Here is a 226,823-nt window from a genome sequence, read left to right as displayed (position 1 = left end):
CCCAGCACCATGTCCTGGGTCGGCATGGTGACGGGACGACCGTCGGCCGGCTTCAGGATGTTGTTCGAGGACAGCATCAGGATGCGGGCCTCGGCCTGCGCCTCCGCGGAGAGCGGCAGGTGCACGGCCATCTGGTCACCGTCGAAGTCCGCGTTGAACGCGGTGCAGACGAGCGGGTGGATCTGGATGGCCTTGCCCTCGACCAGCTGGGGCTCGAAGGCCTGGATGCCGAGGCGGTGCAGCGTGGGCGCACGGTTCAGCAGGACCGGGTGCTCGGCGATGACCTCTTCGAGGACGTCGTACACGACCGTGCGGCCGCGCTCGACCATCCGCTTGGCGCTCTTGATGTTCTGCGCGTGGTTCAGGTCGACCAGGCGCTTCATCACGAACGGCTTGAAGAGCTCCAGCGCCATGGCCTTGGGCAGACCGCACTGGTGCAGCTTCAGCTGCGGACCGACGACGATGACGGAACGCGCGGAGTAGTCCACACGCTTGCCGAGCAGGTTCTGACGGAATCGACCCTGCTTGCCCTTCAGCATGTCGCTGAGGGACTTCAGCGGACGGTTGCCGGGGCCCGTGACCGGGCGACCGCGACGGCCGTTGTCGAAGAGGGCGTCGACCGCCTCCTGGAGCATCCGCTTCTCGTTGTTCACGATGATCTCGGGGGCACCGAGGTCGAGCAGACGCTTCAGACGGTTGTTGCGGTTGATCACGCGGCGGTACAGGTCGTTCAGGTCGGAGGTCGCGAAGCGGCCACCGTCCAGCTGCACCATCGGACGCAGGTCCGGCGGGATCACCGGCACGCAGTCGAGAACCATGCCCTTGGGGCTGTTCGCGGTCTGCAGGAACGCGGAGACGACCTTGAGGCGCTTGAGCGCACGGGTCTTCTTCTGGCCCTTGCCGGTACGGATGATCTCGCGGAGGCGCTCGGCCTCCTCGTCGAGGTCGAAGGACTCCAGGCGCTTCTGCAGCGCCGCGGCACCCATCGAGCCGTCGAAGTACGTGCCGAAGCGGTCACGCAGCTCGCGGTAGAGGAGCTCGTCGCCCTCCAGGTCCTGGACCTTGAGGTTCTTGAAGCGGTTCCAGACCTCGTCGAGACGGTCGATCTCGCGCTGCGCACGGTCGCGCAGCTGCTTCATCTCACGCTCGGCACCCTCGCGCACCTTGCGGCGCACGTCGGCCTTGGCACCCTCGGCCTCGAGCTCGGCCAGGTCGGTCTCGAGCTTCTTGGCGCGGGCCTCCAGGTCGGAGTCGCGACGGTTCTCGATCTGCTGACGCTCGACGGAGACGTGGGCCTCCAGCGACGGCAGGTCACGCGTACGGCGCTCGTCGTCGACGAACGTGATCATGTACGCCGCGAAGTAGATGACCTTCTCGAGGTCCTTCGGGGCGAGGTCGAGCAGGTAGCCCAGGCGCGACGGGACACCCTTGAAGTACCAGATGTGGGTGACGGGAGCGGCCAGTTCGATGTGGCCCATCCGCTCACGGCGCACCTTGGCGCGGGTGACCTCGACGCCACACCGCTCACAGATGATGCCCTTGAAGCGGACACGCTTGTACTTGCCGCAGTAGCACTCCCAGTCCCGGGTCGGACCGAAGATCTTCTCGCAGAAGAGTCCGTCCTTCTCGGGCTTCAGGGTGCGGTAGTTGATGGTCTCCGGCTTCTTGACCTCGCCGTGGGACCACTGACGGATGTCGTCCGCGGTGGCAAGGCCAATCCGCAGCTCGTCGAAGAAGTTGACGTCGAGCACTATGCGTCAATCCCTCTCAGGGTTGAGTCTCAATTTGGTCTGATGGGGGTCCCGGGGTCGGTGGGGGGCTCGTGGGTACGAGCCCCTCACCGGACTCCCGTCAGACCTCTTCGACGCTGCTCGGCTCGCGCCGGGACAGGTCGATACCGAGCTCCTCCGCCGCGCGGAAGACGTCCTCGTCGGTGTCGCGCATCTCGATGGACATGCCGTCCGAGGACAGCACCTCCACGTTGAGGCACAGGGACTGCATCTCCTTGATGAGCACCTTGAAGGACTCGGGGATGCCGGGCTCAGGGATGTTCTCGCCCTTGACGATGGCCTCGTAGACCTTCACACGGCCGGTCACGTCGTCGGACTTGATCGTCAGCAGCTCCTGGAGGGCGTAAGCGGCGCCGTACGCCTCCAGCGCCCACACCTCCATCTCACCGAAGCGCTGGCCACCGAACTGGGCCTTACCACCCAGCGGCTGCTGGGTGATCATCGAGTACGGACCGGTCGACCGGGCGTGCAGCTTGTCGTCGACCAGGTGGTGCAGCTTGAGGATGTACATGTACCCGATCGAGATCGGGTCCGGGAACGGCTCGCCGGAGCGGCCGTCGAACAGACGCGCCTTGCCGGACGGCAGGACCAGGCGGTCGCCGTCGCGGTTCGGGATGGTGTGCTCGAAGAGACCGGAGATCTCGTCCTCGCGGGCACCGTCGAACACCGGGGTGGCGACGTTCGTGCCGGGCTTGACCTCGTCGGCGCCGATCACCTGGAGGCGCTGCGCCCACTCGTCCGCGAGGCCGGAGACGTCCCAGCCGCGGCTGGCGAGCCAGCCGAGGTGGATCTCCAGGACCTGTCCCGGGTTCATTCGGGACGGGACACCCAGCGGGTTCAGGATGATGTCGACCGGGGTGCCGTCCTCCAGGAACGGCATGTCCTCGATCGGCAGGATCTTGGAGATGACGCCCTTGTTGCCGTGACGGCCGGCGAGCTTGTCACCATCGGTGATCTTGCGCTTCTGGGCGACGTAGACGCGGACCAGCTGGTTCACGCCCGGGGGAAGCTCGTCGCCCTCCTCGCGGTCGAAGACGCGGACGCCGATGACCTTGCCGGTCTCGCCGTGCGGCACCTTCAGCGAGGTGTCACGGACCTCACGGGCCTTCTCGCCGAAGATCGCGCGGAGCAGGCGCTCCTCCGGGGTCAGCTCGGTCTCGCCCTTGGGCGTGACCTTGCCGACGAGGATGTCGCCGGCGACGACCTCGGCACCGATCCGGATGATGCCGCGCTCGTCGAGGTCCGCGAGGACCTCCTCGGAGACGTTCGGGATGTCCCGGGTGATCTCCTCGGGGCCCAGCTTGGTGTCACGGGCGTCGACCTCGTGCTCCTCGATGTGGATCGAGGAGAGGACGTCGTCCTGCACGAGGCGCTGCGACAGGATGATCGCGTCCTCGTAGTTGTGACCCTCCCACGGCATGAACGCCACGAGCAGGTTCTTGCCGAGCGCCATCTCACCGTTCTCGGTGGCCGGGCCGTCGGCGAGGACCTGGCCCTCGATGACCCGGTCGCCCTCGGAGACGACGACCTTCTGGTTGACCGAGGTGCCCTGGTTCGAGCGGGAGAACTTGGCGATGCGGTACGTGGTGTACGTGCCGTCGTCGTTCGTGACGGTGATGTAGTCGGCCGAGACCTCCTGGATCACACCGTCCTTCTCCGCCTTGATGACGTCGCCGGCGTCGGTGGCACAGCGGTACTCCATGCCGGTGCCGACGAGCGGGGCCTCGGACTTAATCAGCGGCACCGCCTGACGCATCATGTTCGCGCCCATGAGGGCACGGTTGGCGTCGTCGTGCTCGAGGAAGGGGATCATCGCCGTCGCGACCGACACCATCTGGCGCGGCGAGACGTCCATGTAGTCGACCTCGGTCGGCGGGACGTAGTCGACCTCGCCACCACGGCGGCGGACCAGGACGCGAGCCTCGGTGAACTGCAGCTCGTCGTTCAGGGTCGCGTTCGCCTGGGCGATGACGAAGCGGTCCTCCTCGTCGGCGGTGATGTAGTCGACCTCGTCGGTGACCTGGCCGTCGACGACCTTGCGGTACGGCGTCTCGATGAAGCCGAACGCGTTGACGCGGCCGTACGAGGCGAGCGAACCGATCAGACCGATGTTCGGGCCTTCGGGGGTCTCGATCGGGCACATGCGTCCGTAGTGGGACGGGTGCACGTCTCGGACCTCGAAGCCGGCCCGCTCACGGGACAGACCACCCGGGCCAAGCGCCGAGAGACGGCGCTTGTGGGTGAGACCCGACAGCGGGTTGTTCTGGTCCATGAACTGCGACAGCTGGCTGGTGCCGAAGAACTCCTTGATGGAGGCGACGACCGGCCGGATGTTGATCAGGGTCTGCGGCGTGATCGCCTCGACGTCCTGGGTGGTCATGCGCTCGCGCACGACGCGCTCCATACGAGCCAGACCCGTACGGACCTGGTTCTGGATGAGCTCGCCGACGTTGCGCAGACGACGGTTGCCGAAGTGGTCGATGTCGTCGGTCTCGACGACGATCTCCCGGCCCGACTCGCCGATCGTCTCGGTCTCGCCCGCGTGGAGCTTCACCAGGTACTTGATCGTCGCGATGACGTCGTCCGTGGTGAGCACGCCGGCGTCCAGCGGCTCGTCCGCGCCGAGCTTCTTGTTCACCTTGTAGCGGCCGACCTTCGCGAGGTCGTAGCGCTTCGGGTTGAAGTAGAGGTTCTCGAGCAGCGTCTGAGCGGCCTCGCGCGTCGGCGGCTCGCCCGGGCGGAGCTTGCGGTAGATGTCGAGCAGCGCGTCGTCCTGGCCCTGGGTGTGGTCCTTCTCCAGGGTGGCGCGCATGGACTCGTACTCGCCGAACTCCTGCAGGATCTGCTCGGTGGTCCAGCCGAGAGCCTTGAGCAGGACGGTGACGGACTGCTTGCGCTTGCGGTCGATGCGGACACCGACCATGTCGCGCTTGTCGATCTCCATCTCCAGCCAGGCACCCCGGGACGGGATGATCTTGGCGGAGAAGATGTCCTTGTCGGACGTCTTGTCGATGGAGGAGTCGAAGTAGACACCCGGCGAGCGGACGAGCTGCGACACGACGACACGCTCGGTGCCGTTGATGACGAAGGTGCCCTTGTTGGTCATGAGCGGGAAGTCGCCCATGAAGACCGTCTGGGACTTGATCTCGCCGGTCTCGTTGTTGGTGAACTCGGCGGTGACGAAGAGCGGGGCGCCGTACGTGAAGTCACGGTCCTTGCACTCGTCGATCGAGTTCTTCGGCGGCTCGAAACGGTGGTCGCGGAAGGTCAGCGACATCGACCCGGAGAAGTCCTCGATCGGGGAGATCTCCTCGAAGATCTCCTCCAGACCCGACTTCCTGGGGACGTCCTGTCCCGACTCAAGGGCTGCCTCGACGCGAGCCTTCCAGGCCGCGTTGCCGAGAAGCCAGTCAAAGCTCTCGGTCTGCAGCGCGAGGAGGTTCGGAACCTCGAGGGGCTCCTTGATCTTTGCAAAGGAGATGCGCAGCGGGGCGGTGCTGGCGCCGTTGTTCGTATTGGTCGAGGCGTTGCGCGAGGCGGCCAAGAGGGGGTCCTTCCGAGGGCTCGGACTCACTACGCGCGTACCGGTCCCTTGCGGGGCACTGGGACGAACACTCCCGAAACGGGCTGAAAAGCCAGGTCAGGCGGGTCTGTCGACGGTGCTCTCGCGAGAGTATGCCCCAGGTGACGGGCAGGGGGCAGCTAACAGGCAGCGCAAAGGGACAGTGTAGCCACTTGGCCCACTGATGTCCAGGGCGAGTAATTCGCGACCCTCGTTGTTCTCAACTCCGCGGTACCTCGCGCCGTGTGGCGCACCTCGATACTGCCCGTTCCGCCGTCGATCCATGCCTCGGATACGGATCGTTGTGACGACGCGTCCTGAGAATTGCGCGCTGCGTGCGGTTCGTCAAGGCCCCCCGGTCTGCGGGGCGCACGGCGAAGATCACCATACTCCGCCCCGCGGGGGTCCCACGACCCCCGCCACGCCCTGTTCCGGGTACGCCGAAGGGCGATCACCCGGATGGGTGATCGCCCTTCACGAGGCGCCTGAAGGGCGCCTGAGCGAGTCAGGAGACTCGCGAGGTGTTACTTGACCTCGACGGAGGCGCCGGCGGCCTTGAGGGACTCGGCAGCCTTCTCCGCGGCCTCCTTGGCGACCTTCTCGAGGACCGGCTTCGGGGTGCCGTCGACGAGGTCCTTGGCCTCCTTCAGGCCGAGGGAGGTCAGCTCACGCACGACCTTGATGACCTGGATCTTCTTCTCGCCGGCACCCGTGAGGATGACGTCGAACTCGTCCTGCTCCTCGACGGCCTCGGCAACGGCACCCGGGCCGGCCGGACCGGCGACGGCGACGGCCGCGGCGGCGGTGACGTCGAACTTCTCCTCGAAGGCCTTCACGAACTCGGAGAGCTCGATGAGGGTCATCTCCTCGAACTGGGCGAGGAGGTCGTCCTGAGAGAGCTTCGCCATGATGGGCGATCCTTCCACTAATTCGGCTGGTGCCGATGTACATGTAGGCGGGCGTACTGTCGGCCCGCTGCGACCGTCCCCCCTGGTGGGGTGGCGGTCATTGCGCGAGCCGAGTTACTCGGCACCGCCCTGCTCGGCGAGCTTGACGCGAAGCGCCTCCGCGGTGCGGACGAACTTCGACGGCAGCGCCTGGAGGAGCGAGGCAGTCTGGGACTGCTTGCCCTTGAACGCGCCGGCCAGCTTGCTGAGCAGAACCTCGCGGGACTCGAGGTCCGCAAGCTTCTTGATCTCGTCGGCGGACAGCGCCTTGCCGTCAAGGACACCGCCCTTGATGACGAGGTTCGGGTTGTCCTTGGCGAAGTCACGAAGACCCTTGGCCGACTCCACCGGGTCACCGGTGATGAAGGCAGCGCCCGTCGGACCGGTGAACTGGTCGTCGAGCGAGGTGATCCCGGCCTCGTTGGCCGCAATCTTGGTCAGCGTGTTCTTCACCACGGCGTACTGGGCGTTCTCACCGAGCGAACGGCGCAGCGTCTTCAGCTGCGCCACGGTGAGACCCCGGTACTCGGTCAGCACGACGGCGTTCGAGCTCTGGAACTTGTCCTTGAGCTCGGCTACCGCGGCAGCCTTGTCGGGCCTTGCCATGAGCGTCGGCCTCCTTCCGGGTGATGAGGACCGCTCAGAAGGGGCTGATACAAAACAAAACGCCCCGGCGCAGGCGCACGGGGCACAGCTCGACCGGATTCGAGAATCCGGGAACTCTTCCACGATCACCTACGCGGGCCGTCCGCATCTCAGCGAACCTTCGGCCACTGCGCCCCCTTGCGAGTGCACAGCAACGACCAGCGGTCTTTGGCTTCTGTGGAAGAGTACGTGAAGGTGTCGGCAACGAGCAAATCCGCCCGTACGGCTCAGCTCCGGCCGGCGCCGGAGGAGCCGCCGCCGAGGTCCTTCAGCATGGCGAAGAGGTCCACGGTGTCCTTGGCCGGCGGGGCCTGGACGGCGGCCCGGGTGCCGTAGTCCGAGTAGTGCGCGGTCATGCTCATCGTGCCCTGGGGCGTCGTCATGCCGACGGCCATCTTCACCGGATAGCCGTCCTCGTCGACCCAGAGCTCCGTGTCGTACCCCTCGATCCCGGCCTTCTTCGCGCCGGCGATGACGGTCTCGCGGTCCTTCGCGGGGATCAGGTCGTCATAGGCCTCGTTGGCGTCGAGCATGTCCTCGAAGGTCAGCGTGCCCTTGTAGTGCTGGGCCTCGGTACCGTCGACCTTCTCGGCGCCCAGGTGCTTGAGGTCGGGGGACTTCAGCAGGAGGGCGAGCTGCTGGGCCGGGTCCTGGTTCATGTTCTCCAGGCCGCCCGTCATCTGCTTCTGGAGGCCCTTGCCCCCGCCGACCTGCGCCGCGGCCTCGAGGTCGAGCTTCATCCAGCGCTTGCCGTCCATCTCGGCGGCCTGCTTCGCGCCCACGTCCATGTAGAGGGCGTCGTCGAGCAGGATCATGCGCGTCTGCTCGGGGGCGCCGGGGCCCGCCGCGCCCAGCATGGAGCCCTTCACGGTGATGTCCATGACGCCGGGGTTCCACCCCTGGATGCCCGTCAGCTCGATACCGCCGCCTCCCTCGACGGCGGCCGGCATCGACAGGGACATCCGGACCTTCGCGGACCGGGCGTCCGCGGTCTTGAGGTACGCGGCCCGGATGACCTTCGTGACGGCCTCCTGGCCCTGCGCATGCCCCCGCACGGGCGCGTCGGCGGCCTTCTTCGCCCCGTCGCCGTCCTGACAGCCCGCGACACCGGCCACGACTGCCACGGCCGTCAGCGAGACGCCCGCGCGCTTCCATGCGGACATGCCCATGAGTCCCCACCCCTTGATCTTCGGTTCGGCGTTCGGTTGCACGGTACCCCCGGCCGGTGACGGCGCCGCACGCACGGAACCGGCCCCCCGCTCCTCCGAAGAGGGGCGGGGGGCCGGTTCTGGTTGCACTGCACGAGCCGGAAGGCTCAGCCCGGTCAGACAGCTGCCGGGTCCTCCTCGACGAGGAGGTTGCGGGTGCGGTTGGAGTCCAGCGGGATGCCGGGGCCCATCGTCGTCGCCAGGGTCGCCTTCTTGATGTAGCGGCCCTTGGCGGCGGACGGCTTCAGACGGAGGATCTCCTCCAGAGCCGCGGCGTAGTTCTCGACCAGCTTCGTCTCGTCGAAGGAGACCTTGCCGATGATGAAGTGCAGGTTCGAGTGCTTGTCGACGCGGAACTCGATCTTGCCGCCCTTGATGTCGTTGACAGCCTTCACGACGTCGGGGGTGACGGTTCCGGTCTTCGGGTTGGGCATGAGACCACGCGGGCCGAGGACGCGGCCGAGGCGGCCGACCTTGCCCATGAGGTCCGGGGTGGCCACCACGGCGTCGAACTCGTTCAGGCGGTTGCCCTTGGAGATCTCGTCGATGAGCTCGTCGGAGCCGACGATGTCGGCGCCCGCGGCGATCGCGGCCTCGGCACGGTCACCGGTCGCGAAGACCAGGACCCGGGCGGTCTTACCGGTGCCGTGCGGGAGGTTCACGGTGCCACGGACCATCTGGTCGGCCTTGCGCGGGTCGACGCCCAGGCGGAAGGCGACCTCGACGGTGCCGTCGAACTTGGTGGCGGCGGTGTCCTTGGCGAGACGGACGGCCTCGAGGGGGGCGTAGGTCCGCTCCCGGTCGATCTTGGCGTCCGCGCTGCGGAGAGCCTTGCTGCGCTTCACTTCTGCTCCTGTTGGTTCAGGTATGGAGTCGTGGTGCGGGCCGCGCCGGCCCTACCACTGAGGTCACGAAGGGGCTTGATCAGCCTTCGACCGTGATGCCCATGGAACGGGCGGTGCCGGCGATGATCTTCGACGCGGCGTCGAGGTCGTTGGCGTTCAGGTCGGGGAGCTTGACCGTGGCGATCTCGCGGACCTGGGCGGCCGTGAGCTTGGCGACCTTGGTCTTGTGCGGCTCGCCGGAGCCCTTGTCCACACCCGCGGCCTTGAGGATCAGCTTGGCGGCCGGCGGAGTCTTGGTGATGAAGGTGAAGGAGCGGTCCTCGTAGACCGTGATCTCCACCGGCACGACCATGCCACGCTGCGACTCGGTCGCGGCGTTGTAGGCCTTGCAGAACTCCATGATGTTGACGCCGTGCTGGCCCAGCGCGGGACCGACCGGCGGGGCCGGGTTGGCCGCACCAGCGTTGATCTGGAGCTTGATAAGCCCCGTGACCTTCTTCTTCTTGGGAGGCATTGCTCTCTCCGGGTCCTAGTGAGAGTGTTCAGCCCGCCATCCGGTCATCCGGATGCAGGCATACCGCACAACGATAACGGGTATACACGCGCGGCTAAAAACCGAGCAGGTCAGAGCGGCTACGAGAGCCACTCTGACCTGGTCGGAAACCTGTGGGACTAGTTCTTCTGGATCTGGTCGAAGCTGAGCTCGACCGGGGTCTCGCGACCGAAGATCTCGACGAGGCCCTTGACCTTCTTCGAGTCGGCGTTGATCTCGTTGATCGTGGCCTGAAGGGTGGCGAAGGGGCCGTCGGTGACGGTGACCGAGTCGCCCACCTCGAAGTCCAGGACCTCGACGGTGACCTTGCGGGCCGGCGCCGGCTTGCCCTCGGCCTCGGCGGCCTCGCGGGCGGCCTTCTCCTCGGCCTCCGGGGCGAGCATCTTGACGATCTCGTCCAGGGTCAGCGGGTACGGGTCGTAGGCGTTGCCCACGAAGCCGGTGACGCCGGGGGTGTTGCGGACGACGCCCCAGGACTCGTTCGTCAGATCCATGCGGACGAGAACGTAACCGGGCAGCTTGTTCTGCCGGACGTTCTTGCGCTCGCCGTTCTTGATCTGGACGATCTCTTCCTCGGGCACCTCGGCCTGGTAGATGAACTCCTCGACGTTCAGCGAGACGGCACGCTGCTCGAGGTTGGCCTTCACGCGCTTCTCGTAGCCCGCGTAGGTGTGGATCACGTACCACTCGCCGGGCAGGACACGCAGCTCGTCGCGGAGGGCCTGGATCGGGTCGACCGGAGCGGCGGGCTCCGCGGCCTCGTCCTCTTCCTCGTCACCCTCGGCGGACTCGGTCTCGGACTCGTCGTCCTCGACGCCGTCCTCGTCCTCGGCCTCGGCGTCCTCGTCGGACTCCTCGGCGTCGGCGTCCTCAGCCTCTTCGGTGTCCTCGACGTGCAGGGCAGCGGCCTCGGCCGCCTCGCCCGCAACGGCGTCAGCAGCCTCGGCCTGGTCCTCGTCGGCCGCCTCGACGATGTCGAGCTCGTCCTCAACGGACTCGACAGAATCGACGGCGTCGTTCAGGTTCGGGTCAGACACGGTGGCTGCTTCTTCCTGGATACAGATGGGTGGAACAAGAAATCAGCCGAAGACGTACTTGACTGCTTCCTGGAAGCCATAGTCAATCACGGTCACAAGGCCGATCATGATGACAACGAAGACAATCACTACCGTGGTGTACGTCGTCAGCTGGCTGCGAGTGGGCCAGACGACCTTGCGGAGTTCCGCGATGATCTGGCGGTAGAAGAGCGCGAGGCGGCCCAGGGGGCCCTTCTTCCCGCGCTTGCCGCCCTTGCGCGGCTTCTTCTTCGAGTCCGGCGCCTCGTCCTCGGCATCAGGCATGTCGATGGAGCCCACGGCGTCCGTCACGCTTCTCACCTGATCCCGGGTCATGGCAGTGCCGTGCCCGAATGGAGCCGCACGGCGGTGCATTGAAGTACGTACATGCGCACACATCCTGGCGGTGTGTGTAGCAGGGCCGGAGGGACTTGAACCCCCAACCGCCGGTTTTGGAGACCGGTGCTCTACCAATTGAGCTACGACCCTTTGTGGCTCCCCCAACCTACCGCATCGTGAGATGTGGTCGGTGCGGGCCAACGAGCAGTGAGTGTACGTGGTGATGGGGCCCACGTCGAACAGAAAGCGCCCCGACCTGCCACCGGACGCGCGTACGACCGGGAATGACCGTTCCTGTCCGCTCCTCGAAACCTGTGTACCGGGTCCCGAGGCCGTCTGGGACCATGGCCGCATGAGCGCTGCTACCCCTCCGACCGAGCGCCGGGTCTCCGCCCGCATCGGTGCGATCTCCGAGTCCGCCACCCTCGCCGTCGACGCCAAGGCCAAGGCCCTCAAGGCCGCCGGGCGTCCGGTGATCGGCTTCGGCGCGGGTGAGCCCGACTTCCCGACGCCGGACTACATCGTCGAAGCCGCCGTGGAGGCGTGCAAGAACCCGAAGTACCACCGCTACACGCCGGCCGGCGGTCTGCCCGAGCTGAAGTCCGCGATCGCCGCCAAGACGCTGCGCGACTCCGGCTACGAGGTCGACCCCTCCCAGATCCTGGTGACCAACGGCGGCAAGCAGGCGATCTACGAGGCGTTCGCCGCGATCCTCGACCCGGGCGACGAGGTCATCGTCCCGGCCCCGTACTGGACCACCTACCCCGAGTCGATCCGGCTCGCGGGCGGTGTCCCGGTCGAGGTCGTCGCCGACGAGACCACCGGCTACCGCGTCTCGGTGGAGCAGCTGGAGGCCGCGCGCACGGAGAGGACCAAGGTCGTCCTCTTCGTCTCCCCGTCCAACCCGACCGGCGCCGTCTACAGCGAGGCCGAGACCGAGGCGATCGGCCGCTGGGCCGTCGAGCACGGCCTGTGGGTGCTGACGGACGAGATCTACGAGCACCTGGTCTACGGCGGGGCGAGCGCCGTCTCCCTGCCGGCCGTCATGCCGGCGCTGCGCGACAAGTGCATCGTCGTCAACGGCGTCGCCAAGACGTACGCGATGACCGGCTGGCGCGTGGGGTGGATCATCGGCCCGAAGGACGTCGTGAAGGCCGCGACCAACCTGCAGTCGCACGCCACCTCCAACGTCAGCAACGTGGCGCAGGTGGCCGCGCTCGCCGCCGTCTCGGGTGACCTGGAGGCCGTCGCGGAGATGGGCCGCGCCTTCGACCGGCGCCGCCAGACGATCGTGCGGATGCTCAACGAGATCGAGGGCGTCCTCTGCCCGACCCCGGAGGGCGCGTTCTACGTGTACCCCTCGGTGAAGGCCCTGCTCGGCAAGGAGATCCGCGGCAAGCGCCCGCAGACCTCGGTCGAGCTGGCCGCCCTGATCCTGGACGAGGCCGAGGTCGCGGTCGTCCCGGGCGAGGCCTTCGGGACGCCCGGCTACCTGCGCCTCTCCTACGCGCTGGGTGACGAGGACCTGGTCGAGGGCGTGTCCCGGATGCAGAAGCTCCTCGCCGAGGCACGCGACTGACGCGCTTCCCGCCACGTGCGAACGGGCCCCCGGTTCCGAGGAACCGGGGGCCCGTTTTCACGTTCGAGCAAGGTCCCGATCGGGGAAAGGGGCTGTATTCGTCCATTCGAGTGCGGCAAGATCCTTCAATGGAGCACGTTTCCGAGCACCCTTCCCGTGACATCAACCTGCTGCCCAAGGCCCATCTGCACCTGCACTTCACCGGCTCGATGCGCCCCACGACGCTCATCGAGCTCGCCGACAAGTACGGCGTGCACCTGCCCGAGGCGCTGAGCAGCGGCACCCCGCCCAGGCTGCGGGCGACCGACGAGCGCGGCTGGTTCCGCTTCCAGCGGCTCTACGATCTCGCCCGGTCCTGCCTGCGGGAGCCCGAGGACATCCGGCGGCTGGTCCGCGAGGCGGCCCAGGAGGACGTGCGGGACGGCTCGGGGTGGCTGGAGATCCAGGTCGATCCGACCTCGTACGCGCCCCTGCTCGGCGGGCTGATCCCGGCGATGGAGGTCATCCTGGACGCCGTCGACGAGGCGGCGCGCGAGACCGGCCTCGGCATGCGGGTCCTGGTCGCGGCGAACCGGATGAAGCACCCCCTGGAGGCCAGGACACTGGCGCGGCTCGCGGTGCGGTACGCGGACCGGGGCGTGGTCGGCTTCGGGCTGTCCAACGACGAGCGCCGGGGCATGGCCCGCGATTTCGACCGCGCCTTCGCGATCGCCCGGGAGGGCGGGCTGCTGGCAGCGCCGCACGGCGGCGAGCTGACCGGTCCGGCGTCGGTCCGGGACTGCCTGGACGACCTGCGGGCGTCGAGGGTGGGGCACGGGGTGCGGGCGGCGGAGGACCCCCGGGTGCTGCGCAAGCTGGCCGAGCGAGGTGTGACCTGTGAGGTCTGCCCGGCCTCGAACGTCGCCCTCGGCGTGTACGAGAAGCCCGAGGACGTCCCCCTGCGGACGCTCTTCGAGGCCGGTGTGCCGATGGCCCTGGGGGCGGACGACCCGCTGCTCTTCGGCTCGCGGCTCGCCGCCCAGTACGAGATCGCGCGCCGGCACCATGCCTTCACGGACGTCGAACTGGCCGAGCTGGCCCGCCAGTCGGTGCGCGGTTCGGCGGCTCCGGAGGACGTCCGGAGCAAGCTGCTGTCCGGTATCGACGACTGGCTGGCGACCCCGGCGGCCTGACCCCGGGCCGCGGCCGGCCCTACGCGGCGGCGGCGTCGTCAGGCGCAGTCGGTGCCGGGTCCCGCGGCCGGCCGGTACGTGGTCGTCCTCGGCTCCTGCCCCGGCAGGCTCGGCCACTCCAGGACCGCGGTCGACGGCGAGGTCAGGGTCATGTGGGCGGCGAGGGGCAGGTCGTCCACCCAGTCGATCGCCGTGTGCGACGCCTCGTCCCCCTCGGCCCGCCAGAGCCGGCCGCCGAAGACCGCGTAGCGCAGCGCGCACTCCTTGGGCATGTCGTAGACGTACCGCCGCCCCGGGCTCGGGCGGTCCGGGCCGCGCGTCGCGGCGGGCGCGTCCCCGTGGCGCCGCCGGGGCTCCCGCGCCAGGCACGCAGGCGGCCTCCCGGTCAGCGGGCGGAAGGTGAGGGGCGGCCGGGCGGCCTCGTCCGTCTCGAAGACGGCCGTGTCCCGCTCGGCCCGGTCGAAGCGGCCGTCGGTCCAGCTCATGTAGCCGCGCACCCGGTCCGTCGCCCCGTGCCCGGCGGACGGTCCGCCGCCGTCGGCGCGCTCCCACACCCGGCCGCCGAAGACGGCGTACCGCAGGGCGCACACGGTGGACAGGTCGTAGCGGTAGCGCACGTTCTCCCGCGGCCGGGTGGGCCCGCCGTCCAGCGGGTCGCCGGGCCGGGACGGCGGCTGGGGCGGGTACTTCCCGACGAAGAGGTACGCCGGCGGGGGCGTCGCGGTGGTGGGACCGGCCGGCGGCGTGTCCGCCTCCGGGCCGCTCCAGCGTGCCCCGAGGGTGACGCCGCCGGCGACCAGCAGGGTCGCCGTCCCCACCGCCAGCGAGCGCCGCAGCCGGCGGATCCGGCGCCCGCGGGCCACGACGGCGGCGACCGGCGCCGGCCCGGCGTCGAGCGGCCCGGCGCCCGCCAGGTCGCGCAGTCCGCGCCTGAGCGGTTCCTCCTCGGCTGTCCCGGCCATCACGCGTCCCTTCCCGTTCCGGCGTATCCGGCGAGCGCGCCCGTGGCACGCAGCCGCTCCAGGGCCCGGTTCGTACGGCTCTTGACCGTGCCGGGCGAGCAGCCGAGCAGCTCGGCCGTCTGTTCCACGGACAGGTCCTCGTAGAAACGCAGCACCACCACCGCCCGCTGGGCACGGGGCAGGACGGTCAGCGCGCGGGCCAGTTCGAGGCGCGCGTCGGCGCCCCCGGCCATGTCGTGACCGTCGGGGGCGGTGTCGCTCGCGGGGCGGACGACCTCGGTGTGCCAGCGGCGGCGGCGCCAGGTCGCGTAGAGGTTGACGACGACCCTGCGGGTGTACGCCTGGGGCGAGTCCCAGGCGGCCGAGCCGCCCCAGCGCAGGTAGACCTTGACCAGCGCGGCCTGGACGAGGTCCTCGGCGGCGTGCGGGTCGCCGGTCAGCAGCCGCGCGGTGCGCAGCAGCGAGGCGTACGCCGACTCCGCGAACTGCGCGAAGTCGGCCGGGCCGGTCCCCTCCACCGATCCCCCTCGCCGGGCGTGCGGTCCCCGCGTCCCGGGAGCCTGTCACCCACTCGACGACCTGGGGAGCGCGAGGGGTTCCACCGGATTCCCGGACCGGGTCCGGTGGTCCGGCCGGCGCGGGCCGGGGCCGGTCTCAGAGGCTGACGCCGACCGTCACCGGCTCGTTCACCAGCGTGACCCCGAAGGCGTCCCGCACCCCGGCCACGACCTCGCGGGCGAGCGCGAGGAGGTCCTCGGTGGTGGCCTCGCCGCGGTTGGTGAGGGCGAGGGTGTGCTTGCCGGAGATGCGGGCCGGGCCGGAGCCGTACCCCTTGGTGAAGCCGGCCTTGTCGATCAGCCAGGCCGCCGAGGTCTTGATCCGGCCGTCGTCGCCGGCGGGGAAGGCGGGCGGCGCCACGTCGGGGCCGAGCCGCTCGGCCACGCGCGCGAGGAAGGTCTCGAACGCGGCGGCGGTCAGGATCGGGTTGGTGAAGAAGGAGCCCGCGGACCACGTGTCGTGGTCCTCCGGGTCCAGCACCATGCCCTTGCCGGCCCGCAGCCTCAGGACGGTCTCCCGGGCGTGCGCGAGCGGCACGCGGTCGCCGACCCGGACACCGAGGGCGCGGGCGGTCTCCGGGTACCTGACCGGGGCCGACAGACCGCCGGCGTCCTCCAGGCGGAAGCGGACGCGCAGCACGACGTAGCGGTCCGGGTCGTCCTTGAAGCGGCTGTGCCGGTAGGAGAAGGAGCACCCGGCGTTGTCGAGGGTGACCGTCTCGTCGGCGCGGCGGTCGTACGCCACGACCTCGGTGAGGGTGGCGGAGACGTCCTGGCCGTAGGCGCCGACGTTCTGGATCGGGGTCGCGCCGGCCGAGCCGGGGATGCCGGCCAGGCACTCGATCCCGGCGAGCCCGGCCTCGACGGCGCGCGCCACGGCGTCCGTCCAGACCTCCCCCGCGGCCAGCTCAAGCTCCGTCCCGTCGAGGACGAAGCCGCGGGTGGCGATGCGCAGGGCGGTGCCGTCGAAACCCTTGTCCCCGATGACCAGGTTGGAGCCGCCGCCGATGATCAGCAGCGGGGTGCCGGCGGCGTCCGCCGCGCGGACGGTGGCGACCACCTCGTCGTCGGTGGTGGCCGTGACGAGGCGGTTCGCGGGACCGCCGAGCCGGAAGGTGGTCAGGGGGGCGAGGGGGGCGTCGTGGAGTTCCTGCACGGGCTCAAGAGTACGGGGACGGCCCCGCCGGTAGGGGCGGGGCCGTTCCCGGCGTGGCCGGAGGGGCCGCTCACGCGGCCCGGGTGCGCCGCTCACGCGGGGATCAGCCGGTGCTCCTCGCTCTCCGCGGCCTCGGCGGAGCCGCCGTCCGGCCGCTCCCCCGCCTTGCGCCCGGGGATGAAGAGGGACGCCACCGCGCCGAGCGCGACCATCCCGGCACCGACCCACAGCGCGGGCTCCAGACCGTCCACGAACTCCCGGGCGGAGCCGTAGCCGCCCTGGGCGGCGAAGATCGAGGCCATCACCGCGACGCCGAGGGCGCCGCCGACCTCGCGCAGGGCGTTGTTGGCGCCGGAGGCGATGCCCTGCTCGGAGGGCCGGACGCTGGACATGACCAGGTTGGCGGCGGGGGCGAAGTAGAGGGCCATGCCGATGCCGCTGACGATCAGGGCCGGGAGCTGGGCCGCGTACGAGACGTCGGGGGTCACGACGAGCGCGAACCAGGCGAGACCGAGGGCCTGGAGGGCGAGTCCGGCGGCGACGACGGGACGGCCGCCGATCCGGTCGGAGAGGTAGCCCGCGATCGGGGCGACGATCATCGGCATGCCGGTCCAGGGCAGCATCCGCAGCCCCGCCTCGGTCGGCGAGTAGCCGAGGACGCCCTGCATGTACTGGCTGAGCAGGAAGATCGAGCCGAACATGCCGAGGAACATCAGCAGGCTCGCCGCGTTGATCCCGCTGAAGGCCCGGCTGCGGAAGAGCCGCATCGGGAGCATCGGGGCCTTGGCGCGGATGCCGTGGTGGACGAAGCCGGCCAGCAGCGCGCCGCCCGCGATCAGGCCGGTGAGGACGGTGGCGCCGGTCCAGCCGTCGATCGGGCCGCGGATCAGTGCGTAGACGATGCCGAACAGGCCGCCGCTGGCGAGCAGGGTGCCGACGGCGTCGAGCCGGGCGCCGGTGCCGAACGACTCGGCGAGGCGGAGCCGGGCGAGCGGGAGCAGGGCGAGGCCGAGCGGCACGTTGAGCCAGAAGATCCACTGCCAGGAGACGTGCTCGGTGAGACTGCCGCCGATGAGGGGCCCGGAGGCCACGGCCAGACCGTTCACGGCGCCCCAGATGCCGTACGCCATCCCGCGCCGGGCGGCCGGCACCGCGGCGGTGAGCAGGGTGAGGGTGAGCGGCATCATGATCGCGGCGCCGACGCCCTGGACGGCACGGGCGGCGATGAGGGCGTCGATGCCGGGGGCGAGCGCGGCAGCGGCGGAGGCACCGGTGAAGACGGCGAGTCCGGCGATGAAGAGCCGTCGCCGGCCGAACCGGTCGCCGAGGGCCGCGCCGAACATCAGCAGGACGGCGAAGGTGAGGGTGTAGGCGCTCACCGTCCACTCCAGGTCGTGCAGGGCGCCGCCGAGGTCCTCGCGGATGGAGGGCAGCGCGGTGGTGACGACGAGGTTGTCGAGGGCCGCCATGAATCCGGCGACGCTGGTGATCACGAGGGCCCAGGCGGCGGAGCCGCGGCGGGCTGCGGGCTGGTTCATGACTGCTCACCCTTCGGGGTTAGTTATTGATGACTAACTTTTACGAGCAGAGGTCGGCCCCGACACGTGGCGGCCGACCCCCGGGCCGGGGGCCCGGGCGTGCGCTACTTCTCCAGTCGGCCGAGCCGCCGGGCCGAGGGGTAGAAGCCCTCCCAGACCCGGTGCTCCGGCGGAAATCCCATGGCGACGAGGGTGTTGACGAGCATGCCGTACGCCAGGAAGGTCGTGGTCTCGTTGACGTCCGCGCCGAGCGACAGGTGGACGGTCTCCCAGAGCTCCATCCAGCCGGCCCGGACGACCTCGCCGAACTCGTGGTCGCCGGCCTCCTCCGCGGCGGCCACCGCGACGTACACCTGCATCTGCATCAGGAGCCGGTCCGGCTGCTCGGCGATGAGCCGGGTGTAGGCGTTGGCCATGGCGTGCAGGGCCTCCTCCCCCGTCAGCCCCTCGGCCGCCTCCCGGAACACCCGCCTGGTGTCCTCCAGGCAGCGCTCGGACGCCGCCAGGAAGATCGCCTTCTTGCCGGGGAAGAGACGGAAGAGGTACGGCTGCGAGACACCGACACGGCGGGCGATCGCCTCCGTGGAGGTGCCGTGGTAGCCACCGCGGGCGAACTCCCGCATCGCCGCGCGGATCACGCTCTCGCGCCGTTCCTCTGCGCTCATCCTGACCATGCATCTGAAGTTAGTACTCAATCACTAACTTCGTCAACCCGGGAAAAGGGGCGGCCTCCTCGGGACGGCCGCCCCCACCCGGGGTACGGGGTCAGACCAGCTGCACCACGGCGCGGGACATGCCCAGGACCTTCTGGCCCGCCGCGACCGCGGTCAGGTCCACGCGGACCCGGCCGTCGTCCAGCTTCGCGCCGACCTTGGCGCTCACCTCGATCAGGGCGCCCTGGTCGTCGTTCGGCACGACCACCGGCTTCGTGAAGCGGACGCCGTACTCGACGACGGCCGCCGGGTCGCCGGCCCAGTCGGTGACGACGCGGATCGCCTCGGCCATGGTGAACATGCCGTGGGCGATGACGTCCGGCAGGCCGACCCCGACGGCGAACTTCTCGTTCCAGTGGATCGGGTTGAAGTCCCCGGACGCGCCGGCGTACCGCACCAGCGTGGCGCGCGTCACCGGGAAGGACTGCGCCGGCAGCTCCGTGCCGACCTCGACCTCGTCGTAAGCGATCTTCGCAGCCACGGTCAGACCTCCTCGGGGGCGCGCGAGACGAGCTTGGTCCACGCGGTCACGACGTGCTCGCCGGACGCGTCGTGCACCTCGCCGCGGATGTCCAGGATGTCGTTGCCCGCCAGCGACTTGATCGCCTCGATGGTCGAGGTGACCGAGAGCCGGTCGCCCGCCCGCACGGGGCGGGTGTACGCGAACTTCTGGTCGCCGTGCACCACCCGGCTGTAGTCCAGGCCCAGCTGCGGGTCCTCGACGACCTGGCCCGCGGCGGCGAATGTGATCGCGAACACGAAAGTCGGCGGAGCGATCACATCGGGGTGACCGAGCGCCTTCGCGGCTTCCTGATCGGTGTACGCGGGATTCTCGTCCCCGACCGCCGTGGCGAACTCGCGGATCTTCTCGCGGCCGACCTCGTACGGCGCGGTGGGCGGATAGGTCCGGCCCACGAAGGACTGGTCGAGCGCCATGGGCTCGCTACCTCCTGGATTTGTTGCCGACAAACGACGCGAGGCCGCCCCCTGGTGGGGACGGCCTCGTGTACGAGCCTGATTAGCGCGTCTCGCGGTGCGCAGTGTGAGAGTTGCAGCGAGGGCAGTGCTTCTTCATCTCAAGACGGTCCGGGTTGTTACGCCGGTTCTTCTTGGTGATGTAGTTCCGCTCCTTGCACTCCACGCAGGCCAGCGTGATCTTCGGGCGGACGTCGGTGGCAGCCACGTGAGTGCTCCTTGGACGGACGGATGGACGGATGAACGCATAAAAGAGTAGCCGATCGAAGGACCGACCCCACAATCGGCTACCGTGTGTAGCGGTGACCGGACTTGAACCGGTGACACAGCGATTATGAGCCGCTTGCTCTACCGACTGAGCTACACCGCTTTGATGTTCCGGATCCCGCCCGAAGGCGGGTCCTTCACACCAGAGCCCCAATACGGAATCGAACCGTAGACCTTCTCCTTACCATGGAGACGCTCTGCCGACTGAGCTATTGGGGCGAGCGATGAAGACATTACACGGTCCTCCGCCGATCGCCCAAATCCGTTTCCCACCCCCTGCGCACGGTCTCGCTCCGGCCGTCCCGTACGCCACTCGTGGCCTCGTCGGTACGACTATTGCGCTCCTCCGCGAAGGCCGGCCGGACCGCCCCTAGGCTCGGCACACGCTGCGTGATCTTGAGCCTGAGGAGCCTTGAGGAGCCCGATGTCAGCCGACAGCAAGCAGCCCCAGCCGCCCGACGACCGGGCCGCCGCCACCGCGGACTCCACCGCCACGCTCCTGCTCTCCAACGCCCGCCTGACGGACGGCCGGACCGTCGACGTACGGCTCGGCGCCGGCCGGATCGAGGCCGTCGGCACGGCCGGCAGCCTCACCGCCACCGGCCCCCGCGTCGACCTCGCCGGATACCTGCTGCTCCCGGCGCCCGCCGAGCCGCACGCCCACGGCGACACCGCGCTCGGCGCCGACTCCCCCGGCCCCGTCTCCTGTGCCGGCGACGAGGTGCAGCGGCGGGCCACCGAGGCCGCCCTGCTCCAGCTGGGCCACGGCGCGACCGCGCTGCGGGCGCACGTCCGGGTCGGGGACGTGCAGGGCCTCGGCCCGCTCGAAGCCGTCCTGCAGGCCCGGCGTTCGCTGCGCGGCCTGGCCGACCTGACGGCGGTCGCGATGCCCCGGCTGCTGACCGGGGTGGCGGGCGCGGACGGCCTCGCCATGCTGCGCGACGCGGTGAAGATGGGCGCCGGGGTGGTCGGCGGGTGTCCGGACCTGGACCCCGATCCGGCCGGCTACGTCGAAGCGGTCCTCGGCCTGGCCGCGGAGCACGGCTGCCCGGTGGACCTGCACACCGACGGCGACGATCCGGCGCGCCTCGCCCGGCTGGCGGCGATGGCCGGCGGGCTGCGGCCGGGGGTGACGATCGGGCCCTGCGCGGGTCTCGCCCGGCTGCCCGCGGACCAGGCCCGGCGGACGGCGGACCGGCTGGCCGCGGCCGGCGTGACCGTGGTGTGCCTGCCGCAGGGCGGCTGCGGGGCGACCGAGACCCGCGGCACGGCACCGGTCCGGCTGCTGCGGGCGGCGGGCGTCCGGCTCGCCGCGGGCAGCGGCGCGCTGCGCGACGTAGCCAATCCGGTGGGCCGCGGCGACCCGTTGGAGGCCGCGTACCTGCTGGCCTCCCTGGGCGGTCTGCCGGCGACGGAGGCGTACGGGGCGGTGAGCGCGGAGGCCCGGGCGGCGATGGGCCTCCCGGAGGTGCGGGTCGAGGCCGGGTTCCCCGCGGAACTGCTCGCGGTGCGCGGCGAGCGGCTGACGGGCGTGCTGTCCCTCGCGTACAGCCGGATCGTGGTGCACCGCGGCCGGGTGGTCGCCCGGACGAGCGCGGTGCGGGAGTACTGCGACTCGGCGGCGGCGCTCGACCTGCCCCGCCAGTCCCGCCCCGAGCGGCCCGAGCCGGGAAGCCCTCCCGCCGGTCCCGTCGTACGGTCGTGAGTATGCGCATCGTCATCGCTGGAGGACACGGCCGGATCGCCCTGCGTCTGGAGCGGCTGCTCGCCGCGCGCGGACACCGGCCGGTGGGCATCATCCGCAAGCCGGAGCAGGCCGAGGACCTGCGTGGCGCCGGCGCCGAACCCGCCGTGCTGGACCTGGAGTCGGCGTCCCCGGAGCAGGTCGCGGACGTCCTGCGCGGCGCCGACGCGGCGGTCTTCGCCGCGGGTGCCGGGCCGGGCAGCGGCGTGGACCGCAAGGAGACCGTGGACCGCGCGGCGGCGGTCCTGTTGGCGGAGGCGGCGGAACGCGAGGGCGTACGCCGCTTCCTCGTCGTCTCGTCCATGGGCGCGGACGCGGAGCACCCGGGTGACGAGGTGTTCGACGCCTATCTGCGGGCCAAGGGGGCGGCGGACGACGCCGTACGCGCCCGTGCCGGCCTGGACTGGACGATCCTGCGCCCCGGGATGCTCACCGACGACGCCGGGACGGGGCTGGTCCGGCTGGAGGCGTCCACCGGGCGCGGCCCGATCCCGCGTGACGACGTGGCGGCGGCCCTGGCCGAGCTGATCGAGACCCCGGCCACGGCGGGCCTCACGCTCGAACTGGTCGGTGGCTCGACACCCGTGTCGGTCGCGGTGAAGGACGTCGCGGGCAACTGAGGCCCGTCCGGTGGCCGGACGGCCCGGCGGGGCCGGCGGCGGGTCGTCCGCGGGGAGCCTCGCGCGGCCTATGAACCTCGTCACTCCCCCGAACCCGGGACCGCACACGCAGAACGGCCCCTGATCGCGTTTCCGCAGATCAGGGGCCGTTCTTCCATGTGGCGGCGCCAGGATTCGAACCTGGGTAGGCTAAGCCGACGGATTTACAGTCCGTTCCCATTGGCCACTCGGGCACACCGCCATGGGATGCGCTGCTCGGAGCCGCTTTTCGGCGGTGTTCCGTGGCAACGACGTAAACGATACCCGATCCGAGGGGGTGCTTCGCCACCGGATTGATCAGCGGTTCGGGAGGTCTCGGTTGACTAGGCTTGCGTCGTACGCCACAGCAACCGCAGGCATTCGACGCAAGGAGCCACACGTCATGGCCGACTCCAGTTTCGACATCGTCTCCAAGGTCGAGCGGCAGGAGGTCGACAACGCCCTCAACCAGGCCGCGAAGGAGATCTCGCAGCGCTACGACTTCAAGGGCACCGACGCCTCGATCTCCTGGTCCGGCGAGAAGATCCTGATGCAGGCCAACGGCGAGGAGCGCGTGAAGGCGATCCTCGACATCTTCGAGACCAAGCTGATCAAGCGCGGGATCTCTCTGAAGTCGCTGGACGCGGGCGAGCCGCAGCTGTCCGGCAAGGAGTACAAGATCTTCGCCACGATCGAGGAGGGCATCTCCCAGGAGAACGCCAAGAAGGTCGCGAAGGCCATCCGTGACGAGGGCCCCAAGGGCGTCAAGGCGCAGGTCCAGGGCGACGAGCTGCGCGTCAGCTCCAAGAGCCGGGACGACCTGCAGGCCGTGCAGGCGCTGCTCAAGGGCAAGGACTTCGACTTCGCCATCCAGTTCGTGAACTACCGGTAGTCCACCGGCCCACCGGCCCGGAGCGTCGCGTCCGAAAACCGCCGGTCCCCGGGGCGGTGGCCTCGCACACTGGACGGAGACCGAGGGTGCGAGGAGAGGAACCAGCCATGACCGTGCAGAGCGTGTACGCGTACGTCGACGGACCGCTGGGCGAGATGCTGCTGGTCGGACGGGTCACCGGGGCCGGTGCCACGGAGCTCGCCTCGCTCTCGCTGCCCGGGCAGAAGGGCGCCGCGACCGTGCGGGACGACTGGCGGCTCGCGCCCGAGGCCTTCGAGGACGTCGCCCGACAGCTGGACGAGTACTTCGCCGGCCGCCGGGACGTCTTCGACATCCCGTACGCGGCGAGCGGCACGGACTTCCAGCGCAGGGTCTGGCAGGCCCTGGAGGAGATCCCGTATGGCGCGACCGTCTCGTACGGGGACATCGCCCGCCGGGTGGGGTCCTCCGGGGCCGGTGTGCGGGCCGTGGGGACCGCCATCGGCCGCAATCCGCTGCTCGTGGTGCGGCCCTGCCACCGGGTGATCGGCGCGGACGGCGCTCTGCGCGGCTACGCGGCCGGTCTGGAGCGCAAGGAGCGGCTGCTCGGCCTCGAAGGCGCCCTGGTGGTGTGAGGCCGCGGTGACGGACGGGCTGTTCCCCCGCGAGCGGGCGGTCGTCGCCCCGGGTGCGGTGCACGTGCCCGGGTGGCTTCCGTCCGGCCGGCAGCGGGAGTTGGTCGCGGCCTGCCGGGCATGGGGGCGGGGGCCGTTCCCGTACCGGCACACCGTGCTGCCGGGCGGGGGCGTGATGTCGGTGCGGTCGCTGTGCCTCGGGCGGCGCTGGGAGCCGTACCGCTACCTCGACGCGGTCGGCGCCGAACTCCCGGACTGGCTCGCCGAGCTGGGCCGCGAGGCCCTCGTCGAGGCGTACGGACGGCACGACGGCTTCGCCCCCGATACCGCGCTGGTGAACTTCTACGAGGCCGGCGCGCACATGGGCATGCACCAGGACAAGGAGGAGCGGTCCGGTGCGCCGGTGGTCTCGCTGAGCCTCGGCGACCGTTGCGTGTTCCGGTTCGGGAACACCGAGACCCGCGGCCGGCCCTACCGCGACGTCGAGTTGGAGTCCGGCGACCTGTTCGTCTTCGGCGGGCCGTCGCGCCTCGCGTACCACGGGGTGCCGAAGGTGTGGGCGGGCACGGCCGACCCCGCGCTCGGACTGACCGGGCGCCTCAACATCACCCTCCGTCAGACCGGTCTGTGAACCGGCGGATCGGCCGCGGCCGGTGGCTTCAGCGTGAGCGTGAGTGGCCGAAGAGGATCCGGTAGCCGATCAGGAGGACCAGCGCGCCGCCGATGGCCGAGAGCCAGGTGGCGCCGTCGTAGAACTCCGTGCTGATCGGGCGGTCCAGGAAGCGTGCCGAGATCCAGCCGCCGACGAAGGCGCCCGCGACGCCGATCAGCGTCGTGCCGACGAGGCCGCCCGGGTCCCTGCCGGGCAGCAGGACCTTGGCGATGACGCCCGCGAGGAGGCCGAGAACGATCCAGCTGATGATGCTCATGCCAGGAAGGACGCCGCACGCCGCCGGGCGGTTGCCGGACCGCCACGCGGGACGTCCCGGACTCCCCTTAAGGTGCGGCCCATGACACAACTGCGCCGCACCCTCGGGGTCTTCGACGCCGTCGTCGTCGGGCTCGGCTCGATGGTGGGCGCGGGGATCTTCGCCGCCCTCGGCCCGGCGGCGCGCGCGGCCGGGTCGGGGCTGTTGCCGGCGCTCGGCGTGGCCGCGTCCGTCGCCTACTGCAACGCGACCGCGTCCGCCCGGCTCGCGGCCCGGTACCCGGCCTCGGGCGGCACCTACGTGTACGGGCGCGAACGCCTGGGCGTCTTCTGGGGGTACCTGGCGGGGTGGTCGTTCGTCGTCGGCAAGACGGCCTCCTGCGCGGCGATGGCGCTGACGGCCGGCGCGTACCTCTGGCCGGAACAGGCGCACGCCGTCGCGGTCGCGGCCGTGGTCGCGCTGACGGCGGTGAACTATCGCGGGATCCAGAAGTCGGCCCTCCTGACCCGGGCGATCGTGGCGCTGGTGCTCGCGGTCCTGACGGCCGTGGTGACCGTTCTGCTGTCCTCCGGCAGCGGGGACCCCGGGCGGCTCGCGCCGGGCGCGGACGTCACGGCGGGCGGGGTGCTCCAGGCGGCCGGGCTGCTGTTCTTCGCCTTCGCCGGGTACGCGCGGATCGCCACGCTCGGCGAGGAGGTGCGGGACCCCGCCCGGACCATCCCGCGGGCGGTCCCGCTGGCGCTGGGCATCACACTGCTCGTCTACGCCGCGGTGGCCGGGTCCGTGCTGGCCGTCCTGGGGCCCGGGGCGCTGGCGGCCTCACCCGCCCCCTTGGCGGACGCGGCCCGGGCGGCGGGCGCCGCGTGGCTGGTGCCGGTGGTGACCGTGGGCGCGGCGGTCGCGGCGCTGGGGTCGCTGCTCTCGCTGATCCTCGGGGTGTCCCGGACGACCCTGGCGATGGCCCGGGACGGCCATCTGCCCGCCCCGCTCGCCGCCGTGCACCCCCGGTTCCAGGTGCCGCACCACGCCGAGACGGCGGTCGGCGCGGTGGTGGCACTCGTGGCGGCGACGGCGGACCTGCGGGGCGCGATCGGCTTCTCGTCCTTCGGGGTGCTGGCCTACTACGGGATCGCCAACGCCGCGGCCTGGACCCTGGGGCCGCGCGAACGCCCGCTCGCCGCGTGCGGGCTCGTGGGCTGCGGTGTGCTGGCCTTCGCACTGCCGCTCGCCTCGGTCCTCGCGGGGCTCGGGGTGCTGGCGGCCGGCGTCGTCGCGTACGCGGTCACCCGGGGACGCCCCGGGCACCCGGGGGAGTGACACGGCGCCGTCGGCCGTCGGCGGCCTGGTCCGTCAGTAGCCCGCGAACTGCTGCTCCGTCCGGACGATCTCCTTGCCGAGGGGGAGCAGCGAGACCGGGATCAGCTTGAAGTTCGCGATGCCCAGCGGGATGCCGATGATCGTGATGCACAGGACGATGCCGGTGGTGATGTGGCCGAGCGCCAGCCACCAGCCCGCGAGGATCAGCCACAGCACGTTGCCGACGCAGGAGGGGGCGCCCGCGTCGTGACGGTCCACGACGGTGTAACCGAAGGGCCAGAGGGCGTAGATGCCGATACGGAAGGCGGCGAGTCCGAAGGGGATGCCGATGATCGTGATGCACAGCAGGACGCCGGCCAGCATGTAGCCGAGGAACATCCAGAAGCCGCACAGGATCAGCCAAATGACGTTGAGGATTGTCTTCACGGTCGACGACCTGCCATCTGTTCGAGTCGGGAGATGCGCTCCGCCATCGGCGGGTGCGTCGAGAACATCCTGGACAGCCCCTGACCTGGACGGAAGGGGTTCGCGATCATCATGTGACTGGCGGTCTCGATCCGGGGCTCGGGAGGCAGCGGCAGCTGCTTCGTGCCCGCTTCGAGCTTGCGCAGGGCGCTGGCGAGGGCGAGCGGGTCGCCCGTGAGCTGGGCGCCCGAGGCGTCCGCCTCGTACTCCCGCGAGCGGCTGATGGCCAGCTGGATGACGGAGGCGGCGATCGGTCCGAGGATCATGACCAGCAGCATGCCGAGCAGGCCGGGGCCGTCGTCGTCGTTGGACCGGCCGACCGGGATCAGCCAGGCGAAGTTGACCAGGAACATGATCACGGAGGCGAGCGCACCGGCGACCGAGGAGATCAGGATGTCCCGGTTGTAGACGTGGCTCAACTCGTGGCCGATGACACCGCGCAGCTCGCGCTCGTCGAGTATCTGCAGGATGCCCTCCGTGCAGCACACGGCGGCGTTGCGCGGGTTGCGGCCGGTCGCGAAGGCGTTCGGGGCCTGCGTGGGCGAGATGTAGAGCCGGGGCATGGGCTGGCGGGCCTGGGTGGAGAGCTCGCGGACCATCCGGTACAGCGCGGGTGCCTCGAACTCGCTGACCGGGCGGGCGCGCATGGCCCGCAGAGCCAGCTTGTCGCTGTTCCAGTACGCGTACGCGTTGGTGCCGAGCGCCACGACGAGCGCGACGATCAGACCCGTACGGCCGAAGAAGCTGCCGATGACGATGATGAGGGCCGAGAGCCCTCCGAGGAGCACGGCGGTCCTCAGCCCGTTGTGCCGGCGGTGCACGGTACGCCCTCCAAGTGGTGCGGCAGGGGAACCCTTTGCTTGCTGGTCACTGGTTCCGTTGTTCCAGTGGACCCTCCCGTACTGGTCAACGCCAGGCGGGAGGCGCGGGTTCCCTGGCCGCGCGGGGGACGACGCGACGGCGGTGTGGGCCGTACGGGTGAGCGGGCCGGGCCGCGGAGGAGCCGGGGGTCAGCGCTGGGCGGGGAAGCCGGCCTTCTCCAGGGCAGCGGCGACCGGCTCGACCTCGCTGGTGCAGTGGGCGCAGCGGGAGGCGATGGCGGGGATCTCGGTGTAGCAGCGGGGGCAGTCGCGCTTCTCGGACTTGATGTCGAGCTCCTCCTTCGCGAACCTCGCCTGGATCTTCGCCATGGGGACGACGACCATGAAGTAGAGCACCGCGGCGGTGATCACGAAGGCTATCGACGCGGCGATCAGCAGGCCGTACGGGAAGACGGTGCCGCGCAGGTGGAAGCTGGCCTCGCTGAAGTCGCCGACCGTGCCGGTGGCCAGGCCGATGAGCGGGGTGATGAACGCCTTGCTGAATCCCGTGACGACGGCCGTGAACGACGATCCGACGGCCAGGCCGATGGCCAGCGAGATCACGTTCCCGCGAAGAATGAAGTCCTTGAAGCCGTTCAGCACGGGTGAAGCTCCTTGATGCTTTCTCTGTGGGGGTCAGAACAGGCTGGTGGCCGCGAAGCGGAGGGCGAACTGCGGATAGCCCGACAGGACGACGCCCGCGACGGCCGTCAGCGCGACCGCGAGGGTCACCGGGGCGGGGACGCGGTGCCGGACCGCCGTCTCGCCCTCGGGAGCGTCCTGGGGCCCGCGGAACAGGAGCGCCGTCCACCGCAGGTAGTAGTAGAGGGCGATCACGACGTTGACGCCCATGATCACGGCCAGCCAGCCGAGGCCCGCGTCGACCGCCGCCGAGAAGACGGTGACCTTCGCGAAGAGACCGATGATACCGGGGGGCAGGCCGGCGAGGTTGAGCAGGAAGAAGCCCATGACGAGCGCCACGACCGGGCGGCTCGCGTACAGGCCCCGGTAGTCCGAGATCCGGTTCTCCGGGTGCGTGCGGGAGACCAGCACCGCGACCGCGAAGGCGCCGAGGTTCACGACGGCGTACATCAGGGCGTACGCGACCGTGGAGCCGATCTGGTCGTCGCTGGAGTACGCGGCGGCGGCGATCGGCACCAGGAGGTAGCCGGCCTGGGCGACGGACGACCAGGCGAGCAGCCGGACCGCGCTCCACTTCCGGGTGGCGACCTGGCGCAGGGCGGCCACGTTGCCGACGGTCATGGTGAGCGCGGCGAGGACGGCGAGCGCGGGGCCCCAGACGTCCGCGTACGAGGGGAACGCGACGACGGTCACCAGGATGAGGCCGGTGAAGCCGACCGCCTTGCCGACGACGGAGAGGTAGCCGGCCACGGGCAGCGGAGCGCCGACATAGGTGTCGGGGACCCAGAAGTGGAAGGGGGCGGCGGCGGTCTTGAAGGCGAAGCCGACCAGAGTGAGCGCCACTCCGGTCTGGGCGAGGACCTGCAACTGGCCGGGGACGCCGTCGAGGCGCTGGGCGATCTCGGTGAGGTGCAGGGTGCCGGTCGCCCCGTAGACGAAGCTGACGCCGAGCAGGGTGACGGCCGTCGCGGTCACCGAGGACAGGAAGAACTTCAGCGCGGCCTCGCTGGACATCCGGTCCCCGCGGCGCAGGCCGACGAGCGCGAACGCGGGCAGCGAGGCCACTTCGAGGGCGACGACGAGAGTGGCCAGGTCACGGGAGGCGGGCAGCAGCGCGGCGCCGGCGGCCGAGGACAGCAGCAGGAACCAGTACTCCCCCGCAGGCAGCTTCTCCTCGGTGTCGGAGAGCGAGAGCAGCGCGGTGAGCAGCGCCCCGCCGAGCACCAGGAACTGGATGACCAGGGTGAAGTGGTCGGCGGTGTAACTGCAGGCCGCGGTGCCGGTGGCGTCGCGGGCGGCGCCGGCCGCCTCGGCCGCCGCCGGGGTCAGGCAGAACGTCGAACGGTCGCCCGCGCGCAGGGGGACCAGCAGCGCGAGCGCGGCGACGAGTCCGGCGATCGCCGTCCAGCCCAGCAGCCGCTTGTGCGCCGCGGGGACGAAGAGGTCGGCGACGAGGACGACCAGGGCGACCACCGCGGTCACGGTGGGCGGCGCGATCGTGAGCCAGTCGACGGACTGGACGAGGCTCGCGGCTGTCTCGGTCACTGCTTTCCTCCCGCGAGGAGCTTCTGGACGGCCGGGTCGGTGAGGCCGAGGAGGACCGCGGGCCAGAGGCCGGCGAGGACGGTGAGGGCGACGAGCGGCGTCCAGGCGGCGACCTCGTAGCCCTGGACGTCGGCGATCGCGAGTTCGCCGGCGGGGCGGGGACCGCCCATGCAGACGCGCCGGACGACGACGAGCAGATAGGCGGCGGTGAGCAGGGTGCCGAAGCCGCCGATCGCCATGAAGACGAGGAAGGCGGGGCGGCTCAGGCCCTCGGCCGGGTCGAAGGCGCCGAACAGGGCCAGCATCTCGCCCCAGAACCCGGCCAGGCCGGGCAGTCCGAGGGAGGCGACGGCCGCGAAGGCCAGCAGCCCCCCGAGGCGCGGGGCACGGCCGTAGAGGGCCGCGCCGGTGGCACCCGCGAGGGTGTCGAGGTCGGCGGTGCCGTACCGGTCCTTGAGCGCGCCGACCAGGAAGAAGAGGAGGCCGGTGATGAGGCCGTGGGCGATGTTGGCGAAGAGCGCGCCGTTGACGCCGGTGGGGGTCATGGTCGCGATGCCGAGCAGGACGAAGCCCATGTGGCCGACGGACGAGTACGCGATCAGCCGCTTGAGGTCGCCCTTGTTGCCGGGCCTGGCGAGCGCGAGGCAGGCGAGGGACCCGTAGACGATCCCGGCGACGGCGAAGGCGGCCAGGTAGGGCGCGAAGACCCGCATGCCGTCGGGGGTGATCGGCAGGACGATCCGCACGAAGCCGTACGTGCCCATCTTCAGGAGGACGCCCGCGAGGAGGACGGAGCCGACCGTGGGGGCGGCGGTGTGGGCGTCCGGCAGCCAGCTGTGCAGCGGCCACATCGGCGTCTTGACCGCGAGCCCGATCCCGATCGCGAGGACGGCGACGACCTGCACGGACGTGGTCAGGCCGCGGCCGTCGGCGGCGGCGAGCGCCACCATGTCGAACGTGCCCGCCTGCAGGCCGACGAGCAGCAGGCCGAGCAGCATGACGACCGAGCCGAGCAGCGTGAAGAGGATGAACTTCCAGGCGGCGGCCTGCCGTCCCGCGCCGCCCCAGCGGGCGATCAGGAAGTACATCGGGATGAGGACCATCTCGAAGGCCAGGAAGAACAGGACGAGGTCGAGCACGGCGAAGGTCGCCAGCGTGCCGGACTCGAGGACCAGGATCAGCGCGACGAACGCCTTCGGGGACGGGCCCGCGGGCATCCGGAAGTAGGTGTACAGCGCGCAGAGGAAGGTCAGCAGCGCGGTCAGCACCAGCAGCGGGAGCGAGATGCCGTCGACACCGAGATGGATGCGCACGTCGAGGGCGGGGATCCACGGGACGTCGGTCGTCGCCTGCATCCGCGACGGCTGGTCGTGGTCGAAGCCGAGCGCGAGGACCAGGGCGGCTGCCAGGACGACGCCGGTGACGACCACACCGTGGCGGAGCACGGCCTGGTCGGGCGACTTCCCCCGCAGCCCGGGCGGGGCCGGGAGCAGGGCGGCGGCGGCGCCGACGAGCGGCCCGACGACGATCAACGCGAGAAGGGCCTGCATCACGGATGCGCTGATATCGATCACGGCTCACGATCCGGCGTTGGCGTGGACAAGGGCGACGGCGGCGATCGTCAGGACGACGGAGCCGGCGAGCAGGGCGCTGAGATAGGTCTGCACGTTGCCGGTCTGGGCGCGGCGCACGAGCCACCCCAGCCAGTTGGTGCCGGTGGCCGCGCCGCGGACGTAGGTGTCGACGACCTCGCGGTCCAGGAAGCGGACCAGCGAGGCCGCGGCCACCACGGGCCGCACGAACAGCCGCCGGTACACGGCGTCCAGGTGGAACCCGGTGGCCGCGTGACGGTGCAGCGGGCCGAGCAGGAGGCGGCCGGGGTCGGCCGGGTCGTCGGCCGGGTGCGGCAGCCGGAGCGCCTCGGCCTCCACCTGGCCCGCCTCGGCGTCCGGGTGAGCGACGTGCGCGGGGACGGTGCCGGGCGCCGGGGCGGCGGTCCGCACGGAGAGCGCCCGCCAGGTCGCGTAGGTCATCAGACCGCCGACCAGGGCGAGGCCGGTGCCCAGGACCGCGGTGGTGATCGTCGGGGTCAGGGCGTTGCCGTCGAACCAGTCGTCCAGGTACGTGACGGTGAGGCCGAAGCCGAAGGACGGGATCGCGAGCACCCACAGGACGGTGGTCATGGCGAGCGGCTGCCGGCCGTGGTCCGGGGCCTCGGCACCCCGGCCGCGGAAGGCGAGCAGCCAGAGGCGGGCCGCGTAGGCGGCGGTGAGCAAAGCGGTGAGGAGGCCCGCGAGGAGAACGGTCCAGCCGGCCCCGGCGGGGGCGACGGTCCGCTCGCCGAGTGCGGTGTGCTCGGCGGCCACGAGGACGGCTTCCTTGGAGAAGAAGCCGGCGAAGGGCGGAAGGGCGGCCAGCGCGAGCAGGGCGACGGTCATCGTCCAGTACGCGTCCGGGATCCGCCTGGTCAGTCCGCTCATCCGGGACATCGCGGAGAGCGAGTTGGTGCCGGCGGCGTGGATGACCGCGCCGGCGGCCAGGAAGAGCAGCGCCTTGAAGGCGCCGTGCGCCATCAGGTGGAAGACGGCGGCGCCGCGGTCGCCGACGGCCAGGGCGCCCGCCATGTAGCCGAGCTGGCCGATCGTCGAGTAGGCGAGGACCCGCTTGATGTCGTCCTGGGCGAGCGCGGCGAGCGCCGAGCCGACCATCGTGACCGCGGCCATCACGGCGAGAACGGTCATGGCCGCGGCGGACTCGGCGAAGACGGGGAGCAGCCGGGCCACGAAGTAGATACCGGCGGCGACCATCGTCGCGGCGTGGATGAGCGCCGACACCGGGGTGGGGCCGGCCATCGCGTCGGGAAGCCAGGTGTGCAGCGGGAACTGGGCCGACTTGCCCGCCACGCCGGCGAGCAGGAGCAGGGCGATCAGCGTGGGGTGGTCGATGCCGCCGACAGCGACGGCGCCGAGGATCCCGCCGATCTGGAAGGTGCCCGCGTCCACGGCGAGCGCGAACAGGCCGAAGAGGAAGGGCACGTCGCCGAGCTTGGTGACCAGGAACGCCTTCAGGGACGCGGCGCGTGCCTCCGGGGTCTCCCAGTAGTGGCCGACGAGGAAGTACGAGCAGATGCCCATGACCTCCCAGCCGACCAGCAGCACCATCAGGTCGCCGGAGTAGACGACGAGCAGCATCGCGGAGGTGAAGAGGGAGACGAGCGCGGCGTACGACGGGTAGCGCGGGTCGTCGCGCAGGTAGCCCGTCGAGTAGACCTGCACGCAGGTCGCGACCACGCCGACGAGGACGGCGACGAGGGCGGCGAAGCCGTCGATGCGCAGGGCCAGGTCGATGGGGACGGATCCGGTGGGCGTGAGCTCGGTGGCGGCCTCGATCGTCTTCCCGCCGCCCTGCCGGACGGCGACGAGCGCGGCGAGCACGGCCGCGGCCAGCGTCGGCAGCACCGCGAGCGGGCGTACGAACCCGGGGGCGGTACGGCCGAGGAGGAGGCCGGCGACGGAGCCGAGGAAGGGGAGCAGGGGGACGAGGACGGCGAGGGTGGTCGTGGTCACGCGGTGGCCTCGGTCTTCTCGTCGGACACCGCTCGGGTCGGGTCGGCGGGCCGGTCGGCGGTGCCGTTCTCCGCGGTGTCGCGGAGCCGGTCGACGTCCGAGGTGCCGCGGTTGCGGTAGACCATCAGGACGATCGCGAGGCCGATGCCGATCTCCGCGGCGGCGATGGCGATGGTGAACAGGGTGAGCGCCTGGCCGGCGTGCAGGGTGTCGCGGAGCCAGACGTCGAAGGCGACCAGGTTGAGGTTGACGGCGTTGAGCATCAGCTCGACGGACATCAGGACCAGGATCGCGTTGCGGCGGGCGAGGACGCCGTAGACGCCGACGCAGAAGAGCAGGACGGCGAGGACGGCGGGGTAGGCGAGATGCATCAGTGCGGCCCCTCCGGGGTCTGCGGGTCCTTGCGGGACAGCACGATCGCGCCGACCAGGGCCGCGAGCAGGAGGACGGAGAGCGCCTCGAAGGGCAGCACCCAGTGCCGGAAGAGGATCTCGCCGGACACCGCGGTGGAGCCCTGGGCCGGCCCGTCCAGCTCGATCCAGGTCGTGCGGAACGCGTCGACGACGACCCAGACGAGCGCGGCCGCGGCGGCCAGGGCGACGGCGAGCGCGACCGGGCGGTTGCCCGAGTCGGCGTCCGGGGAGCGGCCGATGGGCGCCTTGGTGAGCATGAGGCCGAACAACAGCAGCACGACGACGGAACCGACGTAGATCAGCACCTGCACCCAGGCGATGAACTCGGCGGTCAGCAGCAGGTACTCGACGGCGATCCCGCCGAGCGCCACGACCAGCCACAGGGCGGCGTGCACGAGCTGCCGGGTGGTGACGCTGACGAGGGCCGCGCCCAGGGTGACGAGGCCGACGAGGACGAACGCGATCTCGACGCCGGAGGGCGAGAGGAAGCCGGGGTTCTGGGCCGCGAGCATCACTGCTGGTCCCCCTTCCGGTCCTCGTCCACGGCGGCGGTGCGCGCCGCCTCCGCTTCCGCCGCCGCCTGGGCGGCGGCCTTCTCGGCCGCCTTGCGGGCCGCGGCGATCTCCTTCGGCTCCTCGGCGCCCGGGTCGAGCGCGGGCGGCTCGGGGACCGTCCACATCCACTCGCGGAGCCGGTCGCGTTCGTGGGTCAGCTCGTGGATGTCGGTCTCCGCGTACTCGAACTCGGGCGACCAGAACAACGCGTCGAACGGGCAGACCTCGATGCAGATGCCGCAGTACATGCAGAGCGAGAAGTCGATGGCGAAGCGGTCGAGGACGTTCCGGCTGCGCTCGCGGCCACCGGGGGCGGCGGCCGGGACCGTCTCCTTGTGGGAGTCGATGTAGATGCACCAGTCGGGGCACTCGCGGGCGCACAGCATGCAGACCGTGCAGTTCTCCTCGAACAGCCCGATCACGCCGCGCGTGCGCGGCGGCAGTTCCGGCTGGGCGTCCGGGTACTGCGCGGTGACGGTCCTCTTCGTCATCGTGCGGAGCGTGACGGCGAGGCCCTTGGCGAGGCCGGAGCCGGGGATGGGCATTACTGGATCGCCACCTTCACGATGCCGGTGAGCGCGATCTGCGCGAGGGCGAGCGGGACGAGGGTGGTCCAGGCGAGCTTCTGCAGCTGGTCCTCGCGCAGGCGCGGGTAGCTCACGCGGAGCCAGATGACGACGAAGGCGAGGACCGCGACCTTGAGCAGGGTCCAGACCCAGCCGAGGCCGTCGGCACCGAGGGGGCCGTGCCAGCCGCCGAGGAAGAGGACGGTGGTCAGGCCGCACAGGACGACGATGCCGGCGTACTCGGCCAGCAGGAAGAGCGCGAAGCGCAGGCCGGTGTACTCGGTGTACGCGCCGAAGATGATCTCCGAGTCGGCGACGGGCATGTCGAACGGCGGGCGCTGGAGCTCGGCGAGGCCGGCGACGAAGAAGACGAGGGCGCCGACGATCTGCCACGGCAGCCACCACCACTCGAAGGCGTTCAGGATGCCGGGGAGGGAGACGGTGCCGGCGGCCATCGCGACGGACGCGGCGGCGAGCAGCATCGGGAGCTCGTAGGCCAGCAGCTGTGCGGCGGTACGCAACCCTCCCAGCAGGGAGAACTTGTTGGCGGACGCCCAGCCGGCCATGAGGCTGCCGAGGACTCCGACGCCCATCACGGCCAGCACGAAGAAGATGCCGGCGTCGACGACCTGCCCGACGGCGCCCTCGCCCGGCCCGAAGGGGATCGCGACGAGGACGAGCAGGTACGGGATCAGGGCGACGGCGGGCGCGAGCTGGAAGACGCGGCGGTCGGCGGCCGCCGGCACCACGTCCTCCTTCTGCGCGAACTTCACGCCGTCGGCGACGAGCTGCGCCCAGCCGTGGAAGCCGCCGGCGTACATGGGGCCGATGCGGCCCTGCATGTGGGCCATGACCTTGTGCTCGGTCTGCCCGACCACGAGGGGCAGCACCAGGAACACCGCGAGGATGACGAGCAGCCGGAGGGCGACGTCGAGTGCGTCGTTCACGCGGAATCGCCTCCGGCGGGGTCTTCGGTGGTGGGCGGGGTACGGGGTGGGCCGTCCGGCGGGGAGGAGGCATCGGCATCCGCCTCCGGCGCGGCGTCCGCCTCCGGCGCGGTGTCCGGAGCGGTGTCCGGCTCCCGTGCGTTGTCCGGCTCCGGCTCGGGAGTCGGTGCGGCGTCCGGCTCCCGAGCGGGGGCCGCTTCGGGTGCCGGTGCGGTGTCCGCTGCGGGCTTGGCGTCCGCTCCCGGCTCGGGTGCCGCGTCCGGCTCGCGGGCCGGACCGGAGTCCGCGTCGGGCGGGGACTCTCCGGAGGTCTTCTCCTCGAAGGCCGGGCGGGCGTGGTGCCAGGGGGCGTCCGTGCTGCGGGTGCGCGGCGGGGCGGGCGAGGAGGCGGGCGCCTCGGACTGGCTCGCGGAGCCGTCGGCCGCGGACCGCGACCTGCGCGGACCCGACGGCGTCGGCGGCTGCGGCGTCTCGGCCCCGGTCTGCTCCTCGGCACGCTGCGTCGCCGAACCCTCGCCGGCGGAACGGGACCGCCGGGCCGGACGCGGCGCCGTGTCCTCGCCCGCCGGGGCGGGCGCCTCGGACCGGCTCGCGGAACCGTCGGCCGCGGACCGCGACCGGCGCGGACCGGCCGCCGGCTGCGGAGCCTCGGCCGCCTCTTCCGAACCGGCCGCCTCGGGCGTCTGACTCGCCGAGCCCTCGCTCACGCTGCGGGTACGGCGCGGCGGCCTCGCCGCGGGCGCCTCGCCCGGGGCGGGCGCCGCCGGCGTGGTCTCGGGCGTCGCGGGCGTGCCGGCCGAGCCCTCGGCCGTCGTACGGGTACGCCGCACCGGACGGTCGCCCGCGGCCCGCGGAGTACGCGCCGGGGCCGGCGGGAGCTGGCCCTTCATCGGGCCCCAGTCGTTCGGGTCGGGCACGCCCGGCGGCAGCATCTGGCGGCGCTTCGGGCCGCCGTGCTCGGACTCGCCCGGCTCCTTCGCCCCCGGCCACGCCTTCGCGACGCGTGCCGCGAGCACGAAGTCCTTGCGGAGCGGGTGGCCCTCGAAGTTCTCCGGGAGGAGCAGCGGGACCAGGTGCGGGTGGCCGGTGAACTCCACGCCGAACATCTCGTGCGTCTCGCGCTCGTGCCAGGCCGCGCCCGCGTACACCTCCACCGCCGTCGGCAGGGCGGCCGCCGCGTGCGGGACGGTCGTACGCAGCAGCAGGCGCCGGACCGTGCCCGGGCCCAGCGCCACCACGTGCGCGCAGACCCGGAAGCCCGTACCCGGCTCGTCGACCGCGCTCAGCCAGTCGAAGAAGGTGCAGCCCAGCTCGTCACGGGCGGTCCGCAGGGCGGTGATCCAGCCGTCGGCGGGCACGTCGACCGTCAGCAGGTCGTACGCCCGCTCGGCCGTCGCCTCCGGCCCGAAGACCTCGGTCACCCCGTCCGGGAGCGTGTCGTACGGGTGCCCCCCGCCGGTCACGTCCGCGGTCCGGTCCGCGCCGTCGTGCGCGTCGCCGTTCGTGCCGTCGTCCACGGTCTCGTCCGCGTTCACCCGGCACCCCCGGACGGCGCCGGCGGGGCGACGAGGCCGCTGGTCAGCTGGCCGACCGACGGCGCCTGCGCGGCGGACCCGTAGCGCTCGGCCAGCGACTCCCGGGCGATCTTCTCCTGGAGCTTGAGGATCCCCTGCAGCAGCGCCTCCGGCCGCGGCGGGCACCCCGGCACGTACACGTCGACCGGGATGATCTGGTCCACGCCCTTGGTGACCGAGTACGAGTCCCAGTACGGGCCGCCGCAGTTCGAGCAGGCGCCGAAGGAGATGACGTACTTGGGCTCGGGCATCTGCTCGTAGAGCCGCTTCACCGCCGGCGCCATCTTGTCCGTCACCGTGCCGGAGACGATCATGAGGTCGGCCTGGCGCGGTCCGGGCGCGAAGGGGATCACGCCGAGCCGGATGAAGTCGTGGCGGGCCATCGACGCGGCGATGAACTCGATCGCGCAGCAGGCGAGGCCGAAGTTGAAGACCCACAGGCTGTAGCGGCGGCCCCAGTTCAGGACGACCTTCATCGGCTCGGGGGCGAGGCGCGCGAGCGGGCCCAGCTTGGGAGCCGGCAGCGGGGTGGGCAGCGGGGTCACGTCCATGTCAGGACGCCCTTCCTGTACGCGTAGAGCAGACCCACGGCGAGGAAGCCGAGGAAGATGAACATCTCGACGAGCGTCGTCGCGCCGTAGCCGGGCGCCGCGAAGACCGTCGCCCAGGGGAAGAGGAAGATCGAGTCGACGGCGAAGATCACGTAGAGGAAGGCGTACACGTAGTAGCGGACCTGGGTGTGGGCCCAGCCCTCTCCCACGGGGTCGACGCCGCACTCGTACGTCAGCAGCTTCTCCGGGGTCGGCACCACGGGCCGCAGCAGGCGCCCCGCGCCGAAGGCCACGGCGACGAAGAGCACGCCCAGGACGGCGAGCAGTCCGACGACGGAGTACGTCTGGAAGTAATCCGCCGCAAGTCCCGTCCGTACGGTCGGTTCCGGCACGTCCGCCCCTCGCTCCGTATCGACGATCTGTACGGACGGGAGTCTAGGCCCTGCTAAAGAGAGCGTAAGAGGTCGTGTCATCCAGTGAACCACCGGCCGGGCCGTCCTGCGGGCGAGGCCGTCACGTCCCGCGCGCGGCGACGCGCGGCCGACCCCCGACGGTGGGGATATCCCTACTCCCCCTCCCCCACGAACCCCATGGCGTGACGAGCCCGCCGACCGGCAGGCTTGGGCCCATGAGCGTCGACACCGATACCGCTGACCACGACAGGCTGCCGCCCGCACGGGTGACCTACGGAGGGCAGACCTGGAAGGAGGTCTCCTTCCTCCTCGCCAACCTGCCGACCGCCCTGGTCGGGTTCGTGTACACGGTGGTCTCGGTCGCCGTCGGCGTGGGCCTGTCCGTCACCGTGATCGGCCTGCCGCTGCTCGCCCTCGGGCTGGCCGGGGCGCGCGGGCTGGGCCGGGCCGAGCGGGCCCGGGCCCGCTCGCTCCTCGGCGTGCGGGTGGACGAGCCGAGTCCGCTGCCCCGGCGGCACGGCTTCTTCCCCTGGCTGTGGACCTCCCTGAAGGACCCGGTGGCGTGGCGGACGCTGCTGTACGGCTTCATCCGGTTGCCGTGGGGGATCGTCACCTTCGTCGTCACCCTGGTCTCGCTGATCGTGCTGTGGCCGGTCCTGCCGTGGATCGCGCGCGGTCTGTCCCACGCCGACCGCGCCATGGTGCGCGGGCTGCTGTCGCCCTCGGACGAACTGGAGCGGCGGATCGCCGAGCTGGAGAGCGACCGCGGGGTCGTCGTGGACACGGCCGCCGCGGACCTCCGCCGCATCGAGCGCGACCTGCACGACGGCGCCCAGGCCCGGCTCGTCGCCCTCGCCATGGGCCTCGGCCTCGCCAAGGAGAAGCTGCTCGAAGACCCGGAGGCCGCGGCCGCGATGGTCGACGAGGCCCACGGCGAGGTGAAGCTGGCGCTCCAGGAACTGCGCGACCTGGCCCGCGGCATCCACCCGGCGGTCCTCACCGACCGCGGACTGGACGCCGCGCTCTCCTCGATCGCCGCGCGCTGCACCGTGCCGGTGAAGGTGACCGTCGACCTGTCGGAGCGCCCGGCGGAGGCGATCGAGGGCATCGCCTACTTCACGGTGTCCGAGTTGCTCCAGAACGTGTCCAAGCACTCCCGCGCGCGCACCGCCTCGGTGGAGGTGTGGCGCCGGGACGACCGGCTGCTGCTGCAGGTGCGGGACGACGGTCACGGCGGGGCGCGCCTGGACGGCGGGACCGGGATGGCGGGGCTGGCGGAGCGGCTGGGCGCGGTGGACGGGCTCTTCGTCCTGGACTCGCCGGAGGGCGGCCCGACGACGGTCACGGCCGAGCTGCCGTGGCGGTCCCGCCCGGCGTCCTGACCTCCGCGCCGGGACCCCGGCGCCTCGAAGCCCCGAATCCTGCCGACCGGACGACACCCCGCCCGGCGCCGCGCACGCCCCCGACCGCCGTGCCGGGCCGCCCCTCCCCGCACCGCCCGCCTCATGGTGGGGAAAACCCCCCGCCGCAGACGCCCACCTCCCTCATGGTCCGGGGCGTCCGGGGGCGGAAGTCTTGAGGACATCACCCCTTCGCAGAGAAACGGACACCAGCGATGGCCGACCACCGCCTCCCCGCCGCGATCCGCGCGCCGTTCGAGGCCCGCACCTGGCGCGAGTTCGGCTACCTGGTGCTCGGGCTGCCGATCGGCGTCCTCACCTTCGGGCTCGCCGTCTCCCTGGTCTCGGCGGGTGCCGGCCTGCTGATCACCTTCCTCGGCATCCCGGTGCTGGCCGGCTGCCTCGCGATGTGCCGGGGCTTCGGCGCCGTGGAGCGTGCGCGGGCGCGTGGCCTGCTCGGCCTGGACGTGGCCGCTCCCGCGCCGGTCCGGGGCCGCACGGGCGGCGCGCTGTCGTGGATGGGGGCGATGCTGAAGAGCGGGGCGTCCTGGCGGCACCTGCTGTACGCGCTGATCCACATGCCGTGGGCGGTCTTCGCCTTCTCGGTGACCGTCCCCTTCATGGCCTGGGGCTGGTCCCTCTTCACCTATCCGCTGTGGCAGTGGGTCTTCCCGATGTACGCGGGGCAGGACGGGCTCCAGCTGTACGGCGACGGGTCGCACGACTTCTACCTGGACTCGCCCTTCGAGATCGCGGTGACCAGCCTCGTCGGCCTGCTCTTCGTCCTGTGCACGCCGTGGGTCGTCCGCTCCCTGACGGTGGTGGACCGGCTCCTGGTCGCCGGGCTGCTGGGCCCCTCGCGGATGGCGAACCGGGTGACCGAGCTGGAGAAGGACCGCGGGGTCGTCGTGGACACGGCCGCTTCCGACCTCCGCCGGATCGAGCGGGACCTGCACGACGGCGCCCAGGCCCGGCTCGTCGCCCTCGCCATGGATCTCGGCCTCGCCAAGGAGAAGCTGAACGAGGACCCGCGGGCGGCGGCCCGGATGGTCGAGGAGGCGCACGGCGAGGTGAAGACGGCGCTCCAGGAGCTGCGGGACCTGGCCCGCGGCATCCACCCGGCGGTCCTCACCGACCGCGGACTGGACGCCGCGCTGTCGGCGGTCGCGTCGCGTTGCACGGTGCCGGTCTCCGTCGAGGTGGACCTTCCGGCCCGCCCGGTGCCGGCGATCGAGGGCATCGCCTACTTCACCGTGTCCGAGCTGCTGCAGAACGTGTCCAAGCACTCCGGTGCGCGGCGCGCGTGGGTCGACGTGTGGCGGTCCGGCAGCCGGCTGATGCTCCAGGTGCGGGACGACGGCCGGGGCGGCGCGGACGCGGCCGCCGGCAGCGGCCTCGCCGGACTCACGGAGCGGCTGGACGCGGTCGACGGCGTCCTGGCGGTCGACTCCCCGGCGGGCGGCCCGACGACCGTCACGGCCGAGCTCCCCTGGCGCGTCTGACCCCGGCCGGCCCGCGCTCGCCCCAGCCCGCCCGCGCCACCGCGCCGGGCGGGCTCCGCGCGGTCCGCCCCGGCACGCCTGAACCTCATCCGGCCCCGCCGCGTCCTTCTTGCTGCGATGCTTGGGACCGCTCGCCGGACCAGGCGGGACCGGTATCGGACGGGGGCTGCGGGGACGTGGGCGTGGAAGACGTGGTGGACAGGGTGCGGGTGGTCATCGCCGAGGATTCGGTGCTGCTCCGTGAGGGCCTGACACGGCTGCTGACCGACCGGGGGCACGAGGTCGTCGCCGGGGTCGGCGACGGGGAGGCCCTGGTCAAGACCGTCGCCGAGCTCGCCGGAGAGGGTGCGCTGCCGGACGTCGTGGTCGCGGACGTGCGGATGCCGCCCACCCACACGGACGAGGGCGTACGGGCCGCGGTGCGGCTGCGCAAGGAGTACCCCGGGGTCGGTGTCCTGGTCCTCTCCCAGTACGTGGAGGAGCAGTACGCCACCGAACTCCTGGCCGGCTCCAGCCGGGGTGTCGGGTACCTGCTCAAGGACCGGGTGGCGGAGGTCCGGGAGTTCGTGGACGCCGTGGTGCGGGTCGCCCGGGGCGGTACGGCCCTGGACCCGGAGGTCGTGCAGCAACTGCTCGGCCGCAGCCGCAAGCAGGACGTGCTGGCGAACCTCACCCCGCGCGAGCGGGAGGTGCTCGGGCTCATGGCCGAGGGCCGCACGAACTCCGCGGTGGCCCGGCAGCTGGTCGTGAGCGACGGCGCCGTGGAGAAGCACGTCAGCAACATCTTCCTGAAGCTGGGACTGTCTCCGAGTGACGGGGATCACCGACGGGTACTCGCGGTGTTGACCTATCTGAACTCCTGATCACCTGACACTCTGTCAGATAAGGATCCATGACGGGTCCACCGACCGAAGGACCAACAAGGCACCATTTTCCGGACATACCGGGGGGCGACAGAACGTGACATTGCCGATCGAAAAGGCGTCTCAAAATGAGGTCCACGATGCGAGAAGTCCCGGGAAGGGCCCCCTTGCCGTCGTAGGGTGGGCCACGGGACGGCCGGTCGTCCGGTCGTCTCCCGAGCCTTCTCCCGCCTCGGGCGGAGAAGACCCTTGCCGCGAGGGAGGTCCAGTTCAGTGACCAGCCAGGTCAGCAGCCCGGCCGAGCAGGCCGACGAGGCCAACGAGGCAGTCGTCGGGGAACAGCGCAGCTCTTCGGCGCCGTCGGAAGGCCCCGAGAAGGAAGTCCGCCGCCTGGACCGGGTGATCATCCGGTTCGCCGGTGACTCCGGTGACGGCATGCAGTTGACGGGTGACCGCTTCACGTCCGAGACGGCGTCCTTCGGGAACGACCTCTCGACGCTGCCGAACTTCCCCGCCGAGATCCGCGCCCCCGCCGGCACCCTCCCCGGTGTCTCCTCGTTCCAGCTGCACTTCGCCGACCACGACATCCTGACCCCGGGCGACGCCCCGAACGTGCTGGTCGCGATGAACCCCGCCGCCCTCAAGGCGAACATCGGCGACGTGCCGCGCGGCGGCGAGATCATCGTCAACACGGACGAGTTCGCCAAGCGCGCGATGGCCAAGGTCGGTTACACCACCTCCCCGCTGGAGGACGGCTCGCTGGCCGGCTACCGGGTCCACCCGGTGCCGCTGACGACGCTGACGATCGAGGCGCTCAAGGAGTTCGGCCTGTCCCGGAAGGAGGCCGAGCGCAGCAAGAACATGTTCGCGCTCGGACTGCTCTCGTGGATGTACCACCGGCCGACCGAGGGCACCGAGAAGTTCCTGCGCACCAAGTTCGCCAAGAAGCCGCAGATCGCCGAGGCGAACGTGGCCGCGTTCCGGGCCGGCTGGAACTTCGGCGAGACGACCGAGGACTTCGCCGTCTCCTACGAGGTCGCCCCGGCGACCAAGGCGTTCCCGCCGGGGACCTACCGGAACATCTCCGGGAACCTGGCCCTGTCGTACGGCCTGATCGCCGCGGCCCGGCAGGCCGACCTCCCCCTCTACCTGGGTTCGTACCCGATCACCCCGGCCTCGGACATCCTGCACGAGCTGTCCCGGCACAAGAACTTCGGCGTCCGCACCTTCCAGGCGGAGGACGAGATCGCGGGCATCGGCGCCGCGCTCGGCGCCGCCTTCGGCGGGTCCCTCGCCGTCACCACCACGTCCGGCCCGGGCGTCGCCCTGAAGTCCGAGACGATCGGCCTGGCGGTCTCGCTGGAACTGCCGCTGCTGATCGTCGACATCCAGCGCGGCGGCCCCTCCACCGGCCTGCCCACCAAGACGGAGCAGGCCGACCTCCTCCAGGCCATGTACGGCCGCAACGGCGAGGCGCCGGTGCCGGTCGTGGCCCCGAGGACCCCGGCCGACTGCTTCGACGCCGCGCTCGACGCGGCCCGGATCGCCCTCGCCTACCGCACCCCGGTCTTCCTGCTCTCCGACGGCTACCTGGCCAACGGCTCCGAACCCTGGCGGGTCCCGGACATCGACGAACTCCCCGATCTGCGGGTCCAGTTCACCACCGGACCGAACCACGAGCTGGCGGACGGCACCGAGGTCTTCTGGCCCTACAAGCGCGACCCGCACACCCTCGCCCGTCCGTGGGCCGTGCCCGGCACGCCCGGACTCGAACACCGCATCGGCGGAATCGAGAAGCAGGGCGGCACCGGCAACATCTCCTACGACCCGGCGAACCACGACTTCATGGTCCGCACCCGCCAGGCCAAGATCGACGGCATCGAGGTGCCCGACCTCGCCGTCGACGACCCGGACGGTGCCCGGACCCTGGTCCTCGGCTGGGGCTCCACCTACGGCCCCGTCACCGCCGCCGTGCGCCGGCTGCGGAACGCCGGCAGGCCGATCGCCCAGGCGCACCTGCGCCACCTCAACCCCTTCCCGAAGAACCTCGGAGAGGTCCTCAAGCAGTACGAGAGGGTGGTGATCCCGGAGATGAACCTGGGCCAGCTCGCCACGCTCGTCCGGGCGACGTACCTGGTCGACGCCCGCAGCCACACCCAGGTCAACGGCATGCCGTTCAAGGCGGAGCAGCTCGCCGCGGTACTCGAGGAGGCCATCGATGAGTGACTCGCTCCTGAACCTCGTGCCCAAGGCCGAAGCCGCCCAGTCCATGAAGGACTTCAAGTCCGACCAGGAGGTCCGCTGGTGCCCCGGGTGCGGCGACTACGCCGTCCTGGCCGCCGTCCAGGGCTTCATGCCCGAACTGGGCCTGGCGAAGGAGAACATCGTCTTCGTCTCGGGCATCGGCTGCTCCTCCCGCTTCCCGTACTACATGAACACCTACGGGATGCACTCCATCCACGGCCGCGCCCCGGCCATCGCCACCGGCCTGGCCACCTCCCGCCGCGACCTGTCCGTCTGGGTCGTCACGGGTGACGGCGACGCGCTCTCCATCGGCGGCAACCACCTGATCCACGCCCTGCGCCGCAACGTCAACCTCAAGATCCTGCTCTTCAACAACCGGATCTACGGCCTGACCAAGGGGCAGTACAGCCCGACCAGCGAGGTCGGCAAGATCACCAAGTCCACGCCGATGGGCTCGCTCGACGCGCCCTTCAACCCGGTGTCGCTGGCGATCGGCGCGGAGGCCTCGTTCGTGGCCCGGACGGTCGACTCGGACCGCAAGCACCTCACCGAGGTGCTGCGCCAGGCGGCCGACCACCCCGGCACCGCGCTGGTGGAGATCTACCAGAACTGCAACATCTTCAACGACGGCGCCTTCGAGGTCCTCAAGGACAACGAGCAGGCGCAGGAGGCCGTGATCCGGCTGGAGCACGGCAAGCCGATCCGCTTCGGCACGGACCTCGCCAAGGGCGTGGTCCGGGACGCGGTGACCGGCGATCTGAAGGTGGTCGCGGTGACACCGGAGAACGAGCACACCGTCCTCGTCCACGACGCGCACACGGCGTCCCCGACGACCGCGTTCGCCCTCTCCCGGCTCGCGGACCCGGACACCCTGCACCAGACGCCGATCGGCGTCTTCCGGTCGGTGGACCGGCCGGTGTACGACACGCTGATGGCGGACCAGCTGGAGGCCGCGATCGAGCAGCACGGCAAGGGAGACCTGGGCCAGCTGCTGGCCGGCAGTGACACCTGGACGGTCGTGGGCTGACCCGGACAGCACCTGCCCGAGGGGCCCGGTCCGGTGACGGATCGGGCCCCTCGGGCGTCCGCACCGCGTCACTTCGCCAGCGCGGCCTTCTCGAAGTGACCGAGGAACCGGGGCACGCCCTTCTGCACCCGCCACAGGAAGAGCCCCGCCAGGTGGACGAAGGAGTTGTCGTTGCGGCTGACGGAGTAGGGCTTGGCGAGGCCCTCGTACGGGGCGGCGTGGGAGCCCACCAGCTTCGTCCGCACCCCGGTCCGCTTGATCTCCGTCTGTTCCTTCTCGACCTGCTCCAGGGCCCGCACGACGCAGTTGGCGACGTCGAACGCCTCTGTGGCGTACCGGTGCACAGGCGCCGTGCGGGCCAGCCCCCACCGCTTGCGGTAGGCGGCGGTGAAGTCGGCCGCGGCCGGCAGGCCGTCGGGGTCGACGAAGCTCGTGCCGAAGAACCAGCCCTCGGCGGCCGGCCCGGCCAGGGTGAGGAACTCCGGCTGCAACGGCTGCTCGACGCTGCCGCACAGGCCCCGGTACCCCTGGCGCGCCAGCTCCTTGGCGCACAGCGCGGCGCGGCGCGGCGAGGTCCCCGCGTACATCACGCCCTGCGGGCCGGTGGCGAGCGCCTCGCGGACGGCGCCCGCGAAGTCCTCGTCCGCCGCGGCGACGGGATGTGAGGACACCGTGCCGGCACCCGGCGGGTTGTCCTTCAGCGACTTGACGGCGAGCCAGCTGAACCGGCCGGCTTCCTGGTCCTCGATGACGGCGGTCCTGCGGACGCCGTGCTCGGAGAGGTAGCGGGCGAAGGGCACGATCAGGGTGTCGGGACTGGCCCGCATCTCGAAGTAGGTCGCGCCGGCGGTCTGTCCCTTGACCGTGCCGCTGGGAACGGACGCCACCAGGCTCACCATCGGCACGATGCGGGTGACGAGTTCGTCCGCGGCGGCGACGGCGGTCTCGGTCGTGGTCGGCCCCATCACCGCGAAGACCGCGGGGTCGTCGCCGAGGGCGCGGGCCGCCTTCGCCGCCCGGGCGGGGTCCCCGCCGTCGTCGTGCACCCGGAGCGTCAGGGTGAGCAACCGGTCCGGGCGCGCGTTGTGGCGTTCCACCGCCACCCGCGCGCCGTGCTCCTGGGCGAGACCGTCCGCCTTGTGGGGGCCGCTCAGGTCGGAGACCAGGCCCAGCGCGTACGTCGGCCGGGATCCGCCGGCGCCCGTCCCGGTCCCGGCGCCCGCGTCGAACGGTCCGAGGCCGGCCAGCCAGGCGGCCAGGCCGCCCGCGCCCGCGACACCCGCCACCGAGCCGGCCACCAGGAACCCGCGCCGGGAGATGCCCTTCGGCTCCTCCGGGCTCACCAGCAGGGTCGGTTCGGCCACCGGCAGGTCGAGCACCCGCGCGGAGCGGGAGGCGATGAGCGCGGGCAGACCGGGCGGCAGCCAGTCCCCGGCGGGGCCGTCCGCCGGGCCCAGCACCGCACACGCCTCCCGGGCGGTGGGCCGGTCCGCGGGGTCCTTGGCGAGACACGAGGCGACCAGCGGCAGCAGGGTGTCGGGGACCTCGTCGAGGTCGGGCTCCTCGTGCACGGTGCGGTAGACGACCGCGGCCACCGTGCCCGTGCCGAAGGGCCGCTGTCCGGTGAGGGCGTAGGCGAGGACGCAGCCCAGCGAGAAGACGTCGCTCGCCGGGCCGACGGCGCCCGCGCCGGCGACCCGTGCCTGCTCGGGGGCGAGGAATCCCGGTGTGCCGATCATCGCGTCGGTGGCGGTGAGGGCCGTGGCCCCGGCGGACCGGACGATCCCGAAGTCGATCAGGCGCGGCCCGTCGAGCGCGAGGAGCACGTTGCCCGGCTTCACGTCCCGGTGGACGAGCCCGGCCGCGTGCATGTCGGCGAGCGCGTCCGCGAGCCGGGCACCGAGGGAACGGACGCACGGCTCGGTCAGCGGACCGTGCGCGCCGACGGCCTCGGCGAGCGACGGTCCCGGGACGAACTCGGTGGCCAGCCAGGGCTCGCGGGCCTCCGGGTCGGCACCGAGGACCCGCACGACCCACTGGCCGGTGATGCTCTCGGCGATCCGCGCCTCGCGCCGGAACCGTTCCCGGAAGCCAGGGTCGGCGGCGTGCTCGGCGCGGATCAGCTTGAGCGCGGCGAGCGCCCCGCCGCCGGAGCGGGCGAGGTAGACGACGCCCATGCCGCCGGCGCCGAGCCGGCCGAGGAGTCGGTAGCCGGCGATCGACGACGGGTCGGCCGGACGCAGCGGCTCCACGCGGTCAGCCCTTCTTCTTTCTGGTCGGCGTCGCCGGAGCGGAACCGATCAGCTTGTAGGCGCCGTTCTGCACCGCGTACAGGAAGGTGCCGCCGTTGGTCAGGTCGCCGCTCTCGCCGAACGTGTACCCGCCCATGGCGCCCTCGTACTTCTGCTTGCTCAGGTCGGCCCAGAGCCCCTTGCGGGCGGGGGTTCGGCCCGCCTTGGCCGCGGCGGCCAGCCGTCCGAGCGTCATGGCGACGACGTCGTACGCCTCGCCCGCGTAGGGGGGCGGGTTCGTCCCGTAGCGCTTCTTGTACGCGGCGACGAATGCGGCGCCCCGCTCCTTCGTCCGGGCGGGGGTGTCGGGGGCGGGAGCGACGGCATCGCTGACCGGGGCGGTGACGAACCAGCCCTCGGCCGCCTCGCCGGCCCCCTTGAGGAATTTCGTGCCGAAGACGTGCTGCCCGCCGAACCGCGGCCCGGTGAAACCGAGTTCGCGCAGGGCGCGGGCCGCGAGGACGGCCGTCTCGGCCACCCCGCAGTGGATGTAGCAGTCGATGCCTGAGTCGATCATGCCGCGCAGGATCGAGCGGTAGTCCGTCGCGCGGCCGGGGACCACGCGGTAGCGGCGCTCGACGCCGGAGGCGCCCAGGCCGTAGTCGACGCCCCGGACGTACTGCCAGCTGTAGTGGTCGTCGGTGCGCTCCTGGAGGACTCCGGGCCGCTTCACGCTGTCGAGGAGCAGGGCCGCGTAGGCGAGGTGCATGCCGGCGAAGAGGTGGTGCGGGATCGCGCGCAGGACGGTGACGTTCGGCGGGGTCGTCCGGTCCCGCATGGTGAGCAGGTTGTGGCCCGCCGAGACGGTGACGAGCGGCAGACCCGCCTCCTCGAACGCGGGCAGCACGGCCTGCCCGGTGTAGTCGGAGGTGGGGCCGAGGACGGCGAGCACCGCCGGGTCGGAGGTGAGCGTCCGGGCGACGGCGGGCGCCTTCGCCTTGTCCCCCTGGTCGTCGGCGACCTTGAGCCCGATCCTGGAGAGCTTCTTCAGCGGGTCGCCGCTCTTCGCCGCTGCGATCCGGGCGTTGAACTCCTCGACGGCGAGCCGGGCGCCGCGCTCCTGGGCGCGGCCGACCTCCTGGGCGGGCCCGGACAGGTCGGCGAGGACCCCGATCGCCAGGTTCCCGGCCGCGGCCGTGGGCGACTTCCCGTCGTCGCCGCCCTCGTCCCCGTCCCGGAAGGCCGCCCACGCGCCGAAGCCGCCGGCCGCGACGAGGACCGCGCCGCCCGCGGCAAGGAGGAATCCGCGCCTGCCGGGCGGCTGCGGCGGCGCGGCGGGCGCACCGGCCCGGGTGCGGTCGATGTCGGGCAGCGCGAGCATCCGCGACGATCGCTCGGCGATGGTCCGGACGACGGGCGCCGGCAGCCAGTCGGCGGCCTCGCCCGGGGTGTCCTCGGTCAGCTCGCCGGTGATCTCCTCCGCGGTCGGCCGCTCGGCCGGGTCCTTGGCGAGGCAGCGGCGCAGCAGGTCCAGGAGGCCCGGCGGCACGCCGTCGAGATCGGGTTCGTCGTGGACGGTCCGGTAGAGCAGGGCGTCGACGGTTCCGCTGCCGAACGGCGGTCTGCCGGTGGCCGCGTAGCCGAGGAGGCAGCCGAGCGCGAAGACGTCGGCGGGGGGCCCGAGTTCGTCGGTGCGGGCCTCGGCCTGCTCGGGGGCGAGGAATCCGGGAGTGCCGACGACCATGTCGGTGGAGGTGAGGGCGGTCTCGCCGGTCGCCCGGGCGATGCCGAAGTCGATCAGCCGCGGTCCGTCGACGGCGAGCAGCACGTTGCCCGGCTTCACGTCCCGGTGGACGAGCCCGGCGGCGTGGACGGCGGCGAGCGCGCGGGAGACCGCGCCGCCGAGGATCCGTACGCTCCGCTCGGGCAGGGCGCCGTGCGCGGCGACCGCCTCGCCGAGCGAGGGCCCCGGCACGAAGGCGGTGGCCATCCAGGGCTCGGGGGCGTCCGGGTCGGCGCCGGTGACGGGGACGGCCCAGGGGCTGGAGACCCGGCGGGCGGCCTCGACCTCGCGACGGAACCGGGCCCGGAAGTCGGGCTGGTCGGCGTGGTCGGCATGGGTGACCTTCACGGCGGCGAGCTCGCCGTTGTCCGTCCGGCCGAGGTAGACGACGCCCATGCCGCCGGCGCCGAGCCGGCCGAGGAGCCGGTAGCCGGCGATCGAGGACGGGTCGGAGGGCAGCAGCGGCTGGATCGCGCCGGGGGCGGGCGGGGTGGGCTGGTTCACGACTGCACTCCCAGCTGCGCCTTGACGCGCTCGATCATGGTGACGAGTGCCTGGACCTGGGCGCTGTTGGTGTCGTTCTCGACGTAGCCGGGCGCACCCTTCACCACGGTGGCGAGGGTGACCTGGCCGATCCGGGACTGGTACCAGCTGTAGAACTGCTTGCCCTTGACCGTGGACACCTCGTACTTGCCGCGCTCACCGAGCGAGTCGGAGGCCGTGTAGTTCCCGCCGACTCCGAACGGGTTGCCGATCGAGTTGAGTTCGGAGAGGGTCTCGCCCTCGCGGAGCGTCTGGTTCGGGCACCGGAGCGCCTCCTCCAGGGTCTCGGCCATCTCCCAGTCGCCGTCCGCCTCGGTGCGGTGGACGGTGACGGTGGCGGACACGCGCAGCAGACCCTTGCCGCCGGCGGCGGGGATCTCGCTGGAGGCGGTCACGCTGTACAGCACGGAGGCGGGCAGGCTGCCCCCCTCCCAGGTGCATGCGTCCCCGAGGACGGGCCATCGGTCCGGATCACTGAGGTACTGCGCGCGCTTCACGTAGCCGGGACCCCAGGCGTCCGGGCCGGCGACGACGAAGAGGGCCAACCGCTGGGCGTCGGCACGGTTCTTGGGCACGCGCCCGGGGTCGGGGGTGAAGTCGAGGCTGGTGGGGGCGGCGGACGGGGTCGCCGAGCTCGTCGCGCCCGAGCTCGTCGGCGTCCCACCGGGCCGTTTGCCCTCGGTCTTCGGCCCGCCGCTCGAGCAGCCGGTCAGGATCAGTCCGCCTGCCAGTAAGGCACAGCAGGCGCGCAGCACTCTTCCGTCTCCGTACGCCACAGCTCCCCCACGGTCCTTCACATACTCCCCGAATGGTGAGCAGATCGTACGACGCGGATGGTCAACTGTGGCTGTTTACAACATCATTGGGGCGAAACGATGACGCTCTCGCGACGCGCCTCGTCGTACCTCTCGCGCGCCTCCTCCACGGCCCGCACGCGCCGCTCCGTCCATCGAGCCAGCTCCCAGACCTGGCGGGCCGCCTCCTCCCCGAGAGCGGTGAGGCTGTAGTCGACCCGGGGCGGGATGACCGGCTTGGCGTCACGGTGGACGAAGCCGTCGCGCTCCAGCGTCTGGAGGGTCTGCGCGAGCATCTTCTCGCTGACCCCGCCGATCTCCCGGCGCAGCTCGCTGAAGCGGTACGAGCGCTCCAGGAGTGCCGCCAGGATCAGCACACCCCAGCGGCTGGTGACGTGCTCCAGGACGAGTCGCGAGGGGCACATCGTGTCGTTGACGTCCGCCTTCTCGCCGACACTCTCACTTACTCCCATGCCAGTACCTTACTTCAAAGTGGGTACTTTCCACTAGTTAGCGCCTGTCGTACGGTGAGTGCACACCCCGGAACGAACCCCTCACCGACCCCACAGGAGAGAACGCCATGAGCATCGTCGTCACCGGAGCCACCGGACAGCTCGGCCGCCTCGTCATCGACGCGCTGCTGACCCGGGTCCCCGCCGAGTCCGTCGCCGCCGTCGTCCGCGACAAGGAGAAGGCTGCCGACCTCGCCGAGCGCGGCGTCGAGCTGCGGATCGCCGACTACAGCGCGCCCCGGACGCTGGCCGGCGCCTTCGGACCCGGCGACCGGGTGCTCCTGATCTCCGGCAGCGAGGTCGGGCAGCGCGTCGCACAGCACGCCGCCGTGATCGACGCGGCCAAGGCCGCGGGCGTCGCCCAGCTCGCCTACACCGGCGTCCTCGGCGGCCCGGAGGCCGACTTCGACCTGGCCGCCGAGCACAAGGCGACCGAACAGCTGATCCTCGACGCCGGGCTCCCCCACACCTTCCTGCGCAACGGCTGGTACACCGAGAACTACACCGGCAACCTCGCGCCCGTCCTGGCGCACGGCGCCGTCGTCGGCAGCGCCGGCGAGGGCCGGATCGCCTCCGCCTCCCGCGCCGACTACGCCGCCGCCGCGGCGGCCGTCCTGACCGGCCCGGCCGAGGAGCACCTGAACAAGGCGTACGAGCTGAGCGGCGACGTGGCCTGGTCCCTCGCCGAGTACGCGGCGGAGGTCGCCCGCCAGACCGGCCGGGAGATCGCTTACAACGACGTCCCCGCCGGGACGCACCTGGCCATCCTGACCGGGGCGGGCGTCCCGCAGCCCTTCGCCGAGATCCTCGTCGACGTGGACCGGGCCGTCGCGCTCGGCGCCCTGGCCCGGCGGACCGGGGACCTGTCCCGGCTGATCGGCCGCCCGACCACCCCGATCGCCGAGACCATCGGGGGCGCGCTCGCCCGCGCCTGAAGGTCATGACCGTATCGCGGTACGGACATGACAGCGTGCCCTGTGCGGCGCTACCGTCATCAGGACGGCGCGCGGCACAGGGCAGGAGGTTCGGTGAAGACGGACAACGAGGGGCGAGCAGGGCTCCTGTACGGGATCGGCGCCTACGGCATGTGGGGACTGGTCCCGCTCTTCTGGCCGCTCCTGAAGCCGTCCGGGGCGATCGAGATCCTCGCCCACCGGATGGTCTGGTCACTGGCCGTCGTCGGCATCGCCCTGCTGGCCCTGCGCCGCTGGAGCTGGATCGGCGAGCTGGTGCGCAGCCCCCGCAAGCTCGGCATGATCACCCTGGCCGCGGCCGTGATCACCGTGAACTGGGGCCTCTACATCTGGGCCGTGAACTCCGGCCAGGTCGTCGAGGCCTCGCTCGGCTACTTCATCAACCCGCTCGTCACCATCGCCATGGGCGTCCTGCTCCTCAAGGAGCGCCTGCGGCCCGCCCAGTGGGCGGCCGTCGGGGTCGGCTTCGCCGCCGTGCTCGTCCTGGCCGTCGGATACGGGCGACCGCCCTGGATCTCGCTGACCCTGGCGTTCTCCTTCGCCACCTACGGCCTGGTGAAGAAGAAGGTCAACATCGGCGGCCTGGAGTCGCTGGCCGCCGAGACGGCGATCCAGTTCCTGCCCGCCCTCGCCTACCTGATGTGGCTGAGCGGGACCGGCACCTCCACCTTCACCGGGCAGGGCGCCGGGCACGCCGCGCTGCTCGCGGCGACCGGCGTCGTGACCGCCGTACCGCTGGTCTGCTTCGGAGCCGCGGCGATCCGGGTGCCGCTGTCCACGCTGGGCCTGCTCCAGTACCTGGCGCCGGTCTTCCAGTTCGGCCTGGGCGTCCTCTACTTCCACGAGGCGATGCCGCCGGAGCGGTGGGCGGGCTTCTCCCTGGTGTGGCTCGCGCTGTCGATCCTCACCTGGGACGCGATCCGCACGGCGACGCGCAGCCGGGCCGCCGTCGAGGCGGCGAGCAAGGCCGCGGCGGCACAGGCCGTGGTGGCCGCGGCGGCCGGCGCGGAGGCCGTGGCGCACGAGGCCGTGGTGCACGGAACCGAGGCCGCGATGGCCGCCGACACCGACGGCCGGTGACGGCGGCGGCCCGGGCGGGCGGACCCGCGTGACGGACCTACCGGACCCCCGGCGCGATCGGCGCCGGGGGTCCGGTACGTCAGCGACCTGCCGTACCGGAGGACGGAGCGGCGGCAGGAGGACGGGACCGCCCGCTCAGACCGGGAGCCCGGCCTCCGGCTCCGGCGCCTCCACCGCGGTGACCCGGGGCCCGCCCTCGGCCGCGGCCCGGGGGCGCACCCGGTCGACCCGCGCCCGGACCCCGAACGCCGAGACGACCGCACCCAGCAGCACCATGACCACCGGCACCAGCAGCGCCGCCCGGAACCCGTCGAGGCCCCCGCCGGCGATCCCGTGGACCGCGGTCACCGACGAGATGCCCACCGCCGAGCCGAACTGCGTCGCCGTCGTGAGCAGCCCGCTCGCGAGCCCCTGCTCCTCCTCCGCGACGCCGTCGGTCGCGGCGATGGTCAGCGGCCCGTACGCGAGGGCGAAGGCGAGCCCCGTCAGCAGCAGCGTCGGGAACATCGCCGCGTACGACCAGTCCGGGCCGACCGGCAGGAACAGGACGTACGAGACGACCGCGAGCACGAACCCGCCGAGGATCACCCGCGCGTTGCCGAACCGCGCGACCAGCCGCGGTGTCAGCGTCGGCGCCAGGACCGCGTCCACGCCCATGACCACCAGCGCGAGCGCGGTCTGCAGCGACGACCAGCCGCGCAGCTCCTGCAGGTAGAGCGTGGCGACGAACTGGAAGCCGAAGAAGGACCCGACGAACAGCAGCGCCCCCAGGTCGGCGCGGACCATGGAGGCCTTGCGGAGCAGGGCCAGGCGGACGAGCGGGGCGGCGGCCCGCCGCTCCACCGCGACGAAGACGCCGGCCAGGACGAGCCCGGCGGCGAAGGCGGCCGCCGTGACCGCCCAGCCGTCGAAGCCGTGCTCCAGCCGTACGATCCCGAACGCCGACAGCAGCATCGCCCCCGCGGCCGTCAGGGCCCCGGCCAGGTCGAAGCCGCCCGCACCCCTGGCGGGGCGCGCCTCGGCGGGGATCAGGCGCAGCGCGGCCACCAGCACGACGGCCGCGAGCAGGACCGGCGCGAAGAACACCCAGCGCCAGCCGAGCTGGGTCAGCAGCCCGCCGATGACGAGACCGAGGGAGAAGCCGCCCGCCGCGGTGCCCGCGAAGACCAGCAGGGCCTGGTTGCGCTGCGGCCCCTCCGCGTAGGAGGTGGTGATGATCGACAGCGCGGCCGGGGTCATGAAGGCGGCGGCGACACCGGTCACGAAGCGGGCCACGATCAGCATCCAGCCCTCCTGGGCGAAGCCGCCGAGACCGGAGAAGAGCAGGAAGACGGTGAGCCAGCCGAGGAACATCCGGCGGCGGCCGAGCAGGTCGGCGGCCCGGCCGCCGAGCAGGGTGAATCCGGCGTAGCCGAGGACGTACGCCGACATCACCCAGGCGGCGGTGGCCGTGGACAACTCCAGATCCGATCTGATGGAGGGCACCGCGACGGCGAGCATGGCGACGTCGATGCCTTCGAGGAAGATCGTGCCGCAGAGGACGAGGAGCAGGGCCCAGGCGCGTACGGGCAGGGTCGCGGACCGGGATGCGGGCATGGCTGACTCCAGGCAGGGGAAGGGGGGTGGTTACCGGCCAGAGGGTCGGTTCCCTCTTGTAACCACCTGCATCCTGCGGCAGCATCGCGTGCCATGGAAGAAGGCACTTCGAAGTCACCGAGTCACTGCGAAGTCACCGCCCGGGACACGGAATACGGCGACACCGACCCCTTCCAGTGGGACACGCGGGAGGACTGCGAGGTGCGGCAGATCCTCGACCGGGTCGCCGACAAGTGGTCGCTGCTGGTGATCGCCCTGCTCGACCGCCGCAGGCTGCGCTTCACCGAACTGCGGCGCGAGATCGACGGGATCAGCCAGCGCATGCTGACGGTCACCCTGCGCCAGCTGGAACGGGACGGCCTGGTGAAGCGCACGGTGCACCCGGTCGTGCCGCCCCGGGTGGACTACGAACTGACGCCGCTGGGCGGCACGTTGCACACGACGATCCGTTCCCTGGTGAGGTGGACGGAACTCCACCAGAACGAGATCGCGGCGGCCCGCGAGGCGTACGACGCGAAGGAGGCGGCGGAGGCCGCGCTCGGGGCGTGAACCCGCCGGCGCCCACGGCGAGCGACTCGCGGCGGGCGGGGCGGGCGGTGCGGGCAGGGCGGGCGGGTTCGGCACGGGGCGGGCGGGCGCACGGGGCGGGCGGGCGCACGGGGCGCACGGGCCCGAAGGTAGGCGCGAGGGCTCAGGGCGCGAGGCCCAGCCAGGACTCAGGGCGCGAGGGCGCTCTCGACCTGTGTCATCACGCCCTTCCAGTGGGCCCGTTGACGCTCACGCTCCTCGGCGCTCGCCATGTGCTCCTGGTGGAAGCGGAGCACGGTCCGGCCGTCCCCGGTCGCGGAGACGGCGACCTGGAGGACGGTCTCGCCGTAGCCGAGCCGGATGCGGTCGCCGGGACGGAGGCTGCGCAGCACCCCGTCGCCCTCCACGGGGAGCTCGGCCCCGGGGCCGAGCCAGAGGGCGACGCCTTCGGGGCTCACGAGGAAGTCCCAGACGGCCTCGACGGGCAGGGGCAGGGTCCTGGAGACGCCGATCTCCCAGCCGGCGTCCCGGGTGAGTCCCACGGGCATCACGCTTCTCCCTCCGGATGGGTCCGCGCCCGGTGGGCCCGGACCTTGTGGCGGTTGCCGCAGCGGTCCATGGAGCACCAGCGGCGGCGGCCCGGCCGCGAGGTGTCGACGAAGAGCAGGGCGCAGTTGTCGGAGCCGCACACGCGGATCCGGTCGGCATGGGGGCCGGTGAGCAGGTCGACCGCGTCCCGGGCGAGCGTCGCCAGGAGGCCGGTGCCGGTGGCCCCCGGGGCCCAGGCGCGCGTGCCGTCGGCGGTGATCCGGGCGACGAGCGGGGGGTGCGCCGCGGCCGCGTTGAGGATCCCGAGGTCCCGGGGGTCGCAGCGGTCCCGGGCGGCGCCGGACGCACGGGCCTCGGCCAGGCGCCACAGCGCGTCACGCATCTCCCGGACCGCCGCCAGCTCGGGTGCGGTGACCGTGACGTCGAGCCCGGGGGCGAGGCGGCACTCCCGTATCCAGTCCAGCAGCCCCTCGACGCGATCCAGCACCTCGTAGTGGGCGGCGACCGGGCCCGGTCCACCGGTGAGCAGCAGCTCCAGACAGAGGGCCCCGGCGTCGAAGCGGAATCGCTGTCCGTCGCGGTGCCGGAGCGTCATTCCGGTGGCGGGTTCGGTCATGTAACCAGTATAAGTGGTTACATGACTCCACTCCACTGGAAGCTTGTGATCGACGCCGCCGACCCGCACGCCCAGTCGGCCTTCTGGGCGGCCGCCCTCGGCTACCGGGAGGAGGACCACAGCGCGCTCATCACCCGCCTGCTCGACATGGGCGCCGCACCGGCCGAGGCGACGCTCACGGTCCACGACCGCCTCGCATGGCGAGATCTGGCCGCCGTCCGCCATCCGGACGACCCGCACGACCCGGCGTCGGACACGGGCCTGGGGCGCCGGATCCTCTTCCAGCGGGTCCCGGAGGAGAAGTCGTTGAAGAACCGCCTCCACCTCGACCTCCACCCGGCCCCGGACACCCGCGACGCCGAGGTGGAGCGCCTGGAGAACCTGGGCGCGTCGACCCTGCGCCGGGTGAACGAACAGGGCGGCTCATGGGTGGTGATGACAGACCCGGAGGGCAACGAGTTCTGCGTGCACTGAGGGGGCGGGGGGTGGGGGTGGGGGTGGGGGTGGGGGTGGGGGTGGGGGTGGGGGTGGGGGGGGGTGAGGACCTCGGCGGGGGGCGAGGGAGGAGGGGCTTGGGGGGTGCGGGTCCTGGCCCTTGGGGCGGGCCGGTCTTCGTTTGCTTCTGGTGGTTGGCCGCCCTCTCTCCGAGTGTGGCGGGTTGCGGCGCCGCATCAAGGGCGCTCCTCGTTCCTCGTCGCGTCGCTGCGCGATGGGCTTCGCCCACCCTTGACCCGTCACCTCCACCCGCCTTTTGACACTCGGAGGGCGGCCCGGGGAAGGGGCATCCGCTCCGGGGCCCGGTGGGCCCCGGGCGCCGTCGGCGCCCGTCTGCCCTGGGGTGGTCTAGCGCAGCCATTGAATGGGGTGACCCGGCACGGCTTAGCGGATGCTGCTCGATTCCTGGCGGGGATTCATGCCCCGCTGGTCATTCCCGGTGGTGGGTGATCCCGGATCCGAGGAGGACTTGGAAAGGTCGACGCCTCAAGCCGGCCGCCATCCCGTCCGGCCCGGCCGATTCGACCCGCTCCGGTCTGTTCCGGCAGGGGGAGTCATCCCGAATGACGCTAGCGCGTACATTACTTGCGGTAACCGGGCGGGATATGGGACTTCACGGGGCATATCGGACTCTCGGCGTGCTTAATGTACGCCGTAGCGTCATCGGGCGGCCGATTCCGGACCGGCGATGGGACGGGTGGGGTGGATGGGATCCGCCCTGGCCCGAGCTGGCGATGACCGGCCGCGGATTCGGCTTCACCCCCACGGAGAGTGACCAGCGGGGCATGAATCCCAGCCGATGAGCGAGCGGCACCCGCTAAGCGCTGCCGGGTCACCCCATTCAATGGCTGCGCTGGACCGCCCCCGGACCCGACGGGGCCGACGGCGCCCGGGGCGCACCGGCCCCCCGCCCTGGGCCCATCCCCCGGGCCGCCCTCCGAGTGTGAAAAGGCGGGTGGAGGCGACGGGTCAAGGGTGGAGCGAAGCGGAATCGGCGAAGCCGACGCGACGAAGGAGCGCCCTTGATGCGGCGCCGCAACCCGCCACACTCGGAGAGAGGGCGGCCAACCACCAGAAGCCGGCAAGAGCCTCGACCCCAAGAGCCAGGACCCGCACCCCCTCCCGCCCTCCCCCCTGGGGCAGTCGCCATCCGATCCGGCCTCCCGGACGTGGGCGTCCGGTGAGCGAACCCGCGTGACCGGTTTCCGCTCTTGACGGGAAGTCAAACCCTCGCTGAACATTCAGCACGCACAGCCGTACGCCGCACAAACGCACCATGCACAGCTCCAGCGCCTCGTGGCACCCATGCCGCGGGGCGTCTCGCACGTTCCGTCCCATCCCCGTTCGGAATCCGGAGCCCCCACATGAAGTTCTCCGTGCCCAGACGCGTCGGCGCCGTCGCCGCGCTCGCACTCGCCGGGTTGCTCGGCACCTCGGCCCCCTCCGCCACCGCGCAGCCGGACGCCGCGCTCGCCGCACCCGACATCTCGGTGGCCAACGTCAAGCAGCACCTCGCGGACCTCCAGTCGATCGCCACCGCCAACGGCGGCAACCGCGCCCACGGCCGTACCGGCTACAAGGCGTCGATCGACTTCGTGAAGGCCAAGCTGGACGCGGCCGGATACACCACCACCGTCCAGCAGTTCACCTCCAGCGGCTCCACCGGCTACAACCTGATAGCCGACTGGCCGGGGGGCGACCCCAACCAGGTCCTGATGGCCGGCTCCCACCTGGACTCGGTCAGCTCCGGTCCCGGCATCAACGACAACGGCTCCGGTTCGGCCGCCGTCCTGGAGACCGCGCTCGCCGTCTCCCGGGCCGGCCTCCAGCCCACCAAGCACCTGCGTTTCGGGTGGTGGGGCGCCGAGGAGCTCGGTCTCGTCGGGTCGAAGTACTACGTCAGCCAGCTGCCCACCACCGAGCGCTCGAAGCTCTCCGGGTACCTGAACTTCGACATGATCGGGTCGCCGAACCCGGGCTACTTCGTCTACGACGACGACCCCACCATCGAGCAGACCTTCAAGAGCTACTTCGCGGGTCTCGGCGTCCCCACCGAGATCGAGACCGAGGGCGACGGCCGCTCCGACCACGCGTCGTTCAAGAACGTCGGCGTGCCCGTCGGCGGCCTGTTCACCGGTGCCAGCCGCGTGAAGAGCAGCGCGCAGGTCCAGAAGTGGGGCGGCACGGCCACGGCCTTCGACCGCTGCTACCACTCGTCGTGCGACACGACGTCGAACATCAACGACACCGCCCTCGACCGCAACAGCGACGCGATCGCCCACGCGATCTGGACGCTGTCGGCCGGCACGACCCAGCCGCCCGGCACGGTCTTCGAGAACACCGCCGACGTGGCCATCCCGGACAACGGCGCCGCGGTGACCTCGACGGTCAACGTCACCGGTGTCACCGGCAACGCCCCGAGCAACCTCGCGGTCGGCGTGGACATCGTCCACACCTACCGCGGTGACCTGGTCGTCGACCTGGTCGCGCCGGACGGATCGGTCTACAGCCTGAGCAACCGCTCCGGCGGCAGCGCCGACAACATCAACCAGACCTTCACCGTGAACGCCTCCAGCGAGGTCGCCAACGGCGCCTGGAAGCTGCGCGTCCAGGACAAGGCGTCGGTGGACACCGGCTACATCAACAACTTCAAGCTCACCTTCTGAGCCGTTCGTCCCCGCACACGTCCGTGCCGTCCGGCCCCTGGCCGGACGGCACGCACAGTCTCCCGGGTGGGTCGGTGAAGGACTGCCCCCGACCCACCCGGGCAACCAGTCCCGCGGTGTCCTACCGGCCCGCGTTCGCCGCGTCCACCAGGGCGTCCTGGGTGACCGCGCCGACGTAGACCTTGCCGTCGTCCGTCATCAGGGCGTTGACGAGCTTGGTCTTGAAGACCGTGCCCGAGCCGAACTTCCCGGTGACCTTGTCGCCGAGGGCGTCGAGGAAGCCCTTGGCCTCCGCGGGGACCTCGGAGTCCTTGGGTGCCGGGGCGCCCGTGTCGAGCTTCGCGATCGTCGTCCAGCCCTCGCCGATGACGTTCGCGCCGCCGAAGTCCCCCAGGCCCGTGAGGTCCCCGAGGCCCTGCGGACCCTTGTCCTCGCCCTCCGGGAAGCCTTCCGTCACCTTCGCGCCCTTGGGCGCGGCGAAGGCGGAGGCGGCCGGCTTGCCGAAGTCGATCTTCGTGAAGCCGGCGTCGACGACGGGCTTGCCGCCCTCGGTCGAGGAGAGCGTGAACTTGAGGGGGGTGCCCGTGGCGGCGTCGACGGCCACCTTCACCGACTCGACCGTCGAGCCGCTCTGCTTCGGCTTGACGACGAGCTGGTAGGCGTCGCGGCCGGCCACCTTGGCCGTCCCGCCGACCGTGATCGACGTGGTGCCCTCGGCGGCCTTCAGGATCTCGTCCGCGAGCTCCTTGGGCGTGCTGGGCAGGGTCTCCGGCTTCTCCCCCGCCTTGGGGCCGCCCGCGTCGGGACCGCCCTTCCCGGGGCCGTCGCCCTTCTCGTGGTACGCCTCGTTCGACTTGCTGTCGTACGCCCAGACGTCGTCGCCGTCGTGGATCAGGCTGTACTCGTCCGAGCCGTCGAGCAGCGTCACCTTCTGCCGGTCCGGGCCGTCCGCCGCGAGGCGCAGCGTGTGCGTACCGGAGAAGAGCTCGGTGAGCCGTTCCTGCGGGTCGGCCGAGGAGGAGCCCCCGGCGCCGCCGGCCAGGCCCGCGAAGGACGGCAGCCCGAGGTCCGTGCTGATCTTGAACGTGCCGGACAGCGCCTGGGTGTCCGACGCGGCGATCTTCTCGACGAGTTCCTGCGCCGTGATCTCCGGCAGGTCGGGGTCACCCGACGCGGCCAGCGCCGGGACGAGGCCGATGGTCGCCGCGGCCACTGCGGCCACCGCGACCGGGACGATGTAGCGGCTCGCCCTGCGGTTTTCGTTCGGTGCCATGGTCTGTCCTACCTCCGTGGTCGATGACATCCATCTGACCAAATCGGAGGTGGGGAATCGTCAGACTCCGGGCTCAACCTCACGTACTGCTACGGGATGACGGGACCCTGAGAGTCCCTAGCCCGCGCGGTGGACCACCGCGTCGCACAGCTCCTCCAGGGCCGCCTTCGCGTATCCCTCGGGCAGCGGCGCCAGCATGGCCCGCGCCTCCTCCGCGAACCGCACGGTGTCGCGGCGGGCCTGCTCCAGTGCGGGGTGGACCCGCAGCCGGCGCAGGGCCTCGGCGTGCCGTACGTCGTCGGTGAGGTCGCTGTCGAGGAGCTCGACGAGTTCCACGTCGTCGGGGCGCCCGTGCGCGGCGGCGGCGGCCCGTACGTGGAGCACCGGGAGGGTCGGGACGCCTTCCCTGAGGTCGGTGCCGGGGGTCTTGCCGGACTCGTGGGAGTCGGAGGCGATGTCGAGGACGTCGTCGGCGAGCTGGAAGGCGACGCCGAGCCGCTCGCCGTACTGGGTGAGGATGTCGACGATGCCCTCGTCGGCGCCGGACATCATCGCGCCGAAGCGGCAGGAGACGGCGACCAGCGAGCCGGTCTTGCCGCCGAGGACGTCGAGGTAGTGGTCGACGGGGTCGCGGTCGCCCTGCGGTCCGGCCGTCTCCAGGATCTGGCCGGTGACGAGCCGTTCGAACGCCTCGGCCTGGATGCGTACGGCCTCGGGTCCGAGATCCGCCAGGGTGTGCGAGGCGCGGGCGAAGAGGAAGTCACCCGTGAGGACGGCGATCGAGTTGCCCCAGCGGCTGTTCGCGCTGTCGACGCCGCGGCGCACGTCCGCCTCGTCCATCACGTCGTCGTGGTACAGCGTGGCGAGGTGGGTGAGCTCGACGACGACGGCCGAGGGCACGACACCCGGCGCGTAGGGGTCGCCGAACTGGGCGGCGAGCATCACGAGCAGCGGCCTGAAGCGCTTGCCCCCGGCCAGGACGAGGTGCTGCGCGGCCTCCGTGATGAAGGGGATCTCGCTCTTGGTGGCGTCGAGGAGACCCGCCTCCACAGCCGCGAGTCCGGTCTGGACATCGGCTTCGAGAGCCTGGTCCCGCACGCTCAGCCCGAACGGCCCGACGACGGTCACGAGGGGGTCTCCTGTCTGCTGAAGCCTGCTGCCGATCACACGGATTGTCGATGTGTCGCTGGAATCACTCAAGTCAGCGTATCCGGTCGCGTTTCGATCACCATGGGCGCCTTCCCGCCACCCCCGGTATGTTCGTGATCAGCTGATACGACCGGGAGTGGGCGACTTGTCTCGAACAACGATCGGCAGGGAGACGAGCGGCGAGCGGCCGCCCGTCGAAGACGATCATGCCTTCTTCGGCCGGGCGAGGGGGCTGCCGGCGCTTTCGGGCCCCGCGGTCCGGGAGTGGTTCTCCGTGCGCCTTCGCCGGACCGCCGATCACCGCACGGCCCGGCACGCACCGGGGGCGGCGGCGGGTCCTCCCGGCCGCCGCCGTCGGCCCGGCCTCCGGCCTGATCCGGTACGTCGCCGGGTGCCGTCACCTGGCCGGGCGCAAGCACGCCGCCGAGTTCGCCCCGGCACGGGACGATGCGCCGGGCGGCCACCGGCTTCCGCGCGAACGGCACCGTCACCGTCACCGTCACCGGGACCGTCGCTCCCGCCGTGATCGCGCCGACGCCCAAGGGGGCGTCCTGCCACGCACCCCGTCCACCGAGGCAGCCGTGAGGTACCCGTGACGAAGATCCGCACCGAGTTCCCCTACGAGACCGTCCACGAGGACGTCCGCGTCCCGCTGCCGGACGGCACCCGGCTCTATGCCCGGATCTGGCGGCCGGTGACCGACGAGCCGGTCCCGGCCCTCCTGGAGTACCTGCCGTACCGCCTGACGGACTGGACCGCGCCCCGGGACTGGCAGCGGCACCCCTGGTACGCCGGGCACGGCTACGCCTCGGTGCGGGTCGACGTGCGCGGCCACGGCAACAGCGAGGGGCTGCCGGGCGACGAGTACGACCCCGTCGAGCTGGCCGACGGCGTGGCCGTGGTGCACTGGCTCGCCGCCCAGGAGTGGTGCACGGGCCGGGTCGGCATGTTCGGGATCTCCTGGGGCGGCTTCAACTCGCTCCAGATCGCCGCGCTCGCCCCCGAGCCGCTGAAGGCGATCGTCACCGTCTGCTCGACCGACGACCGCTACGACAACGACGTCCACTACATGGGCGGCTCCGTCCTCGCCGTGGACATGCACGCCTGGGCCGCGACGATGCTCGCCTTCGTCTGCCGGCCGCCGGACCCGCGCCACGTCGGCGAGGAGTGGCGCGCGCTGTGGCTCCGGCGCCTGGCGGCCGTGGAGCCGCTGGTGCACACCTGGCTGTCCCACCAGACCCGCGACGACTACTGGAGGCGGGGCAGCGTCTGCGAGGACTACGGGGCGATCCGCGCGGCCGTCCTCGCCGTGGGCGGCTGGCACGACCCGTACCGGGACACCGTGCTGCGGCTGACCGAGCACCTGCCCCAGGACCGCGTCCGCGGGATCATCGGGCCCTGGTCGCACCAGTACCCCGACCGCGGCCTGCCGCCCGGACCGGCGATCGGCTTCCTGCAGGAGACCCTGCGCTGGTGGGACCACCACCTGAAGGGCGTCGAGAACGACGTGATGGCCGAGCCGATGCTGCGCTCGTGGATCAGCGGGTCGCACCCGCCGGCGACCGTGTACGGGGAGCTGCCCGGCCGCTGGGTCGCCGACCCCGCCTGGCCGTCGCCGAACGTCACCCCGGTCGACTACGCCTTCCAGGGCGCGCCGGTCGTGGTCGACTCCCCGCAGCAGACGGGGCTGGACGCCGGCCGCTTCTTCCCGTTCGGCAACGACGCCGACCTGCCGCCCGACCAGCGCGACGAGGACGCCCGCTCGGCGTGCTTCGACTTCACCGTCCCGCCGGACGGCGGCCCCGTCGAGGTCCTGGGCCGGCCGCGGGTGAGTCTGTCGCTGCGCACCACCGCGCCGACCGGGCAGGTGATCGCCCGGCTGTGCGACGTCGCCCCGGACGGCTCCTCGACGCTGGTGACCCGCGGGGTGCTGAACCTGTCCGCCCGCTTCGGCCGCGACCGTGCGGTGGAGTCGCAGGTCGACGAGAGCGAGGACGTCGTCTTCGAGCTGAACGGGATCGGCCACGCCTTCCCGCCGGGGCACCGGGTGCGCCTCGCGGTCTCCTCCGCGTACTGGCCGTGGATCTGGCCGCAGCCCGACGCGGCGGGCTTCACCCTCGACCCCGCCGCCTCGCACCTGACGCTGCCGGTCCGCCGGCCCACCGAGGACGCGGTCGCGTGGGAGGAGCCGGAGCAGTCTCCGCCGCTGGGGGTCAGCTTCCCGGCGACGCTGGAGGAGCCCCGGCCGGAGCGGCTGGTCGTGCGGGACGTGGCGAAGGGCGAGTGGCGGCTGGAGGTCGACCCCCGGTACGGCGGTACGCGGGTCTATCCGGACGGTCTCGAATTCACGGAGGACGCGCGGGAGACGTACACGATCGTCGAGGACGACCCGTTGTCGGCGCACAGTCGCTCGGACTGGTCGATCCGGCTGCACCGGCCGGAGTCAGCCTGGGACGTCACGATCGAGACGCGTTCGGAGATCGGCTGCGACGCGGACGCATTCCTGACGTCGAACGAGGTGGTGTGCAAGGACGGTGACGAAGTGGTCTTCCACCGGACGTGGGAGAAGCGCATTCCGCGAACGGCGGGATGAATTCCCTCGGTACGGAAAAGGGGAGGCCCGCATTCCCTCGCGGAAATGCGGGCCTCGTCCGTCGGTGCCCGTCGGATCAGGCCTGCGAACCGGCCTTGCGGCGGCGGACGACGAACATCGCGCCGGCGCCGAGCGCGACGGCCGCGGCACCCGTGAGGGCGATCTGCGGGACGGCGTCGTTCGCACCGGTCCTGGCGAGCGAACCGGTGGTGCCGGTGGTGCCCGTGCCGTTGACCGGGGTGGTGGAGGTGCCGCCCTGGCCGGTGGTGTTCGTGTTGCCGCCGGAGGTGCCCGGGGCGGGCTTCTTCGGCTTGGCGGCGATGTCGAACTCGAAGACGGCGGGCGCCGAGACGCCGCAGGACTCGTCCGCGTTGTAGTAGGAGCTGATCGCGAACAGGAGGCCCTGGCCGGCCGGGGCCTTGGCGTCGACCGTCAGCTTGAACGTGAGGTCGGTGCGGGTCCCGGGCTTCAGGGTGCCGAGGTCGATGCCCTCGGACTCGTCGATGGACTGCCACTTCGGGCTGGCGGCCGTGGACCACTTCAGGTCCAGGTACTTGTCCAGCGGCCCGAAGGTCTTGGTGTCGAAACCGGTGACGAAGGCGTCCACGATCACCTCGTCCGCGACCTTCTTCGTCCCGTTGGTGACCTTGAGGGTGTAGTCGGCGGAGGTGCCGGCGACGACCTTCTTCGGGCCGGTGAGCACGGCCGTGAAGGCGCGGTCCTCGCGGCACTCGCCGGCGCCCTCCTCGGCGTCGGCGAGCGCCTTCCGAGCCTCGTCGAGGGCCTTGCGGGCGTCCTCCTTGGCCTTCTGGACCTTGGCGAGCTCCTGCGAGCCGGCCACGCGCGCGTCGCTGACCGCGCCGCGGGTCCGCACGACGGTCGCGTCGGCGGTCACCTTGGCGGTGGCGGCGGTCTGGGCGGTCGCCTTGGCCTCGTCGAGGACGAGCTGGGCGGCGGCCTTCTCCTCGTCGGTGGCGGCGGCGTCGAGCTTGGCCTGGGCGTCCACGACGGCCTGGTCGGCCTTCGTCTTGTCCTCGGCGGCCTTCTCGGCGGCCTTCACGGCCGCGTCGTGCGCGATCGCGGCGGGGTGCGTGCCGCCGGTCTCCAGCGTCTTCAGCAGCGCCTCGAAGGTCTTCTGGGCCTCGGACTCGGCGATGACGGAGGCGTCGTACGCCTTCTGCGCCGCGACGACCGCGAGCTTGAGCTGCTCGATGGTCGGCTTCTGGTTCCGGGTCTGCGCGGCCGGCTTCGTGTCGGCGAACGCGGGCGCGGCGGAGAGGAGCACGACCGGCGTGGTCACGGCGGCGGCCACGGCGGTGGCGAGTATGCGACGGATCTTCAAGTCGGACCCTTTTTCTGGTTCTGGGTGAAGAAGAAAGAAATGGGGGTCGCGCCCGCGGAGCTGACACGCGGCACGACGTTGCAGTGATCGTATGACCCGAATATGGCCGCGGAATAGGGGGAATTGCGGGCCGCCGGAGGCACAGCCGCCGCACAGGACGCATAAAGCACCTGAACATGGACAGTTGTGCACGGAGGCCCCACTTTTTGTGTGACCCATGTCATCTGCGTCACGCCGCCCGACCCGTAACGTGTCCCCCACACCCGTGGAAAGCGAGGCAAGCACCGATGCCCGAGCAGTCCCCGCTCGACCTGGCCGAGGGCGATCCCTTCGGCCCGCACAACCTTCCGTACGGCGTCTTCTCGACCGCCGACGAGCCCGGCCGGCGGAGGGTCGGCGTCCGCATCGGCGGGCATGTCCTCGACGCGGGGGCCGCGGCACACGCGCTCGGCTCCCCCTATGCCGCACTGCTCGCGCAGCCCAGCCTGAACCCGCTGCTCGCCGCCGGGCGGACCGCCTGGCGCGATGTGCGCAGGGCGCTGACCGCCTGGGTGACCGTACCCGCGCACCGGCCGGACATAGAGCCGCTGCTGCACCCGCTGGGCGCGGTCACGATGCACCTGCCGTACGAGGTCGCGGACTACGTCGACTTCTACGCGAGCGAGCACCACGCCACGAACGTGGGGCACATCTTCCGTCCCGACGGCGAGCCGCTCACGCCCAACTGGAAGCACCTGCCCATCGGTTACCACGGGCGCGCGGGCACGGTCGTGGTGTCCGGCACCGACGTGGTGCGGCCCTCGGGGCAGCGCAAGGCGCCGACCGACCCGGCACCGGTCTTCGGCCCGTCGGTGAAGCTGGACATCGAGGCGGAGGTCGGCTTCGTCGTCGGCACCCCGTCCACGCCGGGCACGCCGGTGGCGCTCGCGGACTTCCGCGAGCACGTCTTCGGCCTGACCCTGCTCAACGACTGGTCGGCGCGCGACATCCAGGCGTGGGAGTACGTGCCGCTCGGCCCGTTCCTCGGCAAGTCGTTCACCACGTCGGTCTCGGCGTGGGTGACGCCCCTGGAAGCCCTGGACGCGGCCCGGGTCGCCCCGCCGGCGCGCGACTTCGACCTGCTGCCCTACCTGGAGGACGCGGCCGACGAGGAGCCGGGCGGCTTCGACGTGCGGATCACGGTGCGGATCAACGGCGAGGTGGTGTCCGAGCCGCCGTTCTCGACGATGTACTGGACGGCCGCGCAGCAGCTGGCCCACATGACGGTGAACGGCGCCTCGCTGCGGACCGGCGACCTCTACGGCTCCGGCACGGTCTCGGGCCCGGAGGTGCACCAGCGGGGCTCCCTGCTGGAGCTGACCTGGAACGGGCGCGACGCGCTCGAACTGTCCACCGGCAAGCGGACGTTCCTCGAGGACGGCGACGAGGTCACCCTGACCGCCTGGGCGCCGGGTCCGGACGGCACCCAGGTCGGCCTGGGCGAGGTGACGGGCCGGATCGTTCCGGCGCCCGCCACCTCCTGACACCCGCCGGGACGGGAGCCCCGGGCACCGCGGGCCCGGGGCACCGCCGAGGGCCCGGGGCACCGAGGCCCTAGACCGCCCGCCACAGGGCGGGGACGGACGGGGGCTCCCAGCCAGGCTGGGCGACGTGGCCCTGGAGGCAGACGTAGCCCCGTCCCGCGTGGCCGACCCGCGCCCCCGCCTGGTAGGTCGTACCGGCCGCCCAGGTGCCCCCGGGCGGCTGGGTGGTCGCGGTGGCCGTGGGCGTGGGGCCGGGGTCCTGCGGCACGTTCAGCACGAAGTCGTAGGCCGCCTCCTTCGCGCCGCCCGCGTCGCGCACGGTCATCAGCAGCCGCGGGTCGAAGATCGTGTCGGTGTTGTTGCGGGGCTCGCCCGGGAAGTAGAGCTGGGTCGTCAGGACCGGCCGGCCCGGCGCCTGCACCTTGACGTGGATGTGGCGGGTGCGGCCCGGATAGAGCCCGGGGACGACGGTCGTCAGGGCGAACGCCCCGGTGGAGTCGGTGAACTGGTGGCCGCGGAACCGGTAGCCGGTGTTGTCGTACGCGCCGTTGACGTCGGCCTGCCAGAAGTCCATCAGCACGCCCCCGATCGGCTTGCAGGCCAGCCCGAAGACATAGCCGGTGACGGTCAGCCGCGTGCCGGGCGTGCCCGGCTCCAGCAGCGAGGTGCGCAGGGGCGAGGCCGGCTTGAAGTACGGCCCCTCCGTCTGGGCCGGCGTCGGGTCGTCGCCGTCGTCGCACGTGGGGGTGAGCTCGGGCGCGGCGCTCCCGTCGGTGAGGGTGCGCGCGAGGGCCGGTACGCCCATGAGGGCGATCGGCGCCGCCATGCCGGCCGCGAGCGCGGCGCGCAGAACCGTCTTGCGGCTGGGGTGTGCCGGGGTGTTCTCGCCGTCCATGCCTGCTCCTTGTGGGGGGCTGCGGGGTCGGCCACGAACCTACGCAGGGCCGTCGGGCACTTCGATGGACCGGGCGCGGGCGTCATGGTGTTTCCGGAAGTCCCCCGGGGTTCTCCCGGTCTCCCGGCGGAAGAAGCGGCAGAAGTAGGCGGGGTCGGCGAACCCGGTCCGGACGGCGACCTGATGGACCGACAGATCGGTGCGGGCCAGCAGGCGTTGGGCCTCGGCGACGCGGGCCTCGCGCAGCAGCGGGCCGGGGGTGCGGCCGGTGGCGGCCCGGACGGACTCGGTGAGGTAGCCGGTGGTGACGCCGAGGCGCTCGGCGCACTCCCGTACGGACCACGGGCCCGCCCCGGTGGGGGCGATCAGCCGCGCGAACCGTGCGGCGAGCGCCGCGGGCCGGCCCGGGGCGGGTGCCGGTGCGCCGGGGCCGGCCAGCCGTCCCGCGCGCACGAGCAGGACGTGCAGCAGGGAACGCAGCACGGACTCGAAGCCGGGGGCCCCGTGACGGTACTCCTCGGCGAGGTCGGTCATCAGGCGGGCGATCCCGGCGTCCGCGGCGGCGTCGAGGGTCGCCGGGGGGAGTTCGGCCAGGCGGCGCAGCACGTCCCGGTCGCCGGGGTGGTCCAGCAGGAAGTCCTCCGTGAAGAGCACGACGGAGCCGTCCAGGCCGGCGGCGTCCTCCCAGTGGTGGATCCGGCCGGGGAGGATCACCTCCAGCTGCGGCGGGCGCAGCCGCCTGCGGGCGAGGTCGACGACGTGGGCGCCGGCGCCTTCGGTGACGTGCACGATCTCGTAGAAGGTGTGCCGGTGGGGGAAGGCCGCCCGGGACATCGGGCCGATCGTGTCGAAGGTGCCGGCGGCGAAGGGCGCGGCACCGGGCAGGGGCAGTTCCAGGCGGTGGAGCGGGGGCTCTCCCTCACGCGGGATGTGGCAGGGCGCTCCGGGTAACACGGTGGTGCCGCGCATCGTCCGTCTCCCTCGACTCCATGGGTACAGGTCCAGACCAGTCTCGGGGGTTCAGCCTGGCACGGACGGGCCGCGGCGGGCCACCGTGCGTGCGGTGCGCGGTTGCCCCGCGCGGGCCGTCCACGCAGTGGACGGCGGCCTGGCAGATCTTCCTGCCCGTATGACGTCTTCCCAGGTCAGAGCCGTTCCGGTGGAGTGTCGAAGTGGCGCAACACTGTGGCAACACCATCCCGCGCACCCCGTCGGTATGGTCCGTCGCATGCCAGCCGAACGCCTTCGTGAGCACACCGTCCCGGTCGCCGCGGCGCGCCGTCGGCGGCTGCGCGCGGACCAGGCGCGACAGCTCGCCGACCTCCTGCGCCACCAGATCCTCGCCGCCCGTTTCCCCCGCGGGGTCCTCCCCCTGGAGGACCGCATCGGCGCCGACTACCGCGTCTCCCGCAACACCGTCCGCCAGGCGCTCGACCTGCTGCGTGCCGAGGGCCTGGTGGAGCGGCAGCCGGGAGTGGGGACGGTCGTGGTGTGCGAGAAGTACCCGCACGGCCTGGACCGGCTCCAGGGGCTCGCGGAGACCCTGCACGAACACGGCCCGGTGACCAACGAGGTCCGCACCGCGGGCCCGGTCCCGGCCCCCGCGCCGGTCGCGGGCCGGCTGGGGGTCCCCGAACACTCCGACGTCCTCTACATCGAACGGCTGCGCCGCCTCGGCGGCCTGCCGCTCTCCCTCGACCTCACGTACGTCCCGATGGACGTCGGCGCGGGTCTGCTGGACTGCGACCTGGAGAACACCGACGTCTTCCGGCTCCTCGAGACCCTCACCGGGCAGCCGCTCGGCCACGCCGACATCACCCTGGAGGCCGTCAACGCCGACGCGCACTCCGCCGCCGTCCTGCAGGCGCCGCGCGGCGCCGCCCTGATGATGCTGGACCGGCTCACCCACCTCTCCGACGGCCGTCCCGTGGACCTGGAGTTCATCCGGTTCCGGGGCGACCGGATCACCATGAGCGGCTTGCTGCACCGCACGGCCTGACCTCTTCCCCCCTGCCCTTCCCCTTCTCCACCCTTTCCCTCCCCTTCCCGCCACTTCCCGGAGACAGCCATGCCCTTGGCGCCCCAGCGGGCCGACGTGCCCGTGACCATCGACGAGTCGAAGTGCATCGACGGCTGCACGCTGTGCGTCGAGATGTGCCCGCTGGACTCCCTCGCGATCCACCCCGACAGCGGCAAGGCGTACATGCACGTGGACGAGTGCTGGTACTGCGGCCCGTGCGCGGCCCGGTGTCCCACCGGTGCGGTCACGGTCGACATGCCCTATCTGCTCCGCTGAGAGGTCCCGCATCCCATGCCCTCGAACCGCGTCGCCCGCGTCGCGCCGCTCCTCGCCCTGGCCCTGCTCGTCCCGCTCGCCGCGTGCGGCGGACGGGCGGGCGCCGGGGAGGAGAGGACGGTCACCGTGACCGTCGGCTACCAGTCCAAGACCATCAACACCGTCACGGCCGGCACGCTGCTGCGTTCCCTCGGCCACTTCGAACGCGAACTGCGCGCCCAGGGCGCCAAGGACGGCCGGACGTACAAGGTCGTCTGGCAGGACTACGCCACCGGGGCGCCGATCACCGCCCAGATGACCGCCGGGAAGATCGACATCGGCTCGATGGGCGACTTCCCGCTGCTCCTCAACGCGGCCCGCGGCGTCACCGCGAAGCGCCCGACCCGGCTGGTCTCGGTGACCGGGTACAACCTGCGCGGCGCCCTCAACACCATCGTGACCGCGCCCGGTTCGCGGCTCGGCTCGCTGGCGGACCTGCGCGGGAAGAAGGTGTCGACCAGCGTCGGCTCCGCCGCGGACGGCACCCTCGTCCGCGCCCTGCAGCGAGCCGGGATCGATCCCGGCCGGGACGTCCGCAAGCTCAACCAGCAGCCCGCGGTCGGCGCTTCGGCGCTGACGGCCGGCAGCGTGGACGCCCTCTCGCAGTTCGTCGCGTGGCCGGGACTCCTCGCCTTCCAGGGGAGGGCGCAGGCGCTCTACGACGGGGGCGAGCTGGACCTGCCGACCTTCCACGGGGTGACGGTCCGCGAGGCGTTCACGCGCGAACACCCGGAGATCGTCGAGGCGTTCGTACGGGCGCAGATCTCGGCGACCGCGTATCTGCGCGAGCACCCGGTGGCGGCCAGCGAGAAGGTCGGCAGGGCCACCGGCCTCCCGGCGGAGGTGGTCCACCTCTACAACGGCCCGAACGGCATCGCGACCTTCGACCCGTCGCTCAAGCCGCGGCTGATCGACGCGCTCAAGGAGGACGTGCCGGTGCTGAGGTCGGCCGGGCTGGTGGACGAGGTGGACGTGGACACCTTCGTCGACGACCGCTTCGTCCGCGGGGCGTACGGCTCCGGCTACGCGCGCCAGGTCGCCACGCCGCCTCCGGCGGCGCGCAGCGAGGTGTGGCTGAAGGGGGCCCAGCGGACCGTCTCCTTCGACACGCCGGCGCAGGCGCTGCGGCACGTGGCGGCGCACCGGGCGGAGGTCCGGGCGGCGTACGTCCCGGACGCGGTGACCGGCACCCTCTGGTTCGCGGACCGGGCGGTGTGGGTGGCGGACGGGGCGGAGCTCAAGCCGTTCGTGACCCCGGCCGGTGCGCGGGCCTACCGGGCCGCCCACCCCGGCGCACGGCAGGTCACCTACGCCGAGGCGCTGACGTCATGAGGTACGCGCTGCGGGTGCTGTCCCTGGCGGCGGCGCTGGCCGTGTGGCAGGCGCTGACGTCCTACGACGTCACGCTGTGGCTGCGGTTCGAGCAGTTCCCGACCGTGACGGAGGTCGCGGACGCCTTCGCCGACCGCCTGGCGACGGCCGCGTACTGGCAGGACCTCGGCGACAGCCTGACCCGGATCGTCACGGGCTTCACGCTGGCGGCCCTCGCGGGCATCGGCCTGGGCACCGCGATCGCCCGCTCGCGCCTGGTGGAGGACCTGCTGGGCCCGATCCTCGAGGTTCTGCGGCCGATCCCGGCGATCGCGCTGGTGCCGGTGGCGATCCTGCTCTTCCCGAGCAACGAGCAGGGCATCGTGTTCATCACCGGCGCGGCGGCGTTCTTCCCCGTCCTGGTCTCCACCCGGCACGCGGTCCGCGCGCTGCCCCCGCTGTGGGAGGAGGCGGTCGTCACCATGGGCGGCGGCCGGGCGCGCGTGCTGGTGTCGGTGGTGCTGCCCGGCGCCCTGCCGGGCATCTTCAGCGGTCTGTCGGTGGGGATCGGCGTCTCGTGGATCTGCGTGATCTCGGCGGAGATGATCTCCGGCGAGTACGGGGTGGGCTACCGCACCTGGCAGGACTACACGGTCGTGGACTATCCGGCGGTCTTCGTCGGCATGGTGACCATCGGCGCGCTGGGCTGGCTGACGTCCACGGCGGTCGAGTGGCTGGGCCGCCGCGTGGTGGGCCCTCGGTCCGCTCCGGCCGGTGTCCGGGCGGCGGCACCCGTCGGCCGGGCCCGGCCGTCCCGGGCCGGGACGGCACCCGCCCCCGCACCCGCCCCAGCACCCGCCCCCGCCGGAGCCGAGGCGGCGTCATGACCGCCCTCGTGCTCGACGCCGTCACCCTCGGCCGGCCGCGCCACCCGCTCCCCCACCGCGTCGACCTGCGCGTCGACCCCGGCGAGCTCCTCACCGTCGTCGGCCCGTCCGGCTGCGGCAAGTCCACGCTCCTGCGCACCCTCGCCGGGCTGCTCCCACCGCTGTCCGGGACGGTCACCGCACCGCGTGACCACCGGGCCCTGGTGTTCCAGGAGGACGCGCTGCTGCCCTGGCGCACCGCGCGCGCCAACGTCGAACTGCCGCTGGCGATCGCCCGCACGCCCCGGGCGGAGCGGCGCGCGCTGGCGACGGAGTGGCTCGGCCGCGTCGGGCTCGCCGACGAGGCCCGTCGGCTGCCCCACCAGCTCTCCGGCGGGCAGCGCCAGCGCGTGCAGCTCGCCCGGGCCCTGGCGCCTCGGCCGCGCGCCGTCTTCATGGACGAGCCGTTCGGCGCGCTGGACGTGCGTACCCGGGCCGACATGCAGGACCTGCTCGTCGAGGTCCTGCGCGGCACCGGCGCAACCGTCGTCTTCGTCACGCACGACGTGGACGAGGCGCTGTTCCTCGGGGACCGGGTCGCCGTCCTCGGGACGGGCGTCGTCCTGGAGAACCCCCGGCCGCGCGAGCGCGGGGCGGACCTCTCCGGCCTGCGCCGCCAGGCTCTCAAGGCCCTCGCCTCCTGATCCCCCGAAAGGCCCCCGGATGGACATCCCCTCCCTCACGGACGCGGAGGAGCTCTCCTGCGACGTCCTCGTCGTCGGCGGCGGCACCGCCGGCACGATGGCCGCGCTGACCGCGGCCGAACACGGCGCCGACGTCCTGCTCCTGGAGAAGGCGCACGTCCGGCACTCGGGCGCGCTCGCCATGGGCATGGACGGCGTCAACAACGCCGTGATCCCCGGCCGCGCCGAACCGGACGACTACGTCGCGGAGATCACCCGCGCCAACGACGGTGTCGTGGACCAGTCCACGGTCCGCCAGACCGCGACGCGCGGTTTCGCGATGGTCCGGCGGCTGGAGTCGTACGGCGTGAAGTTCGAGAAGGACGAGCACGGCGAGTACGCGGTCCGCCAGGTCCACCGCTCCGGCTCGTACGTGCTGCCCATGCCCGAGGGCAAGGACGTCAAGAAGGTCCTCTACCGGCAGCTGCGCCGCCGCGAGATGCGGGAACGGATCCGCATCGAGAACCGGGTGATGCCGGTGCGGATCCTGACCGGCGAGGACGGCCGGGCGGTCGGCGCCGCCGGTTTCCACACGCGGACCGGGCGCTTCGTCACCGTGCGCGCCGGCGCCGTCATCCTGGCGACCGGCGCGGCCGGGCGCCTCGGACTGCCCGCGTCGGGCTATCTGTACGGGACCTACGAGAACCCCACGAACGCGGGGGACGGCTACTCCATGGCGTACCACGCGGGCGCCGAACTCACCGGGATCGAGTGCTTCCAGATCAACCCGCTGATCAAGGACTACAACGGGCCCGCGTGCGCCTACGTCGCCAACCCCTTCGGCGGCTACCAGGTCAACCGGCACGGCGAGCGCTTCGTCGACTCCGACTACTGGTCGGGCCAGATGATGGCGGAGTTCGCCGAGGAACTGGCCTCGGACCGCGGCCCGGTCTACCTCAAGCTGAGTCATCTGCCCGAGGAGTCCGTCGGCGCGCTCGAGTCGATCCTGCACACCACCGAGCGCCCCACCCGGGGCACCTTCCACGCCAACCGCGGCCACGACTACCGCACCCACGACATCGAGATGCACATCTCCGAGATCGGCCTGTGCGGCGGGCACTCCGCCTCGGGGGTCCGGGTCGACGACCACGCCCGCACCACCGTGCCCCGGCTCTACGCGGCGGGGGACCTGGCGTGCGTCCCGCACAACTACATGATCGGCGCCTTCGTCTTCGGCGACCTGGCGGGCGAGGACGCGGCCCGCCACCGCGCCCCCGAGGGTCCGCTGCCGGCCGACCAGCTGGCCGCCGCCCACGCGCTGGTCTACCGGCCGCTGCGCCATCCGCAGGGGCCGCCGCAGCCGCAGGTCGAGTACAAGCTGCGCCGATTCGTGAACGACTACGTCGCCCCGCCCAAGTCCGGAGCCCGGCTCTCGCTGGCCGTCGAGCACTTCGAGCGGATGCGGACGGAGATCGACGCGATGGGCGCGACGACCACGCACGAGCTGATGCGCTGCGCCGAGGTGGGGTTCATCCGGGACTGCGCCGAGATGGCGGCCCGTTCCTCGCTGGCGCGGACCGAGTCCCGCTGGGGCCTGTACCACGCGCGGACGGACCATCCGGAGCGCGACGACACGGACTGGCTGCACCATCTCGATCTGCGCAAGTCCCCCTCGGGAGCGATGGAGTTCACGGCCCGGCCGGTGGCTCCCTACCTGGTACCGGTGGAGGGCTACGCGCCGGCCGGCGGCGCCTCGCGGGAGCTGGGCGAGGTCCGGCCGGAGCAGGTCGCGACGGCGGGTCCGCGCGAGCTGGCACCGGTCGGCTCCGGTGTCCGCACGCCCGCGTCCGCGGCGGGGGAACGGAGCACGGTCGCCGACGCGCCGCGCATTCTGGAGCTCCACGCCCTGGCCGAGTCGGAACCAGAACTCGGGGCACTGCTGCCCTACCTGGGGGATCCGGACCCCGCCGTACGCCGGGCGGCGGTGGCGGCCCTCACCGAGACCGTCCCGGCGGGAACGGGTCCGGCGCTGGCCGGCGCGCTGGTCGACGAGGACCCGGCGGTACGGGCGGAGGCGGCGGCGGCGCTGCGCGAACTGGTCGAGACGCTGCCCGCGGCGCCGGAGCTGCGGACGCCGCTGGTCGTCGCGCTGTCGGCCGGCGACCCGGTGTCACGGTCGGCGGCACTGACCGTCCTGCGGGTGCTCCGGCTGGGTTCGGAGGCGCTGTTCGCGGGCGCGCTGGGCGACGGCGACCGGGAGGTGCGGGTGGCGGCGGTCGGCGGCCTGGTGTCGGTGGACGCGGTCGGGGCGCTGGCCCGGGCGGCGCGGGACCCGTCGCGGGAGGTCCGGGTGGCGGTGGCGAAGGGGCTCGCGGCGGTGCCCGGCGCCGCGCCGGGCACGCTCGACCCGCTCCTCGCCGACGGGGACGCGCTGGTCCGGGCGGCTGCCCTCGGGGCACTCGGGACGCTCGGCTGCCCGGCCGGGTACGCGACGGACGCGGTCCGGGCCCTGGACGATCCGGCCTGGCAGGTGCGGGCGGGGGCGGCCGCGGGGCTGGCGGCGGCGGACCGGGAGACCGCGGTACCGGCGCTGGCACGGATCCTCGGTGATCCGAACGCGGACGTCCGCAAGGCGGCGGTCCTGGCCCTGCTGCGCCATCCGGGGACCGCGGCCGCGCTGGCTCCCGCCCTGGACGACGCGGACGCCGACGTCCGCGCCTACGCCTCGCGCGCGGCCGCGCCGGCGGCCGGCTGAGCGAGGGCGACGCGGGTCGCACGCCGCACGCACCAGGGCCCGGCCCCCGCACGCGCGGGGGCCGGGCCCTGAGGTGTGCGGGTGTCAGCGGACGAACACGCCCGCCTGGCTCGCCAGGTCCAGGAAGTACTGCGGCGCGAAGCCGAGCACCAGCGTGACGGCGACGCCGACCGTGATCGTGGCGGCGGTGAAGCCCGAGGGCACGGCGACCGTGGGGCCGTCGGGCCTGGGCTCGCTGAAGAACATCAGCACGATGACCCGGATGTAGAAGAACGCGGCGATCGCGGACGAGATGACGCCGATCACGACCAGCGCGCCGGCCCCGCCCTCCGCCGCCGCCGTGAAGACGGCGAACTTTCCGGAGAAGCCCGCGGTCAGCGGGATGCCGGCGAAGGCGAGCAGGAACACCGCGAAGACCGCCGCGACGAGCGGCGAACGGCGCCCCAGACCGGCCCACTTGGACAGGTGCGTCGCCTCGCCGCCCGCGTCGCGCACCAGCGTGACGACGGCGAAGGCGCCGATGGTCACGAAGGAGTAGGCGGCCAGGTAGAAGAGGACGGAGGAGACGCCGCTGGGCGTGGCCGCGATGACACCGGCCAGGATGAACCCGGCGTGGGCGATCGAGGAGTAGGCGAGGAGCCGCTTGATGTCGGTCTGGGTGATCGCGACGATCGCGCCGCCCAGCATGGTGACGATGGCGACGCCCCACATGACCGGCCGCCAGTCCCAGGTGAGACCCGGCAGCACCACGTACAGCAGGCGCAGCAGCGCGCCGAACGCGGCGACCTTCGTCGCGGCGGCCATGAAGCCGGTGACGGGGGTCGGCGCGCCCTGGTAGACGTCCGGGGTCCACATGTGGAACGGCACCGCGCCGACCTTGAAGAGCAGGCCCATGAGGACCAGCGCGAAGCCGATGAGCAGCAGGACGTCGTTGCCCATGGTCTGGGCGAGGGCCGGGTCGACCGAACCGACCGAGCCGTCGACGACGTTCGCGATGGTGGCGTACGAGACGGAGCCCGCGTAGCCGTAGAGCAGGGCGATGCCGAAGAGGAGGAAGGCGGAGGAGAAGGCGCCGAGGAGGAAGTACTTGACCGCGGCCTCCTGCGACATCAGCCGCTTGCGGCGGGCGACGGCGCACAGCAGGTAGAGCGGGAGGGAGAAGACCTCCAGCGCGACGAACAGCGTCAGCAGGTCGTTGGCGGCCGGGAAGACCAGCATGCCGGCGACGGCGAACAGCACCAGCGGGAAGACCTCGGTGGTGGTGAACCCGGCCTTGACGGCCGCCTTCTCCTGGTCGCTGCCGGGGACGGCGGCGGCCTCGGCGGCGAAGGAGTCGACCTTGTGGCCGTGGTCGGCCGGGTCGAGCCTGCGCTCGGCGAAGGTGAAGACGGCGACGACGGCGGCCAGCAGGATGGTGCCCTGGAGGAAGAGCGCCGGACCGTCGACGGCGATGGCGCCCATGGCCGCGATGTGCGCCTTGGTGGAGCCGTATCCGCCGGCCGCGAGGCCGACGACCGCGGCGAAGGCGGCGGCGAGTGCCAGGACGCTGAGGAACACCTGGCTGTGGTAGCGGCCCTTGCGGGGCACGAACGCCTCGACGAGGACGCTGACGATCGCGGCACCGACCACGATCAGCACGGGTGAGAGCTGGACGTACTCGATGTGGGGTGCGGGGATCTTGGTGATCGGCTCGGCAGCCGTCGTCCACAGGCTGTGGACAGCCGTTGCACTCACTTGGCCGCCTCCGCGTTCTGAATGGGCACCGTGGGCTGGGGGTCCTGCTGCCGGACGTCGGACAGGGTGTGGTTGACGGCCGGGTCGACGATCTCCGTCAGCGGCTTCGGGAACACGCCGAGGAAGATCAGCAGGGCGATGAGCGGGACGACGACCGCGAGTTCACGCGCTCGCAGGTCGGGCATCGTCCGCACCTCCTCCTTCACCGGCCCCGTCATCGTCCGCTGGTAGAGGACGAGGGTGTAGAGCGCGGCGAGGACGATGCCGGTGGTGGCGATGACGCCGGCCACCGGGTAGCGGGCGTACGTGCCGACGAGAACCAGGAACTCGCTGACGAAGGGCGCGAGGCCCGGCAGCGAGAGGGTGGCCAGGCTGCCGATCAGGAAGGTGCCGGCGAGGACCGGGGCGACCTTCTGCACGCCGCCGTAGTCGGCGATGAGCCGGGAACCGCGCCGGGTGATCAGGAAGCCGGCGACCAGCATCAGCGCGGCCGTCGAGATCCCGTGGTTGACCATGTAGAGCGTGGCGCCGCTCTGGCCCTGGGTGGTCATCGCGAAGATGCCCATGATGATGAAGCCGAAGTGCGAGATCGAGGCGTACGCGACCAGCCGCTTGATGTCCCGCTGCCCGACCGCGAGCAGCGCGCCGTAGACGATGCTGATCAGGGCGAGCGCCACGATGACCGGGGTCGCCCACTTCGAGGCCTCCGGGAAGAGCTGGAGGCAGAAGCGGAGCATCGCGAACGTGCCGACCTTGTCGACGACCGCGGTGATGAGCACGGCCACCGGGGCGGTCGCCTCCCCCATCGCGTTCGGCAGCCAGGTGTGCAACGGCCACAGCGGCGCCTTCACCGCGAAGGCGAAGAAGAAGCCGAGGAACAGCAGCCGTTCGGTGTTGGTGGCCATCTCCAGCTGGCCGCTCGCCCGCGCCTCGGCGATCTCCGTGAGGGAGAAGTTGCCGGCGACGACGTACAGCCCGATGACGGCGGCCAGCATGATGAGCCCGCCGACCAGGTTGTAGAGCAGGAACTTGACCGCCGCGTAGGAGCGCTGGGCCGCGGCGTTCTCGTCGGAGCCCGCGTGCGCCCGGTCGCCGAAGCCGCCGATGAGGAAGTACATCGGGATCAGCATGGCTTCGAACAGGATGTAGAAGAGGAAGACGTCGGTGGCCGCGAAGGAGAGGATCACCATCGCCTCGACCATGAGGATCAGGGCGAAGAAGCCCTGGGTCGGGCGCCAGCGGCTGCTCTTGGTCTCCAGGGGGTCGGCGTCGTGCCAGCCCGCCAGGACGACGAAGGGGATGAGCAGCGCGGTGAGCGCGATCAGCGCCACCCCGATGCCGTCCACGCCCAGTTCGTAGCGGACGCCGAAGTCCTTGATCCAGGAGTGGGACTCGACGAGCTGGTAGCGGGCGCCACCGGGCTCGAAGCGGACGAACACGATCGCGGCGAGCACGAGCGTGACCAGGGAGACCAGCAGGGCCAGCCACTTGGCCGCGGTGCGGCGGGCGGCGGGGACGGCGGCGGTGAGGATCGCACCGGCCGCCGGCACCGCTGCCGTCACCGTCAGGAGGGGAAAGGACATCGGTTACACCGCCCTCATCAGCAGGGTCGCGGCGATCAGCACCGCCGTACCTCCGAACATGGAGACCGCGTACGTGCGGGCGTAGCCGTTCTGGAGCTTGCGCAGCCGGCCGGACAGGCCGCCGACCGAGGCGGCGGTGCCGTTGACCACGCCGTCGACCAGGCTGTGGTCGACGTAGACGAGGGAGCGGGTGAGGTGGGTGCCGCCCCGGACGAAGACGACGTGGTTGAAGTCGTCCTGGAGGAGGTCGCGGCGGGCCGCCCGGGTGAGCAGCGACCCGCGCGGCGCGACGACCGGGACCGGCCTGCGGCCGTACTGGACGTAGGCGACGGCGACGCCGATCACCATGACCGCGACCGTGGCGGAGGTGATGGCCCCGGCGCTGATCGGGGGGTGCCCGTGCTCGAAGCTCGTCACCGGCTCCAGCCAGGTCACGAAGCGGTCGCCGATGCTGAAGAAGGCGCCGGCGCACACCGAGCCGACGGCCAGCAGGACCATCGGGACGGTCATCGACTTCGGCGACTCGTGCGGATGCGGCAGGTCGCCCTTCTCGTCCGCCTGCCAGCGCTTCTCGCCGAAGAAGGTCATCAGCATCACGCGGGTCATGTAGTACGCGGTGATGGCGGCGCCCAGCAGGGTGACCGCGCCGAGGATCCAGCCCTCGGTGCCGCCCTTGGCGAAGGCGGCCTCGATGATCTTGTCCTTGGAGAAGAAGCCGGACAGTCCCGGGAAGCCGATGATGGCGAGGTACCCGAGGCCGAAGGTGACGAAGGTGACCGGCATGTACTTCCGCAGGCCGCCGTAACGGCGCATGTCCACCTCGTCGTTCATGCCGTGCATGACCGAACCGGCGCCGAGGAAGAGCCCGGCCTTGAAGAAGCCGTGGGTCACCAGGTGCATGATCGCGAAGACGTAGCCGATGGGGCCGAGACCCGCCGCCAGGATCATGTAGCCGATCTGCGACATCGTGGAGCCGGCCAGCGCCTTCTTGATGTCGTCCTTGGCACAACCGACGATCGCACCGAAGAGGAGCGTGACCGCGCCGACCACGGTGACCACGAGCTGGGCGTCCGGGGCGGCGTTGAAGATGTCGGCCGAGCGGACGATCAGGTAGACGCCGGCGGTGACCATGGTGGCGGCGTGGATCAGGGCCGAGACCGGGGTCGGGCCCTCCATCGCGTCACCGAGCCAGGACTGCAGCGGCACCTGGGCCGACTTGCCGCAGGCCGCGAGGAGCAGCATCAGGGCGATCGCCGTCAGCGTGCCCTCGCTCGCCCCGTCCACCGACCCGAGGACCGGCCCGAAGGCGAAGGTCCCGAAGGTGGTGAACATGATCATGATGGCGATCGACAGGCCCATGTCGCCGACCCGGTTGACCAGGAAGGCCTTCTTGGCGGCGGTCGCCGCGCTGGGCTTGTGCTGCCAGAAGCCGATCAGGAGGTACGAGGCGAGGCCGACGCCCTCCCAGCCGAAGTACAGGAGCAGGTAGTTGTCCGCGAGGACGAGCAGCAGCATCGCCGCGACGAACAGGTTGAGGTAGCCGAAGAAACGGCGGCGGCGCTCATCGTGCTCCATGTACCCGATCGAGTACACGTGGATGAGCGTGCCGACACCGGTGATCAGCAGGACGAAGGTCATCGACAGCTGGTCGAGCTGGAAGGCCATGTCCGCCTGGAAGCCCTCGACCGGGATCCAGGTGTACAGCGTCTGGTGCAGGGCCCGGGCGTCGGCGCTCCGGCCGAGCATGTCGGCGAAGAGGACGACGCCGATGACGAAGGAGACGGCCGCGAGCACGGTGCCGAGCCAGTGCCCGGTCTTGTCCAGGCGGCGGCCGCCGCACAGCAGGACGGCCGCTCCCAGCAGGGGCGCCGCGATGAGCAGCGCAATCAGGTTCTCCACGGTTCAGCCCCTCACAGCTTCATCAGGCTGGCGTCGTCGACCGAGGCCGAATGGCGCGCCCGGAAGACCGACACGATGATCGCGAGCCCGACCACGACCTCCGCGGCGGCGACGACCATCGTGAAGAACGCGATGATCTGGCCGTCGAGGTTGCCGTGCATCCGGGAGAAGGCGACGAACGCCAGGTTGCAGGCGTTGAGCATCAGCTCCACGCACATGAACACCACGATCGCGTTGCGCCGGATCAGCACCCCGGCCGCGCCGATGGTGAACAGCAGGGCCGCGAGATACAGGTAGTTGACGGGGTTCACCGGGTGGCCTCCTCTTCGTCCCGGTCCCGGCCGAGCCGCTCCTCGGAGCGCTGCTCCAGCGCCTTGAGGTCGGCCAGTGCCTCGGTGGACACGTCCCGGATCTGACCGCGCTTGCGCAGGGTCTGCATGACCGTCAGCTCGGCGGGCGTGCCGTCGGGCAGCAGACCGGGGACGTCCACGGCGTTGTGCCGGGCGTAGACACCGGGGGCGGGCAGCGGCGGCACGTGCTTGCCCTCGCGCACGCGCTGCTCGGACAGCTCGCGCTGGGTCCGGGCCTTCTCGGTGCGCTCGCGGTGCGTGAGCACCATCGCGCCGACCGCCGCCGTGATCAGCAGCGCGCCGGTGATCTCGAAGGCGAAGACGTACTTGGTGAAGATGAGGGCGGCGAGGCCCTCGACGTTGCCGCCGTACGCGCTGTTGGCCGCGCCGAGTCCGTTGAACTCCGTGAGCGACGCCTGGCCGATGCCCGCGATGAGCAGCACGCCGAAGCCGAGCCCGCAGGCCGCGGCCCACCAGCGCTGCCCCTTGATGGTCTCCTTCAGCGAGTCCGCGGCCGTGACGCCGACCAGCATGACGATGAAGAGGAAGAGCATCATGATCGCGCCGGTGTAGACGACGATCTGGACGATGCCGAGGAAGTACGCGCCGTTGGCGAGGTAGAAGACGGCGAGGATGATCATGGTGCCCGCCAGGCACAGCGCACTGTGCATGGCCTTCTTCATGAGGATCGTGCACAGGGCGCCGATGACGGCGACGGTGCCGAGGACCCAGAACTGGAAGGCCTCACCACCCGAGGTGGTGTACGCCGCGAGGTCGGCGGTCATGCGTCCACCTCCTCCGGCTCGCCCTTCTCCCCCTTGGAGGCGGCGACCTGCCGGACCGTGCCCGGCGCGGCCTTGGTGACCAGCCCCCGGTAGTAGTCCTGCTCGTCCGTCCCGGGGTGGATGGCGTGCGGGGAGTCGACCATGCCCTCCTCCAGGCCCGCGAGGAGCTGCTCCTTGGTGTAGATCAGGTTCTCGCGGGAGGAGTCGGCCAGTTCGAACTCGTTGGTCATCGTGAGCGCCCGCGTGGGGCACGCCTCGATGCACAGTCCGCACAGGATGCAGCGGGCGTAGTTGATCTGGTAGACCGCGCCGTACCGCTCACCCGGGGAGTAGCGCTCCTCGTCGGTGTTGTCCGCGCCCTCCACGTAGATGGCGTCCGCGGGGCAGGCCCAGGCGCACAGTTCGCAGCCCACGCACTTCTCAAGTCCGTCCGGATGACGGTTGAGCTGGTGCCGGCCGTGGAAGCGCGGCGCCGTCGTCTTCTGCTGCTCCGGGTACTGCTCGGTCAGCCGCTTCTTGAACATGGCCTTGAAGGTCACGCCGAAGCCGGCCACCGGGTTCTGGAAATCAGACACCGTCCGTCTCCTTTCCATCGCTCGCAGTAGCAGAATCGGGGCCGCCGCTGACGACCAGGTCGCGGTCGCGGCGGGACCGGCGCCGCGGGACCGGCGGCAGGGCTTGTCCCGGCTTGGGCGGTACGGGGAATCCGCCGGCCATCGGGTCGAAGGGGCGGGTGTCCTCGGGTGCGGCACCGGCGGCCTCGCTCTTGGCCTTCCTGTCGCGGAACATGTCCGCGATGAAGGAGAGCAGCAGCACGGCGATGACCGCTCCGGCGACGTACAGCACGATCGTCTGGAACCCGTAGTTCTCGTTCCGCAGCGCGCGGACGGTGGCGACCAGCATCAGCCAGAGCACCGAGACCGGGATGAGGACCTTCCAGCCGAGCTTCATCAGCTGGTCGTAGCGGACGCGGGGCAGTGTGCCGCGCAGCCAGATGAAGAAGAAGAGCAGCAGCTGGACCTTGACGACGAACCAGAGGAGCGGCCACCAGCCGTGGTTCGCGCCCTCCCAGAAGGTCGAGATCGGGTACGGAGCCCGCCAGCCGCCCAGGAAGAGGGTCACCGAGACGGCCGAGACCGTCACCATGTTCACGTACTCGGCGAGCATGAACATCGCGAACTTGATCGAGGAGTACTCGGTGTTGAAGCCGCCGACCAGGTCGCCCTCGGACTCCGGCATGTCGAACGGGGCACGGTTGGTCTCGCCGACCATCGTGACCACGTAGATGATGAAGGACACCGGCAGCAGGACGATGAACCAGCGGTCGGCCTGCGCCTCCACGATCGCCGAGGTCGACATCGACCCCGAGTAGAGGAAGACGGAGGCGAACGCGGCGCCCATCGCGATCTCGTAGGAGATCATCTGCGCGCAGGAGCGCAGACCGCCCAGCAGCGGATAGGTCGAGCCGGAGGACCAGCCGGCGAGCACGATGCCGTAGATGCCGACGGAGGCGATGGCCAGCACGTAGAGCATGGCGATCGGCAGGTCGGTGAGCTGCATCGAGGTGCGGTGGCCGAAGATCGAGACCTCGTTGCCGGCCGGGCCGAAGGGGATCACGGCGATCGCCATGAACGCCGGGGCCGCGGCGATGATCGGCGCGAGGATGTAGACGACCTTGTCGGCCCGCTTGACGATCACGTCCTCCTTCAGCATCAGCTTGATGCCGTCCGCGAGGGACTGGAGGAGGCCCCAGGGGCCGTGCCGGTTCGGGCCGATGCGCAGCTGCATCCAGGCGACGACCTTGCGCTCCCACACGATGGAGAAGAGCACGGTGATCATCAGGAAGGCGAAGCAGAAGACCGCTTTGATCGCGACGAGCCACCAGGGGTCCGTGCCGAACATGGACAGGTCCTCGGCGGCGAGCACGCTGCGCTGTGCCTCCGCGAGTGGAGCGAGGGCGGTCATGCGCGCACCTCCGGAGCGGCTACGGCCCGGGCTGTGCCCGGCCTGACGAGGGGGAAGCGGGGGCGCCGCCCCGCGGGCCCGCGGCCCGCGGCCGGGCGGGCGAGGGGCGCGGTCATGACCGGACCTCCGCCGCGTCGGCGGCACCCGCGGGACCGATGCGTACCAGGTCGCCCGGGTGGGCGCCGGTGTCGGAGAGGACGCCGCCGCCGGTGGAGTTCAGCGGCAGCCACACCACCCGGTCCGGCATCTCGGTGACCTGGAGCGGGAGGTGGACCGAGCCCGCCGGGCCGGTCACCGCGAGGAGGTCGCCGTCCTTGACGCCGGTCTCGGCGGCGGTGGCGGCCGACAGCCGGGCCGGTGCCGCGTGCCGGGTGCCGGCCAGGGCGGTGTCGCCCTCCTGCAGGCGGCCCAGGTCGAGCAGCAGCCGGTGGCCGCCGAGGACGGCCTCGCCGTCGCCCGGCCGGGCCGCGGGCTGCGCGGGCTCGGCGGGCTCCGAGGCCCGCTCCCCCGCCCAGCCGCCCAGCCGGTCCAGCTCCCTCCGGACGGACCGCAGGTCGGGCAGCGCCAGGTGCGCGTCGAGGGCGTCCGCGAGCATGTGGAGCACCCGGGCGTCCGACGGTGCGAGACGCCGGGTCATCTGCTCGGGCTTGAGCGCGGCCTCGAAGAGCCGTGCCCTGCCCTCCCAGTTGAGGAACGTGCCGGGCTTCTCGGCGACCGCCGCGACCGGCAGGACCACGTCCGCCCGGTCGGTGACCTCGCTCGGCCGCAGCTCCAGCGACACCACGAAGGCCGCGTCGAGCGCCTCGCGGGCCCGTGCCGGGTCCGGCAGGTCGCGGACCTCGACGCCTCCGACGAGCAGCGCGCCCAGTTCGCCGACGGCGGCGGCCTCGACGATCTGGCCCGTGTCACGGCCGTAGCCGTGCGGGAGTTCGCGTACGCCCCAGGCCGCGGCGACCTCCTCCCGCGCCCGCGGGTCGGTGGCCGGACGGCCGCCGGGCAGCAGCGTCGGGATGGCGCCGGCTTCGAGCGCGCCGCGCTCGCCGGCCCGGCGGGGGATCCACACCAGCTTCGCCCCGGTGGCCGTCGCGCCGCGGACGGCCGCGGTCAGCGCGCCCGGCACGGCGGCGAGCCGCTCGCCGACCACGATGACGGCGCCGTCGAGGCGCAGGGCCTCGGCCGCGTCCGCGCCGGCCTCGTCGAGACCGACCCGGGAGGTGAGCGCGTCGAGCCACTCCGTCTCGGTGCCGGGTGCGGCGGACAGCAGCGTGCCGCCCGCCTTCGTCAGACCGCGGGTGGCGTGCGAGGCGATCGCGTAGGTCCGCTGGCCGTGCTTGCGCCAGGCCTTGCGCAGCCGCAGGAAGACGCCCGGGGCCTCCTCCTCGGCTTCGAGACCGACCAGGAGGACCGCCGGGGCGGCCTCCAGGGAGGTGTAGGTGACGCCCGCGCCGTCCAGGTCCCGTCCGCGTCCGGCGACCTGGGAGGCCAGGAAGTCGGCCTCCTCGCCGGAGTGGACCCGGGCCCGGAAGTCGACGTCGTTGGTGTCGAGGGCGACCCGCGCGAACTTGGCGTACGCGTAGGAGTCCTCGACGGTCAGCCGGCCGCCGGCCAGGACACCGGTGCGGCCGCGGACCAGGCCGCGGGCCGCCGCCTCCAGGGCCTCGGGCCAGGAGGCGGGTTCGAGGACGCCCTCGGCGTTGCGGACGAGGGGGGTCGTCAGCCGGTCGCGCTGCTGCGCGTACCGGAAGCCGAACCGCCCCTTGTCGCACACCCACTCCTCGTTGACCTCCGGGTCCTCGGCCGCCAGACGTCGCATGACCTTGCCGCGCCGGTGGTCGGTCCGGGTGGCGCAGCCGCCGGCGCAGTGCTCGCAGACCCCGGGGGTCGACACCAGGTCGAAGGGCCGGGAGCGGAAGCGGTACGCCGCCGAGGTCAGCGCGCCGACCGGGCAGATCTGGATGGTGTTGCCGGAGAAGTACGACTCGAAGGGGTCGCCCTCGCCGGTGCCGACCTGCTGGAGCGCGCCGCGCTCGATCAGCTCGATCATCGGGTCGCCGGCGACCTGGTTGGAGAAGCGGGTGCACCGCGCGCACAGCACGCAGCGCTCACGGTCGAGCAGCACCTGGGTGGAGATCGGGACCGGCTTCTCGTAGGTCCGCTTCCGCCCCTCGAAGCGGGACTCGGCCTGGCCGTGCGACATCGCCTGGTTCTGCAGGGGGCACTCGCCGCCCTTGTCGCAGACCGGGCAGTCCAGCGGGTGGTTGATGAGCAGCAGCTCCATCACACCGTGCTGGGCCTTCTCGGCGACCGGGCTGGTCAGCTGCGAGCGGACCACCATGCCGTCGGTGCAGGTGATGGTGCAGGAGGCCATCGGCTTGCGCTGGCCCTCCACCTCGACGATGCACTGGCGGCAGGCGCCGGCCGGGTCGAGGAGGGGGTGGTCGCAGAAGCGCGGGATCTCGATGCCGAGCTGCTCCGCGGCGCGGATGACCAGCGTCCCCTTGGGGACGGAGATCTCGACGCCGTCGATGGTCAGCGACACGAGGTCCTCGGGCGGTACGGCCGCGCTGCCGCCGCCGCTGGGGGTGGACGCGATGACGGTCATGCGGTCACCTCCTTGTGGTTGTCCGCCCAGGCGGTCGACTTGGCCGGGTCGAAGGGGCAGCCGCGGCCGGTGATGTGCTGCTCGTACTCCTCGCGGAAGTACTTCAGCGAGGAGAAGATCGGGGAGGCGGCGCCGTCGCCGAGCGCGCAGAACGACTTGCCGTTGATGTTGTCGGCGATGTCGTTCAGCTTGTCGAGGTCGGACATCCGTCCCTTGCCCGCCTCGATGTCGCGCAGCAACTGGACCAGCCAGTAGGTGCCTTCACGACAGGGCGTGCACTTGCCGCAGGACTCGTGGGCGTAGAACTCCGTCCAGCGGGTGACGGCCCGCACCACACAGGTGGTCTCGTCGAAGCACTGCAGCGCCTTGGTGCCCAGCATCGAGCCGGCCGCGGCGACGCCCTCGTAGTCCAGCGGGACGTCCAGGTGCTCGTCGGTGAACATCGGTGTGGAGGATCCGCCGGGGGTCCAGAACTTGAGCCGGTGGCCGGGCCGCATCCCGCCGCTCATGTCGAGCAGCTGGCGCAGGGTGATCCCGAGCGGGGCCTCGAACTGGCCGGGCGAGGCAACGTGGCCGCTGAGCGAGTAGAGCGTGAAGCCGGGGGACTTCTCGCTGCCCATCGACTTGAACCAGTCCTTGCCGCGGTTCATGATCGCGGGAACCGACGCGATGGACTCGACGTTGTTCACCACGGTGGGGCAGGCGTACAGACCGGCGACCGCGGGGAACGGGGGACGCAGCCGGGGCTGGCCGCGGCGCCCTTCGAGCGAGTCGAGCAGGGCGGTCTCCTCGCCGCAGATGTACGCGCCCGCGCCCGCGTGCACGGTGAGCTCGACGTCGAGTCCGCTGCCGAGGATGTTCTCGCCCAGATAGCCGGCCTCGTACGCCTCGCGCACGGCCTCGTGCAGCCGGCGCAGTACGGGGACGACCTCGCCGCGCAGGTAGATGAAGGCGTGCTGGGAGCGGATCGCGTAACAGGCGATCACGATGCCCTCGATGAGGGAGTGCGGGTTGGCGAAGAGGAGCGGGATGTCCTTGCAGGTCCCGGGCTCCGACTCGTCCGCGTTGACGACGAGGTAGTGCGGCTTGCCGTCGCCCTGCGGGATGAACTGCCACTTCATCCCGGTGGGGAAGCCGGCGCCGCCGCGTCCGCGGAGTCCGGAGTCCTTGACGTACGCGATGAGGTCGTCGGGCGACATCGCGAGCGCCTTCTTCAGGCCCTGGTAGCCCTCGTGCCTCTTGTACGTCTCCAGGGTCCAGGAGTCCGGCTGGTCCCAGAACGCCGACAGGACGGGCGCGAGAAGCTTCTCGGGGCTGCTGCTGTTGATCTCGGCTGCCAAGGTCATCACTCCCCCTCCCCACTGGCTGACTCGCCGCGCGGGTGGACGATCTTGTGGTGCGGGGTCTCGCCCTTGGCCAGGCGCAGCCCGACGAGCGAGGCCGGGCCGGCCCCGCCGGTGGCCTCGACGGCCCCCTCGCGCTCGTCGGGGAAACCGGCCAGGATGCGGGCGGTCTCCTTGTACGTGCACAGGGGCGCGCCGCGGGTGGGTGATACGGGACGTCCGGCCCGCAGGTCGTCGACGAGCCGCTTGGCGGTCTCGGGCGTCTGGTTGTCGAAGAACTCCCAGTTGACCATCACCACCGGCGCGAAGTCGCAGGCCGCGTTGCACTCGATGTGCTCCAGCGTGACCTTGCCGTCGGCGGTGGTCTCGTCGTTGCCGACGCCGAGGTGCTCCTTGAGCTCCTCGAAGATGGCGTCGCCGCCCATGACCGCGCAGAGCGTGTTGGTGCAGACGCCGACCTGGTAGTCGCCCGACGGCTTGCGGCGGTACATGGTGTAGAAGGTCGCCACCGCGGTGACCTCGGCCGTGGTCAGGCCGAGGACGTCCGCGCAGAACTGCATGCCCGTGCGGGTGACGTGACCTTCCTCCGACTGCACCAGGTGCAGCAGCGGCAGGAGCGCGGAGCGGGACCCCGGGTAGCGGGCGACGATCTCCTTGGCGTCCGCCTCCAGCCGGGCCCGGACGTCGGCCGGGTAGGCGGGGGCGGGAAGCTGGGGCATGCCCAGGTTCGTCGACGAAGCGTTGTCGGTCATCGGTCGACGCCTCCCATCACGGGGTCGATGGAGGCGACGGCGACGATGACGTCGGCGACCTGGCCGCCCTCGCACATCGCCGCCATGGCCTGCAGGTTGGTGAAGGACGGGTCGCGGAAGTGGACCCGGTAGGGGCGGGTGCCGCCGTCGCTGACGACGTGCACGCCGAGCTCGCCCTTGGGCGACTCGACGGCCGCGTAGGCCTGTCCGGCCGGCACGCGGAAGCCCTCGGTCACCAGCTTGAAGTGGTGGATCAGGGCCTCCATGGAGGTGCCCATGATCTTCTTGATGTGGTCGAGGGAGTTGCCGAGTCCGTCCGTGCCGAGCGCGAGCTGCGCCGGCCAGGCGATCTTCTTGTCGCCGACCATGACGTCGCCGGGCTCCAGGCGGTCCAGGCACTGCTCGACGATCCGCAGCGACTGCCGCATCTCCTCCAGCCGCACGAGGAAGCGGCCGTAGGAGTCGCAGGTGTCGGCGGTGGGGACCTCGAACTCGTAGTTCTCGTAGCCGCAGTACGGGTCCGTCTTGCGCAGGTCGTGCGGGAGGCCCGCGGAGCGCAGGATCGGGCCGGTGGCGCCGAGCGCCATGCAGCCGGTGAGGTCGAGGTAGCCCACGTCCTGCATGCGGGCCTTGAAGATCGGGTTGCCGGTGGCGAGCTTGTCGTACTCCGGCAGGTTCTTCTTCATGGTCTTCACGAACTCGCGCACGGCGTCGACGGCGCCGGGCGGGAGGTCCTGGGCGAGGCCGCCGGGGCGGATGTACGCGTGGTTCATGCGCAGGCCGGTGATCAGCTCGTACAGGTCCAGGATCATCTCGCGGTCCCGGAAGCCGTAGATCATGATCGTGGTGGCGCCCAGCTCCATGCCGCCGGTGGCGATGCACACCAGGTGGGAGGAGAGCCGGTTGAGTTCCATGAGCAGGACGCGGATGACGCTGGCGCGGTCCGGGATCTGCTCGGTGATGCCGAGCAGCTTCTCCACGCCCAGGCAGTACGCCGTCTCGTTGTAGAACGAGGTGAGGTAGTCCATGCGCGTGACGAAGGTGGTGCCCTGCGTCCACGTCCGGTACTCGAGGTTCTTCTCGATGCCGGTGTGGAGGTAGCCGATGCCGCATCGGGCCTCGGTGACGGTCTCGCCGTCGATCTCCAGGATCAGCCGGAGCACGCCGTGCGTGGACGGGTGCTGGGGACCCATGTTGACGACGATCCGCTCGTCGTCCGCCTTGGCCGCGGACTGGACGACCTCGTCCCAGTCCCCACCCGTGACCGTGTAGACGGTGCCCTCGGTGGTCTCGCGCGCGCTTGCCGATGGGGTAGTCACGAGTACGACCTCCGCTGGTCGGGAGCCGGGATCTGGGCGCCCTTGTACTCGACGGCGATGCCGCCGAGGGGGTAGTCCTTGCGCTGCGGGAAGCCCTGCCAGTCGTCCGGCATCATGATCCGGGTGAGGGCGGGATGGCCGTCGAAGACGATGCCGAAGAAGTCGTACGCCTCGCGCTCGTGCCAGTCGTTCGTCGGATAGACCGCGGTGAGCGACGGGATGCGCCGGTCGGTGTCCGGGGCGGACACCTCCAGACGGATCAGCCGGCCGTGGGTCAGCGACCGCAGGTGGTAGACGGCGTGCAGCTCGCGGCCCTTGTCCCCGGGGTAGTGGACACCGGAGACGCCCGTACACAGCTCGAAGCGCAGCGCCGGGTCGTCGCGCAGGGTCCTCGCCACCCGGACGAGGTGCTCGCGCGCGATGTGGAACGTGAGCTCGTCGCGGTCGACGACCGTCTTCTCGATCGCGCTCTCCGGGAGCAGTCCCTGCTCGTCCAGGGCGCCCTCGAGCTCGTCGGCCACCTCGTCGAACCAGCCGCCGTACGGGCGGGCGGCCTCGCCGGGCAGGCGCACCGAGCGGACGAGGCCGCCGTAGCCGGAGGTGTCGCCGCCGTCGTTCGCGCCGAACATCCCGCGCTGGACGCGGACCTCCTCACCGTGCTCCCCACGCTGCCCCGGCAGGTTCTGCGAGGAGAGGTCCTTCTCGGGATTGGGTGTCTCGTCACTCACCGGAGCAGGCCCTTCATCTCGATCGTCGGCAGCGCCTTCAGTGCCGCCTCCTCCGCCTCGCGGGCCGCTTCCTCCGCGTTCACGCCGAGCTTGGAGCCCTGGATCTTCTGGTGGAGCTTGAGAATCGCGTCCAGCAGCATCTCGGGGCGCGGGGGGCAGCCCGGCAGGTAGATGTCGACCGGGACGATGTGGTCGACTCCCTGCACGATCGCGTAGTTGTTGAACATCCCGCCCGACGAGGCGCAGACGCCCATGGAGATGACCCACTTGGGGTTCGGCATCTGGTCGTAGACCTGCCGCAGGACGGGCGCCATCTTCTGGCTGACCCGGCCGGCCACGATCATCAGGTCGGCCTGGCGCGGCGAGCCGCGGAAGACCTCCATGCCGAAGCGCGCCAGGTCGTACCGCCCGGCGCCGGTCGTCATCATCTCGATGGCGCAGCAGGCGAGGCCGAAGGTCGCGGGGAAGACGGACGCCTTGCGCACCCAGCCCGCGGCCTGTTCGACCGTCGTCAGCACGAAACCGCTCGGCAGTTTCTCTTCGAGTCCCATAGGTGCCCCTCAGCCCCTCAGTCCCATTCCAGGCCGCCGCGCCGCCACACGTAGGCGTAGGCGACGAAGACGGTGAGCACGAAGAGCAGCATCTCCACGAGCCCGAAAAGCCCCAGGGCGTCGAAGGTGACCGCCCAGGGGTAGAGGAAGACGATCTCGATGTCGAAGACGATGAAGAGCATCGCCGTCAGGTAGTACTTGATGGGGAAGCGACCGCCCGTGACCGGCTTGGGCGTCGGCTCGATACCGCACTCGTACGCCTCAAGCTTCGCCCTGTTATACCGTTTTGGGCCGATTAGCGTGGCCATGACCACGGAGAAGATCGCAAACCCCGCACCCAGGGCGCCGAGCACGAGGATGGGCGCGTACGCATTCACGCTCCTCGCTCCTTCCAGTCGTCCTTGACCGTTGGACCGCACCGTCGGGGTCTTCCTCGTTCAGCAGCCCACAGCCACGCGAAGATCGCGTACATGTGAGGCAGTTCACAAGCCCGACTGTCCCGCATCCTATGCCCGCCCCTCTGTGATCTGCGACACGGGGTGCACCAAGGACTTTGTGATCTCCACCACCTGACGAACGATCATCAAGTCGGATGAGCGGTGATCTTGGCACGCGAAGCGCCCAGGTGATCACCAGTTGTGACATCCGGACCCGAAACCGCTGGTCGAAGGGGGTGTGCACTATCAAGAGTTGGGCTGTACAAGCAAATTGGCGACACTGGTCGACCGAGTGATAAAGGATCCCGCCGTCGCCCGGTCGGGGGCCTCCGCGTACCGAAGTGGACGCGTGCAGCCGTTCACGAGGGCCGTCGGCGCCCGGAGGGCGCCTCCATGTGACCTGCGCCACACCCGCACCCATCCCGGGAAAGCGGGGCTTGGCCATCGGTGTGAAGAGGTGGTAAGTGGCGGTCAATTCGGACGTTTCGCGGAAAACCCATGATCAAGGGCTTGATCGCCGATGCCCGATTTGCCCGTTAAGGCGTCAATAAGGGCCTCAGAGAAGCGGATTGAGAGGTTCCGGTCGTAACTGTGGCGCAACACACGTTTCTTGATGGGAACCGCGATCGCCTGATAGCGGTTGTCCCTATGTCCCAGACCGCTCATATACCCAGCCACCGGAAGCCCCGCCGCAGCGCTTCGAAGCTCGCGTTCCGGGCCGGAGTTGCCGGTGGCGTACTCAGCACCATCGCGGTGGCCGGTGCCGCCGGGCCGGCCAACGCCGAGCCGCTGACCGAGACCATCGAGATGCCCACGCTGGGCTCGCTCGACACCGACCTGGCGAGCGTCGTCTCCGCGTCGGCGGAGGCGTCCCAGCAGGAGGCCCTCGACCAGAGCCTGCGCGCTCAGGAGGACGCCGCCCTCCAGAAGGCCGCCAAGGCGGCCAAGAAGGCCAAGGCGGAGGCCGACCGCAAGGCCGAGGCCGAGAAGGCGGAGAAGGCCCGCGCAGAGGCCCGTGACCGCGCCTCGCGCACCGCGAGCCGCACCTCGCTGTCCGCGTACTCCGCGAGCGACTCCTCCGACAGCACCTCGCAGGTCGCCACCGGCTCCGCCGCGGCGATCGTCGCCTTCGCCAAGGCGCAGCTCGGCGACGCCTACGTGTCCGGCGGCACCGGCCCGAACTCCTGGGACTGCTCGGGCCTCGTGCAGGCCGCGTACCGCCAGGCCAACATCGACCTGCCCCGCGTCTCCAGCTCGCAGTCCAGCATGGGCACGTCCGTCTCGCTGAGCAGCCTCCAGCCGGGCGACATCCTCTACTGGGGCAGCCGCAGCGGCTCGTACCACGTGGCCATCTACGTGGGCGGCGGCAAGTACGTCGGCGCGCAGAACCCGTCCACCGGCGTGGTCGAGCGCTCCCTGGACTGGGACATGCCGTCCGGAGCCGTGCGTATCCTCTGATTTCGGACGCTTCGGGATTCTCCGTCGCTTTCCTTGCCAAGACAGTGAAAAGCCGTCACTCCTCGGGGGAGTGACGGCTTTTCGCGGTTCGGGCCGCCCCGGCCGGGGCGAAGGCCCTCGGGGCGGGTGAGGGTCCGGGAGCCGCGTGAGGCTCTCCGGACCCCTCCCCGCACCCTGCGAAGGGCGGGAGGTCCGGCTCAGGCCTTCGGGGCCACCTTCGAGAGCCCGTTGATGATGCGGTCCATCGCGTCGCCGCCCGTCGGGTCCGTGAGGTTCGCCAGCATCTTCAGCGTGAACTTCATCAGGACCGGGTGGGTCAGGCCCCGCTGCGTCGCGATCTTCATGATCTTCGGATTGCCGATGATCTTCACGAAGGCGCGGCCCAGCGTGTAGTAGCCGCCGTAGGTGTCCTTCAGGATCTTCGGGTAGTTGTGCAGCGCCAGCTCGCGCTGGGCCGGGGTCGCCCGGGCGTGTGCCTGGACGATGACGTCGGCCGCGATCTGGCCCGACTCCATCGCGTAGGCGATGCCCTCTCCGTTGAAGGGGTTGACCAGGCCGCCCGCGTCACCGACGAGCAGCAGGCCCTTGGTGTAGTGCGGCTGGCGGTTGAAGGCCATCGGGAGCGCGGCGCCGCGGATCGGCGTCGTCATGTTGTCCGGGGTGTAGCCCCAGTCCTCCGGCATGGAGGCGCACCAGGCCTTCAGGACCTCGCGCCAGTCCAGCTCCTTGAAGGCCGAGGAGGAGTTGAGGATGCCGAGGCCGACGTTGGACGTGCCGTCGCCCATGCCGAAGATCCAGCCGTAGCCGGGCAGGAGCCGGTCCTGCGGGCCGCGCCGGTCCCAGAGCTCCAGCCAGGACTCCAGGTAGTCGTCGTCGTGGCGGGGCGAGGTGAAGTAGGTGCGGACCGCGACACCCATCGGCCGGTCCTCGCGCCGGTGCAGGCCCATGGCGAGCGAGAGCCGGGTGGAGTTGCCGTCGGCGGCCACGACGAGCGGCGCGTGGAAGGTGACTTCGCGCTTGTCCTCGCCGAGCTTGGCGTGGACGCCGGTGATCCGGCCGGTGCGCTCGTCGACGATGGGCGCGCCGACGTTGCAGCGCTCGTACAGCCGGGCGCCGGCCTTCTGCGCCTGCCGGGCGAGCTGCTCGTCGAAGTCGTCGCGCTTGCGGACGAGTCCGTAGTCCGGGTACGAGGCGAGGTCGGGCCAGTCGAGCTGGAGGCGCACGCCGCCGCCGATGATCCGCAGGCCCTTGTTGCGCAGCCAGCCGGCCTCTTCGGAGATGTCGATGCCCATGGCGACCAGCTGCTTGGTGGCGCGCGGGGTGAGGCCGTCGCCGCAGACCTTCTCGCGGGGGAACGCGGTCTTCTCCAGCAGCAGGACGTCGAGTCCGGCCTTGGCGAGGTAGTAAGCGGTCGTGGAGCCGGCCGGGCCTGCCCCGACGACGATCACGTCTGCGCTGTGCTCGGAGAGGGGCTCGGTCACGGCGGGGTCTCCCGAAGACTGGACGGCGTTGATACCGGCCCAGTCTATGGGGGCGTCCCGCGGCCCGAGCCGAGGGCCACCCCGCGGACGGGGCGGCCGGCGGCCGCGGGTCGCGCGGGCCGTCGCCGGGGGCGTCAGACGGTCTTGAAGCCCCGATGCATCGCCACGATGCCGCCGCTCAGGTTGCGCCAGGCGACCTTCGACCAGCCGGCCTTCTGCAGCAGGCCCGCGAGGGACGGCTGGTCCGGCCAGGACTGGATGGACTCGGCGAGGTACACGTAGGCGTCCGGGTTGGACGAGACCGCGCGGGCCACCGGCGGCAGCGCCCGCATCAGGTACTCCTCGTACACCGTGCGGAACGGCGCCCACGTCGGGTGGGAGAACTCGCAGATCACGACCCGGCCGCCCGGCTTCGTCACGCGGTACAGCTCGCGCAGCGCCGCGTCCGTGTCCTGGATGTTGCGCAGGCCGAAGGAGATCGTGACCGCGTCGAAGACGTCGTCACGGAAGGGCAGGCGGGTGCCGTCGCCGGCGGTCAGCGGCAGCCAGCCGTGGCGCTTCTTGCCCTCGCGCAGCATGCCGAGCGAGAAGTCGCAGGGCACGACGTACGCGCCGGTCGCCGCGAAGGGCAGCGACGAGGTGCCGGTACCGGCGGCCAGGTCCAGGATCCGCTGCGCCGGGCGGGCGTCGACCGCCTTGGCGACCTCCTTGCGCCAGCGCCGGTCCTGGCCGAGCGAGAGCACGTCGTTGGTCAGGTCGTAGTTCGCCGCCACGTCGTCGAACATCGAGGCGACTTCGTGCGGCTGCTTGTCCAGGGTTGCTCGCGTCACGCGGCCATTGTCGCAGCCCGGTGAATCCGTTCTCGAACCGCTTCGGCCTTTCGGGCACGGCACGGGGCGGGGAGGCGGCCGGAGGGTTCAGCGGCGCCGGAAGACCAGCCGGCCGGAGAGCACGGTCGCGACGCAGGTCCCCGCGCCGCGGGCGGCGAGTTCGGCCTCGTCCCGCACGTCGAAGACGGCGAAGCCGGCGTCGACGCCCACGGGACCCAGCGGCATCAGGACCGCGTCCGCGAGCGGGCGGCCGTCCGCCAGCGGGTCCAGCGACGGAGGACCCGGGGGTTCGTGGAAGCGCTGCTCCCTGCTCAGGCCCGCGCGTGTCACCGCGTCCACGACCGCGGGTCGCCACAGGTCGCCGGCCACCGCGACCGTCCCGTGCGCGAGCATCCGCTGGACGCCCCGGCGGGCGCTCGCGCCCCAGCGGGCGTCGGTCATGCCCAGGGCGGCGAGGGCGCTCGCGCCCGTGATCGGCTCCGTGCCGAGTTCCGCGGCCTCGCGCGGGTCCGGGTGGTAGGCCCGCTCCAGGAGCTCGGGGCCGTGGAGGTTCACCAGCCCCGGGGTCAGCACGCCGGGCCAGCGCCGCACCCGCGCGCCGGGGTGGGCGGCGGCGAGGTCCTCGTACGGGCCGATCGCGTCGACCAGCGAGCCCCGGACGACGACGGCCCCGCCCGGCACGGGCGCGTGGCGCCCGCCGGGCAGGACCAGGTCCGCCGCGTGGATCGTCAGCACGGCCGCGTCAGGTGGCGGCGATGATCTGGAGCTCCGGGTGGGCCGTGCCGCCCTCCAGCGCCGTCGACGAGATGTGCGAGGCGACCCGCTCGTCGACCGGGTCGTTCGCCGGGTCGTCGTGCACGACCAGGTGCTCGTACGTCGTCGCCCGCTGCGCGGGGACCCGGCCGGCCTTGCGGATCAGGTCGATGATCTCCAGGCGGTTCGAGCGGTGCTTGGCACCCGCCGAGGAGACCACGTTCTCCTCCAGCATGATCGAGCCGAGGTCGTCCGCGCCGTAGTGCAGCGACAGCTGGCCGACCTCCTTGCCGACGGTCAGCCAGGAGCCCTGGATGTGCGCGATGTTGTCCATGAAGAGCCGCGCGATGGCGATCATCCGCAGGTACTCGAAGATCGTCGCCTGGGTCCGGCCCTTGAGGTGGTTGTTCTCGGGCTGGTAGGTGTACGGGATGAAGGCCCGGAAGCCGCCCGTCCGGTCCTGCACGTCGCGGATCATCCGCAGGTGCTCGATGCGCTCGGCGTTCGTCTCGCCCGTGCCCATCAGCATCGTGGAGGTGGACTCCACGCCCAGGCCGTGCGCGATCTCCATGATCTCCAGCCACCGCTCGCCGCTCTCCTTGAGCGGGGCGATCGCCTTGCGCGGGCGGGCGGGCAGGAGTTCGGCGCCGGCACCGGCGAAGGAGTCGAGACCGGCCGCGTGGATCCGGGTGATCGCCTCCTCGACGGAGACCCCGCTGATCCGGGCCATGTGCTCGACCTCGGACGCGCCGAGGGAGTGGATGACGAGCTCCGGGAAGTCCTTCTTGATGGCGGAGAAGTGCTTCTCGTAGTACTCGACGCCGTAGTCCGGGTGGTGACCGCCCTGGAACATGATCTGGGTGCCGCCGAGCTCCACCGTCTCCGCGCAGCGGCGCAGGATGTCGTCGAGGTCGCGGGTCCAGCCCTTGGCGGTGTCCTTGGGCGGCGCGTAGAAGGCGCAGAACTTGCACGCCGTGACGCACACGTTCGTGTAGTTGATGTTCCGCTCGACGATGTACGTGGCGATGTGCTCGGTACCCGCGTAGCGACGGCGGCGCACGGCGTCGGCGGCCGCGCCCAGCGCGTGCAGCGGCGCCGAGCGGTAGAGGTCGAGCGCCTCCTCGGGGGTGATCCGGCCACCCTCTGCGGCGCGGTCGAGGACGGACTGAAGGTCGGCCTTCTCGGTCACCGGGTGAGTCCCTTTCGGAGGGGTTCTGGTCGGACCGAACCAGCCTACGCCAGCGGTTCTCAGGACTTTCGCAGGGTGCCCGTCGGCTTCCCGGCGGCCTCCTCCTCGGAACGGTAGGCGAGGGTGCCGTCCTCGCCGAGCGTGAGGGTGAGGGACGAGGTCCCGGTGGTGCACAGGCCGGCCGTGCCGGGCCGGTCGGGGTCGGTCCGTTCGGTGATCCGCAGCTCGGTCGCGGACGCGGAGGCCAGCTTCCCGATGCCGTGGCATCGCACGGTGGTGCCGAGGAGGGTGATCTCGTGCGTGGTGCGCACGACGTCCTCGCCGGTCCGGCCCGCGGCGACGACGGCGGTGAAGTCCCCGTGCGGCGAGCCGTTGCGTTCGGTGGTCGGGCCGGTCCAGGTCCCGACGAAGGCGGCGGGCACGCTGCCGCTCTCCGCCGAGGCGGAGGGCGCGGCCGTGGTCGGCGCGGTCGCGGCCGGCGGGCTCGACGTCCGCCCGCCGGAGTCGCCGGCGTTCGTGTCGTCACCGCCGCCGGGCATCAGGTCGAAGAGGAACCCGGCGCCCAGGGTGACGGCGGCCAGCGCCCCGGCGACGGCGAGGGCGACCGAGCAGCTGACCCGCCGTCCCGCGGCGACGGACAGGGTGAGGCTCCGGCCCGTGCCGCCCTCGGGCCGCCCGCCGGCGCCCGGGGCCCCGCCGGTTCCGGGGGCGGTCGGCCCGCCGGCCCGGGGCGGGGGGACCTCGCCCGGTCCGACCGGTTCGAAGGGCGGCCCGAAGGTCCCGACGGACGGCGAGCTGAAGGGCACCGGGCCGGACAGGCCCGCGTCCCGCGCGGCCGGTTCCAGTTCCAGGAGCCGTACGGCGGTCCTGCTGACCTCCTCCACGAGGGGGCCAGGCAGCCAGCCACCCCCGACCAGCGACGCGGCGCCGCCCGGAGCGAGGACGGCCGCGGCCCGTGCCGGGGACGGGCGGGCGGCCGGGTCCTTGGCCAGGCAGGCGCCGACCAGTGCGCGCAGCTCGCCGGTCAGCGCGCCCAGTTCGGGCTCCTCGTGGACGACCTTGTAGAGCAGGGCGGCCGAGGTGTCACCGGGGAAGGGCGGGGCGCCGGTGGCCGCGTAGACGAGGACCGCGCCGAGCGAGAACACGTCGCCGGCGCCGGTGGTGCCCGCGCCGAGGATCTGTTCGGGCGCCATGTAGCCGGGCGAGCCGACGGAGACGCCGGTCGCGGTGAGCGAGGCCGTGCCGTCGGTGGCGCGGGCGATGCCGAAGTCGATGAGCCGGGGCCCGTCGAGGGTCAGGATCAGGTTGGACGGCTTCACGTCGCGGTGCACGAGGCCGAGCGCGTGCACACCGGACAACGCCTCGGCGAGGCCCGCGCCGAGGGTCCGCACGGTGTGCTCGGGCAGCGGGCCGAGCGTCTCGACGGCCCGGGCCAGGGTCGGACCGGCGACGTAACCGCTGGCCACCCAGGGCACGGCGGCCTCGGTGTCGGCGTCCAGGACCGGCGCGGTCCACGCTCCGCCGACCCTGCGCGCGGCCTCGACCTCGCGCCGGAACCGCTCCCTGAACTGCTCGTCCAGCGCGAAGTGCGGGTGCACGACCTTCACGGCGACGGTCCGGCCGCCCGCGTTGCGGGCGAGGTAGACGCGCCCCATGCCGCCGGCGCCGAGTCTGCCGAGGAGACGGTAGGCCCCGATGGTCGTCGGTTCCCCTGCTTCGAGCGGCTGCATGGTTCCTCTTCTAGCAGCGTGGAGCTCCCGGTGGGCGGATTCGTGAGGATTCGCGGCCCCGCCGAGCCAACCGAAGGGGCGTCAGGCCCCTCCTCCTTGTCGTCGACCCCCTTGATACCCGTCGTGTCCGAAAGCACCCGGAGCCGCTCCATGAAACGCCTGCCCAGGATCCTCGCCGCCGCTCTCGCGCTCGGCTCCGTCGCCGCGCTGGTCACCGGCTGCTCCGAGGAGGAGGCCCCGCTGACGTTCGACACCCCGAGGGCCTCGTCCGGCAGCGCCGGGCGGGCCGGGGAGACCGGTGGGCGACGGCCCGTGCACGCCCGCGGGCCCGAGACCGTCTTCCCGACGGGCCCCCGGGCGAGCTTCACCACGGCCAACACCCTGGACGACGGCACCAAGGTGGGCGTGACCACCCTCCGGGGCGAGAAGTCCGGTTTCACGGGCAAGGTGTGGGTGTGGGCGCCCCAGCAGTATTTCGACCCGAAGTACGCGGAGAGCGGCTTCCCGGTCCTCGTCGCGCTGCCGGGAGGAAAGGGCTATCCGGTGAATTACTGGATGGGCGGGGACCTCAAACTCCAGCAGCGCATCAGCACGTGGTCGCGGGAGGGAAAGAGCCTGCCGTTCATCGTCGTGATGCCGGTTCTCAACCCGGACGCCAAGTTCTACTACGACGGCAGCGATATTCCGGGGCAGCCGCGAATGGGCACCTGGCTCGCCGAGGACGTGCCGGATTTCGTGCGGGCGAATTTCCGCACCTTCAAGTCCCGTGACGGCTGGGGGTTCATGGGGTCGTCCTCGGGTGCCTTCGTCGGACTCAAGTCCGTGCTCCAGCACCCGGACAAGTTCAAGGCCGTCATCGCCTCGGGGCCCGACACGGTCCCCGATTCACCGCTGTGGGCGGGGCACGAGACCGAACGCCAGGCGAACAACCCGGAGAAGCTCGCCCAGGCCCTCGGCGCGAAGCCGGACACCCGGGCGAACGAGACCTACCTCGCGTTCCAGATCGGGACCAAGGAGTCGGGGATGGCCCGGCTGAAGGCGTTCATGAAGAAGTACACCAAGGGCCCGGTGAAGTCCCGCCTCCAGGTGATCCAGGACGGCGGGCACGACGCCAGGAGCTACATGCGGGGCATGGACGAGGGCTCGATGGAGTGGATCAGCCGCCACATGCAGGGTCCGGTCGCCGCCCCGTAGGGGGTGTCCGGACGCCACCGGAGCGGCGGCCGGCCGCCGCCGGGCTACCGGTGGCCCAGCAGTTCGACCTGCACGTTCGCCGGGAAGCCGGTCGTCGGACCGGTCCGGCGGGCGAACTCCCGCACACCCGCGAGCTGCTCGGGCCCGAAGCGGAAATCGAGCGTCCGGAAGTACCGCTCCAGGAGCTCCGCGTCGAAGGACTCCCAGCGTGCGGCCTGCTCGGCGACCTTGGCGACCTCCACGAGCGACAGGTCGCGCGAGGCCAGGAACGCCTCGTGGACCTCGCGGACGGTCTCCGGCTGCTCCGCCAGATAGTCCTTGCGCGCCGCCCACACCGCGAAGACGAAGGGGAGCCCCGTCCAGTCCTTCCACATCAGCCCCAGGTCGTGGACCTGGAGGCCGAGCCGCGGGGCGTCGTGCAGCGAGGCCCGCAGGGCCGCGTCGCCGATCAGGACGGCGGCGTCCGCCTCCTGCATCATCAGCCCCAGGTCGGGCGGGCAGGTGTAGTAGTCCGGGCGGACGCCGTACTGCTCGGCCAGCAGCAGCTGGGCCAGCCGTACGGAGGTGCGGGAGGTCGAGCCGAGGGCCACCCGCGCCCCGTCCAGCCGGTCCAGCGGGCGCTGGGAGACGATCACGCAGGACATCACGGGGCCGTCGCAGCCCACCGCGATGTCCGGCAGGGCGACCAGGTCGTCCGCGTTCCGGAGATATTCGACGAGGGTGATGGGGCCGATATCGAGGTCGCCCCGGACCAGCCGCTCGCTGAGCTTCTCCGGGGTGTCCTTGGTCAGCTCCAGATCGAGAAGCGTTCCGGTACGGGCCAGGCCCCAGTAGAGGGGCAGACAGTTCAGGAACTGGATGTGCCCGACGCGGGGTCGGCTGCGCTGGTGGTCATCGGTTGCATTGTCCACATCGCGAGGCTAGACCCGTCTCGTACGGTGGACATCGCCGGGGCGCGCGTCAGCACGCCGTCGCACGTCAAACGTGCGGGTGACGTGATCTTTCCCTCTAGTGCGCCGCACACCCTGCGTGCTACGCTCATCGCAAGTTGCAGTTTGGTTTCCCTTGCAGTACAGAGCCTGCGGAGCATGTGACCCGCAGGCTTTTGTAGTTTTCAGACTTCTTTGCAGGTTCTGGAGCAGGGCAACCCTTTGGCCCAAGGAGGGCTTATGGCTACCGGAACCGTCAAGTGGTTCAACGCTGAAAAGGGCTTCGGCTTCATCGCCCAGGACGGCGGCGGCCCGGATGTCTTCGTCCACTACTCCGCGATCAACGCGTCCGGGTTCCGCTCCCTCGAGGAGAACCAGGTCGTGAACTTCGACGTCACGCAGGGTCCGAAGGGCCCGCAGGCGGAGAACGTCACCCCGGCCTAAGTTGCCCGGGTCGGCGATCGCGCACGGCTAGAGAAGTACCCAAGGAGCCCCGCTCCGTGTCTTCGGGCACGAGCGGGGCTCCTGCCTTCGCGGCAGACGGATCCCGTGTCAGCAGTTCGGGATCACGGTGCCGTTGTTGTCGCGGGCCTCGTCGTTGCCCCAGCGGGAGAGGTAGTACGCGGAGACGTACGCGCCCCGGCCGTTCTTGCCGGCGTGGACGGTGTCCAGGTCGGTCCGCAGCCACCAGTGGTTGTAGTTGCCGGAGGCGTCCCTGATCTCCTGGCCCCAGACCTTGCAGTAGACGTAGTTCGTGCCCGCGTTCAGCACGCCCTGGGCGTCGGCCGTGTTCGCCTGGGCGTAGCCGGTGGCGTTGGCGAAGGTGTCGACCCAGTACGTGCCGCCGCCGCCCGAGCAGCCGTTGTCGCTGGTCAGGTGCTTGGATCCGTACGAGCCCGGATAGGGCGCGAGGGAGACCCCGTTGATCGCGATCGGCTGGCCCACGCCGTTGTAGAGCTGCTCGTAGTGGATGTGGGCGCCGGAGCTGTTGCCGGTGGAGCCGGTCGTGCCGACCTGCCCGCCCTGGTTCACCCAGGCCCCGTTCGCGACCGAGTAGGCGCTGAGGTGGAAGTAGTACGTCTTCCAGCCGCCGCCGTGGTCGATCACGATGTAGTTGCCCGCGCCGCTGGGCTGCGAGTGGCGGGTGGCCGTGCCGGACGCCGAGGCGAGGACCGGGGTGCCCGCGGTCGTCCCGCCGTCGGACCTGACGAAGTCGAGCGCCTGACGCACCTCGGCGGAGTGGTGGCTGTAGGTCCACTTCTGGCCGCAGGGGAAGGGCGCCTTGAAGACGGGGGCCGCGTGGGCCGTCCCGGCGGTGAGGGCGGTGAGCAGTCCGGCCAGCAGGGTGAGCAGGGTGCCGGCCAGGGTGATCCGTAAGGTGCGAGGGGAACGCATCCGTCCTCCGGGTGTGGGGGGCCTCCGCGGGGCCCGTGGGTGGGGCCGTGCGTGTGCGGTCGTGGGGGTGCGTGCGGGTGCGCGGACGACAGCGTGCCGGAAGATCACGTTTCGCAGTAGACCCTCGTCTCCCCCTTTTCACGGGGGCCCCTGCCGTCTCCCCCGTTCCGGGGGCGGACTCGTAGTCTGGAGTCATGACCGAACGCAAACCGCCCGGCGTCAGCTTCGAGTCATTCGTGGACAAGCAGATCCGCGAGGCCGCCGAACGCGGTGAGTTCTCGCGCTTGTCCGGCTTCGGCAAGCCGCTCGACGACGACCGGGCCCCCTATGACGAGCTGTGGTGGATCAAGGGCAAGATGCACCGCGAGGGCGCGTCCGTCCTGCCGCCGTCGCTGACTCTGCGCAAGGAGGCCGAGGACGCCGTCGAGGCGGTCGGCCGGGCGGTCTCCGAGAGCCAGGTGCGGCGGATCCTCGGCGAGATCAACACCAAGATCGCCGAGGCGCTGCGCCGGCCGCCCGCGGGCCCGCCGCTGAACCTCACGCCGTTCGACGTCGAGACGGTGGTCCGGGAGTGGCGGGCGGGCCGGCCGGACGCCCCCTAGGGCCTGTCTTCAAAGTCCCGCCTGGCTCGCGGCGCCCGGTACCGCGCCTCGCTGCGTTGTCGAAGCGTCCGAGTACGTCCAGTACGCGGACGCTCCTCCGCCTTGCGATGCACGGCACCGGACACCGCGAGCCCGACCGGCGCTACTTTGAAGACAGGCCCTAGGGGGGTGGCGGCCGGGCTCCCGGCCTGATCGACAGGAAACCCCCAGGTCCGTCACCCCGGTTCCGGCGCTTCGAAGCGGCCCCGGGCGAGCGCCGCACGGGTCGCCCGGGGGCGGTGAGATGTCCGCGCGCCGCCGTGGGCGGCACGACCGGACGGGTGAATCTCGCCCGTCCGGCTGCCCCGTCGACCATGCGGGCCGCGGCGCCTCGGGGAGCCTGACGGGACCGAACGGAGCCCGACCCGACCCGCGAGGAGCCCCGCCCCATGAAGAGCGCCGACCTGCTGCTCGACGCGTTCGACCGCGTCCGGGACGCCGTGCACGGGGCCGTCCAGGGCCTGTCCGAGGACGAGCTGACCGCGCGGATCGACGACGAGGCGAACTCGATCGCCTGGCTGGTCTGGCACCTCACCCGCATCCAGGACGACCACGTCGCCGGCGCGTTCGGCACGGAGCAGGTGTGGACCGAGCAGGACTGGATCTCCCGCTTCGGCCTCGGCTTCCCGAAGGGTGCCACCGGCTACGGGCACTCCAGCGCGCAGGTCGCCGCCGTCCGGGCCCCGGCGGACCTGCTCCTCGGCTACTACGACGCGGTGCACGCCCGCTCCCTGGAGCAGCTGGGGGGCCTCACGAACAGCGACCTCGACCGGGTGGTGGACGAGGCGTGGGATCCGCCGGTGACGCTCGGCGTCCGGCTGGTGAGCGTGATCGCGGAGGACAACCAGCACGCGGGCCAGGCGGCCTACGTCCGCGGCGTGCTGGAACGCCGCTAGGTGGTGTCTTGCCGGGCGCGGTCTCACGGCAAGGGGACCGTCGCCCAGACGGTCTTGCCCACGCAACGGCTCCTGACGCCCCACGCGGTGGCCAGGGCCGCGACGAGCAGCAGGCCGTAGCCGCCCTCGTCGGGACACCCCGCCGGCTGAGGTTCGCGTTCGGCGCGGGCGTCGCTGACCTCGATCCGGACGTGGTCGCGGGCCGGCACGAGCCGCAGCTCGAAGTCGCGGCCGGGGACCCGGCCGTGCCGGACCGCGTTCGAGGCGAACTCGGCGACGACCAGCTCGACCGTGTCGGTGGTGGCGGCGGCCACGCCCCAGTCGCGGAGCTGCTGCGCGGCGAGCAGCCGGGCGAGCCGGGCACCCCGGCGGGTGGCCGACAGGCGCTGCACGAACACGTCGGCGGACACGCCGCCGAACTCACCGTTCGGGGTGACGATTTCGGACTTCATGCCCCTGAGCCTGGTGCGCCCGCTCTACGCTGACCAGCAGCGACGCCACGACGCTGAGTAACTGTACGGGTACGCCAAGAGGGCGGTACGGATGTCGGGGAACCAGGGGGAGCGGCCGGAGCGGCCGTCCGAGATCGACGGTACGGCGCACCTGTTCAGTGCGCTCGGAAAGATCATCAAGGTGCTGCGGAGGAACGCCGCCCTGAGCCAGGCGGAACTGGCCGAGGCCACGCACTGCAGCGAGGACCTGGTCTCGTCGGTGGAACGCGGGGTGCGGACCCCGCAACCCGACTTCCTGCTGCGCGCGGACCGCGCACTGGCGGCCGGCGGGGTGCTGGCGGCGGCCGTGGAGGACGTCCGGGAGGCCCTGGCGCGGGCGCGGACACGTCACCCGGACTGGTTCCGCGACTTCGCGAAGGCGGAGGCGGAGGCGGTGGCTCTGCACTACTACGCCGCGCAGGCAGTGCCGGGCCTGCTCCAGACCCCCTCATACGCGCGGGCGGTGTTCCGGGAACGTCGCCCCCTGTACGACGAAGAAACAGTCGAGAAGCGGGTGGCGGATCGGTTGGCTCGCCAGACCGTGTTCGACAAGTGGCCCGCGACCACCTTCAGTTTCGTCCTGGAGATGGCCGTCCTGAACCGCCCGATGGGTGGCCACGAAGCCTTCCGGGAGCAGCTGAGGCACCTCCGCGAGATCGCCGGCCTCCGCACCGTCCACCTCCAGTTGATGCCGCAGGACCGCACCGAACACCCGGGCCTGGAGGGCTCGTTCACCCTGCTCACCCCGAAGGGCCGGCGCGAGGTCGCGTACACCGAGATCTATGGCCACTCCCGGCTCATCACCGACCCGGAGGAGGTCCGTCAGTACACCGAGCGCTATGGGATCATCCGGGCGCAGGCACTCACGCCTCACGAGTCCCTGACTGCCATCGAGAAGATGCTGGGAGAGCTATGAGCACCGAGGAACCGACCTGGTTCAAGAGCAGCTACAGCGGGGGCGAAGGCGGCGAGTGCGTCGAAGTCGCCTACACCTGGCGCAAGTCCAGCTACAGCGATTCCGAAGGCGGCAACTGCGTCGAGGTCGCCGCCCACCCCGCCGCCGTCCACGTCCGGGACTCCAAGGTGCCCGGCGGCCCCCTGGTCTCCGTCGCGCCCTCCTCCTGGGCGGCCTTCGCCGCGTACGCCGCCGTAGCATCCGGGCGTGACCAGTAGAAGGTTCGTTCTCTTCGACGTCGACGGCACCCTCATGGACGCCGTCGCCAACCAGCGCCGCGTCTGGCACGCCTGGGCGGCTCATCACGGGCTCGACGGGGACGAGGTGTACGCCGTCGCGCTCCGGACACGGCCGGTCGAGACCTTCGCGGCCGTCGCGCCGGGGCAGGACCCGGACGCCTGCCTCGCCCTCCTGCACTCCCTGGAGGACGAGGACGTGCGCTCGGGCACGTACGCGGCCTTCGACGGCGCCGCCGCCCTCCTGCGCGCCCTGCCCGCCGACCGCTGGGCGCTCGTCACGTCCAACTACGAGCACCGGGTCCGGGGGCGCTTCGAGCGGACCGGGCTGCCGCTGCCGTCGCTGATCGTCGACGCGGCGTCGGTGGGCGAGGGGAAGCCGTCGCCCGCCCCGTACCTGCTGGCGGCGGGGAAGCTGGGGGCCGAGCCGTCGGACTGCCTCGTCGTCGAGGACGCGCCGTCCGGGGTCCGTTCGGGGCTCGACGCCGGGATGACCGTATGGACGGTCAACACCCCCGCACCGGCCGCGGGTTCCCATCGGCACTTCGCCTCCCTGGCAGCCGCGGCCGACGACGTCCTGGCGTTCGCCGGACCCGCCTGAGCCGGTCCGCGGACCTCGCCGATCACCCCGACTGCGGCCGCCTCCTTGACTATCGTCGAAGGAGGCCCGCGCGGGGCGGGGGAACGGGGACGGCACATGACCGAGGAACGGCGGCACGCCGTGCTGTCGTTGGGCATTCCCCTGGTACGGACCGAGGACGGATCCTCCCCGCGCCTGGGTCTCGATCTGCTCGAACAGGCCCCCTGGCACTCCGAGAGCGTCACGACGGTACTGCGGGACTTCCGCTACGCCCTGCTGCCGGGGACGGACGGGGATCCCGTCGACCACCTGGGCCGGGTGGACTCCGCGGTGGTCAGCCCGGACGTCGACGTGCTGATCGTGCACATCGTCGGGCACGGCGAACTCGCCGAGGAGCGCAGCGAGAAGCTCTACGTCCTCGACGGCGCGGGCAGGCGCCTGGCCCGGCCGGTGGCCTCGTGGATCGAGCTGATCGAGGACCATCCGGACGACCACCGGCCGATGACGCTGTTCATCCTCGACGTCTGCTACGCGGGCGAACCGGCCGTACGGGCCTGGCACGGCCGGATGAACGTGGCCAGGCGCCGGGCCTGGGTGCTGGCCGCGACCGGGCCGAAGGACACCGCGTTCGGCTACCGCCTGAGCCGGGCCGTGGTCCGGGTCCTGGAGAAGTACCGGAACCGCGAGGTGCGCTTCGACCCCTCGGTGCGGTACATCCCGCCGAGCACGGTCTACCAGGAGATCGACCGCACGGTGAACGACCTGATCGCGGAGGTGCCGGGGAGCCTGCCGCAGTCGATCATCACCAGCCTGGTGCCCGCCCACGTGGACCTGTCGCAGCTCCCGTTCTTCCCGAACCCCGCCTACGGCGAGACCCCCGCCGACGGTCTGCCCGGCGACCTGCCCCCGGAGATCGCCCGGCTCACCGACTGGGCCTGGGACCCCGAGCACTTCATGCGGCGCGGCGGCGGGGGCGAGCCGGTGGGCCGCGACTGGAGCGAGGGGTACTTCTCCGGGCGCGAGAAGGAGCTGGGCGAGCTGTCGGCCTGGCTCGACGACGCCGAGGCCGGGCCGCCGGTGCGAACGGTCACGGGCAAGCCGGGGTCGGGGAAGTCGGCCCTGCTCGGCGTCCTGGTGTGCGCCGCCCACCCCCTGCTGCGCCGGCACACCCGGCGTCTGTGGCACCGGCTGGACGGCCCGGTGCCGGGCGAGAACGAACGGCTGGCCGTGGTGCACGCGCGGCGTCTCGGGCTCGACCAGATCACCGCCGCTCTCGCCCGTCAGCTCCGCCCGGACTCCCCCGCCGCCGCGTCCGGCGGCGCCGCGAACCCGGCCGACCACCTGTACGGGCTGCTGCCCGACGACGGCGCCCCGGTCACCGTCGTCGTCGACGCGCTCGACGAGGCCGACCGGCCCGAGGACATCGTCGCCGCCCTGCTGCTGCCGCTGGCCCAGCGTGCCCGGGAACCGGGCAGCAGGCTTCGGCTGCTGGTCTCCACCCGCGAGGACGGCCGTTTCCGTTCGCTGCTCGCCCTGGCCCGCGACGGCGGCGGGTGCACCGACCTCAGCGCCGCCTCCCCCGACACCGTCCGCCAGGGCGTCGCCGCTTACGTGGAGCGGCTGCTGCGGGACGACGGCCCGTACGCCCGGGGCAGCCGCAGCGCCGCCCGCACCGCGCTGGCGGACGCCGTCGCCGAGCGGCTGGTGGGCCGCGGGGACGAGCTGCAGTGGGGCGAGTTCCTGGCCGCCGGACTGTACGTGCACTACCTGCTCGCGGCCGAGGAGCCGTGCGACACCCCGGAGGAGGCGGCGGCGCTGGGCGGGCGGGTGCCGCTCGGGCTGCCCGAGCTCCTCGAACTCGACCTGATGCGCCACTCCGACGAGCCGCATCTGCGTCCGGTGCTGACCGCTCTGGCGTTCGCCCAGGGCCGTGGCATGCCCGAGCGTGTCCTGGCGCACGCCGCCTCGGCCTTCACCGAGGATCCCGGCGGGGAGCCGCTGCCGCTGCCCCAGCTGTACGAGGTGCTGGACCGCAAGGCGCGCTTCTATCTGCGGCGCGAGGTGGACGACGACGGCACGACCCTCTACCGCCTCTTCCACGAGGGCCTCGCCCAGTGGCTCCAGGCCAACGCCCCGGGGCCGGCCGACGGCACCCGCGCCGGCGGGGCCGGCCCCGCCCCGGCCCCCCGCTCCGAGACCCCCCACGTCCAGGAAGGCACCCCGTGACCGCCGCCCTCTACACCCGGCTCCTGGAGTCGGTCCCCCGCGACGGGGCGGGCCGCAGGCTCTGGCATCTGGCGGCCCCCTACCTCTGGCGGCACACCGCCCAGCACGCGCTCGCCGCCGGGCGGCTCGACGACCTCGTGCGGGACAGCGAGTTCCTGCTGCACGCCGACCCGCACGCGCTCGCCGACGCGCTGCGGAACGTGGAGTCCGAGCAGGCCCGGCACACGGCGGCGGTCTACCGCGCGTCCTGGGGACTGCACCACGGCATGCCGCCCGCGGAGCGCCGGCAGCTCCTGGCCCTCGACGCGGCCCGGTTCCGGGACACGCGCATGCAGGCGGACCTGCCGGGCGACGCGGACTGGCGCGTGCGGTGGGCGACCGGGCACCAGGTGACCAGGGAACTCGTCCGCACGCTCGTCGGGCACGCCGCGGCCGTCACCGCGGTGGCGGTGACGTCGGTGGAGGGGCGGATGCACGCGGTCACCGGGAGCGCGGACCGGACGGCCCGGGTGTGGGATCTGACCACCGGACGCCAGGTCGGCACGCTCGACGGCCACGACGGGGAGGTGGGCGGGCTCGCGGTGGCCCTGATCGAGGGTCGCCCGCACGCCCTCACGGTCGACCAGGGCAGCACGGTCCGGGTGTGGGACCTGGTCACCGGACGCAAGGTGGCCGAACTGATCGGCCACACGCGCGCGGTGACCGCCGTGCTGGTGACGGAGCTGGACGGCCGCCCGCACGCCGTGACCGGGGGCAAGGACCGCGAGGTGCGGGTGTGGGACCTGGCCACCGGGCGGTTGAGGAGGCTGGTGGGCCGGCACGCCAAGATGGTCATCTCGCTGGCCGTCGCGGAGCTCTTCGGGCGCCCGCACGTCGTCGTCAGCGACCGGTCCGGGACGGTCTCGGTGTGGGACCTGACGAGCGCCCGGCGGGTCCGGGAACTGACCGGCCACCGCGACTGGGTGGTGTCCGTGGCGACGGAGGTGGTGGCCGACCGCCCCCAGGTCCTGACCACGGACACGACGGGCACGGTCCGCGTCTACGACCTGGCCACCGGGGCGCGGCTGGGGGAACTGACCGGGCACACCAAGGCGGTCGACGTGGTGACCGGGGCGACGCTGGACGGCCGGGCGCACGCGCTCACCGGGGACCGTTCGGGCGCGGTGCGGGTGTGGGACCTGGTGACCCGCCGGCAGCGGCGGGTGCTGATCGGCCACACCAAGGCGGTCATGTGGGTCACGGTGGCGGTGCTGGACGGCCGGCCGCACGCCGTCACGGGCAGCCACGACCACACCGTGCGGGTGTGGGACCTGACCGCCCGGCACGAGACCAGCGCGCTGAAGGGGCGGACGGACCGGGTCGACGCCGTCGCGTTCGCGGACGTGGACGGCTCGGCGTACGCGATCACCGGCGAGCGGGCCGGGGCGGTCCGCGTCTGGGACGTGGCCGGCGGCCGGCAGGTGCGCGAACTGAGCGGGCACGGCAGCGCGATCCAGACCATCGGGACCGCGGTCGTGCACGGGCGTCCGCACGCGCTGGCCATCGGCACCCACCGCTCGGTCCGGATGTGGGACCTGACGACCGGGCGGCGGACCCGGTCGCTGGTGGGCCACGAGAGCGCGGTGGTGGCGCTGGCCGTGACGGAGCTGGACGGCCGGCCGCACGCCGTGACCGGCAGCCACGACCGCACGGTCCGGGTCTGGGACCTGGACACGGCGGCCGAGGTGGGCCGGATGACGGGCCACGGGGGCTCGGTCACCGCCCTCGCGGTGGCGCGGGTGCAGGGGGTCCCGTGCGTCGTCACGGGGACCAGCCAGGGCGCTCTGAAGGTGTGGGACCTGACGACCGGGGAGCGGACGCGGTCGCTGGTCGGCGGCCACAGCGCGGTGATCGCGGCCGTGGCCGGCGAGGTGGACGGCCGCCCGCACGCGCTCACCAGCCATCGAGCCGGGCGGGTCCACCTCTGGGACCTGACGACCGGCCGGCAGGCCGGGACGCTGATCGACGGCGAACTGACCGTCCACGCGGTGGCGATGGGAACGGTCGACGGCCGTCCCTGCGCCGTCACGGCCGGCCTCGACCGGACGGTGCGGCTGTGGGACCTGGGAACGCGGACGTGCGTCTCGGCGTTCCACCTTCCGGACGAGGCGCGGGCCGCGACCGTGGGCTCCGACTCGACCGTGCTCCTCGGCGTCGGCCACGAGGTCGTCGCCCTCAGTCTCGAACCCCTGGCACGGAGGCTTCGTTGACCGGTTCCCCCCCTCTTTCGATCGTGGCCGTCCACGGCGTCGGCAACAGCTTCGGCGCCGACGTGGGCGGCGAGCTGCTCGAGGACCTGCGGGGCCGCCGGGCCGCCGTGTGGGCCGAGGAGATCGCCAAGGGCCTGGGCGTGGGCCCCGGCCGGCTCGACCTGGACTTCGCGTACTACGCCGACCGGCTGGCCGCCGGCCGGCCGGTGGCGCAGGGCGACGACGACGAGCTGCTGGACGACCCGCTGGCCCGCCGGATGCTGGAGGAGTGGGCGCGGGAGCTGGGCGTCGCCGACGAGGTGTCCCAGGGGCACGCGGGGATCCCGGTGCGGGCGCTGTCGTCGTGGGTGGCGCGGAAGTTCGACCTGGCCGAGGGCCCGCTGCGGATCTTCATCCGGCTGTTGTTCCGGGAGGTGGCGACCTACCTGCGGGCCGACGACGCGCCGGAGCGGCTGGCGGCCCGTGAGGAGGTGGCCGCGCGGATCGCGGCGCACCGGCCGCGGGTGGTGATCGCCCACTCGCTCGGCTCGGTCGTCGCCTACGAGGCGCTGCACGCCCATCCGGAACTGCGGCCCGAGCTCTTCCTCACGCTCGGCTCACCGCTCGCGATGCCGCGGGCGGTCTTCGACCGGCTCGTCCCGCGCCCGGAGTACCGGGGCACGCGCCCGGCGGGCGCCACCCGCTGGGTCAACATCGCGGACCCGGGCGACCCGGTGGCCGTGCCGCCGGGTCTGAGCGGGTACTTCGAGGGGATCGCCGTGGACCACACCTCGGTCGTCGGCTTCCACTTCGACCTGCACAACGCGGTGAACTACCTGCGGTCGGCGACGACGGCCGCGACCCTGGCGCCGTACCTGGGCGTGTAGGCGCGGACGGGCCCTCCGGGGCGGCCCCGGGTCCGGGGCCCCGGTCCGGTCGGCCGTGTCCTGCCGGTCGGGCACCGGCTCCGGGCCGGACCCGTTCAGTCGGGCCGGCCGCCCGGGGCGGTGAAGACGGGGATCACGGTGTCCTCCCGGGCGCGGAAGGCCACCTCCAGGTCCATGCCGATCCGCAGGTCGGCCTCCGCCACCCCGACCACCTCGGTCATCATCCGGGGGCCCTCGGCGAGGTCGACCACCGCGGCGACGTAGGGCACCCGTTCGCCGAAGGGCGGGAGGTCGTTGCGGTGGACGACGGACCAGGTGTAGAGCGTGGCACGGCCGCCGGCCGGCTCCCAGGCGACGTCCTCGCTCCAGCAGTGCGGGCAGAACTCGCGCGGGTAGTGGTGGGCGCGTCCGCACCCGGCGCAGCGCCGCAGGAGCAGCCGGCCCTCGGCCGCCGCGTCCCAGTAGGGCCGGGTGAAGGCGTCGACGTCGGGAAGGTCGAAGCGCGGGCTCATCCGAAGAGTCCGATCGCGTGGTCGAGGGACCAGGTCTGCCAGGACAGCGCGAAGAGGGCGACCAGCGAGATGAGCGCCATCATCGCGTTCTGCCCCTGCTCGGCCCAGTCGTGGATCATCAGGACGAGGTAGAGGAGATTGAGCAGCAGGCCGCCGACGAGGGCGATCGGGGTGAGGAAGCCGGCCACCAGGCCGAGTCCGAGGGCGAGTTCGGCGTACACGACGATGTACGCCATGAGCCGGGGCCGAGGGGCGACGACCTTCTCGAAGCCGGTCCGCACCGCGCCCCAGCGGTGCTCGGCCGCCACGCCGGCGGCCCAGGCGATGCCGGTGCCTCGCTCGAACCAGCCCTTCCTGTCCTTGTGGCGCCAGCTCTCCAGCCACCACAGGCCGAGGCCGATGCGGAGGACGGCGAGCCATTCGGCGCCGGTGAGCCAGACGGTCTGCATCTGTCGGTACCTGCCCCTCCCGAACGGATCTGACGATACGTCAGTTCAGCGGATGGCACCCCGATCCCGCAAGAGGTCGGCAGGCGTGACCGATTCGCAACCAATTCCCCTCTTGACCGAGACCCAACAAGTGAGCATGTCATTACGCTCAGCATTCATGGCCCATACCCCCCAAGACCGCCCCGACCATCCCGTTTACGTCATCGGCGGCGGACCCGGCGGACTCGCCGTCGCCGCCGCCCTGCGTGAGCAGGGCGTCCGGGCGGTCGTCCTGGAGAAGTCCGACGCCGTCGGCGCCTCGTGGCGCGCGCACTACGACCGGCTGCGCCTGCACACCACCCGCCGGCTCTCCGGACTGCCCGGACTGCCGATGCCCCGCTCCTTCGGGCGCTGGGTCGCCCGCGCGGACGTGGTGCGCTACCTGGAGAAGTACGCCGAGGTCCACGAACTGGAGATCGTGACCGGCGTCGAGGTCTCCCGGGTCGAGCGCGCCGGGGACGACTGGACCCTGCACGCGACCGGCGGACGCCGGCTGACCGGGCGGGCGGTGGTCGTGGCCACCGGCTACAACCACACCCCGCGGCTGCCCGAGTGGCCGGGACTCGACACGTACGACCGCGAACTGGTGCACGCGAGCGCCTACCGCAACCCCGCCCCGTACGCCGGCCGCGACGTGCTCGTCGTCGGCGCCGGCAACACCGGGGCCGAGATCGCCGCCGACCTCGCCGAAGGCGGCGCCGCCCGTGTGCGGCTCGCGGTGCGCACGGTCCCGCACATCGTGCGGCGGTCCACGGCCGGCTGGCCCGCCCAGCGCACGGGCATCCTGGTCCGCAGACTGCCGGTGCGCCTGGTGGACCGGATGGGCGCGCTGATGGCCAGGGCCGCCGTGCCGGACCTGTCCGAGCACGGGCTCCCGCGACCGGACACCGGGCTGTACTCGCGCGTGCGCGAGGGGGCGGTCCCGGTGCAGGACGTGGGCCTGATCGACGCGGTGCGGGCCGGCACGGTGGAGGTGGTCGGCGCGGTCGAGTCCTTCGACGGCGACAAGGTCGTCCTCGCCGACGGGACGCGGATCACGCCCGACGCGGTGATCGCCGCGACCGGCTACCGGCGGGCGCTGGAACCGCTCGTGGGCCACCTCGGCGTGCTCGACGAGCGCGGCCGGCCGGCGACCCGGGGGGCGCGGACGCCGGAGGGGGCGCCCGGGCTCTACTTCACCGGATTCACCAACCCGATCAGCGGGATGTTCCGCGAGCTCGCGCTCGACGCGGAGAGGATCGCGCGCCGGATCGCCAAGGCGACCCGCTAGCCGGGGCGGACGGGCCGGGGGGCGAGGGGGGCCGGGGGCGAGGGGAAGACAAGCGGGGGGAAGACGGGGCGGGGGCTTCGGGGGCGCGGGGCGAGCGGCCGGGGGTCGCGACGCGCCCCGGCACGGCGGACCCGACCGGACCCCCGGGAACCCGGGGAGGGTACCCGAAGGGACCGTTCCTGCACGGGTGTTCCTGACTGAGCGTCAGTTCTGTAATCTGACTACACGTCAGTTATGGACGAGGGACTCGGGACTGGGACGGGCGGACCGATGCTTGGATCGACTCACGGCACCTTCACCACCGATCTCCGCGCCCGCGTGGTGGCCTGCGGAGAGCACCCCGGACAGGCCGGGACCACCGTCCACGGGAGAACCGCCGCCGAGGGCGACCACGACGTCAGCGGCCGGCCGCTGCACGCCCCCGTCCCCGACCTCGACCGCTTCTTCCGGCCGCGTTCGGTCGCCGTCGTCGGCGCCTCCGACGGCGAGGGGCGGCCCAACACCGGCATCACCCGGCAGCTCGTGGCCTGGGCCGAGCGCGTCGGCGCGGAGCTGGTGCCCGTCCACCCGACCCGTACGGAGGTCTTCGGGATCCCCTGCGTGCCGTCCGTCGGAGCGCTGTCCGCGGCCCGCGCCGAACCCGTCGACCTCGCCGTGCTGCTCGTCGCCGACCCGCTGCCCGTGGTCGAGGAACTCGCCGACGCCAAGGTGCGGTTCGCGGTCGCCTTCGCCTCCGGCTTCGCCGAGACCGGCCGGGAGGGCGCCGCCGCCCAGGAGCGCCTCGCCGACGCCGTCCGGCGCTCCGGCATCCGGCTCCTGGGACCCAATACGAACCTCAACGCCTTCGAGCGCTTCCGGGACGACCTGGACGGGCCCGCGATCGCGCTCATCACGCAGTCGGGCCACCAGGGCCGCCCCGTCCACACCCTGCAGGAGCTGGGCGTACGGCTCTCCCACTGGGCCCCGACCGGCAACGAGGCCGACCTGGAGACCGCCGACTTCATCTCGTACTTCGCCGGACGGCCGGAGGTCGGCGCCATCGCCTGCTACGTGGAGGGCCTCAAGGACGGCCGCTCCTTCCTGCTGGCAGCCGACCGCGCCGCCCGCGAGGGGGTGCCGGTCGTCACGGTGAAGGTCGGGCGCACCGAGACCGGGGCGCGGATGGCCGCCTCCCACACCGGCAAGCTGACCGGCGCGGACCAGGTCGTCGACGCCGCCATGCGCCAGTTCGGCGTGATCCGGGTCGACGGGCTCGACGAACTCCAGGACACCGCGGCGCTGCTGGCGCGCGCCCGCAAGCCGGTGGCCGAGGGCGTCGTCGTCTACTCGATCTCCGGCGGCACCGGCGCCCACTTCTCCGACCTGGCGACCGCCGCGGGCCTGACCCTGCCCACGCTCTCCGAGGCCAAGCAGGCCGAGCTGCACACGTGGATCCCGTCCTACCTCGGCGTGGCGAACCCGGTGGACAACGGCGGGCACCCGGTCGGCGACTGGCGCGGACGGAAGATCATCGACGCGATCCTCGCCGACCCCTCCGTCGGGGTCCTCATCTGTCCCATCACCGGCCCCTTCCCGCCGATGAGCGACCGGCTGGCACAGGACCTGGTGGACGCGGCCGAGGCCACCGACAAGCTGGTGTGCGTCGTGTGGGGGTCGCCGGTGGGGACCGAGGCCGCCTACCGCGAGACCCTGCTCGGCTCCTCGCGCGTCGCGACCTTCCGGACCTTCTCCAACTGCATCGGGGCCGTGAAGTCCTACCTCGACCACCACCGCTTCTCCGCCGGCTACCGCTCACCCTTCGACGAGGCCCCGCGCACGCCGTCGCCGTCCTTCCGCAAGGCCCGGGCCCTGATGCTGCCCGGCCGGCAGCTCAGCGAGCACTCCGCGAAGCAGCTCCTGCGGGCGTACGGGATCAGGGTGCCGCGCGAGCAGCTGGTGACCAGCGCCGCCGCGGCCGTGCGGGCGGCCGGCCTGGTCGGCTATCCGGTGGTGATGAAGGCGTCGGGCACCCAGCTCGCCCACAAGACCGAACTGGGCCTGGTCAAGGTGGGGCTGACCTCGGCGAGCCAGGTGCGCGACGCCTACCGGGAGCTCACCGACATCGCCCGCTACGAAGGCGTCGAGCTCGACGGCGTCCTGGTCTGCCAGATGGTCGGCCGCGGCGTCGAGATGGTGGTCGGAGTGACCCGGGACCCGCTCTTCGGGCCGACGGTCACCGTGGGCCTCGGCGGCGTCCTGGTCGAGGTGCTGAACGACGCGGCCGTGCGCGTGCCGCCGTTCGGCGAGCACGAGGCGCGGGCCATGCTCGGGGAACTGCGCGGCCGGGCCCTGCTGGAGGGCGTGCGAGGGGCGCCGCCGGCGGACGTCGACGCACTGGTGGAGGTCGTGCTGCGGGTGCAGCGGATGGCCCTCGAACTCGACGGCGACCTCGCCGAACTGGACATCAACCCGTTGATGGTGCTGCCGCGCGGACAGGGCGCGGTCGCCCTGGACGCGCTCGCGGTCTGCCGATAGGAGCCCCGTGGACGACGTACTGCACACCGTCGGGAACGGCGTCGCGTGGATCACCCTGAACCGTCCCGAGGCGATGAACGCCGTCACCTGGGACCAGCGCGAGCAGATCATCGGGCTGCTCTCCGACGCCTCCGCCGACCCGGACGTGCGGGCGGTGGTGCTGACCGCGACCGGCCGGGGCTTCTGCGCGGGCGCGGACCTGCGCGGGTCTCCCCCGGCGGGCGGGGCGGGCACCGCGTCCGGGGAACGCGTCCCCGGCGACGTGGCACGGACCATCCGGCGCGGGGCGCAGCGCTTCATCGGAGCCGTACTGGACTGCGAGAAGCCGGTCGTCGCGGCCGTGAACGGCACGGCGGCGGGGATCGGGGCGCATCTGGCCTTCGCCTGCGACCTGGTGCTCGCGGCCGAGTCGGCGCGCTTCATCGAGGTGTTCGTCCGGCGCGGCCTGGTGCCGGACGGGGGCGGGGCCTACCTGCTGCCCCGGCTGATCGGCCCGCAGCGCGCCAAGGAGCTGATGTTCTTCGGCGACGCGCTGGACGCGGCCGACGCGCGGACCATGGGCCTGGTGAACCGGGTCGTCCCCGACGGCGAGCTGGAGAAGACGGCCCGCGCCTGGGCCGAACGCCTGGCGCAGGGCCCGACCCGGGCGATCGCCCTGACCAAGCAGCTGGTGAACGGCTCGCTGGAGGCCGACCGCGCGAACGCGTTCGCGGCGGAGGCGGCGGCGCAGGAGATCAACATGACGACCCGGGACGCGAACGAGGGCGTCGCGAGCTTCGCCGAACGGCGCACCCCGCGCTACGAGGGCCGCTGAGGCACGGCACGGCGACGGAACCGGCGCACGAGGGTTCCTATCTGACGCTGCGTCAGTTTCAATGGACGATGTGATGGGACACGCTGGGATGGCGGCCACCGCCGTCCGATACCTCAGGTCCGCCGGGGCGCCCACGGCCGTGGAGCCCCGCTCCGGCATCCGCCCCCGGCCGCTGCTGCGGGCGGTACGGGACGACGAACGGCTGCCCGTCGACCCGGCCGAGTTCCGGCGCGTGCTGGGCCACTTCGCGAGCGGCGTCACGGTGGTGACCGCGCGGGACGAGGAAGGACCGGCCGGCTTCGCCTGCCAGTCCTTCGCCTCGCTGTCCCTCGACCCGCCGCTGATCGCCTTCATGGTCGCCCGCACCTCGACCACCTGGCCCCGCATCGCCCGGGCCGGCGCCTTCTGCGTCAACGTCCTGGGCGCGGACCAGGGCCCGTTGTGCCTGGGTTTCGCGAAGAGCGGCGCGGACAAGTTCGCGGGGGTGACCCACACCCCGGCCCCGGTGACCGGCTCGCCCCGCCTGGCCGGCGCCCCGGCCTGGATCGACTGCACGATCGCCACGGTCCACACCGGCGGCGACCACCTGATCGTGGTGGGCCGGGTCGAGGCCCTCGACGGCGCCGCCGAGGGCGACCCCCTCGTCTTCCACCGCGGCCGCTTCGGCCGCCTCGCGACCTGAGCCCCGCCCGGGGGCACTACACCCGGACCGCCGGCACCGTCACCGGCTGCGGCCGGCGGCGGATCACCAGGGCCATCAGGGCGGCGGCCGCGCACAGGGCGCCCGAGGCGTACCAGACGACGTCGTACGAGCCGAAGACGTCCCGGGCCACGCCGCCCGCGAAGGCGACCACCGCCGCGCCCACCTGGTGGGAGGCGAGCACCCAGCCGAAGACGATCGCGCTGTCGTCGCCGTAGTGCTCGCGGCACAGGGCGATCGTCGGCGGGACCGTGGCCACCCAGTCCAGACCGTAGAAGACGATGAAGAAGATCATCGGCGGGTGGATCGAGGGGGCCAGCAGCATCGGCAGGAAGAGCAGGGACACGCCCCGCAGCGCGTAGTAGACCGCGAGCAGCCGCCGCGCCTCGAAGCGGTCCGTGAACCAGCCCGAGGCGATCGTGCCCACCACGTCGAAGACACCGATCACGGCGAGGAGCGAGGCCGCCGCGGTGATGGGCATGCCGTGGTCGTGGGCGGCGGGCACGAAGTGGGTCTGGACGAGGCCGTTGGTCGAGGCGCCGCAGATCGCGAAGGTGCCGGCGAGCAGCCAGAACGGGCCGGTGCGGGCCGCCTTGACGAGGACGGTGACGGTCCGGCGCGCCGCCCCCGTCACCGGCGCGGGCTTCTCGGCGTACACGCCGCCGTAGGGGGCCTGTCCCACGTCCGCGGGGTGGTCGCGCAGCAGGAGCCAGACGAAGGGGACGACCGCGAGGGCGGCGAGCGAGACGGTCACGGAGGCCGGACGCCAGCGGTGTTCCTCGACCAGCCAGGAGAGCAGCGGCAGGAAGATCAGCTGGCCCGAGGCGCTCGCGGCCGTGAGGATGCCGGTGACCAGGCCCCGGCGCTCGGTGAACCAGCGGTTGGTGACCGTCGCCGCGAACGCCAGCGCCATCGAGCCGCTGCCGAGGCCGACGAGCAGCCCCCAGTACAGGATGAGCTGCCAGCTCGACGTCATGAAGACGGTGAGGCCCGAACCGGCGGCGATGACCGTGAGGGCCGTCGCGACGACCTTGCGGATGCCGAAGCGGTCCATCAGGGCCGCGGCGAAGGGCGCCGTCAGGCCGTACAGCGCGAGGTTGACCGAGACCGCGAGACCGATCGTGCCCCGGGACCAGCCGAACTCGCCGTGGAGCGGGTCGATGAGCAGGCCCGGGAGGGAACGGAACGCGGCCGCGCCGATGATCGTGACGAAGGCGACGGCCGCGACGAACCAGGCGCGGTGGATTCGGGGTCCGGGGGGCGGGGAGGGCGCGGGAGCCTCGGCGGAAGTCTCGGTTGTCTGGGTCACGTCACACAGCATCGTGGGGCCCCGCCGCCCGAGCCACTGGCCCGACCGACAGCTTTCGCAAGAATCGGGCCACCCCTTCGGGCCTCGCTCCCGGCCCCGCCCGGCCCCTCCCCCTCCGCCCCCGCGGGCGGCGCCTCACTGCACCCGCGGCAGGGTCCTGATCGGCCGCACCACCAGCAGCGCCACCACCACCAGCACCGCGATCCCCGCCCCGGTCAGCAGCACCGTCTCGGTGCCCACCGCCTCCGCCACCGGGCCGGCGAGCGTCCGGCCCGCCGCCATCATCAGCAGGGATCCGGCCACGTCGTAGGCGTGCATCCGGTTCAGCGCGTCCTGCGGCACGTGCGTCTGGACCGAGGTCGACCACATCACCAGCCAGAAGGCGAAGGCCGCGCCGCCGACGAACTGACCGGCGCCGAGCAGCACCACGGACGCCCCGGAGCCGAGCAGGACGAGGTTGACCGGCAGGCCGAGCAGCGCCACGGCGCCCGACGCCAGCGGCCGGCGCGGGCGCAGCCGCAGGGCGAGCAGACCACCGGCCGCACTGCCCGCGCCGTTGACCGCCATCAGGACGCCGTACGCGGCCGAGCCGTGGTCGCCGGTGACCAGGGTCGCGGTCAGCGGGACCATCGGGCCGGCGACCGTCAGGCCGTACACCGTCCAGATCGCGATGACCCCCCACAGCCAGCTCCGCGCCCGGAACTCCCGCCAGCCGACCGCCAGCTCGGCCCGCAGCGAGCCGCGTGCGGCCGTGTCGCCGGGGGCTGCGGGGAGACGCATGAGGGTGAGGCAGAGCGCGCTGACCGCGAAGGTCGCGCCGTTGGCGCCGAAGGCGGCCCCGGCGCCCAGGAGCGCGACGAGCAGACCGGCGACGGCCGGCCCCGCCATCGTCATCAGGGACTCGACGACCCGCAGGACGGCGTTGGCGCGCTGCACGTCCGGGGCGATGCGCGGGATCGTGGACGCGACCCCGGGCTGGAAGAGGGCGGCGCACACCCCGCTGACGGCGCTGAGCGCGTACACGGACCACAGCGGAGGGCCGCCCAGCGCGAAGGAGACCGCGAGGACGGCGGCTCCGGGCAGTCGCAGCACGTCCGCCGTGATCATCATGCGACGGGCGGTGAAGCGGTCGGCGAGGACGCCGCCGAAGACCACGAACAGCGCGAAGGGGCCGATCCAGGCACCCAGCGCGTAGCCGACGGAGGAACCGGAGTGACCGGCGCCGAGCAGACCGGCGGCGAGGGCGACCGGGACCATGCCCTCACCGAAGACGGCGGCGGACCGGGCGACGAAGAACAGCCGGAAGTTGCGGCTCCAGAGCGTCGGGGGCGCGGCGGGGACGACATCCGGTCCGGGGGGCGCCTCGGCGGGCACCGCGTCGGGAATGACCGCGTCGGCCTCAGACTTGTACGTGTACTTGTCCGTCACGGACCCGAGATGTATCAACAAATGGTCTGGACCACCAAGGGGTTTTCGGAGGAACCACCGTGCCGCACCGCATCGCCGTCCTGGCCCTGCCCGGCCTGCTCCCCTTCGAACTGGGCATTCCGCACCGGATCTTCGGGCGGGCGAAGGACTCCGGGGGCCGCCCGCTGTACGAGATCGTCACCTGCGCGCCGGTCGCCGGACCGGTCCGGACGGACGCGGACTTCGCCGTGAACGTCGAGCACGGGCCGGAGGCGCTGGCGACGGCGGACACGGTCGTCGTCCCTGCCTCGTACGAACTCGGCCCGGTCTACGAGGAGGGCCGCCTGACGCCGGAGCTCGCGGCCGCCCTCGCGCACATCAGGCCCGGGACGCGGCTCGTGTCCATCTGCACCGGCGGCTACGTGCTGGCCGCCGCCGGCTGGCTCGACGGGCGTCCGGCCACCACCCACTGGTCCTCGGCCGAGCACTTCCAGCGGCTCTTCCCGAGCGTGCGGGTGGACGCGGACGTGCTCTTCGTCGACGACGGGGACGTGCTCACCTCGGCCGGCGTGGCGGCCGGCATCGACCTCTGCCTGCACATCGTGCGCCGGGACCACGGCACGGCCGTCGCCAACGAGGTGGCGCGCCGGACGGTCGTCCCGCCGCACCGGGACGGCGGCCAGGCCCAGTACATCGAGCGCCCGCTCCCGGACCCGGGCACCGCGACCACGACGGCCGCCCGCGCCTGGGCGCTGGCCCATCTGCACGAGCCGCTGCAGCTGCGCGACCTCGCCGTGCGGGAGTCGATGAGCGTACGGACCTTCACCCGCCGGTTCCGCGAGGAGGTCGGGGTCAGCCCGGGCCAGTGGCTGACCCGGCAGCGGATCGAACGCGCCCGCCACCTCCTGGAGTCGACGGACCTCCCGGTCGACAGGATCGCCCGCGACGCCGGCTTCGGCACGCCCCAGTCCCTGCGGACGCACCTGCAGACGGCGATCGGTGTGACGCCGACGGCCTACCGCCGCACCTTCCGCGCGGGCGCCACGGGCTGAGCCGCGGGCGCGGCCTCCGCGAACCGCCGCTCCCCCACGGCCCCGACCGCGGTCAGCAGCAGGGTCAGGCCGACACCCCACAGGATCGCGGTCGAGGGTGCCACCACCTGCAGCAGGCCGCCCGCCAGGGAGCCGCTCGCCGCGTAGCCGGCTCCCACGGCGGCGTACATGACCGAGTAGCCGGCCGCGAGGACGCTCGGGGGGAGGATCCGGCGCAGGGCCAGGTTCCGGGTCAGCATGGCCGGTGCCTGGAGCAGACCGGCCAGGACCAGGGCGACGGCGATGGCGGCCGTCCAGGGCAGCAGGGCCACCAGGACGACCCCTGCCGAGACGCCGAGGATGAGGACGAGGCTCTGCGCCGTGAGCCGGCCGGGCCAGTCGCCGCGGAGCCCGTAGAGGAACGCCCCCAGCGCCGAGCCGGCCGCGAAGCCGGCGAGCAGCGGTCCGGCCCAGCCGATGCCGATCCCGCGCTGCTCCAGCAGGGCGGGCAGGACGAGTTCGGCCAGGGCCAGCAGCGTCAGGCTCGCCGCGCCGGTCACGTACACGGGCCAGGCGCGCGCCAGGAGCCGCCGCACCGGCTCGCCGCCGGCGCCGGGGCCGCCCTCGGCCTTCCAGCCGGCGGGCAGCAGCCGGAGCCCGGCCACCGCCACCGCCATCAGACCGCCCTGGAGCAGCAGGGGCACGGCCGGATCGACACCCAGCGCGAAGCCCGTCGTGAGGGCGGGCGCACCGGCCCAGATCCCGAAGGTGAGCACCGACTCCATGCTCATCGCCTGGGTGACGGCATGGTCCGGGACCAGCGAGGTGAGCAGCGCGCGCAGCCCGCCGGGCACGGCCGCCGGTCCGGCGCCGGCGGCGAACGCGAGCCCGCACAGGACCGCGGGGTGCGCGCCGTCGAGCAGTCCGAGCCCCGAGAAGCCGAGCGCGCCGACCGCGAGTCCGGACGCCAGCTGCGGCCGGGCCCGTTCGGCGTTCATCCGGATGCCGAGGACGGGCGCGGCGAGGATCTCGCCGAGGACGTACACGGCGGCGAGGACGGCCCCGAGCGTGTACCCGCCGGGCCGCTCGCGGACCAGGAGGACCAGCGCGAGCGGCGCCATCGCCACCGGCATCCGTCCGGCCACGGTGACGACGGACCAGGCGAGGACGGGCCGGGTGGCGAGCGCTCGGTAGGACATGGCACCGAACGTAGCGACCCGCCGCCCTCCGCCGTGGGGATTTTTCCCGCCGGGAAGGCCGCTCAGAAGGTGAGCACCCCGCGGGCCACCTTCCCTCGCGCCGCGTCCTCGGCCGCTCTCTCGAAGTCCTCCACGGGATAGGTCTCGGTGACGAGCTCGTCGAGGAGCAGACTGCCCCGGCGGTAGAGCTCGGCGTAGAGCGCGAGGTCCTTCTGCGGGCGGGAGGAGCCGTAGCGGCAGCCGAGGATCGACTTGTCCAGGAACATCGCGGCGGGCAGGAAGCTCGCCTCGGCGGTCGGGGCCGTCATCCCGAGGAGCACCGCCTGGCCGTGCCGGTCGAGCAGGTCGACCGCGGCGCGCACCAGACCGACGTGGCCCACGCACTCGAAGACGTGGTCGGCGCCGGTGGGCAGGACCTCCCGCACGCCGTCCGCCGAGCCCAGGAAGTGCGTGGCGCCGAACCGGCGGGCGGCCTCCTCCTTCGCCGGGTTGGTGTCGACGGCGACGATCGGGTGGGCGCCGGAGATCCGGGCGCCCTGGAGCACGTTGAGGCCGATGCCGCCGGTGCCGATGACCACCACGCTCTCGCCCCGCGCCACGCGGGCCCGGTTGAGCACCGCCCCCACGCCGGTGAGGACGCCGCAGCCCATGAGGGCGGCGGAGGTGAGCGGGATGTCGGAGGGGATCCGCACGGCCTGGACGGCCTTGACGACGGTCCGCTCGGCGAAGGAGGAGTTCGAGGCGAACTGGAACAGCGGCTGCCCGCCGCGGGAGAAGGGCTGCCCGGGCCTGCCGATGGCCTTCCGGCACATCGTGGGACGGCCCCGGTCGCAGTCGGCGCAGGTGCCGCAGTTGGCGAGCGTGGACAGGGCCACGTGGTCACCGGGCCCGACATGGGTGACGCCCGGCCCGACGGCCTCGACGACACCGGCGCCCTCGTGTCCGAGGACGACGGGCGCGGGGAAGGGGATCGTCCCGTCGACGACCGACAGGTCGCTGTGGCACAGCCCGGCGGCGGCGACCGCGACGAGGACCTCCCCGGGTCCGGGGTCCCGCACCTCCAGGTCGTCGACGACCTGGACCTGCTTCCCGTCGAAGACGACGCCTCTCATGACCGCTCCTCGTCCGTGGCGTTGGGGCGGGAGCCGGCCGCCGCGGCGCGGGCCATCTCCTCCAGCCGGGTCAGCAGCGGCATCGGGTCGGTGCCGACCGTGCCGGGCAGGAAGTCCGCGATCCGCTCCGGTGTCCACGCGCCGCCCTCGGCGTACCCGGCCCGCAGCTCGCGGGGTTGCGCCCAGACCGCGATCTTGGGCCCGGCGATCGTGTAGACCTGGCCGGTGATCCCCTCCGCCCTGGCCCGCTCGGACAGGAGGTAGACCACGAGCGCCGCCACGTCCTCCGGCTCGCCGATCTCCTTCAGCTCCATGGGGACGTTGGCCGACATCCGGGTGCGGGCCACGGGCGCGACCGCGTTCGCCGTCACCCCGTACTTGTGGAGCCCCAGCGCCGCGCTGCGCACCAGCGAGATGATCCCGCCCTTGGCGGCGGCGTAGTTGGCCTGCGCCACCGAGCCCTGGTGGTTGCCGCTGGTGAAGCCGATCAGGGTCCCGCCGCCCTGCTTGCGCATCACCGCCGAGGCGGCCCGGAAGACGGTGAAGGTGCCCTTCAGGTGGGTCGCGACGACCGGATCCCACTCCTCCTCGGACATGTTGAACAGCATCCGCTCGCGCAGGATGCCAGCCACGCACACCACTCCGTCCACGCGCCCGTACTCCGCGAGCGCCACGTCCACGATCCGCGCGCCGCCCTCCATCGTCGAGATGTCGTCGGCGACCGCGACCGCGGATCCGCCCGCCGCCTCGATCTCCTTCACGACGGCGAGTGCGACCTCGGAGGTCGGCTCCCCGCCCTCGACGGAGACGCCGTAGTCGTTGACGACGACTTTCGCGCCCTCCGCCGCGCACGCCAGGGCGACCGCACGGCCGATCCCCCTCCCCGCGCCCGTCACGGCGATGACCTTGCCAGCCAAGAAGTTCCCCACGCCCGGCCCCTTCCCGCGGTTTCTGACGGTCCGTTAGATTCGTCAACAGGATTCTACGACCCGTCAGATACCGGAGAACAAGACCCCTGGAGGCCCCGATGTCAACTCCCCCGGCTCTCCCCGCCGCGTTCCACGACATCGCCAAGCGCGTCAACAACTGGGGCCGTTGGGGCCGGGACGACGAGATCGGGACGCTGAACCTGATCACCGACGAGGTGGTGCGCGAGGCCGTCGCGACCGTCCGCTCGGGACAGCGCGTCCCCCTCGCACTCGACCTCGAGCAGGACGGCGTACAGACCGGCATGATCCCCGGCCGGGTCAACCCGCTGCACGTCATGGTCCAGGTCAACCAGGAGCTCTTCGGCCCGGGAACGGTCGCCACCAGCGACGACGCCGTGACCTTCGGCCTCCAGGCGGCGACGCACTGGGACGCGCTCACGCACGTCTCGCACTCGGGAAAGATCTACAACGGGCGGCCCGCCGCCTCCATCACGCCGCACGGGCGCTCCGAGTTCAGCGGCATCCACACCGCGCGCCACATCGTCGGTCGCGGTGTCCTGCTGGACGTGGCCGCGGCCAAGGGACTCGACCGGCTGCCGGGCGACCACGCCGTGACCCCCGAGGACCTGGACGAGGCGGCGGAGTTCGGCAGGGTGACGGTCCGGGCCGGCGACATCGTGCTCGTACGGACCGGGCAGGTGCGGCAGTACCTGGCCGGGGACAAGCACGGGTACGCCTTCCCGTCCCCCGGGCTTTCCGTGCGGACGCCCGAGTGGTTCCACGCCCGGGACGTCGCCGCCGTCGCGAACGACACGCTCACCTTCGAGATCTTCCCGCCCGAGATCGAGGACCTGTGGCTGCCCGTGCACGCCCTCGACCTCGTCGAGATGGGCATGCTCCAGGGGCAGAACTGGAATCTGGAAAGTCTGTCCACAGCCTGTGCACAGAGCGGGCGGTACGCGTTCCTGCTCTCCGCGATGCCCGAGCCCTTCGTCGGCGGCACGGGCACACCGGTGGCACCGGTCGCGATCCTGTAGGAGCAGGCCGGCGCGCAGGGCCGCGGTGAGGGAAGAGGGACTCACGGGTGGCGGCGAGCATCGCGCCCGCCCCGAGCACGGCACGGCGGGCCGCCACCCCGGTCGCGACCCGCACTCGCCGAGGGTGCGGCACCCTCGGCGTCCCCTCGCGACGCATCGCTCACCCCAGGGTGAACAAAGCGGCACGAACCGTCAACAGTGCCCCCGGCGAAGCGTCAGCAGGAGGCCCGGTCGAAGGCGATCGGCTCCCGCACCACCTGCGCCGAGACCGGAACGCTCCGGTCCACCTCGCACCAGATGCTCTTGCCGGCGCCTTCGCGCTGCCAGCCCCAGCGGTCGGCCAGTCCGTCCACCAGCTCCAGGCCGCGGCCGTTGGTGTCCTCACCCTGGGCGTGCCGCTGGAGCGGGGGCCGGTCGCTGCGGTCGGCCACCTCGACCCGGACCGTCCCGGCGTCCGGACAGCCGGCGCCGAACAGCATCCTCAGGACGGCCGGACAGCCCGTGTGCACCACGGCGTTGGTCACCAGCTCGGAGATGAGCAGCACCAGCGTCTCGGCCAGCGGCTCGTCCACCCCTATGCCCGATCCGGCGAGCCTCGAACGGGCCCATCGCCGGGCTCGTCCCACCTCTGCCGGGTCGGCCCCGACCTCCAACTGAACCTGAAGCACCTGCACCGTTCACACCATCCGAACCGGCGGACACATCGCCTCGCGCCTCACAGCCATCGACGCCCTCACGGAACGTGATTTCCTTGCGAGACAGCATGGTTGACGTACAGTCACCGCAACAAGCGCTTCAGGCATATTCCAGCGCGAAGGAGTACGCATGGTCCATACTGTGCGACGCACGCTGCGGGGAGTCGAACAGGGGCGCGCGAGGCGCCTCCAGGGGGCGCGAACGGCGGGCATTCCGGGGCACGGAGCCGCCGCACCGGCGACACCGGTACGGACCGGACCCACAACCACTCGCATCCCACGGAGCGTACCGGAGCGGGACCCCGACTCCGGGCCGTGACGGCCCGGCCGGGGGACACAACCCGATATCGACGCTCCGTGAGCGTCACCGGCCACGCCGGCTACAACCGTGCCGCCTCCACCTCCTCCGCGAGGACCTTCGGGATCCACCGTTCGGCCCGGACCCAGGCCCGTTTCAGATGCAGATGGACCTCCGCCTCCCAGGTGAAGCCCATGCCGCCGTGGATCTGGAGGCAGTCGCGGGCGCAGCCGGTCGCGGCCTCGTCGGCGAGCAGTTTGGCCCCCGCGATCTCGACCGGGTCACCGGTCACGGCCGCCGCGTAGACGGCGGCCCGGGCTACTTCCGTTCGTACGAGCATCTGCGCGCACAGATGCTTGACGGCCTGGAAGGCGCCGATCGGCCGGCCGAACTGCTCCCGCTCGCGGGCGTGGCGCACGGCCGCCTCGGTCGTGCGCCCGGCGCTGCCGAGCTGTTCGGCGGCGGTCAGCAGTGCGCCGGTCGCGACGAGCGCGTCCGGCACCGGGCCGGTGGCGGACGCGCGTTCCCGGCGGGCGCCGCCGTCGGGGCCCGGCAGCCGGTGCAGGGGCGTCAGCGGGTCCACCGAGCGCACCGGGACGGCGCCGGAGACGTCCCCGCGGACGACGTCCGCCTCGTCCAGCCACTCCACGAGCCCTCCGTCGGGCCCGGTGACCACGGTCTTGCCCTCGGCCGCGCCGGGCACCTCCCCCGCCGCCAGGTGCGTCGCGACCAGCGGCCCGGGCAGCAGGGCCCGTCCCGCCTCCTCGAAGACGAGCACCGCCTCGGGGAGGCCGAGGCCGACACCGCCGGCCTCCTCGGGCAGCCGGAGCGCGAAGAGGCCCGCCTCGCCCAGTTCCCGCCACAGCGCCCGGTCGAGCGTCCCCGCGGCGACGGCCGTCCGGAGCTCCTGCGCGCCGAAGCGTCCGGCGAGCAGCTCCCGCACGCCCGCCCTCAGCGCCCTCTGGTCCTCGGTGAGCCGGAAGTCCACTCGGATCACCCTCCCTTCGGAAGGCCGAGGATCCGCTCGGCGACGATATTCCGCTGGATCTGCGAGGTGCCCGCGGCGATCGTGTACGAGAGCGAGGACAGCCGGTCCTGGTTCCACTCCCGGCCGAGGTCGAGCGCGTCCGGGCCGAGGACGGCGGCGGCCGCGTCGTAGAGCTCCTGGCGGGCGTGGGAGTAGCGGAGCTTGAAGACGGAGCCGCCGACGCCGGGAACGCCGCCGCCGGCCTGCGCCTCGCTGACGTTCCACTGGGTGAGGCGCCACAGGGCGCGGAACTCGGCGCTCAGCGCGCCCAGCCTGCGGCGCACCACGTCGTCGTCCCAGGTGCCGTTGCGTCGTGCCGCGGCGGCGAGTTCGCCGAGGGTGCGGCGGCAGGCGACGACCTCGCCGACGAAGGCCGTGCCGCGTTCGAAGGACAGCGTCACCATGGTCACCCGCCAGCCGTCGTTCTCCGCGCCGACCCGGTGGGCGGCCGGCACCCGGACCTCGTCGAGGAACATCTCGGCGAACTCGGCGGACCCGGCGAGCGTGCGCAGCGGCCGGACGGTGATCCCGGGAGCGTCCATCGGCATCGCGAGCCAGCTGATGCCCCGGTGCCGGGGGGCCTCCGGGTCGGTGCGGACGAGCAGTTCGCACCAGTCGGCGACCTCGGCGTGCGAGGTCCAGATCTTGGAGCCGGTGACCACGTAGTCGTCGCCGTCCCGGACCGCCCTGGTGCGCAGGGAAGCGAGGTCGGAGCCGGCGTCCGGCTCGCTGAAGCCCTGGCACCAGACCTCCTCGCCGCGCAGGACGGGCGGCAGCCAGCGCTCCCGCTGCTCGGCGGTCCCCTCGGCCGCGATCGTCGGTCCCGCGTGCAGCAGTCCGACGAAGTTGGCGCCGACGTAGGGGGCGCCGGCCCGCTCGGTCTCCTCCAGGAAGATCAGCCGATGGGTCGGGGAGGCGTCCCAGTGGACGTCCGCGTACCCCGCCTCGTACAGCCGGCGCTGCCAGCCGCAGTCGTAGGCGCGGCGGCCCGGCCAGTCCAGCGGGTCGGGCCGGGGCGGCAGGGTGGGCAGGACCGTCGCGAGCCAGGCGCGCAGCCGCGCCCGGAAGTCCTCCTCCTCGGCGGTGTACGCGAGGTCCATCAGACGATGCCCAGGCCGAGCATCCGGATGGCGTTGCCGCGCATCAGTTTGTAGACGGTCTCGTCGTCGAGGTCCTTGACGTGGTCGAGGGCGACCTCGCGGGTGTGCGGGAACGTCGAGTCGACGTGCGGGTAGTCCGTCTCGAAGGTGGCGTTGTCCCGCCCCACCACGTCGAGCGAGGCGATGCCGTGCTTGTCGCGGAAGAAGCAGCAGAAGATCTGCCGGTAGTAGTACGTCGAGGGCGGTTCGGGGATCAGGTCGCGGACGCCGCCCCAGGCGCGGTGCTCCTGCCACACGTCGTCGGCCCGTTCGAGGGCGTACGGGATCCAGCCCATCTGGCCCTCGCTGTAGGCCAGCTTGAGCGTCGGGAAGCGGACCAGGACCCCGCTGAAGAGGAAGTCCATCATCGAGGCCATCGCGTTGTTGAAGCTGAGCGACGCCTGCACGGCGGGCGGGGCGTCGGGGGACGCGGCGGGCATCTGGGAGGAGGAGCCGATGTGCATGTTGACGACGGTCCCCGTCTCCTGGCACACGGCGAAGAACGGGTCCCAGTGGCCGGAGTGGATCGACGGCAGCCCCAGGTGGGTGGGGATCTCGGAGAACGTCACGGCCCGCACCCCGCGGGCGGCGTTGCGCCGGATCTCGGCGACGGCGAGGTCGATGTCCCAGAGGGGGATGATGCAGAGGGGGATCAGCCGCCCGCCGCTGCCGCCGCACCATTCCTCGACCATCCAGTCGTTGTAGGCGCGGACGCAGGCGAGGGCGACCTCCTTGTCGTGGGCCTCGGCGAACGTCTGGCCGCAGAAGCGGGGGAAGGTGGGGAAGCACAGGGACGCCTCGACGTGGTTGAGGTCCATGTCCTTCAGTCGTTCGGCGGGGTCCCAGCAGCCGCGGCGCATCTCCGCGCGGGTGATGCCCTCCAGGGTCATGTCGTCGCGGTCGAAGCCGACGGCGGCGATGTTGCGCTTGTACGGGAACTTCAGGTCCTCGTAGATCCACCAGTCGGTGGGCGGGCCGTCGGGGTCCATGGTGATCCGGTACTTCCCGCCGACGTACTCCAGCTCCCCGATGCCCGCGGTCACGGGCCGTGGTCCGCGGTCGCGGTACCGCGCCGGCAGCCAGGTGTCGAAGAGGTGCGCGGGCTCGATCACATGGTCGTCGACGCTGATGATCCGAGGCAGTTCCTGGTCCATGGGCGCACTCCTCTTCTGACGGGTCGTCAGATAGCAGGCTAGCCCCGCACCCCTGGACCGACAAGGAGCATGGCCCTACGCTCTCCGCACGATCTGACAGTCCGTCAGTTCGATCGAGCCGCTCGGAGTCGAGAATGACCGACACCGCACACGCCCTGGGCGCCTCCCGCACGCTCTGGGAGCTCGTCGCCCGCCGCGCCGCCCTCACCCCCGACCATCCCGTCCTGCTCCAGGGCGACCGGACGCTGACCTTCGGCGAACTGCGCGACCGCGCCGAACGGTGCGCCGCCGGCCTCTGGGAGATGGGGGTGCGCCCGGGCACGGTCGTCGCCTGGCAGCTGCCGACCCGGATCGAGACGGCGATCCTGTCCTTCGCGCTGACCCGCGTCGGAGCCGTCCAGTCCCCGGTCATCCCCTTCTACCGGGACCGCGAGGTCGGCTTCGCGCTGCGCGCGTCGCGGGCCGAGTTCTTCGCCGTACCCGGGGTCTGGCGCGGCTTCGACCACACGGAGCTGGCACGCCGGCTCGGTGCCCGGGGCGTCTTCGAGGCCTACGACTCCCTTCCCGACGGCGACCCGGCGGTCCTGCCGCCCCCGCCGGCGCCCGAATCCGGGCAGGACGTGCGCTGGATCTACTGGACCTCCGGGACCACCTCCGACCCCAAGGGCGTCCTGCACACCGACCGCTCGCTGATCGCGGGCGGCTCCTGCCTCGCCCACGCCCTGCACCTGACCTCGGACGACGTCGGCTCGATGGCCTTCCCGTACGCCCACATCGCCGGGCCCGACTACACGGTGATGCTGCTGCTCTACGGCTTCCCCGCGGTGATGTTCGAGCAGTTCGCGCTGCCCGGCGCCCTGGAGGAGTACCGCAAGCACGGGGTGACGGTGGCGGGCGGGTCCACCGCCTTCTACGCGATGTTCCTGGCCGAGCAGCGCAAGCTGCCCCCGGGCGAGAAGCTCATCCCGAGCCTGCGGCTGCTCGCCGGCGGCGGGGCGCCCAAGCCCCCGGAGGTCTACCACGCGGTGGTGCGCGAGATGGGATGCCAGCTGACCCACGGCTACGGCATGACCGAGGTCCCGATGATCACCATGGGCTCGCCGGACGACACCGCCGAGAACCTCGCCACCACGGAGGGCAGGCCGCCGGCCGGCATGGAGATACGCATCGCGCGGGACGCCTCCGGCAACGGCGAGGTGCGCCTGCGCGGCGAGGCGGTGTGCCGGGGCTACCTGGACCCCGCGCAGACGGCCACCGCCTTCGACGAGGACGGCTTCCTGATCACCGGCGACGTGGGACACCTCACCCCGTCCGGGCACCTGGTCCTCACCGGCCGGATCAAGGACATCATCATCCGCAAGGGGGAGAACATCTCGGCCAAGGAGATCGAGGACCTCCTCCACCGGCACCCGGCGGTCGGCGACGCGGCCGTCATCGGCCTGCCGGACCCGGAACGCGGCGAGCGGGTCTGCGCGGTGGTCGAACCCGCCGAACGGCCGCCGGGCGCGGCCCCCCTGACCCTGGCGGCGGTCACCGACTTCCTGCGCGGCGAGGGGCTCTCCGTCCACAAGCTGCCGGAGCAGCTGGAGGTGGTCGAGGAACTGCCGCGCAACGACACCCTGCGGAAGGTCCTCAAGTACAAACTGCGCGAACGGTTCACCACGGTGGACACGGCCTGAACACCGGGAGACCCGCTCCACGGTACGTCCCTTTTGAGTGAAACCTTCCCGGGCTTTCCGACGTCCTCCTCTCGGAAGCCGGTCACGGGCCAGCGGGGGAGTGGACGTTCATGGCACTGAGGAAGTACACCGCGCACATAGCCGTCGTCACGTCGGCGGTCGCACTCACCGGAGCGGTGTGGGGCGCGTCGGTCCTGACCCGCTCGGAGGCGGCCGACACGGCGCGCGGGCCGGCCGCGCAGGGCAAGGGCCCCTCGACGCAGAACCCGGCGCGCCCGCCCGCCAGGGTCCCGGAGAGCATCGCGCACGCCTCCGAGTCGGGCGGACAGGCCGTCAACATCACCATCGACGACGGCCCGGACCCGCGGTGGACCCCCGACGTGCTGCGGATCCTGAAGAAGAACGGCGTCAAGGCCGTCTTCTGCATGATCGGCCCGCAGGCCCGGCAGCACCCCGAACTGGTGAAGCAGGTCGTCGCCGACGGACACCGGCTCTGCGACCACACCACGGACCACGACACCACGATGGACCGGAAGTCGCCCGAGTACCAGAAGCAGCAGATCCTCGCGGCGAAGAAGATGATCGAGGACGCGGCGGGCGGTGCGAAGGTCGAGTACTACCGCGCCCCGGGCGGCGCCTTCACCCCCGACAGCCGGCGGATCGCCGCGGCGGCCGGCATGCGGCCGCTCGGCTGGAACGTCGACACGAAGGACTTCCACCGGCCCGGCACGCAGGCGATCGTCGACACCGTGCGCAACGAGCTGCCCAACGGGCCGACGATCCTCTTCCACGACGGCGGCGGCGACCGCAGTCAGACCGTCGCCGCGCTGGAGCAGGTCCTGCCCTGGCTCAAGGAGCAGGGCCACCCGACCGGCTTCCCCGTGCGGACCCGCCCCTGAAGGCCGCTCAGGAGTCGCGCTCCTCCGTCATGAAGTACCGGGCGAAGGCACCCACGGCGGCCTGCTCGTCGACGGCTCCCGAGTCCGCGGTCGGCAGCGTACGGGCGCTCAGCGCGGCCGCCTCCGGGGAGACACCGAGCGCCAGCAGGGCGCGCTCCACCTCCGCGGGTGTCCCGGCGATGGCGAGGGCGGCGTGCAGGAACGGCCGGGCGATCTCCGCGAAGCGCTCGGGGTGGTCGTGCAGTCGCTTGACCGCGCCGCCGAGGAACTCCTCGTGGCTCACCTTCTGGTCGCCGTCGACGTCCGCGATCCCGGCCATGCCCTGCCAGAACGCCTCGGCGCCGTCGCACAGGGCCTGCCCGCGGTCGGAGCGGAACGTGACGCCGAACTCGGTGAGAAGCCGTTTCGCCGCGGTGGAGAAGTCCTCGCGGGAGATGGTCCCGTCGCCGTCCTGGTCGAAGGCGGCGAAGCGGGAGGCGAGCCGGCGCTGCAAAAGCCGCTCGCGGTCCGGGTGCTCCGTGTGCTGCGTGTGCTCCATCCTCGGAGACTACGACGACCGGGCCCGCTATGCCGAGAGGGGCCGGGCGTCCTCGCTCACGGCGGCGTCCACGTCCCCGTACACCTCGAAGAGGCGCCGCACCCCGAGCGCGGCCAGGACCCGGTTGACGTGCGCGCCCTCCATGGCGTCCGGCGCGGGCAGCACGACGTGCAGCCGGCCGCGGCAGGAGTACATGAGCCGGCGGGCGGCGATCAGCACGCCCACCCCGCTGGAGTCGCAGAACACCACGCCCGAGAGGTCCAGGACCAGATCGTGGCGCCCGTCGGCGACGGCGTCGTGGACCCGTCTGCGGACCAGAGGAGAGGTCACCAGGTCCAGCTCCCCGCGGATGCGCAGCACCGTCCACGGGCCCTGTTCGTCTTCGTCTTCCTCGACGTGGAGCGTCACCGATCGCGCCCTTCAAACGGAGGGAGTCCTTCCCGTGCCTCTCCCGCTGCCCCGGGGGAACCGCGCGAAACCCCCCGTATCGTGATTGACGCTTTCCTTACCATCGGGAATTCCGTCAAGAGCGCACTTGCGGCAAAGAGGAGTGCGCCAGTGCCGCGGCGCATTACTTTGGAGTATGAACTCGGGTCGGGAGGGCCGCCGCAGAGCTCCGGAGGGCTTCGTATGGCGAAGGACACACCACCGCGCTGGGACCGCAGGATGCAGCAGCGGCTGGCGCGGGGCGAGGCAGCCGCGCTCGGGGAGCTGTACGACCGCTTCGCCTCCCTGGTGCACAGCCTCGCCCACCGGGTGCTCGACGACGACGACGCGGCCGACCAGGTCACCCGCGAGGTCTTCGGGTACATCTGGGAGAACCCCGACGCCTACGACCCCAAGGAGGGCAGCATGCGCTCCTGGGTCGCCCGGCTGACCCAGCGGCAGGCCGTGCACCGGCTGCGCCAGACCGAGGCGGTGGCCTACGAGGAGAGCGGCGAGGGGTCCGCGGAGGAGCTGGAGCAGAAGGTGCTCCGGGCCTCGGTGGCGGCCCGCGCGGACTACATCGTGACGTCGATGCCGGCGCCGCTGCGAGCCGCACTGGAACTGGCCTATTTCCAGCGGCGCGACTACCGGCAGACCGCGGCCGACCTCGGTGTGACGGAGGACGAGGCGCGGCGCCGGCTGCGGCTCGGGCTCCAGCTGCTGTCGTCCGCGAACACCCGCCCGCTGGAGGGGTCTTCGCCACCCGGTCACGGACGTGCCCGGTGACCGGGTCGAACGGCTCCGACGACACGCCCGACGAGGTCGCACGCGCGCCCCGGATACCGGGACCGCGCTGGGCGGCGGACGACCACGCCGACCTGTCGCGCGCCGTCCCGCCCGCGGACGCACCCGGCCCGGTGCCGGACCTCCCGCAGGCGCCCCCGCCTCCCCCGCCGCCGCCTTCGCACACCGTGCTGAAGTCCCTGCTCGGGGCCTGGGCGCTGTCGGCATGCTCGGTGGAGGAGACCGAAGCGGTCGAGAACCACCTCACCGAATGCGCCCCGTGCGCCGACGAGGCCCTGCGCCTGCGGGACGCGGTCGGCCTGCTGCACGCGGAACGCGACCTGGACCTCGACCCGCTGCTGCGCTCCCGGGTCCTGGAGAACTGCCTCGGCCGCCGCCCGGCCCGGATCCCGGTGCCGGCCTGGGCCGCCCCGTACGACGCGGAGACGGCCCGGCTCGACGCGCTGCTCCAGGACATCGGCGAGTCGGAGTGGCACGCCCCGGTCCGGCTGAAGTGGTTCGAGGAGGAGCGCCCGGCCAGCCGCCGGACCACGGTGGCCGGCGTGATCGGGCACCTGCTCACGGTCGACGGCCTGGTGGCGACGGCCCTGGGCCTGGACGACCCGCTCGGCGGCACCCGGGCCGCGTCCCCGGCCTCGCCGACCGCGCGGACGGAGGCGTACTGGCAGAGCTCGGACCATCCGGTGACGCGCGGCGTGCGCGAACCGTGGCGCGACCAGAGTCACACCCTGATCCGCACGGTCTCCTTCGCCGGGCGCGGCGTCGCGGACCTCACCGTGACGTACGGGGACTTCGCGCTCCCGATGCGCGACTCGCTGCTGGAGCGGGCCTTCGAGTGCTGGGTGCACGCGGACGACATCGCCAACGCCGTGGCGTACCCGTACGAGCCGCCGAGCGGGGCGCACCTGCACGGCATGATCGACCTGGCCGCCCGGCTGCTGCCGGCCGCCCTGGCCGGGCGCCGCCGCGCGGGTCTGGCCGCTCCGGCCCGCCACCTGGTCGAGGCGGGTGCCCCGGGCCGCTCGCTCCATCTGGAGGTCGAGGGCGCGGGCGGCGGCCACTGGTACATCGCCCTCGACTCGCCGGCGGCCATGGGTTCCCCGGACCACGCGGTGGCCCAGGTGGCGATGGACGGTGTCGAGTTCTGCCAGCTGGTGGCGGGACACGTGCCGCCCGAGGAGGCCGCGGCGGGCCAGGACGGCGACCGCGAGGCGATCCGGGACGTGCTGTTCGCGGCGGCGTCGCTGAGCCGGCTGTAGGGGGCAGGGGCGTGCGCGTCCCTGCCCGCTCCGGCGCGGCCCGTCAGGCGAAGACGACCGTGCGGCGCCCGTTGAGCAGGATGCGGCGCTCCGCGTGCCACTTCACGGCCCGCGCCAGAGCCTGGCACTCGACGTCGCGGCCGATCGCCACCAGCTGGTCCGGGGTGACCTCGTGGCCCACCCGCTCGACCTCCTGCTCGATGATCGGGCCCTCGTCGAGGTCGGCCGTCACGTAGTGGGCGGTCGCTCCGATCAGCTTCACCCCGCGCGTGTGCGCCTGGTGGTAGGGCTTCGCGCCCTTGAAGCTCGGCAGGAAGGAGTGGTGGATGTTGATGATCCGGCCCGACAGCTGCTTGCACAGGTCGTCGGAGAGCACCTGCATGTAGCGGGCGAGGACGACGAGCTCCACCTCCTCGGCGCGGACGAGCTCCAGGAGCTCCGCCTCCGCCTCCGCCTTGGTGTCCTTGGTGACCGGAATGTGCCGGAACGGGATGCCGTACGAGCCCACCAGTTCCTCGAAGTCGGTGTGGTTGGACACCACGGCGACGATCTCGACCGGCAGCGCCCCGATGCGGGAGCGGAAGAGCAGGTCGTTCAGGCAGTGCCCGAACTTCGACACCATCAGCACGATACGCATGCGTTCGTCGGCCCGGTCGAGCTGCCAGTCCATCTCGAAGGCGTCACCCACCGCGGCGAAGCTGGCCCGCAGCTTGTCCACCGACACCGGCGCCTCGGCCGAGAAGTGGACCCGCATGAAGAAGAGGCCGGTGTCCCGGTCCCCGAACTGCTGACTGTCCTCGATGTTGCAGCCCGTGATGAAGAGATAGCTCGACACGGCGTGCACGATGCCCTGTTTGTCCGGGCAGGAGAGCGTGAGGACGTACTGGTCGGTCATCCCCGTAGCGTGCCACACGCGGGGAGGACGCCCCGGCCGCCGTCCGTCAGGCGGACCGGGTCATGATCCGGAGCACGTCCAGCGAACGCGGGGGCGCGTCCGGGTCCTCGCCGTCGGCCGACGCCAGCCGTACGTGTGCCTCACGGGCGGCACGGACGGCCTCCGGCCACCCGTGATGGTCCATGTAGGCCGAGACGGGGGCGTCCGGACCCACCTGGTGCATGATCCTCAGCACCCGGAGCACGGCCACGTCGACGAGCGCGGCCTCCCCCGAGTCTCGGAAGACCGTGCCCACGTACTTCTCGGCGGACCAGTTGTCGAGCCAGGTGTCCTCGACCAGTCGGTAGACGGCGTCGGTGACGTCGCCGTACCCCTCGTGGCCGGCCAGCCAGGTGGTCTCGTGGAACCCGGGGTCGGAAAGCATGTGCAGCGCCGAGCGCACGTTGCTGCGCCAGCGCCACCAAGGCACGTCGTTGAGCGGCATGCCGCCCATGGTGGAGGAGCGACGGCCGCGACGGGAAGAGTTCATCGAACCGGAGAGTGGACTGGACACGTTTCGATCGTACGTTCCCCGCCGACCGTTCCCGACCGGCCCCCGTAATTCACCTTCACGTCACCCAACGTTGAACCATGCTCACTCCCGCGTTACCCATGAGGCGGAATTGTGCATGCCCATGACCGGTAGGCGACTGACCTCATTCCTCGCGCACGTCACGACCGCGGCGGCCGGAGCGTCGCTGCTCACCGGATGTGGCGTGCTCCCTGGTGCCACGGGGGGCTCCAGGGAGCCCGTCACGGTGATGACCTGGGCACCCGACGGCACCCGGGCCACCAACATGCCGGGCATGCCCGCCATGGCCAAGGCGTACGCCCGCTGGATCAACGAGTCCGGCGGGATCGACGGCCACGAGCTCCGCGTCCTCACCTGCAACGAGGAGAACACCTCCGCCGGCGCGGCGGCCTGCGCGCGCCGTGCCGTGAAGGAGGGCGCCGTGGCCGTCGTCGGCTCCTACAGCAGGCACGCACATGCCTTCCTCGCCCCCCTGGAGGCCGCGGGGATCCCGTACATCGGCGGCTACGGCGTCACCGAGGACGAGTTCACCAGCCCGCTCTCCTACCCCGTCAACGGCGGCCAGGCGTCCCTGCTCGCCGGCAACGGGATCCAGCTCGCCGAGTCCTGCCGCAAGGTCTCCCTCGTCCGGCCGGACAACGCGGCCGGCGACAAGCTGCCCGACCTCCTCAACTCCGGCCTGCGCAAGTCCCGTCACGGCAGCGCCATCGACATCCCGGCCGCGGAGGACTCCACCGAGTACACCCGGCAGGCCGGCCGGGCCCGCTCGAAGGCCGGCAACGACAAGGGCTGCGTCACCGCCGTGCTCGGCGAGCGCACCCAGACGTTCTTCGACTCGTTCCGCCGGCTGCCCGAGAACGCGAAGGCCGGTGACGGCGACGAGGGCGTCCGCATCTCCTCGGTGCTCGGCAGCGTCGCCCAGCCGGTCATCGACCGCACCGGCGGCCCCCACAGCCCCTTCGAGGGCGCGTACGTGACCGGCTGGTACCCGGAGGAGAACGACCCGAGCTGGGCCCCGATGCGCAAGGTGATCAAGGAGCAGGCCTTCGTCGACAACCGGGTCGACCCGGCCGACGCAGGCGTGCAGACGACCTGGATCGCCTACACCGTCCTGAAGCAGGTCGTCGAGTCGCTCGACACCGACACCGTCGACGCCCACGCCCTCTCGATGGCCCTCGACCGCGGGGTCGAGATCGACACCGGCGGCCTCACGCCGCCGCTGCGCTGGCGACACGAGGACCTGCTCGGCGCCACCGGCTTCCCCCGGATCGTCAACCACCAGGTGACCTTCCAAGTGGTTCGCCAGGGACGCCTGGTGGCCCAGAAGCCCGGCTTCGTCGACGTCGGCCAGACCGTCCTCACCGCCCCGTAGGGCCGCGCCGGACCGTCCGACCGCCGGGCGGGGCAGCGCCCGGCGGGTCGGCGACGGTCAGAGCTGGGTGGGCGTCCGCTTCGACAGCCCGTACTTCTCGGCGGTCGGGTTCCACAGCCCGGCCGCCTCGCGCTTGGCGACGGTGGCGTCGCTGCTCGCCTTGCCCGCGGCGAGCGTCTCGCCGGTGCTGCGCGCCTTGCCGCCCTTGCACAGCTTCTTGTTCTTCATCTGGTCGGCCCAGGCCGCGTAGTGGTCGTCCGCCGAGGCGGACGCCTGCCACGCCTTCGTCAGGGACGCCGTCAGCTCCGAGTTGTTCGGCAGCTGGTCGACCGACAGCGCCTGCAGGCGGGTCACCAGACCGCGGCGCTGCTCGGCCGCGCCCCGCAGGTCGGAACCGGCCTGGTCGAGGTTCTTGCACTTCTTGATGGACTCGACCGAACGGATCACCGCGTCACGGCTGTCGTTGCTGTCGGCGAGGAGCTTGTCGAGCGCCTTCGCCTGCGGCTCGGCCGGGTCGGCCGCCTTCTCCGTGGGGGCGGTGGACGGCGTGCCGGTGGTGGCGGCCACGGGCTGGCCGGACTTCTTGTCCTTGTCGCCGTCGCCACCGCTGAGCAGCGCGCCGGCACCGAGGCCGACGACCGCGCAGCCGATGACCACGGCGGCGATCAGCGCGACGGGCGACCTGCGGCGCGGCTCGGGCTCGTCGTCGTACCCGTCCTGGTAGGCGTCCTGGTACGGCGACGGCGGCTGCTGGAACTGCTGCGGCGGCGGCTGCTGCGCGTACGGGGCCTGCTGGTACGGCTGCCTCGGGGCCTGCTGCTGCGGCTGCGGCATCTGCGACGTCGTGTCGCTGCGGAAGAGGTTGTCGAACTCCGCGGGAGGCTGCCGCTCGCCGTGCATCTGCGCCGGTACGGGAGCGATGTACTGGGTCGCGTCGGACGCGCCCGCCGGCGGAGCCGGCTGCTGCAGCGGGCCCGTCCCGAGGAACCGGGTGTCCGGGCCGCCACCCTGCCCGGCGACCGGCGGGATGTACTGGGTGGCCTGCATGTCCGCGGCCGGGGCGGCCGGCGGATAGCCGTAGCCCGCCTGCGGCGGCTGCGCCTGCGCGTCGGGGGCTGCCGACGGGTAGCCGTAGCCCCCCTGCGGCGGCTGCGCCCCGGGTATGGCGCCCGGCATCGGCCCCGGCGGCCCGCCCTGCGGGACCGGCGGCATGTACTGGGTCGCCTGCATGTCCGCGGCGCCGCCCGGCACGGCCTCCGGCGGCAGCGGCTGCCCCTGCTGCCCACCGGGGCCCCAGCCGCCGCTCCACGGCTGCCCGCCGGCCGGCCCGGCGGCCTGGCCGCCCGCCGCACCGCCGTCGGCGGGCAGCACGACACCTTCGTGCGTGGGCCGCCCCGCCGGGTACTGCGGCTCCGGACCCTGTCCGCTCTGCGTCACCGGGACTCCTACTGATGGACCTACGGAATCGTCGGCTCACGCTACCGGGTGCGTCCGGCGGCGTGCACACGCGTGTGATTCCGATTACACACCTGGGACAACTCCCGTCACGCACGCCCCTGGTGAGCGGACGTGACGACGCTCACGTCCTGGTCGAAAGGGGGCCGAACCCCCGATCGGGCCGAGCAGCACGCCCCTCCCCCTCCCCCTCCCCCTCCCCCTCCCCTTCTTCCCCCCTCCCCTTCTTCCCCGCCCTCCCGTCCGCCCCGTCCCCCGGTCTCCCCGCTTCCGCGGGCCGGGCCGCGCCTCAGGCCGCGTGGAGCGCGAGCCTGGTGCCGAACTCGCGGACCACCGGCTCCCGGGAGAAGGGTTCGAGGCGTTCCTTCAGGTCGTCCAGGTACTCCGCGCCCCGGGACGACCTCAGGGTGCCCAGGAGTTCGAGCGCCTGCGTGCCCGTGTGACAGGCCTGTTCCACCTCGCGCCGCTGGACCTGGGCCGAGGCCAGCAGGACCAGGCCGATCGCACGGCGCCGGGCCCGCGTCTCGGGGTGACCGGTCAGGGAGTCCTCCGCGGCCCGCGCCGCCGCCTCCGCCTGGCCCAGGTCCCGGTGGCAGTGGGCCAGTTCGTCGGCCAGGTAGGCGTGGTCGAAGTGCGCGATCCACGCCGGGTCGTCCCCCGAGTCCGGATCCGCCCGCTCCAGCGCCCGCACCGCGCGCCCCGCCACCACCTCGAAGGCCCGCGTGTCCCCCAGCAGCGCGTGCCCGCGGGCCTCCGCCGCGCAGAACATCGCCTCCGCCCGCGGCGTCACCCGGCCCCGCGCGCCCTCCTGCGCCGCCCGCGCCAGCTGCGCGATCTCCCTCGGGTTGCCGAGCTGCGCCGCCAGATGACTCATCGAGGCCGCCAGCACGTACCCGCCGTAGCCGCGGTCCCCGGCCGCCTGCGCCATCCGCAGCGCCTGGATGTAGTAGCGCTGGGCGAGCCCCGGCTGCCCGGTGTCCACCGCCATGTAACCGGCCAGCTCCGTCAGCCGCGCGACGGCCCCGAAGAGCCGGCGGCCCACCGACTCCCGGTACGAGCCCGACAGCATCCCGGACACCACGCTGTTCAGGTAGTGCACGACCACCGGGCGGACGTGACCGGAGCCGAACCGGCGGTCCAGATCGACCAGCGCGGCCGTCATCGCCCGGACCGCCTCCACGTCCGCGATCCCCACGCGCGCCCCGGCCGACCGCGCCACCTGCGCGTCCGCGCCGGTGATCAGCCAGTCCCGACTCGGCTCCACCAGAGCGGAAGCGGCCACGGTCGACCCCGACAGGAAGTCCCGGCGCCCCACGTCGCTGCGCCACAGCTCGCAGACCTGCTCGATCGCGCCGAGCACGGTCGGCGCGAACTGCAGCCCGACACCGGAGGCCAGGTTCCGGCCGTTCGCCATGCCGATCTCGTCGATCGTGACCGTGCGGCCCAGTTTGCGGCCCAGCGCCTCCGCGATGATCCCCGGCGCCCGGCCACGCGGCTGCTGGCCCCGTAGCCATCGCGCCACCGACGTCTTGTCGTAGCGCAGGTCGAGGCCCCGTTCCGCTCCGACCATGTTCACCCTGCGCGCGAGGCCGGCGTTGGAACACGCGGCCTCCTGAATGAGCACCTGCAGCCGTTCGTTCGGCTGACGGGCAACGAGTGGCCTGGCTGCCATGACTACCCCCTGAGGCCGGTGTGCGAGCGATAGGACTGATCACTGCCCGGCGGATATCCGGTCAATGCAGATGTGAACACGCGAAACCGGACGCATCGACCACTGCCCTGTGGCCGGCACCCCCCTTCACCGGCTACCCGTTCGCCGCTTCCCTGCCGCACGCGCGCCCCCGCCCGTGCACCGATGCGCCCCGCATGCAGGATCGATGCTCCACGCCGCTCTCCGTCCCGCCCGTAACCCCAGGTGGCGGCGGGAGTTGAGATCACCGTGGAAGAGACGATCGGAGTCACGGAGGCCGCGCAGATCCCCCAGCAGCGGGGGGAGCTGCTGCTGGACAGCGCCGTGCGGTACGCGGAAGAGCGGCACTGGGACGTGTTCCCCGGCACCTGGCTGGAGGCGATCGAGGGCGGGGAGCGCTGCTCCTGCGGCGCCGACGCCTGCGTGACACCCGGCGCCCATCCGGCCAGGCCCGACTGGTCGACCCAGGCCACCGGCAGCGCGGTCGGGGCACGGCGCATGTGGTCGAAGCACCCCAAGGCGTCGATCCTGCTGCCCACCGGCCGCACCTTCGACGCGATCGACGTGCCGGAGTCGGCGGGCTTCCTGGCGCTGGCGCGCATGGAGCGCATGGAGCTGACCCTCGGCCCGGTGACGTGCACCCCCGACCGCCGGATGCTCTTCTTCGTCCTGCCGGGCGCCGCCACCAAGGTCCCCGACCTGGTCCGCAAGCTCGGCTGGGCCCCGGCCTCGATCGACCTGATCACGCGTGGAGAGGGCCACTACGTCGCGGCGCCGCCCACCCGGGTCGGCGGGATCGGCGCCGTGCAGTGGGCGCGCCGGCCCACCCCGGCGAACCGCTGGCTGCCGGACGCGGAGGAGCTGATCAGCCCGCTCGCCTACGCCTGCGGGCGGGAGGCGGCGGCCGAACGGGCACGTCAGTCATGACCCCTTCCCCCTGAAGCCGCCGCCGTAAGGTTGGCCCCGTCGCGTACGGGGACGACCGAAGAGGTGACGGATCATGCCTGACCAGGCATTTGACGGAGTGTTCGAACAAGCGGGCCACGCGCCGGAGGACGGCGCGGTGCCCGCGGTCCGGGTCGAGGGGCTGTGGAAGCGCTTCGGCCCGCAGATCGCGGTGAACGGGATCGACCTCGTCCTGCCCGCGGGGAAGTTCATCGGGCTCGTCGGCCCCAACGGCGCCGGCAAGACGACGACCCTGTCCATGATCACCGGACTGCTGCGCCCGGACCACGGACGCATCCTCGTGGCCGGACACGACGTCTGGCGCGACCCCGAGTCGGTGGCCGAGGTCAAGGCCCGGATCGGCATCCTGCCCGAGGGCCTGCGGCTCTTCGAGCGCCTCTCGGGCCGCGAACTGCTGGCGTACACCGGGCGGCTGCGGGGGCTGCCCGGTGCCGAGGTCGACAAGCGGGCCGCCCAGCTGCTCGACGTACTGGACCTGGCCGGCTCGCAGAACAAGCTGGTCGTGGACTACTCGACCGGCATGCGCAAGAAGATCGGGCTGGCGGCGGCACTGCTGCACAACCCCGAAGTCCTCTTCCTCGACGAGCCGTTCGAGGGCGTCGACCCGGTGTCCGCGCAGACCATCCGGGGCGTACTGGAGCGGTACACCGGCTCAGGCGCGACCGTCGTCTTCTCCAGCCACGTGATGGAGCTGGTGGAGTCGCTGTGCGACTGGGTGGCGGTGATGGCCGCGGGCCGGATCCGGGCGCAGGGCACCCTGGCGGACGTACGGGGCGAGGCGCCGTCGCTGCAGACCGCGTTCCTCGAACTGGTCGGCGCGCAGGGACGGGAGACCGGGGAGTCCCTGGACTGGCTGGGCGGTTCCGCCCGATGACGACCGCCACTTCCGCCTCCCCCGCCCCGACGGCCGCGGCTCCGTCGCTGACCTCGGTGTTCGTACGCCTCAAGCTCGCGTTGCTGCGCAACGGACTGCGCCAGTCCGCGGGCCGTACTGCCGCCTACGTCACCTCGATCGTCGTGGCGGCCGTCTTCGCGGCGGGGATGGTGCTCGCCTTCGTGCTGCTGCGCGGGAACGAGGACGCGGTCTCGGTCGCCGTGCCGATGACGGCGGTGCTCGCGCTCGCGTGGACCGTGATGCCGCTGTTCGTGCCGAGCGGCGACGAGACGCTCGACCCCTCGCGGCTGGTGATGCTGCCGCTGCGGCCGCGGTCGCTGGTGCGGGCGCTGCTGGTCGCCTCACTGGTGGGGATCGGCCCGCTGTTCACCGTCTGTGCGGCGCTGGGCGCGGCCTTCGCGCTGGCCCGGGGCGCCGCCGGGATCGTGGTCTCGGTGTTGGCCGTGCCCCTGGTGACGCTGGTGTGCGTGGCGCTGTCGCGAGCGGTCGCGGCGGCCAACGTGCGGTTGCTGACCTCGCGCAAGGGCCGGGACCTGGCGGTGCTGAGCGGCCTGGTCATCGCGGTCGGCATCCAGTTGGTGAACTTCGGCGTCCAACGGCTCAGCCGGGCCGGCGGGCTGTCCGCGCTCGAACCGGTCGCCGAGCTGACGGGCTGGCTGCCGCCCGCCTCCGCCGTCGCCGCGGTGGACGCGGCGAGCGCGGGCGACCACACGTCGGCCGCGGCCCGGCTGCTGCTGACGGCGGCCGCGCTGGGGGCGCTGCTGTACTGGTGGCAGCGGAGCCTGGTGAAGCTGATGACGGCGCCGGACGGCTCGACGGTCGGCGCGGCCGGCGAGGCGTCGGCGAAGGACAGGGCCGGCCGCGGACTGCTGAACCGGCTCCTGCCCGGCGGGCGGACCGGCACGGTGATGGAGCGCAGCCTGCGCTACATCTGGCGCGACCCGAAGACGAAGGCCGCGTGGATCACCTCCCTGGCGATCGGCCTGATCGTCCCGATGGTCAACGCCCTCCAGGGCACCGGCTCGATCTACTTCGCCTGCTTCGCCTCCGGCATGCTCGGCATCCAGATGTACAACCAGTTCGGGCAGGACACCTCGGCTTTCTGGATGGTCGCGCAGACCATCTCGACGACGGCGGACGCGTACGCCGAACTGCGGGCGCGGGCGCTGGCCCTGCTGACGATCACCCTGCCGTACACGGCGCTGGTGACGGCGGCGACGGCGGCGGTCCTCGGCGACTGGTCGGCGCTGCCGCAGGCACTCGGCCTGGCCTTCGCGCTGCTCGGCGCCATGCTGGCGACGGGCGCGGTGGCGTCGGCGAACTTCCCGTACTCGATCCCGCAGGACAGCGCCTACAAGAACGTCGCGCCGGGGCAGGCCGGGCTGGCCTGGATCTCGATCTTCGGCGGGATGCTCGCGGCGGCGGTGCTGTGCGCGCCGGTGATCGGCGCGACGGTCTTCCTCCACCTCACGGACCGGGAGTCGCTGCTCTGGATCCTCCTCCCGGGCGGCACGGCGTACGGGGCACTGATCGCCTGGGCGGGCCTGCGGATGGCGGCGCCCCGGACGGCACGGCGGCTGCCGGAGATCCTCGTGGCGGTGAGCAAGGGCTGAAGCGGGCCGAAGGCCGTGTCCGGGCGGACACGACCCGAGGGCCGTCCCGCGCGCGGGACGAGAGGGCGGGGCCGGACGGGACACGTCCGCTCCCGCCCTCTTCGCGTCTCCCGACCCGACGGATTCACGGGCGCGCGGACCCTTCGGACTGGGGTCTTCCGGCCTACCCGGCCGCCGTCGTAATGCTCCAAGACCGAACCAATTCGACGTCTTCGCAGCTCAGCGCTTCGTTCGGGCTTGTACCAATGCCCGATTTCGGCGTCACGGGCCCGCCCTCGCGTCTCGGCGCACCCTCTCCCAGCTGCCCGAACGACCAATCGGTCGGGTGCCGTCCGGGGCCCACGGCCGGAAAGCGGCGAGCGATGTGCGATCACCCTCCGCATCAGCAAGACTCCCGTCCGCAATCGCAAGTCACCCGCACAAACATCCGAAGGAGACATACCCGTGCGTTACCTCCGCGGCTCATCCGTCGCCACCGCCCTCGCCACCGTGACCGGTCTCGCCCTCCTGGGCACGGCCGGCGCCGGCCTCGCCCAGGCCGCCCCGGCCGCTCCCGCGAGCCTGTACCCGCCGTCGGCACTCGTGCTCACGGTCGGCAAGGGCGAGGACGCCGCGACGGCCACGGTCGAGAGGGCGGTGACCCTGAACTGCAGCCCGCGCCCCAGCGGCACCCACCCCGCGCCCGCCGCCGCCTGCAAGGAGCTGGCCGGGGTCGGCGGCGACCTCGCGCAGCTGAGCGTGATGTGGGGCGACAGCCCCTGTACGCGCCAGTGGGACCCGGTGACGGTCACCGGCGACGGCGTGTGGCAGGGCCGGCGGGTCAGCTGGTCCGCCACGTACGCCAACACGTGCGAGATGCACGCCGGGATGGCCCGGAACAGCGTGTTCGCGTTCTGATCCGCGACCGCGTCCAGGGAGGCCGGGCCCCGAGGGGCCCGGCCTCCCCCGCGTCCGGCGGGGCCTGGTCAGGACGTGAGGACGCCGTTGAGGAAGGGTTCGACGGCCTCGCGCCACGCGGTGGCGTGCTCGGCCTCGTAATGGAGGAGGTGCCCGGCGTCCGGCACCTCGGCGTAGGCCCCGCGGGGCAGTACCCGGACCATCTCCTGGGCCTCGGCGCGGCCCAGTTCGCCGTCCAGACCACGGACGACGAGGGTGGGGCAGCGGACCTGGGCGAGCGAGTCCCAGTGGGCGTCGTGCACCCAGGTCTCGCGGGAGGTCAGCATCTGGGCGGGGTCGAAGACCGGCCGCCAGCCGTCGGCGTGCTCGGTCATCACCTCGGCGAAGAACTCGCCGCGGGCGGGGTGGGGCCGCTCGACCCAGGGGTCGTCCTCGCCGAACCACTTCCGCACCGCGTCGGGGGAGGTGAAGGGGAGGGGCCACCGGCGGAACCAGTCCTGCCACTCCCGCTGGGAGGCGGCCCCGAGGGCGGAGGCCCGCATGTCGCAGATGACCAGGGCGCGGACGAGGTCGGGGCGCTCGGCGGCGAGCTGCCAGGCGGTGAGGGCACCCATGGAGTGGCCGACGAGGGTGACCGGTCCGAGGTCGAGCTGCTCGACGGCTGCCGCCGCGTCGGCGACGTACGCCTCGCGCGTGTACGGGCCGGCGGCGGGCTTGTCGCTGCGGCCGTGACCGCGCTGGTCGAGGGCGACGGTCCGATGGCGTTCGGCGAGCCAGCGAGCGGTGGGCGCCCAGTGGGAGGCGCGCCCCATCAGACCGTGGAGCAGTAAGACGCCCGAGGCGCCCCCCTGCACACGCTCTTCCCTGAACTCCCAGGCAGCCAGGCGTACGCCGTCGGCTCCGGTGACGTCGATACGTCGCACCATGTTCCCTGGCACCCCCTTCTTTCCATCGAGCGTGTCGAGCTCCGCCAGACTATCGAACCTGTATTCGAAAATGGGGATCTGCCACGCAACACCCCTCGTTCGAGTGACGGTGCTCAAGGATTGGCGCGCGTCGCCGAGGGGAGATGTTCAGCGGGAGGCGGGCCGCTCGGGGAAGACGGTCCGAAGGGAATGACCCTGGGAGCTCGGGGCTCCGGGTCAGCACAGGGGAGGACAGGCCCCGGCGCCCATGGGCGCCGGGGCCCTCTGTCGTTCGGCGCACCGCCCTCATCGCACCCTCCCCGGCACGTCCGGCTCGCTCCCGTGCCACCAGCGTGGCACGCCGCGCCTTCGGCCGTGGTGATTCCGACGTAAATCGGGCCGGGCGGTTGACCCCGCGCGGCGGCCCTGTCCGATACGCCGAACGCCCGTCCGGCGAACCCCCTGAAAGAGGTCCGCCGGACGGGCGTGGGCACGTGCACGGCCCCGGACACGCGTCGGCTCGCCGCCGTGCGACGAGCCCGAAGGACCGGGACGGGATCCTGGCCGCCGGCCAGGACAGGACCTACTGCTTGGCGACGAAGACGTGCGCGGCGACCTCGGCCTCCAGCTCGGCGGCCTCGCCGCTGCTGCCGACCAGGACACCGCCCGGAGACTCGGTCACGCTGACGACGGAGCCGGGCTGCACGCCCGCCCGACGCAGCGTGTACATCAGCTGGGCGTCGGTCTGGATCGGCTCGCCGATGCGGCGGACGATCACCGTCTTGCCCTCGTTGCCCGCGTCCAGGTCCGCCAGCGACACCATGGAGTCGTCCAGGAAGGACTCCGCCTCGGCCTTCTCGCCCAGCTCCTCCAGGCCCGGGATCGGGTTGCCGTACGGCGACTCCGTCGGGTGCCGCAGCAGCTCCAGCACGCGGCGCTCGACGGCCTCGCTCATCACGTGCTCCCAGCGGCACGCCTCGGCGTGGACCTGCTCCCACTCCAGGCCGATGACGTCGACGAGCAGGCACTCGGCGAGCCGGTGCTTGCGCATCACGCGCGTGGCCAGCCGCCGGCCCTCGTCCGTCAACTCCAGGTGCCGGTCGCCCGCGACGGTCACCAGACCGTCCCGCTCCATGCGGGCGACCGTCTGGCTCACGGTCGGACCGCTCTGGTCCAGCCGCTCCGCGATCCTGGCACGCATCGGGACCACACCTTCTTCCTCGAGCTCGAGGATGGTGCGGAGATACATCTCCGTTGTGTCGATCAGTCCGGACATACGTGCCCCTCGATGAGTTGTGCGCTGGCCCTGCACCAATTCTGACGCATCCCGCCGACAACCGTGCCGCGCCGGGGTGAGGCGGTATTGACAGAGCAATGGTCCAGACCGCACCGTGATCCGCGACACGACGACAAGGAGCTTCTGGAATGGGCGACGGCGCGCGCGAGAGCAAGCTGGCCGGACAGTTCTTCGACGCCGCGATCGGCCTGCTCCAGCAGGTGCGCGACGAGGACTCCGGGGAGATCGCCGCCGCCGGCGCCGCGATCGCCGAGACCGTCGCCGCGGGCGGCCGGCTCTTCGCCTTCGGCGCCGGCCACTCCTCGCTCGCCGCCCAGGACGTGGTCTACCGGGCGGGCGGACTGGCCCTGATGAACCTGCTGGTCGTGCCGGGCGTCGTCGGCGTCGACGTGATGCCCGCGACCCTCGGCTCGGCGCTGGAGCGGGTGGACGGCCTCGCGAGCGCGGTCCTGGACTCCTCCCCCGCGGCGGCGGGCGACGTGCTCGTCATCATCTCCCTCTCGGGCCGCAACGCCCTGCCGGTCGAGATGGCCATGAACGCCCGCGCGCTCGGCCTCAAGGTGATCGGCGTGACGTCGGTGGCGTACGCGACGGAGACGAAGTCCCGGCACGTCTCGGGGACGTACCTGAAGGACCACTGCGACATCGTCCTCGACTCCCGGATCGCCGTCGGCGACGCGGAACTCACCCACGAGGGCATCGAGGCCCCCTTCGCGCCCGCCTCGACGGTCGTCACCAGCGCCCTGATGCAGGCCATGATGGCGGCCGCCGCCGAGGAGCTCGTCCGCCTGGGCGTCGAGCCGCCGCTGCTGCGCTCGGGGAACGTGGACGGCGGGCACGAGTGGAACGGGCGCGTGATGACGGAGTACCGCGACCGGATCTTCTACCGGCACTGAGCGGACCCGTCGGCACGGACGCCCCGCCGGCCCCTGCCGTCCCCCGCGACCCGCGACCCGCCGGTGGACGGAACTCCCTTGACCTTCGTCCGCCCCCGGATGAAGCATGTTCCGCGTCCGAACGGGCCTGCGAACGAACGGGGTTGAGGAACATGGCGAAGACGGCACGGAGAACGGCCGGCCTGGTGGCCGTGACGGCGGCGGCGGCGCTCGGACTGGGAGCCGCGGTGGCGAGCCCGGCACAGGCGGCGGCCTCGGACTACGTCGCCTCCTACCGCTACCTGTCGGACTGCCAGCGGACCGGCGCGATGTACGTCCACTACAACGGGGCTCACTCGTACTACTGCTCCGGCAACTACGCCGTGGGCTACTCGCTGTACGTGCAGTACCAGGTGTGACGCGCGGCGGGCGCCCTCAGGCCCCCGGGCCGGGCGCGCCCGCCGGGTCCTTCCCCGCCAGGTCCAGGGAGGCCGCGACCCGGACCGCCACGGTCTCCGCGTAGACCGCGTCCGGGCGCTCGAAAGCGGGGCGGGAGGCCGCGCGGAGCAGCGTCAGCACCCCGACCGTACGGCCCCGGCTGCGCAACGGCATGCACAGGGCGTGGACGGCGTCGCGCGGCCACCGGCGTTCTCCGGCCCAGTCCTCGGCGGCCTTCGCGTTCCCCGCCGAGGCGGAGCAACGGACCGGACCCAGGCGGTTCACGGCCTGCAGGGCGGGATGACCCGAGGCGTAGCGCAGCGGGATCCCGCCGCCCGCGACCGGCGCGACCGGGCCCGGCGCTCCCGCCGGTGTGGCCGCCACCCGGAACAGCCTGTCCGAGCCCGCCGTCACGTCCACGAGCGCGTGATCCGCGAAGCCGGCCAGGGCGAAGTCCAGCAGTACCGTGGCCGCCTCCATCGGGTCCTCGCACTCGGCCGCCGCCGCGCCCGCGCGGTGCAGCTGGCTGTAGCGGAAGCGCAGCCGGTCCGCCTCCTGCTCGGCCAGCCTCTCCTCCGTCACGTCCTGGAAGAGCCAGCCCACACCCAGCGGCACCGGCTCCTCCGCCAGGGGTGAGGCGAGTCGCAGGAAGCCGCTCCGCCAGCACCGCCGGCGCTCGCCCTGTGCGGTCCGCAGAGTCACCCACACCTCGGACAGCGCCCGCGGCGCCCCCTCCGCGAGGACGTGCTGGAGCGCGCCCTCCAGGTCCTCCACGCCCTGGACGATCAGCTCGCCGAGCGGCCGGCCCAGCAGCGCCGTGCGCCCGACGCCCATCACCCGGGCCGCGTGGGCGTTGACGACGGCCGGCCGCAGATCGACGTCGACGAGGACGACTCCCCAGGACGCGTCCTCGAACAGCGCCTCGCTCAGCGCGATCGACCGCTCCAGGTCGATCTGCGCGTGGACCTCGCTGAACGCGCAGTACACCCCGGCCGGAGAGCCGTCGGGCCCCCGCACGCCGGCCGACTGCGTCCGCACGAGCACCCGGCCGCCGTCCTTGCGCAGCAGCGCGAACTCGTGCACCTGGCGCCCCGGTGCCCCCATCGCGCCCATGAGCCGCGCGAGCGCCTGTTCCGCGTCGGCCGTACGCGCCGCCCAGCCGTCGAACCCGTGCCGCCCCACGGCCTCCCCGGCCGACCAGCCGAGGATCCGCTCGGCCTCACGGTTCCAGTGGGTGACGTGCCCGCCGGCGTCGAGCGCGCAGAGTGCGGCGTCCATCCCGTCCAGCAGGGCGGCCAGCAGATCCGCCCCCGGACCGGGCCCGTCGGCCGCCCGTCGCGCGGTCTCGCTCGTGGAAGCACTCATCCCGAACCCCCTGGCAGGACGGTGTACGCGCGTGCATCCGCACGCCCCCGGCAATTCAACTGGAACGTGACCCAGGACACACCCGGTTCGAGGAAATCGTTGCACCGCGGAAACGAACCGGTCCAGGCGGGATCCGGACCCGTCCGCCGGGACTCTTTCGGCAGCGGTCCCGTAAATCGCTTGAGCCCGCGCACCGGGCTTCCTAGTGTGGTCTCACACGCTGAAAGGAGGTGATCCGAAAACATGGTTTCTTTTCGGACTCGTGAGGTGACTGCGGGCTAAGGCCTGCCGTCGCACTCTGTGCACCTCGGCAGGCCTTCTGCCGACAACAACGCAGTCACCCGACCCGTGGGCCGCCGGTAAGTCCGGCCGGCTTCCGTCCGAACTCGAGCGGACGGGACCAGGCCCACGGGTCGTCTGCGTTCTCGGGCGCGCCACCCCGCGCCCGCACCGCCGCCGGGACGGGCGGCACGCGCGCACCGCCCGGCATCAGGGCGACAGCCGCTCCACCCGCCACTCGGCCGTGCCCGCGCCGTCTCCGCCGTCGCCGACCCGCGCGTACCGCAGCCGGTCGTGCAGCCGGTTCTCGTGGCCCTGCCAGAACTCCACCGTCTCCGGCACGACCCGGAAACCGCCCCATTCCGGCGGCACCGGCACCTGCTCGCGGTCCGGGTAGCGCGCGGCGAGCTCCTCGTAGCGGGCCAGCAGCTCCTCACGCGACGCGATGACCGAGGACTGGTGACTGGCCCAGGCGCCGAGCTGCGAGCCGTGCGGGCGGGTACGGAAGTACGCGGCCGTCTCGTCGCGGCCGGTGCGGACCGCCCGGCCGGTGACGATGACCTGGCGGGCCAGCGGGTGCCAGGGGAAGAGCAGCGAGACGTACGGGTTGGCCGTCAGCTCGGCGCCCTTGCGGGAGAGGTAGTTGGTGTAGAAGACGAACCCGGCCTCGTCGTAGTGCTTGAGCAGCACCGTGCGGGAGGACGGGCGGCCGTCGGGGGCCGCCGTCGAGACGACCATCGCGTTCGGCTCGTGGATCGCCGGACTGTCGGCCGTCTCCTTGAACCAGCGCGCGAACTGTTCGACGGGTGCGGGGGCGAGGTCGCCCACCGTCAGCTGCGGGGTGCGGTACTGCTCGCGCATGTCGGCGGGATCGAGAGCGTCGGTCACGGACATCATCCTGCCGCAGTGGCGCAGTCTGCCCGGCACCGCCTGACGGTAATCCTCCGTCGCCGGATCGGCGCAGTGTGCCGGATGTCACGCTTCCCCGCATCATCGGAACCGTACAGACTCTTTCGCTGGACGACTGTTAGATCCCGACCAACACCCGGATGATTGATCATCGATAGAGGAGCCGCCTGATGTCCGACTTCGTACCCGGACTCGAAGGAGTCATCGCGTTCGAAACGGAGATCGCCGAACCGGACAAGGAGGGCGGCGCGCTCCGGTACCGCGGCGTCGACATCGAGGACCTGGTCGGCCACGTCTCCTTCGGCAACGTCTGGGGCCTCCTCGTCGACGGCGCCTTCGACCCGGGCCTGCCGGCCGCCGAACCCTTCCCCATCCCGGTGCACTCCGGTGACATCCGCGTCGACGTCCAGTCCGCGCTCGCCATGCTCGCCCCGGTCTGGGGCCTCAAGCCGCTTCTCGACATCGACGCCGAGCAGGCCCGCGAGGACCTCGCCCGGGCCGCCGTCATGGCGCTGTCGTACGTCGCCCAGTCGGCGCGCGGCCAGGGCCTGCCCATGGTCCCGCAGAGCGAGATCGACAAGGCCGAGTCGGTCGTCGAGCGGTTCATGATCCGCTGGCGCGGCGAGCCCGACCCCCGGCACGTCAAGGCCGTCGACGCGTACTGGACCTCCGCCGCCGAGCACGGCATGAACGCCTCCACCTTCACCGCCCGCGTCATCGCCTCCACCGGCGCCGACGTGGCCGCGGCCCTCTCGGGCGCGGTCGGCGCCATGTCCGGGCCGCTGCACGGCGGGGCCCCGTCCCGCGTCCTCGGCATGATCGAGGAGATCGAGCGGACCGGCGACGCCGTGGCGTACGTGAAGAAGGCCCTCGACAAGGGCGAGCGCCTGATGGGCTTCGGCCACCGCGTCTACCGCGCGGAGGACCCGCGCGCCCGCGTGCTGCGCCGTACCGCCAAGGAGCTGGACGCGCCGCGCTACGAGGTGGCGGCGGCACTGGAGAAGGCCGCGCTGGAGGAGCTGCACGCCCGCCGCCCGGACCGGGTCCTGGCGACGAACGTGGAGTTCTGGGCGGCGATCATGCTGGACTTCGCCGAGGTCCCGGCGCACATGTTCACCTCGATGTTCACCTGCGCCCGCACGGCCGGCTGGTCGGCCCACATCCTGGAGCAGAAGCGCACGGGCCGCCTGGTGCGCCCCTCCGCCCGCTACACCGGCCCGAGCCGGCGCGACCCCCGCGACATCGACGGGTACGCCGACCTGGCCTCCTTCGCGGGCTAGAACGCATCCCCCACGTGCCGGGGCCCGGCAGGCGACCGCCTGCCGGGCCCCGGCGCGTCGGCGCGCCGCACAGCCCCCGCCGTCACCCCGCGGTGGTCAGCTGGCGGCCCTCCGCGGCCAGCAGGTCCGCGTGGTGGCGGGCCGCGACCAGCGGGTGGGCGCGCAGCTTGCCCTTGAGCTCGTTGCGGCCGTACTCGGCGAATAGCGGATTCGCCGGGTCGGTCGTCACGCCGGGCGCCGCCGAGGCGTACGGGAAGGTCAGCGGCGTGATCCGGGCGTCGAGCCGCGGGTTGTAGAAGAACGGGACCGAGAAGCGTTCCGTCGCCCCGGGCGGGGAGACCACCCGGTGCTTGGTCGCGACCAGATAGCCGTTCGTCGCGACCTCCAGGAGCTCGCCGAGGTTGACGACGAAGGCCCCGCGCAGCGGCGGCACGTCGTGGAAGACGCCGTCCTCGCGCTCGACCTGGAGGCCGCCGACGTGGTCCTGTAGGAGCAGGGTCAGGAAGCCGTAGTCCTTGTGGGCGCCGACGCCCTGGTCGGCGCCGTCGCCGGCGCTTCCCGGGTATCGCACCAGCTTGAGGTGCGGATGGGCGTGGGGGCCGAAGTTGTCGTCGTAGAAGCCCTCGGGCGCCCCGATCGAGACGAGCAGCTCGTGCAGCAGCCGCTCGGCGACCCCGCTGAGCCGCTCGACCCAGTTCAGGGCGGCGATCCGCAGTTCGGGCAGGGCGGCGGGCCACTGGTTGGGCCCCTGGAGCCACCAGTACGGGGCCTCCCCCGGGCCGGGGACGTGGGCGGGCCGCTCGGCACCGATGTCGAGCTGGTCGCGCCAGTCGCGCGAGCCGCCGGTGCGCTCGTCGCCGACCCGGGTGTAGCCCCGGAAGTGCGGCGAGTTGATGTTGTCGATGGCGAGCCGGTCGGCCTCCGGCAGGGCGAAGAAGGCCCGCATCGCGGAAGTGAGCGCGGTGGTCTCCGCCGCGGTGACGCCGTGCCCCACCAGCTGGAAGAAGCCCACGTCGTGGGCGGCACTGTGGAGCTGGGCGTGCAGCAGACGCCGGGCCTGGGGACCGCGGCCGGCGGCGGCGAGGTCGACGATGGGGAGCTGGGAGGTGTACGTCATGGTGTGCATCCGCGGGGTGTACGGGAGCCCGGGCGCCACCGCCGGGGGTGGGGCGGGGGCCACGGGTGCTGCCTGAGAGAAGAAGGGCTCGCCCCTGAGGGCGTCGGGATCAGGCGGAGCGTCGACAGCCCATGCTCGTGACGCGGACGAAGTCCACGTGGCGGCGGCGTACGAGCGAAAGCATGCGACCAGCGTACTGCGGCGCGCGCCGAACAGGTGTGGCTCCGGTCACGGCCCTCGCCCGCGCCCCCGGGCGGCCGCCCCGGACGGACCCGTCAGCCCAGCGCCTCGTCCAGCAGCACGGCCCACTGCGCGACCACGCGCTCGCGCCGCGCCCGGTCGTCGGTCAGCAGCGTCGCCAGGCCCAGACCGCGGGCCATGTCCAGCAGCCCCTGGACCGTCTCGCGAACCCCCGGCACGGATTCGTCCGCGCCCAGCAGCTCGACCGCGATGCGGTGCGACTCGCGGCCGACCCGCGCCTCCAGCTCGGTCACCCGGGCCCGCAGCTGCTCCTCGCCGGAGGCCGCGACCCACAGGTGGAGGGCGGCCCGGAAGAGCGGGCCGGTGAAGAGGCCGACGACGGCGGCGACGACCTCCGGGCGACTCTGCACCGGCAGGGTGCGCAGCGCCTGGGAGCGCTCCTCGGCCACGTACTCGACGGCCGCGGTGAACAGGTCCTCCCGGGTCGGGAAGTGGTGCTGGGCCGCCCCGCGCGAGACGCCGGCCCGCTCGGCCACCACCGAGACGGTGGAACCCGCCCAGCCGTGCTCGGCCAGGCAGGACACCGCCGCCTCCAGGAGCCGCTGCCGGGTGGCCCGGCTGCGGTCCTGCTTGGGAGAGGTCACCACACCCATTCGGGGTCCCGTCGTTCGAGGAAGGCCGTCATCCCCTCGCGCGCCTCGGCGGACGCGAACAGCGACGCGGACCGCTGGACCAGCTCCTCCGCGTCGCGCTCGAAGGTCTCCAGGACTTTAGCCGTGACCAGCCGCTTCGACTCGGCCAGGCCCTGCGGGGAACCCTTGCGCAGACCGTCCAGAATGCCGTCCAGTTCCTCGTCGAGGGCCGTGACCAGGCCCATCCGGACCGCCTCCGCCACCCCGAAACGCTCGCCCGTCAGGTAGTACCGCGCCGCCGCCCGCTGCTCCAGCTTCGGCAGCAGCGTCAACGAGATCACCGCCGGGGCCACCCCGATCCGCGCCTCGGTGAGGGCGAAGTCCGCCTCCGCGGAGGCCACGACCAGGTCGCAGGCGCCCAGCACGCCGAGGCCGCCGGCCCGGGCGTGCCCCCGTACGACCCCCACGACGGGCTTCGGCAGTTCCACGATCTGCCGGAGCAGCGCCACGAAGGTGTACGGGTTCGGCGGGGCCTTCAGGTCCGCGCCCGCGCTGAACGTGGAACCGGAGTGCGCCAGCACCACCGCCCGCACCGCGGGATCCTTCCCGCACGCCGCCAGGGCCGCCGCGAGCTCGGCGACGAGGGTCGCCGAGAGCGCGTTGCGGTTGGCGGGCGAGTCCAGGGTCAGGGTCGTGATGCCGCGCTCCTCGGCGGCGGTAACCAGGGTCATGCGCCTTCTCGCTCCCTCAGTTCGCGGCGCAGGATCTTCCCCGACGCGGCCCTGGGGACCGTGTCGACGAACTCCACGCGCCGGATCTTCTTGTACGGGGCCACCTTCCCGGCCACGAAGTCGATCACGTCCGTCGCGGTCAGGTCGTCGGCGCCCGCCTGCCGGACGACGTACGCCTTCGGTATCTCCGTGCCGTCCTCGTCGTACACCCCGATCACGGCCGCGTCCGCGACCCGCTCATGGGTGAGGAGCAGCGCCTCCAGCTCGGCCGGTGCGACCTGGAAGCCCTTGTACTTGATGAGCTCCTTGACCCGGTCGACGACGAAGAGCCAGCCGTCCTCGTCGACCCGGCCGACGTCCCCGGTGTGCACCCATCCGTCGGCGTCGATCATGGCGGCGGTGGCGTCGGGCCGGCCCAGGTAGCCCTTCATCACCTGCGGGCCGCGGATCGCGATCTCGCCCTCCTCGCCGACGGCCGCGTCCCGGTCCGGGTCCGTCAGCGAGACCAGCCGCATCTCGGTGGACGGCAGCAGCTTCCCGACGGTCCCGGACGGCGGGTCCGGTGCCTCCAGCGGCACGACGTGCGTCCCCGGCGACAGTTCCGTCATGCCGTACGCCTGCCGGATCGGCGGCAGGTTCAGCCGCTCCGAACAGGCCCGGGCGAGCGCGCCGTCCAGCGGGGCGGCCGAGCAGACGATGTACTCCAGCGACGACAGGTCGTACCGCGCGACCGCCGGGTGCTTCGCCAGGGCGAGCACGATCGGCGGCGCCACGTACAGGGCGTTGATCCGGTGCTTCTCGATCGCCGCCAGGAACTGGTCGAGGTCGAAGCGCGGCAGCACGACGACCGTGGCGCCCTTGCGCAGCGGGGCGTTCATCAGCGCGGTCAGGCCGTAGATGTGGAAGAACGGCAGCACCGCGAGGATCCGGTCGCCCGGCCCCATCGGGATGAACGGTTCGAGCTGGGCCAGGTTGGTGGCGATCGACCGGTGGGTGAGCATCACGCCCTTCGGTATCCCGGTCGTGCCCGAGGAGTACGGCAGGGCGGCGATGTCCTCGTCGGGGTCGATGGCGACCTCGGGCTCGGGCGCGTTCGTGCCGAGCATCGCCTGCAGCGAGCGGTACCCGTCCTGGCCCGCGGCCTGGTCGCAGATCAGGATCTCCTCGACACCGCCCGCGAGTTCGGCGGCCAGCCGGGCCGTCTCGACGAGCGGGGACACGGTGACGATCCAGCGGGCCGCGGAATCGCGCAGCTGCTTGGCGAACTCCTCCGGCGTGGACAGCGGATGGACGGTGGTCACGGCGGCGCCGGCCCGGGAGGCGGCGTAGAACGCGATCGGGAAGAGGACGGTGTTGGGGCTGTGCAGGGCGAGGACGTCGCCCGGCCGCAGCCCCGCCTCCGCCAGGCCCGCCGCGATCCGCCGGTGGAACAGGTCGACCTGCGCGTAGGTCAGGGTGATGCCGCCGGTCCCGTCGATCAGCGCGGGAGTGTCGCCCCGCTCGGCGGCGCGGCCGAGGACGGCCTCGTGGATCGGCTGGGAGACGGCCGGGACATCCGCGTACTCGCTGAGAAACACCATGCTGCACCCCTCGGGTTGCCGACAGTGGTCGCCAGAATCGCGCGTGTCAGTACGACTTGGGGAGACCCAGGGACTGATGGGACACGTAGTTGAGGATCATCTCCCGGCTGACCGGCGCGATCCGGGCGACCCGGGAGGCGGCGATGAGCCGGGCCAGACCGAACTCCCGGGTGAGACCGTTCCCGCCGAGGGTGTGCACGGCCTGGTCGACCGCCTTCACACACGCCTCGCCGGCCGCGTACTTGGCCATGTTGGCGGCCTCGCCGGCGCCGACGTCGTCCCCGGCGTCGTACAGGTGGGCGGCCTTCTGCATCATCAGCCGGGCCAGCTCCAGCTCGATGTGCGCCTGGGCCAGCGGATGGGCGATGGCCTGGTGGGCGCCGATCGGCGACTTCCAGACCTGCCGCTCCTTGGCGTACCGGACGGCCTGGTCCAGGGCGTAGCGGCCCATTCCGATGGCGAAGGCCGCCGTCATGACCCGCTCGGGGTTGAGCCCGGCGAAGAGCTGGAGGAGGCCCGCGTCCTCGTCGCCGACCAGCGCCTCGGGCGGCAGGTGGACGTCGTCCAGCGTCAGCTCGAACTGCTTCTCCTGGGCGTCCAGTTCCATGTCGATGTGACGTCGTCCGAAGCCCGGGGCGTCACGCGGGACGACGAAGAGACACGGCTTGAGGGTGCCGGTCCGGGCGTCCGAGGTCCGGCTCACGATCAGGGTGGCGTCGGCGATGTCGACGCCGGAGACGAACACCTTCCGCCCGTTCAGGACCCAGCCCTGCTCGGTCCGCGTGACGGTCGTCGTGATCCGGTGCGAGTTGGACCCCGCGTCCGGCTCGGTGATGCCGAACGCCATGGTGCGGCTGCCGTCGGCGAGACCGGGCAGCCACTCCCGCTTCTGCTCCTCGGTGCCGAACCGGGCGATGACCGTGCCGCAGATCGCGGGCGAGACGATCATCATCAGCAGCGGCGCGCCGGCCGCGCCCGCCTCCTCCAGGACGATGGAGAGCTCGGCGATGCCGCCGCCCCCGCCGCCGTACTCCTCGGGCAGGTTCACGCCGAGGTAGCCGAGCTTGCCGGCCTCGGCCCAGAGCGTGGCCCGGTCGAAATCGCGGCCGTGGCGCTGCCCGAGGGCGGAGACGGCGGCGCGCAGGGCGGCGTGCTCGGCGGACTCGACGACGGATCCGGTCATTGCTCTTCCTCCTGTGCTTCGTGCTGAACGACGGCGAGCAGGGCACCGACCTCGACCTGGCGGCCGGGGACGGCGTGGAGCGCGGTGAGCGTGCCGGAGGCGGGCGCGATGATGCGGTGCTCCATCTTCATGGCCTCCAGCCAGAGCAGCGGCTGCCCGGCGGTGACGGTGCCGCCGACGGCCAGGCCCTCGGCGACCCGGACGACGGTGCCGGGCATGGGCGCGAGCAGGGAGCCGGGCTCCCGCTGCGCGGTCGGATCGGGGAAACGGGGACGGACGGTGAGCCGGTGCGGGCCGACGTGGACGGTGTCGCCGTACCGGGACACCTCGAAGTCGCGTACGACCCCGTCGACTTCGAGCCGGACCCGGCCGGGCGCAGCCGTCACGGCGCGGACGCCCTCGGGGGCCAGGACCTCGTACCCGCCGCCCCGGGTGGGCCGGTAGCGCACCTCGTGGTCGCCGTACGTCCTGCTCTGGTCCTGCGAGGCCACGTTCCGCCAGGCGCCGCCGAACCGGCCGCCGCGGGACGCCGCCTCCGCGAGCGCGGCGGCAACGGCCGCCTCCGCCTCCCCCGGCAGCGGGCCGGTCAGCTCGTCCAGGTGACGCTCGTAGAACCCGGTGTCGAGCCGGTCCGCGTCCAGGAACGCGGGATGCCGCAACGAGGCGACCAGCAGGTCCCGGTTGGTGACCGGCCCGTGGATCCGGGCCCGGGACAGCACGTGCGCGAGCCGGCGCGCGGCCTCGGCCCGGGTCCGCGCGTGGACGACGACCTTGGCGAGCATCGGGTCGTAGTGCACCCCGACGGCGTCCCCCGAGGCGTAGCCGCTGTCGACCCGCAGACGGGACCCCGTCACGACGCCCGGGAATCCGGCGCCGTCCGGCCCGTCGGGGAACTCCAGGGCGTGCAGCACACCCGTCTGCGGGGCCCAGCCACGCGACGGGTCCTCCGCGTAGAGCCGTGCCTCGATCGCGTGCCCCGTGGCCCGCGGCGGCTCGCCCGGCAGCGCGGCGCCCTCGGCGACCGCGAGCTGGAGCGCGACCAGGTCGACACCGAAGACCGCCTCGGTCACCGGGTGCTCGACCTGGAGACGGGTGTTCATCTCCAGGAAGTGCGCCCGGCCGTCCGCGACCAGGAACTCCACCGTGCCCGCCCCGACATAGCCGACCGCCCGGGCCGCCGCCACCGACCGCTCACGCAGCTCCTCGACGAGCCCGGGCTCCAGACCCGGCGCCGGAGCCTCCTCGACGACCTTCTGGTGCCGGCGCTGGAGCGAGCAGTCACGCGTGCCGAGCGCCCACACCGCGCCGTGCCCGTCGGCCAGGACCTGCACCTCGACGTGCCGGCCGTTCTCGACGTACGGCTCGACGAACACCTCACCGTCCCCGAAGGCACTCGCCGCCTCCGCCGACGCGGCGGCCAGCTCCTCCTCCAGCGCGGCCAGCTCGCGCACGATCCGCATACCGCGGCCACCACCGCCCGCCGCCGCCTTCACCAGCACCGGCAGGTCCGCCTCGGTCACCTCGGCCAGCGGGGCGACGCCCAGCAGCTCCTTCGCCCGTGTCTTCGACGCCATCGCCTCGATCGCGGCCGGCGGCGGACCGATCCAGACCAGACCGGCGTCGGTCACCGCCCGGGCGAAGTCCGCGTTCTCCGACAGGAACCCGTATCCCGGGTGCACCGCGTCCGCCCCGGCCGCCAGCGCCGCCTTCACCACCAGATCGCCGCGCAGGTACGTCTCCGCGGGCGCCGAACCCGGCAGCCGCACCGCCGCGTCGGCCTCCCGGACGTGCAGCGCCGAGGCGTCGGCGTCCGAGTACACGGCCACCGTCCCGATGCCCAGCTCACGGCACGTACGGAACACCCGGCAGGCGATCTCCCCGCGGTTGGCGACGAGTACCGACTGAATCATCGAAGCTGCCTCACATTCGGAAGACGCCGAAGCCGCCGCGCGCGCCCTCGACCGGTGCCGTGTGGATCGCGGACAGGCACAGCCCGAGGACCGTGCGGGTGTCGCGGGGGTCGATGACGCCGTCGTCGTAGAGCCGCCCCGACAGGAACATCGGCAGCGACTCCGACTCGATCTGCGCCTCGACCATCGCGCGCAGGCCCGCGTCCGCCTCGTCGTCGTAGGGCTGCCCCTTCGCCGCGGCGGCGGCCCGCGCCACGATCGACAGCACGCCCGCCAGCTGCTGCGGGCCCATGACGGCCGACTTCGCGCTCGGCCAGGCGAAGAGGAACCGCGGGTCGTAGGCCCGGCCGCACATGCCGTAGTGCCCGGCGCCGTACGACGCACCCATGAGCACGCTCAGATGCGGCACCCGGCTGTTCGACACCGCGTTGATCATCATCGCGCCGTGCTTGATGATGCCGCCCTGCTCGTACTCCTTGCCGACCATGTAGCCGGTGGTGTTGTGCAGGAAGACCAGCGGGATGTCGCGCTGGTTGGCGAGCTGGATGAACTGCGCCGCCTTCTGCGACTCGGCGGAGAACAGCACGCCCTGCGCGTTGGCGAGGACACCCACCGGATAGCCGTGCAGCGACGCCCAGCCGGTCACCAGACTCGGCCCGTACAGCGGCTTGAACTCGTCGAAGTCCGAGCCGTCCACCACCCGGGCGATCACCTCGCGCGGATCGAACGGCGTCTTCAGGTCACCCGGCACGATCCCGAGCAGCTCGTCCTCGTCGTACTTCGGCGGCAGCACTCCCCCCGCACCCGCCTCGAACCCCGCCGGATCGGGCCGCGCCTTGCGGTGGTTGAGCCGCGCGACGATCCGGCGCGCCTGCCGCAGGGCGTCGGGCTCGTCCACGGCGTAGTGGTCGGCGAGCCCCGAGGTCCGGGCGTGCATCTCTGCGCCGCCCAGCGACTCGTCGTCGCTCTCCTCCCCCGTCGCCATCTTCACCAGCGGCGGACCACCGAGGAAGACCTTCGACCGCTCCTTGATCATCACGGTGTGGTCGGACATGCCGGGGACGTACGCGCCACCCGCCGTCGAGTTGCCGAAGACGACCGCGATCGTCGGAATGCCGGCCGCCGACAGCCGCGTGAGGTCCCGGAACAGCGCCCCGCCCGGAATGAAGATCTCCTTCTGGGACGGCAGATCGGCACCCCCCGACTCCACCAGCGAGATGACCGGCAGCCGGTTGGCGAAGGCGATCTCGTTGGCCCGCAGCGCCTTCCGCAGCGTCCACGGATTGGAGGCCCCGCCGCGCACCGTCGGGTCGTTCGCGGTGATCAGGCATTCGACGCCCTCCACCACGCCGATGCCGGTCACCAGCGACGCGCCCACCGGATAGTCGCTGCCCCAGGCCGCGAGCGGCGACAGCTCCAGGAAGGGCGTGTCGGGGTCGACCAGCAACTCGATCCGCTCCCGGGCGAGCAGCTTGCCGCGCCCCCGGTGCCGGGCGACGTACTTCTCGCCGCCGCCCGCGAGCGCCTTGGCGTGCTCGGTGTCGAGGGCGGCCAGCTTGTCGAGCATGGCGGCGCGGTGGGCCGCGTAGTCGGGTCCGCCGGTGTCGAGGGCGGAGGCGAGCACGGTCACAGCAGTTCCTCCAGAAGGTCCACCGGGATGTCCAGGTGCCGCGAGCGGAGCCACTCGCCCAGCGCCTTGGCCTGGGGGTCGAAACGGGCCTGGGAGGCGACGCCCTCGCCGAGGAGGCCGCTGACGACGAAGTTCACCGCCCGCAGCCCGGGCAGGACATGACGCACGACGGTCAGGCCCGCGGTCTCCGGCAACAGCTCGCGGAACCGCTCCACGGTCAGGGTGTGGACGAGCCAGCGCCAGGCCGCCTCGGACCGGACCCACACGCCCACGTTGGCGTCACCGCCCTTGTCGCCGCTGCGGGCACCGGCCACCCGCCCCAGCGGAGCCCGGCGCACCGGCCCGGCCGGCAGGGGCGCGGGCAGCGCGGGCTCCGGCACCGGCTCCAGGACCCGGGTCCGCGCGGGCACGGGAACGTCCCGCCGGGTCCCGTCGGGCAGGACGGCGACGTGCGGGACCTCGGCGGCCGGCACGTACCGCGCCTCGAACACCCCGTACGGCGTGCCCTTCCCGGGCGGGGCCGTCACATGGAAACCGGGATAGCTCCCCAGCGCCAGCTCCACGGCCGCACCGGTCAGCGCCCGGCCGACGGCCTGCGGGTCCGGGTCGCGCACGACGAGCCGGAGCAGCGCGCTCGCGGTCTCCTCGGTGGCCGCGTCGGGCCGGTCGGTGCGGGCCAGTTCCCACCGCACCTCGGCGGGCCGGGCCCCGGCCCGCTCGAACGCGTCCTCGACCTGGTCCCGGACGAGGCCCGCCTTCTCCTCGATGTCGAGGCCGGTCAGGACGAAGACCACCTCGTTGCGGAAGCCGCCCAGCCGGTTCACCCCGACCTTCAGCGTGGGCGGCGGAGCCTCGCCCCGCACGCCGCCGACCGCGACCCGGTCGGGACCCTCCTGGCCGAGCCGGACGGTGTCGAGGCGGGCCGTCACGTCGGGGCCGGCGTAACGGGCGCCCCCCGTCTCGTACAGCAACTGGGCGGTGACCGTGCCGACGTCGACGAAACCGCCCGTGCCGGAGTGCTTGGTGATGACGGACGTGCCGTCGGCATGGATCTCGGCGACCGGGAACCCGGGCCGGCGCACGTCGGCCGGGCGGAAGAAGGCGTAGTTGCCGCCGGTGGCCTGGGTACCGCACTCCAGGACGTGCCCGGCCACGACCGCGCCCGCCAGCTTGTCGTGCCAGTCGGGGTCCTCGGGAGACCAGCCGAAACGCCACTGCGCGGGCCCGGTGACCAGGGCGGCGTCGGTGACCCGGCCGGTGACGACGACGTCCGCGCCGGCATCCAGACAGGCGGCGATCCCGCCGCCGCCGAGGTAGGCGTTCGCCGTCAGCACGCCGTCGGCGGCGGGCAGCCGGTCACCCTCGACGTGCGCGATCCGGGTCGGAAGACCGAGCCGCTTCGCCAGGGCGCGCAGCGCCTCGGCGAGTCCCGGCGGATTGAGACCGCCCGCGTTGGCGACGATCCTGACGCCCCGCTCGTGCGCGAGACCCAGCCCCTCCTCCATCTGACGCAGGAAGGTCCTGGCATACCCGGCGTCCGGGTCCTTCAGGAGGTCGCGGCCGAGGATGAGCATCGTCAGCTCGGCGAGGTAGTCACCGGTCAGGACGTCGAGCTCGCCGCCGGTGAGCATCTCGCGCACGGCGTCGAAGCGGTCGCCGTAGAAACCGGAGGCGTTGCCGATACGGAGGATCACGGCCGCTCCCCGCGCGATCGGCCCGGACCGGCGGGCCCGGCGAAGGCCTGGGCGATGGTCAGCCACTCCTCGGCGTCGCCGCCCTCCGCCAGGAGACCGGTGTCGGCCCGGTGCACCCGCTGGGTGACGAGGAGGCAGAAGTCGAGGGCCGAACCGGTGATCCGCTGGACGGCGTCGGCCGGCCCGTACGTCCACTCCTCGCCGTCGGGGGCGACGAGCTCGATCCGGAACGGCTCGTCGGGCGCCTTCAGACCACGGACGAGATAGGCGTAGTCACGGGCCCTGATGCCGATCCAGGCGACGTGCCGCAGCCGGGCGGTCGGCTCGCGCACCACCCCGAGGGCGTCGGCCACGTCCTGCCCGTGCGCCCAGGTCTCCATGAGCCGCGCGGTCCCCATGGACACGGCGCTCATCGGCGGCCCGTACCAGGGGAACCGGGCACCCGGAGGGGCGGCCCGCAGCGCTTCCTGAAGCCGCTCCCGCCCGGTGCGCCACCGCTCCAGCAGCACGGCGGGCGGCAGCGCGGCACCTTCCTCGGCGCCCGCGTCGACGAAGGTGTCGGGGGCCGCGAGGGCCTTCTCGGTCTCGGCCGCGAAGCCGGCGGGATCGGTGGCGGCGAGCAGGGCCGCCCGGTCGGTCCAGGCGAGATGCGCGATCTGATGCGCGACGCTCCAGCCGGCGGCCGGAGTCGGGGCCGCCCATTCCGCGTCGCTCAGCCCTCTGACGAGCCGGTCGACTTCTTCGCTCTCACTGCGCAGATCGTCGAGGACGACGACGGGGTCGGACACGGTGCGCTCCCCTCGGGGCACGGGCGAACCACGGGCGTGTGCCGAGGAGCATGGCAGCGGCGGGGGAAACAATCAAGCGTGCTTGCTTGAGAATTTTCGGGGGGGGGAGGGGAGCGGGGCGGGAGGGGAGCGGGGCGGGAGGGGAGCGGGGCGGGAGGGGGAGTGGAGGGGAGGGCGGGTGGGTCGGGGCAGCTGGAATGCGACCCCGGCCCGGTCGCTACTTCTTCGGGGTGGTCGGGGTGGTCGGGGTAGCTGGGGTCGTCGAGGCCGTCGAGGTGGTCGAGGCCGTTGGGGCTGTCGAACCCTTCAAGCCCTCCTCGCCCTTCGACTCCGTCGAACCGTTCACCTGCGCCTTCGCCTCCGCGTTCACCTGCGCTTTCGCCTCCGCGTTCGCGTTCGCGGGCAGTGCACCGCGCTTCGTCTGGGTGCGGACCGCGCCCATGCTCGCGGCGATGACCAGCGCGATCGCGAGCGCGTCGGTGAGCGACAGCGCCTGACTCAGGACGAGGAACCCGGCGGTCGCGGCGATGGCCGGCTCCAGGCTCATCAGGATCGCGAAGGTGGGGGCGGGCAGCCGGCGCAGCGCGAGGAGCTCCAGCGTGTACGGCAGCACCGAGGACATCAGCGCGACGGCCAGACCCAACCCGATCGTCGACGGCACGAGCAGCTTGTCGCCCGCCTCCACGATGCCGAACGGCAGCGACAGGACGGCGCCGAACGCCATCGCCAGCGCCAGCCCGTCCGCCTTCGGGAAGCGGCGCCCGGTGCGGGCACTGAAGACGATGTACGTCGCCCACATCGCGCCGGCGGCCAGCGCGAACGCCGCGCCCAGGGGATCGAGGCGGTCGAAGCCGCCGCCGCCGAGCAGGACGACACCGCCGAGGGCGAGACCCGCCCACAGCACGTTCATCAGCCGGCGCGAGGCGATCACCGACAGGAGCAGCGGGCCCAGGACCTCCAGGGTGACCGCGGCGCCGAGCGGGATCCGGTCGGCGGACTGGTAGAAGAGGATGTTCATGCCGGCCATCGCGGCGCCGAAGGCGACGATGGTGCCCCAGTCGGCGCGGCGGTAGCCGCGGACCTTGGGCCGGCAGACGATCAGCAGCACGGTGGCGGCGAGGACGAGGCGCAGGGTGACGACGCCGAGGGCGCCGGCGCGCGGCATGAGCAGGACGGCGACAGCCGATCCGAACTGCACGGAGAGCCCACCGGCCACGACGAGCGCGACGGGCCCGAGGCGAGTGGCACGGGAGGCGGCGGAAGCGGCCCCGGTCGCGGCGGCGTCGGACGCGGAACCGGGCTCGGGCACGGAACCGGGTACGGAACCGGGCGCGGGTACGGAGACGGCCTCGGGCACGGAGACGGCGGCGATGTCCTTGACCGGGCTGTCCACCGGCTCACTCCTCGGATAGTTCATTTCACTGGACTACCAGTCCAGAATAGTAGACTCGTCAAGCGGAGTCCGACTCTCACGCTACGAGCCCGTGCGCGCCGCGTGAAATGCCGATTGGGCTGCGGTTATGCTCCGGACGCATGGTCCTAGAGCTGCGCCACCTGCGCGCCTTCCTCGCCATCGCCGAAGAAGGCAACGTGACCCGGGCCGCCGCCCGCCTCCACCTCACCCAGCCCGCCGTCTCCCGCACGCTCGCCGCCCTGGAGACCCACCTCGGCGCCCGGCTCGTCGACCGGTCCACGCACCACCTCTCCCTCACCCCCGAGGGCCGCGCCTTCCGCGACCGGGCCGCCTCCGCGGTCGCCGCGTTCGACGCGGCGGTCGACCCCGCCCGCCTCCGGCACCGGCCCCTGCGCCTCGGCCACGCATGGTCGGCCTTCGGGCCGTACACCACACCTCTCCTGCGCCGATGGCAGCGCGAACACCCCGAGACGCCGCTCGAACTCCTGCGGATCGACGACCGAACCGCCGGACTCGCACGCGGCGACGTGGACGCGGCGTTGCTGCGCGGGCCGGTGGACGCGCCGGGGCTCGCGACGGAGGAGCTGACCACGGAACCCCGGGTGGCCGCACTGCCGGCCGACAGCCCGCTGGCGGAACGTCCGGGGCTGACCCTGGGTGACCTGGCGACCGAGACCGTGGTCCTCAACACGGTCTCGGGCACGACGGGCCTCGACCTGTGGCCGCCCGGGGCTCGACCCGCCGGCACCCTCACGGTCGGCAACACCGACGACTGGCTGACCGCGATCGCGGCGGGCCGGGGCATCGGCGTCTCATCCGTCTCGACGGCGGACATGCACCCGCACCCCGGGGTGACCTACCGCCCCCTGACGGACGCACCGCCCATCCACGTGGTCCTGGCCTGGCGGGACACCTCCCCACACCCGGCGACCCCACTGCTGGTGGCGCTGGCCCACGAACTCGCGAGGGAGGGGTGAGCGGGGAGGGGAGAGGGGGGAGGGGGGAGGGGGGAGCGGGGAGCGGGGAGCGGGGAGCGGGGAGCGGGGAGCGGGGAGCGCTTGGGGTGGAGGTGGGCCGGGGGCCTGGGGCGACGGGGTGGGCGCGCTTCGGCGTCGAGCGTCACCCGAGGCGGGCGGACAGGATGGGGGTCTTCGCGCCGAGGGCCCGGGAGGGGGCGGGGACTTGGCGGAGGTGCTTGGGGCGGGCAGGTCTTCGTTTGCTTCTGGTGGTTGGCCGCCCTCTCTCCGAGTGTGGCGGGTTGCGGCGCCGCTTCAAGGGCGCTCCTTCGTCGCGTCGCTGCGCGATGGGCTGCGCCCACCCTTGACCCGTCGCCTCCACCCGCCTTTTCACACTCGGAGGGCGGCCCGGGGAAGGGGTCCAGGCGGGGGGCCGGGGGCGCGCAGCGCCGTCGGCCCCCGTCGGGTCCGGGGGGGTTCAGCGCAGCCATTGAATGGGGCAGTCGGGCACGGCTTAGCGGATGCGACTCGATTCCTGGCTGGGATTCATGCCCCGCTGGTCAATGTCCGGTGGTGGGTGAAGCCGAATCCAAGAGCCCTTGGGATGGTTGCCGACCCGGGCGGGCCTCTCCACCCGGCCCGGTCCATCCCGGCAGGCGGAGTCATCCCGAATGACGCTAGCGCGTACATTACTCGCGGTAACTGGACGGGATATGGGACTTCGCGGGTCATTTCGGACTCTCGGGAGGCTTAATGTACGCCGTAGCGTCATTGCACGGTCGAATACCGACGGGCGATGGGACCGGCGTGACGGATGGGACCCACCCGGCCTGCCACCCCGCGCGACCCCTGCGCCTGCCCCTGCCCCTGCCCCTGGCCCGTCCTAGCAATGCTGGCTGCGGATTCGGCTTCACCACCACCGGAGAATGACCAGCGGGGCATGAATCCCCGCCAAGACACGACGGATTGCCGCTAAGCCCTGCCGGGTCACCCCATTCAATGGGAGCGGGAAGCCACCCCCGGACCCGACGGCCGCCTACGGCGCCCGGGGCACCCCGAACCCCCCGCCTGGCCCCTTCCCCGGGCCGCCCTCCGAGTGTGAAAAGGCAGCCGGGACCGGGCGGTCAAGGGTGGGCGCAGCCCATCGCGCAGCGACGCGACGAGGAACGAGGAGCGCCCTTGAGGGCACGGACCCGGCTGCCACACTCGGAGAGAGGGCGGCCAACCACCAGAAACAAACGGGGAACGCCCGCCCCAAGAGCCAGACCCCCACCCCCTACAGCGGCACGTCCTCCCCCGCCGGGAAGGGGCCCCCGTGGCCCGGGACGATGGTGTCCGCGGCCGCCAGGACGCGGAGGCGCGAGGTGCGGTGGGTGTCGCGGTGCGGGGCCACCGGGTCCTCGGCCGGCCCGTCCGGGCGCCACCAGAGGTCGCCCACGAAGGCGACCACCCCGTCCGCCGTGCCCGCGAGCAGGGTGATGTCCTCGGGGCTGTGCCCGGGCGTCCGGATCAGGCGCAGCGACGGCGTCAGCTCGTACCCCTCGGCGTCCCGGTCGGTCCACTGGTCGTGCAGGTACTCCGCCTTGTGGTCGTGGACCCGCGCCTGCCCGAACAGGCCCACGTTCATGGTGTTGTCGGGGTGGTGGTGGCTGAGCACCACGTCGGTGATGTCGTCGGGGCCGAGGCCCAGTTCCGCGAGCGGCCCGAGGATGCGGTCGCGGCTCGCCACCATGCCGGGGTCGATGATCACGTGCCGGTCGCCGTCGGAGACGTAGGAGACGGTGGCGGCGACCCCGGGCCCCGTGGAGAGGGTGTAGCCGGTGGTCAGGATCTTGTGGACGGCGCTGTTGCCGCGGGGCCGGTCGTTGTCCCGGGCGGTCTCTCGGTCGATCACTCGCTCTGTCATGCCTCAAGCTTCGTCCCCCGTAGCGGAGTTCCGTGAGTGGCCTTGCTGCCACCCATCGCGGGTTTTGTGCCACACTCCGCGCCATGCCGTTCCTCTCCGTCGCCGCGTACGCGCCGCCCCGCGTCGGCATGCTCGCCGTCGGTGTCGTCGCGGAGGTCTTCGGCGCTCCCCCGGCGGGTCTTCCCCGCTTCGACTTCGCGCTCTGCTCCGACCGGCCGGGGCAGGTCTCGACCGATCTCGGGGTGCCGCTGGCGGTCGAGCACGGCCTCGACCGGCTCGCCGTCGCCGATCTCGTACTCGTCCTCCCCTGGGCCGATTTCCGGGTGCCGCCGCCCGACCCGGTGCTCGACGCGCTCCGTGCCGCGCACGCGCGCGGCGCGCTGGTGGGGGCGCATTGCGTGGGCGCGTTCGCCCTCGCCGCCGCCGGGCTGCTCGACGGTCTGCGGGCCACGACCCACTGGCGGTTCGCCGAGCTGCTGGCCCGTCGCCACCCGGCCGTCACCGTCGAGGCGGACGCCCTCTACGTCGACGAGGGCCGGGTCCTGACGGGCGCGGGCGCGGCCGCCGGATTCGACCTGTGCCTGCATCTGGTGCGCCGCGAGTACGGCGCCGCCGCCGCCAACACCGTGGCCCGCGACCTGGTGCTGCCGCCCCATCGGGACGGCGGGCAGGCCCAGTACCTCGTCGCCCCCGTTCCGGAGGACGGCGAGGACGAGCGGCTCGCGGAGGTGCTCGCGTGGGCCCGGGCGCACCTGCACGAGCCGCTGCCCGTCGCGGAGCTGGCGCGGCGCGCCCTGATGAGCCGGCGGTCCTTCGCCCGCCGGTTCGCCGCGGCGACCGGGACGACGCCGCACGCCTGGGTCCTCGGCCTGCGGCTGAGCCGGGCGGAGGAGCTTCTGGAGACCACGGAGTTGCCGGTCGAGGAGATCGCCCGGCTGGTCGGCTACGGCTCCGCCGCCGTTCTGCGCGAGCAGTTCGTCCGCCGCCGGGGCGTGCCGCCCCGCACCTATCGCCGTACGTTCGGCCGCATCTCGATCGCGTAGGCCGGGGAGGTCCTACGGCAGAAGCGGCGGAGCGGCCGGACCGGTCCGCTCCGGCCGATCAGGCGGGACCGTCCGCCTCGCCGCCCGGTTCAGCGCCCTTCGCACCGCCCGGTTCAGCGCCCTTCTCGCCGCCCGCCGTCTCCCATTCCTCCTCCAGTTTCCGTGCCAGGACCTCGGCCAGGTGGCGTCCCTTGCGGTCCGACAGGTGGGCCAGTTGGGTGCGGCACGAGTAGCCGTCCGCGAGGACCACGGCGTCCTCGCCGGCCGCCCGTACCGACGGGAGCAGCTGGTCCTCCGCGCAGGCCACCGAGACATCGTAGTGGCCGGGTTCGAAGCCGAAGTTGCCGGCGAGGCCGCAGCAGCCGCCGCTCAGTTCGCCGGTGAGGCCGGCGCGTTCCCGTAGCCGGCGCTCGGCCCCGTCGCCGAGGACGGTGTGCTGGTGGCAGTGGGTCTGGCCGACGACCTCGCGGTCCACGCGAGGCGGTTCCCAGTCGGGGGCGAACTCCTCCAGCGCCTGGGCGAAGGTCCTTACGGAGGAGGCCAGTCGGGCGGCCCGGGGGTCGTCCGGCAGCAGTTCCGGCAGGTCGGTCCGGAGGGTGGCCGCGCAGGAGGGTTCGAGGACGACCACGGGGTGCTCGGGGCCGTCGCCCAGCGCGTCGAGCGTCCGGCGCATCACCTTGCGGGCGCGGTCGAGCTGGCCCGTCGAGACGTAGGTGAGCCCGCAGCAGACCCGGCCCGGTGGCAGGCCCACCCGCACGCCGGCCGCGCCGAGGACGCGGACAGCCGCCCGGCCGACCTCGGGGGACAGGTGGTTGGTGAAGGTGTCCGGCCACACGAGGACGTCCGAGGGCGCTCCGAGCCGTGCCCCGAACCAGGAGACGAACGTCCGCGGCGCGACCCGCGGCAGCGGCCGTTCCGGGGTCGCCCCGGCCAGGCGGGCCGAGAACGGCAGGACGCGGGCCGCGTTCAGCAGCGGGCCCGCCCAGCGCAGCCACTGCGGCAGCCGTCCCATGGTGACGTGCGACCAGGGCCGCCGCCTGTCCTGGTAGTAGTGGTGCAGGAACTCGGCCTTGTAGGCGGCCATGTCCACGCCCACGGGGCAGTCGCTGCGGCAGCCCTTGCAGGACAGGCACAGGTCCAGCGCCTCGTGGACCTCCTCCGACCGCCAGCCGTCGGTGATCACCTCGCCGAGCGCCATCTCGTGCAGCAGCCGTGCCCGTCCCCGGGTGGAGTGCCGCTCCTCGCCGGTGGCGCGGTAGCTGGGGCACATGACGTCGGCGGCCGGACTCGGGCCGTCCACCCGGCACTTGGCGACGCCGACGCAGCGGGCCGCGTCCGGGACGAGGGTCAGCCCCTTGAAGCGCAGGTTCCGGTCGAGTTTCCCCGGGCGGACCAGCATCCCGGGGTTCAGGCCGGCTCGGGGGTCCCACACGTCCTTGACCTGCCCGAAGAGCCCGACGAGCTCGGGTCCGTACATCTTCGGCAGGAGTTCGGCCCGGGCCTGTCCGTCGCCGTGCTCCCCCGACAGCGAACCGCCGTGTGCCACCACGAGGTCGGCCGCGGCCTCGGAGAAGCGCCGGAAGTGCTTCACCCCCGCCGGGGTCCACAGGTCGAAGTCGATGCGGACGTGGACGCACCCGTCACCGAAGTGGCCGTACGGCGTCCCCCGCAGCCCGTACTCCTTCAACAGCCGTCGGAAGTCCCGCAGGTAGGCCCCGAGCCGGGCGGGCGGCACCGCGCAGTCCTCCCATCCCGGCCAGGCGGCGGTCCCGTCCGGCATCCGTGTGGCCGTCCCGGCGGCGTCCTCGCGGATCCGCCACAGGGCCCGTTGCGCGGCGGGGTCCGTCACCACCGCGGCGTCCAGCGCGTCGGCGGCCCGGACCAGCGCCCGCGCGGCGGGTTCGCCGTCCGCCTCGACGAACAGCCAGGCGCCGCCGCGCGGGAGTCCGCTCGCGCCCTGTACGAGGTCGGCCGCCATGCCCTCGACCGTGAGCGCACCACGGGCCGCGAGGCCGGCCGCCGCGTCGGCGGCGGCGCTCTCGTCCGGGTATCCGAGGACGGCGAGGATGGGCTCGGCCGGGGCGGCCACCAGGCGGACCGTGGCCTCCGTCAGGATCCCGAGCGTGCCCTCGCTGCCGCAGAAGGAGCGCGCCACGTCCGCGCCGCGTTCCGGGAGCAGCGCGTCGAGGGCGTAGCCGGAGATGCGCCGGGGCAGGCCCTCGGGGTAGCCGGTCCTGAGCAGCGCCAGGTTCGCCTCGACCAGTTCCCGCAGGCCGTCCGGCGCGCCCTGCCCGTCGCGGCCGGGGCGCAGGCGTGTGCCCCCGTAGGTGAGGACGTCGAGTTCCCGGACGTTGTCGGCGGTCGTGCCCCAGGCGACGGAGTGCGCGCCGCACGCGTTGTTGCCGATCATTCCGCCGAGGGTGCAGCGGCTGTGCGTGGACGGGTCGGGCCCGAAGGTCAGTCCGTGCGGGCGGGCGGCCTCGCGGAGCCGGTCGAGGACCACGCCGGGCTGGACGACGGCAGTCCTGGTGTCGGGGTCGAGGGACACGATGGCGCGCATGTGGCGTGTGAAGTCGAGCACGACGCCGGCGCCGGTGGCCTGTCCCGCGATCGACGTGCCGCCGCCTCGGGCGACGACCGGGACCTCGTGGGTGCGGCACACGGCGAGGGCGGCGGCCACGTCCGCCGCGTCCCGCGGGGCGACGACGCCCAGTGGTACACGGCGGTAGTTGGACGCGTCCATCGTCACGAGGGCCCGCGCACCCGCGCTGAAGTCGACGTCTCCGCCGACGGCCCGTCGCAGTTCCTGAGCAAGATCCCCGGGTTCCACCATGGGGACAGAATGTCCCACCGGGTGTCTCATCCGGCGGACATCGTCCGCCGCCACCCCCGCGACCCGATACGCTCCGCCTCGTGGCTGAGATCCAGATTCCCGCTGACATCAAGCCCGCCGACGGCCGTTTCGGCGCGGGCCCCTCCAAGGTGCGTACGGAGGCGCTGGACGCCCTGGCCGCCACCGGCGCCTCTCTGCTCGGCACGTCCCACCGCCAGGCCCCGGTCAAGAACCTGGTCGGCGAGGTACGTGCCGGTGTGCGTGACCTCTTCTCGCTGCCCGAGGGATACGAGGTGATCCTGGGCAACGGCGGCTCGACCGCGTTCTGGGACGTCGCGACCCACGGGCTCATCGAGAACAAGTCCCAGCACCTCACCTTCGGCGAGTTCTCCTCCAAGTTCGCGAAGGCCGCGAAGCTGGCCCCGTGGCTGGCCGAGCCGACCGTGATTTCCTCCGACCCGGGCACCCACCCGGAGCCGAAGGCCGAGGCGGGCGTCGACGTCTACGCGTACACGCACAACGAGACCTCCACCGGTGTCGCCGCGCCCGTCAAGCGTGTCGCGGGCGCCGACGAGGGCGCGCTGGTCCTGGTCGACGCGACCTCGGGTGCGGGCGGTCTGCCGGTCGACATCACCGAGTCGGACGTCTACTACTTCGCCCCGCAGAAGTCCTTCGCCGCCGAGGGCGGCCTGTGGCTGGCGGCGTTCTCCCCGGCGGCACTGGAGCGTGCGGCGCGCGTCCACGCGTCGGGCCGGCACATCCCGGAGTTCTTCTCGCTGCCGACGGCGATCGACAACTCGCTGAAGAACCAGACGTACAACACCCCGGCGCTGTCGACCCTCTTCCTGCTGAACGAGCAGCTCAAGTGGATCAACGGCCAGGGTGGTCTGGACTGGGCCGTGGCCCGTACGGGTGCCTCCTCGCAGGCGCTGTACGGCTGGGCCGAGGAGTCGAAGCACGCCACGCCGTTCGTGACGGATCCGGCCAAGCGTTCGCAGGTCATCGGCACGATCGACTTCTCGGACGAGGTCGACGCTGCGGCGGTCGCCAAGGTGCTGCGCGCCAACGGCATCGTGGACACCGAGCCGTACCGGAAGCTGGGCCGCAACCAGCTGCGGATCGCGATGTTCCCGGCGATCGACCCGGCGGACGTGCAGGCGCTGACCGCCTGCATCGACTACGTGATCGAGAAGCTGTAACGGCGGATCCGGTCCCGCGGGGGCCCGGCATCGGACATGGCCGATGCCGGGCCCCCGCGCGTGCGGGGCAGGGTGCGGGGGCGGGCCCGGCGACCCGCGTCTCAGCGGCGGCGCAGGAGGCGCTTGCCGCCGATGACGAGGGCGGTGGCCGCGCCGAGGACGAGCACCCCGAGCGTGAAGCTGCCCTGCTCCCCCTGGCCGGCACCGGCGTCCTTGCCGCCGTCCCCGGGCTTCGACGGCCCCGCGCCGCCGTCCCCGGACGGCTTCGCCCCGTCCTTCTTCTCGACGTCGACCCGGACGACCCGGCTCTCCTTGCCTTCCGAGCCGAACATCAGCGCCGAGCCGTCCGCCGTATAGGTGACGGACTCGGCCTGCCCCTGGAAGGGCGCCCCGGGTGACACCCCGTCGCCCACGATGCGCCCGTTCTTCCAGTCGTACACGCGGGCACTGAAGTAGCCGCGCAGGACCAGCCGTTCGCCGTCGGGCGAGAACGCGCCGTCCGTCACCCAGGGCACCTCGCCGACCCGCCGGAAGACGTTCTTCCCGCTGGTGGAGAGCCGGGCCGGGCCCTCGTACAGGGCGCCGCCGCCCTCGCGCTTGCTGGCGATGTAGACCCGGCCTGTCTTCGGATGGACCATCAGGGCCTCGGCGTTGCGGGCCCCGTCCGCGTACGTCACGTCGTACTGGGTCGCCCGGACCGTCTGGTCCCCCAGCCGCTTCGGCTCGGCGAAGCGGTAGATCCAGACGTGGTCCCAGGAGCCGTCGAGGTTGTCGCCGATGTCGCCGACGTAGAGGTAGCCGTCCGGGCCGAGGGAGACGGCCTCCATGTCGCGGGGTGTGCCGACGCCCTTCAGGGTGAGGGTCGCGACCGTCTCGCCCGTGCGGGAGTCGATGCCGTAGATCAGCGGCGCGTCCTGGTCGTTGTGCGTCCAGTAGACGCCGGGGTGGGCCCGGCTCGCGGCGAGTCCGCTGGACTCGGTGATCCGCGGATCCTTGATCGTGAAGTCCCGGTCGGCGGCGCCGTCCTCGGCGGGGGCCGCGGCGCCGGCGACCGCTCCCGCCTCCTGGGAGGCGCCGGCGGGCACCGCCGTGAGCAGGACGAGGGCCGCCGTACCGGTGGCGCACAGAAACGATCGCATGCCCTCAAGCCTGCCACGGCGGCCGGGAGGTGGCCCGGATCACGTCGCAGCCCTCGGCCGCCGTCCGCGATGATGGGAGCCATGCGTTTTATGTTCGTCGGCGACAGCATGACCATCGGACGCGCCGGCGACTACACCTGGCGTTACCGCATGTGGCAGCACCTGGAGTCGGTCCTGCCGGGACGGTACGAGATCGTCGGCCCGCGCACGGAGCTGTACGACACCGCCGCGGACGCCCCCCGCTCGCACGCCTACGCCGACCCGGCCTTCCCCGCGCCCGCCCGCCGCCATCTCGCCGGCTGGGGCGAGGGCTGGCTGCACATGGCGCCGGTCGTCGGCGAGGCGGTCGCCACCACCCGGACGGACGTCCTCCTCGTCTCGCTGGGCCTGATCGACCTCGGCTTCTACACCGACAGCGACCAGACGGCGGAGAACGTGCACGCCTTCGTGGCCGCCGCGCGCTCGGCGAACCCGCACGTCAAGGCCGTGCTGCTGCCGGTCATCCCGAACGTCCGGGCGGAGTCCGACGGCCCCTTCGCCGCCGACTGCCACCGCTTCAACGTCCTGCTCGCCAAGGCGGTCGCGGACCTGGACACGGCCGCCTCCCCGCTGCTCCTCGCGACGATCCCGGAGTCGTACGACATCCACACGGACACCTACGACGGCACCCACCCCGGTCCGACCGGCGAGCACAAGCTGGCGGCGGCGTTCGCGGACGCGATGCACCAGGCGTGGGGCATCGGCGCCGCCTACGGCAGCGCGCACGGCGCCGGGGTGACGGCCGGCGCCTGATCCCGGTACGGCGTCCGCCGACGGCGAACCCGCCCGCGCCCGCCGGAGCAGGGGTGTTCGACTGTCGGCATGGAGATCCTGATTCTGGGTGGAACGGCATGGCTCGGCCGGGAGCTGGCCCGGCAGGCGGTCGGGCGCGGGCACCGGGTGACCTGCCTGGCCCGCGGCGAGAGCGGCGAGGTCGCCGACGGCGCCCGGCTGGTGGCCGCCGACCGGGCCGGCGGCCCGCGTGCCTACGCGCCGCTCCTCGACCGCGGCTGGGACGCGGTCGTCGAGGTGTCCTGGCAGCCGGGGTTCGTCCGGGAGGCCCTGGCCGCGCTGGGCGACCGCGCCCGGCACTGGACCTACGTCTCCTCGGTGAGCGCCTACGCCTCCCACGCCGAGCTCGGCGCGGACGAGTCCGCGGCCCTGCTGCCCCCGACCGACCGGGACGAGGCGGACCGCGAGGGCTACGGCGAGGCGAAGTCGGCCTGTGAGCAGGCGTCGGCGGCCGCCGTGGGCGACCGCCTCCTGATCGCCCGCGCGGGTCTCATCGGCGGCCCCGGCGACGCCAGCGGGCGCTCCGGCTACTGGGCGGCCCGCGCCGCCCGCGATCCGCTGGGGCCGATGCTGGTGCCCGACGAACCGGCGATCGCGACGCAGGCCGTCGACGTACGGGACCTCGCCGGCTGGCTGCTGGACTGTGCGGAGAAGGGCACGGCCGGCACCTTCGACGCCGTCGGCCCGGTCGTGCCGTTCACCGAGTGGATCGAGCTGTCCCGCACCGCCGGCGGGCACACCGGCCCGGTGGTCACCGCCGACTCCGCCTGGCTGCTCGCGCAGGGGGTGGCCGAGTACATGGGGCCCGGGTCGTTGCCGATGTGGGTGGTCGAGCCCGGCTGGGAGGGATGGTCGAGCCGGAGCGGCGCGGCGGCGTCCGCGGCGGGCCTGCGGCACCGTCCGCGGGCGGAGCTGCTGGCCGACACGGTCCGCTGGGAGCGTGCGGAGGGCCTGGACCGCGACCGGCGGGCCGGGCTGAGCGCCGCGCGGGAGCGCGAACTGCTCACGGCCCTGGCCGCGCACCGCGGCTGACGGCCCGCCGGGCGGCCCTCGCGGGACTGCGGAGGCCGGCGCCGCCGTCCCCTTCTGAGGCCGGGACACGTCCCAAGGCACAGCTCAGCGCCCTGGGACGGCCGGGACGTGGCCGGAGGCCCCTTCTCGTGTGCCGCCGGGGGGCGGCGCTGCAGCAGAGTGGCGACCGAAGTGATCGCCACTTCTCCTGCCGGACACGACACACAGGAGCACCTGTCCCATGCTCAAGAGGCTCACCACGAAGGCCGCCCTGGTCGCCACGTCGGCCGCACTGCTCGGCGCGACGCTGACCGGCGGCACCGCGTCCGCGGCCACCACGTCTCCCTACATCGGCGACGGCTACACCAACAACACACACGCCGTGTGGTGCGTGCAGCGTCTGATCAACTACGCGATCGACCGGGGCTACTACTACGGTCTCGCCAAGGTCGCCGAGGACGGCAAGTGGGGTCCGAAGACCAAGGGGGCCGTGATCTTCGCCCAGCGGAGCAACGGGTTCCCGGCCGACGGGATCGTCGGGCCGCAGACGGGCGACCAGCTGATGATGGACGGCGACCCGTACTACACCGGCGGCGGCGCGGGCGACGGCTACTGCCACACGTACGTCCCCACCACCTACTGAGCCGGCGGGCGCGTGCGGGAGCACGCCCCCGGTTCCGGCCGGAACCGCCTCACGCCGCGCGCGTGAGGCGGTTCGCCAGGGTCGACAGGGTGTACGCGCCGATGCCGAGGACGACCTCCAGCGCGTTCTGACGGGTGTAGCCGTGCCGGAAGAAGCGCTCCAGGTCCTCGTCGCCCACCGCGCCCGACGAGGCGATGACCTGATGGGTGAACTCCCGGACGGCCTCCAGCCGGGCCGGGTCCTCCGCCGGGCCCAGCCTGGCGAGCTTCGCCTCGTGGATGCGGACGCAGAGGTGGCACTGGTTGCGGGTGGCGACCGTCAGGACGACGGTCTCGCGGGAGTGCGGATCGAGCGTCGTGGACTCGAAGAGCGCGCTCATCTTCAGGAAGCCGTCCAGCGTGTGCGGTGAGGCGGCCATGCGGCCGACGGCCTGCGGCAGATGCCCCCAGGCGGCGGTCACGGACTCCATGGCGGGCCGGGCGGCGGCGGGGGCGGTCTCGACGGTGTGGTCGGTGAACAAGGGGCGGCTCCTGGGCAGGCGCGGGCACACATGAGAGAATCGACAACATGGTTGACCCTGTCGACGAGAGAAACGTAAACCAGGTTGTCGATAACGGCAAGGGGTTCGAGCTGCCGCTCCTCCTCTTCGGCGGCTTCCGCACCCTGATCGACCGCCTCCACGCCGAGCTCGCCCGCCAGGGCCACCCCGAGCTCCGCCCCGCGCACGGCTTCGCCATGCAGGCCGTCGGCGCCCACGGCGCGACCGCGAGCGACATCGGACGGCGGCTCGGCGTCTCGAAGCAGGCCGCGGGGAAGACCGTCGACCGGCTCCTCGCCGCCGGCTACGCCGAGCGGGCCGACGACCCCGCCGACGCCCGCCGCAAGCTCGTCCGCCTCACCCCGCGCGGCCTCGACGCGCTCGCCCGCTCGGCCGCCGTCTTCGACGAGCTGCGCGCGGAGTGGGCGGCCACGCTGGGCCCGGAGCGGGTCCGGGACCTGGAGGCGGCGCTGCGCACCGTCGTACCGGCGGAGACGACCTACCGGCTGGACGCCACGAGCTGGCTCGGCGGCACCTGACCCCGGAGCCGCTCCGGAACCGCTCCGGAGCCCGCCCCGCACGGCGAGGAGCCGTACGCCCGCGCCGCCCGCCCGCGCGACGAGGAGCCGTAGGTCCGCGCACCCGCCGCGCCCCGCACGGCGAGGAGCCGCGAACCCGCCCTCCCGCCCCGTGGGACGCCGACGGCCGCCGTCGCGGACGAGGCGACGGCGGCCGTCGGGCAAGGGGACGGGACGGCTACGCACTCACCAGGCGAAGGCCTCCGGGGAGGGCCCCGGGCCGGGGAAGATCTCGTCCAGACCGGCCAGCAGCTCCTCGCTCAGCTCCAGCTCCAGGGCGCGCAGGGCGCTCTCCAGCTGCTCGGCCGTGCGCGGGCCGACGATCGGGCCGGTGACGCCCGGACGGGTCAGGAGCCAGGCCAGGGCCGTCTCGCCGGGTTCGAGGCCGTGCTTGTCCAGCAGGTCCTCGTACGCCTGCACCTGGGCGCGGACCGTGGTGTTCGCGAGCGAGTCCGCGGACCGGCCGGAGGCGCGCCGACCGCTCTTGGCCTGCTTCTTCAGGACGCCGCCGAGGAGCCCGCCGTGCAGCGGCGACCAGGGGATGACGCCGAGCCCGTACTCCTGGGCCGCCGGGACGACCTCCATCTCGGCGCGCCGCTCCGCGAGGTTGTACAGGCACTGCTCGCTGACCAGCCCCACGGCGCCCCGGCGGGCGGCGGTCTCGTTCGCCTGGGCGATCTTGTAGCCCGGGAAGTTCGAGGAGCCCGCGTAGAGCACCTTGCCCTGCTGGATCAGGACGTCGACCGCCTGCCAGATCTCCTCGAAGGGAGTCCGCCGGTCGACGTGGTGGAACTGGTAGAGGTCGATGTGGTCGGTGCGGAGCCGCTTCAGGCTCGCCTCGACGGCACGGCGGATGTTCAGCGCCGACAACCGGTCGTGGTTGGGCCACGGGTCGCCCTCGGCGGCCATGTTGCCGTACACCTTCGTGGCGAGGACGGTCTTCTCCCGCCGGCCGCCGCCCTGGGCGAACCAGCTGCCGAGGATCTCCTCGGTGCGGCCCTTGTTCTCGCCCCACCCGTAGACGTTGGCGGTGTCGACGAAGTTCAGGCCCGCGTCGATCGCGCTGTCCAGGATGGCGTGACTGGTCGGTTCGTCTGTCTGGGGACCGAAGTTCATCGTGCCGAGGACGAGTCGGCTGACCTTGAGTCCCGTGCGTCCGAGCTGCGTGTACTTCATGAGCCCCAAGCCAACTGCTTCGAGTCCACTCGAAGCAAGGGCGTGCCCGCGGAGCGGGATCCCGGAGCGCGCGCGGGCGCCCCGCGGCGGGCGCGGCGGCGGGGGGTACGGCGGCGGGGTACGGCTCAGCCCACGACCGACGCCACCGCGATGATCGCGAACATCAGTACGAGCACGCCGGCCATGATCCGGTTACGGGTCTTCGGGTCCACCCGTCGAGGTTAACCCGGGCCCGGACCGTGCTCCGCCCCGCCCAGGGGCCAGGAGCCGACCGTCTCGTAGCGCGGCCGTTCGCCCGACACCCCGGCGACCGGCAGCCGGCTGCGCACGAGGGCCAGCTCGGAGACCTCCCAGCGGGTGCCCTCGAAGGTGTCGAGCGCGGCGGCGAAAGGCCGCAGATCCCGGTCCGTACGGGCCCGGGCGACGGTGAGGTGGGCCTGGTAGCGGCGGTGCTCGTCCATCGGCACGCCCGCCCGGCGGGCGGCCGCGTCGGCGCGCTCGGCGAGCAGCCGCATCTCGTCCAGGTCGCCGGCCGCCCCCACCCACAGCGCGCGGCGGCCGAAGTGGCCGCCCCGGTGGAGGCGGAGCGGGAACGGCGCGGTGCGGTGCGCGGCTCGGGCGAGACGCGCGTGGAGGTCGGGCAGCAGGTCCTCGTCGACCTCGCCCATGAAGGCGAGCGTGAAGTGCCAGCCCGGCCGGGCGGTCCAGCGCAGGTCGTCCGCACCGGGCAGCCGGCTCAGACGGTCCACGGCCCGGCCGAGCTCGGCCTGCTGCTCCGCGGGCGGCGACACCGCGGCGAAAAGCCTCATGTGACGAGTCTGGCAGCGACTACCGTCGGCGGGATGGAGATCACGATCAGGAAAGGCGGGTCCGACGACGTTCCCGCGATACTCGCGATGCTCGACGGCGCGGTCGTCTGGCTGAACGGCCGGGGGATCACCGCGCAGTGGGGCACCACACCGTGGACGTCCCGGCCCGCGGCGGTGCGGACGGTCGAGGAGGTCGTCGCGTCGGGGACGCCGTGGATGGCGGAGATCGACGGGGAGCCGGCCGGGACGATGACCCTGACGCCGCACCCCGGCTCGTACGTGGCGCCGGCGGACGAGCCGGAGGTGTACGTGCACCTGCTGGCGACGGACGGGCGGTTCCACGGCCGGGGCGTGGGCGCGGCGCTGCTCGCGCACGCGGTGGAGGAGACCCGCCGGCAGGGCCTGTCCCTGCTGCGGGTGGACTGCTTCGCGGGGAGCGAGGGGCGGCTGGTGGCGTACTACGAGCGCCAGGGGTTCCGCAGGACGGAGCCGTTCACGGTCGGCGAGTGGCCCGGCCAGGTCCTGGAACAGCGCGTCACCTGACCGCCGGGAGGCGACCCGCGGACGGGCGGGGGTGCGGCCCGCAGGTGCCGGGTGCCGGCCCCGCGCGGCCGACGGACGGGGCGCGGGTGCCGGGACGGAGCGGGGGCCGGCCCGGCCCCCGCCACCGTGGCGCCCCGCACCCCTCCCGTACCGGCGTCAGGCCGCCGTGGCGAGTCGTTCGCGGGGCACGAAGCGGACCTGCGGGTGGCTGCCCTGCCAGGTGAAGGACATTCTCAGCCCGCCGACGCGCGCCAGGATCAGGCCGATCGCACCCGCCGCCGCGAGCGACATCAGGCCGCCGGTGGCGAAGCCGACCCGCGCGCCGTAGGTGTCCGTGATCCAGCCGAGCAGCGGCGCCCCGATCGGCGTGCCGCCGGCGAAGACCATCATGTAGAGGCTCATGACCCGGCCCCGCATGACGGGGTCGGTCGCCAGCTGGACGGCGGAGTTGGCGGTGATGTTGACCGTCAGCCCGAACATGCCGATCGGGACGAGCAGCAGGGCGAACAGCCAGAACGACGGCGACAGCGCCGCGGCGATCTCCAGCACGCCGAAGACGACCGCGGCTCCGACGAGCATCCGCAGCCGGGAGCTGCCCCGCCGGGCGGCCAGCAGGGCGCCGACGAGCGATCCGGCCGCCATCAGGGTGTTGAGGAAGCCGTACGTGCCGGCGCCGACGTGGAAGATGTCGTCCGAGAAGGCGGTCAGCCAGATCGGGAAGTTGAACCCGAACGTGCCGACGAAGCCGACGAGGACGATCGGCCAGATCAGGTCCGGACGGCCCGCCACGTACCGCAGGCCCTCCCGCAGCTGCCCCTTGCCGCGTGGCGCGCGTTCCGTCTTGTGGAACTCGCTCGGGCGCATCAGCAGCAGGCCGGCCAGCGGCGCGAGGAAGAACAGGCCGTTGAGCAGGAACGCCCAGCCGCTGCCGACGGTGGCGATCAGCAGGCCGGCCACGGCGGGGCCGACGAGGCGGGCGGACTGGAAGTTCGCGGAGTTCAGCGAGACGGCGTTGCGCAGCTGGTCCGGGCCGACCATCTCGGAGACGAAGGACTGGCGGCTCGGGTTGTCGACGACGGTGACCATGCCGAGCAGGAAGGCGATCAGGTAGACGTGCCAGACCTGGACGTGGCCGGAGAGCGTGAGGACGGCGAGCGCGAGTCCGCACAGGCCGAGGGCGGCCTGGCTGAAGAGGAGGATGAGCCGCTTCGGGTAGCGGTCGGCGATGACTCCGCCGTAGAGGCCGAAGAGGAGCATCGGCAGGAACTGCAGTGCCGTGGTGATGCCGACGGCGGCGGCGGAGCCCGTGAGGCTGAGGACCAGCCAGTCCTGGGTGATCCGGGCCATCCAGGTGCCGGTGTTCGAGACGATGGCGCCGGTGAAGAACAGCCGGTAGTTCCGGATCTTGAGGGAGGAGAACGTTCCACCGTTCTCGCGGGTGTGCGCACGGCCGCCGGAGATGCCGCCGCGGCGGTCGCTCTCGCAGTCGTCTCCGGGTCCCTCGCGGGTGTAGGTGTCGGATTCATGGACGGGGGCGGAGTCTGCTCCGGATCCCGTACTCAAGGTGCGTCGCCTCCTCGGCGTCGGTTACAGGTGGGCGAGCTTCTCCAGTACGGGGGCGGCCGCGCGCAGCTTGGCCCACTCGTCCTCGTCCAGACCTTCGGCCAGGGTGGCCAGCCAGGCGTTCCGCTTGCGGCGGGACTCCTCGAGCATGGCCTCGGCCTGCTCGGTCTGGCTGACGACCTTCTGCCGGCGGTCGTCGGGGTGCGGCTCGAGCCGGACCAGTCCCTTGGCTTCGAGCAGCGCCACGATGCGGGTCATCGACGGCGGCTGGACGTGCTCCTTGCGGGCCAGCTCACCGGGGGTGGCGGAACCGCAGAGCGACAGCGTGCCGAGCACCGACATCTCGGTGGGGCTCAGCGACTCGTCGACACGCTGGTGCTTGAGGCGTCGGCCCAGTCGCATGACGGAGGAGCGGAGCGCGTTCACGGCCGCGGCGTCGTCGGCTGTGCCGTGGGACAGGTCAGGCATAGTCCTTAGAGTAACTCATTACTCTACCTAAAGACCAATGCGAACCGCCGTACCGTCCACCTGGTCACGGTTCGCTCTCGATGCATCACCCAAATGAGTGAGTCAGATCCGGAAAGTGACGCCAGGGGGCCTGTCTGCCCCGACTCTGACGGCATGGGATCGACAGTGCTCAGTCTGCGCATCGACGGTGAGCTGCTCGACCGGCTCAGAAGTCACGCCGCCAAACGCGGAATGAGCGTCCAGGACTACGTGGCCCGGACGCTCATTCGCGAGGATTTCGACGAGCGGTTCAAGACCGCCGTCGACGAGACGGAGAAGTTCTACGGGGCGCCCGACGCGCCCCGCGATCACGTGAGGCCGAGCGCCGGCATCGCGTAGTAGAAGACGAAGACCGCCGAGACGACGTACATGGCCACCGGGACCTCGCGGCCCCGGCCGGTCGCGAGCCGCAGCACGCTGAAGGCGATGAAGCCGATGCCGATGCCGTTCGTGATCGAGTACGTGAACGGCATCATGACCATCGCCAGGAACGCCGGCACGGCGATGGTGAAGTCGCTCCAGTCGATGTCCTTGACGGACCCGGCCAGGATCAGGAAGCCGACCGCCAGCAGGGCGGGCGTCGCCGCCTGGGACGGGACCATCGTCGCGAGCGGCGTGAGGAACAGCGCCACCGAGAACAGCGCGCCGGTCACCACCGACGCCAGACCCGTGCGGGCCCCCTCGCCGACGCCCGCCGTGGACTCCACGAAGCAGGTGGTGGCCGAGGAGGAGGTGGCACCGCCGGAGGCGACGGCCAGGCCGTCCACCAGCAGGACCTTGTTGATGCCCGGGAAGTTGCCGTCCTTGTCCATCAGCTTGGCCTCGTCGCCGACGCCGAGGATCGTGCCCATCGCGTCGAAGAAGCAGGACAGCAGCACGGTGAAGACGAAGAGCACGCCGGTCAGCATGCCGACCTTGCCGAAGCCGCCGAACAGGCTCACCTCGCCGACGAGCCCGAAGTCGGGCGAGGCCACCGGGTTGCCCGGCCACGTCGGGGTCGTCAGACCCCAGGACGGCACGGTGGCGACGGCGTTGATCACCATCGCGACGATCGTCATGACGACGATGGAGATGAGGATCGCGCCCGGCACCTTGCGGATGATCAGCGCGAGGGTGAGCAGGGTGCCCAGGACGAAGACGAGGACCGGCCAGCCGGTGAGGTGCCCGTCGGCGCCGAGCTGGAGCGGGACGGTGGTGTGCGCGGCGTCGGGGATGCGGGAGACGAAGCCCGAGTCGACGAGGCCGATCAGCATGATGAAGAGGCCGATGCCGATCGCGATGCCCTTGCGCAGGCCGACCGGGACGGCGTTCATGACACGTTCGCGCAGCCCGGTCGCGACGAGCAGCATCACGACGATGCCGGCGAGGACGACCATGCCCATGGCGTCCGGCCAGGACATCCGCGGCGCGAGCTGGAGGGCGACGACCGTGTTGACGCCGAGGCCGGCCGCGAGCGCGATCGGGACGTTGCCGATGACGCCCATCAGGAGGGTCGTGAAGGCGGCGGTGAGCACGGTCGCGGTGACCAGCTGGCCACCGTCGAGCTGGTGCCCGTACATGTCCTTGGCGCTGCCGAGGATGATCGGGTTCAGCACGATGATGTAGGCCATCGCGAAGAACGTGGCGAAGCCGCCGCGGACCTCGCGGGCCACGGTGGAGCCGCGCTCGGAGATCTTGAAGTAGCGGTCGAGACCCGAGGCCGGTCCCTGCGGGGACGCGGGCTCCGGGACGGTGGCCTTGGCGGTGGCCGTGGTGCTCATGGGGGTGTCCTCTTGGGTATGTTCTTGGCGGTTCATACGAAGGAAACCCGCCAGAGGCAAACCGTTTCAGTATGAACACATGAACGAAGCAGCGTCCATCTCCGCGCGTAGACCCCCCGCCAGGCACCCCATCCGGTGCCCGCGGACCGGCCCGCGGGGACCGCCCGGACAGGACCTAGACTGGCCGCATGGCGAAGTGGACCCCCCGACACGAGGCACCCGAGCCCCTGGAGGGGCCCGTCGTCGCCACCATCACCGGCGGCACGATCCTCTGGTTCGTGCTCTTCCTGGTGCAGGTCCCCTTCTACGGCTGGTTCGACGACCGCGACCTGACCTGGTGGGTCTGGACCTGCCTGGCCGGGGCCGGGCTCGGCCTGATCGGCATCTGGTACGTCCGCAAGCGCGACGCGGCGATCAAGCGGGACGAGGCCCGGCGGGCGGCCGAGGCCGGCAGCGCGCCCGGGGCCGACGGCACGGCCCCGTAGTACCGGGGGACCATTCCGCTCCTCCCCCGGTCTGATCTTCGGATACCTCGGCGGGTGAACGGCCCGCTCCGGCCGTACCGTCGAAAACATGACTCAGCGGGCGAAGATCGACACGGGCGACGACACGACCGCGGCGCCCGAACCCCCCGTCGTGCACCGAGTCGACGGGCTCACCTCCGCCGAGGTGGCCGAGCGGGTGGCCCGTGGCGAGGTCAACGACGTACCCCTCCGGTCCAGCCGCTCCACCGCCGACATCGTCCGCGGCAACGTCTTCACCCGCTTCAACGCGATCATCGGCGTCCTCTGGGTGGTCATGCTCTGCGTGGCGCCGATCCAGGACAGCCTCTTCGGCTTCGTGATCATCGCCAACACGGGCATCGGCATCATCCAGGAGCTGCGGGCCAAGAAGACCCTCGACGGGCTCGCCGTCATCGGCGAGGCCAGGCCGACCGTCCGCCGCGACGGGGCGGCCGTCGAGGTCTCCACCTCCGGGATCGTCCTCGGAGACCTCATCGAACTCGGACCCGGCGACAAGGTCGTGGTCGACGGCGAGGTGGCCGAGGCCGACAGCCTGGAGATCGACGAGTCGCTGCTGACCGGCGAGGCCGACCCCGTCGTGAAGAAGCCCGGCGACCGGATGATGTCGGGCTCCTTCGTCGTCGCGGGCGGCGGCGCCTTCACCGCCACCAAGGTCGGCCGCGAGGCGTACGCCGCCCAGCTGGCCGAGGAGGCCTCCCGTTTCACCCTGGTCCACTCCGAGCTGCGCAGCGGCATCTCCACGATCCTCAAGTACGTGACGTGGATGATGATCCCCACCGCGCTCGGCCTCGTCATCAGCCAGCTCGTCGTCAAGGACGACAACTTCAAGGACGCCGTCGCCCGCACCGTCGGCGGCATCGTCCCGATGATCCCCGAGGGCCTGGTCCTGCTCACCTCCGTCGCCTTCGCGATCGGCGTCATCCGGCTCGGCCGCAAGCAGTGCCTGGTGCAGGAGCTGCCGGCCATCGAGGGCCTCGCCCGGGTCGACGTCGTCTGCCTCGACAAGACGGGCACGCTGACCGAGGGCGGCATGGACGTCACCGAGCTGCGGCCGCTGGGCGGCGCGGACGAGGCGTACGTGCGCAAGGTCCTGGGCTCCCTCGGCGAGTCCGACCCCCGGCCGAACGCCTCGCTCCAGGCCGTCATCGACGCCTACCCCGACAACGAGGACTGGCGCTGCACGCAGGCGCTGCCCTTCTCGTCCGCCCGCAAGTACAGCGGCGCCGCCTTCAGCGAGGGCAACGGCGAGAACTCGTCCTGGCTCCTCGGCGCCCCCGACGTCCTGCTGCCGGCCGGCGACCCGGCCCTCGCCGAGATCGACCGGCTCAACGAGCAGGGCCTGCGCGTCCTGCTCCTGGCCCGCACCACCCGCGAACTCGACTCCGCCGACGTGGCCCACGGCGCCCGCGCCACCGCCCTCGTCGTCCTCGAACAGCGGCTGCGGCCCGAAGCGGCCGACACCCTGGCCTACTTCGCCGACCAGAACGTCGCCGCCAAGGTCATCTCCGGCGACAACGCCGTCTCGGTCGGCGCGGTGGCCGGAAAGCTCGGCCTGGCGGGCGCCGAGAACACCGTCGACGCCCGCCGGCTGCCCACCGAGCGCGAGGAGATGGCCACAGCCCTCGACGCGCACACGGTCTTCGGCCGGGTCACCCCGCAGCAGAAGCGCGACATGGTCGGCGCGCTCCAGTCCCGCGGCCACACCGTCGCGATGACCGGCGACGGCGTCAACGACGTCCTCGCCCTCAAGGACGCGGACATCGGCGTCTCCATGGGCTCCGGCTCCGAGGCGACCCGTGCCGTCGCCCAGATCGTGCTGCTGAACAACTCGTTCGCGACGCTGCCGTCGGTGGTCGCCGAGGGCCGCCGGGTCATCGGCAACATCACGCGGGTGGCGACCCTCTTCCTCACCAAGACGGTCTACTCCGTCCTGCTGGCGGTCCTGGTGGTCTGCTCGCAGGTCGAGTACCCGTTCCTGCCACGGCACCTGACCCTGCTGTCCACACTGACGATCGGCGTCCCGGCCTTCTTCCTCGCGCTCGCCCCCAACAAGGAACGCGCCAAGCCGCACTTCGTGAAGCGCGTGATGCGGTACGCGATCCCGGCCGGCATCGTCGCCGCGGCGGCCACCTTCGCCACGTACCTGCTCGCCCGCCACCACTACAGCGGCCCGGGCGCCCTGGACGCCGAGACGAGCGCGGCGACGCTGACGCTCTTCCTCGTCTCCATGTGGGTTCTGGCGATCATCGCCCGCCCCTACACGTGGTGGCGCATCCTGCTGGTCGCCTCGATGGGCGGCGCGTTCCTGCTGGTGCTCGTCGTGCCCTGGCTCCAGGACTTCTTCGCGCTGAAACTCGTGGGCACGACGATGCCGTGGACGGCGGTGGCGATCGCCGCCGCCGGCGCGGTCGTCCTGGAGTTCGCGTGGCGGTGGGTGGACCGGAGGTTCCCCGCCTGAGCCGCGGGCGCAGGTCCCTCCCCGGGACGGGATCCGGCCGGACTGCCGGTCACGGGTGTCCGGGGATCGCAGGGGGCGTCGAGGCCGTCGCCCGCCACAACCGGTGGCACGACAGCAGCACCGCCGCCACCAGCAGCCCGTTGCGGACGACCATGAGGGTGTTGCCCAGTGCCGTGCCCTGGATGACGTCCAGGTAGTACGTGGGGAACGCGAGCGCGGTCACCGCGGTCGCGGCGAGCAGCACCGCGGCCACCGGACGCTGGGTGGTGTGCCGGGAGGTGAGGCAGACCGCCGCCAGGCCGAGCAGCCACACCATGTACTGCGGACTGATCACCCGGCTGGTCACGGTGAAGAGCAGGACGGCGGCGAGCGCGGCGTCGAACGGGGTCGCCGCGGTCCACCGGGAGGCCCGCCCGCGCCAGAGCATCAGCCAGCCGAAGGCGGCGGCCGTCAGCATCAGCGACAGCTGGGCCACGAGGTCGACCTGCGCGCCGCTGAACTCCAGGGCGCCGTAGCGGGACTCGATCCGGATCGGCTCCCCCGCCGCCCGCAGCAGCGCCAGGACCGTGCCGCCGAGGGACTCGATCTGCACGCCTCTGGCCCCCTGCTGCCGGAGGAAGCCGAGGCTGTCGCTGAAGCAGAGGGCCAGCACGGTCAGCAGCGCGGCGGCCGTCGCGACGGCGGACAGCCAGGCGTCGCGGCTGGAGCGTCCGCGTTCCTTCCCCAGCAGGGTGAGCAGCGGCCACACCTTGATCAGGGCGCCCAGTGCGGCGAAGGCGCCGCCGAGCCGCGGGCGGCGCGTCCCGCTCAGCAGCGCCAGGACGGCGAGGGCCGTCACCTGGATGTCGAAGCGGCCGTGCGGCAGGTTCAGCAGCAGGGGCAGCGCGGCCGCCCACAGCCAGGCCCCGGCGAGCAGCCGTCCCGGCCTGGTCAGGGCGAGGGTGATCACGGCGTCGGCGGCGAGGGTCAGCAGGAGGAACGCGGCGAAGTAGTCCAGGAAGGGCAGCGCCGAGGGGAACAGGAAGAGCAGGCCGGCGCCCGGCGGGTACTGCCAGGTGACGTCGCCGACCGGGTAGGAGCCCCCGGCCAGTTGCTCGGACCAGCGCGGATAGAGGAAGTTCACCTCGCTCGCCACGTTGCTGACACCGATGTCGTCCTGGACGAGCAGGTACACCATGACGATCCGGGTGAGGACCCAGACCGCCCAGAGCGCCGCGAGGGACCTCCGCCGGGACCAGGAGGAGGTCCAGGCGTCGGCGTGGTGCGCCGCCCGGACCAGGACGCGCGCCGCCGCGCCTCGCCCTTCGGCCGGGCCGTCCGCCGGACGGGGTGCGGGCGGATCCTGGTCCGGCCCGGTGGGAGCGCCGCCCAGCAGGCCGGCCTTCTGCTGCGTCATGGATCGGGAATGTAGGCGGACGAATCCACCGATCCCGGTCGGCGGACCGCGCGGCGGCGCCAGGTCCCCCGGGAGCGGGCACGCATGGACCCAGGTGGATCAACGCGGGGCCCGCCACCGAACCGGACCGCGACCTGCGCCCGGACGGTACCTAGTCGAACCAGCGGTCGCGGGCCAGTTCCGCCGTCCGGGACGGGTCCTCGAGCAGGGCGGCCACCTCGAACCGGCGGGGCCACTGGCCGGCCGCCCAGGCCAGCCCGGCCGCGACGCCCTCCAGTGTCGCGGCGTGGATGACGCCGTCCGGGGTCCGGCGCCAGTCCAGTTCGACGCCGGCCGCGCGGAGCTCCTCGTGCTCGATGTACGTGTCCGGGGTCGCCGGACCGAGCAGGGCGTGCACCGAGGGCGGCACGTCGTGCTCCTCGCCGACCGTGGTGACCTCGGCCTCCACGGTCTCGCTCAGCCGGCGCACCTGGAACAGCTCCGCCAGGTCGGCCGCACGGGACGGGGAGACCGGCAGCAGCGGCAGGTCGCCGGCGAGCGGCAGGAGGTCGGGGGCGTCGGCGACCAGCGCCTCGGCTGCGTCGACCACCACGAGCTCGCCGTCGACGACCGCGCGCAGCTCGTCGGGGAGGGTGACCTGCTCGGGGTCCAGGTCGGCGAGCGCGGTGTACAGCGCGTGCAGCTGGGCACCGGTCACCTCGCGCTCCGGATCGGCGAGGCGGGTCAGCAGTTCCGCGGCGCCGCCCGGCTCGTCGAGGAGGGCCGCCACCGAGGTGCGGACGCCGAGCGCCCGCAGGACCTGCTCGTCCTCGAAGCCGGTCGCGTCGGCGGAGTCGTAGAGCCCGGCGAGCAGCGGGTCCGTGCCCGCCGCGCGCAGTCCGGCCGGGCGCCGGCCGTCCAGGACGGGGTGGTCGCGCAGCCACCAGGCGGTGTACGACCGCACGGTCTCGGTCGTGCCGTCCGGGAGCAGCACCCGGACCGGCTGGGTGAGCGCGTCCCGCAGCGGGGGCCGCGCCAGCATCGCGAGCGCCTGGGGCCAGGCGTCGTCGTCGACCAGGTCCAGGTCGCGTACGGCGACGATCTCGGTCGCCACCGGCGGCACCGGGGCCTCGGGCAGCCGGTCCAGCACGTCCTCGCACCAGACGTCGACCGCGTCGAGCAGCCCGGCGTCGTCGGGTTCGGCGAAGTCGCCGTCGCGGGGCTCCAGTTCGTCCGGGTCGAGGACGAGGTCGGTGGCCCGGACCAGGACGAAGTCCGCGAGCACGCCGCAGGCGGCGAGCGGCTGTTCGCCCCACCGCTCGGCCAGCTCGGCGTCGCAGAAGGCGAGTTCGTCCTCACGCATCACGGCGGCGAAGGCGCTGCCCGGCAGGACCAGTTCACCGGCCGGGGCCGGCTCGCCGTCCTCGTCGGGCAGGGCCAGCGCGCCGAGCCACGGCTCGTCGCCCGGTTCCAGTTCGGCGTCCCGTACGAGCGCGAGCACGGTCTCCGCGAGTTCCTCGGCGTCCAGCGCGTCCGCGTCCTCGTCCCAGATCTCCCCGGCGTCGAGGGAGCCGGCGACGGCCGCCCTGACCTGGGGGGTCGTCAGCACCGCGCGGGGTGTGGCGGGCAGGGCGCCCAGTTTCTCCAGGAGCGGGTGGACGGCGTCGGGGTGGGCGACCTTGAGGCCGAGCCGGGTGAGTTCCGCGGGCGTGCGGTCCTGGGGCAGCAGGACCTGGCGGGGGCCGATGGTGGTACGGGTGCGGGCGGGCGTCTCCGGGTCGACGGGCTCCGCGGCGGCCAGCGGGACGGGCAGACCGGTGAGCCGGTCGGGGTCGACGCCCGCGAGGGAGTCGTAGAGCCGCCACCACCACGTCGGCGGGCGGTCGACGCCCGCCAGCCGGTCGATCGCCTCGGTCAGCGGCACCCGGCCGATGCCGAGCGTGCGCAGCTCCACGCGCCGCTCCAGGCCGGCGGGCAGCAGCGTCGGGAAGACCTCGGCGAGGACGCCGACGGTCTCGGCGCCCGCGCCCTCCACCACTTCGGCCTCCACGGGCCGCAGCGCGGGCATCTCCTCGGAGGGGGCCTCGGGCGCCAGGAAGGCCACGCGCGGCAGCCGCTCCAGGATCGCCGCGCGCAGTGCGCCGTCCAGGGGGCCCTTGCCGAGCGGTCCGGGCACCAGGTCGAGGGTGGCGACCGTCACCGGCTGCCAGGCGGCGAGGAGTTCGGTGTAGGCGTCGGCGGCGCGTTCCAGCAGGAAGTCGGTGAGGGGCCCGGGCGCGGGGTGCCGGCGGGCGGTGTCCAGCGGCAGCGAGGCGATCAGCAGGGCGGGCAGGCCGAGCGGTTCGTCGGTGGGGGTGGGCGCGTGGACGACGGGGGCGGTACCGGGGAAACGCGGGGCGCCGATGGCGTCGACGGGTACGGCCCAGGTCACCGACCAGTGCGGGCGCAGGCGTTCCTCGACGGGCCGGCCCTTGAGGAGGGCGGGGTCGAGGGCGCCGCCGTGGCTGACGGTCCGCCAGCGGTGCGTGCCGGCGGTGGAGGCGGTGTCCTCGATGTGGACGTAGCCGTCCTGTTCGGACCGCCGGAGGGTGCGGGCGCCGTCCGCCGTGTCCACGACGATCTCGGCGAGACCGGGCAGGGTCAGCAGCAGGGCGTCGTCGATGGAGTCGAGGAGCCGCTCGGCGAGGTCGACGGCCGCGGAGTCGCGCAGCGGGAGGACGACGACCGTGTCGTAGCCGTCGGGGGCGGTGCCTTCGGCGGGCAGCGGGAGGCGGAGCACCGGCACGTGGCCGTCGCGGCGGCGGAGTTCGTCGCCGAGCCCGGGGCTGTGGCGGGCGGCGTCGGCGGCCAGCTCGCGGGCCTCGGCGAGGGACCAGCGGACACCGCCGTGGCGGCCGAGGACGGCGGGCTCGTCGCTGACGGCGAGGACGGCGGCGAAGCCGACGCCGAAGCGGCCGACGGCCTCGCGGTCGTTCTCGCGCTTGGCGGAGGCGCGCAGGGTGGAGAGCGACTCGACGCCGGTCGCGTCCAGCGGGGCGCCGGTGTTGGCGGCGGCCAGGACGGCGGGGGCGTCGGCGTCGGCGGGGTGCAGGGTCAGCCGGAGACGGCCGGTCACGCCGGCGCGGCGGGCGGCGTCGGCGGCGTTCTGGGCCAGTTCGACGACGAGCCGGTCGCGGTACCCGCCGAGGGCGAGGTCCTCCTCGGCGTTGGCGTCCTCCCGGAACCGGGCGGGCCCGGCTCCCCAGGCGTCGAGCACGCCCCGCCGCAGCCGGGCGGTGCCGAAGGGGTCGGCTCCGTCGGTCGTCGTCCTGACGCTGACGCTCACGTCTGACTCCACTCTGCGGGACGGGATGGGGCGGGTGCCCGAAGGTACCGCGACCTGTGGGTGTCCCGCGTCGCCCGTTCCGGGCGCCTGCCCGGCCGGACGCGGCGCATGCGCCCGGGGGGCCGCGGGCACCCTGCCGAGGACGCCCTCGGGAAGGCGTACGGGCCGTCTCCGCGAGGGTGACGGCCTCGTCCGGAAGGGACGGGCGCTTCAGGCGGGGCGGGGGGCGAGGTCGGCAGGACGGGGGACGCGGCGGGGCTCCGCACATCCCCCTCCAGGGTGCCGGAAGCCTCCGGTCCGGCTGCCCTGGGGGCGCAGGGGGTGTGCACGGGACCGGGACGTCCGTGGGGGGAGATCCGTGGACGTCCGTGCGGGGTCGTCGGTACGGAACCTCCGCCGGCACCCGCGGCCCGATCGGGGCCGCGGGATCCCGGGACGGATCCCGGGACGGCGAACGTCCCGGGGTTCCGGACCCCGCCGAAGGACCTACGAGTGGCCCAGGTCTTCCGAGGTGCCGTCCGGCTCCGTCGTGGAGCCGGAGTCCTTGGCCGGGCGGAGCGGGAACGCGTCCGTCGCCATCGAGTCGAGGACCGGCGGCGCCGGGCGCGGGGGCTTCGGCATGACCGCGGCCTCGGAGTGGCCACCGCATCCGTACGACAGCGAGACGACCCGGCCGTCCGCCGGGGAGAACTCGTTCGCGCAGACGCCGAACGCCTGCTTGAGCGAGCCGGCCAGCGGCACCAGGAAGCCGCACGACTCGCACGAGGCCGGCGCGGCCTGCGCCATCGGGGTCTTGGCGCCGAAGGACTCGTCCCAGCGGTCCGCCGCCACGTGCAGGCCGTACCGGGACAGCACCCGGGCCCGTCGCACGCCGAGTTCCTCGGCGACCGAGGCGATCGCGCCGCGGGACGGCGTACGGGAGACGATCTCGGCGTCCTCGGCGTCGAGGTGGTCCGCCATGTCCTCGGAGACCGCGGAGTTCGGCGGCGGGGCGTCCTCGCCCGTGTAGCCCGGCTCCAGCCGCAGGTCGTCCTGCTCCGTGGGCAGCAGGTCACCCGGGCCCATGTCGCCCGGCCGCAGCCGCTCGCTCCACGGCACCCACTCGGGGGCCAGGAGGGCGTCGGCGCCGGGCAGCAGGACGGTTTCGTCAAGCGTGACGTTCTTGGCGCGCGAGGCCCGGGTGACCGTCACGGCCCAGCGCCAGCCGCGGTAGCCGGGCTCCTCGCACGCGAAGAAGTGGGTGACGACCCGGTCGCCCTCGGCGACGACCCCTTCGTGGTCCCCGATGACACCCGGGGCGGCGGCCTCCTCGGCGGCCTCCCTGGCGAGGTCTACCGCCTCGGCGCACAGACGGTCGGGGGTACGCGGGGTACGCGGGGTACGGCTTCGCGTCGTCGCAGCACTCACAGGTCTCGCTTCTCTCCTACGCCGTCTCACGGGTGCGCCGGCCGAGGAGCGGAGCGAAGCACCGGGCAGCGGGCGGAGCGGACCAGAGGGCCGCATCGACGTCCGCACCCGACACGTCTCGCGTGTCTCGGGCACACCTATCGCCATCCATTCTGCGGGATGCCGAAGAGGCGCGCGGCCGAGAACTTCCGCCGGTGGCGCGCTACGCACGCTACCCCCTCTGCCGCGTTGCGCCCACCTGCCCGTCCCAAGTGGCCCGGATCGCGGACGCCTCGGGCCCGGATCGCGGACGGTCCGAAGTCGGCCCGGGGGTGCCGGCCGGGGCCCGGATCGGCCGCGCCACCAGGACCGGGACCCGGGCATCCGGCACGGCGCCTGAGAGGCCCGTGGAGCGCCTTGGGCCGCGCCACGGTTCGTACGGCGGGGGCGTGGGGCACTATGACGGAGTGGCAGCCGCACGGTCTTCCGCACGATCCCACGATCATGCCGGGCCGCTCAGCCGAGCGGGCCGGTCGCTGGGGCGCGCCCTGCACCTGCCCTTCACCGGCACCGCGAAAGGCATCAGAAAGGCGACCCACGCCCATGGCGCGGGCGAGTCGGGTCTGGGCCGGCTCATCGAACTGCACGCGGTGAACGGCGCGGGTGACGTCATGATCACCGTCGCGCTCGCCTCCACCGTGTTCTTCTCCGTCCCGACCGACGAGGCACGCGGCCGGGTCGCGCTGTACCTCGGCATCACCATGCTGCCGTTCACCCTGCTGGCCCCCGTGATCGGTCCGCTTCTGGACCGCATCCCGCACGGCCGGCGCGCAGCGATGGCGGGGGCGATGCTCACCCGGGCCGTCCTCGCGCTCACGATGTCCGCGGCGGTGGCCACGGGTGGGCTCCAGCTGTATCCGGCGGCGCTCGGGGTGCTGGTGGCCTCGAAGGCGTACGGCGTGGTCCGCAGCGCCGTCGTGCCCCGGCTGCTGCCGCCGAACTTCTCACTCGTCAAGGCGAACTCCCGCGTCACCCTCGCGGGCCTGCTCGCCACCGGGATCGCCGCCCCGATCGGCGCGGGACTCCAGCAGATCGGGCCCGGCTGGCCGCTGTACGGAGCGTGCGTGCTGTTCCTGCTGGGCACGTACTGGGCGTTCCGGATGCCGCACAAGGTGGACTCGGCGAAGGGCGAGCGGCGGGCGCACCTGCTGACGCACGGCGAGAAGAAACCGAGCCTGCGGACGGTCGGACCGTCGGTCCTGCACGGCCTCCAGGCCAACGCGGCGCAGCGGATGCTGTCCGGGTTCCTGATCTTCTTCCTGGCCTTCCTCCTGCGGGTGCATCCGCTGCCGGGACAGAGCGCCGCGGTGTCGCTGGCGATGGTCGCCGTGGCGGCCGGCGTCGGGAACGCCTGCGGCACGGCGGTCGGCTCACTGCTGCGCGAACGCGGCCACGGCCCGGAAGTGATCATCGCGACCATGATCACGATCGTGCTGGGCGCGGCGATCTGCGCGGCGCTGTTCTTCGGCGGGCTGATGGTGGCGGTCCTCGGGGCGGTGGCCGGTCTGACGCAGGCGCTGTCGAAGCTGTCGCTGGACGCGCTGATCCAGCGGGACGTGCCGGAGGTGGTGCGCACCTCCGCGTTCGCCCGCTCGGAGACGGCGCTGCAGATGGCCTGGGTCGTGGGCGGCGGGATCGGCATCTCGCTGCCGCTGAACGGGACGGTGGGCATGTGGGTCGCGGCCGGGATCCTGGGGCTCGGCGCCCTGCTGTCGGTCCGCGGCCTGCTGGCGGCGGCCCGCCGTCCCGGGCCGCCCGCGCCTCCGGAGTAGGGCCGGACGGCACCGGTGGCCCGGCATCGGGGGCGGAAAACGCGGCGCGCCGCACCCCCGCGTGGCGCAGCTCGACACGCCCGATAGCCTTCGGGCCATGACCGTTGCGTTCTTCACCGGCTCGCGCCGCCGGGCCGCCGTCGCCCTCGGGGCCGTCTCCGCCGGGCTCCTCGTCCTCTCCGCCTGCGACAAGCCGACCCCGCTCGCGACCCTGACGGTCGGGACTGAGTCGGTGCACTCCGAGGCCGCCTGCTACAACGACGGCGACCCCATCAAGGAGTCGCAGTTCCAGAAGTGCCTCAACGAGAAGGCCGAGAAGTCCATCTCGGTCTCCGCGGACGACAAGATCCGCTTCGGTGTGGACCCCGAGATCGCCGAGAACGGCTGGACGATCTTCCTCGGTGGCCAGGCCGCCGAGCCGGAGCCGTACCACAAGACGTACCGGACCATCCCGGCCAGCGCCTTCTTCGCCAGCCAGACCGGCGAGGCGACGAACCAGACCCAGGTCACCATCGTCGAGACCGACGGCAAGAAGCTGACCGGTGTCTGGCACTTCGACCTGAAGAAGAAGGACTCCTGATCCTCCGGTGACGTTCCGGATCCTGATCGTGACGGCCGTGGCGGCGGAGGCCGACTCCGTCGGCCTCGGCCTCCCCTTCCACGGTCCGGGCTCGGGCGAGGTCCCGCTCCCGGGCGGGTTCGCCCTGCGCCGTCACACGGGCCCGGCCCCGGATCCCGCCGGGACCCCGCAGGCCGCCACGGTCCGGCCGGCCGTCGTCGCCGACGTGCTCGTCGGCGGGGTCGGCCCCGCCGCCGTCGCCGCCGCCACCGCGACCGCGCTCGCCTCGGCCGCCGCACCCTACGACCTGGTCGTCTCCGCCGGTATCGCCGGCGGCTTCGCACCGGCGGCCCCCCTCGGATCGGTCGTCGTGTCCGACACCCTCGTCGCGGCCGACCTCGGGGCCCAGACCCCCGACGGCTATGTCGACGTCGAGGAGCTCGGCTTCGGCCGCTCCGCCCACCGCGCACCCGAACCGCTGACCCGCCGCATCTCCGCGGCGCTCGCCGCGGGCGGACAGCGCCACACCGTCGCCCCCGTGCTGACCGTCTCCACCGTCACCGGCACCGCCGCGCGCGCCGCCGAGCTCGCCGGACGCCACCCGGACGCCGCCGCCGAGGCGATGGAGGGCTTCGGGGTCGCCGAGGCCGCCGCCGCGTACGGCGTGCCCGTCGTCGAGATCCGCGCGGTCTCCAACGCCGTCGGCCCGCGCGACCGCGCCGCCTGGCGGATCGGCGAGGCCCTGGACTCGCTGCGGAACACGTTCCAGCTGCTCTGCCACTCCGTCTTCGTGGAGCCCGCCCCATGACGCCAGCGCTCAAGATCGCCTACTCGCCCTGCCCGAACGACACGTTCGTCTTCGACGCCTGGGCCCACGGCCGGGTCCCGGGCGCGCCCCGGCTCGACGTGACCTTCGCCGACATCGACCTGACCAACGGCTGGGCCGAGCGCGGCACGTCCGTCCACGACGTGCTGAAGGTCTCGTACGCCGTGCTGCCCTGGGTCCTCGACGAGTACGCGCTGCTGCCCTGCGGCGGGGCGCTCGGCCGGGGCTGCGGGCCGCTGGTCCTCACCCGCGAGCCGGGAGCGCCGGCGGAGCTGGCGGGCAGAACCGTGGCGGTGCCGAGCGAGCGGTCGACGGCCTACCTGCTGTTCCGGCTGTGGGCGGCCGACGTGGTCCCGGAGGGCGTCGGCGAGATCGTCGTCATGCCCTTCCACGAGATCATGCCGGCGGTGCGCGACGGGAAGGTCGACGCGGGTCTGGTCATCCACGAGGCCCGCTTCACCTACCAGAACTACGGGCTGCACGCGCTGGCCGACATGGGGGCGCACTGGGAGGACACGACCGGGCTGCCGATCCCGCTGGGCGCGATCATCGCCCGCCGGTCGCTGGGCGAGGACACGCTGCGGCGGCTCGCGGACGCCACCCGCGCATCGGTCCGGATGGCCTGGGACGACCCGGCCGTCTCACGCCCGTACGTACTGGAACACGCGCAGGAGATGGACCCGAAGGTGGCCGATCAGCACATCGGTCTCTACGTCAACGAGTTCACCGCGGACCTGGGCGAGCACGGCTACGCGGCGGTCCGCGGCCTGCTCACGCGCGCCGCGGCCGAGGGGCTCGTACCGCCCCTCGGACCGGACGCGCTGGCGTTCCCCTGAGGGGGTCCGGACCCGGAGGTCCCCCGTCGCCCCCGCGGATCGGGGGCTTCCGGGAGCGGGTCGGTGGATCAGACGTCGAGCTGGTCGGCGACCGCCCGCAGCAGACCGGCGATCTTCGAACCCTGCGCCTTGTCGGGGTAGCGGCCCCGCTCCAGCATCGGCGTGATGTTCTCGAGGAGCGTCGTCAGGTCCTGCACGATGGAGGCCAGTTCGTCGGGCTTGCGGCGCTGGGCTGCGGCGACGGACGGGGTCGGGTCGAGCACCGTCACGGAGAGGGCCTGGTCGCCGCGCTGTCCCGCGACCACTCCGAACTCCACACGCTGCCCCGGCTTCAGGGCGTCGACTCCGGCAGGGAGGACCGACGAGTGCACGAAGACGTCGCCGCCGTCGTCGCGGGAGAGGAAGCCGAAGCCCTTCTCGCTGTTGAACCATTTGACCTTGCCGGTAGGCACGTCTGTCCTCGTCCTCGTACTCGATGGGGGCGCCGGGATTCCGGCACCGGATGGCTGCCGGCTGGCAGTCCGGAAAGCGGTACAGCGGGTCGCCCGACCCGCCGGGCACCAGGCTAATGGTCAGGTAGCTGATGACAAGACGTCGCCGGTTTGTTCCTTCGGCCTGGGAACTACCCTGGCCGAATGCGTAGTGAAACCCCTTCGGCCTCGTCGGACGACACCGCTCCGGGTGACGGTCTGGTCCGCGCCGGTGCGATCGTCTTCATCATCGGCGCGGTGGCCACCCTGGTCACGGTGGCCCCGCTGTTCCTGGGCACCGATCCGTTCCCGCCCGTCGCGTACGCCGTCTGCATGCTGATGGGCGTCGGCTTCCTCGTCGCGGGCGCCGGCGTGCTGCGCTCGATCGCGGCGCAGCGCCGCCAGGCCCGCCGGGCGGCCGCACCGGGCCACTAGGCCGCGAGGAAGCCCTCCCACCAGGCACGGAACTCCGTCAGGTCGGCCAGCACGACGTCGGCGCCGGCCGCGCGCAGCTCGTCGGCGTCGCACGGACCCGTCGTCACGCCCACGGACAGGGCCCCCGCGGTCGCGGCGCCGCGCACGTCACCGGTGTGGTCGCCGACGTAGACGCGCGCCCCGTACGCGCGCAGCGCCTCCGCCTTGCCCTCGGCCCACAGCCCTCCGATGACGGCGTCCGGCTCCATGTCGAGGTGGGTGAGGTGCAGTGCGGCGTGCGGCTCGTTCTTGGCGGTCACCACGATCGTCCGGCCGCCGGCCTCGCGAACGGCTTGAATCGCATCCCTGGCGCCGGGCATCGGGAGCGACGGCTCGATCGCGTACGTCGGGTAGGCGGCGCGGTACTCCGCGGCCCGCGCCACGACCTCCTCCTCCGGGAACCAGTGCGCGAGCTCGTGCTCCAGCGGCGGTCCGAGCCGGGAGACGACGAGGTCGGCGTCGATCGGGACGCCGGTCCGGGCGGAGAACGCCTCGAACGCCGCCTTGATGCCGGGGCCGGAGTCGATCAGGGTCATGTCGAGGTCGAAGCCGACGGTGAGACGAGTCATGGGGGTCATTGTGCCCGGGTGTTCGAAAACGTCGGGGGCCCGGACCGAGCTCCGCCCCCGCCTCGGCTCGTACGCGCGTCCGACAAGCCTCCGGTGCCGGCGCCCTCCGTTCCCGACGCGGCTCTCGCGACCTCGGCGACCCTTGCCGCCCTGGTCGCCGCGCGGCGTCAGACCCGGCGCTGCGACCTCCACAGCAGGAACAGCGCCGACGCGACCGCCGCGCCCCGCACCACCCACGGCCAGGTCTGGCCGATCGCCGCGCCCATCGCCTCGCCGCCCTCCGCGATCGGTGCTCCCCAGCGCCCCGCCAGACGGCCCCAGATCCACACGGCGCCGGCCGTGGCCGCGAGCCCGGGGAGGACGATGACGGCCCCCTGGACCTCGCCCCGGGACAGCCGCCGCGAGGCGTAGGCCAGGAGCCAGCCGAACGCGAGGGCGAGCAGCGAACCGAACAGCGCGCCCCCCAGCAGCAGGAGCGCGGCGAGCAGCAGCAACGGGTTGGCCGGGCGGAATCGCCGCTCCGTCGCGTCGGCACCGTCCGCCCCCGCCACGACGGCGTCCCGCCGGACCTTGACCGGACGCCACCACCCCCGGCGCCCCGCGGCGTCCTCGTCCGGGGCCGTCTCCCCCGCCGACTCCGGCCCGTCCCCGGCCTCCACGACGCCGTCGCCGTCGCCGTCGCCGTCGTCGTCGCCGTCGTCGTCGGTCGGTGGCGGCTTCAGCAGCTCCGGGATCTCCACCCCGCCCACGAACCCCGGCACCAGGTCGTCCCCGCGCCGCGGCGTGGCGTCCGTGCGCCACCAGTCGGGCTCGGTGTCGGCGGCCCCGACGTCGTCCATCCCCGCCAGATGCGGCGGCGGCGCGCCCGTGCGCGACCCCGGCACCGTGCCGGACGACCGCGCCGTCGTCCGGGGCTTCGGCACCGCGCTCCTCCTCCACCGCCGCCCCCGCTGCTCCGGAAGTCCCGCCTCCGGCGGGTCCGGAACGGGCGCGACACCCGCCGCCCGGTCCACCACCTCGTCCGGCGTGCCGAGCTGCCGGAGGATGCCGCGCACCGCCTCCGGGCCCTCCTCGCCGTACGTGGCGCGCCGACGGTCGATCTCGCCTCGGAGAGCAGACACGAGCCGCATCCGGGAGCCCGACGACAGCTGCCGTTGCTGCGCCAGATCGCCGACCCGGCTCAGATAGTCGAAGACCAACTGGTCGCTCTCGATCCCCACAGTGCCCTCCACGGCCGGTACGCCCCGACGTTAGCGCCCGCGCAGGGGCTAACGTGGGGCGGATGGGGATCGGTGAGCTCGACCGGGAGGCACACGTGCCCGCAGGAACTGGTGCCGCCGCCGCACCGCGCACGCTCGCGGAGGCGCTGCGCGCGCGGGGCGACGAAGGGCTCGCCGCGCTGCTGCGCGCCCGCCCGGATCTGCTCAACCCGGTGCCGAACGACCTGACGCAGCTCGCCACCCGGGCCGGCACCCGCGGCTCCGTCGTCCGTGCCCTGGAACGGCTCGACCGCTTCGCGCTGCAGACCGCCGAAGCGCTCGCCATCGCCCCGGACCCGGCGTCCTACCCCGTACTCCTCTCGCTGCTCGCCGGCGACGAGAGCGACCCGGCCATCGAGGCGGCGCTGCCGCACGCGGTGGAGATGCTGCGTGAACAGGCACTGGTGTGGGGTGAGGACGACCGGCTGCGCCTCGTGCGGACCGCGCGCGAACTGCTCGCCCCCTCACCGCAGCACCCGTCCCCGACGGGGCTCGGGCCGACCGTCGCCGAGGCCACGTCCGGCATGTCGCCCGGCCGGATCCAGGAGATCATCGGGACCGCCGGACTGCCCCCGACCCACGACCCCGTCTCCGCGGTGGCCTCGCTCACGGCGCTGTTCACCGACCGGGCCCGCATGGACGCCCTCCTCGACACGGCGCCCTCGGACGCGCTCACCGTCCTGGACCGGCTGGTGTGGGGACCGCCGTACGGCGAGGTGACCGCGAACCCGGCCCCGCCCGTGCGCTGGCTGCGCGACCGGGGCCTGCTGCTGCCCGCCTCCCCGCGCACGGTCGTCCTGCCCCGGGAGGCGGCACTGCACCTGCGGGGCGGCCGGGCCCACCGGACTCCCGCACCGCATCCCCCGGCGCTGTCCGAACTCCGCTCCTACTCCCCACAGGTCGTGGACAGCGCGGCCGCCGGCCAGGCGTACACCGCCCTCGCGACCGTCGAGGAACTCCTCAAGGCGTGGAACCAGGGCGGCCCGCAGGTGCTGCGCGCGGGCGGCCTGTCCGTCCGCGACCTGAAGCGGACGGCGACCACGCTGGAGGTCACGGAACAGATCGCGGCCTTCTGGCTGGAGCTCTGCTACGGGGCGGGCCTGCTGGCCTCGGACGGCGAGGCCGACGAGCGGTACGCGCCCACCCCCGCCTACGACGACTGGCTGGACCTGCCGCCGGCCGAGCGCTGGGCGCGGCTCGCCTCCGTCTGGCTCACCGCGACCCGCACGTCCGGACTGGTCGGCGGCCAGGACGCGAAGGGCCGCACGCTGTCCGCCCTCGGCCCCGACCTCGACCGGGGCCCGGCCCCCGAGGTCCGCCACCGGGTCCTGGCGCTCCAGGCCACGCTGCCGCCCGGCTCGGCGGCCGACCCGGAGTCCCTGCTCGCCCGGCTGCGCTGGGAACGGCCGCTGCGCGGCGGCGCGACGGTCACCGGCGTCACCGTCCCGAACCCGGCCGGCACCGTCGGCGGGAGTTCCACCACCACCTCCACCGACCTCCGCTCCCGCATCGCCCTGTGGACGCTCACCGAGGCCGAGATGCTCGGCATCACCGGCCGAGGCGCCCTGTCCTCGCCCGCCCGCGCCCTGCTCAACCTGCCCCTCGACGAGGCGGCGACCGAACCGGTGACCGACGGCGGCGTCGAACCGTCCCTGGCCGCCTCGCGGGCCGCCACGCTCCTCGCCCCCCTGCTCCCCGAGGCCGTCGACCACGTCCTCCTCCAGGCCGACCTCACCGCCGTGGCCCCCGGCCCGCTCCGGCGCCCCCTCGCGGACACCCTGGCCGTCCTGGCGGACGTGGAGTCGAAGGGTGGCGCGACGGTCTACCGGTTCACGCCCGGCTCGGTGCGCCGGGCCCTCGACGCCGGCCGCTCCGCCTCCGACCTCCACGACTTCCTGACCGCCCACTCCCGGACGCCGGTCCCGCAGCCCCTCGCGTACCTCATCGACGACGTCGCCAGGAAGCACGGCCACCTGCGCGTGGGCGCCGCGTCCGCCTACGTGCGCTGCGACGACGACGCGCTGCTCGGGGAGATTGTGGCGGACCGGCGGTCCGCCCCGCTGCGGCTGCGCCGCCTCGCCCCGACGGTCCTGGCCGCCCAGACCGACCCGGCGGCACTGCTCGAAGGGCTGCGGTCGATGGGGTACGCCCCGGCCGCCGAGTCCGCCGAGGGCGCGGTCCTGATCACCCGCGCCGACGCCTACCGCACCGGTCACCGCACCGCCCCCGTCCCGGTCCCCGACGGCCCGCCCGTGCCCGACGGGACCCTGCTCGGGGCGGCCGTCCGCGCCATCCGGGCCGGGGACCTGGCGTCGACGGCGGTCCGCAAGGAACGCCCCGAGGCGGCCCCGCTGGCCGGCGGCGAGCTCCCCCGCACCTCCCCCGCCGAGACCCTGGCGACCGTCCAGGCCGCCGCGATGACCGGCTCGGCCGTCTGGATCGGCTACGTCAACGCGGAGGGCGCGGCCAGCCAGCGGGTCATCGCCCCGGTCCGGGTGGAGGGCGGCTTCGTGACGGGCTACGACCACACGGCGGACGAGGTCCGCACGTACCCGCTGCACCGGATCACGGGCGTCGCGGAACTCGCGGACGACGCGATCTAGGCGGTCCAGGGGGCCAGGGGGTCCAGGCGGTGTCTTGTCGATCAGGCCGGAACACGAGCCCGGCTGGATCGACAGGAGGCTCCCCCGGGGGTTCGTCCGGACGCCCCCCGCGCGGCCCGATGGTCCGGACGGCGTCGCGCCGCCCGGACCGACCCGCTTCGCGCCTCGCCCGCGCCGTATCCGCCGCCGATGCGGGACACTGGATGTTTGGCCGTTACGGGAACGGCACGGGAAGGACCTGATCAAGCGTGAATGGACCTCTCATCGTCCAGAGCGACAAGACGCTCCTGCTGGAGGTGGACCACGAGCAGGCGGACGCCTGCCGCCGTGCCATCGCGCCCTTCGCGGAGCTGGAGCGGGCGCCCGAGCACATCCACACCTACCGTGTGACCCCCCTCGGCCTGTGGAACGCCCGCGCGGCCGGGCACGACGCCGAGCAGGTCGTCGACGCGCTCGTGGAGTTCTCCCGCTACCCCGTGCCGCACGCGCTGCTCGTGGACGTCGCCGAGACGATGGCCCGCTACGGCCGGCTGACCCTGAGCAAGCACCCCACCCACGGCCTGGTGCTGACCAGCACCGACCGGCCGGTGCTGGAGGAGATCCTGCGCTCGAAGAAGGTGCAGCCGCTGGTCGGCGCCCGGATCGACGCGGACACGGTCGTCGTGCACCCCTCCGAGCGCGGCCAGATCAAGCAGACGCTGCTGAAGCTGGGCTGGCCGGCCGAGGACCTCGCCGGCTACGTGGACGGCGAGGCGCACCGCATCGACCTCGCCGAGGACGGCTGGGCCCTGCGCCCGTACCAGAGGCAGGCCGTCGAGGGCTTCTGGCACGGCGGTTCCGGCGTCGTGGTGCTGCCCTGCGGGGCCGGGAAGACACTGGTCGGCGCCGGGGCCATGGCCCAGGCGAAGGCGACCACGCTGATCCTCGTCACCAACACCGTCTCGGCCCGGCAGTGGAAGCACGAGCTGGTGAAGCGGACCTCGCTGACCGAGGACGAGATCGGCGAGTACAGCGGGACGCGGAAGGAGATCCGGCCGGTCACCATCGCGACCTACCAGGTCCTGACGACGAAGCGGAAGGGCATCTACCCGCATCTGGAGCTCTTCGACTCCCGCGACTGGGGCCTGATCGTCTACGACGAGGTGCACCTGCTGCCCGCGCCGGTCTTCAAGTTCACCGCCGACCTCCAGGCCCGGCGGCGGCTCGGCCTGACGGCGACGCTGGTCCGCGAGGACGGGCGCGAGTCGGACGTCTTCTCGCTGATCGGCCCGAAGCGCTTCGACGCGCCGTGGAAGGAGATCGAGGCGCAGGGCTACATCGCGCCCGCCGACTGCGTCGAGGTCCGGGTCAACCTGACCGACTCCGAGCGGCTCGCGTACGCGACCGCGGAGGCGGAGGAGAAGTACCGCTTCTGTGCGACGACCGCGACGAAGCGGAAGGTGACGGAAGCGCTGGTCAGGAAGTTCGCCGGGCAGCAGATCCTCGTCATCGGCCAGTACATCGACCAGCTGGACGAGCTCGGCGAGCACCTCGACGCGCCGGTCATCAAGGGCGAGACGTCCAACGCGCAGCGCGAGAAGCTCTTCGACGCCTTCCGCAACGGCGAGATCAGCGTGCTCGTGGTCTCGAAGGTCGCGAACTTCTCGATCGACCTGCCGGAGGCGACGGTCGCGATCCAGGTGTCGGGCACCTTCGGTTCGCGCCAGGAGGAGGCCCAGCGCCTCGGCCGGGTGCTGCGGCCGAAGGCCGACGGCCACCAGGCGCACTTCTACTCGGTGGTCGCCCGGGACACGATCGACCAGGACTTCGCGGCGCACCGGCAGCGGTTCCTGGCGGAGCAGGGGTATGCGTACCGGATCGTCGACGCGGACGAACTCCTGGCGGGCGACACCCCGTAGGGGGTGTGGCAGGACAGGCCCCGGAGGTCAGTCCGCGCCTCCCCGGTACACGGGGCGGGGGTTCCGCACCCCCGCCTCGCGCGGGTGGTCGCCGAGCAGGACGACGCCCACGGCCGCGCCGCCGTACGCGCGTATCGCGCGCAGCGCGGTGGTGAGCGGCCGGGTGCGGGAGCCGGGGAGGGCGCGGGCCGGGGTGAAGGTCGCTGTGGTCATGCCTCCATGATGGATTTCGGACATTCCGAACACATCGCCCTGGGGGTGGACCCGTTCGGCGGCACGGGTACGACCTGAGTCGGGTGCCGTCCCCTACGGGATGTACGGGACGACCGGCGCGGGGCCGCACGCCGCCCGTACGGGTGGAAACCCGTTCGCCCGCCGCCCCGGCCGGAAGCTACACTCTCCGACTTCCCCGCCTCCCCCGTGGAGAGCCACCGTCCGGTCGGAAACCGGCGGTCGCCCCGACATGCCCACGCACCAGCCTGGAGGCACCGCCATGTCCGCGCCCGCAACCGATCCGCTCGCGCGCGAACGCGCCCATCTCGCCGAGTCCCGTGCCGCGCTCCGCGCGATGCGGGAGGACGTCGAAGCCCTCGACATCAAGGACGTCACCGCGAACTGGGTCAACTCGGTGGTGCTCGGCCGCCAGATCGAGGAGCGGATCAAGGCGCTGGCGGACCTCTCCCACACGCCGCTGTTCTTCGGCCGCCTCGACTACCTGCACACCACGCAGGAGGGACAGCGCTTCTACATCGGCCGCCGGCACGTCCACGACTCCGGCGGCGACCCGATGGTGATCGACTGGCGCGCACCCGTCTCGCAGCCCTTCTACCGGGCTTCGCGGAAGGACCCGCAGGACGTGGGGCTGCGGCGCCGCTTCGGCTACACGGGCGGCGACCTCACCGCGTACGAGGACGAACACCTCTCCGACCCCGCGGAGCTGGAGCGCACCAGCCGGCTGCTCCAGGCGGAGATCGAACGCCCCCGCGTGGGCCCGATGCGGGACATCGTCGCCACCATCCAGCCCGAGCAGGACGAGATCGTCCGCTCCGACCTGTCCGGCACGGTCTGCGTGCAGGGAGGGCCCGGCACCGGGAAGACGGCCGTCGGCCTGCACCGTGTCGCCTACCTGCTGTACGCGCACCGGGAGCGGCTGGCCCGCACCGGCACGCTCGTCATCGGGCCGAACCGCTCCTTCCTCCACTACATCGAGCAGGTGCTGCCCGCCCTCGGCGAGCTGGAGGTGCAGCAGGCGACGGTCGACGACCTCGTGGCGCACGTCGAGGTCCGCGGCACGGACGAGGCGCCGACGGCCGTGATCAAGGGTGACGCGAGGATGGCGGAAGTGCTGCGCCGGGCCGTGCGCGCGCACGTCACACCGCCGACGGAGTCCCTGACGGTGGTCCGCGGATCGCGGCGCTGGCGGGTCCCCTCGTACGAACTGGAGGAGATCGTCCAGGAGTTGCTGGAGCGCGACATCCGCTACGGCGCCGCCCGCGACGCGCTCCCCCAGCGCGTCGCCCACGCGGTCCTGGTCCGGATGGAGCAGGCCGGCGAGGCCCCGGACGACCGGGTGCAGGACGCGGTGGCCCGCAACCCCGCGGTGAAGGCGTTCGTGAAGACGGTCTGGCCGCCGGTCGACCCGGCGAAGCTGGTGCTGCGCCTGCTGGGCGACGCCGCGTTCCTCGCGGAGCACGCGGAGGGGATCCTCGACGAGGACGAGCAGAAACTGCTGCTCCGGACGAAGCCCGCCCGATCGGTGAAGTCGGCGCGGTGGTCGCCGGCCGACGCCGTGCTGATCGACGAGGCGAGGGACGTGGTGGAGCGGACCCCTTCGCTCGGCCACGTCGTGCTCGACGAGGCGCAGGACCTGTCACCCATGCAGTACCGGGCGGTGGGGCGCCGCTGCACGACCGGTTCGGCGACGGTCCTCGGGGACCTGGCACAGGGCACGACCCCGTGGGCGACCGGGAGCTGGGCGCAGGCGCTGGCGCACCTGGGCAAGCCCGCGGCGGTCGTGGAGGAGCTGACGGCCGGCTTCCGCGTGCCGCGCGAGGTCATCGCGTACGCCTCCCGGCTGCTGCCGCACATGTCCCCCGGGCTCGCGGCGGTCGAGTCGGTCCGCGAGAACCCGGGCTCGCTGTCGGTCCGCGCCTGCGGGCCGGCGGAGCTGGACGCGGAGGTGGTCGCGGCCTGTGCCGCGGCCCTCGCCCACGAGGGCTCGATCGGCCTGATCGCCGCCGACGCGCGGATCGCACCGCTGGCGGAGGCACTGACCGCCGCCGGGCTCGCGTACCTGTCGCCGGGCGAGGAGACCACGGCCGAGTCACGGCTCACGCTGGTCCCGGCGTCGCTGGCGAAGGGCCTGGAGTACGACTACGTGGTGCTGGACGACCCGGCGGCCGTCGTCGACGGCGAACCGGACGAACGCACCGGTCTGCGACGGCTCTACGTCGCGCTCACCCGCGCCGTGTCGGGCCTGACGATCCTTCACTCCTCGCCCCTGCCGACGCAGTTGGGCTGACCTTCCGGCTCCGGGGCTCACCGCGTCGGGCCCGGAGCCGCGCTGCACCCGGGCCGTGCGCGGGAGCCTCACGCCCCGACCGCGCACGGGCGATTCACACCACGGTCTCGTACTCGGCCAGTGCCTGGCCGAGCGTGCGGCGGGCGACGTCGGCGAGGACCGGGTTCGTGACGCGGTAGTAGTGCTCGGTGACCAGGCCCCAGCACAGCGCCCAGCCGCGCCCGCGGGCCCAGGTCGAGTCGTCGACCCGGGCGGCCTCGCGGAACAGCGGCCGGGTCTCGGGGGTCAGCAGGGTCCAGGCGGCCATCATGTCGCAGGCCGGGTCCCCGGTGCCGACACCGCCGAAGTCGATGACGGCGCTGAGGCGCCCGTCGCGGGTGAGCAGGTTGCCCGGCAGCAGGTCGCCGTGGACCCAGACCGGGTCGCCCTCCCACTGCGGGAGGCGGAGCACCGACTCCCAGGCCGCGGTGACCAGGGCCCGGTCGGCGGTGCCGTCGGCGTCGAGGTCCCGCAGCACGCGGGCCGGGTAGTCGCCCGCCCACTCGGTGACGTGACCGCCGCGGAAGGACGCGGGCCCGCCGGAGGCGTCCACCCCGCGCAGGGACACCCCGAAGCGGCCCAACGCGACGGCCGCGTCGGCGAGATCGACGAGCGGCTCGTCGTAGGCGTCGGCACCGTCGAGCCACGCGTACACCGACCAGGGCAGCGGAAAGCCCTCGCCGGGCACACCCTTGCCCAGGGGTACCGGCACGGGCAGCGGAAGGTGCGGGGCGAGGTGGGGCAGCCAGCGCTGCTCCTTGTCGATCTGGCGGGCCGCGGAGGACAGACGCGGCAACCGGACGACGAGATCGCCGCCGAGCCGGTACATCGCGTTGTCCGTGCCGGCCGAGGGCACCGCGCGGACCGGAAGCCCCGACCAGCCCGGGAACTGCGCGTCCACGAGCCGTCGGACGAGCTCCTCGTCGATGTCGAGTTCGTCGGCGTGCAGCTTGGGGGTGGCCATGGTCGGCGAGGCTAGCCAGCCGGGGCGGCCGACAGCCATCGAATTACCGTGGGGGCGGCGCGACCACGAGAGAGGTGGACCTGATGTCCGGTACGGAACTCCCCCGGGCCGCACGGCCGGTCACGGTCGTCACCGGGGGCAGCCGCGGGATCGGCGCGGCGACCTGCGTACGGCTGGCGGCCGACGGCCACGACCTGGTGCTCGGCTACGTGCGCGACTCCGCGGCGGCCGAATCGACGGCCCGCACGGTCCGCGAGGCCGGCGCGAGGTGCGCCGTCGTCCGCGTGGACACGTCCGTCGAGGCGGACGTGGAGCGGCTCTTCGACACGGCGGCGGCCGCGTTCGGACGGCCGGTGACGGGCCTGGTGAACAATGCGGGCGTGACCGGGCCGCTGGGGCGGCTGGCGGACGCGCGGACGGCGGACCTGCGGCGGGTGGTGGAGGTCAACCTCCTCGGCTACCTGCTGTGTTGCCGGCGCGCCGCCCGGGACATGGCCGCCCGGGGCGGCGGGGCGATCGTGAACGTCTCCTCCGCCGCGGCCACGCTGGGCAGCCCCGGCGACTACGTCCACTACGCGGCGACGAAGGCGGCGGCCGACGCGCTGACCGTCGGCTTGTCCAAGGAGCTCGGCCCGGACGGCGTCCGGGTCAACGCGGTCGCGCCCGGCCTGATCGACACGGACATGCACGCGGCGATGGGCGCCCCCGACCGTCCGGCCCGGGCCGCCCCGACGATCCCGCTGCGCCGCCCGGGCCGCCCGTCGGAGATCGCGTCCGCGGTCGCCTGGCTGCTGTCCGAGGACGCCTCCTACACGACGGGCACGATCCTGCGGGTCGCCGGAGGACGCTGAACCGCCGACGGCGGGACCGCTTCCGGCGGCCCCGCCGAGACGGGCGTCCAGGTCCTGTCCGGGCGGTCTTCCCGGGCCCGAGAAGACCGCCCGGACACCCCCTAGGCGTCGATCGCCACCCGCCAGGCGCGGACCGCGTCCGTGGAGACCGGTGCCGCCCAGCCCAGCGGGCGGGCCGCGCCGCCGATGTGGAAGGCGTTCAGGCCGGCGGCCCGCAGGGTCGGGAGATGGTCGAGGCGCAGGCCGCCGCCGACGAGGATCCGGGGCTCGTAGCCCGGTTCACCGGCGCGGGCCGCCTCGGCGCGCAGGACGGGGAGCCCGTCGTCGACACCGGTCGCCGCACCGGCCGTGAGGTAGGTGTCCAGGCCCGGCAGGTCCGCGAGCAGCTTGCGCAGCCCGTCGCGGTCGTCGGCGCGGTCGATCGCGCGGTGGAAGGTCCAGCGGCAGCCGTCCAGGACGGCGAGGAGCCGCTCCACGGCGACCAGGTCGGGCGAACCGTCGGCCGTCAGGAAACCGAGGACGAATTCGTCCGCGCCCGCCTCCCGCAGCTCGCGCGCACGGCCCACCAGGGCGTCCACGTCGCCGGCGGCGAAGCCGTCGGTCAGTCTGAGCATCACGCGCAGCGGGATGTCCACCGCGGCGCGGATCGCCGTGAAGCCGGCCCGGGACGGGGTCAGCCCGTCCGCCGCCATGTCGGTGACCAGCTCGAGGCGGTCCGCCCCACCGGCCTGGGCCGCGACCGCGTCCTCCTCGTCGAGGGCGATCACCTCCAGCACTGCACGGTTGCTCATTGAGCCCATTCCTCCACGGATGACGGCTACTACAGGTCTAGTCCAATGACCAGCCTAGCCGTGCGCGTGCCCGCCCGCATCGTGCGTGGCACTCCCCGACGGCACCGGCGCGGACGGGGCGCCCGCACCGGCCCCCGCGCCGGCACGCACCGTGAAGGCCGCCGTGCGCACCTTCCCGTCGTGCCGGAAGTCGAGGAAGAGGCGGTACGTGCCCGCGCTCGGCGCCGTCGCCGTGAACGAGACGACCGGGCCCGGACCGCCCTCGTTGGGGTGGACGTGGAGGTAGGCGAGGTCGCCGTCCCGGAGCGCGACGAGGTGGCCGTACGCACCGAGGTAGGGCTCCAGGTCCGTGACGGGACGGCCGCCCTTGGCGACGGTGAGCCGCAGCTCCCCCGGCTTGCCCGGGTCCAGCGTCCCGCCCAGGGTGACGCGGTACCCGTCCACGACGGCCGTCCGCTCGGCGGCCGGCAGCGGTCGCGGCGCGTACGCCCCCGGTACGGACAGGTCGGCGCCGAGCGTGACGCCCTCGGCCCCCTTCACCGCGGGCTTGAAGTCGGCGAACACCTTGTATCCGCCCGCCGCGGGCAGGTCGACCGGCGTCGACCAGGTCCCGTCGGCCGCCCGCACGGGGTGCAGGTGGCGATAGACCGTCAGGTCGCGGGAGGCGACGATGAAGTGGAGCTCCTTGCCGTGCTCGGTCGTGTAGGCGGTGACCTTCCGGCCGGCGCCGTCCTCGACCGCGAACCTCAGCACGCTACGGCCCACGGCCGGCCGGGGCGTCTCCAGCACCAGCGTGTAGCCGCCCTCCGACACCTGCAGACCCCCGGCCGCCGGCGCGTTCGCGGCCCCCTCGCCGTGTCCCGCGTGCGCGGCACCCTCGTCCGGTTCCGCGGGCGCCGCGTGTTCCCCGTGCGCGGCCGCCGCCGGCTCGGCCACGGGTCCGATGCCCTGGCCGACGCCGTACGCGGTCCCGAAGGTCGCGGCGAGGGCCGCAGCGAAGGCGGTGATCTTCATCCCGGTGTTCATGACAGCTCTCCCGTGCCTGGGTGACCGATCCGTGCGATGCCCTTCACCATACCCCTAGGGGGTATCAAGTCAAGGCGAGGGAGACGCTTGCGCGGAATACCGGCCGGGGGTATACATGGAGCAGACCTTGATACCCCCCAGGGGTATACAGATGATGCAGAACCGAGGAGGAACCCCATGTCCTGCTGCACCCCCGACGCCGCCCGCCCGACCACCATCGCCACCACCACCGCCACGGCCACCACCACGTACACCGTCGCCGGAATGAGCTGCGGCCACTGCAGGACCGCCGTCACCGAGGCCGTCGGCGCACTCGTCGACGTCACCTCCGTCGACGTCGACGTACCGGGCGGCCTGGTCACCGTCACCACCGGCGGCGCACCCGACGACACGGCGATCGCCGCCGCGATCGACGACGCCGGCTACACACTGACCGGCCGCGCCTGACCGCCCGGCGCCCCGCGCCCCGGAGACGAACCGCCCCGACACAGAGAGGCCCCCATGACCACCACCGCTCCCGGCGCCACCCAGGTCGAGCTCGCCATCGGCGGCATGACCTGCGCCTCCTGCGCGGCCCGCATCGAGAAGAAGCTCAACCGCATGGACGGGGTCGACGCCACCGTCAACTACGCCACCGAGAAGGCCAAGGTCACCTTCGCCACGGACGTCTCCGTCGCCGACCTCATCGCCACCGTCGAAGCCACCGGCTACACCGCGGCCGAGCCACGCACCGGAGCCCGCGCCGACGAGACCGCCGACAGGGACGACACCGACGACGAGAAGCGGGCGGACGAGGAACTGCGCCCGCTGCGGCAGCGGCTCGTCACCGCCGTCACACTCGCCGTCCCCGTCATCGCCATGGCCATGGTCCCCGCCCTCCAGATCGAGTACTGGCAGTGGCTCAGCCTCACCCTCGCCGCACCCGTCGTCGTCTACGCCGCCTGGCCCTTCCACAAGGCAGCCTGGACCAACGCCCGGCACGGCGCCGCCACGATGGACACCCTGATCTCCGTCGGCACGATCGCCGCGTTCCTCTGGTCGCTGTGGGCCCTGTTCCTCGGCACAGCGGGGACGCCGGGAATGACGCACCCCTTCGAGTTCACGATCGCCCGCACCGACGGCGCCGGGAACATCTACCTGGAGGCCGCGGCCGGCGTCACCGCCTTCATCCTGGCCGGCCGCTACTTCGAGGCCCGCTCCAAGCGCAAGGCCGGCGCCGCGCTCAAGGCACTGATGCAACTCGGCGCCAAGGAGGTCACCGTCCTGCGCGACGGCCGGGAGGTCACCGTCCCGACGACCGAACTCCAGGTCGGCACCCGCTTCCTCGTCCGCCCCGGCGAGAAGATCGCCACGGACGGCACCGTCGTCGAGGGCTCCTCCGCGGTGGACGCCTCCATGCTCACCGGCGAGTCCGTACCCGTCGAGGTCTCCGTCGGCGACACCGTCACGGGCGCCACCCTGAACGCCGGCGGCCGGCTCGTCGTCGAGGCCACCCGCGTCGGCTCCGACACCCAACTGGCCCGGATGGCCAAACTCGTCGAGGACGCCCAGAACGGCAAGGCCGCCGCCCAGCGCCTCGCCGACCGGATCTCGGCCGTCTTCGTCCCCGTCGTCATCGCCCTCGCGCTCGGCACCCTCGGCTTCTGGCTCGGCACCGGCGCCGGGCTGACCGCCGCCTTCACCGCCGCCGTCGCCGTCCTGATCATCGCCTGCCCCTGCGCCCTCGGACTCGCCACACCGACCGCCCTCATGGTCGGCACCGGCCGCGGCGCCCAGCTCGGCATCCTCATCAAGGGCCCCGAGGTCCTGGAGACGACCCGCCGCGTCGACACGATCGTCCTGGACAAGACCGGCACCGTCACCACCGGCCGGATGACACTCCTCGCCGTCCACACCGCCGACGGGATCGCGGAGACCGACGTCCTGCGCCTCGCCGGCGCCCTGGAGCACTCCTCCGAACACCCGATCGCCCAGGCCGTCGCCACCGGCGCCGCCGCCCGCGTCGGCGTTCTGCCCACCCCCGAGGACTTCGCCAACGTCCCCGGACTCGGCGTCCAGGGCGTCGTCGAGGGCCACGCCGTGCTGGTCGGCCGCGAGAAGCTGCTCGCCGAATGGGCGATGGAACTGCCCCCGGCCCTCAAGTCCGCCAAGGACGAGGCCGAGCAAGCCGGCCGGACCGCCATCGCGGTCGCCTGGGACGGTCAGGCCCGCGCGGTCCTGGAGGTCGCCGACGCCGTCAAGGAGACGAGCGCCGAAGCGATCCGCCGACTGCGCGCGCTGGGGCTGAAGCCGATCCTCCTCACCGGCGACAACGAGGCCGTCGCCCGGGCCGTCGCCGCCGAGGTCGGCATCGGCGAGGTGATCGCCGAGGTCATGCCCCAGGACAAGGTCGACGTCGTCAAGAGGCTCCAGACCGAAGGCCGCAGCGTGGCCATGGTCGGCGACGGCATCAACGACGCGGCCGCACTCGCCCAGGCCGACCTGGGACTGGCGATGGGCACGGGCACGGACGCCGCCATCGAGGCCGGCGACCTGACGCTCGTACGGGGGGACCTGCGGGCCGCGGCCGACGCGATCCGCCTCTCCCGCCGGACCCTCGGCACGATCCGCTCCAACCTCTTCTGGGCCTTCGCCTACAACATCGCCGCCCTGCCACTCGCCGCGGCCGGACTGCTCAACCCGATGATCGCGGGCGCCGCCATGGCCTTCTCCTCGGTCTTCGTGGTCGGCAACAGCCTGCGCCTGCGCGGCTTCCAGCCCACGGACAGGTGAGGGGGGTGTCGGGGGGGAGGGGGTGGCCTCGGCGGGGGGCGAGGGAGGAGGGGCTTGGGGGGTGCGGGTCCTGGCTCTTGGGGTGGGCCGGTCTTGGTTTGCTTCTGGTGGTTGGCCGCCCTCTCTCCGAGTGTGGCGGGTCACGGCGCCGCATCAAGGGCGCTCCTCGTTCCTCGTCGCGTCGCTGCGCGATGGGCTGCGCCCACCCTTGACCCGTCGCCTCCACCCGCCTTTTCACACTCGGAGGGCGGCCCGGGGAGGGGGTCCAGGGCGGGGGGCCGGTGCCTCTCGGGCGCCGTCGGCGGCCGTCTGTCTTGGGGTGGTTCAGCGCAGCCATTGAATGGGGCAGTCGGGCACGGCTTAGCGGATGCGACTCGATTCCTGGCTGGGATTCATGCCCCGCTGGTCAATGTCCGATGGGGCAAAGCCAAATCCGAGACCCCTTGGAGAGTCGACGCCTCAAGCGGGCCTCGTCCACCCGGTCCGGATCCTTCGCTGGCAAGTGGGACTCCCGAAGGACGCTAGCGCGTACATTACCCGTGGTAACTGGACGGGATATGGGACTTTACGGGTGATATCGGACTCTCGGGGGGCTTAATGTACGCCGTAGCGTCATCGGGCAGCCGATCCCGGACCGGCGATGAGACTGGTGGGACGGATGCGATCCGCACGGTCTGCCGCCCCGTGCGGCCCATGCCCCTGGCCCGTCCTAGCAATGCTGGCTGCGGATTCGGCTTCACCCCCACCGGAGAGTGACCAGCGGGGCATGAATCCCAGCCGAGAGACGAGTGGCACCCGCTAAGCCGTGCCGGGTCACCCCATTCAATGGGAGCGGGAAGCCACCCCGAAAGCCTTCGGCCGCCTACGGCGCCCAGGAAATGCGCGCCCCCCGCCTGGCCCCTCCCCGGGCCGCCCTCCGAGTGTGAAAAGGCAGCCGGGACCGGGCGGTCAAGGGTGGGCGCAGCCCATCGCGCAGCGACGCGACGAAGGAGCGCCCTTGAGGGCACGGACCCGGCTGCCACACTCGGAGAGAGGGCGGCCAACCACCAGAAACCAACCAAGACCGCCCAGCCCCAAGAGCCCAAGACCAGCACCCCCCAAGACCCGCCGACACCAAGCCCCCAGCCTCCAGCCACCGCCCCCAGACCCTCTCCCTGCTTACGATCACCCCATGCGCCCGAGCCAGCAGACCGACTCGCCCCTATCCCCCTCCCTCTCCCTCTGGTCGAGGGACTCCGTGCTCTCCATCGGGTCCGTGGGCTCCGTGCTGTCCATCGGGTCCGTCGGGTCGGTCCTGTCCATCGGGTCCGTCGGCAGCGCCCTGTCCGTCGGTTCGATCGGCTCCGCCCTCTCCTTCGCCTCAGCCGGTTCCTGGCTGAGCGTCGGTTCCGTCCTGTCCGCGCAGTCGCGCTGGTCCGTCCTGTCCTACCGATCCCGGCAGGGCCTCATGGCCGCGGGCGCGATGGCGGCCGCCGCCGGCTTCGTACTGCTCACCACCCGCGAACGCGGCGCCCGCTAGGGGCTCCCCAGCCCTCGCGCTGCCACCCCGCCTACGCCACCAGCGCGACCGCCAGTCCCGCGATCAGTGCGCTCGACAGCAGGGCCGTCACCAGTCGGCCCCGTGGTCCCGTGAGGCCTCGACCCAGGAGCGCGCCACCGCCGGCCAGGAAGAGCTGCCAGCTCGCCGAGGCGGTGACCGCGGCCAGTACGAAGGCCGTCTGGTCCACCGCGGTGGTCGGGGCTCCGGGTCCGGTGGCCAGGATCAGGGCCACGAAGTAGATCACCGTCATCGGGTTCAGGACCGTGATGCCGAGGAAGGTCAGATAGGCGCGCAGCGGGGTGAGCGGATCCTTGCCGTCGTCCCTCGTCGCGCCGTCACGGATCCGGTAGGCGCGGAGCGCCGTCCACGCGGCACGGGCCGCCAGGGCCACGAGGACCACGGCCGAGACCCAGCGCAGCGGGGTCATGACGGGCGTGAGCAGCGGCACGAGCGCCGAGCCGCCGAGGACCGCGACGAGCGCGTACAGCCCGTCGGCCGTGGCGACGCCGAGTGCCGCCCCCGCGCCCGTACGCCAGCCGGTGCGGGCGGTGACGGCCACGAGGTAGGCGCCGACCGCGCCGACCGGGATCGCGATGCCGTAGCCGGCCACCAGGCCGGCCACGAGCGCGCCGGTCACGCGACGGAGCGGATAGTGCCTTCGGGGGAGCCGGTCTGCTGCTGTCGGCGGTAGGCCGAGCCGTCCTTCGTACGGGCCAGCTGGCCGCCGATCACGAGGTAGCGGCGCAGGGCCGGGAAGTCGCCGTGGACGGTGAGCAGGGCCTCGTTGACCTCGCGCTCGGTGTAGGAGCGGGCCGGCTCGAAGAGCGACTCGGCGAGATGGTCGAGGAGCTGCTCGCGTCGGGCGGGCTTGCGAGGGATGGCCTTCAGGCGTCCGTCGGCGGCGAAGAGGTCGGCGACGAGGCGCGGTGCGGGTGGGGTGTCCATGCGCGGAAGACTGGCGTCCGGCGGCCGGTTCCGGCAACGGGTTTTCGGTCCGTCCGCCACGGCTCGCGTTCCGGTGGCCCCGGACGACCTGCGCGGCGGCAGCGAGGGCGGATCCGGACGCACCGCGGCGGCGGACCGTCGCCCCTGGGCCGGGTGGATCGTCCTGCCCCCGCACAGGAAGGCTTTCATACCCGCGCGGGGTATGGACTCGGCAGGCACGGGGAAGGGCCTCGGAAGCCGCGCTTCCGTGCGCGGGAGCGGCAGAATGCTTCTCATGACCGCCGATGAAGAGCACGCACACGACCCCGAGCTGCTCCTGCGCTGGACCTCGACGCTGCGCGCCGCGCGTGCCGGCCGCGAGGGGCCGGACCCTCTCCCGTACGGCCGGAACCTGCTGGCCCGCTGGGCCGAGCCGCAGCGGAGATACCACACGGTGGACCACCTGCGAGCGGTCCTGGACCGCATCGACGAGCTGGCCGACCTCGGGGGCGAGGGCGGGGAGTTGGAGCTCGTCAGGCTGGCCGCCTGGTTCCACGACGCGGTCTACCGCCCGGACCGCTCCGAGAACGAGGAACGCTCGGCGGTGCTGGCCGAGAAGGCCCTGACCGAGGCGGGCCTCACGGTGCACGAGGTGGCGGAGGTGGCGCGCCTGGTGCGGCTGACCGTCAGCCACGACCCGGCCGACGGCGACATCAACGGCGAGGCCCTGTGCGACGCGGACCTGGCGATCCTGGCGAGCGCTCCGGACACCTACGCGAGGTACACCGCGGCGGTCCGCGAGGAGTACGCGTTCGTCCCGGAGGACGCCTTCCGCGAGGGCCGCGCCGCGGTCCTTCGCCACCTGCTGTCGCTGCCCCGCCTCTTCCGTACGCCCTACGGTGCGGCCGCCTGGGAGTCGGCGGCCCGCGGCAACATGGAGCGTGAGTTCAAGGCCCTGACGACTCCCTGATCCCGTCCCCCATCCCGCCCGGCGCCGGGCGGGGTGGGGCTGACGCCCCCGCTGTCCACATGCCAAGACACTCCGGCCCCGGGGAATGACAGGCACAAAACCCCGGTTGACCCATGTCATGCCGTCTTTGCCTGCCGAGCCCGCCGCCGCCCCCGCCGCCACCCGCATGCCCTTGGCCGTCTACATCCTCGGCCTCTCCGTCTTCGCGCTCGGCACGAGCGAGTTCATGCTGTCCGGCCTGCTGTCGTCCATCGCCGACGACATGAACGTCTCGATCCCCCGCGCCGGCCTGCTCATCTCCGCCTTCGCCATCGGCATGGTCGTCGGCGCCCCGCTGCTCGCCGTCGCGACCCTCCGCCTCCCCCGCAAGACCACGCTCATCGCCCTGATCAGCGTCTTCGGGCTCGGCCAGGTCGCCGGCGCGCTCGCCCCGAACTACGCCGTCCTCTTCGCGTCCCGGGTGGTGAGCGCCCTCGCCTGCGCCGGGTTCTGGGCGCTCGGCGCCGCCGTCGCCATCGCGATGGTCCCGGTCGGCGCCCGGGCCAAGGCGATGGCGGTCATGATCGGCGGTCTGTCGATCGCCAACGTCCTCGGCGTCCCGGCGGGCGCCTTCCTCGGCGAGCACCTCGGCTGGCGCTCCGCGTTCTGGGCGGTGGCGCTCGCCTCCGCGATCGCACTGGTCGGCGTGGTCACCCGGATCCCGCACATCCCGCTGCCCGAGACGAAGCCCGTGCTCCGCCGCGAGCTCGTCATCTACCGCGACCGTCAGGTGCTGCTCTCGATCCTCGTCACCGCGCTCGCCGCCGGTGGCGTCTTCTGCGCCTTCTCCTACCTCGCCCCGCTGCTCACCGACGTCTCGGGGCTCGACGCGGGCTGGGTCTCCGGTGTCCTCGCGCTGTTCGGCGTCGGCGCGCTGCTCGGTACGTACATCGGCGGCCGGGTCGCCGACGCGCACCTCTTCGGGGTCCTGCTCAGCGGCATCACGGCATCGACGGTCTTCCTGGCCGGCCTGGCCCTCCTCGCCTCCAGCCCGGTGGCCACGATCACGCTGACGTTCCTGCTCGGCGTCTCGTGCTTCTACACGGCCCCGGCCCTCAACGCCCGCATGTTCAACGTGGCGGGCGCCGCGCCGACCCTCGCGGCCGCCACGACCACCGCGGCGTTCAACCTCGGCAACACCGGCGGCCCCTGGCTCGGCGGCACGGTGATCGACGCGGACCTCGGCTTCGCGGCGACGGCGTGGGCGGGAGCGGCGATGACGGTCGCGGCGCTCGGCACGGTCGTCGTGGCCCTGCGCCTTCACCGCCGGACCTCGACCAGCCACATCGTGGCCGCCTCCGCGGCCCGGCCGGAGGACCGCACCCCGTCCGCTTCCGCCTCCCACTGAGCCGGCTGCGCCCGCGCGACCCGGCCGGCGGCGTCCTACCCGGGGCGACGGGCACCGGCCCTGCCCGGTCGGCCGGGGCTACACGTCCTGGCGCGGCAGCGTCTCGCCGGGCGCCGGACGGCCCTTCGGCCGCCGCAGCCCCGCGTCGGTGATCCGGCGGACCAGCTCCTTCGATCCGATCTCGACCGCGCCGGCCGCGACGGCGTCCGCGTACCGCTCCGACGGGATGTCGTAGTGGTCGCGCTCGAAGGCGCGGGGCGGGGCGCCGATCGAGGCGGCGAAGGCGTGCAGTTCCTCGTGGGAGACGTCGCTGACCAGGTGCGACCACATGCGTCCGTGCCCGGGCCAGGTCGGCGGGTCGATGAAGAGCGTCACGTCAGTCCGCCGACCGGGGCGACGACCACGCCCGCCTTGCCGCAGACCCAGTGCGGGTCGGGGCCGAGCTCCGGTTCGACGTCCAGGGCGTGCGGGTCACCGGCGGAGCAGACCGGGCACAGCGGCCAGCGGCCGTAGCGCTCCAGCAGGGCGTCCTGGACGTCCTGGGCGACGAGACCGGCGACGTACGTGATGCCCTCGGGCCACTGCTCGGCCCACCACCGGCGGTGGGTGACCGAGTCCTCCACCATCGAGACGACCTCGGCCGCGGCCACGTCGCGAGCCGCCAGATCGGCGAGGACCAGGGCGCGGGCGGTATGGAGAGCCTGCTCCAGGGGGTCGATGTCGTCCATGCAGTCATTGTCTCCCCACTCGCCCCGGGCACGAAGGCCGTCTCCGGGTCCGAGGACGAGGGTCCTGCCGCATCCGGGCCCGAAGAGGTCTTGACGCCCCCCGCTCCCGAAAATATCTTTCAAGCGTGACCAATGACGTGAAGGAAATTTTCAACGGGGCGGGCGGCAGACCGAGTACCGCCGCCGGGGCCGTCAGCGCCCCGCCCGCGCCCGCCGCCCTCGCGGCCAAGGTGCGCACCCTCGCCCCGTCCATGACCCGCTCGATGCAGCGGGTCGCCGAAGCCGTCGCCGGCGACCCGGCCGGCTGCGCCGCCCTCACGGTCACCGGTCTCGCCGAACTCACCGGCACCAGCGAGGCGACCGTCGTCCGTACGGCCCGCCTCCTCGGCTACCCCGGCTACCGCGATCTGCGGCTCGCCCTGGCCGGCCTCGCCGCCCAGCAGCAGTCCGGCCGCGCTCCCTCCGTCACCGCCGACATCGCCGTCGACGACCCGGTCGCCGACGTGGTCGCCAAGCTGGCCTACGACGAGCAGCAGACCCTCGCCGACACGGCCGCCGGACTCGACACCGTCCAGCTCGGCGCCGCCGTCGCCGCACTGGCGACCGCCCGCCGCATCGACATCTACGGCGTCGGCGCCTCCGGTCTCGTCGCCCAGGACCTCGGCCAGAAACTGCTGCGCATCGGCCTGCTCGCGCACGCCCACAGCGACCCGCACCTCGCCGTCACCAACGCCGTACAGCTCCGCTCCGGCGACGTCGCCATCGCCATCACCCACTCCGGCTCGACCGGCGACGTCATAGAACCGCTGCGGGTCGCCTTCGACCACGGCGCCACCACGGTCGCGATCACCGGCCGCCCGGACGGGCCGGTCACGCAGTACGCCGACCACATCCTCACCACCTCCACAGCCCGCGAGAGCGAGCTGCGCCCCGCGGCCATGTCGTCCCGTACCAGCCAGCTGCTCGTCGTGGACTGCCTGTTCACCTGCGTCACCCAACGCACGTACGAGACGGCCGCCCCTGCCCTCGCGGCCTCGTACGAAGCCCTGGCCCACCGGCACTCACCGCGCACCCGCTGACGCCCCGCCCGCCGAATCCCGCACGAGACACACCCGCTGAACCCGCCGACGGCGTCAACGACGACGCCGAAGCACCGAAAGAGCCGCACCACGATGACTTCCGCGTACAGCCACCTCCAGGCGCAGCTGGCCACGCTCGCCACCGAGGCCTTCCGCCCCGAGCTGGCCGACATCGACCGGCTGCCCACCGCCGAGATCGCCGCCCTGATGAACGCCGAGGACGCCGCCGTCCCCGCCGCGGTCGCCGCCCGGCTGCCGGAGATCGCCGCCGCGATCGACGCCACCGCCGCCCGCATGGCCCGCGGCGGGCGGCTCGTCTACGCCGGCGCCGGCACCGCCGGCCGGCTCGGCGTCCTCGACGCGAGCGAGTGCCCCCCGACGTTCAACACCGACCCCTCCGAGGTCGTCGGCCTGATCGCGGGCGGGCCCTCGGCGATGGTGAAGGCGGTCGAGGGCGCGGAGGACTCCAAGGAGCTCGCCGCCGAGGACCTCGCCGCGCTCGGCCTGACCGAGCACGACACCGTGGTCGGCATCTCCGCCTCCGGCCGCACCCCGTACGCCATCGGCGCCGTCGAGCACGCCCGCGCGGCCGGGGCGCTCACGATCGGCCTGTCGTGCAACGCGGACAGCGCGCTGGCCGCCGCCGCCGAGCACGGGATCGAGGTCGTCACCGGCCCCGAACTGCTCACCGGGTCGACCCGGCTGAAAGCCGGTACGGCGCAGAAGCTGGTCCTCAACATGATCTCGACGATCACGATGATCCGGCTCGGGAAGACGTACGGGAACCTCATGGTCGACGTCCGCGCCTCCAACGAGAAGCTCCGGGCCCGCTCGCGGCGGATCGTCTCCCTCGCCACCGGCGCCCCCGACGAGCAGATCGAGACCGCCCTGGCCGCCGCGGACGGCGAGGTGAAGACCGCCATCCTGATGATCCTCGCCGACATCGATGCCAAGGCCGCCGACCAGCGCCTCACCGACTCGCAGGGCCACCTGCGCGCCGCCCTGCACGCCGACGGCGCGCGCTGAACGTCCCCCACCCCCGCACAGCAAGGCACGACCGCACCATGAGCACAGACGACAAGAACCGCGCCATCGCCGCCGCGATCCTCCCGCTCGTCGGCGGCGCGCAGAACATCGACTCCGTGGCCCACTGCATGACCCGGCTCCGGCTGGGGCTGCGCGACCGCTCGCTCGTCCAGGACGAGGCCCTCAGGGCCCTGCCGTCCGTGATGGGTGTGGTGGAGGACGACACGTACCAGATCGTCCTCGGCCCCGGGACCGTCGCCCGCGTGACCCCGGAGTTCGAGGCCCTGATCGCCGCCGCCCCGGCGCCGTCCCCCGCGCAGGCGACCGTCGGCGCCGCGGCACACGGAGCGGACGACCTCGCGGCTCAGGGCGCGGCCCTGAGGGCGGCCAGGAAGCAGCGGAACGCCACCCCCTTCAAGCTCCTCCTCCGCCGGATCGCGAACATCTTCGTCCCCCTGATCCCCGCCCTCATCGGCTGCGGCATCATCGCCGGCCTCAACGGCCTGCTGGTCAACCTCGCCTGGCTGCCGTCCGTGACGCCCGCCCTCGCCGCGATGGCGAGCGGATTCATGGCACTGATCGCGGTCTTCGTCGGCTACAACACCGCCAAGGAGTTCGGCGGCACGCCGATCCTGGGCGGCGCGGTCGCGGCGATCATCGTCTTCCCCGGCGTCGCGAAGATCGACGCCTTCGGCCAGACGCTCTCGCCCGGCCAGGGCGGTGTGCTGGGCGCGCTCGGCGCCGCGGTGCTCGCGGTGCACGTCGAGAAGTGGTGCCGCCGCTGGGTCCCGGAGTCCCTCGACGTCCTGGTGACCCCGACCCTCACCGTGCTCCTCTCCGGTCTGGTCACGATCTTCGGCCTGATGTTCGTCGCCGGCGAGATCTCGACCGCCATCGGCGACTTCGCGGACTGGCTGCTGGCGAACGCCGGCGCGGGCGCCGGCTTCGTCCTCGGCGGCCTGTTCCTGCCGCTCGTGATGCTGGGCCTGCACCAGGCCCTCATCCCCATCCACACCACGCTGATCGAACAGCAGGGGTACACCGTCCTGCTGCCGATCCTGGCGATGGCCGGCGCCGGCCAGGTCGGCGCGGCCATGGCCGTCTACCTCCGGCTGCCGCGCAACGGCTCGATCCGCCGCACCATCAGGTCGGCGCTCCCCGCGGGCTTCCTGGGCGTGGGCGAGCCGCTGATCTACGGCGTCTCGCTCCCGCTGGGCCGCCCGTTCGTGACGGCCTGCGTCGGCGGCGCGTTCGGCGGCGGCTTCGTCGGCCTGTTCAACATGCTCGGCGAGAAGGTCGGCTCCACGGCCATCGGCCCCTCGGGCTGGGCGCTCTTCCCGCTCCTCGACGGCAACAAGGGCCTCGGCGCGACGATCGCGATCTACGCCGGCGGCCTGCTGGTCGGCTACGTGGCGGGCTTCCTCGCGACGTACTTCTTCGGCTTCGGCAAGGCCCTCCTGGAGGAGTTCGACGTGGACACCGAACCGGAGACCGTCCCCGTCGCCTCGGGCACCCCGGCCGCGGGCGCACCCGAACCCGCGAAGGTCTGACACGGACCCACGAGGGCCGCCCCCGGTACGCCACCGGGGGCGGCCCTCGGCCGCGTCACCGGGCGCGGCACCCCGTTCCCCCGGGGCGAACCCGGCACACGTCACCGTCAGAAGGCGCCCCCGCGCACCTCACCGGCAGGTGACGTCGGCGGCCGGGCGCTCCCCGGTGCGGAGGAAGTCCGTCACCGCACGGTCCCCACAGGCGTTGCCGTTGCCCAGGTACATGCCGTGGCCCCCGTGGTCGACCGAGACGAGACGCGCCCGGTCGCCCAGCGCCGCCCGCATCCTCAGGCCGGCGGCGTGGGGGGTCGCCGGGTCCCGCAGGCCCTGGACCATCAGGATGTTCGACGGGCCGCGGTCGGTGATCCGGACCGGCTTCTCCACGGGTGCCTTCCAGAAGGAACACGGAGTGATGTTGGCCGGCATCCCCGCCGTGAGCGGATGCCGGACCCGGTCCGCGGCGACGGCCCGGCGATGGGCCGGGACGGACCCGGGCCACTTCACGTCGTTGCAGATGACGCCGACCGTGATGGCCGCGTCCTGGTCGGTCAGCGCCGAGTCCAGACCCGGCGGGATCACCGGCCTCACCTTCGGGTCCCGCGCCGAGGCGTCCAGGACCAGCCGGGCGAGCGCCGGGAACGCGGCGTCGCCGTAGAGGGCGTTCTGCAGCGCCTGCCGGAACACGTTGCCGGTCAGCGGCACGCCCGGGGTCGTGGACTCCCGCGGCTCCCGGTCGAGCCGCGCCGCGAGATCCAGGACCAGCGGCCTGACCTCCTCGGCCCGCTCGGCCAGACGCAGCCGCTGGTCCGGCCGGTCCCGGTCCGGGTGCACCGCCCAGGCGGCGAAGTCCGGGAACCGGTCCTCGGCCCCCTCCGCCATGTACTCCAGCCAGCCCCGCGCGACCCGCTTCGGGTCGGGGTCGCTGCTGCTGTCGAGAACAAGGCGGTCGGTGCGCTGCGGGTACTTCTGCGCGTACACGGCACCGACGTACGTCCCGTACGAGATGCCCCACGCCGAGATCCGCTCCTCTCCCAGTGCCTGCCGCAGCCGGTCCAGGTCCCGCGCCTGGTTCTCCGTGGTGAAGCTGCGCAGCCGGTCACCGCCGTTGCGCGCGCACGCCTCCGCGGTCCGGCGGGCACGGGCCACGTTCTCCTCGATCCCGCCGTCCGCCGCCGGCCAGCCGCGCAGGGTCACCAGCCGCCGGTCGCCCTCGTCGAGCCCACAGCTCGCCGTCGAACTGCCACCGACCCCCCGCGGATCGAACGCCACCAGGTCGTACGTGCCGCCGAGCTGCTCCCGCAGCGCCGCGCCCTTCTGCGACAGCCGCTTGACCCCGGAGCTGCCGGGGCCGCCGGGGATCACCATCAGGGTGCCGCGGCGCGCCGCGGGCTCCTGGCTGCGGATCCGGGACACGGCGAGGGAGAGCGTCGGGCCGCCGGGATCGGCGTAGTCCTGCGGGACGGAGAGGGTGGCGCACTCCTGGCCGAGGCCCTCGGGCCCGCAGGGCACCCAGTCGAGCCCGCCGACGGGGGCGGCGGCCCGCGCCACGGTGAGGGAGGCGGCCACGGCGGCGGCGGAGAGGGCGAGAACCAGGCTGGTGCGTGCGTAAGTCGTCATGCGCCAAGCCTTGTTGACGCACACTCACGTTCCCATCCGGCAGCCGGGACGACCCCGGGTGGGGGTATCCCCCGGGGGTGGGGGTGGCTTGGGGGGCGAGAGCGAGGCGCTTAGGGGGTGCGGGCTTGGGGTCTTGGGCTGCTGGGTCCCCGTTTACTTCTGGTGGTTGGCCGCCCTCTCTCCGAGTGTGGCGGGTTGCGGCGCCGCTTCAAGGGCGCTCCTCGTTCCTCGTCGCGTCGCTGCGCGATGGGCTTCGCCCACCCTTGACCCGTCGCCTCCACCCGCCTTTTCACACTCGGAGGGCGGCCCGGGGGATGGGTCCAGGGCGGGGGGCCGGGGGCGCGCAGCGCCGTCGGCCCGCGTCGGGTCCGGGGGTGGTTCAGCGCAGCCATTGAATGGGGCAGTCGGGCACGGCTTAG

General features: G+C 72.7%; 202 protein-coding genes, 4 tRNA genes and 1 pseudogene (1 of these 207 running past the window's edge). 83 read left to right on the top strand and 124 right to left on the bottom strand.

Annotated features, from left to right (window positions below):
* From ACGFZF_RS31410 to ACGFZF_RS31365, 10 genes are all read right to left on the bottom strand, one after another.
* Positions 1 to 1,751, bottom strand: the start of a protein-coding gene (locus ACGFZF_RS31410) for a DNA-directed RNA polymerase subunit beta' (protein WP_393559691.1). 2,149 nt of this gene lie to the left of the window's left edge; only the first 1,751 of its 3,900 coding nucleotides appear in the window; the start codon lies at positions 1,749 to 1,751; the stop codon falls past the left edge of the window.
* Positions 1,752 to 1,851: 100 nt separating this feature from the next.
* Complete coding sequence (gene rpoB / locus ACGFZF_RS31405; RefSeq protein ID WP_393559689.1) at positions 1,852 to 5,334, bottom strand: DNA-directed RNA polymerase subunit beta; 3,483 nt, start codon at positions 5,332 to 5,334, stop codon at positions 1,852 to 1,854.
* Between the two features lie 542 nt (positions 5,335 to 5,876).
* Positions 5,877 to 6,260, bottom strand: coding sequence for a 50S ribosomal protein L7/L12 (rplL, locus tag ACGFZF_RS31400; RefSeq protein WP_072485559.1), 384 nt, complete (start codon positions 6,258 to 6,260; stop codon positions 5,877 to 5,879).
* A gap of 114 nt (positions 6,261 to 6,374) precedes the next feature.
* Entirely contained in the window at positions 6,375 to 6,905 is a 531-nt protein-coding gene (gene rplJ, locus ACGFZF_RS31395) for a 50S ribosomal protein L10 (protein ID WP_147980740.1), read from the bottom strand.
* A gap of 266 nt (positions 6,906 to 7,171) precedes the next feature.
* Positions 7,172 to 8,113 (bottom strand): hypothetical protein, encoded by a 942-nt coding sequence (locus tag ACGFZF_RS31390; protein WP_393559686.1) that lies wholly within the window; start codon positions 8,111 to 8,113, stop codon positions 7,172 to 7,174.
* Between the two features lie 155 nt (positions 8,114 to 8,268).
* Positions 8,269 to 8,997, bottom strand: a complete 729-nt coding sequence (rplA, locus tag ACGFZF_RS31385; protein WP_393559684.1) for a 50S ribosomal protein L1 — start codon at positions 8,995 to 8,997, stop codon at positions 8,269 to 8,271.
* Positions 8,998 to 9,076: 79 nt separating this feature from the next.
* Entirely contained in the window at positions 9,077 to 9,511 is a 435-nt protein-coding gene (rplK, locus tag ACGFZF_RS31380; protein ID WP_030318720.1) for a 50S ribosomal protein L11, read from the bottom strand.
* 158 nt (positions 9,512 to 9,669) lie between these two features.
* Positions 9,670 to 10,587 carry a transcription termination/antitermination protein NusG gene (gene nusG, locus ACGFZF_RS31375; protein ID WP_393559682.1) on the bottom strand — a complete coding sequence of 306 codons (918 nt, stop codon included), beginning with the start codon at positions 10,585 to 10,587 and terminating at the stop codon, positions 9,670 to 9,672.
* Between the two features lie 42 nt (positions 10,588 to 10,629).
* Entirely contained in the window at positions 10,630 to 10,917 is a 288-nt protein-coding gene (gene secE / locus ACGFZF_RS31370; RefSeq protein ID WP_393559680.1) for a preprotein translocase subunit SecE, read from the bottom strand.
* 104 nt (positions 10,918 to 11,021) lie between these two features.
* Positions 11,022 to 11,094 (bottom strand) — tRNA-Trp (locus ACGFZF_RS31365).
* A gap of 202 nt (positions 11,095 to 11,296) precedes the next feature.
* Between ACGFZF_RS31365 and ACGFZF_RS31360 the strand changes: the two genes are divergently transcribed.
* Together ACGFZF_RS31360 and ACGFZF_RS31355 are read left to right on the top strand one after the other, a co-directional pair.
* The gene (locus ACGFZF_RS31360; protein WP_393559678.1) at positions 11,297 to 12,523 is read left to right on the top strand and encodes a pyridoxal phosphate-dependent aminotransferase; all 1,227 of its coding nucleotides are present in this window, start codon (positions 11,297 to 11,299) and stop codon (positions 12,521 to 12,523) included.
* A gap of 128 nt (positions 12,524 to 12,651) precedes the next feature.
* Positions 12,652 to 13,695: an adenosine deaminase gene (locus tag ACGFZF_RS31355; protein ID WP_393559675.1), complete on the top strand. Its 1,044-nt coding sequence runs from the start codon at positions 12,652 to 12,654 to the stop codon at positions 13,693 to 13,695.
* A 38-nt stretch (positions 13,696 to 13,733) separates the two neighbouring features.
* On the opposite strand, the gene ACGFZF_RS31350 is transcribed toward ACGFZF_RS31355, so the two are convergent.
* The 10 genes from ACGFZF_RS31350 to ACGFZF_RS31305 form a co-directional block, all read right to left on the bottom strand.
* A complete protein-coding gene (locus ACGFZF_RS31350) occupies positions 13,734 to 14,657 on the bottom strand; it encodes a hypothetical protein (RefSeq protein WP_393559673.1) in 924 nt (307 codons plus the stop codon).
* Complete coding sequence (locus ACGFZF_RS31345) at positions 14,657 to 15,175, bottom strand: SigE family RNA polymerase sigma factor (RefSeq protein ID WP_393559671.1); 519 nt, start codon at positions 15,173 to 15,175, stop codon at positions 14,657 to 14,659. Before ACGFZF_RS31345 ends, ACGFZF_RS31350 begins: the two co-directional genes overlap by 1 nt.
* Positions 15,176 to 15,311: 136 nt before the next feature.
* Positions 15,312 to 16,370: a UDP-N-acetylmuramate dehydrogenase gene (locus tag ACGFZF_RS31340; protein ID WP_393559669.1), complete on the bottom strand. Its 1,059-nt coding sequence runs from the start codon at positions 16,368 to 16,370 to the stop codon at positions 15,312 to 15,314.
* A 92-nt stretch (positions 16,371 to 16,462) separates the two neighbouring features.
* Complete coding sequence (locus tag ACGFZF_RS31335) at positions 16,463 to 17,908, bottom strand: MFS transporter (protein ID WP_393559667.1); 1,446 nt, start codon at positions 17,906 to 17,908, stop codon at positions 16,463 to 16,465.
* A gap of 104 nt (positions 17,909 to 18,012) precedes the next feature.
* On the bottom strand, positions 18,013 to 18,582 hold the full coding sequence (locus tag ACGFZF_RS31330; RefSeq protein ID WP_393559665.1) for a TetR/AcrR family transcriptional regulator: 570 nt from the start codon (positions 18,580 to 18,582) through the stop codon (positions 18,013 to 18,015).
* A 91-nt stretch (positions 18,583 to 18,673) separates the two neighbouring features.
* The gene (locus tag ACGFZF_RS31325; RefSeq protein WP_393559663.1) at positions 18,674 to 19,102 is read right to left on the bottom strand and encodes a MaoC family dehydratase; all 429 of its coding nucleotides are present in this window, start codon (positions 19,100 to 19,102) and stop codon (positions 18,674 to 18,676) included.
* 2 nt (positions 19,103 to 19,104) lie between these two features.
* Positions 19,105 to 19,557, bottom strand: coding sequence for a MaoC family dehydratase N-terminal domain-containing protein (locus tag ACGFZF_RS31320; protein ID WP_393559661.1), 453 nt, complete (start codon positions 19,555 to 19,557; stop codon positions 19,105 to 19,107).
* An 82-nt stretch (positions 19,558 to 19,639) separates the two neighbouring features.
* Positions 19,640 to 19,804: a 50S ribosomal protein L33 gene (gene rpmG / locus ACGFZF_RS31315; protein WP_003956487.1), complete on the bottom strand. Its 165-nt coding sequence runs from the start codon at positions 19,802 to 19,804 to the stop codon at positions 19,640 to 19,642.
* Between the two features lie 89 nt (positions 19,805 to 19,893).
* Positions 19,894 to 19,966 (bottom strand) — tRNA-Met (locus ACGFZF_RS31310).
* A gap of 43 nt (positions 19,967 to 20,009) precedes the next feature.
* Positions 20,010 to 20,082, bottom strand: a tRNA-Thr gene (locus ACGFZF_RS31305).
* 205 nt (positions 20,083 to 20,287) lie between these two features.
* Here ACGFZF_RS31305 and ACGFZF_RS31300 point away from each other — a divergent pair.
* Both ACGFZF_RS31300 and ACGFZF_RS31295 read left to right on the top strand, forming a co-directional pair.
* The gene (locus ACGFZF_RS31300; RefSeq protein ID WP_393559659.1) at positions 20,288 to 21,568 is read left to right on the top strand and encodes an amidohydrolase family protein; all 1,281 of its coding nucleotides are present in this window, start codon (positions 20,288 to 20,290) and stop codon (positions 21,566 to 21,568) included.
* Between the two features lie 2 nt (positions 21,569 to 21,570).
* A complete protein-coding gene (locus ACGFZF_RS31295) occupies positions 21,571 to 22,227 on the top strand; it encodes an NAD(P)H-binding protein (protein ID WP_393559656.1) in 657 nt (218 codons plus the stop codon).
* Positions 22,228 to 22,386: 159 nt separating this feature from the next.
* Here the strand turns inward: ACGFZF_RS31295 and ACGFZF_RS31290 are convergent.
* Positions 22,387 to 22,468, bottom strand: a tRNA-Tyr gene (locus ACGFZF_RS31290).
* A gap of 180 nt (positions 22,469 to 22,648) precedes the next feature.
* Between ACGFZF_RS31290 and ACGFZF_RS31285 the strand changes: the two genes are divergently transcribed.
* The 3 genes from ACGFZF_RS31285 (at position 22,649) to ACGFZF_RS31275 (ending at position 24,382) form a co-directional block, all read left to right on the top strand.
* Positions 22,649 to 23,137, top strand: a complete 489-nt coding sequence (locus ACGFZF_RS31285; RefSeq protein ID WP_147980723.1) for a YajQ family cyclic di-GMP-binding protein — start codon at positions 22,649 to 22,651, stop codon at positions 23,135 to 23,137.
* Between the two features lie 107 nt (positions 23,138 to 23,244).
* Entirely contained in the window at positions 23,245 to 23,751 is a 507-nt protein-coding gene (locus tag ACGFZF_RS31280; RefSeq protein WP_393559654.1) for a methylated-DNA--[protein]-cysteine S-methyltransferase, read from the top strand.
* A gap of 7 nt (positions 23,752 to 23,758) precedes the next feature.
* Complete coding sequence (locus tag ACGFZF_RS31275; protein ID WP_393559652.1) at positions 23,759 to 24,382, top strand: alpha-ketoglutarate-dependent dioxygenase AlkB family protein; 624 nt, start codon at positions 23,759 to 23,761, stop codon at positions 24,380 to 24,382.
* A gap of 28 nt (positions 24,383 to 24,410) precedes the next feature.
* Here ACGFZF_RS31275 and ACGFZF_RS31270 read toward each other — a convergent pair whose 3' ends face one another.
* Positions 24,411 to 24,680, bottom strand: a complete 270-nt coding sequence (locus tag ACGFZF_RS31270; RefSeq protein ID WP_147980720.1) for a GlsB/YeaQ/YmgE family stress response membrane protein — start codon at positions 24,678 to 24,680, stop codon at positions 24,411 to 24,413.
* A gap of 81 nt (positions 24,681 to 24,761) precedes the next feature.
* Here ACGFZF_RS31270 and ACGFZF_RS31265 point away from each other — a divergent pair, with 81 nt between their 5' ends.
* Positions 24,762 to 25,997: an APC family permease gene (locus tag ACGFZF_RS31265; protein WP_393559650.1), complete on the top strand. Its 1,236-nt coding sequence runs from the start codon at positions 24,762 to 24,764 to the stop codon at positions 25,995 to 25,997.
* 33 nt (positions 25,998 to 26,030) lie between these two features.
* On the opposite strand, the gene ACGFZF_RS31260 is transcribed toward ACGFZF_RS31265, so the two are convergent.
* The 13 genes from ACGFZF_RS31260 to ACGFZF_RS31200 form a co-directional block, all read right to left on the bottom strand.
* Positions 26,031 to 26,423 carry a YccF domain-containing protein gene (locus ACGFZF_RS31260; protein ID WP_393559648.1) on the bottom strand — a complete coding sequence of 131 codons (393 nt, stop codon included), beginning with the start codon at positions 26,421 to 26,423 and terminating at the stop codon, positions 26,031 to 26,033.
* Positions 26,420 to 27,283, bottom strand: coding sequence for a zinc metalloprotease HtpX (gene htpX, locus ACGFZF_RS31255; RefSeq protein ID WP_393559645.1), 864 nt, complete (start codon positions 27,281 to 27,283; stop codon positions 26,420 to 26,422). The genes ACGFZF_RS31260 and htpX overlap by 4 nt, the downstream gene beginning before the upstream one ends.
* 189 nt (positions 27,284 to 27,472) lie before the next feature.
* Positions 27,473 to 27,925, bottom strand: a complete 453-nt coding sequence (mscL, locus tag ACGFZF_RS31250; protein ID WP_147980716.1) for a large conductance mechanosensitive channel protein MscL — start codon at positions 27,923 to 27,925, stop codon at positions 27,473 to 27,475.
* A 33-nt stretch (positions 27,926 to 27,958) separates the two neighbouring features.
* Positions 27,959 to 29,509 carry an NADH-quinone oxidoreductase subunit N gene (locus ACGFZF_RS31245; protein ID WP_393559643.1) on the bottom strand — a complete coding sequence of 517 codons (1,551 nt, stop codon included), beginning with the start codon at positions 29,507 to 29,509 and terminating at the stop codon, positions 27,959 to 27,961.
* Complete coding sequence (locus tag ACGFZF_RS31240; RefSeq protein ID WP_393559787.1) at positions 29,506 to 31,059, bottom strand: NuoM family protein; 1,554 nt, start codon at positions 31,057 to 31,059, stop codon at positions 29,506 to 29,508. Before ACGFZF_RS31240 ends, ACGFZF_RS31245 begins: the two co-directional genes overlap by 4 nt.
* A gap of 27 nt (positions 31,060 to 31,086) precedes the next feature.
* Complete coding sequence (locus ACGFZF_RS31235) at positions 31,087 to 33,075, bottom strand: NADH-quinone oxidoreductase subunit L (RefSeq protein WP_393559641.1); 1,989 nt, start codon at positions 33,073 to 33,075, stop codon at positions 31,087 to 31,089.
* Positions 33,072 to 33,446: an NADH-quinone oxidoreductase subunit NuoK gene (nuoK, locus tag ACGFZF_RS31230; protein WP_356599738.1), complete on the bottom strand. Its 375-nt coding sequence runs from the start codon at positions 33,444 to 33,446 to the stop codon at positions 33,072 to 33,074. Before nuoK (ACGFZF_RS31230) ends, ACGFZF_RS31235 begins: the two co-directional genes overlap by 4 nt.
* On the bottom strand, positions 33,446 to 34,000 hold the full coding sequence (locus ACGFZF_RS31225; protein WP_147980712.1) for an NADH-quinone oxidoreductase subunit J: 555 nt from the start codon (positions 33,998 to 34,000) through the stop codon (positions 33,446 to 33,448). Before ACGFZF_RS31225 ends, nuoK (ACGFZF_RS31230) begins: the two co-directional genes overlap by 1 nt.
* Positions 34,000 to 34,587, bottom strand: coding sequence for a NuoI/complex I 23 kDa subunit family protein (locus ACGFZF_RS31220; protein WP_393559639.1), 588 nt, complete (start codon positions 34,585 to 34,587; stop codon positions 34,000 to 34,002). The genes ACGFZF_RS31225 and ACGFZF_RS31220 overlap by 1 nt, the downstream gene beginning before the upstream one ends.
* Positions 34,587 to 35,555 (bottom strand): NADH-quinone oxidoreductase subunit H, encoded by a 969-nt coding sequence (locus ACGFZF_RS31215; RefSeq protein WP_393559637.1) that lies wholly within the window; start codon positions 35,553 to 35,555, stop codon positions 34,587 to 34,589. Before ACGFZF_RS31215 ends, ACGFZF_RS31220 begins: the two co-directional genes overlap by 1 nt.
* Positions 35,552 to 37,018, bottom strand: a complete 1,467-nt coding sequence (locus ACGFZF_RS31210; RefSeq protein ID WP_393559785.1) for an NADH-quinone oxidoreductase subunit C — start codon at positions 37,016 to 37,018, stop codon at positions 35,552 to 35,554. Before ACGFZF_RS31210 ends, ACGFZF_RS31215 begins: the two co-directional genes overlap by 4 nt.
* 68 nt (positions 37,019 to 37,086) lie before the next feature.
* Entirely contained in the window at positions 37,087 to 37,680 is a 594-nt protein-coding gene (locus ACGFZF_RS31205; protein ID WP_393559635.1) for an NADH-quinone oxidoreductase subunit B, read from the bottom strand.
* Positions 37,671 to 38,072 (bottom strand): NADH-quinone oxidoreductase subunit A, encoded by a 402-nt coding sequence (locus ACGFZF_RS31200; protein WP_393559633.1) that lies wholly within the window; start codon positions 38,070 to 38,072, stop codon positions 37,671 to 37,673. The genes ACGFZF_RS31205 and ACGFZF_RS31200 overlap by 10 nt, the downstream gene beginning before the upstream one ends.
* A 236-nt stretch (positions 38,073 to 38,308) precedes the next feature.
* Here ACGFZF_RS31200 and ACGFZF_RS31195 point away from each other — a divergent pair, with 236 nt between their 5' ends.
* The 5 genes from ACGFZF_RS31195 (at position 38,309) to ACGFZF_RS31175 (ending at position 45,129) form a co-directional block, all read left to right on the top strand.
* The gene (locus ACGFZF_RS31195) at positions 38,309 to 39,475 is read left to right on the top strand and encodes a sensor histidine kinase (protein ID WP_393559631.1); all 1,167 of its coding nucleotides are present in this window, start codon (positions 38,309 to 38,311) and stop codon (positions 39,473 to 39,475) included.
* A gap of 233 nt (positions 39,476 to 39,708) precedes the next feature.
* A complete protein-coding gene (locus tag ACGFZF_RS31190; RefSeq protein WP_393559629.1) occupies positions 39,709 to 40,995 on the top strand; it encodes a sensor histidine kinase in 1,287 nt (428 codons plus the stop codon).
* Positions 40,996 to 41,198: 203 nt separating this feature from the next.
* Positions 41,199 to 41,858 carry a response regulator transcription factor gene (locus ACGFZF_RS31185; protein WP_187282906.1) on the top strand — a complete coding sequence of 220 codons (660 nt, stop codon included), beginning with the start codon at positions 41,199 to 41,201 and terminating at the stop codon, positions 41,856 to 41,858.
* 273 nt (positions 41,859 to 42,131) lie between these two features.
* On the top strand, positions 42,132 to 44,084 hold the full coding sequence (locus ACGFZF_RS31180; RefSeq protein ID WP_393559627.1) for a 2-oxoacid:acceptor oxidoreductase subunit alpha: 1,953 nt from the start codon (positions 42,132 to 42,134) through the stop codon (positions 44,082 to 44,084).
* Entirely contained in the window at positions 44,077 to 45,129 is a 1,053-nt protein-coding gene (locus tag ACGFZF_RS31175; protein ID WP_393559626.1) for a 2-oxoacid:ferredoxin oxidoreductase subunit beta, read from the top strand. The genes ACGFZF_RS31180 and ACGFZF_RS31175 overlap by 8 nt, the downstream gene beginning before the upstream one ends.
* A 68-nt stretch (positions 45,130 to 45,197) precedes the next feature.
* On the opposite strand, the gene ACGFZF_RS31170 is transcribed toward ACGFZF_RS31175, so the two are convergent.
* The 4 genes from ACGFZF_RS31170 to ACGFZF_RS31155 all read right to left on the bottom strand — a co-directional run bounded on the left by ACGFZF_RS31170 (position 45,198) and on the right by ACGFZF_RS31155 (position 50,953).
* Positions 45,198 to 47,381, bottom strand: coding sequence for a bifunctional serine/threonine-protein kinase/ABC transporter substrate-binding protein (locus tag ACGFZF_RS31170; protein WP_393559625.1), 2,184 nt, complete (start codon positions 47,379 to 47,381; stop codon positions 45,198 to 45,200).
* 4 nt (positions 47,382 to 47,385) lie between these two features.
* Entirely contained in the window at positions 47,386 to 49,647 is a 2,262-nt protein-coding gene (locus ACGFZF_RS31165) for a bifunctional serine/threonine-protein kinase/ABC transporter substrate-binding protein (RefSeq protein ID WP_393559623.1), read from the bottom strand.
* Entirely contained in the window at positions 49,644 to 50,462 is an 819-nt protein-coding gene (locus ACGFZF_RS31160) for a hypothetical protein (protein ID WP_393559621.1), read from the bottom strand. Before ACGFZF_RS31160 ends, ACGFZF_RS31165 begins: the two co-directional genes overlap by 4 nt.
* 83 nt (positions 50,463 to 50,545) lie before the next feature.
* The gene (locus tag ACGFZF_RS31155; protein WP_393559619.1) at positions 50,546 to 50,953 is read right to left on the bottom strand and encodes a winged helix-turn-helix transcriptional regulator; all 408 of its coding nucleotides are present in this window, start codon (positions 50,951 to 50,953) and stop codon (positions 50,546 to 50,548) included.
* A gap of 107 nt (positions 50,954 to 51,060) precedes the next feature.
* Here ACGFZF_RS31155 and ACGFZF_RS31150 point away from each other — a divergent pair, with 107 nt between their 5' ends.
* Complete coding sequence (locus tag ACGFZF_RS31150) at positions 51,061 to 51,927, top strand: NmrA family NAD(P)-binding protein (RefSeq protein ID WP_393559617.1); 867 nt, start codon at positions 51,061 to 51,063, stop codon at positions 51,925 to 51,927.
* A 93-nt stretch (positions 51,928 to 52,020) separates the two neighbouring features.
* On the top strand, positions 52,021 to 53,046 hold the full coding sequence (gene rarD / locus ACGFZF_RS31145) for an EamA family transporter RarD (RefSeq protein ID WP_393559615.1): 1,026 nt from the start codon (positions 52,021 to 52,023) through the stop codon (positions 53,044 to 53,046).
* 135 nt (positions 53,047 to 53,181) lie between these two features.
* Here rarD and ACGFZF_RS31140 read toward each other — a convergent pair whose 3' ends face one another.
* Complete coding sequence (locus tag ACGFZF_RS31140; RefSeq protein WP_393559782.1) at positions 53,182 to 54,618, bottom strand: MFS transporter; 1,437 nt, start codon at positions 54,616 to 54,618, stop codon at positions 53,182 to 53,184.
* Between the two features lie 117 nt (positions 54,619 to 54,735).
* Between ACGFZF_RS31140 and ACGFZF_RS31135 the strand changes: the two genes are divergently transcribed.
* Positions 54,736 to 55,191: a winged helix-turn-helix transcriptional regulator gene (locus tag ACGFZF_RS31135; RefSeq protein ID WP_393559613.1), complete on the top strand. Its 456-nt coding sequence runs from the start codon at positions 54,736 to 54,738 to the stop codon at positions 55,189 to 55,191.
* Positions 55,192 to 55,358: 167 nt separating this feature from the next.
* On the opposite strand, the gene ACGFZF_RS31130 is transcribed toward ACGFZF_RS31135, so the two are convergent.
* Positions 55,359 to 55,718, bottom strand: a complete 360-nt coding sequence (locus ACGFZF_RS31130; RefSeq protein WP_393559611.1) for an SRPBCC domain-containing protein — start codon at positions 55,716 to 55,718, stop codon at positions 55,359 to 55,361.
* Positions 55,718 to 56,335, bottom strand: a complete 618-nt coding sequence (locus ACGFZF_RS31125) for a CGNR zinc finger domain-containing protein (RefSeq protein WP_393559609.1) — start codon at positions 56,333 to 56,335, stop codon at positions 55,718 to 55,720. The genes ACGFZF_RS31130 and ACGFZF_RS31125 overlap by 1 nt, the downstream gene beginning before the upstream one ends.
* A 21-nt stretch (positions 56,336 to 56,356) precedes the next feature.
* On the opposite strand from ACGFZF_RS31125, the gene ACGFZF_RS31120 reads away from it, so the two are divergent.
* Complete coding sequence (locus ACGFZF_RS31120; RefSeq protein ID WP_393559607.1) at positions 56,357 to 56,809, top strand: VOC family protein; 453 nt, start codon at positions 56,357 to 56,359, stop codon at positions 56,807 to 56,809.
* Between the two features lie 1,385 nt (positions 56,810 to 58,194).
* Positions 58,195 to 59,496 carry a M28 family metallopeptidase gene (locus tag ACGFZF_RS31115; protein WP_393559605.1) on the top strand — a complete coding sequence of 434 codons (1,302 nt, stop codon included), beginning with the start codon at positions 58,195 to 58,197 and terminating at the stop codon, positions 59,494 to 59,496.
* A 121-nt stretch (positions 59,497 to 59,617) separates the two neighbouring features.
* Here the strand turns inward: ACGFZF_RS31115 and ACGFZF_RS31110 are convergent, their stop codons facing one another.
* Together ACGFZF_RS31110 and ACGFZF_RS31105 are read right to left on the bottom strand one after the other, a co-directional pair.
* Positions 59,618 to 60,769, bottom strand: coding sequence for an outer membrane lipoprotein carrier protein LolA (locus ACGFZF_RS31110; protein WP_393559603.1), 1,152 nt, complete (start codon positions 60,767 to 60,769; stop codon positions 59,618 to 59,620).
* Between the two features lie 117 nt (positions 60,770 to 60,886).
* On the bottom strand, positions 60,887 to 61,897 hold the full coding sequence (locus ACGFZF_RS31105) for a polyprenyl synthetase family protein (RefSeq protein WP_147976039.1): 1,011 nt from the start codon (positions 61,895 to 61,897) through the stop codon (positions 60,887 to 60,889).
* Positions 61,898 to 62,510: 613 nt separating this feature from the next.
* Here ACGFZF_RS31105 and ACGFZF_RS31100 point away from each other — a divergent pair.
* The gene (locus ACGFZF_RS31100; protein WP_393559601.1) at positions 62,511 to 64,511 is read left to right on the top strand and encodes a CocE/NonD family hydrolase; all 2,001 of its coding nucleotides are present in this window, start codon (positions 62,511 to 62,513) and stop codon (positions 64,509 to 64,511) included.
* Positions 64,512 to 64,587: 76 nt separating this feature from the next.
* Here the strand turns inward: ACGFZF_RS31100 and ACGFZF_RS31095 are convergent, their stop codons facing one another.
* On the bottom strand, positions 64,588 to 65,853 hold the full coding sequence (locus ACGFZF_RS31095; protein ID WP_393559599.1) for a peptidase: 1,266 nt from the start codon (positions 65,851 to 65,853) through the stop codon (positions 64,588 to 64,590).
* 287 nt (positions 65,854 to 66,140) lie between these two features.
* Here ACGFZF_RS31095 and fahA point away from each other — a divergent pair, with 287 nt between their 5' ends.
* Positions 66,141 to 67,376, top strand: a complete 1,236-nt coding sequence (gene fahA / locus ACGFZF_RS31090) for a fumarylacetoacetase (protein ID WP_393559597.1) — start codon at positions 66,141 to 66,143, stop codon at positions 67,374 to 67,376.
* 70 nt (positions 67,377 to 67,446) lie between these two features.
* Here the strand turns inward: fahA and ACGFZF_RS31085 are convergent, their stop codons facing one another.
* Both ACGFZF_RS31085 and ACGFZF_RS31080 read right to left on the bottom strand, forming a co-directional pair.
* Complete coding sequence (locus tag ACGFZF_RS31085; RefSeq protein ID WP_393559595.1) at positions 67,447 to 68,271, bottom strand: carbohydrate-binding protein; 825 nt, start codon at positions 68,269 to 68,271, stop codon at positions 67,447 to 67,449.
* 39 nt (positions 68,272 to 68,310) lie between these two features.
* Positions 68,311 to 69,240, bottom strand: coding sequence for an AraC family transcriptional regulator (locus tag ACGFZF_RS31080; protein WP_393559594.1), 930 nt, complete (start codon positions 69,238 to 69,240; stop codon positions 68,311 to 68,313).
* A gap of 259 nt (positions 69,241 to 69,499) precedes the next feature.
* Here ACGFZF_RS31080 and ACGFZF_RS31075 point away from each other — a divergent pair, with 259 nt between their 5' ends.
* From ACGFZF_RS31075 to ACGFZF_RS31050, 6 genes are all read left to right on the top strand, one after another.
* Positions 69,500 to 70,270: a GntR family transcriptional regulator gene (locus ACGFZF_RS31075; protein WP_393559592.1), complete on the top strand. Its 771-nt coding sequence runs from the start codon at positions 69,500 to 69,502 to the stop codon at positions 70,268 to 70,270.
* 69 nt (positions 70,271 to 70,339) lie between these two features.
* Entirely contained in the window at positions 70,340 to 70,567 is a 228-nt protein-coding gene (locus ACGFZF_RS31070; protein WP_356599791.1) for a ferredoxin family protein, read from the top strand.
* A 15-nt stretch (positions 70,568 to 70,582) separates the two neighbouring features.
* A complete protein-coding gene (locus ACGFZF_RS31065; protein ID WP_393559590.1) occupies positions 70,583 to 71,938 on the top strand; it encodes an ABC transporter substrate-binding protein in 1,356 nt (451 codons plus the stop codon).
* Positions 71,935 to 72,804: an ABC transporter permease gene (locus ACGFZF_RS31060; protein ID WP_393559589.1), complete on the top strand. Its 870-nt coding sequence runs from the start codon at positions 71,935 to 71,937 to the stop codon at positions 72,802 to 72,804. Before ACGFZF_RS31065 ends, ACGFZF_RS31060 begins: the two co-directional genes overlap by 4 nt.
* Positions 72,801 to 73,487, top strand: coding sequence for an ATP-binding cassette domain-containing protein (locus tag ACGFZF_RS31055; RefSeq protein WP_356779328.1), 687 nt, complete (start codon positions 72,801 to 72,803; stop codon positions 73,485 to 73,487). The genes ACGFZF_RS31060 and ACGFZF_RS31055 overlap by 4 nt, the downstream gene beginning before the upstream one ends.
* Before the next feature lie 19 nt (positions 73,488 to 73,506).
* A complete protein-coding gene (locus ACGFZF_RS31050; protein ID WP_393559586.1) occupies positions 73,507 to 76,221 on the top strand; it encodes a fumarate reductase/succinate dehydrogenase flavoprotein subunit in 2,715 nt (904 codons plus the stop codon).
* An 84-nt stretch (positions 76,222 to 76,305) separates the two neighbouring features.
* Here the strand turns inward: ACGFZF_RS31050 and nuoN are convergent, their stop codons facing one another.
* From nuoN to ACGFZF_RS30980, 14 genes are all read right to left on the bottom strand, one after another.
* A complete protein-coding gene (nuoN, locus tag ACGFZF_RS31045; RefSeq protein ID WP_393559584.1) occupies positions 76,306 to 77,955 on the bottom strand; it encodes an NADH-quinone oxidoreductase subunit NuoN in 1,650 nt (549 codons plus the stop codon).
* Positions 77,952 to 79,538, bottom strand: a complete 1,587-nt coding sequence (locus ACGFZF_RS31040; RefSeq protein WP_393559582.1) for an NADH-quinone oxidoreductase subunit M — start codon at positions 79,536 to 79,538, stop codon at positions 77,952 to 77,954. The genes nuoN and ACGFZF_RS31040 overlap by 4 nt, the downstream gene beginning before the upstream one ends.
* 3 nt (positions 79,539 to 79,541) lie before the next feature.
* Entirely contained in the window at positions 79,542 to 81,437 is a 1,896-nt protein-coding gene (gene nuoL / locus ACGFZF_RS31035) for an NADH-quinone oxidoreductase subunit L (RefSeq protein ID WP_393559580.1), read from the bottom strand.
* 11 nt (positions 81,438 to 81,448) lie between these two features.
* Positions 81,449 to 81,748 carry an NADH-quinone oxidoreductase subunit NuoK gene (gene nuoK / locus ACGFZF_RS31030; RefSeq protein WP_030214504.1) on the bottom strand — a complete coding sequence of 100 codons (300 nt, stop codon included), beginning with the start codon at positions 81,746 to 81,748 and terminating at the stop codon, positions 81,449 to 81,451.
* The gene (locus tag ACGFZF_RS31025) at positions 81,745 to 82,572 is read right to left on the bottom strand and encodes an NADH-quinone oxidoreductase subunit J (RefSeq protein ID WP_393559578.1); all 828 of its coding nucleotides are present in this window, start codon (positions 82,570 to 82,572) and stop codon (positions 81,745 to 81,747) included. Before ACGFZF_RS31025 ends, nuoK (ACGFZF_RS31030) begins: the two co-directional genes overlap by 4 nt.
* Positions 82,569 to 83,165, bottom strand: a complete 597-nt coding sequence (gene nuoI, locus ACGFZF_RS31020; protein ID WP_393559576.1) for an NADH-quinone oxidoreductase subunit NuoI — start codon at positions 83,163 to 83,165, stop codon at positions 82,569 to 82,571. Before nuoI ends, ACGFZF_RS31025 begins: the two co-directional genes overlap by 4 nt.
* Entirely contained in the window at positions 83,140 to 84,537 is a 1,398-nt protein-coding gene (gene nuoH / locus ACGFZF_RS31015; RefSeq protein WP_393559574.1) for an NADH-quinone oxidoreductase subunit NuoH, read from the bottom strand. The genes nuoI and nuoH overlap by 26 nt, the downstream gene beginning before the upstream one ends.
* 112 nt (positions 84,538 to 84,649) lie before the next feature.
* Complete coding sequence (locus tag ACGFZF_RS31010; RefSeq protein ID WP_393559572.1) at positions 84,650 to 87,139, bottom strand: NADH-quinone oxidoreductase subunit G; 2,490 nt, start codon at positions 87,137 to 87,139, stop codon at positions 84,650 to 84,652.
* The gene (nuoF, locus tag ACGFZF_RS31005) at positions 87,136 to 88,488 is read right to left on the bottom strand and encodes an NADH-quinone oxidoreductase subunit NuoF (RefSeq protein ID WP_393559570.1); all 1,353 of its coding nucleotides are present in this window, start codon (positions 88,486 to 88,488) and stop codon (positions 87,136 to 87,138) included. Before nuoF ends, ACGFZF_RS31010 begins: the two co-directional genes overlap by 4 nt.
* Positions 88,485 to 89,234, bottom strand: a complete 750-nt coding sequence (gene nuoE, locus ACGFZF_RS31000; protein WP_356599817.1) for an NADH-quinone oxidoreductase subunit NuoE — start codon at positions 89,232 to 89,234, stop codon at positions 88,485 to 88,487. The genes nuoF and nuoE overlap by 4 nt, the downstream gene beginning before the upstream one ends.
* Complete coding sequence (locus ACGFZF_RS30995) at positions 89,231 to 90,553, bottom strand: NADH-quinone oxidoreductase subunit D (protein WP_147976060.1); 1,323 nt, start codon at positions 90,551 to 90,553, stop codon at positions 89,231 to 89,233. The genes nuoE and ACGFZF_RS30995 overlap by 4 nt, the downstream gene beginning before the upstream one ends.
* The gene (locus ACGFZF_RS30990) at positions 90,550 to 91,281 is read right to left on the bottom strand and encodes an NADH-quinone oxidoreductase subunit C (RefSeq protein WP_393559568.1); all 732 of its coding nucleotides are present in this window, start codon (positions 91,279 to 91,281) and stop codon (positions 90,550 to 90,552) included. Before ACGFZF_RS30990 ends, ACGFZF_RS30995 begins: the two co-directional genes overlap by 4 nt.
* Positions 91,278 to 91,832: a NuoB/complex I 20 kDa subunit family protein gene (locus ACGFZF_RS30985; RefSeq protein WP_393559566.1), complete on the bottom strand. Its 555-nt coding sequence runs from the start codon at positions 91,830 to 91,832 to the stop codon at positions 91,278 to 91,280. Before ACGFZF_RS30985 ends, ACGFZF_RS30990 begins: the two co-directional genes overlap by 4 nt.
* A gap of 17 nt (positions 91,833 to 91,849) precedes the next feature.
* On the bottom strand, positions 91,850 to 92,209 hold the full coding sequence (locus tag ACGFZF_RS30980) for an NADH-quinone oxidoreductase subunit A (RefSeq protein WP_147976063.1): 360 nt from the start codon (positions 92,207 to 92,209) through the stop codon (positions 91,850 to 91,852).
* A gap of 708 nt (positions 92,210 to 92,917) precedes the next feature.
* Here ACGFZF_RS30980 and ACGFZF_RS30975 point away from each other — a divergent pair.
* A complete protein-coding gene (locus ACGFZF_RS30975) occupies positions 92,918 to 93,727 on the top strand; it encodes a C40 family peptidase (protein WP_393559563.1) in 810 nt (269 codons plus the stop codon).
* Between the two features lie 197 nt (positions 93,728 to 93,924).
* Here ACGFZF_RS30975 and ACGFZF_RS30970 read toward each other — a convergent pair whose 3' ends face one another.
* From ACGFZF_RS30970 to ACGFZF_RS30950, 5 genes are all read right to left on the bottom strand, one after another.
* The gene (locus ACGFZF_RS30970) at positions 93,925 to 95,208 is read right to left on the bottom strand and encodes a geranylgeranyl reductase family protein (protein ID WP_393559561.1); all 1,284 of its coding nucleotides are present in this window, start codon (positions 95,206 to 95,208) and stop codon (positions 93,925 to 93,927) included.
* A gap of 134 nt (positions 95,209 to 95,342) precedes the next feature.
* Entirely contained in the window at positions 95,343 to 96,038 is a 696-nt protein-coding gene (locus tag ACGFZF_RS30965; protein ID WP_393559559.1) for a demethylmenaquinone methyltransferase, read from the bottom strand.
* Positions 96,039 to 96,125: 87 nt separating this feature from the next.
* The gene (locus ACGFZF_RS30960) at positions 96,126 to 96,773 is read right to left on the bottom strand and encodes a hypothetical protein (protein ID WP_393559557.1); all 648 of its coding nucleotides are present in this window, start codon (positions 96,771 to 96,773) and stop codon (positions 96,126 to 96,128) included.
* Between the two features lie 7 nt (positions 96,774 to 96,780).
* On the bottom strand, positions 96,781 to 97,980 hold the full coding sequence (mqnC, locus tag ACGFZF_RS30955; RefSeq protein ID WP_147976067.1) for a cyclic dehypoxanthinyl futalosine synthase: 1,200 nt from the start codon (positions 97,978 to 97,980) through the stop codon (positions 96,781 to 96,783).
* A 59-nt stretch (positions 97,981 to 98,039) separates the two neighbouring features.
* Positions 98,040 to 99,710, bottom strand: coding sequence for a serine/threonine-protein kinase (locus tag ACGFZF_RS30950; RefSeq protein WP_393559554.1), 1,671 nt, complete (start codon positions 99,708 to 99,710; stop codon positions 98,040 to 98,042).
* A 150-nt stretch (positions 99,711 to 99,860) separates the two neighbouring features.
* On the opposite strand from ACGFZF_RS30950, the gene ACGFZF_RS30945 reads away from it, so the two are divergent.
* Complete coding sequence (locus tag ACGFZF_RS30945; protein ID WP_393559552.1) at positions 99,861 to 100,904, top strand: alpha/beta hydrolase; 1,044 nt, start codon at positions 99,861 to 99,863, stop codon at positions 100,902 to 100,904.
* A 44-nt stretch (positions 100,905 to 100,948) separates the two neighbouring features.
* Here the strand turns inward: ACGFZF_RS30945 and ACGFZF_RS30940 are convergent, their stop codons facing one another.
* Positions 100,949 to 101,815, bottom strand: a complete 867-nt coding sequence (locus tag ACGFZF_RS30940; RefSeq protein ID WP_356599836.1) for a menaquinone biosynthesis protein — start codon at positions 101,813 to 101,815, stop codon at positions 100,949 to 100,951.
* A 258-nt stretch (positions 101,816 to 102,073) separates the two neighbouring features.
* Between ACGFZF_RS30940 and ACGFZF_RS30935 the strand changes: the two genes are divergently transcribed.
* A complete protein-coding gene (locus ACGFZF_RS30935) occupies positions 102,074 to 102,277 on the top strand; it encodes a cold-shock protein (RefSeq protein ID WP_003967102.1) in 204 nt (67 codons plus the stop codon).
* Between the two features lie 108 nt (positions 102,278 to 102,385).
* Here ACGFZF_RS30935 and ACGFZF_RS30930 read toward each other — a convergent pair whose 3' ends face one another.
* Positions 102,386 to 103,228 (bottom strand): M23 family metallopeptidase, encoded by an 843-nt coding sequence (locus tag ACGFZF_RS30930; protein ID WP_393559548.1) that lies wholly within the window; start codon positions 103,226 to 103,228, stop codon positions 102,386 to 102,388.
* A gap of 194 nt (positions 103,229 to 103,422) precedes the next feature.
* On the opposite strand from ACGFZF_RS30930, the gene ACGFZF_RS30925 reads away from it, so the two are divergent.
* On the top strand, positions 103,423 to 103,830 hold the full coding sequence (locus tag ACGFZF_RS30925) for a DUF1992 domain-containing protein (RefSeq protein WP_393559546.1): 408 nt from the start codon (positions 103,423 to 103,425) through the stop codon (positions 103,828 to 103,830).
* 428 nt (positions 103,831 to 104,258) lie between these two features.
* Positions 104,259 to 104,765: a DUF664 domain-containing protein gene (locus ACGFZF_RS30920; RefSeq protein ID WP_393559544.1), complete on the top strand. Its 507-nt coding sequence runs from the start codon at positions 104,259 to 104,261 to the stop codon at positions 104,763 to 104,765.
* 23 nt (positions 104,766 to 104,788) lie between these two features.
* On the opposite strand, the gene ACGFZF_RS30915 is transcribed toward ACGFZF_RS30920, so the two are convergent.
* Positions 104,789 to 105,217: an ATP-binding protein gene (locus ACGFZF_RS30915; RefSeq protein ID WP_393559542.1), complete on the bottom strand. Its 429-nt coding sequence runs from the start codon at positions 105,215 to 105,217 to the stop codon at positions 104,789 to 104,791.
* A 91-nt stretch (positions 105,218 to 105,308) separates the two neighbouring features.
* Here ACGFZF_RS30915 and ACGFZF_RS30910 point away from each other — a divergent pair, with 91 nt between their 5' ends.
* The 6 genes from ACGFZF_RS30910 (at position 105,309) to ACGFZF_RS30885 (ending at position 112,368) form a co-directional block, all read left to right on the top strand.
* Positions 105,309 to 106,172, top strand: coding sequence for a Scr1 family TA system antitoxin-like transcriptional regulator (locus ACGFZF_RS30910; protein ID WP_393559540.1), 864 nt, complete (start codon positions 105,309 to 105,311; stop codon positions 106,170 to 106,172).
* Positions 106,169 to 106,429, top strand: coding sequence for a DUF397 domain-containing protein (locus tag ACGFZF_RS30905; RefSeq protein WP_393559538.1), 261 nt, complete (start codon positions 106,169 to 106,171; stop codon positions 106,427 to 106,429). The genes ACGFZF_RS30910 and ACGFZF_RS30905 overlap by 4 nt, the downstream gene beginning before the upstream one ends.
* Complete coding sequence (locus ACGFZF_RS30900) at positions 106,419 to 107,048, top strand: HAD-IA family hydrolase (RefSeq protein ID WP_393559536.1); 630 nt, start codon at positions 106,419 to 106,421, stop codon at positions 107,046 to 107,048. The genes ACGFZF_RS30905 and ACGFZF_RS30900 overlap by 11 nt, the downstream gene beginning before the upstream one ends.
* Before the next feature lie 96 nt (positions 107,049 to 107,144).
* Entirely contained in the window at positions 107,145 to 109,253 is a 2,109-nt protein-coding gene (locus ACGFZF_RS30895; protein WP_393559534.1) for a hypothetical protein, read from the top strand.
* Complete coding sequence (locus ACGFZF_RS30890; protein ID WP_393559532.1) at positions 109,250 to 111,502, top strand: WD40 repeat domain-containing protein; 2,253 nt, start codon at positions 109,250 to 109,252, stop codon at positions 111,500 to 111,502. Before ACGFZF_RS30895 ends, ACGFZF_RS30890 begins: the two co-directional genes overlap by 4 nt.
* Positions 111,499 to 112,368 (top strand): hypothetical protein, encoded by an 870-nt coding sequence (locus tag ACGFZF_RS30885; protein ID WP_393559530.1) that lies wholly within the window; start codon positions 111,499 to 111,501, stop codon positions 112,366 to 112,368. The genes ACGFZF_RS30890 and ACGFZF_RS30885 overlap by 4 nt, the downstream gene beginning before the upstream one ends.
* A gap of 95 nt (positions 112,369 to 112,463) precedes the next feature.
* On the opposite strand, the gene ACGFZF_RS30880 is transcribed toward ACGFZF_RS30885, so the two are convergent.
* Together ACGFZF_RS30880 and ACGFZF_RS30875 are read right to left on the bottom strand one after the other, a co-directional pair.
* Positions 112,464 to 112,880 (bottom strand): Zn-ribbon domain-containing OB-fold protein, encoded by a 417-nt coding sequence (locus ACGFZF_RS30880; protein WP_393559528.1) that lies wholly within the window; start codon positions 112,878 to 112,880, stop codon positions 112,464 to 112,466.
* Positions 112,877 to 113,329 (bottom strand): DoxX family protein, encoded by a 453-nt coding sequence (locus tag ACGFZF_RS30875; protein ID WP_393559526.1) that lies wholly within the window; start codon positions 113,327 to 113,329, stop codon positions 112,877 to 112,879. Before ACGFZF_RS30875 ends, ACGFZF_RS30880 begins: the two co-directional genes overlap by 4 nt.
* A 157-nt stretch (positions 113,330 to 113,486) precedes the next feature.
* Between ACGFZF_RS30875 and ACGFZF_RS30870 the strand changes: the two genes are divergently transcribed.
* The 4 genes from ACGFZF_RS30870 (at position 113,487) to ACGFZF_RS30855 (ending at position 118,648) form a co-directional block, all read left to right on the top strand.
* The gene (locus ACGFZF_RS30870) at positions 113,487 to 114,638 is read left to right on the top strand and encodes a flavin-containing monooxygenase (RefSeq protein ID WP_393559524.1); all 1,152 of its coding nucleotides are present in this window, start codon (positions 113,487 to 113,489) and stop codon (positions 114,636 to 114,638) included.
* A gap of 270 nt (positions 114,639 to 114,908) precedes the next feature.
* Positions 114,909 to 117,152 carry an acetate--CoA ligase family protein gene (locus ACGFZF_RS30865; protein ID WP_393559522.1) on the top strand — a complete coding sequence of 748 codons (2,244 nt, stop codon included), beginning with the start codon at positions 114,909 to 114,911 and terminating at the stop codon, positions 117,150 to 117,152.
* A 73-nt stretch (positions 117,153 to 117,225) separates the two neighbouring features.
* Positions 117,226 to 117,966, top strand: a complete 741-nt coding sequence (locus tag ACGFZF_RS30860; RefSeq protein WP_393559780.1) for an enoyl-CoA hydratase/isomerase family protein — start codon at positions 117,226 to 117,228, stop codon at positions 117,964 to 117,966.
* A gap of 88 nt (positions 117,967 to 118,054) precedes the next feature.
* Positions 118,055 to 118,648 (top strand): flavin reductase family protein, encoded by a 594-nt coding sequence (locus tag ACGFZF_RS30855; RefSeq protein ID WP_393559778.1) that lies wholly within the window; start codon positions 118,055 to 118,057, stop codon positions 118,646 to 118,648.
* A gap of 16 nt (positions 118,649 to 118,664) precedes the next feature.
* Here ACGFZF_RS30855 and ACGFZF_RS30850 read toward each other — a convergent pair whose 3' ends face one another.
* The gene (locus ACGFZF_RS30850) at positions 118,665 to 119,987 is read right to left on the bottom strand and encodes an MFS transporter (protein WP_393559520.1); all 1,323 of its coding nucleotides are present in this window, start codon (positions 119,985 to 119,987) and stop codon (positions 118,665 to 118,667) included.
* A gap of 123 nt (positions 119,988 to 120,110) precedes the next feature.
* Positions 120,111 to 121,403: an MFS transporter gene (locus tag ACGFZF_RS30845; protein ID WP_393559518.1), complete on the bottom strand. Its 1,293-nt coding sequence runs from the start codon at positions 121,401 to 121,403 to the stop codon at positions 120,111 to 120,113.
* Positions 121,404 to 121,462: 59 nt separating this feature from the next.
* Between ACGFZF_RS30845 and ACGFZF_RS30840 the strand changes: the two genes are divergently transcribed.
* On the top strand, positions 121,463 to 122,434 hold the full coding sequence (locus ACGFZF_RS30840; RefSeq protein WP_393559516.1) for a GlxA family transcriptional regulator: 972 nt from the start codon (positions 121,463 to 121,465) through the stop codon (positions 122,432 to 122,434).
* Here ACGFZF_RS30840 and ACGFZF_RS30835 read toward each other — a convergent pair.
* The 3 genes from ACGFZF_RS30835 to ACGFZF_RS30825 form a co-directional block, all read right to left on the bottom strand.
* Positions 122,398 to 123,612 carry an MFS transporter gene (locus tag ACGFZF_RS30835; RefSeq protein ID WP_393559514.1) on the bottom strand — a complete coding sequence of 405 codons (1,215 nt, stop codon included), beginning with the start codon at positions 123,610 to 123,612 and terminating at the stop codon, positions 122,398 to 122,400. The genes ACGFZF_RS30840 and ACGFZF_RS30835 overlap by 37 nt on opposite strands.
* Positions 123,613 to 123,674: 62 nt before the next feature.
* Positions 123,675 to 124,724 carry a Zn-dependent alcohol dehydrogenase gene (locus tag ACGFZF_RS30830; RefSeq protein ID WP_393559512.1) on the bottom strand — a complete coding sequence of 350 codons (1,050 nt, stop codon included), beginning with the start codon at positions 124,722 to 124,724 and terminating at the stop codon, positions 123,675 to 123,677.
* On the bottom strand, positions 124,721 to 125,653 hold the full coding sequence (locus tag ACGFZF_RS30825) for an SDR family oxidoreductase (protein WP_393559510.1): 933 nt from the start codon (positions 125,651 to 125,653) through the stop codon (positions 124,721 to 124,723). Before ACGFZF_RS30825 ends, ACGFZF_RS30830 begins: the two co-directional genes overlap by 4 nt.
* A 98-nt stretch (positions 125,654 to 125,751) precedes the next feature.
* Between ACGFZF_RS30825 and ACGFZF_RS30820 the strand changes: the two genes are divergently transcribed.
* Entirely contained in the window at positions 125,752 to 126,690 is a 939-nt protein-coding gene (locus ACGFZF_RS30820; RefSeq protein WP_393559509.1) for a cyclase family protein, read from the top strand.
* Positions 126,691 to 126,905: 215 nt separating this feature from the next.
* Here ACGFZF_RS30820 and ACGFZF_RS30815 read toward each other — a convergent pair whose 3' ends face one another.
* From ACGFZF_RS30815 to ACGFZF_RS30800, 4 genes are all read right to left on the bottom strand, one after another.
* Positions 126,906 to 127,364: an ATP-binding protein gene (locus tag ACGFZF_RS30815; RefSeq protein ID WP_393559507.1), complete on the bottom strand. Its 459-nt coding sequence runs from the start codon at positions 127,362 to 127,364 to the stop codon at positions 126,906 to 126,908.
* 401 nt (positions 127,365 to 127,765) lie between these two features.
* Positions 127,766 to 128,671 (bottom strand): acyl-CoA dehydrogenase family protein, encoded by a 906-nt coding sequence (locus tag ACGFZF_RS30810; RefSeq protein WP_393559505.1) that lies wholly within the window; start codon positions 128,669 to 128,671, stop codon positions 127,766 to 127,768.
* A 5-nt stretch (positions 128,672 to 128,676) separates the two neighbouring features.
* Positions 128,677 to 129,810, bottom strand: a complete 1,134-nt coding sequence (locus tag ACGFZF_RS30805) for an acyl-CoA dehydrogenase family protein (protein WP_393559503.1) — start codon at positions 129,808 to 129,810, stop codon at positions 128,677 to 128,679.
* Positions 129,810 to 131,003: an amidohydrolase family protein gene (locus tag ACGFZF_RS30800; protein ID WP_393559501.1), complete on the bottom strand. Its 1,194-nt coding sequence runs from the start codon at positions 131,001 to 131,003 to the stop codon at positions 129,810 to 129,812. The genes ACGFZF_RS30805 and ACGFZF_RS30800 overlap by 1 nt, the downstream gene beginning before the upstream one ends.
* A gap of 134 nt (positions 131,004 to 131,137) precedes the next feature.
* Here ACGFZF_RS30800 and ACGFZF_RS30795 point away from each other — a divergent pair, with 134 nt between their 5' ends.
* Entirely contained in the window at positions 131,138 to 132,682 is a 1,545-nt protein-coding gene (locus tag ACGFZF_RS30795; protein ID WP_393559499.1) for a class I adenylate-forming enzyme family protein, read from the top strand.
* A 110-nt stretch (positions 132,683 to 132,792) separates the two neighbouring features.
* On the top strand, positions 132,793 to 133,581 hold the full coding sequence (locus ACGFZF_RS30790; protein WP_393559497.1) for a polysaccharide deacetylase family protein: 789 nt from the start codon (positions 132,793 to 132,795) through the stop codon (positions 133,579 to 133,581).
* Positions 133,582 to 133,588: 7 nt separating this feature from the next.
* Here ACGFZF_RS30790 and ACGFZF_RS30785 read toward each other — a convergent pair whose 3' ends face one another.
* Together ACGFZF_RS30785 and ACGFZF_RS30780 are read right to left on the bottom strand one after the other, a co-directional pair.
* A complete protein-coding gene (locus ACGFZF_RS30785) occupies positions 133,589 to 134,119 on the bottom strand; it encodes an EF-hand domain-containing protein (RefSeq protein WP_393559495.1) in 531 nt (176 codons plus the stop codon).
* 27 nt (positions 134,120 to 134,146) lie between these two features.
* Complete coding sequence (locus ACGFZF_RS30780; protein WP_356599898.1) at positions 134,147 to 134,527, bottom strand: STAS domain-containing protein; 381 nt, start codon at positions 134,525 to 134,527, stop codon at positions 134,147 to 134,149.
* A 222-nt stretch (positions 134,528 to 134,749) separates the two neighbouring features.
* Between ACGFZF_RS30780 and ACGFZF_RS30775 the strand changes: the two genes are divergently transcribed.
* Positions 134,750 to 135,331, top strand: coding sequence for a sigma-70 family RNA polymerase sigma factor (locus tag ACGFZF_RS30775; protein WP_393559492.1), 582 nt, complete (start codon positions 134,750 to 134,752; stop codon positions 135,329 to 135,331).
* Entirely contained in the window at positions 135,328 to 136,608 is a 1,281-nt protein-coding gene (locus ACGFZF_RS30770; protein ID WP_393559490.1) for a zf-HC2 domain-containing protein, read from the top strand. The genes ACGFZF_RS30775 and ACGFZF_RS30770 overlap by 4 nt, the downstream gene beginning before the upstream one ends.
* A 43-nt stretch (positions 136,609 to 136,651) precedes the next feature.
* Here ACGFZF_RS30770 and purU read toward each other — a convergent pair whose 3' ends face one another.
* Together purU and ACGFZF_RS30760 are read right to left on the bottom strand one after the other, a co-directional pair.
* Entirely contained in the window at positions 136,652 to 137,503 is an 852-nt protein-coding gene (purU, locus tag ACGFZF_RS30765; RefSeq protein ID WP_393559488.1) for a formyltetrahydrofolate deformylase, read from the bottom strand.
* A gap of 46 nt (positions 137,504 to 137,549) precedes the next feature.
* Positions 137,550 to 138,032: a hypothetical protein gene (locus tag ACGFZF_RS30760; protein ID WP_393559486.1), complete on the bottom strand. Its 483-nt coding sequence runs from the start codon at positions 138,030 to 138,032 to the stop codon at positions 137,550 to 137,552.
* Positions 138,033 to 138,177: 145 nt separating this feature from the next.
* On the opposite strand from ACGFZF_RS30760, the gene ACGFZF_RS30755 reads away from it, so the two are divergent.
* Positions 138,178 to 139,446 carry an ABC transporter substrate-binding protein gene (locus ACGFZF_RS30755; RefSeq protein ID WP_393559484.1) on the top strand — a complete coding sequence of 423 codons (1,269 nt, stop codon included), beginning with the start codon at positions 138,178 to 138,180 and terminating at the stop codon, positions 139,444 to 139,446.
* A gap of 57 nt (positions 139,447 to 139,503) precedes the next feature.
* Here the strand turns inward: ACGFZF_RS30755 and ACGFZF_RS30750 are convergent, their stop codons facing one another.
* Positions 139,504 to 140,883, bottom strand: coding sequence for a hypothetical protein (locus ACGFZF_RS30750; RefSeq protein ID WP_393559482.1), 1,380 nt, complete (start codon positions 140,881 to 140,883; stop codon positions 139,504 to 139,506).
* Positions 140,884 to 141,190: 307 nt separating this feature from the next.
* Positions 141,191 to 142,573: a transcriptional regulator gene (locus ACGFZF_RS30745; protein WP_393559480.1), complete on the bottom strand. Its 1,383-nt coding sequence runs from the start codon at positions 142,571 to 142,573 to the stop codon at positions 141,191 to 141,193.
* A 267-nt stretch (positions 142,574 to 142,840) separates the two neighbouring features.
* Here ACGFZF_RS30745 and ACGFZF_RS30740 point away from each other — a divergent pair, with 267 nt between their 5' ends.
* From ACGFZF_RS30740 to ACGFZF_RS30725, 4 genes are all read left to right on the top strand, one after another.
* Positions 142,841 to 143,518, top strand: coding sequence for a bifunctional DNA primase/polymerase (locus ACGFZF_RS30740; RefSeq protein WP_393559478.1), 678 nt, complete (start codon positions 142,841 to 142,843; stop codon positions 143,516 to 143,518).
* A 73-nt stretch (positions 143,519 to 143,591) separates the two neighbouring features.
* The gene (locus tag ACGFZF_RS30735; RefSeq protein WP_393559476.1) at positions 143,592 to 144,431 is read left to right on the top strand and encodes an ABC transporter ATP-binding protein; all 840 of its coding nucleotides are present in this window, start codon (positions 143,592 to 143,594) and stop codon (positions 144,429 to 144,431) included.
* Positions 144,428 to 146,065 (top strand): transporter, encoded by a 1,638-nt coding sequence (locus ACGFZF_RS30730; RefSeq protein WP_393559474.1) that lies wholly within the window; start codon positions 144,428 to 144,430, stop codon positions 146,063 to 146,065. Before ACGFZF_RS30735 ends, ACGFZF_RS30730 begins: the two co-directional genes overlap by 4 nt.
* Before the next feature lie 444 nt (positions 146,066 to 146,509).
* On the top strand, positions 146,510 to 146,962 hold the full coding sequence (locus ACGFZF_RS30725; protein WP_356599915.1) for a subtilase-type protease inhibitor: 453 nt from the start codon (positions 146,510 to 146,512) through the stop codon (positions 146,960 to 146,962).
* Positions 146,963 to 147,030: 68 nt separating this feature from the next.
* On the opposite strand, the gene ACGFZF_RS30720 is transcribed toward ACGFZF_RS30725, so the two are convergent.
* Positions 147,031 to 147,888: an alpha/beta fold hydrolase gene (locus ACGFZF_RS30720; protein WP_393559471.1), complete on the bottom strand. Its 858-nt coding sequence runs from the start codon at positions 147,886 to 147,888 to the stop codon at positions 147,031 to 147,033.
* 562 nt (positions 147,889 to 148,450) lie between these two features.
* Entirely contained in the window at positions 148,451 to 149,143 is a 693-nt protein-coding gene (locus tag ACGFZF_RS30715) for a metal-dependent transcriptional regulator (RefSeq protein WP_147978483.1), read from the bottom strand.
* A 149-nt stretch (positions 149,144 to 149,292) separates the two neighbouring features.
* On the opposite strand from ACGFZF_RS30715, the gene ACGFZF_RS30710 reads away from it, so the two are divergent.
* Both ACGFZF_RS30710 and ACGFZF_RS30705 read left to right on the top strand, forming a co-directional pair.
* Complete coding sequence (locus tag ACGFZF_RS30710) at positions 149,293 to 150,060, top strand: SIS domain-containing protein (RefSeq protein WP_356599918.1); 768 nt, start codon at positions 149,293 to 149,295, stop codon at positions 150,058 to 150,060.
* 152 nt (positions 150,061 to 150,212) lie between these two features.
* Entirely contained in the window at positions 150,213 to 150,458 is a 246-nt protein-coding gene (locus tag ACGFZF_RS30705) for a hypothetical protein (protein WP_393559468.1), read from the top strand.
* Between the two features lie 16 nt (positions 150,459 to 150,474).
* Here the strand turns inward: ACGFZF_RS30705 and ACGFZF_RS30700 are convergent, their stop codons facing one another.
* Together ACGFZF_RS30700 and pdxH are read right to left on the bottom strand one after the other, a co-directional pair.
* Entirely contained in the window at positions 150,475 to 151,842 is a 1,368-nt protein-coding gene (locus tag ACGFZF_RS30700; protein ID WP_393559467.1) for a PAS domain-containing protein, read from the bottom strand.
* A gap of 489 nt (positions 151,843 to 152,331) precedes the next feature.
* Complete coding sequence (gene pdxH, locus ACGFZF_RS30695) at positions 152,332 to 152,982, bottom strand: pyridoxamine 5'-phosphate oxidase (protein ID WP_393559776.1); 651 nt, start codon at positions 152,980 to 152,982, stop codon at positions 152,332 to 152,334.
* A 218-nt stretch (positions 152,983 to 153,200) separates the two neighbouring features.
* Between pdxH and ACGFZF_RS30690 the strand changes: the two genes are divergently transcribed.
* A complete protein-coding gene (locus tag ACGFZF_RS30690) occupies positions 153,201 to 154,310 on the top strand; it encodes a citrate synthase 2 (protein ID WP_356599925.1) in 1,110 nt (369 codons plus the stop codon).
* 82 nt (positions 154,311 to 154,392) lie between these two features.
* Here the strand turns inward: ACGFZF_RS30690 and ACGFZF_RS30685 are convergent, their stop codons facing one another.
* From ACGFZF_RS30685 to ACGFZF_RS30640, 10 genes and pseudogenes are all read right to left on the bottom strand, one after another.
* Positions 154,393 to 155,436: an isopenicillin N synthase family dioxygenase gene (locus ACGFZF_RS30685; RefSeq protein ID WP_393559464.1), complete on the bottom strand. Its 1,044-nt coding sequence runs from the start codon at positions 155,434 to 155,436 to the stop codon at positions 154,393 to 154,395.
* 266 nt (positions 155,437 to 155,702) lie between these two features.
* A complete protein-coding gene (locus ACGFZF_RS30680; RefSeq protein WP_393559462.1) occupies positions 155,703 to 156,281 on the bottom strand; it encodes a TetR/AcrR family transcriptional regulator in 579 nt (192 codons plus the stop codon).
* Entirely contained in the window at positions 156,269 to 156,991 is a 723-nt protein-coding gene (locus tag ACGFZF_RS30675) for an enoyl-CoA hydratase family protein (RefSeq protein WP_393559460.1), read from the bottom strand. Before ACGFZF_RS30675 ends, ACGFZF_RS30680 begins: the two co-directional genes overlap by 13 nt.
* Positions 156,988 to 158,571 (bottom strand): 4-coumarate--CoA ligase family protein, encoded by a 1,584-nt coding sequence (locus ACGFZF_RS30670; RefSeq protein ID WP_393559458.1) that lies wholly within the window; start codon positions 158,569 to 158,571, stop codon positions 156,988 to 156,990. The genes ACGFZF_RS30675 and ACGFZF_RS30670 overlap by 4 nt, the downstream gene beginning before the upstream one ends.
* Before the next feature lie 46 nt (positions 158,572 to 158,617).
* Entirely contained in the window at positions 158,618 to 159,754 is a 1,137-nt protein-coding gene (locus tag ACGFZF_RS30665) for an acyl-CoA dehydrogenase family protein (RefSeq protein WP_393559453.1), read from the bottom strand.
* Positions 159,751 to 161,664, bottom strand: coding sequence for an acetyl/propionyl/methylcrotonyl-CoA carboxylase subunit alpha (locus tag ACGFZF_RS30660; protein WP_393559451.1), 1,914 nt, complete (start codon positions 161,662 to 161,664; stop codon positions 159,751 to 159,753). The genes ACGFZF_RS30665 and ACGFZF_RS30660 overlap by 4 nt, the downstream gene beginning before the upstream one ends.
* Before the next feature lie 10 nt (positions 161,665 to 161,674).
* Positions 161,675 to 163,294, bottom strand: coding sequence for an acyl-CoA carboxylase subunit beta (locus ACGFZF_RS30655; RefSeq protein ID WP_393559449.1), 1,620 nt, complete (start codon positions 163,292 to 163,294; stop codon positions 161,675 to 161,677).
* Positions 163,291 to 164,988: an acyclic terpene utilization AtuA family protein gene (locus tag ACGFZF_RS30650; RefSeq protein WP_393559447.1), complete on the bottom strand. Its 1,698-nt coding sequence runs from the start codon at positions 164,986 to 164,988 to the stop codon at positions 163,291 to 163,293. Before ACGFZF_RS30650 ends, ACGFZF_RS30655 begins: the two co-directional genes overlap by 4 nt.
* Positions 164,985 to 165,776 carry a TIGR03084 family metal-binding protein gene (locus ACGFZF_RS30645; protein WP_393559445.1) on the bottom strand — a complete coding sequence of 264 codons (792 nt, stop codon included), beginning with the start codon at positions 165,774 to 165,776 and terminating at the stop codon, positions 164,985 to 164,987. Before ACGFZF_RS30645 ends, ACGFZF_RS30650 begins: the two co-directional genes overlap by 4 nt.
* A 406-nt stretch (positions 165,777 to 166,182) precedes the next feature.
* A pseudogene (locus ACGFZF_RS30640) lies at positions 166,183 to 167,193 on the bottom strand (DMT family transporter); the annotation flags it as partial.
* A 116-nt stretch (positions 167,194 to 167,309) separates the two neighbouring features.
* Between ACGFZF_RS30640 and ACGFZF_RS30635 the strand changes: the two are divergent.
* Positions 167,310 to 168,167, top strand: coding sequence for a LysR family transcriptional regulator (locus ACGFZF_RS30635; protein WP_393559443.1), 858 nt, complete (start codon positions 167,310 to 167,312; stop codon positions 168,165 to 168,167).
* A 1,255-nt stretch (positions 168,168 to 169,422) separates the two neighbouring features.
* Here ACGFZF_RS30635 and ACGFZF_RS30630 read toward each other — a convergent pair.
* The gene (locus tag ACGFZF_RS30630; protein WP_393559441.1) at positions 169,423 to 170,052 is read right to left on the bottom strand and encodes an MBL fold metallo-hydrolase; all 630 of its coding nucleotides are present in this window, start codon (positions 170,050 to 170,052) and stop codon (positions 169,423 to 169,425) included.
* Positions 170,053 to 170,135: 83 nt separating this feature from the next.
* Between ACGFZF_RS30630 and ACGFZF_RS30625 the strand changes: the two genes are divergently transcribed.
* Positions 170,136 to 171,095: a GlxA family transcriptional regulator gene (locus ACGFZF_RS30625; RefSeq protein WP_393559439.1), complete on the top strand. Its 960-nt coding sequence runs from the start codon at positions 170,136 to 170,138 to the stop codon at positions 171,093 to 171,095.
* A 58-nt stretch (positions 171,096 to 171,153) separates the two neighbouring features.
* Here the strand turns inward: ACGFZF_RS30625 and ACGFZF_RS30620 are convergent, their stop codons facing one another.
* Positions 171,154 to 173,928, bottom strand: a complete 2,775-nt coding sequence (locus ACGFZF_RS30620; RefSeq protein WP_393559437.1) for an FAD-binding and (Fe-S)-binding domain-containing protein — start codon at positions 173,926 to 173,928, stop codon at positions 171,154 to 171,156.
* An 80-nt stretch (positions 173,929 to 174,008) separates the two neighbouring features.
* On the opposite strand from ACGFZF_RS30620, the gene serC reads away from it, so the two are divergent.
* A complete protein-coding gene (gene serC / locus ACGFZF_RS30615; RefSeq protein ID WP_356609034.1) occupies positions 174,009 to 175,127 on the top strand; it encodes a phosphoserine transaminase in 1,119 nt (372 codons plus the stop codon).
* A 101-nt stretch (positions 175,128 to 175,228) separates the two neighbouring features.
* Here the strand turns inward: serC and ACGFZF_RS30610 are convergent, their stop codons facing one another.
* On the bottom strand, positions 175,229 to 176,266 hold the full coding sequence (locus ACGFZF_RS30610) for a WD40 repeat domain-containing protein (RefSeq protein ID WP_393559434.1): 1,038 nt from the start codon (positions 176,264 to 176,266) through the stop codon (positions 175,229 to 175,231).
* An 81-nt stretch (positions 176,267 to 176,347) separates the two neighbouring features.
* Here ACGFZF_RS30610 and ACGFZF_RS30605 point away from each other — a divergent pair, with 81 nt between their 5' ends.
* The 3 genes from ACGFZF_RS30605 (at position 176,348) to ACGFZF_RS30595 (ending at position 178,751) form a co-directional block, all read left to right on the top strand.
* Entirely contained in the window at positions 176,348 to 177,058 is a 711-nt protein-coding gene (locus tag ACGFZF_RS30605; RefSeq protein ID WP_393559432.1) for a GDSL-type esterase/lipase family protein, read from the top strand.
* A 69-nt stretch (positions 177,059 to 177,127) separates the two neighbouring features.
* Positions 177,128 to 178,129: an oxidoreductase gene (locus ACGFZF_RS30600; RefSeq protein ID WP_393559430.1), complete on the top strand. Its 1,002-nt coding sequence runs from the start codon at positions 177,128 to 177,130 to the stop codon at positions 178,127 to 178,129.
* A 220-nt stretch (positions 178,130 to 178,349) separates the two neighbouring features.
* Positions 178,350 to 178,751, top strand: a complete 402-nt coding sequence (locus ACGFZF_RS30595; RefSeq protein ID WP_393559427.1) for a peptidoglycan-binding protein — start codon at positions 178,350 to 178,352, stop codon at positions 178,749 to 178,751.
* Positions 178,752 to 178,800: 49 nt separating this feature from the next.
* Here ACGFZF_RS30595 and ACGFZF_RS30590 read toward each other — a convergent pair whose 3' ends face one another.
* Complete coding sequence (locus ACGFZF_RS30590; RefSeq protein WP_393559425.1) at positions 178,801 to 179,271, bottom strand: carboxymuconolactone decarboxylase family protein; 471 nt, start codon at positions 179,269 to 179,271, stop codon at positions 178,801 to 178,803.
* Between the two features lie 47 nt (positions 179,272 to 179,318).
* On the opposite strand from ACGFZF_RS30590, the gene ACGFZF_RS30585 reads away from it, so the two are divergent.
* Positions 179,319 to 179,828: a MarR family winged helix-turn-helix transcriptional regulator gene (locus tag ACGFZF_RS30585; protein ID WP_356609046.1), complete on the top strand. Its 510-nt coding sequence runs from the start codon at positions 179,319 to 179,321 to the stop codon at positions 179,826 to 179,828.
* 225 nt (positions 179,829 to 180,053) lie between these two features.
* On the opposite strand, the gene ACGFZF_RS30580 is transcribed toward ACGFZF_RS30585, so the two are convergent.
* Together ACGFZF_RS30580 and thpR are read right to left on the bottom strand one after the other, a co-directional pair.
* Complete coding sequence (locus ACGFZF_RS30580; protein WP_393559422.1) at positions 180,054 to 181,043, bottom strand: aldo/keto reductase; 990 nt, start codon at positions 181,041 to 181,043, stop codon at positions 180,054 to 180,056.
* Between the two features lie 221 nt (positions 181,044 to 181,264).
* Entirely contained in the window at positions 181,265 to 181,852 is a 588-nt protein-coding gene (thpR, locus tag ACGFZF_RS30575; RefSeq protein ID WP_393559420.1) for an RNA 2',3'-cyclic phosphodiesterase, read from the bottom strand.
* A gap of 33 nt (positions 181,853 to 181,885) precedes the next feature.
* On the opposite strand from thpR, the gene ACGFZF_RS30570 reads away from it, so the two are divergent.
* Complete coding sequence (locus tag ACGFZF_RS30570; RefSeq protein WP_393559418.1) at positions 181,886 to 182,395, top strand: GNAT family N-acetyltransferase; 510 nt, start codon at positions 181,886 to 181,888, stop codon at positions 182,393 to 182,395.
* A 156-nt stretch (positions 182,396 to 182,551) separates the two neighbouring features.
* Here the strand turns inward: ACGFZF_RS30570 and ACGFZF_RS30565 are convergent, their stop codons facing one another.
* Together ACGFZF_RS30565 and ACGFZF_RS30560 are read right to left on the bottom strand one after the other, a co-directional pair.
* Entirely contained in the window at positions 182,552 to 183,958 is a 1,407-nt protein-coding gene (locus ACGFZF_RS30565; protein WP_393559416.1) for an MFS transporter, read from the bottom strand.
* A gap of 24 nt (positions 183,959 to 183,982) precedes the next feature.
* On the bottom strand, positions 183,983 to 184,426 hold the full coding sequence (locus ACGFZF_RS30560; protein ID WP_123457423.1) for a MarR family winged helix-turn-helix transcriptional regulator: 444 nt from the start codon (positions 184,424 to 184,426) through the stop codon (positions 183,983 to 183,985).
* Positions 184,427 to 184,579: 153 nt separating this feature from the next.
* Between ACGFZF_RS30560 and ACGFZF_RS30555 the strand changes: the two genes are divergently transcribed.
* The gene (locus ACGFZF_RS30555; RefSeq protein ID WP_147978509.1) at positions 184,580 to 184,804 is read left to right on the top strand and encodes a hypothetical protein; all 225 of its coding nucleotides are present in this window, start codon (positions 184,580 to 184,582) and stop codon (positions 184,802 to 184,804) included.
* On the opposite strand, the gene ACGFZF_RS30550 is transcribed toward ACGFZF_RS30555, so the two are convergent.
* Entirely contained in the window at positions 184,774 to 186,225 is a 1,452-nt protein-coding gene (locus ACGFZF_RS30550; RefSeq protein WP_393559413.1) for an NCS2 family permease, read from the bottom strand. The genes ACGFZF_RS30555 and ACGFZF_RS30550 overlap by 31 nt on opposite strands.
* 188 nt (positions 186,226 to 186,413) lie before the next feature.
* On the opposite strand from ACGFZF_RS30550, the gene ACGFZF_RS30545 reads away from it, so the two are divergent.
* Together ACGFZF_RS30545 and ACGFZF_RS30540 are read left to right on the top strand one after the other, a co-directional pair.
* A complete protein-coding gene (locus tag ACGFZF_RS30545) occupies positions 186,414 to 186,710 on the top strand; it encodes a DUF2530 domain-containing protein (RefSeq protein WP_393559411.1) in 297 nt (98 codons plus the stop codon).
* Between the two features lie 88 nt (positions 186,711 to 186,798).
* Entirely contained in the window at positions 186,799 to 189,207 is a 2,409-nt protein-coding gene (locus ACGFZF_RS30540; protein WP_393559408.1) for an HAD-IC family P-type ATPase, read from the top strand.
* Between the two features lie 49 nt (positions 189,208 to 189,256).
* On the opposite strand, the gene ACGFZF_RS30535 is transcribed toward ACGFZF_RS30540, so the two are convergent.
* The 3 genes from ACGFZF_RS30535 to ACGFZF_RS30525 form a co-directional block, all read right to left on the bottom strand.
* Positions 189,257 to 190,603, bottom strand: coding sequence for a glycosyltransferase 87 family protein (locus tag ACGFZF_RS30535; RefSeq protein WP_393559406.1), 1,347 nt, complete (start codon positions 190,601 to 190,603; stop codon positions 189,257 to 189,259).
* A 151-nt stretch (positions 190,604 to 190,754) separates the two neighbouring features.
* Positions 190,755 to 193,919, bottom strand: a complete 3,165-nt coding sequence (locus ACGFZF_RS30530; RefSeq protein ID WP_393559404.1) for a sacsin N-terminal ATP-binding-like domain-containing protein — start codon at positions 193,917 to 193,919, stop codon at positions 190,755 to 190,757.
* Between the two features lie 474 nt (positions 193,920 to 194,393).
* Positions 194,394 to 195,314, bottom strand: coding sequence for a DUF3027 domain-containing protein (locus tag ACGFZF_RS30525; RefSeq protein ID WP_393559402.1), 921 nt, complete (start codon positions 195,312 to 195,314; stop codon positions 194,394 to 194,396).
* Positions 195,315 to 195,760: 446 nt separating this feature from the next.
* Here ACGFZF_RS30525 and ACGFZF_RS30520 point away from each other — a divergent pair, with 446 nt between their 5' ends.
* From ACGFZF_RS30520 to ACGFZF_RS30505, 4 genes are all read left to right on the top strand, one after another.
* Positions 195,761 to 197,125 (top strand): MFS transporter, encoded by a 1,365-nt coding sequence (locus ACGFZF_RS30520; protein WP_393559400.1) that lies wholly within the window; start codon positions 195,761 to 195,763, stop codon positions 197,123 to 197,125.
* Positions 197,126 to 197,222: 97 nt separating this feature from the next.
* Positions 197,223 to 197,705 carry a DUF2771 domain-containing protein gene (locus tag ACGFZF_RS30515; protein WP_393559398.1) on the top strand — a complete coding sequence of 161 codons (483 nt, stop codon included), beginning with the start codon at positions 197,223 to 197,225 and terminating at the stop codon, positions 197,703 to 197,705.
* Positions 197,706 to 197,712: 7 nt separating this feature from the next.
* On the top strand, positions 197,713 to 198,492 hold the full coding sequence (locus tag ACGFZF_RS30510) for a futalosine hydrolase (RefSeq protein WP_393559396.1): 780 nt from the start codon (positions 197,713 to 197,715) through the stop codon (positions 198,490 to 198,492).
* Positions 198,489 to 199,346, top strand: coding sequence for a 1,4-dihydroxy-6-naphthoate synthase (locus ACGFZF_RS30505; RefSeq protein ID WP_393559394.1), 858 nt, complete (start codon positions 198,489 to 198,491; stop codon positions 199,344 to 199,346). The genes ACGFZF_RS30510 and ACGFZF_RS30505 overlap by 4 nt, the downstream gene beginning before the upstream one ends.
* Before the next feature lie 68 nt (positions 199,347 to 199,414).
* Here the strand turns inward: ACGFZF_RS30505 and ACGFZF_RS30500 are convergent, their stop codons facing one another.
* The gene (locus tag ACGFZF_RS30500) at positions 199,415 to 199,798 is read right to left on the bottom strand and encodes a cold-shock protein (protein WP_147978518.1); all 384 of its coding nucleotides are present in this window, start codon (positions 199,796 to 199,798) and stop codon (positions 199,415 to 199,417) included.
* A 183-nt stretch (positions 199,799 to 199,981) separates the two neighbouring features.
* On the opposite strand from ACGFZF_RS30500, the gene ACGFZF_RS30495 reads away from it, so the two are divergent.
* Complete coding sequence (locus tag ACGFZF_RS30495; RefSeq protein WP_147978519.1) at positions 199,982 to 200,251, top strand: hypothetical protein; 270 nt, start codon at positions 199,982 to 199,984, stop codon at positions 200,249 to 200,251.
* Here ACGFZF_RS30495 and ACGFZF_RS30490 read toward each other — a convergent pair.
* Together ACGFZF_RS30490 and ACGFZF_RS30485 are read right to left on the bottom strand one after the other, a co-directional pair.
* Positions 200,248 to 200,859: an HAD family hydrolase gene (locus tag ACGFZF_RS30490; protein ID WP_356609077.1), complete on the bottom strand. Its 612-nt coding sequence runs from the start codon at positions 200,857 to 200,859 to the stop codon at positions 200,248 to 200,250. The two genes, ACGFZF_RS30495 and ACGFZF_RS30490, sit on opposite strands and share 4 nt — an antisense overlap.
* 167 nt (positions 200,860 to 201,026) lie before the next feature.
* Positions 201,027 to 202,079 carry a hypothetical protein gene (locus ACGFZF_RS30485; RefSeq protein ID WP_393559390.1) on the bottom strand — a complete coding sequence of 351 codons (1,053 nt, stop codon included), beginning with the start codon at positions 202,077 to 202,079 and terminating at the stop codon, positions 201,027 to 201,029.
* 62 nt (positions 202,080 to 202,141) lie between these two features.
* Here ACGFZF_RS30485 and ACGFZF_RS30480 point away from each other — a divergent pair, with 62 nt between their 5' ends.
* A complete protein-coding gene (locus ACGFZF_RS30480; protein ID WP_393559388.1) occupies positions 202,142 to 204,721 on the top strand; it encodes a helicase-associated domain-containing protein in 2,580 nt (859 codons plus the stop codon).
* 248 nt (positions 204,722 to 204,969) lie between these two features.
* Positions 204,970 to 206,619 carry a DNA repair helicase XPB gene (locus tag ACGFZF_RS30475; RefSeq protein WP_356609083.1) on the top strand — a complete coding sequence of 550 codons (1,650 nt, stop codon included), beginning with the start codon at positions 204,970 to 204,972 and terminating at the stop codon, positions 206,617 to 206,619.
* Between the two features lie 27 nt (positions 206,620 to 206,646).
* On the opposite strand, the gene ACGFZF_RS30470 is transcribed toward ACGFZF_RS30475, so the two are convergent.
* Positions 206,647 to 206,832: a hypothetical protein gene (locus ACGFZF_RS30470; protein ID WP_147978523.1), complete on the bottom strand. Its 186-nt coding sequence runs from the start codon at positions 206,830 to 206,832 to the stop codon at positions 206,647 to 206,649.
* A gap of 280 nt (positions 206,833 to 207,112) precedes the next feature.
* Here ACGFZF_RS30470 and ACGFZF_RS30465 point away from each other — a divergent pair, with 280 nt between their 5' ends.
* Complete coding sequence (locus ACGFZF_RS30465; protein WP_393559385.1) at positions 207,113 to 209,140, top strand: HelD family protein; 2,028 nt, start codon at positions 207,113 to 207,115, stop codon at positions 209,138 to 209,140.
* A gap of 94 nt (positions 209,141 to 209,234) precedes the next feature.
* Here ACGFZF_RS30465 and ACGFZF_RS30460 read toward each other — a convergent pair whose 3' ends face one another.
* Entirely contained in the window at positions 209,235 to 210,143 is a 909-nt protein-coding gene (locus tag ACGFZF_RS30460) for an aminoglycoside phosphotransferase family protein (protein WP_393559383.1), read from the bottom strand.
* 83 nt (positions 210,144 to 210,226) lie between these two features.
* On the opposite strand from ACGFZF_RS30460, the gene ACGFZF_RS30455 reads away from it, so the two are divergent.
* Positions 210,227 to 210,994: an SDR family oxidoreductase gene (locus ACGFZF_RS30455; protein WP_393559381.1), complete on the top strand. Its 768-nt coding sequence runs from the start codon at positions 210,227 to 210,229 to the stop codon at positions 210,992 to 210,994.
* A gap of 101 nt (positions 210,995 to 211,095) precedes the next feature.
* Here the strand turns inward: ACGFZF_RS30455 and ACGFZF_RS30450 are convergent, their stop codons facing one another.
* Positions 211,096 to 211,785, bottom strand: a complete 690-nt coding sequence (locus tag ACGFZF_RS30450; protein ID WP_147978527.1) for a copper homeostasis protein CutC — start codon at positions 211,783 to 211,785, stop codon at positions 211,096 to 211,098.
* 54 nt (positions 211,786 to 211,839) lie between these two features.
* Positions 211,840 to 212,811 (bottom strand): hypothetical protein, encoded by a 972-nt coding sequence (locus tag ACGFZF_RS30445; protein WP_393559378.1) that lies wholly within the window; start codon positions 212,809 to 212,811, stop codon positions 211,840 to 211,842.
* 177 nt (positions 212,812 to 212,988) lie between these two features.
* Between ACGFZF_RS30445 and ACGFZF_RS30440 the strand changes: the two genes are divergently transcribed.
* The 3 genes from ACGFZF_RS30440 to ACGFZF_RS30430 all read left to right on the top strand — a co-directional run bounded on the left by ACGFZF_RS30440 (position 212,989) and on the right by ACGFZF_RS30430 (position 217,102).
* Positions 212,989 to 213,258 (top strand): cation transporter, encoded by a 270-nt coding sequence (locus tag ACGFZF_RS30440; protein WP_393559376.1) that lies wholly within the window; start codon positions 212,989 to 212,991, stop codon positions 213,256 to 213,258.
* A gap of 54 nt (positions 213,259 to 213,312) precedes the next feature.
* Complete coding sequence (locus ACGFZF_RS30435; RefSeq protein WP_393559374.1) at positions 213,313 to 215,583, top strand: heavy metal translocating P-type ATPase; 2,271 nt, start codon at positions 213,313 to 213,315, stop codon at positions 215,581 to 215,583.
* Between the two features lie 1,171 nt (positions 215,584 to 216,754).
* Positions 216,755 to 217,102 (top strand): hypothetical protein, encoded by a 348-nt coding sequence (locus ACGFZF_RS30430; RefSeq protein ID WP_393559372.1) that lies wholly within the window; start codon positions 216,755 to 216,757, stop codon positions 217,100 to 217,102.
* Positions 217,103 to 217,133: 31 nt separating this feature from the next.
* Here ACGFZF_RS30430 and ACGFZF_RS30425 read toward each other — a convergent pair whose 3' ends face one another.
* Together ACGFZF_RS30425 and ACGFZF_RS30420 are read right to left on the bottom strand one after the other, a co-directional pair.
* Complete coding sequence (locus tag ACGFZF_RS30425) at positions 217,134 to 217,760, bottom strand: LysE family transporter (RefSeq protein ID WP_393559370.1); 627 nt, start codon at positions 217,758 to 217,760, stop codon at positions 217,134 to 217,136.
* On the bottom strand, positions 217,757 to 218,068 hold the full coding sequence (locus ACGFZF_RS30420; RefSeq protein ID WP_393559368.1) for a DUF2087 domain-containing protein: 312 nt from the start codon (positions 218,066 to 218,068) through the stop codon (positions 217,757 to 217,759). Before ACGFZF_RS30420 ends, ACGFZF_RS30425 begins: the two co-directional genes overlap by 4 nt.
* Before the next feature lie 274 nt (positions 218,069 to 218,342).
* Between ACGFZF_RS30420 and ACGFZF_RS30415 the strand changes: the two genes are divergently transcribed.
* Both ACGFZF_RS30415 and ACGFZF_RS30410 read left to right on the top strand, forming a co-directional pair.
* Positions 218,343 to 219,017, top strand: a complete 675-nt coding sequence (locus tag ACGFZF_RS30415) for a hypothetical protein (protein ID WP_393559366.1) — start codon at positions 218,343 to 218,345, stop codon at positions 219,015 to 219,017.
* 166 nt (positions 219,018 to 219,183) lie between these two features.
* The gene (locus ACGFZF_RS30410) at positions 219,184 to 220,404 is read left to right on the top strand and encodes a Cmx/CmrA family chloramphenicol efflux MFS transporter (RefSeq protein WP_393559774.1); all 1,221 of its coding nucleotides are present in this window, start codon (positions 219,184 to 219,186) and stop codon (positions 220,402 to 220,404) included.
* A 78-nt stretch (positions 220,405 to 220,482) separates the two neighbouring features.
* Here ACGFZF_RS30410 and ACGFZF_RS30405 read toward each other — a convergent pair whose 3' ends face one another.
* Together ACGFZF_RS30405 and ACGFZF_RS30400 are read right to left on the bottom strand one after the other, a co-directional pair.
* Entirely contained in the window at positions 220,483 to 220,779 is a 297-nt protein-coding gene (locus ACGFZF_RS30405) for a DUF4031 domain-containing protein (RefSeq protein WP_393559364.1), read from the bottom strand.
* The gene (locus ACGFZF_RS30400) at positions 220,776 to 221,132 is read right to left on the bottom strand and encodes a hypothetical protein (protein ID WP_393559362.1); all 357 of its coding nucleotides are present in this window, start codon (positions 221,130 to 221,132) and stop codon (positions 220,776 to 220,778) included. The genes ACGFZF_RS30405 and ACGFZF_RS30400 overlap by 4 nt, the downstream gene beginning before the upstream one ends.
* A gap of 125 nt (positions 221,133 to 221,257) precedes the next feature.
* On the opposite strand from ACGFZF_RS30400, the gene ACGFZF_RS30395 reads away from it, so the two are divergent.
* The 3 genes from ACGFZF_RS30395 (at position 221,258) to ACGFZF_RS30385 (ending at position 224,787) form a co-directional block, all read left to right on the top strand.
* Positions 221,258 to 222,211 (top strand): MurR/RpiR family transcriptional regulator, encoded by a 954-nt coding sequence (locus tag ACGFZF_RS30395; RefSeq protein ID WP_393559360.1) that lies wholly within the window; start codon positions 221,258 to 221,260, stop codon positions 222,209 to 222,211.
* Between the two features lie 93 nt (positions 222,212 to 222,304).
* On the top strand, positions 222,305 to 223,237 hold the full coding sequence (murQ, locus tag ACGFZF_RS30390; protein ID WP_393559358.1) for an N-acetylmuramic acid 6-phosphate etherase: 933 nt from the start codon (positions 222,305 to 222,307) through the stop codon (positions 223,235 to 223,237).
* Positions 223,238 to 223,275: 38 nt separating this feature from the next.
* Positions 223,276 to 224,787 (top strand): PTS transporter subunit EIIC, encoded by a 1,512-nt coding sequence (locus ACGFZF_RS30385; RefSeq protein ID WP_393559356.1) that lies wholly within the window; start codon positions 223,276 to 223,278, stop codon positions 224,785 to 224,787.
* Positions 224,788 to 224,916: 129 nt separating this feature from the next.
* Here ACGFZF_RS30385 and ACGFZF_RS30380 read toward each other — a convergent pair whose 3' ends face one another.
* Positions 224,917 to 226,404, bottom strand: a complete 1,488-nt coding sequence (locus ACGFZF_RS30380; protein WP_393559354.1) for an alpha/beta hydrolase — start codon at positions 226,402 to 226,404, stop codon at positions 224,917 to 224,919.
* Between the last annotated feature and the right edge of the window lie 419 nt (positions 226,405 to 226,823).

It is taken from the genome of Streptomyces sp. NPDC048338, from assembly GCF_043201055.1.
Classification (GTDB): Bacteria; Actinomycetota; Actinomycetes; order Streptomycetales; family Streptomycetaceae; genus Streptomyces.
This window is presented reverse-complemented; position numbering and strand designations above follow the sequence as displayed.

Coding starts and splice junctions, on each gene's coding strand:
- ACGFZF_RS30410 (WP_393559774.1), top strand. CDS start 219,184: ATGCCCTTGGCCGTCTACATCCTCGGCCTCTCCGTCTTCGCGCTCGGC.
- ACGFZF_RS30400 (WP_393559362.1), bottom strand. CDS start 221,132: ATGGACGACATCGACCCCCTGGAGCAGGCTCTCCATACCGCCCGCGCC.
- ACGFZF_RS30555 (WP_147978509.1), top strand. CDS start 184,580: ATGGGATCGACAGTGCTCAGTCTGCGCATCGACGGTGAGCTGCTCGAC.
- ACGFZF_RS30915 (WP_393559542.1), bottom strand. CDS start 105,217: ATGAAGTCCGAAATCGTCACCCCGAACGGTGAGTTCGGCGGCGTGTCC.
- ACGFZF_RS31390 (WP_393559686.1), bottom strand. CDS start 8,113: ATGGGCATGTCCGCATGGAAGCGCGCGGGCGTCTCGCTGACGGCCGTG.
- ACGFZF_RS31155 (WP_393559619.1), bottom strand. CDS start 50,953: ATGGGAGTAAGTGAGAGTGTCGGCGAGAAGGCGGACGTCAACGACACG.
- ACGFZF_RS31040 (WP_393559582.1), bottom strand. CDS start 79,538: ATGTCCTTTCCCCTCCTGACGGTGACGGCAGCGGTGCCGGCGGCCGGT.
- ACGFZF_RS30540 (WP_393559408.1), top strand. CDS start 186,799: ATGACTCAGCGGGCGAAGATCGACACGGGCGACGACACGACCGCGGCG.
- rplL (WP_072485559.1), bottom strand. CDS start 6,260: ATGGCGAAGCTCTCTCAGGACGACCTCCTCGCCCAGTTCGAGGAGATG.
- ACGFZF_RS30720 (WP_393559471.1), bottom strand. CDS start 147,888: ATGGTGCGACGTATCGACGTCACCGGAGCCGACGGCGTACGCCTGGCT.
- ACGFZF_RS30935 (WP_003967102.1), top strand. CDS start 102,074: ATGGCTACCGGAACCGTCAAGTGGTTCAACGCTGAAAAGGGCTTCGGC.
- nuoI (WP_393559576.1), bottom strand. CDS start 83,165: ATGGAAAGGAGACGGACGGTGTCTGATTTCCAGAACCCGGTGGCCGGC.
- ACGFZF_RS30620 (WP_393559437.1), bottom strand. CDS start 173,928: ATGGTGGAACCCGGGGATCTTGCTCAGGAACTGCGACGGGCCGTCGGC.
- ACGFZF_RS30775 (WP_393559492.1), top strand. CDS start 134,750: ATGGCGAAGGACACACCACCGCGCTGGGACCGCAGGATGCAGCAGCGG.
- ACGFZF_RS31115 (WP_393559605.1), top strand. CDS start 58,195: ATGAAGTTCTCCGTGCCCAGACGCGTCGGCGCCGTCGCCGCGCTCGCA.
- ACGFZF_RS30535 (WP_393559406.1), bottom strand. CDS start 190,603: ATGACGCAGCAGAAGGCCGGCCTGCTGGGCGGCGCTCCCACCGGGCCG.
- ACGFZF_RS30860 (WP_393559780.1), top strand. CDS start 117,226: ATGAACGCCGTCACCTGGGACCAGCGCGAGCAGATCATCGGGCTGCTC.
- ACGFZF_RS31285 (WP_147980723.1), top strand. CDS start 22,649: ATGGCCGACTCCAGTTTCGACATCGTCTCCAAGGTCGAGCGGCAGGAG.
- ACGFZF_RS30790 (WP_393559497.1), top strand. CDS start 132,793: ATGGCACTGAGGAAGTACACCGCGCACATAGCCGTCGTCACGTCGGCG.
- ACGFZF_RS30610 (WP_393559434.1), bottom strand. CDS start 176,266: ATGCGATCGTTTCTGTGCGCCACCGGTACGGCGGCCCTCGTCCTGCTC.
- murQ (WP_393559358.1), top strand. CDS start 222,305: ATGACTTCCGCGTACAGCCACCTCCAGGCGCAGCTGGCCACGCTCGCC.
- ACGFZF_RS30415 (WP_393559366.1), top strand. CDS start 218,343: ATGACCGCCGATGAAGAGCACGCACACGACCCCGAGCTGCTCCTGCGC.
- ACGFZF_RS31220 (WP_393559639.1), bottom strand. CDS start 34,587: ATGCCCATCCCCGGCTCCGGCCTCGCCAAGGGCCTCGCCGTCACGCTC.
- ACGFZF_RS31025 (WP_393559578.1), bottom strand. CDS start 82,572: ATGACCGCCGACCTCGCGGCGTACACCACCTCGGGTGGTGAGGCCTTC.
- ACGFZF_RS30450 (WP_147978527.1), bottom strand. CDS start 211,785: ATGAGCAACCGTGCAGTGCTGGAGGTGATCGCCCTCGACGAGGAGGAC.
- ACGFZF_RS31280 (WP_393559654.1), top strand. CDS start 23,245: ATGACCGTGCAGAGCGTGTACGCGTACGTCGACGGACCGCTGGGCGAG.
- fahA (WP_393559597.1), top strand. CDS start 66,141: ATGCCCGAGCAGTCCCCGCTCGACCTGGCCGAGGGCGATCCCTTCGGC.
- ACGFZF_RS30785 (WP_393559495.1), bottom strand. CDS start 134,119: ATGGAGCACACGCAGCACACGGAGCACCCGGACCGCGAGCGGCTTTTG.
- ACGFZF_RS31360 (WP_393559678.1), top strand. CDS start 11,297: ATGAGCGCTGCTACCCCTCCGACCGAGCGCCGGGTCTCCGCCCGCATC.
- ACGFZF_RS30465 (WP_393559385.1), top strand. CDS start 207,113: ATGTCCGCGCCCGCAACCGATCCGCTCGCGCGCGAACGCGCCCATCTC.
- ACGFZF_RS31240 (WP_393559787.1), bottom strand. CDS start 31,059: ATGCAGGCCCTTCTCGCGTTGATCGTCGTCGGGCCGCTCGTCGGCGCC.
- ACGFZF_RS30925 (WP_393559546.1), top strand. CDS start 103,423: ATGACCGAACGCAAACCGCCCGGCGTCAGCTTCGAGTCATTCGTGGAC.
- ACGFZF_RS30805 (WP_393559503.1), bottom strand. CDS start 129,810: ATGGACCTCGCGTACACCGCCGAGGAGGAGGACTTCCGGGCGCGGCTG.
- rplJ (WP_147980740.1), bottom strand. CDS start 6,905: ATGGCAAGGCCCGACAAGGCTGCCGCGGTAGCCGAGCTCAAGGACAAG.
- ACGFZF_RS30680 (WP_393559462.1), bottom strand. CDS start 156,281: ATGGGTGTGGTGACCTCTCCCAAGCAGGACCGCAGCCGGGCCACCCGG.
- ACGFZF_RS31330 (WP_393559665.1), bottom strand. CDS start 18,582: ATGGTCAGGATGAGCGCAGAGGAACGGCGCGAGAGCGTGATCCGCGCG.
- ACGFZF_RS31070 (WP_356599791.1), top strand. CDS start 70,340: ATGCCCTTGGCGCCCCAGCGGGCCGACGTGCCCGTGACCATCGACGAG.
- ACGFZF_RS31300 (WP_393559659.1), top strand. CDS start 20,288: ATGTCAGCCGACAGCAAGCAGCCCCAGCCGCCCGACGACCGGGCCGCC.
- ACGFZF_RS30670 (WP_393559458.1), bottom strand. CDS start 158,571: ATGGTGTTTCTCAGCGAGTACGCGGATGTCCCGGCCGTCTCCCAGCCG.
- ACGFZF_RS30865 (WP_393559522.1), top strand. CDS start 114,909: ATGCTTGGATCGACTCACGGCACCTTCACCACCGATCTCCGCGCCCGC.
- rplK (WP_030318720.1), bottom strand. CDS start 9,511: ATGCCTCCCAAGAAGAAGAAGGTCACGGGGCTTATCAAGCTCCAGATC.
- ACGFZF_RS31010 (WP_393559572.1), bottom strand. CDS start 87,139: ATGACCGTCATCGCGTCCACCCCCAGCGGCGGCGGCAGCGCGGCCGTA.
- ACGFZF_RS30625 (WP_393559439.1), top strand. CDS start 170,136: ATGCCGTTCCTCTCCGTCGCCGCGTACGCGCCGCCCCGCGTCGGCATG.
- ACGFZF_RS30675 (WP_393559460.1), bottom strand. CDS start 156,991: ATGACCCTGGTTACCGCCGCCGAGGAGCGCGGCATCACGACCCTGACC.
- ACGFZF_RS31195 (WP_393559631.1), top strand. CDS start 38,309: ATGAGCGTCGACACCGATACCGCTGACCACGACAGGCTGCCGCCCGCA.
- ACGFZF_RS30920 (WP_393559544.1), top strand. CDS start 104,259: ATGAAGAGCGCCGACCTGCTGCTCGACGCGTTCGACCGCGTCCGGGAC.
- ACGFZF_RS31205 (WP_393559635.1), bottom strand. CDS start 37,680: ATGGACGTGACCCCGCTGCCCACCCCGCTGCCGGCTCCCAAGCTGGGC.
- ACGFZF_RS30975 (WP_393559563.1), top strand. CDS start 92,918: ATGTCCCAGACCGCTCATATACCCAGCCACCGGAAGCCCCGCCGCAGC.
- ACGFZF_RS30910 (WP_393559540.1), top strand. CDS start 105,309: ATGTCGGGGAACCAGGGGGAGCGGCCGGAGCGGCCGTCCGAGATCGAC.
- ACGFZF_RS30460 (WP_393559383.1), bottom strand. CDS start 210,143: ATGGCCACCCCCAAGCTGCACGCCGACGAACTCGACATCGACGAGGAG.
- ACGFZF_RS30595 (WP_393559427.1), top strand. CDS start 178,350: ATGCTCAAGAGGCTCACCACGAAGGCCGCCCTGGTCGCCACGTCGGCC.
- ACGFZF_RS30660 (WP_393559451.1), bottom strand. CDS start 161,664: ATGATTCAGTCGGTACTCGTCGCCAACCGCGGGGAGATCGCCTGCCGG.
- ACGFZF_RS30690 (WP_356599925.1), top strand. CDS start 153,201: ATGTCCGACTTCGTACCCGGACTCGAAGGAGTCATCGCGTTCGAAACG.
- ACGFZF_RS30435 (WP_393559374.1), top strand. CDS start 213,313: ATGACCACCACCGCTCCCGGCGCCACCCAGGTCGAGCTCGCCATCGGC.
- ACGFZF_RS31175 (WP_393559626.1), top strand. CDS start 44,077: ATGAGTGACTCGCTCCTGAACCTCGTGCCCAAGGCCGAAGCCGCCCAG.
- ACGFZF_RS30700 (WP_393559467.1), bottom strand. CDS start 151,842: ATGAGTGCTTCCACGAGCGAGACCGCGCGACGGGCGGCCGACGGGCCC.
- ACGFZF_RS30445 (WP_393559378.1), bottom strand. CDS start 212,811: ATGAACACCGGGATGAAGATCACCGCCTTCGCTGCGGCCCTCGCCGCG.
- ACGFZF_RS31225 (WP_147980712.1), bottom strand. CDS start 34,000: ATGCTCGCGGCCCAGAACCCCGGCTTCCTCTCGCCCTCCGGCGTCGAG.
- ACGFZF_RS30930 (WP_393559548.1), bottom strand. CDS start 103,228: ATGCGTTCCCCTCGCACCTTACGGATCACCCTGGCCGGCACCCTGCTC.
- ACGFZF_RS31055 (WP_356779328.1), top strand. CDS start 72,801: ATGACCGCCCTCGTGCTCGACGCCGTCACCCTCGGCCGGCCGCGCCAC.
- ACGFZF_RS30730 (WP_393559474.1), top strand. CDS start 144,428: ATGACGACCGCCACTTCCGCCTCCCCCGCCCCGACGGCCGCGGCTCCG.
- ACGFZF_RS30950 (WP_393559554.1), bottom strand. CDS start 99,710: ATGCAGCCGCTCGAAGCAGGGGAACCGACGACCATCGGGGCCTACCGT.
- ACGFZF_RS30870 (WP_393559524.1), top strand. CDS start 113,487: ATGGCCCATACCCCCCAAGACCGCCCCGACCATCCCGTTTACGTCATC.
- ACGFZF_RS30745 (WP_393559480.1), bottom strand. CDS start 142,573: ATGGCAGCCAGGCCACTCGTTGCCCGTCAGCCGAACGAACGGCTGCAG.
- ACGFZF_RS31135 (WP_393559613.1), top strand. CDS start 54,736: ATGGAAGAAGGCACTTCGAAGTCACCGAGTCACTGCGAAGTCACCGCC.
- ACGFZF_RS30830 (WP_393559512.1), bottom strand. CDS start 124,724: ATGAGAGGCGTCGTCTTCGACGGGAAGCAGGTCCAGGTCGTCGACGAC.
- ACGFZF_RS30560 (WP_123457423.1), bottom strand. CDS start 184,426: ATGCCTGACCTGTCCCACGGCACAGCCGACGACGCCGCGGCCGTGAAC.
- ACGFZF_RS30705 (WP_393559468.1), top strand. CDS start 150,213: ATGGCGAAGACGGCACGGAGAACGGCCGGCCTGGTGGCCGTGACGGCG.
- ACGFZF_RS31060 (WP_393559589.1), top strand. CDS start 71,935: ATGAGGTACGCGCTGCGGGTGCTGTCCCTGGCGGCGGCGCTGGCCGTG.
- ACGFZF_RS30895 (WP_393559534.1), top strand. CDS start 107,145: ATGACCGAGGAACGGCGGCACGCCGTGCTGTCGTTGGGCATTCCCCTG.
- ACGFZF_RS31150 (WP_393559617.1), top strand. CDS start 51,061: ATGAGCATCGTCGTCACCGGAGCCACCGGACAGCTCGGCCGCCTCGTC.
- ACGFZF_RS31075 (WP_393559592.1), top strand. CDS start 69,500: ATGCCAGCCGAACGCCTTCGTGAGCACACCGTCCCGGTCGCCGCGGCG.
- ACGFZF_RS31120 (WP_393559607.1), top strand. CDS start 56,357: ATGACTCCACTCCACTGGAAGCTTGTGATCGACGCCGCCGACCCGCAC.
- ACGFZF_RS30545 (WP_393559411.1), top strand. CDS start 186,414: ATGGCGAAGTGGACCCCCCGACACGAGGCACCCGAGCCCCTGGAGGGG.
- ACGFZF_RS30600 (WP_393559430.1), top strand. CDS start 177,128: ATGGAGATCCTGATTCTGGGTGGAACGGCATGGCTCGGCCGGGAGCTG.
- purU (WP_393559488.1), bottom strand. CDS start 137,503: ATGACCGACCAGTACGTCCTCACGCTCTCCTGCCCGGACAAACAGGGC.
- ACGFZF_RS31130 (WP_393559611.1), bottom strand. CDS start 55,718: ATGCCCGTGGGACTCACCCGGGACGCCGGCTGGGAGATCGGCGTCTCC.
- ACGFZF_RS30875 (WP_393559526.1), bottom strand. CDS start 113,329: ATGCAGACCGTCTGGCTCACCGGCGCCGAATGGCTCGCCGTCCTCCGC.
- ACGFZF_RS30585 (WP_356609046.1), top strand. CDS start 179,319: ATGGTTGACCCTGTCGACGAGAGAAACGTAAACCAGGTTGTCGATAAC.
- ACGFZF_RS31085 (WP_393559595.1), bottom strand. CDS start 68,271: ATGGACGGCGAGAACACCCCGGCACACCCCAGCCGCAAGACGGTTCTG.
- ACGFZF_RS30795 (WP_393559499.1), top strand. CDS start 131,138: ATGACCGACACCGCACACGCCCTGGGCGCCTCCCGCACGCTCTGGGAG.
- ACGFZF_RS31125 (WP_393559609.1), bottom strand. CDS start 56,335: ATGACCGAACCCGCCACCGGAATGACGCTCCGGCACCGCGACGGACAG.
- ACGFZF_RS30440 (WP_393559376.1), top strand. CDS start 212,989: ATGTCCTGCTGCACCCCCGACGCCGCCCGCCCGACCACCATCGCCACC.
- ACGFZF_RS31065 (WP_393559590.1), top strand. CDS start 70,583: ATGCCCTCGAACCGCGTCGCCCGCGTCGCGCCGCTCCTCGCCCTGGCC.
- ACGFZF_RS30605 (WP_393559432.1), top strand. CDS start 176,348: ATGCGTTTTATGTTCGTCGGCGACAGCATGACCATCGGACGCGCCGGC.
- ACGFZF_RS30420 (WP_393559368.1), bottom strand. CDS start 218,068: ATGGACACCCCACCCGCACCGCGCCTCGTCGCCGACCTCTTCGCCGCC.
- ACGFZF_RS30835 (WP_393559514.1), bottom strand. CDS start 123,612: ATGTCCTACCGAGCGCTCGCCACCCGGCCCGTCCTCGCCTGGTCCGTC.
- ACGFZF_RS30905 (WP_393559538.1), top strand. CDS start 106,169: ATGAGCACCGAGGAACCGACCTGGTTCAAGAGCAGCTACAGCGGGGGC.
- ACGFZF_RS30385 (WP_393559356.1), top strand. CDS start 223,276: ATGAGCACAGACGACAAGAACCGCGCCATCGCCGCCGCGATCCTCCCG.
- ACGFZF_RS30945 (WP_393559552.1), top strand. CDS start 99,861: ATGAAACGCCTGCCCAGGATCCTCGCCGCCGCTCTCGCGCTCGGCTCC.
- ACGFZF_RS30480 (WP_393559388.1), top strand. CDS start 202,142: ATGGGGATCGGTGAGCTCGACCGGGAGGCACACGTGCCCGCAGGAACT.
- ACGFZF_RS30735 (WP_393559476.1), top strand. CDS start 143,592: ATGCCTGACCAGGCATTTGACGGAGTGTTCGAACAAGCGGGCCACGCG.
- thpR (WP_393559420.1), bottom strand. CDS start 181,852: ATGAGGCTTTTCGCCGCGGTGTCGCCGCCCGCGGAGCAGCAGGCCGAG.
- ACGFZF_RS31335 (WP_393559667.1), bottom strand. CDS start 17,908: ATGAACCAGCCCGCAGCCCGCCGCGGCTCCGCCGCCTGGGCCCTCGTG.
- ACGFZF_RS31110 (WP_393559603.1), bottom strand. CDS start 60,769: ATGGCACCGAACGAAAACCGCAGGGCGAGCCGCTACATCGTCCCGGTC.
- nuoE (WP_356599817.1), bottom strand. CDS start 89,234: ATGACCGACAACGCTTCGTCGACGAACCTGGGCATGCCCCAGCTTCCC.
- ACGFZF_RS31355 (WP_393559675.1), top strand. CDS start 12,652: ATGGAGCACGTTTCCGAGCACCCTTCCCGTGACATCAACCTGCTGCCC.
- ACGFZF_RS30430 (WP_393559372.1), top strand. CDS start 216,755: ATGCGCCCGAGCCAGCAGACCGACTCGCCCCTATCCCCCTCCCTCTCC.
- nuoH (WP_393559574.1), bottom strand. CDS start 84,537: ATGACCGCCCTCGCTCCACTCGCGGAGGCACAGCGCAGCGTGCTCGCC.
- ACGFZF_RS30570 (WP_393559418.1), top strand. CDS start 181,886: ATGGAGATCACGATCAGGAAAGGCGGGTCCGACGACGTTCCCGCGATA.
- ACGFZF_RS30505 (WP_393559394.1), top strand. CDS start 198,489: ATGACGCCAGCGCTCAAGATCGCCTACTCGCCCTGCCCGAACGACACG.
- ACGFZF_RS30800 (WP_393559501.1), bottom strand. CDS start 131,003: ATGGACCAGGAACTGCCTCGGATCATCAGCGTCGACGACCATGTGATC.
- ACGFZF_RS30550 (WP_393559413.1), bottom strand. CDS start 186,225: ATGAGCACCACGGCCACCGCCAAGGCCACCGTCCCGGAGCCCGCGTCC.
- ACGFZF_RS31050 (WP_393559586.1), top strand. CDS start 73,507: ATGGACATCCCCTCCCTCACGGACGCGGAGGAGCTCTCCTGCGACGTC.
- ACGFZF_RS30855 (WP_393559778.1), top strand. CDS start 118,055: ATGGCGGCCACCGCCGTCCGATACCTCAGGTCCGCCGGGGCGCCCACG.
- ACGFZF_RS31270 (WP_147980720.1), bottom strand. CDS start 24,680: ATGAGCATCATCAGCTGGATCGTTCTCGGCCTCCTCGCGGGCGTCATC.
- ACGFZF_RS31295 (WP_393559656.1), top strand. CDS start 21,571: ATGCGCATCGTCATCGCTGGAGGACACGGCCGGATCGCCCTGCGTCTG.
- ACGFZF_RS31080 (WP_393559594.1), bottom strand. CDS start 69,240: ATGCGCGGCACCACCGTGTTACCCGGAGCGCCCTGCCACATCCCGCGT.
- ACGFZF_RS30715 (WP_147978483.1), bottom strand. CDS start 149,143: ATGTCCGGACTGATCGACACAACGGAGATGTATCTCCGCACCATCCTC.
- ACGFZF_RS30630 (WP_393559441.1), bottom strand. CDS start 170,052: ATGACAGAGCGAGTGATCGACCGAGAGACCGCCCGGGACAACGACCGG.
- nuoK (WP_356599738.1), bottom strand. CDS start 33,446: ATGCATCTCGCCTACCCCGCCGTCCTCGCCGTCCTGCTCTTCTGCGTC.
- ACGFZF_RS30515 (WP_393559398.1), top strand. CDS start 197,223: ATGACCGTTGCGTTCTTCACCGGCTCGCGCCGCCGGGCCGCCGTCGCC.
- ACGFZF_RS31320 (WP_393559661.1), bottom strand. CDS start 19,557: ATGGCGCTCGACCAGTCCTTCGTGGGCCGGACCTATCCGCCCACCGCG.
- ACGFZF_RS30710 (WP_356599918.1), top strand. CDS start 149,293: ATGGGCGACGGCGCGCGCGAGAGCAAGCTGGCCGGACAGTTCTTCGAC.
- ACGFZF_RS30850 (WP_393559520.1), bottom strand. CDS start 119,987: ATGCTGTGTGACGTGACCCAGACAACCGAGACTTCCGCCGAGGCTCCC.
- ACGFZF_RS30495 (WP_147978519.1), top strand. CDS start 199,982: ATGCGTAGTGAAACCCCTTCGGCCTCGTCGGACGACACCGCTCCGGGT.
- ACGFZF_RS30580 (WP_393559422.1), bottom strand. CDS start 181,043: ATGAAGTACACGCAGCTCGGACGCACGGGACTCAAGGTCAGCCGACTC.
- ACGFZF_RS30880 (WP_393559528.1), bottom strand. CDS start 112,880: ATGAGCCCGCGCTTCGACCTTCCCGACGTCGACGCCTTCACCCGGCCC.
- ACGFZF_RS30820 (WP_393559509.1), top strand. CDS start 125,752: ATGTCAACTCCCCCGGCTCTCCCCGCCGCGTTCCACGACATCGCCAAG.
- ACGFZF_RS30985 (WP_393559566.1), bottom strand. CDS start 91,832: ATGGGACTCGAAGAGAAACTGCCGAGCGGTTTCGTGCTGACGACGGTC.
- ACGFZF_RS30635 (WP_393559443.1), top strand. CDS start 167,310: ATGGTCCTAGAGCTGCGCCACCTGCGCGCCTTCCTCGCCATCGCCGAA.
- ACGFZF_RS31265 (WP_393559650.1), top strand. CDS start 24,762: ATGACACAACTGCGCCGCACCCTCGGGGTCTTCGACGCCGTCGTCGTC.
- ACGFZF_RS30755 (WP_393559484.1), top strand. CDS start 138,178: ATGACCGGTAGGCGACTGACCTCATTCCTCGCGCACGTCACGACCGCG.
- ACGFZF_RS30455 (WP_393559381.1), top strand. CDS start 210,227: ATGTCCGGTACGGAACTCCCCCGGGCCGCACGGCCGGTCACGGTCGTC.
- ACGFZF_RS31350 (WP_393559673.1), bottom strand. CDS start 14,657: ATGGCCGGGACAGCCGAGGAGGAACCGCTCAGGCGCGGACTGCGCGAC.
- ACGFZF_RS30490 (WP_356609077.1), bottom strand. CDS start 200,859: ATGACTCGTCTCACCGTCGGCTTCGACCTCGACATGACCCTGATCGAC.
- pdxH (WP_393559776.1), bottom strand. CDS start 152,982: ATGCGCGAGCAGTACCGCACCCCGCAGCTGACGGTGGGCGACCTCGCC.
- ACGFZF_RS31190 (WP_393559629.1), top strand. CDS start 39,709: ATGGCCGACCACCGCCTCCCCGCCGCGATCCGCGCGCCGTTCGAGGCC.
- ACGFZF_RS30380 (WP_393559354.1), bottom strand. CDS start 226,404: ATGACGACTTACGCACGCACCAGCCTGGTTCTCGCCCTCTCCGCCGCC.
- ACGFZF_RS30760 (WP_393559486.1), bottom strand. CDS start 138,032: ATGAACTCTTCCCGTCGCGGCCGTCGCTCCTCCACCATGGGCGGCATG.
- ACGFZF_RS30685 (WP_393559464.1), bottom strand. CDS start 155,436: ATGCACACCATGACGTACACCTCCCAGCTCCCCATCGTCGACCTCGCC.
- ACGFZF_RS30665 (WP_393559453.1), bottom strand. CDS start 159,754: ATGACCGGATCCGTCGTCGAGTCCGCCGAGCACGCCGCCCTGCGCGCC.
- ACGFZF_RS30470 (WP_147978523.1), bottom strand. CDS start 206,832: ATGACCACAGCGACCTTCACCCCGGCCCGCGCCCTCCCCGGCTCCCGC.